Origin of the sequence: Pseudomonas sp. NPDC090208, assembly GCF_044746785.1 — a bacterium.
Lineage (GTDB): Bacteria > Pseudomonadota > Gammaproteobacteria > Pseudomonadales > Pseudomonadaceae > Aquipseudomonas.
This window is the reverse complement of the sequence record NZ_JBIVCU010000005.1, coordinates 1-229917: the sequence shown is the minus strand read 5'-3', so window position 1 is coordinate 229917 and position 229917 is coordinate 1. Positions and strand designations below refer to the sequence as shown.

Genomic DNA, 229917 nt, shown 5'->3' with positions numbered 1-229917 from the left:
GTGATCTCGGCGAAGGCCAGGCCATAGGGATTGACCAGAAACAACTGCGGATGGCCCGGCACCAGCGCCGAAAAGTGATTGCAGATGCCTTCGCTCAGCCCCAGCCGGGCCGCCATGCGCAGGCTGGCGGCGAGATCGATGCGCGCGGCCTGGATCGCTGGCGAGTCGAGATGGCGGTATTGCCGGTCGCTGTGAACCACGCTGCGCAGATCGTGTGCCATGTGCCTCTCCTTAGTCGTTTGCCCAGCCGTTGCTGTGAATGTAGCCCGGTACTTGCGACAAGTCCGTCAATGTCGCGTCAGGCCGGTAATCGGCCAGCGGTTGGCGTCGGGTGCCACGGTCGATCCACACGCAGCGGAAACCCAAGTCCCGCGCCACCGTCAGGTCCAGATGCGGGCTGGCGCAGATGTGCAGCACCTCATCCAGATTCACCCCCAGTTGCCGATGGGCGTGGTGGAACAGGCGGTGATCGGGCTTGTAGGCGCCGGCCTGCTGCGCGGTGATCACCCGGTCGATGAAACCGCCCAATTGGGCGACGTTGCCGGCAATGATTTCATCGTCGGTGTTGGACACGATGCACAACTTGAAACCCTGGGCCTTGAGCCATTGCAGCGTAGCGGGGACTTCCGGGAAGGGCGGCATCTGGCCGATGCGGCGGATCAGTTCCTCGGCGTCCTCGGGCTGGCAGTTCAGCCCGAGTTCCTGCAGGGCCAGCGCCATCGACTGCCGGGAGATGTCGGCAAACGAACGGTAGGGCGGGGTCTGTTCCAGCCGGTGTTCGTGACGGTCATAAATCTCGATGAAACGGTCAGGGTCCAGCCCGCTCTGGCCTTTGCGCGCCAGCAACTGGCTGATGCAGTCGAGCAGGCCTTCGTCCCACTGGATCAGCGTGCCGTAGCAATCGAAGGTCAGCCAGCGAGGGCGAGGTGTGGAAACGGTCATGGTCGGCTCCTTGATCGGGGTGGGAATGAGTCGACTGTAGAGGGGCATGGCAGGTATCGTAAAATTAAATTAAATTGAAAAAATAATTCGATATTCAAATGTTTTGGTGACCAGCATGTTCGACCTGGAATTGCTCCACACCTTCGTCTCGGTGGTTGATGCCGGCAGTTTTACCCGTGCCGGCGAGCGGGTGAACCGCACTCAGTCCACGGTCAGCCAGCAGATCCGCAAGCTGGAAGAACAACTGGGCCAGCCGCTGTTGCTGCGTCAGCGCGCCGGCAAGCACATCGAACTGACCGACGAAGGCGAGCGCCTGCTGGGCTACGCGCGGCGGCTGGTGGCGCTGGCGCTGGAAGCCCGCAGCGTGCTGTGCGGCGGCGATGAGGCCGGGGTGGTCAAGCTGGGGGTACCAGAAGACTTCGACGTGCAGCGGCTGATGGCGCTGCTCAGTGGCTACAGCCGCGAACATCCGCAGGTTCGGCTGGACACGGTCAACGGCCTGAGCGTCGATTTGCAGGCACGGCTGGACAACAAGGACATCGACCTGGCGCTGGTCAAACGCGATGTCGGCACCAAAGCCGAACCGGCGCTGGCGACCTGGCCGGAGCGGGTCAACTGGGTGGCTGCCGCCCATGTGCAGGTCGTAGAGGACCCCGTGCCGCTGGTGGTGTATCCGCAGGGCTGCATTTATCGCAACCGCATCATTCACGCGCTGGAGTCGGCGGGGCGTGCTTGGCGAGTGGCGTTTGCCAGTCAGAGTCTGGTGGGGATTCAGGCGGCGGTTTCGGCGGGGCTTGGCATCAGTCTGCTGCCGGAGTCGGCGATGCTGCCCAGCCATCGGTTATTGCGCGAGGATGAAGGCTTTGCCGGGGTGCCACCCAGCGAACTCGCCCTGGTGGCAAGCTCCCGGCTACTCACCGGCATCCAGCGGTCGGTGGTGGAATATTTGCGTGCGCAGATGGTGGGGCACGCGGCGGCTTGAGCGACTTTAAAGATCCGCGCAGCCTCCTTGCCGGGGAGCACCACGCGGATCGTCTACGACTCGGTCAATGGCAGATCGGTCAATGCCAGAACAGGGCGATCAGAATGATGATCGGGATAGGGACGCCAAGGCACCACAACAGGATCGAACGCATGATGTTTCTCCTTGTATTGGCTTCCCGGAGAGGAGGGCCGGGCGGCCTGTTTTATTGTCTTTATCATTGCAGCGAGCGTGCCAGTCATTGAACAACTTGGCGTCTTTTGAAAATCAATGAGTTAGGTACGGCCGTTGAATTGACGGTCATGCAGATTGCAAGAAAGCCAGTGCTGTTACAGGCGATCTGCAAGGTCGCGCGATGGCTGGCAGATCAGGGGGTTGCGGCACGTTGCTGAGCGTTTGGCGAGAAAGTTGAAATGTCTTGGCACTTATTCATTTCGACCAAGGTCTTATAAGCTCAAGTTTGCCGGACGGCGATAACCGTACTGAAATGCAACTGTGGGTGGCGAGCGTCGAGACTGATATCTTCGTGCCATCCTTTGCCCTATAGTCGGGTTTCGGCCCCCCCTTTCTTCGAGAGGTTTCATCCATGTTTCTGCACCGACCCCTGGAAGAAAAAGACATCCCTGCCGTATGCGACATGCCCCAGAGTGTCGACGAGCTGTTCTACATGTTCCCCAAGGCGGTCTTTCCGCTGACGGCCGCGCAACTCAATGACGCCATCGCCCAGCGCCTGGACAATACCGTGATCGAAATGGACGGCGAGGTGGTCGGCTTCGCCAACTTCTCGCGCTATGACTTCCGTGGCCGCTGCTCGCTGGGCAATGTGATCATCGCCCCGCATGCCCGCTCCAGAGGCGTCGGACGCTACCTGATCGGTTGTATGATGGATCTGGCGTTCGGCAAGCACGAAGCCAGCGAACTGACCGCCTCCTGCTTCAACCACAACGTGCCCGGTCTGCTGTTCTACCCCAAGCTGGGCTTCAAGCCTTACGCCATCGAAGAGCGGCTGGACAAGAAGGGCGCTCGCGTGGCGCTGATCCACCTGCGCCTGCGCAACGACCAATAACCCCGGTCATTCGTCGGCACCCGATGGGTTGCCGACGAATGGCGGCGCCAAAAACCCGCCTTTTTCTGCCGCTGGTCGCCCGGTGAATATCGGGGTGCGCGATAGCTCGCGGTTTTTTCATGAATTTCACAAGATGAAACGTTTTTTCTGTTTAAACAGCCGGATTTTTTCCGGTCCTGGCAGGCGGCTTACTTATTTGCTTCATATTGGGGCAGGGCGTATAACTTGGTGTATTCGCCAACAGCCAAGAGGTTTAACGACGAATCAGGGTGAAGGATAACTCTACAAGGAAGCCATCTATAACAATCAGGTGCGTGACTGCACAGATTAAGCAGCACCGCCTCTGGAGGACATCGCTAATGATTGCATGCACACTCTCCAACCTTGAACTGCGCAGTATTATTGAAAGTGCTTTCCTGCCTATGCGTTGTAATTGCTCGGTTATCGACGACAGCATGACGGTTGAAGTCATCGATCCACGTACCGAACGTGTCGAGCTGTTTGCTAGCGGCATTTCGCTGGACCGTCTGGACACCAGCAGGGCCCTGTGCGAGCTGATTGCAGAGCTGCGCACGGAACTGCATAACCCGCAACAGTTCCAGCGTCACGCGCTGGCGAGTTGAAGCGCTGACAGCGTTCGCTTCATAAAGTTGTACAAAATGGACCCGTGGCAGATAGCGTGCCACGGGTTCTTTTTTTTTCAGGGCACGCGCCCGGACGGGTTATAACTTGCCCAGGCATCCAAGTGAATTTCTCCCCGTCCTGTCGACTGGCATAAAACTGTCGTAATTATCCATGCAGTTGGATAGTCGATCTAACGCCTTGTGCGCAAATGCGTAGTGGCTTTTTATTGGCGCTCTAGCGGTCAGCAAGTTTCAAAGTGTGTCTGAATGAATATCGACCTGCGGCGTTTGCATTCTTCAGGGGAGGGAAGACCCTGAGCGCGCGGCGGTTACGGGCGCCGCTGCGCACGCCTGCTCTGGCAAACGCGGCGTTTACCTTTTATCTTAACGGCGCACCGGGCGGGCGACCGCCGATATGACCATCAGGAGATTGCATGGCTGACCAGCAGGCCAATGCTCACAGACCGCCCATTGACACCGATGCTTTGCGCGCCTTGCGTCGACGCCGGCTTTGGGTCGGTTGCGGCTTGCTGCTGGGAATCGTCGTGGTCTGCGTTGCTGCGATCGTCATCATGTTGCAGCGCCTTGAAGCGCGAAATGCCAACTTCCAGCCGCCGATGACCGCCCTGGAGCGCGAGCGCCTGCTCCCCGCCGAGCCGGTGCTGGACACGGCGCCGAAAATCGAAGGGCTGCACTATGGCAGCCAGATTCAAACGGACGGCGACAGCCTCTCGCCATCTGCTCGCCATGCCGAGTTCGAACACGGGCTGCAAGAGCCCCTGCAGATCCTGCAGAACGACGATCTGCACGCCAACAGCGAAATGCACTCGGCCAGTCAGACCAACTGAACTGCGGGTGTCTCTGCCTTCAATGCACCTGGCGCAGCTGCTGGTTTTCGAACAGCAGCCTGAACTGCTCCTCGCCGTCCTCACGCACCGCATAGTGATCGCGGATCGGGCCCGCCTCGATGCGACCGTCCATGGCGACGCGAATGATCGTCGAGCGCGACAGGTAATCCGGCACGTTGCCGATGATGGTCAGTTCACGCAGCAGATTGCCTTCATGCTCGACCGTTTCCAGCCTGACCCGGCAGGTGGCCTGCATCGGGATCGGGCCGAACAGCGTGTCGCGGGCGTAGTCGATCTCGGCGATGCGTGACGGACGATTTTTCTCGGTATCCATGGGTGACCTCCCTATCGGCGTGAAAAGAATCGGCGTAAACCACGTCGAGCCCTTCAATAGAGCGGCCTGCTTCAACAGGAGTTCGGCTTTTTTCGCGACAGGGATGACCGCTCATCGTTAACGTCAAAAAACATGAAAAACCCCACATGCAAAACAGCCGCGTCAAACAGAAAACGGGAAACTGGCGCCAGTGAATCGTTAATGCGATGAAGAACGAAGGCAATAAAGAAAGTCTCGCATTCAAGACTGATAAGGCAGTAATGGGTGTGACGGAATTCCGGCTCTTTTAGTGTGGGTGAAAAGTGCGAACTCATCGCAGTTGTCGAGTTTGATACACGAATTTTACTGTTTTTCTATTTTAAAAATATATGGTGCTCGATCAAGGGTGTTGCTTTGTTGGCGTCAAGATTTAATTGTGTTTTAAAACAATGTCATACAACAAGTAAATCGCTGACTAACGACTTTCTCGAAAAATTGACACTCTTACGCTTTTTTGAAACCATCAGCCCTACGTTTCCCTTGTCATAGTTTGTAATAAATTTGGGTGCTCCACTTTGCACCTGCCTGAAAGGCTTGCCCCAGCGGCGCTCGCGGTAATGGCGGTAGCGTCTCCGAGCCTTGGCAACGTCGGCGTATTCAACGTTGGCACGACTGACCTGCATGTGTCTGGCAGCCACTCACCCAGACATCGCCATCGTCTGTTTTTCAGTGCTATTCATGCGGTTAGTTGCCTGCCTGTCTGGACAAGCGTACCGCATCGAGTTGTGCAGTTTCTGTAGTTCGCGGGTATCGGTTTCGATATCAAACATCGCGTCAGAGCGAGCTGTTACTTGTGCCTTTTATATTAAGGCCAGGACGGTTTTGGGCTGCGCCAACGCTTCGATTACATCTGGAGTCATGATTATGTATGGAGATCACCTGGAAACCGTCTGCGGATGTGTCGTCGGGGGCGCGGGGCCGGCCGGCATGGGGCTGCTGTTCAATGCGCTGAAAAGCGGTGCGATGCCCGAGCTTGCCCGGGAAGGGCTGATTGTGGTCGACGCGAGCCCCAATCCCGGCACGGGGCGCCTCGGCGATTACCGCATCACCGCCAACTCGGTCGGCGATGTGTTCCTCGATTGCCTGCGTGATCCGGCGTTGCGTGATGTGTTCGAGCCGCTTGAGCATTCTCCGGCCTACTGGCGCATCCGCCGCCAGGCGCAGAGCGCACCGCAACTGGCTGACGTTGCCGAACTGCTGGCGGAAGCCTCGACCCTGGTGCTGGATTTCATCGTCGAGCATTACGGCGTGAAGCTGTGGACCAGCACGACGATTACCGAGGTGGTGCGCGAAGGCGAGGACTATCACGTCTGGGTCGAGTCCGAAGGGCGTAGCCGGCGTATTCGCTGCCGCGCCGTGGTGCTCAATCTCGGTGGCCGCCAGGACCCGCAACACCTGCTCAACAGCCTGGCGGATCAGGGGCTGGCGGTGTCGCCGACGGCGAAAGTGCAGAGCGCCGACGAGTTGCTGCGCATGAACGCCGTGCAGTTGCGTGATTTCTTTGCCCCGACCCTGGCGCGCAAGGGGCGGGTCACGGTGGTCGGTGGATCGCACAGTGCCTTCTCGACGCTGGAGAATCTGGCGGATGCACTGGAGTTTGCCGGGCTTGGCGAAGTGACGCTGGTGCATCGCACCAAGATCCGTCTGTTTTATGAAACCGTCGAAGCCGCGCTTGAGGCGGGTTACGTGTTCGACATCGAAAAAGACGTGTGCCCGGTGTCCGGTCGCGTCAACCGCTCCGGCGGTTTGCGTTACCGCGCCCTTGATGTGGGACGCGAGGCGCTGGCCAATGGGCATGTCGGCAAGACCGGCGTGCGCGTGCACCTGTTGCAGACTCTCGATGGCCCAGAAGGCCAGTTCGAACTGGCCCGCGCGGCATTGGCCGAGTCCGACGTGGTGGTGCAGTGCACCGGCTATCAACCGCTGCTGCCTGCCTTGAACTATGCCGGTGGCGGGCCGATCAGTCTGGCGGAAGTGAAGGGCGGTCTGGATTCCGACCCGTCGGGATGCCCGCTGGACAGCACCGGGGAGCGTTTGCATGGCCTGCATCTGTTCGGTCTCGGTGCAGGACTGGGGGTGGACCCACGTCTGGGCAGCGAGGCGTCGTTCGACGGGCGCATCTACGGCGTCTGGCAATTCCACAACGACGCCAGTGGCGCCGTGATCGAGGCCGTGTTGCAGCGGCTACAGACACCGCTGGCGCAACCGGCCAGCGTCAGCCGCCTGGCCATGCCCAGCCGCACCGAAGCCCGTCAGACATTCGTCTGGCCGACGCTGGTCAACGCGCAGACCTGAAGAACTCTCCTTGCTGTATTTGAATCCCGGACCACCATGGGCGGTTCGGGATTTTTTTTGCCTGTGATTCCTGCGCCTGGGGCTTTTTCAGCAGACAAAACAATATGTTGGTTGTAATCCTAATTTTGGATAGAGTCGTCGCCGTCAACTATTCTGGGTGGTCCGGACCCTATTTCCGACTCGACAAGGAATCGACAGCCAATGCGTATTTTGATCGTGGGTGCAGGAGCCATCGGCGGCTATTTCGGCGGGCGGCTGCTGGAAGCCGGGCGCGACGTGACGTTTCTGGTTCGCCCGGGGCGGGCCGAAGAGCTGGACCGCAACGGTCTGGTGGTGCGCAGCCCGCTGGGCAATATCCTGTACCCGTCGCCGCCCCATGTCATGGCACCGATGCTCGATCAGGTTTTTGATCTGATTCTGCTCAGTTGCAAGGCCTACGATCTGGATGCGGCCATGGACTCCATCGCTGCGGCGGTCGGCCCGCAGACGTCGATTCTGCCGCTGCTCAACGGCATGGCTCACCTCGACCGGCTGGCGCAGCGCTTTTCCCCGGAAAACGTGCTGGGCGGGCAGTGTCTGATTTCGCTGGACCGCGACAAGTCCGGCACCATCCTGCACCTGAATGACACCAACCAGCTGTCGTTCGGCGAGCTGAGCGGTGCGTTGACCCCGCGCATCCTGAAAGTTGCCGAAGCACTGGCCGATGCCGGATTCGACGCCAATCTCAGCCAGCAGATCGTTCAGGAAATGTGGGAAAAATGGTGCTTCATCGCCACCGGCGCAGGCATCACCGGGGCTATGCGCGCCAGTATCGGCGATGTGATTGCCAGCGACGGCGAGGCCCTGGTGCTCAAGCTGCTGGCCGAATGCGCCAGCGTCGCCGACCACGCCGGTTATGCGCTGCGCAGTGAATCGCGGCAACGCTCGCAAAAGATCCTGACCACGCCGGGTTCGAAACTCACCGCATCGATGCTGCGCGACATCGAGCGCGGCGCGCCGATCGAGGTCGAACATGTGATCGGCGACATGATCGCCCGGCGCCCGGCCGGCGACAAACAGGCGAAGGGGCAACTGACGGCGCTGGACTTTGTCTACCTGCACCTCAAGGCCTACGAAGCACGGCGCTTGCGTGAGCAGGGATAAACACAGACGCGCAGGAGCGCGCTTGCCCGCGATGGCGATGTGTCAGCCGGCATCGATGGCACCGGCAGATTGCAATCGCGGGCAAGCGCGCTCCTGCGGCGTGATGTGAATTCAAGCGTCCTTTCTGACCAGCGCCCGCACCAGCGGCTCCAGCAGCAGCGCCAGCACCAGTGCGCCGGTGCCGATCAGGAACAACAGGCGATGATCACCGCCGCTGGCGTTGAACAGCATCGAATAGCCATAACCGGACAACGCCTGCAGCAGGGCGAACACTGTGGTGGCGCGGCTCCAGGCAGCGCCTTGGGCGGCGGCATCCTGTGGCAGCAGTTCATGCACCCGCGCCAGTACCAGCGGCACGATGCCGGGCGGGAAGGTGCCGATGACCAGCGTCAGTGCGCCGACCAGCAGACCGTCATGGCTGCCATACAGGGCTGCGACGACCAGCGCCTGAATGATCAATACCAGCCGAATGCCGCGCGCCGGTCCCATCAGGTCGGCGATGTAGCCGTACAACATCGGCCCGATCAGCGCGCCGATGCCGTAGACGATCCAGTACAGCGCACCGATCTGTGCGCCTTTGCCGAGATCGCGGGCGACGAAATCCACCAGAAAGACCATCAACGGCACCAGACCGATCGCCATCAGGCCGAACTGTGCATAGGTCAAATTCAGGAACAATGCGTGTCGCGGCGGGCGTTGCACCGGCGCTGCAGCGCTGTGGGCAGCTGCAGCTACGGTTGCTGCGATGGGTTCGGAAGTGGCCGGCCAGCCACCCCAACTGATCAGGGTCAGCACGGCACAGAACAGGCTCAACCCCAGCCAGGTGATGCGCAGGCCCATGTCCAGCAACAGCGGCACCAGCGTGCCGGACGCGGCAATGCCCAGCCCCAGCCCGAAAAAGATCGCGCCGCTGGCCAGCCCCTTGCGCGTGCCGGGAATGTGCGGCAGCACGGTGGACGCCACCAGCACCATGATCGAGCCGCCGGCCAGCCCGGACACGAAGCGCCAGGCGAAGAACCACGCGGTGGACAGCGGCACGGCGCAACCGGCGAACGACAGCGTCACCAGCACCATCATCAGGCGCAAGGTATGGCGGTTGGAGAGTTTGCGAGCGAGCGGGCGGCCCATCAAGGCGCCGAGGAAGTACCCAGCCAGATTGGCGGCGCTGAGGATGATGATGTCGGACGTGGCGAACCACTGGTTTTCGATCAGCGGCGGAATCAATGGGGTGTAGGCGAAGCGCGCCAGGCCGATGCCGACCAGCGTGGCGCAGAGGCCGGCGATGATGGCGTGCCACGGAATGGCGGTTTGCGGGCGGCTGCCCTGGTGTACAGCTGTTTCGGGATGGGTGAGGTCGGTCATGGTCCTGGCCCTTGGATAGCGTTCGGTTATGTTTGACAGGTCTGTCATGTTTGTCATGCTAGTCAAAATTGACAGCGCTGACAAGAATGAGGTCAACTCATGCCTCGACCGGTCCTGCAGACCGGATCGCCGCAACCGTTGGAGCAGGGCAATGGCAGGTGTAAGGCAATTCGACGAAGACAAGACACTGGATCTGGCACTCGACGTGTTCTGGCAGAAAGGCCTGAGCGCGACGTCGATGCAGGATCTGGCTGAAGCCACCGGGGTGCTGCGTGGTTCGCTGTACAACGCCTACCAGGGCAAGGAACAGTTGTTTCTCAAGGTGTTCGATCGCTACCGGCAGCGCATGGTCGGCAACATGGCGCAGGCGCTGGCCGATCCGTCGATCAGGGTCGCGCTGGAGGGTTTCTTTGCGTTCATCATCGGTTCGATGATCGAGGGCACGCCAACCCGTGGTTGCCTGACCACCAAGACCGCCGTGGACGGCATCGCCGAGATCGAAACCATCCGCCACGCCCTGCAGGGCATGCTCGATGACATCGAAACGTTGCTGCATGAACGTTTTGCCGCCGAAGCCGGTCTCGGTACGCTGAATCTGCCGGCCGGCGAAGCCTCGCGGCTGGTGTCGACCTTCACCCGTGGCGTGGTGGTGATGGAGCGCATTTATCAGGATGAAGGGCGCCTGCGCGACACCGCAGCGTCGATGGTCAAGGTGCTGGTCAAGGCCTGAGTCGCCAGGGCGGGCGCCTGTCGCTCGCCGGGCAATCGTGTCGAACCTTTTCTCCCTGAGCTACCCTCAATACTTCAACGTAAGTCGTCAGAGGAGTAGTGCCCCATGCCGGTCAAGCACGATTTGTTCGCCGATCTGAGTATCACCCGGGAAGAGCTGACCAAGCGCCGCAGTGTCGACCCCAAGCTCAATCAACTGGTGGATGACTACAACACACTCGATGCCGACATCCTCGATGCCGAAGCCGGAACCGCCGGTGACGTGTCGGACGATCATCTGAAAAAACTCAAGGAGAAACGGTTGCTGGCCAAGGACAAGATTGTCCGACAACTCAGCCATCGCGCGTGAAAGTGCAGACTAGAGCGTTTGGTTAAGTATCTGCGTAGTTACAAGATGGCCACTTTGTTACTTGTAATGAACAGCGAGCATTAGTGGATCCAAAAGTTCCAGCGAAAAAAAACGGCGTATGGGAATACGCCGTTTTTTTCTGCCGCTAGTCGGGCAGCAGAGCGAGTTCAGGAAGATGAACCTGAGGGGCTCACTGAGGATCCTGTTGTTGCGGGGCGATCTCGGCTTGAATTCGTTTGTAAATCTCTTCGCGGTGTACTGAAACATTCTTCGGAGCGTTGATGCCGAGCCTGACCTGAAGACCCTGGACGCCCAGAATGGTCACGGTGATTTCGTCACCGATGTTTATGCTTTCGCCGACTTTGCGGGTGAGTATCAACATAATCGTTTCCTTGATGGCCTCTTGAAGCGCCTCTACCGAGAGGCTGGCGTGAGCCTTTGGGTGGTGAAAATTGCCGAGTGCATCCAGTTGCGTGCATCAGTATGACGCCCTGGGCACGCTTTTAATTCCCCAGGTTCATCTTGTTGTCATTGGTATGGGTTCTCCTGAGGCCAACGGCATGCGAATTTTGCCTGCTTTTGGCAGTGAATCCCCGTAGGTAATGGCTATACATCCGATAGCCAAATCTCGGGCGGCGCCTATTGCACACTTCTTTCGCATTTAATGCAAAGAACTCATGCCCAGTGGCGATGAAATTTTCATTAGATGACCTGTCAGCGATCTCCTAGTGGAGTGTAGGAGATTTCCTTACGCGCGTAGCAGCAAAGTGGCATAACTTTAGTCGGAGCCACAGCCGGCGGGTCTTTCATCGTCAGAGTGGCAATTGCGCGAGGGATGTTGCGAGGGCAGAAACGACATGCCCACCGCGAGGGTGGGCATGGGTGCAGCGGTCCGCGAATCAGACCACCAGCGACAGCAACATGATGAAGATGATGCCGACCACCGAGAGGATGGTTTCCATCACGGTCCAGGTCTTCAGGGTTTCAGTCACGGTCATGTTGAAGTACTGCTTGACCAGCCAGAAACCGGCGTCGTTGACGTGGGACAGGATCAGCGAACCGGCACCGGTCGCCAGCACCAGCAGCTCACGGTTGACGCCCGGAATCATGCCGACCACCGGAGCGACGATACCGGCACCGGTAATGGTGGCCACGGTCGCAGAACCGGTCGCCACGCGAATCACCGCTGCCACCAGCCACGCCAGCAGAATCGGCGAGATCTGCGCCTGCACGGCCATGTGACCGATCAGGTTGCCGACACCGCTGTCCACCAGCATCTGCTTGAAGCCACCACCGGCGCCGACGATCAGCACGATGGCCGCTACCGGCGCCAGGCTCTGGTCGAGCAGCTTGATGATCTGTTCCTTGCTGAAGCCGCGCGCGGCACCGAAGGTGTAGAACGCCAGCAGCAGGGCGAACAGCAGGGCTGCGATCGGGTGACCGATGAAGTCCATCCACAGACGGAACGTGTGGCCGTTAGGCAGCGCGACGTCGGCGAAAGTCTTGAGCAGCATCAGGAACACCGGCAACAGAATGGTCACCAGGGTGATGCCGAAGCTTGGCAGGTTGGCGTTGGTCGATTCCTTGGCGATCTGGTCCATCAGCTCTTTGGATGGATTGCCCGGGATGTGCTTGGCGATCCATTTACCGTAGATGGGACCGGCGATGATCGCGGTCGGGAAAGCGATGATCAGACCGTAGAAGATGGTCTTGCCGATGTCGGCATTGAAGATGCCGATGGCCAGCAGCGGACCCGGGTGCGGTGGCACCAGGCCGTGGACTGCCGACAGGCCGGCCAGCAGCGGGATGCCGATCTTGACGATGGACACGCCGCTGCGCCGGGCCACGATGAACACCAGCGGGATCAACAGCACGAAGCCGATTTCAAAGAACAGCGGGATGCCGACGAGGAAGGCCGAGAACATCATTGCCCAGTGCACGCGCTCCTTGCCGAAGCGGCGGATCAGGGTCTGGGCGATCTGGTCGGCGCCGCCGGAGTCAGCCATCAGTTTGCCGAGCATGGTGCCCAGGCCGAGGATGATGCCGACGAAACCGAGTACGCCACCGAAACCGTCCTGGAACGATTTCATGACTTTGTCGACAGGCATGCCGGAGGTCAGCCCGAGAAAACCTGCTGCGATGGTCAGTGCTACGAAAGGGTGGACCTTGAATTTGGTGATCAGCAGCACGAGGCCGATGATGGTCACCAGCGCATCCACAAGTAGATACGTATCTTGAGTCATACCGAACATGGGGTGTCTCTCCGTTGTATTTTGTTTTTTTGGAGCTACTGCTCAGCGCTATTGTTCACTGCCCTGTGCACACAAAAAGACAGCGCTGTCTTTGTCGCTCACGCCAGATCTTCGATCAAGAGCCGGTGAGAGCGTTGGCAGATGGGTTTTGCGAAGCGGTCCACCAGGTGGAAGCCTGGGCACCAATGGATTCGATGGTCTGCGTCGCGTCCACGATCAGCGTGCGGTCTTCACCGTACGGCGGTTCGAGGGTGGCGAACTGGCTGTCGACCAGACTGGCCGGCATGAAATGACCCGGACGGTGCGAGCAGCGTTCGGTGGCCAGTTCCTTGCTCAGTTCCAGAAACACGAAACCCAGCTCCGGTACGGCTGCACGCAGGCGTTCGCGGTAGATGAGTTTGAGGGAAGAGCAGGTCAGCACCGGCTTTTCGCCATTGCGCACGGCGCTGGCGACTTCCTCGCCGAGGCGGGTCAGCCAGCCGGCACGGTCTTCGTCATTGAGAGGGTGGCCGGCGCTCATCTTGTCGATGTTGGCCTGGGGATGAAAAGCGTCGCCTTCGATCAGGCGGCCCGCGCTGTTTTTGGCGATTTCAGCGCCCACGGCGCTTTTGCCACAGCCGGAAACACCCATTACCACGAGGGCGGAAATAGCAGTTGGAGCAGTCGTCATAAAAACCTCGTCCCAGAGACAGCGCTGTCTTTGCCGGATGGTGTGCAAGACCGGCAAGGCTGCCTGCGGGTGTCGTCATTGTTATGGGTATCTCGGTCGTGCATGCGTCGCACCGCCCGCGTCGTTGTTACGCGCGAAGTAAAGTTGCGAGGCTCCGTGAGATAGCGCTACCTTAGAGCCCATTCTGGACAATCGCAACCCCCTCGGCTTTTCCTTCTGCTTAGTTGGCAACGCATGACACGCATTGGTTCCCGCTCCACCGGTCGTCCCACCCTCAACGAAGTCGCGAAACTCGCTGCTGTCTCGCCCATTACCGCCTCCCGCGCGCTGCGTGGCGTGGCCACCGTGGCGCCGGAACTGGTGGAGAAAGTCCGCGCTGCAGCGCAGAGTCTAGGCTATGTCGCCAACCCTGCCGCGCGGGCGCTGGCCTCCTCGCAAAGCCAGTCGGTGGTGGTGCTGGTGCCGTCGCTGTCCAACCAGTTGTTCATCGAAACCCTGGAGGCGATCCAGAACGTGTTGCGTCCGCGCGGCCTGGAAGTGGTGATCGGCAACTACCACTACTCGCCGGTAGAAGAAGAAAACCTGATTCGCAGCCATCTGGCCAACCGGCCCCGGGGCATTCTGCTGACCGGTTTCGACCGCAGTGAAGCGGCGCACCAACTGGTGGTGTCCAGCGGCGTGCCGTGCGTACACATGATGGAGCTGGACCCGGACCGCGCCGAGCCTTGCGTGGGGTTTTCCCAGCAACAGGCCGGTGCGGAAGCGGCGCGGCATCTGTTGAGTCGCGGGCGTCGGCGTCTGGCCTATGTGTCGGCGCAACTCGACCCGCGGGTGATTCAGCGTGGCAGCGGTTTTCGCAGCGCGCTGGAGCAGGAAGGGCTGTACGACGAAACGCTGCAAATGGCATCGCCGCTGCCATCGTCCATCGGTCTGGGCGGGGAGTTGTTCGCCCGTTTGCTGGAAGAGCACCCGGACGTGGACGGGGTGTTTTTCTGCAACGATGACCTCGCGCAGGGGGCGACGCTTGAGGCATTACGTCGCGGCATCAAAATCCCTGAACAGGTGTCGCTGATCGGCTTCAACGACCTGCCGGGCTCGGCCCACATGGTGCCGCGCCTGACCTCCATCCGCACCCCGCGCGAACAGGTCGGCCAACGCGCCGCGCAACTGTTGCTGGGCCTGCTGGACGGCAATGTGCAGCAGGAGCAGGTGGACCTGGGCTTTGAGCTGGTGGTGCGGGAAAGTACCTGATCTGCATCTTCCGCTTTTGTAGGAGCCGGCTTACTGGCGAAGGCGGCGTGTCAGCCGCCATCACCGTTGACTGACACAACGCATTCGCCAGCAAGCCGGCTCCTACAGATGCGATGTTAGCCAGGCCGTCGTCGATGACCCGGCCACGGACAATCAGCCTTCCTTCTTGAACGCCAACCGGAACGCATGCAGCAGCGGCTCGGTATAGCCGCTCGGCTGTTCCCTGCCCTTGAACACCAGATCGCACGCCGCCTTGAACGCCACCGACTTGTCGAAATTGCCGGCCATCGGCGTGTAGGCCGCATCCCCGGCGTTCTGCTTGTCCACCACCTTGGCCATGCGCTTGAGGGTTTCCAGCGCGTAGTGATCGTCGATCACCCCGTGGCGCAGCCAGTTGGCGATGTGCTGACTGGAAATGCGCAGGGTCGCGCGGTCTTCCATCAGGCCGACGTTGTGGATGTCCGGCACCTTGGAGCAGCCCACGCCTTGCTCGACCCAGCGCACCACATAGCCGAGCAGGCCCTGGGCGTTGTTCTCGACCTCTTCGCGAATCTGCTCGTCGTCCCACTTCGCTTCGGCTGCCACCGGAATGGTCAGCAGGTCGAGCAGGATCTGTTCGCTGACGCTGTCCAGATCCACCGACTCCAGTTCCTTCTGCACCGCCTTCACGTCGACCTTGTGGTAATGCAGGGCGTGCAGCGTCGCGGCGGTCGGCGAGGGCACCCAGGCCGTGGTCGCGCCGGATTTTGGATGGCCGATCTTTTGTTCCAGCATCGCCGCCATCTGGTCCGGCATCGCCCACATGCCCTTGCCGATCTGTGCGCGACCACGCAGGCCGCAGGCCAGGCCGACCAGCACGTTGCTGCGTTCGTAGGCCTTGATCCACGGCGTGGCTTTCATGTCGCCCTTGCGCAGCATCGGCCCGGCTTCCATCGCCGTGTGGATTTCATCGCCGGTGCGGTCAAGGAAACCGGTGTTGATGAACGCGACCCGGGCCGACGCAGCGTTGATGCAGGCCTTGAGGTTGACGCTGGTGCGCCGCTCTTCGTCCATGATCCCCATTTTCAGGGTGTTGCGCGGGATCTTCAGGGCGTCTTCGATGCGGCCAAACAGTTGATCGGCGAACGCCACTTCCGCCGGGCCGTGCATTTTCGGTTTGACGATGTACACGCTGCCGGCCCGCGAGTTGCCGCGATTGTGCAGGTCGTGCAGAGCGATCAGGCTGGTCATCACGCCGTCAAGAATGCCTTCGGGGATTTCCTTGTCGCCGTCGTAGCGCACCGCCGGGTTGGTCATCAGGTGGCCGACGTTGCGCACGAACAGCAGCGAGCGGCCGTGCAATGTCAGGCGGCTGCCGTTGGCGCCGGTGTACTCGCGGTCAGGGTTGAGGCGGCGGGTGATGGTCTTGCCGCCCTTGACCAGTTCCTCGCTGAGGTCGCCCTTCATCAGGCCCAGCCAGTTGCGGTAGATCACCAGCTTGTCGTCGGCATCGACCGCTGCTACCGAGTCTTCGCAGTCGATGATGGTCGACAGTGCGGCTTCCAGCAGCAGGTCCTTGATGCCGGCCGGGTCGGTGCTGCCGATGGGGCTGTTCGGGTCGATCTGGATCTCGATGTGCAGGCCGTGGTTTTTCAGCAGAATGGCTGTCGGTTGTTGCAGGTCGCCTTGGTAGCCGACGTATTTTTCCGGTTGCGCCAGGCCTGACTGGCTGCCGTCGGCCAGGGTCACTTGCAGTTGACCGCTGGCGATCGAGTAGGCCTTGGCGTCGGCATGGGAACCGGACGTCAGCGGCGCGGCTTCATCGAGCCGGGCGCGGGCGAAGGCGATGACCTTGGCGCCGCGCAGCGGGTTGTAGCCGGCCTTGATTTCGGCGCCGTTGCTGCTGTCGATGGCATCGGTGCCGTACAGCGCGTCATACAGCGAGCCCCAGCGGGCGTTGGCGGCGTTCAGCGCATAACGGGCGTTGGCCGCAGGCACCACCAGCTGTGGACCGGCCTGTTCGCTGATTTCGACATCGACCTTGCTGGTGCTGGCCTGCACCTCGGCAGGCACCGGCTGCAGATAGCCGATGGATTCGAGAAAGGCGATGTAGGCCGGCATGTCGGTGACCGGGCCGGGATTGCCTTTGTGCCACTTGTCCAGTTGCGTCTGCAGGCGGTCGCGTTCGGCCAGCAGCTCGCGGTTGAGCGGTGCCAGGTCATGCACCAGCGAATCGAAATCGGCCCAGAAGATGTCCGGGTTCAGCCCGGTTCCGGGAAGCACGTCCTCGTCGACAAAGCGCTTCAGGTTGGCCGCCACCTTGAGGTTGTGGCAGTTGACGAATTCGGTCATCTCGGGCTCTCCATCTTGAAATATTGTGTGACGCAGACGTCTTATGTAGGAGTGAGCTTGCTCGCGATTGCAATGCATCAGAAACATCGAGTCGTCTGACACAACGCATCGCGAGCAAGCTCACTCCTACAAGGGCTATGCGTTGTTAATCAGCCGACATTCACCGCCGCCACCCCGGCCTTGGCCACCTGGGCATCCTGATCGGCCTTGACCCCGGACACGCCCACCGCGCCGATCACTTCACCGCCGACCACCAGCGGCACGCCGCCTTCCAGCGAGGTCAGTTGCGGGGCGGTGACGAAGGCGGTGCGGCCGCCATTGACCATCTCTTCATAACCCTTGGACTCGCGACGGCCCAGCGCCGAGGTGCGGGCCTTTTCGATGGCGATGTAGGCGCCGATCGGTGCGCAACCGTCCAGACGTTCGAAGCCCAGCAGATGACCGCCGTCATCGGTGACGGCGATGGACACCGCCCAGCCGTTGCTCTGCGCTTCGGCGCGGGCAGCGGCGAGGATCTGGGTGACTTCGGTCTGGCTCAGTACGGATTTGGTTTTCATGCAGTTCTCCTGATGGAAGGGGGATTCGCGGTCAAGGCAGCGTTCTGCGATCAACTTGGATGCAGCGCGTCCTCGATGAGTTCGATCCAGTGTTTGACCGGCGTGCGGCCAGCGCTGGCCAAGTGGGTCTGGCAACCGATGTTGGCGGTGGCGATGACTTCCGGCCGGCCGCTTTCTAGGGCGTTCATCTTGTTGTCGCGCAACTGCTTCGACAGCACTGGCTGGGTGATCGAATAGGTGCCGGCCGAGCCGCAGCACAGATGGCTGTCCGGCACTGCGGTCAGGTTGAAGCCCAGCCGGGTCAGCACCGACTCCACCGCGCCGCCGAGCTTTTGCGCGTGCTGCAACGTGCAGGGGCAATGGAATGCCAGTTTCTGACTGGTGCAGGCCCCGAGTTTTTCCAGCGGCTCGGCGCGCAGCACTTCCACCAGGTCCTTGGTCAACGCGCTGATTTTCGCCGCCTTGTCAGCATAGGCCGGGTCGTTGCGCAGCAGGTGGCCGTAATCCTTGACGAAGGCACCGCAGCCGCTGGCGGTCTGCACGATGGCTTCGGCGCCGGCCTGCACGCTCGGCCACCACGCGTCGATGTTGCGACGGGCGCGTTGCAGGCCCTGCTCCTGGGCGTCGAGGTGGTAATCCACGGCGCCGCAGCATCCGGCCTGAGCGATGGATTTGATGCTGATGCCGAGTCGGTCCAGCACCCGCGCCGTCGCGGCATTGGTGTTGGGCGACAGGCCCGGCTGTACGCAGCCTTCCAGGATCAGCACCTGGCGGGCGTGTTGCCGGGTCGGTCTTTCCTTGGCCGGACGAATGGTGCCGGGCAGCTTGGCTTTCAGAGTGCCGGGCAGCAGCGGACGAAACGAATTGCCCATCTGCGTCAGGGTCTTGAACAGACCGGCGTTCGGCACCACGGCGCGCAGGCTTTCACGCAGCATGCGCTGGCTCATCGGCCGTGGCACGGCGGCATCGACCACGGCGCGGCCGATGTCCAGCAGGTTGTGGTAATTGACTCCTGAGGGACAGGTGGTTTCGCAGTTGCGGCAGGACAGGCAGCGGTCCAGGTGCAACTGGGTTTTCTCGGTGACTTCCTTGCCTTCCAGCACTTGCTTGATCAGGTAGATGCGTCCGCGCGGACCGTCCAGCTCATCGCCCAGCAACTGATAGGTCGGGCAGGTGGCGTTGCAGAAACCGCAATGCACGCAGCTGCGCAGAATGCGTTCGGCTTCTTCGCCACGGGGCAGGCTTTTCGCCTGTTCGCTCAGGGTGGTCTGCATGGGTCAGATCTCTGCGTACATTCGGCCGGGGTTGAAAATGCCGTGGGGGTCGAGTTGTGCCTTGAGCTGGCGGTGATAGCGCAACAGCGGCGCCGCCAACGGCTGGAACGGGCTGTCGGCCAGGCCATGGCTGTAACAAGTGGCATGACCGCCGACCGCACTGACGGCGGCGCGAATCTGCTCGGCGCTGGCATCGGATTTCAGCCAGCGCTGGGCGCCGCCCCAGTCGATCAACTGCTCGCCCGGCAGGTCGAGCACGCCGGTGTGGGTCGGCAGCGACAGGCGCCACAGCGGACGGCCATCGGTGAAAAAGTCCAGCCGGTGCTCGTTCAGGTCGCGCCAGTAGATCGAGTCGATGGATTCGCCACCGAGGCGGTCATGGGCCGCAGCCACCGAGCCTTCGCCACCTTCAAGACGCAGGCGCAGCACGCGCCCGTCATGGCTGGCGGCGCTGATTGGCAACGGTTGCTGACCCCATTCGGCAAGGCGGGCGAGGGCGCGACCGGTGTCCATCTCCAGCGCAATGCTGGTGCACAGTCGCGGCTTGGGCAGCACCTTCAGCGACACTTCGGTGATCAGTCCCAGGCAGCCGAAACTGCCAGCCAGCAGGCGCGACAGGTCGTAACCGGCGACGTTTTTCATCACTTCGCCGCCGAATTTCAGATGCTTGCCGTGGCCGGTGATGACCCGTGTGCCCAGCACGTAATCGCGCACCGAACCGGCCCAGGGACGGCGCGGCCCCGACAGCCCGGCGGCAACCATGCCACCCACGGTAGCGTCGTTGATGCCCCCGTCACTGAAGCTCGGCGGCTCGCAGGGCAGCATCTGCCCGGCAGCGTCCAGCTCGGCGTTCAGTTCGCTCAGCGGCGTGCCGGCCCGTGCGGTCACCACCAGTTCGGTCGGGTCATAGCTGACGATGCCGCGATGGGCACGGGTATCGAGCACTTCGCCGGCCACCTCGCGACCGAGAAACGCCTTGCTGTTGGCGCCCTGGATGCGCAGCGGCAAACGGTCCTCAATGGCCTGCTTGACCTGTTCCAGCAACACCTCGCCGGCATCGTGGTCGTGTGCCGCGAATTGCGGTTGACGTTCGGCACCCATCAGAAACGCTCCAGTTCAGGGAAGGGCAGCTTGCCCATGTGCACGTGCATCGAGCCGAATTCGGCGCAGCGATGCAGGGTCGGGATGTTCTTGCCGGGGTTGAGCATGCCGCTGGGGTCGAACGCCGCCTTGACGCCGTGGAACAGGGTCAGCTCGTCGCTGTTGAACTGCGCGCACATCTGATTGATCTTCTCGCGGCCCACGCCGTGTTCGCCGGTGATGCTGCCGCCGACTTTCACGCACAGTTCGAGGATCTTGCCGCCCAGCGCTTCGGCGCGGTCCAGCTCGCCGGGCTGGTTGGCATCGAACAGGATCAGCGGGTGCATGTTGCCGTCGCCGGCATGGAACACGTTGGCGACACGCAGGCCGTATTCCTCGGACAGCGCGGAAATGCCTTTCAACACACCGGGCAATTCCCGACGCGGAATGGTGCCGTCCATGCAGTAGTAATCCGGCGACAGCCGACCCACCGCTGGAAACGCATTCTTGCGCCCGGCCCAGAAACGCACGCGCTCGGCTTCGTCTTTGGCCTGACGCACTTCGGTGGCGCCGGCTTTTTCCAGCACCGCGCGAACGCGGTCGCAGTCGTCGTGAACGTCGGCTTCCACGCCATCGAGTTCGCACAACAGAATGGCTTCGGCATCCACTGGGTAACCGGCGTGGATAAAGTCCTCGGCGGCGCGAATCGCCAAGTTGTCCATCATCTCCAGGCCGCCGGGGATGATGCCTTCGGCAATGATGTCGCCGACCGCGCGGCCGGCTTTTTCCACCGAGTCGAACGCTGCCAGCAGCACCCGCGCCACCTGGGGTTTGGGCAGCAGCTTGACGGTGACTTCGGTGATGATGCCGAGCATGCCCTCGGAGCCAGTGAACAGCGCCAGCAGGTCGAAACCGGGGGAGTCCAGCGCGTCGGAGCCAAGCACCATGCGCTCGCCCTCGACGGTGAGGATGTCGACCTTAAGCAGGTTATGCACGGTCAGGCCGTATTTCAGGCAATGCACGCCGCCGGCGTTTTCCGCAACGTTGCCGCCGATGGAACAGGCGATCTGCGATGACGGATCGGGGGCGTAATACAAGTCATAAGGGGCCGCCGCCTGGGAGATCGCCAGATTGCGCACGCCCGGCTGCACACGGGCAAAACGCCCGGCCGGGTCGATGTGCAGAATCTTGTTGAAGCGCGCCATCACCAGCAACACGCCTTTTTCCAGGGGCAGGGCGCCGCCGGACAGGCCTGTGCCCGCACCGCGGGCCACCACTGGTACGCCGCGCTCATGGCAGACCTTGAGCAGCGTCTGCACCTGTTCCAGGTGCTCGGGCAGCGCCACCAGCATCGGCGTGGTGCGATAGGCCGACAGCCCGTCGCATTCGTAAGGGCGAAGTTCTTCCTCGCGGTGGAGGATTTCCAGGTCCGGCAGCTTGCTCTGCAGTGCCTGGAGCAACTGGACCTTGTCGATGGCCGGCAACGCGCCGTCGACGCGTTCGTCGTACAGGATATTCATGATGGGCTTGCCACCCCGTCTTGTTTTTATAAAGGGCATCGTGTTTGAGGCTCGTTCCAGCGCCAAACGTTTCACGGCTGACTTGCATCATTGGCCGCGCGGGTTTTACTGTCCATGGACGAAAGCACTGGTCGAACCAGTTTTTTTTGGCATTTGCACAATGAATCTACAAAAAAACCTTGTTAATCAATAGTCTGATAGACCTGTCGGGATCGATGGTTTTATTGTTTGGCGCTGGTCATACCAGTTGGTTTGACGCTGAACAGGTAGGAGCCGGCTTGCTGGCGAAGGCGTCGTGTCAGTCACATCGTCGTATCTATCCTGCCGCTGTTCGCCAGCAAGCCGGCTCCTACAGGATCGCTTTTTAAGTAAACAGAGGGAGATGGCGTGATGGAAGGCGTTACCGGGCAGCGTAATCCGCAAGTCGCCGACGTTGTCAGCGAGCGTATCGAGCGGCTGATCGTCGACGGCGTGCTCAAGGTCGGGCAATTGCTGCCGTCGGAGCGACGTCTGACGGAAAAACTCGGGGTGTCGCGCACCGCGTTGCGCGAGGGCCTGAAGTTGCTGCGCGCCCGGGGCATCATCGAAACCCGCCAAGGCAAGGGCTCGTTCGTCGCGCAGATGGGCGGGCTGACCGCGACGTCGCCGCTGATGCACCTGTTCGGCTCGCAACCGCGCACGCTGTACGACCTGTTCGAAGTGCGCAGCCTGCTGGAAGGCGAGTCCGCAAGGCTGGCGGCATTGCGCGGCACCGATGCTGATTTCGTGCTGATCACCCGCGCCTATGAGGCCCTGATCGCCGCCCACGACGATGAGCTCGCCGCCTCCGAACACGCGCGGCTGGACCACGCTTTTCATCTGGCCATCTGCGAAGCCTCGCACAACCCGGTGCTGGTGCAGACCCTGCGCTCGCTGACTGACCTGCTGCTCAACACCGTGTTTGCTTCGGTCAACAACCTCTACCACCGCGAAGCGCAGAAGCGTCAGATCGACCGCCACCACGCCCGGTTGTACAACGCCGTCACCGGGCGCCTGCCGGAGCAGGCCCGCAAGGCGGCGGTGGCGCACATCCAGAACATCTGCGACAACCTGCGCGAAATCGAAAACGAAGAGCAGCGGCTGGTGCGGGCGACGCTGCGGCTTGAAGGCTGGGCCTGACCGTATCGCGGATGAATCCGCTCCCACCATGACGTTGGCGCCTGTATCACGGACTTGCGGGAGCGAACTCATTCGAGATTGACGTCCGTGAGACCGCTGCCGCTGGCAAGCCATGCTGCTACAGCGTGTTCCCCACCCGTGGGAGCGAATTCATTCGCGATGGGCCCATGCGGCGAACGCCTGACCGACCTTGACAGTCATCGGGGAATGACGCAGTTTATTACGTATTGCGTAAACTATTTACGAATAACAAAAAGCGCAGGTCTTTCCCGTGGATCTATTTACCTACTACCGCTCAACGTCCAGCTACCGCGTGCGCATCGCCCTGGCCTTGAAAGGCCTTGAGGCCAATGCCATCCCGGTCAACCTGATCCGTGACGGTGGCGAGCACCGCAAGCCCGAATACCGTGCGATCAACCCTCAGGGCCGGGTGCCGGCGCTGCGCCTGGACGACGGTGAGGTGATCATCCAGTCCATGGCCATCATCGAATACCTCGAAGAACGTTTCCCGCAGGCGGCACTGTTGCCCGAGGACCTGCTGGCGCGCGCCCGTCACCGGCAAGTGGCGGCATTGATCGGCTGCGACATCCATCCGTTGCACAACGTCGCCGTGCTCAACCGCCTGCGCGGTCTGGGTCATGACGAAGCGGACGTGAACGCCTGGATCGGTCACTGGATCGCTGAAGGTTTCGCTGCCGTGGAAAGCCTGATCGGTGACGAAGGCCACTGCTTTGGCGAGGTCGGGCTGGCCGATGTCTACCTGCTGCCGCAGCTGTATGCGGCGCGTCGGTTCAATGTCGATCTGACGGCATTCCCACGCATTGGCCGGGTCGAAGCCCTGGCATTGCATCACCCGGCCTTCAAGGCGGCGCACCCGGATGCGCAATCCGATAAGCCGGAGTAGTCTTTCCTACATGAAAAGTTTTGCTCTGCAGTTGATCTTTGGCGACTTCCTCGCCCGCAGCGTGCGAGGGATTTCCTGTGCGCCACCCGCTGGACCGTGATTTTCGCCGCTGTGCATTTCACTTTTCAGCAGGAGCAAGACCGTGACCGATCTCTATGAAAACCCCATGGGCCTGATGGGCTTCGAGTTCATCGAATTCGCCTCGCCGACCCCCAACACCCTGGAGCCGGTGTTCCAGATGATGGGCTTCACCAAGGTGGCCAATCACCGTTCCAAGAACGTGTCGCTGTACCGCCAGGGCGCGATCAACATCATCCTCAACAACGAACCCCACAGCGAAGCGTCCTACTTTGCGGCCGAGCATGGTCCTTCCGTGTGCGGCATGGCGTTCCGGGTCAAGGATTCGCAACTGGCCTACAAACGCGCGCTGGAGCTGGGCGCGCAGCCGATCGACATCGCCACCGGACCGATGGAGCTGCGTCTGCCGGCGATCAAAGGCATTGGCGGTGCGCCGCTGTACCTGATCGACCGTTTCGGTGAGGGCACCTCGATCTATGACATCGACTTCGTGTTCATCGACGGCGTCGACCGCCATCCGGAAGGCGCAGGGCTGAAATTCATCGACCACCTGACCCACAACGTCTACCGCGGGCGCATGGCCTACTGGGCGCATTTCTACGAGAAGTTGTTCAATTTTCGCGAAATTCGCTACTTCGACATCAAGGGCGAATACACCGGCCTGACCTCCAAGGCCATGACCGCGCCGGACGGCATGATCCGCATCCCGCTCAACGAAGAGTCGTCCAAGGGCGCCGGGCAGATCGAAGAGTTCCTCATGCAGTTCAACGGTGAGGGCATCCAGCACGTGGCGTTCTTCACCGACGATCTGATCAAGACCTGGGACCGCCTCAAAGCCCTCGGCATGCGCTTCATGACGCCGCCGCCGGGTACTTACTACGAAATGCTCGAAGGGCGCATTCCGGGCCATGGCGAGCCGGAGCACGAACTGCAGGCCCGCGGCATTCTGCTGGACGGCTCGACCGAGGGCGGCAACCAGCGCCTGCTGTTGCAGATCTTCTCGGAAACCCTGATGGGGCCGGTGTTCTTCGAGTTCATCCAGCGCAAGGGGGATGACGGATTCGGCGAGGGCAACTTCAAGGCGCTGTTTGAATCCATCGAGCGCGACCAGTTGCGGCGTGGGGTGTTGACCGTCGATTGAGGTCATACGCTGGGCTCTGGTCTTGCGCCGATCCTGTGGGAGCCGGCTTGCTGGCGAATGCGTCAGGTCAGCCACCATAGAGATGGCTGACCCCATAATAATCTGTAGGAGTGAGCTTGCTCGCGATGCGGAATGTCAGTCGCCACATTTGGTGACTGATCAACCGCCATCGCGAGCAAGCTCACTCCTACAGGGTGTCGTAATCGGCATCAGCCCTGCGGCATCTCCCCACCCATCCGCGCGCTGATGCCTTGCGCCGTGTGCCGCAGTTTCTGTGCGGCGACGGCCAGGCGTTCTTCGGTCAGCATTGACGCCGACCCCACCACCGTCACCACACCCACCAACTTGTTGCCCATGGCGAACACCGGCGACGACACGGCGTTGACCCCGGTCATCAGCATGCCGTGGATCTGATGCACGCCGGTGCTGCGGATTTCCTTGATATGCCGCTCGACTTCCTTGCGCTGCACCGAGTTCAGCGAGGCCGATTCGGCATCGCGCAACGCAGCGGTTTCGCGGACGGAGAGGAAAGTGTCGAACACCAGGCCCGTGGAGGAACTCAGCAACGGCAGCACCGAGCCGATCTGCGTGACCAGGGTGACGGCGCCCAGGGATTGCTCGACATAGACCACGGTCGGCCCCTTGTTGCCCCACACCGCCAGAAAACAGGTTTCGTTGATCTCGTCGCGCAGGGCGATCAGCTCAGGCGCAGCGATTTTCAGCACGTCCAGCTGGCTCAATGCGGCCAGACCGACCTGCAAGGCCGAGCGCCCCAGACGGTAATGGCTGGAGGCCGGGTCCTGCTCGGCGAAACCGCTGTCGACCAGCGCTTGCAGATAGCGGTGCACCTTGCTCGCCGGCATCTCGACGTACTCGGCCAGCTTCGACAGCGACGTGGCCGGCGCCAGTTCGGCGAGCGCCTTGAGAATGCCGACACCGACTTCGGCCGACTGCACTTTCTGTTGGCGGGGAGCGGGGGGAGTTGCGCTGGATTCGGTCATGGGCAGGGCGTACGCCGGTCTGGAAAGGCTGCTTTATAGCTTGACCGGGTGTCGAACTCAAATTACGTTATGCGTAAGTTGATTACGAAAAAACAATACTCGTAGCAGTCCGTACCGTCCAGCAGCCTATCGACGCCATAACAACAAGAGGTCGAGATGTTTACAGCACCCGCTTGCGAAGCCCTGCGCTATCAGACCGGCTTCGGCAATCAGTTCAGCAGCGAAGCCGTGCCGGGCGGTCTGCCGTCCGGGCAGAACTCGCCGCAACGCCACCCGCTTGGGCTGTACGCCGAACAGTTCTCCGGCACAGCCTTTACCGTTCCTCGCGGCGAAGCCCGGCGCACCTGGCTGTACCGCATTCAGCCGTCGGCGGCACACCCGCGTTTCGAACGTCTGCCACGACAGCTCAGCGGCCAGGAGCAGGGCCCGGTGACGCCCAATCGCCTGCGCTGGAACGCGTTCGATCTGCCGACCGAACCGACCGATTTCATCGACGGCCTGATCCCCATGGCCAGCACCGCAGCAGCGGAGCAGGTCGAGGGCGTCAGCCTCTACGTCTACGCCGCCAACCAGTCCATGACCCGGGCGTTTTTCAGCGCCGACGGCGAATGGCTGGTGGTGCCGCAACAGGGTCGGCTGCGCATCGTCACCGAACTTGGCGTGCTGGACATCGAGCCGCAGGAAATCGCCGTGCTGCCGCGCGGCCTGAAATTCAGCGTGCAGTTGCTCGACGCCACGGCGCGCGGCTACCTCTGCGAAAACCATGGCTGCGCGTTACGGCTGCCGGATCTCGGGCCGATCGGCAGCAACGGTCTGGCCAACCCTCGGGATTTTCAGGTGCCGGTGGCGAGTTTCGACAACCGTGAACAGCCGACCGTGCTGGTGCAGAAATTCCTTGGCGAACTGTGGGCGACGCAACTGGCCCACACGCCGTTCGACGTGGTCGCCTGGCATGGCAACAACGTGCCGTACAAATACGACCTGCGCCGCTTCAACACCCTCGGCACGGTCAGCTACGACCACCCGGACCCGTCGATCTTCACCGTGCTGACCTCGCCGAGCGCGATTCACGGTCAGGCCAACATCGACTTCGTGATCTTCCCGCCGCGCTGGATGGTGGCGGAAAACACCTTCCGCCCGCCGTGGTTCCACCGCAACCTGATGAATGAATTCATGGGCCTGATCGACGGCGCCTACGACGCCAAGGCCGAGGGCTTCATGCCGGGCGGCGTGTCGCTGCACAACTGCATGAGCGCCCACGGGCCGGACAACGCCACCGCTGAAAAGGCCATGGCTGCCGAACTGAAACCGCACAAGATCGAACAGACCATGGCCTTCATGTTCGAGACCGGCAAGGTCCTGCGCCCCAGCCGCCGCGCGCTGGAATGCGCGCAACTGCAGAACGACTACGATGCCTGCTGGAATGGCATCGCCCGCACCTTCAAACCTTTCGATACGGACAGCCAACGATGAGCACTTCCCGACACCCGCGCAGTTGGGTGACTTCTGCCAACGACCACGCGGATTTTCCTCTGCAAAACCTGCCGTTCGGCGTGTTCAGCCATTCAGGTTCCGCGCGACGCGGCGGCGTGGCTATCGGCGATTTCATCTTCGATCTGCAGGCCGCGCTGGAAGCCGAACTGTTCAGCGGTTCGGCGAAAGTCGCCGCCCAGGCCGCCAGCCGTGGCGCGCTCAACGATTTCTTCGCTCTCGGTAGCGAACCGCGTCAGGCATTGCGCCGCGAGCTGCTGCATCTGCTGGACGAAAACAGTCCGCAACGTGAGCGCCTGCAAAGCATGGGCGAACGCCTGCTGCTGCCGATGGGCAAATGCCAGATGCACCTGCCGGCGCAGGTCGGCGACTACACCGATTTCTATGTCGGCATTCATCACGCCACCAACGTCGGCAAACTGTTCCGCCCGGACAACCCGTTGCTGCCCAACTACAAATACGTGCCGATCGCCTATCACGGTCGTGCTTCGACCCTGTGTGTGTCGGGCACGCCGGTCCGTCGCCCCAATGGCCAGACCCTGGCGCCGGGCGCGGAGGTGCCGACGTTCGGGCCGAGCAAGCGGCTGGATTACGAGCTGGAAGTCGGTGTGTGGATGGGCCAGGGCAATGCCGCCGGTGAGGCAATTGCCATTGGCGAGGCGGGCGAGCACATCGCCGGTTTCTGCCTGCTCAACGACTGGTCGGCGCGGGACCTGCAAGCGTGGGAATACCAGCCGTTGGGGCCGTTTCTGTCGAAGAGCTTCGCCACCAGCATTTCGCCGTGGGTGGTGACCGCCGAAGCGCTGGCGCCGTTCCGTACCGCGCAACCGTCACGCCCGGCCGGTGACCCGCAGCCGCTGGCGTACCTGTTCGACGAACGGGATCAGCAGAGCGGGGCGCTGGACATCGAACTGGAGGTGCTGCTGCTCACCGCGAAGATGAAAGAGCAGGGCCTTGCGCCGCAGCGACTGGCGCTGAGCAACACCCTGAACATGTACTGGACCGTGGCGCAGATGGTCGCCCACCACAGCGTCAACGGCTGCATGTTGCAGGCGGGTGACCTGTTCGGCACTGGCACCTTGTCCGGCCCGCAGGCGGGTCAGTTCGGCAGCCTGCTGGAAATGACCGAAGGCGGGAAACATGCGGTGGAACTGCCGGGTGGCGAGACGCGCAAGTTTCTAGAAGCGGGGGACGAAGTGATCCTCAAGGCGCGTTGTCGCAAGGACGGTGAGGTCAGCATCGGTTTTGGCGAGTGCCGTGGGGTGATTGTCGACTGATGTCTGTCGGGTAGGGGAACGGCGGTTCTCAAATCCCGTAGGAGCCGGCTTGCTGGCGAATCGCGGTGTGTCATTCAATATCAAACGGGCTGATATCACGCTTTCGCCAGCAAGCCGGCTCCCACGGCCTGCGGCCAGAATCAAAAGCCGACCGTGCGCGACCTCGTAGGAGTGAGCTTGCTCGCGATAGCGTTGTATCAGTCGGCGACAATGTGCCGGGACGAACGCATCGCGAGCAAGCTCACTCCTACAAATGCGGGTTGGGCAAGGCCCCAGGCGCGGGTCATGTCTCAGGCGAATCCATCCACCAACGATCCGCTCCGCGGCAGAAACCGCCCCTGCCGCTCACCCTGTGTCTTGCCTTCGGCATAGCTCAAATGCCCGTTGACCCAGACCCCGTCGATGCCTTCGGCGGCGCGTTTCGGTTCCTTGAAATCGGCCACATCGCGCACGGTGTCAGCGTTGATCAGCACCAGGTCCGCCCAATAGCCCTCACGGATGAAACCCCGCTCATGCAGGCCGAAACGGCTGGCTGTGAGGCCGGTCATCTTGTGGATGGCGGTGTGCAGCGGGAACAGACCGAGGTCGCGGCTGAAGTGGCCCAGCACCCGCGGAAACGCACCCCACAGGCGCGGATGCGGGAACGGGTCTTCCGGCAGACCGTCCGAGCCGATCATCGACAGTGGGTGTTTCATGATGTTCTGTACGTCGTTCTCGTCCATGCCGTAGTACACCGCGCCAGCCGGTTGCAACCTACGCGCGGCGTCCAGCAGCGACAGGCCCCAGTCGGCTGCGATGTCTTTCAGCTCGCGGCCGCCCTGATCCGGGTGCGGCGTCGACCAAGTGATGGTGATGCGAAACGCATCGGTGACCTGCTTCAGATCCAGCGTCGACGAACTGGCCGCATACGGGTAGCAATCGCAGCCCACCGGATGGTTCTGTGCGGCTTTTTCCAGCGACGCCAGCAGTTGCGGGCTACGGCCCCAGTTGCCGGCCCCGGCGCATTTCATATGGGAAATCACCACCGGTGAGCGCGCATGGCGGCCGATGTCGAACGCCTCGTCCATGGCCTCCAGCACCGGCTCGAACTCACTGCGAAGGTGAGTGGTGTACACCGCGCCGAACGCCGTCAGCTCCTCGGCCAGTTGCTTGACCTCATCGGTTTCCGCCGCATAAGCGGTGGCATAGGCCAGCCCGGTGGACAGGCCGAGGGCGCCGTCTTCCAGGCTCTCGCGCAGTTGCTCGCGCATGGCGCTGATCTCATCGGCGCGGGCAGTGCGAAACAGGTCGTCGAGATGGTTGCTGCGCAGCGCCGTGTGGCCGATCAGCGCGGCGACGTTGACCGCGGGCCGGGCCTTGTCCACGGCGTTGCGGTAATCGCGAAAACGCGGATAGGTGAAGGCTTTGGCCGGGCCGAGCAAATTCATCGGGTCTGGCGGATCGCCCGCCAGCGTCACCGGCGAGGCGCTGATGCCGCAGTTGCCGACGATCACGGTGGTCACGCCCTGAGTGATTTTCGGCAGCATGTCGGGGTGGCGGATCACCACGGTGTCGTCGTGGGTGTGTACGTCGATGAACCCCGGCGCCAGCACGCGGCCAGCGGCGTTGATTTCTTCGCTCGCGGAGACATCGTGCAGGTCGCCGATGCGCTGGATGCGCCCGTCGCGAATCGCCACGTCGGCGCGCTGGCCGGGCGCGTTGCTGCCATCGATCACCAGCGCGTCGCGAATGATCAGGTCGTAAAGCATGGTTCAGTCTCCAAGCGGCAGGCCGTCGTCGCCGCCGCGGTAATCGTCGAGGGCCAGTTTGATCCGCCGCAGCCGCTCCTGGTTCTCGTCAGGCGCGGTCAGGGCCAGTTCGGTGGCCAGCACATCGATGGTCAGCAGCATGCCGTAGCGCGCCGCCGTCGGTTTGTAGATGAAATTGGTTTCGGCGATCTGCAACGGCAGCAGCACGTCGGCAAGCTCCGCCAGCGGCGAGCCGGGCAAGGTGATCGCCAGCACTTTGGCGCCGTAGCTGCGCGCCAGCTTCACCGCGTCCAGCAATTCCGGCGTGCGTCCGCTCAAGGAGCAGACGATCAGGCTGTGCTCCGGGCCGAGGGTGGCGGCGGTCACGCGCATCATCACCGGGTCGCGGCTGGCGGCGATGGGGTAGCCGAGGCGCACCAGGCGGGTCTGCAGCTCTTCGCTGCACAGGCTGGACGCGCCGCCCATGCCGAACGCATGAATCATCCGCGCCGGGGTCAGCAGGGCCACGGCGGCCTGAAAGCGCGCTTCGTCGAAACCGGCCAGTTGCTGATGCAGGGTGGCTTCGATATCGCCGACGATGCGGCTGAAGAAGGCCGACTGCTCCGGCGCCTGTTCCGGTTTGAGAAAACGGCTGCCAACGCCGCCGGCCTGGGCCAGCTGCAGGCGCAAGTCGCGCAGATCCTTGCAGCCTACGGTGCGGGCGAAGCGCGATAGCGTGGCGCTGCTGACTTCGGCGCGGGCGGCCAGTTCGTCGAGGCTGGCGCTGGCGCAGAACGCCACGTCACTGAGAATCAGCCGGGCAATGCGGCCTTCGCCGGCGCTGAACGAGTCCTGGCGGGCGCGGATCTGGTAGAGGATGTCCACTCAGAGCACCTGCGCCAGACCGGCGGTGAGGGCGAAGGCGATGACGGAAATCAGGGTTTCCAGCACCGTCCAGGTCTTGAAGGTTTGCGCCACGGTCATGTTGAAGTACTCCTTGATAAGCCAGAACCCGCCGTCGTTGACGTGGGAAAAGATCACCGAACCGGCGCCGGTGGCGAGCACCAGCAATTCCGGGTGCGGATAACCCAGGCCCATCGCCACCGGCGCGACGATGCCGGACGCGGTGGTCATGGCCACGGTCGCCGAGCCGGTGGCGACCCGCATCAGCGCGGCGAACAGCCAGCCCATCAGCAACGGCGACAGGTGGAAGTCCTGCGCCAGGCCAACGATTTCGTTGGTCACGCCGCTGTCCACCAGAATCCGGTTCAGACCGCCACCGGCGCCGACCAGCAGGGTGATGCTGGCGGTGGGTGCCAGGCATTCCTGGGTGAATTTGAGGATCGAATCGCGATTGAAGCCCTGCGCGATGCCCAGGGTCCAGAAGCTTAGCAAGGTCGCCAGCAGCAGGGCGATCACCGAGTTGCCGACGAACGCCAGAAAACCGTTCAGCGCACTGCCCGGCGCGGCAATCAGGTTGGCCCAGCCACCCAGCAGCATCAGCAAGACCGGCAGCAGAATGGTCGCCATGGTGATGGCAAACCCCGGCAATTGCTGGCGCGGTTCACGGTCGAGAAATTGCCGGGCCAGCGGGTTTTCTTCCGGCAACTGAATGCGCGGCGCGATGAACTTCGCGTACACGGGGCCGGCGATGATCGCGGTCGGAATGCCCACCAGAATCGCGTAGAACAACGTCTGGCCGACGGACGCCTGATACGCCTGCACCGCCAGCATCGCTGCCGGGTGCGGCGGCACCAGCGCATGCACCACCGACAGACCGGCGACCATCGGCAGACCGACCATCAGAATCGACACCCCGACGCGACGTGCCACGGTAAAGGCAATCGGCACCAACAGCACGAAGCCGACTTCGAAAAACAGCGGCAGGCCGACCAGAAAGGCGATGCAGACCATGGCCCAGTGCGCATTGCGCTCGCCGAACCGGTCGATCAACGTGCGCGCCACCTGCTCGGCGCCGCCGGACTCGGCCATCATCTTGCCGAGCATGGTGCCCAGCGCCACCACCAGCGCGATATGACCCAGCGTCTTGCCGACGCCGCCCTCAAAAGACGCGACCACGGCATTGGCCGGCATCCCGGCCACCAGCGCCAGGCCGACCGACACCAGCGTGATGACCACAAACGGATTGAGACGAAAACGCGCGATCAGCACGATCAAGGCAATGATCGCGATGGCGGCATAAACCAACAGAGAAAGACCGGTGGACGGAGGCATGCAACAGATTCCTTGCAGAGTGTGAACGTCAGGGCTGGACAGCGACGGTGCTCAGACCGGGCGCAGACAAGCGGTGAAAGAAGACTCGGCAGTGGCTGTTGCAAAAGGCTCCAGAGACGGAACGGGGGCGCAAAACGCGACGATCACAGGCAGGCATTATTTTTATCTCTGATTTCGTGATGTAAATTAATTTACACAAAATCAGATAAAAATATCAATGTATGAAAATTATTTTCGTTGATGGGTTGTAGAAGCCGACTTGCGGTGGACACGCCTCGATCGGGCAATGCTGAACCCTGTGGGAAGGAGCTCTGCTCGCGATGTCGGAGAGTCAATCGACGCGGCATTGACCGGGCTGACGCTATCGCGAGCAGAGCTCCCTCCCACGGCCTTCGGCCAGAATCAAAAGCGGATGGCACGCACCGATCGCCCCGTAGCAGTCCGGCCTGCCGGCGGTAGCGATCTTGAGGACGCCTTCGTCCGAATGCGGCCCAGACCAAGCCCGCTCCCACAGGGAGTGTGTGTTTCGCCGGCTTTTGATCTGGCTTTGGATTTTGATCTGGGGCCCCGTTCCAGAAGGCCGAACGCAGGTGATGTGGAGTGGGCCGAGCGGCATGGATGCCGCGAGAGCCGCGTTGGGCCATGGATGGCCCATTCGCGGCGGGCCCACGGAGCATTGCCGGAGTGAGGGAACACCGAGCCAAGGCGAGGTGCCGTATGGCGGGGTAAGAAGCCCTTGGTTACTTGGGGCTTTTCCAAGTAACTCGCCGCCAGGCGAAACAGGGCTGCGTTAGCAGATCAGCAATCCAAATGACACACCGCGTACGCAGGTTTTACGACGACTGCGTCGCCGATCGCGGGCAAGCCACGCTCCTACAGGTTCGCGTAACTCGCCGTGAGGCGGAACAGGCTGCGTTAGCAGACTCAGCGGAGTGTCAGAGAAATCGAGGGCACAGGTTTTACGACGACTGCGTCGCCGGTCGCAGGGCAAGCCAGCTCCTACAGCCGGTCGCAGGGCAAGCACAGGGAGCCACGCTCGTTCAGAGATGCGCATTCAGCGGACGCTGAACCGCTCCCGATACGCCTGCGGCGTCACCGACACCGCCCGCAGAAAACTCCGCCGCAACGTCTCCTCACTGCCAAACCCACAGCGATCGGCAATCCGCTTGATCGGCAGACTGCTGTCCCCCAACAACCGTCGCGCCGCCTCCACCCGAATCTGCTCGATCGCCCGCGCCGGCGTATTACCCGTGTGAGCACGGTAATGACGCACGAAACTACGCTCACTCATCCCCACCTGAGCAGCAAGCGTCGCTACCGACAGATCACCGGCCAGATTGTCCAGAATCCACCCATGCAGATCACCGAAACGGCTGTCCTGACTGCGAATACTGTGCTGCAACGACAACGCCGTGCTGAACTGCGACTGCCCGCCGGGACGCTTGAGAAACACCACCAGATCCCGCGCCACCGCCAGCGCCAGCGGCCGGCCCAGATCGGCTTCCACCAATGCCAGGGCCAGGTCGATCCCGGCGGTCACACCCGCAGAGGTCCACAACGCTTCCTCATGGATGAAAATCGGCTCGGGGTCGACCTGCAGGGCGGGGTAGCGCCGGGCCAGTTCGGCGCAGCTGTCCCAATGGGTCACCACCCGATGCCCATCGAGCAGGCCCGCTTCAGCCAGCATGAACGCACCGGTACACACCGACGCCACCCGCCGCGCACGCCCGGCCTGATCGCGCACCCACCGTAGTAACTGCGGGTCTTGAAGCGCGGTATGCACGCCCCAGCCTCCCGCGACGATCAGCGTATCGACTGGCGTATCGGGCAGCGGATGCGTCAGCAACCCCAGACCCGCCGACGACACCACGCTGCCAGGCTCCCGGGCCACGACTTTTGGCTGATACGGCTCGGGCATTCCGGCTTCCCGCGCCTGCACATTGGCCGAAGCGAACACTTGCAGCGGCCCGCTGACATCGAGCAACTGCACGTTGGGAAAGGCCAGAATGTGTACCGCGCGGGCCCGGTCGGACATGAACGCACTCCAGAAAACGGTTTGGCGGAAATCGTGGGTGTAATGGCGTATCCGCCAAAGCCTATCTGGCTAAAGTGAAGGCGTCTACTGAGCCAGTCCTACAAAACCAGTCTCACAAAACCAGACCCGCAAAAGGAGCAAACCCATGACGTTGCATATCGGCCTGCTGGTGTTTCCCAAAGTCCAGCAACTGGACTTGACCGGTCCCTACGATATCTTCGCCAGCCTGCCTGGCGTCACCGTGCATCTCGTGTGGAAACATCTCGATCCACTGCAGGCCAGCACCGGCCTGGCCCTGGTGCCGACCACCACGTTCGCCGATTGCCCGGACCTGGACGTGATCTGCGTGCCTGGCGGTGTCGGCATCGACGCCTTGCTGGAAGACGCCGAGACCTTGGCCTTCATCCGCAAACAGGCCGAAAACGCGCAGTACGTGACGTCGGTCTGCACCGGGGCGCTGGTGCTCGGCGCCGCCGGATTGCTGAAAGGCAAGAAGGCCACCACCCACTGGGCCTCCCACGAACTGCTGGCGAAATTCGGGGCGATTCCGGTGCAGGCGCGCGTGGTGCGAGACGGCAACCTGATGACCGGTGGCGGGGTAACGGCGGGGATCGACTTTGCACTGACGCTGATCGGCGAGCTGTTCGACGCCGACACCTCGCAGACCATTCAACTGCAACTGGAATACGCGCCGGCACCGCCATTCAACGCCGGTCGCCCGGACACCGCGCCAGCGAACGTGCTGAGCATCGCCCGCGAGCGTGCGGCGCCGGGTCTTGCGGTGCGTCGGCAGATCGTCGAACGGATAACCGCCGGTCGTTAAGCCGGGGTTTTGTCGGCGTGGATTTCCTACCAGCCCAGGAACAGGTCCAGCGCCGATTCCACCACCGTGGCCTGTTTTTCCGGGGTCAGCAGTGGCTCGTTGAGCGTCACTTGCGGCCAGAAGGCGAACGCCTTGAGCAGCGCGTGAATCTGCGAGGCGGCAAAGCCCGGCTCGACGGCCTTGATCCGGCCGTCCTGCTGGGCGCTGCGGATCCAGGTGGTGAAGGTTTCTTCGCGCTCGCTCAGTCGGCTGACCCAGGTCTGGGCCCGTTCCGGAGAGTGAATCGTGGCGCCGATGGCCACCCGCGCCAGGTCGAGAAAGCTGCTGTTGGCAAGGGTTTTCATCTTGCTGTCGAGCAGTTCGCGCAGTTGCTCGCGCAACGACACGTCAGCGCGATAGGCCGGGTAGGGTTGCGAGTCGGCGCTGGCCCACAGGCGCTGGAGCATCTCGGCGAAAAGTTCTTCCTTGCTCGGGAAGTGGTTGTACACCGTGCGCTTGGAGACTTCGGCGCGGGCGGCGATGCGGTCCATGCTGGTGACCTCGAAACCGTTGTCGCGAAACTCGGCAATCGCCGCCTGGACAATGGATTCGCGTTTTCGGTCGGTCAGGCGCAGGGGGGCAGTCATGGCATCGCTTCTAAAGGTGGACGGGCAAGAAAATTACACCGAGCAGTTTACTTCTCTTTGCGGATCGTGCAAGCTTGAAACTACACTGTGTAGTGTAAAGCGCTGTTACAACTTCCCGCTTACTTCTTCCCGTCGTTTGCAACATTCTGCAATGCGTCCGCCGTTGCAGAAACCTCCACCCGTTTCATGGAGTCAGCACCTCATGGCCTCGATCGAAAAAAACCTCGATAACGCTTCCTCGTTGCCTGTTCTTTCCCGCCGCGAGGGCCGTTATTTCAACCACAAGCCGATGCAGCGCTCGGGCTTTTTGAAGACGCTACGCATTTTCTGGAACGCGATGCTCAACAAGCCTCGGCACACCCGGCCGCTGGGGGAGATCCCGGTGCAGCCGCTGTCCCGTCAGCAACTGTTGGCTGCGCCAGACAACACGGTGTATCGCCTGGGCCATTCGACGGTGCTGCTGAAACTGCGCAACCAGTATTTCCTTACTGACCCGGTGTTCGCCGAGCGTGCTTCGCCAGTGCAATGGGCCGGTCCGCAGCGCTTCCATCAGCCGCCGATCAGCCTGGAAGAATTGCCGCCGCTCAAGGCGGTGATCCTGTCGCACAACCATTACGACCACCTCGATCACATGACCATTCAAGTGCTCAAGGACAAGGCCGAGCATTTCATCGCGCCGCTGGGCGTAGGCGACACCCTGATCGAATGGGGCGTGCCGGCGCACAAGGTGCAGCAACTGAATTGGTGGGAATCCACTGAAATTCACGGCATCCGCTTTGTTGCCACCCCGGCGCAGCACTTTTCCGGGCGCACGCTGCGTGATGGCAACCGCACGCTGTGGGCTTCGTGGGTGATGATCGACGGCGAGCGGCGGATCTTCTTCAGCGGCGACACCGGTTACCACGACGGCTTCAAGCTGATCGGCGCGCAATACGGGCCGTTCGACCTGACCCTGATGGAAACCGGTGCCTACAACGTCGAGTGGCCGGACGTACACATGCAGCCGGAGCAAACTCTGCAGGCGCACATTGACTTGCGCGGCAAGTGGCTGCTGCCGATCCACAACGGCACCTTCGACCTGGCGATGCACGCCTGGCACGAACCCTTCGACCGCATTCTGGCGCTGGCCTGGGACCGCAGCATTTCCATCACCACGCCGGAAATGGGCCAGCCGTTCTACCTGGATTACCCGAGCCGGGGCGAGGCGTGGTGGATGAAGGTCGAGAAGGCGGTCGAAGCGGAAAGTCCGCGCCGCTGTGGTCGTCGTTGCCGTCGGCAGCAGATGGCGACGCGCAGTTGATTCAACCGCTTGTGAATGCTGGAAATGTGGGAGTGAATTCATTCGCGAGAGGCCGGTTCCGACGATAGAGATTTATCGCCTGAAAGAGTCCATCGCGAATGAATTCGCTCCCACAGTGTTTCGGAGCCTCCCACAGTGTTTCGGTGCCTGCAGTGTCGGTGGCGACAGTGTTTTTGCTGAAGCTATAGGCCCATGCGCTCGATCAACATCAACGCCTCATCCTTGAACAGCGGCTGTTTCATCCGCTCGGCGAGCATCGCCACTTCACGTTCGCGACTGCACGCCACCACCGCGGCCACGGCGCCGTCCATGCAGATCAGCGCGAGAAAATCGAACGACTCCGGCTCGCCGAGATAGACGATATCGTCCCACGCCTGTGCGTGGCCGAGGTAGTCCAGGCTCTTGTCGAAATGCTGGGTCCAGAAGTAGGGCACGTCGTTGTAGTGTTGCTGGTTACCGAGCATGTTGCTGGCGGCGATGCGGGCCTGTTGCTGGGCCAGGCGCCAGTGTTCGATGCGCAGCGGCTGGTCGTGCAGGGGAAAAGTGGCGATATCGCCGGCAGCCCACAGCTGTTTGCCCGCCTGCATGCCGCCATCGACGCGCAATGAGCCGTCGGGCTCGCGGGGCACGCCGTCGATGAAGTGAGTGGCGGGATTCACGCCGATGCCGATCACCGCCAGGTCGACGTTCAGCCGCTCGCCGTTACTCAGCACGACGGTGCGCAAGCGCTGCGCACCCTGATCGTCGTCGCCTTCGAAGTGGCTGATCTCGACATGAGTACGGATCAGCACGCCGTGCTGCTCATGCAGGGCGCGCACCGCTTTGCCGATGCGTTCGCCCAGTTGGGCAGCAAGCGGGGTTTCATGGCGGGCGATCAGGGTCACGTTCAGCCCGTGCTGGCGCAGCGCCGAGGCGGCTTCCAGACCGATGAAACTGTCGCCGACGATCAAGGCGTGATCACCGGGCTTTCCGGCGGCGATGATCCGTTTCGCATCATCTAGGCTGCGCAGGCTCAGCACCTGTGGCAGGTCGGCACCGATCACCGGCAGGCCGCGCGGCTCGCCGCCGCTGGCGATCAGCGCGGCGTCATAGCTGAAGCGGCGGCCATCGGCGAGGATCAGGCGTTGGTTGAGGGCGTCGAGTTTCATCACTTCGCCCTGAATCCGCTCGATGCGCTGGCGAACATAGAACTCGTCATCGCGCAGCGGCGGCGTGTCGTCGGGGAGCATCTCGGCAGACAGGACAAATTTGCTCAACACAGTGCGGTCATAACCTGCCGCCGCTTCGCGGTCGACCAGCAGCAGACGGCCATTGAAGCCCTTTTCACGCAGGGCACAGGCGGCGGCCGTGCCAGCGGCTCCAGCGCCGACCACGACGAAGCAACGTTTGTCTTTGCCGATCACCTGCGGAGGCGGTTCGCAGGGCTGGTCGTCGATTTCGATCTGGTCGCCGACGACGTTCACGGGATAACGCACCAGCGCATCCAGCGCCGGTGGCTCGCACAGGCGGCCGTCGTCGACGGCGAATTCGGCCTTGTGCCACGGGCAAATCAGGTGGCCATTGCACACCGCGCCATCGGCTAGCGGCGCACCGGCATGGGGACATTCGGCCTGATAGGCGCGAACCTCATCGCCATGGCGCAACAGCAGGATCTTGTGTTCGCCGACTTCAACCTGAATGCCACGATCGCGACGAAGATCGCCCAAGCTGGCGACTCGATGGACAGACATAGCAACTTCCTCACAGGCTTTCTGTTGGGAGTCGCCGGGGGTGGGAGAGGTTCAGAGAATTTGTCGGGGGCAGCGCGTGACGGGATATGAGCCGTGTACCGGTGGGAGGGAGCCCTGCTCGCGAAGACGTCATTCCAGACACCGCTGTAGTGACTGACCTGACGCCTTCGCGAGCAGGGCTCCCTCCCACAAAATTATCGCCGCACCAGAAGTGTCGTCAGGACAAGATTTACGGTCGTGACGGCAACACTCACCGCACCAACCCCAACCGCTCATGCCAGTCGGCAATCGACTCTTCGGGGTATTGCTCGAACTGCTGATCCTTCGGCCCAGCCTCGACCTCGACCCACGACGCCTTGGAGTCCAGCAGCAGGTGTGTATGTTCCGGTGGCATCGGCAACGGGGTGTCGATGGCCGAGGCGAACGGGTGGATCAGGTCCGGCCATTCCGGGCTGAACAGCCACAGACCACTGCCGCAGCGCTTGCAGAAATGCCGCTCGGCAGTGCTGGTGTGGACGTGGTGGTGTTCTTCATCACGCAACTTGGCGTGGTAGATGGCGATGCTGCTCTTGCCTTTGACCTTGAGGCTTTTCGCCTCGCCGCCGAGGTTGATCGAGTAGCCGCCCCCGCCCTGGGTCTTGCGGCAGATCGAGCAATAGCAGCGTTGGTAAGGGTAGGGGTGGGCGCTGGTCAGGCTGAACTCCACCGCGCCGCAATGGCAGGAACCTTCCAGATGCATGGCGTGGCCTCCGTTTTCGCTCGCAGAAATGACTTCTTAGGTCTAGACCGCTTGTCTGCCTCAGGTTCGATGTTTCTTCGAACGACCGTTCGCATTCTTCATGGTTCGAGCCCTCAAGAAGCGGCGGGAGGCGTCGATAAGCGGTAGTCGTACGACGACTTATGCGACAACTGCCATCAAAAAATAACGAGCCAACGGTCATGAACCTACGCAATTTGACCATCGCCCGCCGCGCGGGCCTTGGGTTTACCTTGATTTCCCTGCTTGTTGCCCTGCTCGGCTGGTTTGCTCTCAGCCAGATGTCCACCATCCGCCAGAGTGAAGTGGCGGTCGAAAGCAACTGGGTGCCGAGCATGCGCCTGGTCAACGACATTCGCGAAGCCATGCTGCGCATTCGTACGATCTCTCTGCGCATGGCCCTGGACCCCGATCCGAACAACGTCGCCGTGTACAAGGGGCAGATGGACGCGCGGGCCAAAGTGCTCGGCGACAAGCTCAACGGCCTGGACAAGTTCATCGACACTCCGGAAGAAAAAATCCTCTACGACAAATTCCGCGCAACGTTGGGCGACTATCAGCGCGGTCTGGCGCAGTCGTTCGTGCTGGCCGCCAGTGGTGATCTCAAGGCACTCAACACCCTGTTGCTGGTGGACATGAAAACCGCCGTGGACAACTCCGGCGCGCAACTGGGCGATCTGGCCGATTACTACTCTCGCCAGGTCGAAGCCGAAGGCGTTGCCGCCGAAGCGCAATACGGCAAGTCGCGCAGCGTGGTGCTGGTGTTCGTGCTGATCGCCGCGCTGGCGACGGTGATCCTCGCCCTGTGGCTGACCCGCAGCATCATCCTGCCGCTGGAAGAGGCGGTCGGCGCCGCGGAATACGTGGCCAAGGGCGATCTGACCCACGACATCCGTGTCGAGGGCAAGGACGAGGTCACCCGCCTGCTGCACGCCCTGCAGCAGATGCAGAACAACCTGCGCAGCACCCTGGGCCTGATCGGCAGTTCGGCCAGCCAACTGGCGTCGGCCGCCACCGAGCTGAACTCGGTGACCGAAGACAGCCACCGTGGCCTGCATCAACAGAACGCCGAGATCGAACAGGCGGCCACAGCGGTCAACGAGATGACCTCGGCGGTGGAAGAAGTGGCGCGTAACGCGGTGTCCACATCCGAAGCGTCCAGTGAATCCAACAGCGCCGCTCGGGATGGTCAGGCGCGGGTGATCGAGACCGTCAGTTCGATCCAGACCCTGTCCGGTAACGTGCAGCACACCTCGGAACTGGTGCAGAACCTCGCCGAGCAGTCTCAGGACATCGGCAAGGTGCTCGACGTGATCCGCTCCATCGCCGAGCAGACCAACCTGCTGGCGCTCAATGCCGCCATCGAAGCCGCCCGTGCCGGTGAGTCGGGACGCGGGTTTGCCGTGGTCGCTGACGAAGTTCGCGCGCTGGCCCACCGCACTCAGCAATCGACCCTGGAAATCGACAAGATGGTCTCGACCATGCGCAACGGTTCCAGCGAAGCGCTGGAGTCGATGCTGGTCAGCCGTTCCCGCGCCAGTGAAACCCTGGAGCTGGCACAGGGTGCCGGTGAGTCGCTGAGCCGCATCACCGCGTCGATCAACGAGATTTCCGAGCGCAATCTGGTGATCGCCAGCGCGGCGGAGGAACAGGCGCAAGTGGCCCGGGAAGTGGACCGCAACATCGTCAATATCCGCGACCTGTCGCTGCAATCGTCGTCCGGCGCCAACCAGATCAGCGCGTCGAGCAACGAACTGTCGCGCCTGGCCGGTGAGCTGAACCAGATCGTGGCGCGCTTCCGCGTGTGATCTGTACCCTGTGGGAGATTCCATGCCGATGCGCTACAGATTCCGCGTATATGTTTGACGGTGTGGGAGCCGGCTTGCTGGCGAATGCGGTGTGTCATTCAACGCTACTGTGTCTGACCTGACGCTTTCGCCAGCAAGCCGGCTCCCACAGGTTCAGGCATGGCCGTAATCATTGTGGTCACTCACTGCTAAAAGGTTTCACCTCCCTCTCTTGCCTGCACCTTCCCCCGAGTTGCATGATTCGCCCCGACCCATAATTCCTGGCGGGGCGAAACCTGCCGACAAGAAAGGTGAAGGCTATGGATGATCTGAATCGCGGCTTCAGCAGCTGGCTGCGCTCCCCGGTACACAAGGCCTGGCTGGCCGAGGAGGGCACGCGCCTGCTGGCCTTTGCCAAGGCATCGAAGGTGCCCCAGGGCTTCGCCGCCCTCGATGACGACGGACGACTGGGCGCCGATGCCATCGCCGAAACCCTGATCACCGCGCGCATGACCCACAGTTTCGCCATGGCCCATATCAGCGGCATGCCCGGCTTTGCCGAACTGGTCGACCACGGCGTTGCCGCGCTGGCCGGGCCGCTGCGCGATGCCGAACACGGCGGCTGGTTCGATCGCCCGCTGGAGCACACTAAAAACACCGGCAAGGCCGCCTACTTGCACGCTTTCGTTGCTCTGGCCGCGAGTTCCGCCGTGGCAGCGCAACGCCCCGGCGCCAAGGCGCTGCTGGAGCAGGCGATCCACATCATCAGCCAGCATTTCTGGAGCGAAGAAGAAGGCACGGTGCGCGAGTCGTTCGCCCGCGACTGGAGCCAGGAAGAAGGCTATCGCGGCGCCAACAGCAACATGCACAGCACCGAAACCTTCCTCGCCCTGGCCGATGTCACCGGCGATGCGCAGTGGCTGGAGCGGGCACTGCGGATTGTCGAACGGGTCATTCATCAGCATGCCGCCGGCAACAATCATCAGGTGATCGAGCATTTCAGCGCCGAATGGCAACCCCTGCCGGATTACAACGTCGAGCGTCCGGGCGATGAGTTCCGCCCGTACGGCACCACGCCGGGCCACGCGTTCGAGTGGTCACGGTTGGTGCTGCACCTGGAAGCGGCGCGGCAGGCGGCGGGGCTGAAAACGCCGTCGTGGCTACTGGACGACGCCCGCGGGTTGTTTGAAAACGCTTGCCGTTATGGCTGGGATGTCGATGGTGCGCCGGGTATCGTCTACACCCTCGACTGGGAAAACCGCCCGGTGGTGCGCCATCGCCTGCACTGGACCCACGCCGAAGCCGCTGCGGCCGCCGCCGCCTTGCTGCAGCGCACCGGCGAGCAACAGTACGAAAGCTGGTATCGCACCTTCTGGGAATTCAACGAAACCCTGTTCATCGACCGTGAGCGTGGCAGCTGGCGCCACGAGCTGAACCCGCAGAACCAGCCGAGCGCCGATATCTGGCCGGGCAAGCCGGACCTGTACCACGCCTATCAGGCGACGCTGTTGCCAGTGTTGCCGCTGGCGTACAGCCTGGCGACGGCGCTGGCGAGAGGCTGAAGCGCTAGATACAAAATTGTGGGAGCGAATTCATTCGCGAGAGGGCATTCCAGCCGATGCCTAACTGTCGTCAGGAATGCCGCATCGCGAATGAATTCGCTCCCACAGAGAAACCCGCGCTGCCACGCGCTTTCGCGACCCTCGTGACCTCGGATCCCTCCCACATAGATCGGCGTTGTCATCGGGGCAGCATCGGTTCAGTCAAACCTTCAACTCCACCCACGTCGGCGCATGGTCGCTGGCGTGGGGCAGGTCGCGGACCCAGCTGTCCACCCCCGCATTTTTCAAGCGCGGCGCGAGATCCTTGCTCAGCAGCAAATGGTCGATGCGCAGCCCCGAGTTGGTCTTCCAGTGATTGCGGAAGTAATCCCAGAACGTGTAAATCCGCTCATCGGGAAACTGCTTGCGCAGGGCATCGGTCCAGCCCTGTTTCAGCAGGCGCTGGTAAGCATCTCGGCTTTCCGGTTGGAGCAGGGCGTCCTTGAGCCATGAGCGGGTGTTGTAGATGTCGTCGTCGGTCGGCACCACGTTGTAATCGCCGGCCAGCAGCACCGGGTGGCCGCTGTCGAACAGCGTTTTGGCGTGACGGATCAGGTGCTCGAACCAGGCCAGCTTGTACTCGAACTTCGGCCCCGGCTGCGGGTTGCCGTTGGGCAGGTACAGACAGCCGACGATGATGCCTTGCACCGCCGCCTCCAGATAACGGCTGTGGCTGTCTTTTTCATTGCCGGGCAACCCGCGGCGGATCTCCAGCGGCTCGCTGCCCTTCGACAGAATCGCCACGCCGTTCCACGACGACTGACCGTGCCAGATCACCCCATAACCGGCGTTGCGGATGTCATCGGCGGGGAAGGCGGTGTCGGCGGCTTTCAACTCTTGCAGACAAACCACATCCGGCGCCTCGGCCTCCAGCCATTGCAGCAGGATCGGCAGCCGCGCGCGGATGCCGTTGATGTTGAAGGTGCCGATTTTCAGCGTGGCCATGGTGGATGCCTCACAGAGCCTGTGAAGCGTTGGAGGGTGTGATGAGGTGGAAAATTCCAAGGGCAGTGTAGGAGTGAGCTTGCTCGCGATTGCGGTCTGTCAGTCGGCGCATTGGGTACAGGCAAATTGCAATCGCGAGCAAGCTCACTCCTACAGAATCAACATCACGCCAGCTTCTGCGTCACCCGAATCACCTGCCGGGCAATATACGCGCCGGTGACGATCACGCCGAACAGGCGCAGGGTCTGCATCGCCAGCACGAAGCCGACATCGGAGTGGGTGTCGATGGCGATGATCGCCATGGCATCCAGGCCGCCGGGGCTGGTGGCCAGGTACACCGAGAGGAAATCCTTGCCCATCCACTCGGCGATCAGCCAAGCCGAGATCGCGCAGAGCACGATCAGCAGCAGCGCGCCGAGGATCATGGCGGGCAGGCGCCGCCACACATACTGGATGGTCACCCGGTCGAAGCGCAGGCCGATGTAACTGCCGATGGCGCCGTAGGCAATCGCCAGCAGCCAGCTGGGCATGACGATCTGCAGCACGCCGCTCAGCTGCAGGGCACCGCCCAGCAGCAGCGGCACCAGCAGGGCGCCGGCCGGCAGACGCGAGCCGAGGGTCACGCCGACCACGATCACCAGCAGGCTCAGGCCGAGGTTGAGCAGGTTTACCCCGTGCAGCAGCGCGTCGTTGCTGTGACTGTCAGTGCCGCCGCCATCGACGCCAATCAGGCGGCTGACCAGCGCACCGACCATCACCACGCAGACCACCCGCACATATTGCATGGTCGCCACCACCCGCGAGTCGGCGCCGTAGTCTTCGGACATCGCCACCATCGCCGACGCCGCACCGGGCGAGGTGCCCCACGCCGCCGTGCTGCTCTGAATCCCGCCCCAGCGCGCCATGCCGATGCCGACCAGCGCGCTGAGGGCCACGGTCAGCAGCGTGGCGAACACCATCACATGCCACGACTGCATGGCGGTGAGCAGCACGCCCATGGTCATCGAATGGGCCACCAGCACGCCGACGCTGCCCTGACCGAGGCGGAACACGTGCTTGTTCAGGCGGATCGAGGCGCCGGACACGCCGAAACCGATCGCCACCAGCATGGGGCCGAGGAACAGCGCAGCAGGGACGTGGAAGTATTTGAACAGTTGGCCGGCACTGCCGGCGAGGAGGACAAGCAGCAGCCATTGCAACAGCGGGTGCAGGGTTTCAAGGGAAAACGATGAGGGGCGCGACAACGAGGATCTCCAAAGCATTGGCGGGTTCCTGGCAGGGGGTTCGTCCAATGCCGCACAGTATCGACAGCGCAATCGATCAAGTCTATTTTCTAATAGTCATGAATTGATAACTTTGGTTGATATATGGACCTGCGTGACCTGACCTACTTCGAGACCATCGCCGAGCTTGGCCATCTGGGCCGTGCGGCGGAAAAGCTCAACCGCAGCCAGCCAGCACTGACCAAGAGCATCCAGCGTCTGGAAGAGTCATTCGGCACCAAGCTGTTCCAGCGCGACGGTCGGCGGATCAAGCTGACGCCGGTGGGCGAATTGTTGCAGGCGCGGGGCAAGATGTTGCAGCAGAGCATCGCCCAGACCCAACGCGAGGTCCGCGATTTCGCCAGTGGCGCGGTCGGTGAAATCCGCCTGGGCTGCGCCGCGACCATGGCCGAATACCTGCTGCCGGAACTGACCAACGCTTTGCTCAAGCGGGCCCCGGAGCTGACCCTGAAACTGGTGATCGGTCAGGACGACATGCTCCGCGAACAGCTGCGTTCCGGGCATCTGGACATGATCATCTGCGCCCAGCGCAGCGAAGAAGAGGAGTTCACCGCGCACCCGGTGCTGACCGACGAGGCGGTGGTCATCGCCAGCCGCAATCACCCGATCTTCAAGGCGCCGTTCCAGATGAGCGATTTGTGTCGCTATCGCTGGGTGCTGCCGCCGCAGGGCGTGTCGTCGCGCATCTGGGTGGACGAAGCCTTCGCCCGTCATCAGTTGCCGCTGCCGGTGGTGCAGATCGAGGCCAACTCGATTTCCCTGCTGCCTCGGCTGATCGCCCAGACCAGCCTGCTCAGTTTCATTGCCCGGGAAACCCTGGAATTTGGCAAGAACATGCAAGATTTGCGGGAGGTGCCGCTGCAAGGTACCACCATGGCGCGGACCATCTGCGTGATGTTGCGCCGCGAGGGTTACCTGTCGCCGGCGGCCCATGCCATGGTGCAAATGTTGCGCGACAACGGCGGCGCGTTTTTAAGCTGGACCTGAGCGATGCCATTGTGTGCCGTGGTGGGTTAGCCTGAAGGCCGGATTTTTTCAGTGAGAGGGATCAGTACGATGCATGCACAGCCAGACCTGCAACAGATCAAGCAGCCCGCCTTTTGGCTGCAGGATGAAGACCACCATTTCGGCGGTGACCAGTCGCCGTTGAACGATTCGGACGCTGACGAAGAGGATCAGGCGGGCGAGCTCGACCTCAGCGACCTGGGCCTGGACGAGTTCTCCGATTCGGACAAGCTGGATATCGGCTCGTCGACGCTGAGTTGAGTGCAATTGTTGGAGCCGGCTTGCTGGCGAATGGGGTGTGTCATTCAACGCTACTGTGCCTGACCTGGCGCATTCGCCAGCAAGCCGGCTCCCACAGGTTATCGATGCATGGTTGATTTACTGGTTTTCAGAAATCCCGCCAGCATCTCCACCGCGCTCTCCACCGTCTCGCTGTACCCCACCCACGTACACGCCAGCATCAGATTCCTCGGCAAGCCGAAATCCTCCACCTGAAAGCCTTCGGCATCGAAGCCCGCTTCGTTGTGGGCAATCTGTTCGCGCAACGTGCCGCTGTCGGTGAAATACGCCCACACCGGCTTGCCCAGCGCCACCGCCATGCCGAATTCGAACGCCGTCCCTGAATCCGGTTCGGCGCCGCGAAACGGGTTGAGGTTGGCCAGCACGGCATCGCAATCGCGGATCATCGCCATGTTGGCGTTGCAGATCATCAACGCGGTCTGCGCAGGTGGCAGGCCCTGCGGCACTTCGTTGTCGAACGGGTAGAGGCCGTGCAGGCCATGGCGTTCGCACAGCGCCTTGAGATAACGGCCGTGTTCGATGGCATCGGCGCGAAACACATCGAAGCCGGCAAGGTAGATGCGCGGTGGCATGGTGAATGTCCTGACACAAACGAAGTCCGATTTTAGCCTGCGATGACAGCACCGTTGATCAGTCAATCGGCAACGAACTGCCGACAGAGGCTGGAATCTGTACAAATAGCCAGTATTCTTGTGGCCTTCTGACAGCCGTTACGTGACCTCAGTGTGAGCACTTCGCCCCTCGACAACCCGTTTTATTACCTGGAGAACTTTCGCCAGGTGCTGGGCTGGATTGCCCAGCGCTACGACGATCTGCTCGACGACGAAGAGCGTCGTTTCATCCACGATTTCGCCGCGCTGCCGCAATCGGCCCAGGCGCTGCTGGTGCGCATGGTCATGCGCAAGGGCACGCTGTTTCGCGCCAGCAAACTGGATTACGCGGAAATCGGCGAGGTGCGCGAGGCGGTATTACCGCTGCTGGCGCTGACGTGGGTCGATGCGCAGCCGATGCTGGATCTGTCGACCCTGTTTGGCCTGTTGCGCAAGGATGAACTGAGCCTGTGCTTCAAGGCCCACGGGGTCAAAGGTGCGGAGAAAAAGGCCGACCTGCTGGAGCGTTTGTTGCCGCTGTATCCCGAATCACAGCCGCTGAAGGAGTGGTTTGCCGGGCTGGATGAAACGGTGTTTGCCCTGCAGGTCATGCCGCTGTGCGACCGCCTGCGGTTGTTGTATTTCGGCAATCTGTACCAGGAGTGGTCGGAATTCGTGCTGGCCGATCTGGGTATCTATCGCTACGAAAAGGTCGAGTTTTCCGTCGAATCCCGAGGCATCACCCAGCGTGCCGACATCGACACCTGCCTACGGCTGCATGACTGCCGTCAGGCGCTGGAGGCCGGTGTGGATCTGCACGAACTGGCGGCGCAGGCGCTGGCTATCGAGACTGACAACCCGTGGCTGGCCATGCGTCGGGCCAAACTGCTGTTTCAGATCGGTTATCAGGCCGAGCGTGAACACGCTTTGACACTGGCATTGCAGGTCTATGCCGACTCCCTGTATCCCGGCGCGCGGGTGCGACGGATTCGCGTGCTGGAGCGTGAAGAGCGCTTCGCTGAGGCCCTGGACTTGTTGCAACAGGCGCAAGCGGCGCCGGAAAACGACGAAGAACGTCAGCACCTGTTGCGTATCCAGCCCCGCCTGCTGCGCAAACTGGGCGGGCCGGCGCAGCGGCGCAAGGTCAAGCCTGCGGTCAGCCGTCTGGATTTGAGCGTGGTGCCGTTGCCTGATCACAGCGTCGAGCAATTGATTCAACTGCACCTGAGCGAAGAGGGTGGCGAGGTGCATTACGTCGAAAATGCGCTGATCAATTCGCTGTTCGGCCTGCTGTGCTGGCCGGCGATTTTCGCGCCGTTGCCGGGGGCGTTCTTTCATCCGTTCCACAGCGCGCCAAGCGATCTGTACAGCCCGGATTTTTACCAGCGCCGCGCGGCAAAGTTCGATGAGTGCCTGGCGCGGCTGGAAGACGGCAGCTATCAGGCGCTGATCCGCGAGCACTACGTCAGCAAGTTCGGCCTGCAATCGCCGTTCGTGTTCTGGGGCGCCTTGACCCCGGAGTTGCTGGAGCAGGCGTTGCACTGCCTGCCGGCGCAGCATCTGCAGCGCTGGTTCCGCCGGCTGTTGCAGGACATCAAGGCCAACCGCAGCGGCATGCCCGACCTGATCCAGTTCTATCCAGAGCAGCAGGCTTACCGGATGATTGAAGTCAAAGGCCCGGGCGATCGCCTGCAAGACAACCAACTGCGCTGGCTGGATTTCTGCGCCGAGCATGAGATGCCAGTGGTGGTGTGTTACGTGCAGTGGGCCGAGGATTGCGTACCCGTGTAGGAGCTGGCTTGTCCTGCGACCGGCGACGGAGTCGTCGTAAATCCGGTAAGTGCGGTGTGTCAGGTAGACCTCATTCGCCGATTTTACGACGGGTTCCCCGCCGGTCGCAGGGCAAGCCAGCTCCTACAACGATCATCGGATGGTTGAAGCAAACACCAATCCCTGTGGGAGGGAGCCCTGCTCGCGAAGGCGTCAGATCAATCAACATTGCAGTGACTGACCTGACGCCTTCGCGAGCAGGGCTCCCTCCCACAGGGATGTTGCTTGATCCGAAGCCGGCTTTAACGCTTACCCCGCTTGGGCTGCGGCGGCAGGGGTGCGAACAGCGCTTCGATGTCTTCGTCCTGCAGCTTCCAGTCGCCCGCCGTGCGGCCGTCGAGCACGCCGGAGGCCAGCGCGGTCTTTTCTTGCTGCAAGTGCTGGATCTTCTCTTCCACCGTGCCACGGGCAATCAGCTTGTAGACGAACACCGGCTTCTCCTGGCCGATGCGGTAGGCGCGGTCGGTGGCCTGGTTTTCGGCTGCCGGGTTCCACCACGGGTCGTAGTGAATCACCGTATCGGCGGCAGTCAGGTTCAGGCCGGTGCCGCCGGCTTTCAGGCTGATCAGGAAGATCGAACGCTTGCCGCTCTGGAAGTCCTGCACCGGGGTGCGCCGGTCCTTGGTGCGCCCGGTCAACAACGCATATTCGATGCCGCGTTGCTCCAGCTCGACCTGAATCAGTTCCAGCATCGACGTGAACTGGGAAAACAGCAGAATCTTGCGATTCTCCGTCAGCAGCTCCTCGATCATCTCCATCAGGCTTTCCAGCTTGGCCGAACTGGAGTGGCGGCTGCCGAGCGGCGTGCTGTTGACCAGACGCAGGTCGCAGCAGACCTGCCTCAGCTTGAGCAGCGCTTCAAGGATGATGATCTGGCTGCGCGCCACGCCCTTGCGGGTGATCTCATCGCGCACCTTCTTGTCCATCGCCAGGCGCATGGTTTCGTACACGTCGCGCTGGGCGTCGTTGAGCTCGACCCAATGGATGATCTCGGTCTTGGGCGGCAGCTCGGTCGCCACCTGTTCCTTGGTACGGCGCAGCAGAAACGGCTTGATCCGCGCGTTGAGGTGTTCCAGGCGGGTTTCGTTGCCGAACTTCTCGATGGGCGTGCGGTAGTTGGCGGCGAACTGCTTGGCGTCGCCGAGCCAGCCAGGCATCAGGAAATGGAACAGCGACCACAGCTCGCCGAGGTGGTTTTCCAGCGGCGTGCCGCTCAGGCACAGACGCTGCCGGGCGTTAAGCTGACGCGCCGCCTGGGCCGCCTTGCTGGTGGGATTCTTGATGTACTGCGCTTCGTCGAGCACCAGCACATGCAGCAACTGCTTGCTGAGCAGATCCACGTCCCGGGGCAGCAGGGCGTAGGTGGTCAGGATCAGGTCGTAATCCTGCAGGTTGTCGTAGTCCGAATGACGGTTGGCGCCGTACAGCGCCAGCACGTTCAGTTGCGGAGTGAAATGTTTCGCCTCGTCCAGCCAGTTGGGGATCAGGCTGGTCGGCATCACCGCCAGGGCCGGGCGATCCAGCCGCCCGGCCTGTTTTTCCAGCAGCAGGTGCGCCAGGGTCTGCAGGGTCTTGCCCAGGCCCATGTCGTCGGCCAGCACGCCGCCGACTTCCAGCTCGCGCAGGGCCTGCATCCAGCTCACGCCTTCGAGCTGATAGGGGCGCAACTTGGCGTTCAGGCCTTTCGGCGCCTTGGCCTTGGCGCTGCGAATGTTCACCAGCCTCTCGGAGAACAGGCGCAGGCGGTCACCGCCTTGCCACACCAGCGGCATGTCATCCAGTTGCTTGAGGCGCGCGGCATCGGCGTTGTTCAGGCGAATGGCGTCGTTGCCTTCTTCCCGCCAGTAAAACTCGCCGAGGGTCGCCAGCACGGTTTTCAGACGGCCGTAGGGCAGGGCCACCTGAATCGGGCCGCCGCCGCGCTGGGTGAAGTGGTTGAGCTGCACCAGCAACTGCTCGTCGTCGCGGCGCCGGGCAATGCCGGCCAGGCTCATCAGTTCCGGGTGGGTGCGCAGCAGGTTGATCAGAATCGGCAGCAGGCTCAGGCGTTCGCCGTTGACGATGATGCCCAACTCCAGGTCGAACCAGTCGCGCTCGGGTTCTTCTTCGACCACGGCGTACCAATCGTCGACCGGCGTCACGTCGAAGCCGAAGTCGTCGTTCATCTCGATCTGCCAGCCCTGTTCGCGCAACAGCGGCAGGTCGTCGAGCATGAAACTCAGCCAGGCCTTGTCGTTGGGCAGTTCGAACATCTCGCCGGCACTGTCGGGCAGGGCCTTGCTCTGGCGGGTGGCGATGCGAAAACCGATGTCCTGCAACTGTTTGCGGTAAGGCGCTTCCTTGTCCAGCTGGCGGCGCAGGCGCAGGGTTTCGTCGCTCAGATGACGGACGATGTCGCCGGAACGGCCGGGACCGGGAATGCCCGAGGTGTAGAACTCGTCGTAACCGAACGCCAGCGCGGCGCGGTGCTGGACGTGGCGCTGCATCTTGCCGTTGCGTGGCTCGTAGGCGCTGAACTCGAAACTGGCGAGGATCAACCGTGGCCGCGGCGGGACGTTGTCGATAAGGCGTTCCGGCAGCGCCGGTTTCTCTTCGACCTTGGTGCGCGGCGCAGTCTGCCGGTCGACGGCGGCGAGGATGCCGGACCTGTTATCCGGGTCCTGCAAAAAGAACAGTGCAGCCGCGCAATGCTTGCAGTTGTTGCGGACCGGGCAGGTGCATTTGCCGACCACGAAATTGCGCGTGCGCTCGGGGTCCTTGAATTGCAGGGTCTGCACATAGCGTTCTTCGGCCGAGCCGCGACATATCGTGCGCACCAGCTCGGCGCTGAGGTGCTCCAGCATCACACGTTTCTGCCGGGCGTACTCAAGCCCGCGCTCGACACTCTGCGCCTTGAATAGCGGTTCCCATGGCAGGGCCAGGGCTTTTTCCAATAGGGATGACACGTCTTGCCCTACGTCAACGCGGTGCTTGGAGAGGGGAAACCTTGATCAACATGGCCAGACTTCCGTTGTCCATGTAGGTCAGTTCGCCGTTTCTGACGCGAGTGGTCTGGCGCATGCGCTCGCTGGTGACCAGCACGCCATGGTCGTCGAGCTGGTTGACCCAGAAACTGGCGTCGATATCGGTGAAACGGGCCAGACCCAGACTGACCGTGCCTTCGATCGGGTAATGGCCGAACTGCTCCTGTCCGCTGCTGATCGCCACCTTGGTCGGTGTCTCGCCCAGCGTCTGCTGCCAGGCGCGGTGCAGCAGCACTTTGTAGCCCTCGCTGCTCTGCAACTTGTCCACCAGGCTGTCCAGCGCCGTCGAACTCTGGTTATCCGCACCCAGCTTCTGCGCCCCGGCGGCCCAGTCTTCCGGCGCCGGCTGGTTGGTTGCCGCCGGCTCGCCGTTCTGGCGGAACAGGATCAGTTCCACCTGATAGGCGCCATCGGCAAAGGCCGCAGGGGCAATCAGCACCAGCAGCAGGGTGAGCGAGTGAAGCAGACGCATGTACATTCCTTAAGCCGATTTTTTCGGGGGCTGCGGGGTCAGGCGCTCGAACAGCGCTTCCAGCGTATTGAAACGTTCTTCCGGACGCTCCATAGGCACCATGAACTTGAACAGCGTGGCGCCTTCGAATTTGTAGCGTTTGGGTTGCCCCTGAATCAGCTTGATCAGCGCCAGCGGATCTACTGGAGTATTGGCGCCGAATTCGATTCGTCCACCCTGCGGACCCGCATCGACCTTTTTGATCCCCAATTCCTCGGCCTTGAGTTTGAGCGAGGTCATGCGCACCAGATTCTTGGTCGGCTCCGGCAGCAGGCCGAAGCGGTCGATCATCTCCACCTGCAGGTCTTTCAGGCCGTCCTCGTCGGCGGCGTTGGCGATGCGTTTGTAGAGGATCAGCCGCGCGTGGACGTCCGGCAGGTAGTCTTCGGGAATCAGCCCCGGCACTCGCAGGTTGATTTCCGGACCGCCACCCAGCGGCTGCTCCAGGTTCGGCTGCTCGCCCTTGCGGATCGACTTCACCGCGCGTTCGAGCATTTCCATGTAAAGGGTGAAACCGACCGCCTGAATCTGCCCGCTCTGGCCTTCGCCGAGCAGCTCGCCGGCGCCGCGGATTTCCAGGTCGTTGGTCGCCAGCACGAAGCCGGCACCGAGGTCCTGGGTGTTGGCGATGGCTTCCAGACGCTTTTCTGCATCCGGAGTGATCTGCTTGCGTGGCGGCGTCAGCAGGTAGGCATAAGCCTGGTGGTGACTGCGCCCGACCCGGCCGCGCAACTGGTGCAGCTGGGCCAGACCGAACTTGTCGGCGCGCTCGATGATGATGGTGTTGGCGCTCGGCACGTCAATGCCGGTCTCGATGATGGTCGAGGCGATCAGCACGTTGAAGCGCTTATGGTAGAAGTCGCTCATCACCTGTTCGAGATCGCGTTCGTTCATCTGCCCATGGCCGATGCCGATGCGCGCCTCGGGCACCAGTTCGGCCAGGTCGGCGGCGCATTTCTCGATGGTCTTCACGTCGTTGTGCAGGTAGTAGACCTGCCCGCCGCGCAACAGCTCGCGCAGCAGCGCCTCCTTGACCGTCGGCTTGTTCTGCTCCATGACGAAGGTGCGCACCGACAGGCGGCGTGCCGGCGGCGTGGCGATGATCGACAGATCGCGCATGCCGGCCACGGCCATGTTCAGGGTGCGCGGGATCGGCGTGGCGGTGAGGGTGAGGATGTCGACCTCGCTGCGCAGCGCCTTGAGCTGTTCTTTCTGACGCACACCGAAACGGTGCTCCTCGTCGATGATCACCAGCCCCAGGTTCTTGATCTTGACGTCGTCCTGCAGCAGTTTGTGGGTGCCGATGACGATGTCGATCTTGCCTTCGGCCAGCTCAGCGACCGCGGCGTTGACTTCCTTGGTCGACTTGAAGCGGCTCATCACCTCGACCTTCACCGGCCAGTCGGCGAAACGGTCGCGGAAACTGTTGTAGTGCTGCTGGGCGAGCAGGGTGGTTGGCACCAGAATCGCCACCTGCTTGCCGCCGTGTACGGCAATGAAGGCGGCGCGCATCGCCACCTCGGTCTTGCCGAAACCGACGTCGCCGCAGACCAGTCGGTCCATCGGCTTGGGCGCGAGCATGTCGGCGCGCACCGCCTCGATGGTGGTCTGCTGGTCCGGGGTTTCCTCGAACGGGAAGCCGGCGCTGAAGGTCTCGTAGTCCAGCTTCGGATCGGCGAAGGCGTAACCTTCGCGGGCGGCGCGACGGGCATAGATGTCGAGCAGTTCGGCGGCAACGTCGCGGACCTGTTCGGCGGCCTTGCGCTTGGCTTTCTGCCAGGCTTCCGAGCCGAGGCGGTGCAGCGGCGCCAGCTCGTCATCGCTGCCGGTGTAGCGGGCGATCAGGTGCAGGTTGGCCACCGGCACGTACAGCTTGGCCTCGTCGGCGTAGGCAAGCATGAGGAACTCGGCGACCTGGTTTTCCACCTCAAGGGTGGCCAGCCCCAGATAGCGCCCGACACCGTGGTCGATGTGCACCACCGGCGCACCTTCGCGCAGTTCGGCGAGGTTCTTGATCACCGCGTCGTTGGCATGGCCGTCGGCGCGTTTCTCGCGGCGGCGGCGCTGCATCACGCGCTGACCGAACAACGGGCTTTCAGCGATCAGCGCCAGCGCTGGTTGCTCCAGTGCCAGGCCTTCGTCCAGCGGCGCGATGGTGATCGCCAGCCGCTCCTTGCTGTCGACGAAGTCCTGCCAGCTGTCGAGGGTCTTCGGCCGCAGCTTCAGGCGGTCGAGCAGTTCCAGCAGCACTTCGCGGCGGCCGGCGGATTCGGCGGTGAACAGCACGCGGCCGGGGAATTCGTCGAGAAACGCCGACAGTGCCGCCAGTGGCTGGCTGGCCTTGGCTTCGATGGCAAGGTCAGGCAGAGCGCGGGCCGGGAAACGCTCGCGACCGACGCCGGTCTCGACGTCGTCCTGGCTGGCGACGATGCGCGGCCAGCTTTTCAGGCGGGCAAAGCAGTCTTCCACCGGCAGGAACAGTTCGTCCGGCGGCAGCAATGGACGGTCGGGATCGACACGGCGTTCTTCATAACGGTTGCGCACGTCCTTCCAGAAGGTTTCGGCGGCCTGCTCGATGCCCGGCAGGGAAAACACCTGGGTGTCCTGGGGCAGGTAGTCGAACAGCGTCGAGGTTTCCTCGAAGAACAGCGGGATGTAGTACTCGATGCCGGCGGGGGTGATGCCGCTGTTGAGGTCCTGGAAAATCGGGCTGCGGCGGAAATCGACATCGAAGCGCTCGCGAAAGCGCGCCTTGAAACGCACCACGGCTTCTTTCTGCAGCGGGAATTCCTTGGCCGGCAGCAGGCGCACCGAATCGACCTTGTCGATGGAGCGCTGGGTTTCCGGCTCGAAGGTGCGCAGGGTTTCGATTTCGTCGTCGAACAGGTCGATCCGGTAAGGCAGCTTGCTGCCCATCGGGAACAGGTCGATCAGCGCGCCGCGAACGGTGAATTCGCCGTGCTCGTAGACCGTGTCGACGTAGCGATAACCGCTGGCTTCCAGGCGCGTGCGCATCTGCTCGACGTCGAGTTTCTGGCCGACGTCCAGCACCAGGCTGCTGCCGAGCAGGAACTTGGTCGGTGCCAGACGGTGCAGGGCCGTGGTGATCGGCACCACCAGCACGCCGTGTTCCAGTTCCGGCAGGCGGTACAGGCTGGCGATGCGCTGGGAGATGATGTCCTGATGCGGCGAGAACAGGTCGTAGGGCAGGGTTTCCCAGTCAGGGAAATGCAGTACCGGCAGCGACGGGGCGAAAAACTTCAATTCCTGCTCCAGCCGCTCGGCACTCTGGCTGTCGGCGGTCAAAAGCAGGGTGAAGCGTTTCGCGGCGCTGGCAGCCTCGGCAATCGCCAGGCTTTGAGCGGCACCGGGCAGGTTGCCCCAATGTTGTTTGCCGGTAGCGGCAGGAAGAATCGGCAGGCGCAGAACGGGCACGGAAGGTAAGACTCCAGGCGTTGCGGCAAAGCCGGGGATTGTAACTAAAGACCGATTGCGCTGTCAGTTTTGTGCTCAGCCAAATTATGTAGTGCCGGGTGAGGCAAAAACTCCGGATTGCTCATAAACAAAGGCTTGGGCATAATGTAGTCCCTTTTTTCAGCCCCTACATGTGGAAGGTTCCCGTGACTCAGAAGCCCGACCAGTGTCTTGGTGAATGGATCGACCGTGAAGCCCTCGCCGAGGCGATGATCCCGCTTATCGGTCAGCTCTACCGCAACAACAATGTGGTGAGTTCGATCTATGGCCGCAGCCTGATCAATCGTTCAGTCATCGCGATTCTCAAAGCTCACCGCTTTGCTCGTCATCGCCAGGCCGATGCCTGTGAATTGTCCGTACACGAAACTTTCCCGCTCATCAAAGCCATGAGCGAGCTCAAACTGGGCGCCGCTTCGGTCGACCTGGGCAAGCTGGCGGTCAAGTACAAGGCCGAAAGCAATGGTCGCACTGCCGAGCAGTTCGTCCGTGAAGAAATGGCCGACGTGGTCGGCAAGCAGAACACCGGCGCCCGTAAAGGCACCGACGTGGTTCTGTATGGTTTCGGTCGCATCGGCCGCCTGCTGGCGCGCATCCTGATCGAAAAGACCGGCGGTGGCGACGGCCTGCGCCTGCGCGCCATCGTTGTGCGCAAGGGTTCGGAAAACGACCTGGTCAAGCGCGCCAGCCTGCTGCGTCGTGACTCGGTGCACGGCCCGTTCGACGGCACCATCACCATCGACGAAGCCAACAACACCATCACTGCCAACGGCAACCTGATTCAGGTGATCTACGCCAAGAGCCCGACCGAGGTGGACTACACCCAGTACGGCATCCAGAACGCCCTGCTGGTGGACAACACCGGTGTGTGGCGTGATGCCGACGGCTTGGGCCAGCACCTGCAGTGTGCCGGCGTTGACCGCGTCGTGCTGACCGCTCCGGGCAAAGGCAAGCTGAAGAACATCGTTCACGGTATCAACCACCAGGACATTACCGCTGACGACAAGATCGTTTCCGCGGCGTCCTGCACCACCAACGCCATCGTGCCGGTGCTGAAAGCCATCAACGACAAGTTCGGCATCGTCAACGGCCACGTCGAAACCGTTCACTCGTACACCAACGACCAGAACCTGATCGACAACTTCCACAAAGGCTCGCGCCGTGGTCGCAGTGCCGCGCTGAACATGGTCATCACCGAAACCGGTGCGGCCACCGCTGCTGCCAAGGCCCTGCCTGAGCTGGCTGGCAAGCTGACCGGCAACGCGATCCGCGTACCAACGCCGAACGTGTCGATGGCGATCCTCAACCTGAACCTGGGTACCGCCACCAACCGCGAAGAAGTCAACGAATACCTGCGTCACATGGCGCTGTATTCCGACCTGCACAAGCAGATCGACTTCGTCAGCTCGCAGGAAGTGGTTTCCACCGACTTCGTCGGCTCGCGTCACGCGGGTGTCGTCGATGCCGAAGCGACCATCTGCAACGACAACCGCGTTGTGCTGTATGTCTGGTACGACAACGAATTCGGTTACAGCTGCCAGGTTGTCCGCGTGATGGAAGACATGGCCGGTGTAAACCCGCCTGCATTCCCGAAGTAAGTTGACGGCAGCGGCAAGTCTCAAGCGACAAGCTGCACGCTGAAGCAAAAACGCCCCGACTGGTTCGGGGCGTTTTCGTTTGGGCGATTCATGCCTTTCTAGTGCTGTGGGAGCGAATTCATTCGCGATGCTCTTGTGCATCCAGCAGGTATGCATCGCATGAACCGGCCTCTCGCGAATGAATTCGCTCCCACGGTCGTGCGCCAGGCACAGGGTGTGTGGCGGCTTCGATCCCGCAGCAGTCCGGCTTGCCGGCGGCAGCGACTTCACCGACGCCGTCAATCCTGTAGGAGCGCGCTTGCCCGCGAAAGCATTCGTTCAGCCACCTCGCATCAACCGGCAGAACGGCTTCGCGAGCAGAGCTCCCTCCCACGGTCATGCATCAGGTGCAGGGTGTGTGGCGACTTCGATCCTGTAGGAGTGAGCTTGCTCGCGAAAACATTCGTCCAGCCACCTCGCATCAACCGGCAGAACGCCATCGCGAGCAGAGCTCCCTCCCACAGGATCGCTGTCAGCCACAAGTTTTGTGGATTGTCGCCAAACCTGTAGGCCTTCGCTTGCTCGCGATAGGGTGTGTCAGTCAGCGCGATATTGCCGGGTCTGACGTTTAAGGCAGTTGGCTCCCTTCCACGGTCATGTATCAGGCGCAAAACAAGCACAAACAAAAACGCCCCGAATCAGTCGGGGCGTTTTGCTTTGCTTTTACTCGCGGCTTGAAGCTTACCGCTTGAGGCTGCGTTTAGGCCGTGGCAGCGCCTTGAACGCCGTGCGAGCCTTTGCGGAACAGCACCAGCGTGGCGATCAGGCCCAGCACGGCAGCGCCGCTCAGCCAGATGCCTGGAGCCGCCTTGTTGTTCAGCTCGTGGATCAGGTAGGTACAGGCCGCCGGGGTAAAGCCGCCGAAGGTCGCGGTCGCCAGGCTATAGGCCAGCGAGAAGCCCGTGGTGCGGACTTCGACCGGCATGATCTCGGTCAGGGACACCACCATCGCGCCGTTGTACGAACCGTACAGGAACGACAGCCACAACTCGACCATCAGCAGGTTGCCGAAGCTCGGGTTGGAGGTCAGCCAGGACAGCGCCGGGTAGGCGGTGATGATGGCAAGAATGGTCGCTGCCAGCAGCAGCGGCTTGCGGCCGATCTTGTCCGACACCGCACCCATCACCGGCAGCCAGATGAAGTTCGAGATACCCACGCAGACGGTCACCAGCAGGCTGTCCAGGTCGGACAGGTGCAGTTCGTTCTTGCCGAAGGTCGGGGTGTAGGCCGTGATCAGGTAGAACGACACGGTGGTCATGACCACCAGCGCCATACCGGCAACTACCAGGCCGAAGTTGGAACCGATCGACTTCATCACTTCGCCGATGGACGGGCGATGCTTGCGTGCGCGGGCTTCGAACTCAGGGGTTTCTTCCAGCGAGCGACGGATGATGAAGATGGCCGGAACGATCATGCAACCGACCAGGAACGGCACGCGCCAGCCCCACTGGCTCATGTCTTCCGGGGTCAGCCAGTGGTTCAGACCAACGCCCAGCAGGCCGGCGAAAACCACTGCCGCTTGCTGGCTGGCGGACTGCCAGCTGACGAAGAAGCCTTTACGGCCCGGGGTGGAGATTTCGGCCAGGTAGACCGACACGCCGCCCAGTTCCACGCCGGCCGAGAAGCCTTGCAGCAGGCGTCCGATCAGTACCAGCAACGGCGCCGCGACACCCAGGGTTGCATAGCCCGGTACGAAGGCGATCAGCAGCGTACCCATGGCCATCAGGGCCAGGGTGATGATCAGACCCTTTTTACGACCGTGGTGGTCGATATAGGCGCCGAGGAAGATCGCGCCCAATGGACGCATCAGGAAGCCGGCGCCGAAGGTCGCCAGCGAAAGCATCAGCGATGCGAATTCACTGTCGGCAGGGAAGAATGCTTTGGCAATGGCCGTGGCATAAAAGCCGTAGACCATGAAGTCAAACATTTCAAGGAAGTTGCCGCTGACAACGCGAAATATCGCCTTGCCTTTGCCCGTGTTCGAGGCCATTTGGAAATACTCACTTAATGCGTCTAGCTGGGGGATCCGTTGTATTTATGCGTCCTCTCCTGCGCGATTCGAGCTTGGCCTCAAATCCCACAGATTTGTAACGATATGTGTAAAAGTGGCGAATGGCAATTAAATCGGGCCGCCGTTCGCCCGTGCCCCAGACCGGTGCAAGGGAAAACAATGCGGTGTGATGTCGCGGGGAAAAGGTTCGTCTGAGCAGACGTTGCACCGGTCGATCCGGTATTTGAGAGAAAAGTTGGCTATTTATGGTCGTAAAAAGCGTGCCGATACGCAGAAACATACAAAATCGCAGCTTTTTTCATGATTAGTAACGCCAACGGATTTATCATCCGCAGCAATTCGGCATTTGTCGGCGTCGTGCCGTCCGATGCCCGTAGCGCAGGCGCAATCGGTCGGCGACGCGACCAAGGGTTAATGTTCGCAACGCCGCCGGGCGATTAGACTGCGCCGCGAATTTCGATTCTTCATGCCGCCGGCGCGGCGTGATCCAGCCGGAGACGCCAGCGTGGCGGCTCGGCCTGTTCTAAGGAGTACGCATGGCTGTCTACAACTACGACGTAGTGGTACTGGGTTCCGGCCCAGCGGGAGAAGGCGCGGCAATGAACGCCGCCAAGGCTGGGCGCAAGGTAGCCATGGTCGACAGCCGTCGCCAGGTCGGCGGCAACTGCACGCACCTGGGCACGATCCCGTCCAAGGCACTGCGTCACTCGGTCAAGCAGATCATTCAGTTCAACACCAACCCGATGTTCCGGGCCATTGGCGAGCCGCGCTGGTTCTCGTTCCCGGATGTACTGAAAAACGCCGAGAAAGTCATCGCCAAGCAGGTAGCGTCGCGCACCGGCTACTACGCGCGTAACCGTGTCGACGTATTCTTCGGAACCGGCAGCTTCTCCGACGAGCGCACCGTCGATGTAGTCTGCAACACCGGCGTGGTGGAAAGACTGGTTGCCAACCAGATCATCATCGCCACCGGTTCGCGTCCTTATCGCCCGGCCGATATCGACTTCAACCACAAGCGTATCTACGACAGCGACACCATCCTCAGCCTCAACCACACGCCGCGCAAGCTGATCATCTACGGTGCGGGCGTCATCGGCTGCGAATATGCGTCGATCTTTAGCGGTCTGGGGGTGGACGTCGAGCTGATCGACAACCGCGACCAGTTGCTGAGCTTCCTCGATGCGGAAATCTCCCAGGGCCTGAGCTACCACTTCAGCAATAACAACGTCATGGTTCGCCATAACGAGGAATACGAGCGCGTCGAAGGTCTGGAAAACGGCGTGATCCTGCACCTGAAGTCGGGCAAGAAGGTCAAGGCCGACGCCTTGCTGTGGTGCAACGGCCGTACCGGCAACACCGACAAGCTGGGTCTGGAAAACGTCGGCATCAAAGCCAACGGTCGCGGCCAGATCGAAGTCGACGACGAATACCGCACCAGCGTGTCGAACATTTACGGTGCCGGTGACGTGATCGGCTGGCCAAGCCTGGCCAGTGCCGCCTATGACCAGGGCCGCTCGGCTTCCGGCAAGGCGGTGGACAATGGCACCTGGCGTTTCGTCAATGACGTGCCGACCGGCATCTACACCATTCCGGAAATCAGCTCGATCGGCCAGAACGAACACGATCTGACTCAGGCCAAAGTGCCGTACGAAGTGGGCAAGGCGTTCTTCAAGAGCATGGCTCGCGCGCAGATCTCCAACGAGCCGGTGGGCATGCTGAAGATCCTGTTCCATCGCGAAACCCTGCAGATCCTCGGCGTACACTGCTTCGGCGACCAGGCGTCGGAGATCGTGCACATCGGTCAGGCGATCATGAACCAGCCGGGTGAGGCCAATACTCTCAAGTATTTCGTCAATACCACGTTCAACTACCCGACCATGGCCGAAGCCTACCGGGTTGCGGCATATGACGGTCTGAACCGGCTTTTTTGAGCGGCTCCGGCCGGTGGCCTGAGCCGGCCGGAGAGACCGATTTCAGTAATTCCCGAGCGTGGCGCTGGCCAAACCGGGAAAGTCTGTAATCAGGCTGTCAACGCCGAAGTCGGCGAGTCTGTGCATCAGCGCAGGCTCGTTGACTGTCCACACCGACACATGCAGGCCCTGACCCTGGGCTTTCTTCAAGCGCTCGGGCGTACACAGCGTCCAGTTCAGCGCGAGAATTTCACAGCCGTAGTTCTGCGCGACCTTCAACGGGTCGAGCCAGGCGTATTCGGCCACCAGTCCACGGGAAATGTCCGGGGTCAGCTCTTGCGCCGCGCCCAGTACTTCCCGCGAGCTGGAGGTGATGGTGATCTTGTCCAGCAAGCCATGTTGCTGGGCCAGTTCGCGGATGGCCAGCACGGTAGTGGCCGAGCGGGTGCGTGATGCGCTTTTCACCTCAAGCTGCCAGTGATCGAAGTCGCACTTTGCGAACAGCTCTTCCAGGCGCGGAATCGGGCAGGATTGCACCCAGCCCGGGCCGCCCTTGCGCGCGTCGTAGGTGACTAGTTCGGCGGCGTCATGCTCGATGACCTTGCCGCGGCGGTCGGTGGTGCGTTTCAGCGTCGGGTCGTGGATCACCATCAGCTCGCCGTCGCGAGACAGGTGCAGGTCCAGTTCGCAACGCTTGACCCCGTGTTTGAGACATTCCTGAAAACTGGTCAGGGTGTTTTCCGGTGCTTCGCCTTTGGCGCCGCGGTGGCCGTAGATTAAGGTCACAAATATCCCTCGAATGCGCGTTAAGGCAAAAACGGTTCAGTTCTTTTCAGGGTCGGTCTGTTCGCGGGCGAGCCGTCGTTGGGCGGCTTGTCGTTGCAGGATGTGTCGGGCCAGCAGCTGGCGCTGGGCGTCGGTGAGGTCGATCCATTCGGTACCGATCTCGAAATCGCCGACCCGCAGCGATTTGCACTGCACCACCCGGGCCCGCAGCATCATGCCCGAGGCCTGTGGCATCAGCACCATCTTCACCGACAGCAGCGTGTCGACCGGGTGAGGGCGGGGCGACTCGAACTGCAGGCCGCCTTCGGACATGATCACCTTTTGCGGGGCGCCGAGCTTGCCCAGCACGGTCTGCGCGACGACTTGGCCGAGCAGATCGATACGCTTGCTCATGGCCCGCAGAAAACTGTTGGTGGTGCGGTCGCGGTCGTCCAGCTGGCGCAGCAGGTGTTGTGATTCGAACTCGGCGACGTGCAGTTCGCTGAGGAGATCGAAGAGCGTCGAGGTGTCGCGGTGGGCATGTTCATCAACCGTCCCGGCAGGGGGGATGCGGTTAATTTCCAGTGCGACGGTGTCCTCGATACGGTAGTATTCGCGGCGTTCTTCTTCATCTAATGTCGGCATGGCGAACCCATCGTAGCGGCGGTTGTCAGAGTGATTGCTCAGTGATTCGAGTGTAAAGCCGCTTGCCCAGGCCCGCCACAAGGACGTTCCCATTCCTCCGAACAAGCCCTTACATGTTCAGACCTCTTTTTGTATTCATCGGCACGCGTTATACCCGTGCAAAACGCCGTAACCATTTTGTCTCCTTCATTTCCCTGACCTCCATGATCGGTCTGGCGCTCGGTGTCATCGTCATGATCGTGGTGCTGTCGGTCATGAACGGTTTCGATCATGAGATGCGTACCCGCGTGCTCGGCATGGTGCCCCACGCCACCATCGAAGCCGGCGAGCCGATCAGCGACTGGCCGAGCCTGGCCGAGAAGGTCAAGCAGAACCCGCAGGTAGAAGCGGTCGCGCCGTTCACCCAGTTGCAGGGGCTGCTGACCAACAATGGCAACGTGCAGAAGATTCTGCTCAATGCCATCGACCCGGTTCAGGAGCGGAAAGTTTCGATCATCGACGACTTCATGAAGCAGGGCAGCCTCGACGACCTGACGGCGGGCGGCTTTGGCGTGGTGATCGGCGACAAGGCCGCCAACAAGCTGGGTGTCGGTATCGGAGACAAGGTGACCTTCGTCTCGCCGGAAGTGGTGGTGACGCCGGGCGGCGTGTTCCCGCGCATGAAGCGCTTCACCGTGGTCGGCATCTTCCATGTCGGCGCCGGTGAGCTGGACGGCTATCTGGGCGTGACCAACCTGCAGGACCTCGCGCGGCTGCACCGCTGGAAACCGGACCAGGTGCAGGGGCTGCGCCTGAAATTCACCGATCTGTTCAAGGCGCCGCGCACGGCGTACGAGATTGCGCAGAACCTCGGTGAACACGAGTACTACTCCCGTGACTGGACGCGCACCCACGGCAACCTTTATCAGGCCATCGGCATGGAAAAATCCATCATCGGCCTGCTGTTGCTGCTGATCGTCGCGGTGGCGGCGTTCAACATCATTTCCACGCTGGTGATGGTGGTCAACGACAAGCGCGGCGACATCGCTATCTTACGTACGCTGGGCGCCACGCCGGGGCAGATCATGTGCATCTTCATGGTCCAGGGCACGGTGATCGGCGTGGTCGGCACGGCGATCGGCGCCGGCCTCGGCATTCTGGCGGCGCTGAATGTCAGTGCGGCGATCGCGGCGCTGGAAAAGCTGATCGGCCACAAGTTTCTCAATGCGGATGTCTATTTCATCGACTATCTGCCTTCGCAATTGATGACCGAAGACGTGCTGCTGGTATGCGGCGCGGCGCTGGTCCTGAGTTTCCTCGCCACCCTGTATCCAGCCTGGCGTGCTGCGCGCACCCAGCCGGCGGAGGCGCTACGTTATGAGTGAGTCGGGCATGAGTGATAAAGCTGTACTGAGTTGCCGCAACCTGGGCAAATCCTACGAGGAAGGCCCGGAGTCGGTGGTGGTCCTGTCGGGCCTGCAACTGGAACTGCACGCCGGTGAGCGCGTGGCTATCGTTGGCAGTTCCGGCTCCGGCAAAAGTACCTTGCTCAACCTGCTTGGCGGTCTGGATACGCCGACTCAGGGCAGCGTCTGGCTGGCGGGCGAAGAGCTGTCGGCACTCAATGAGAAGGCTCGCGGACTGTTGCGCAACCGGGCGTTGGGCTTCGTTTACCAGTTCCACCACCTGTTGCCGGAATTCACCGCGCTGGAAAACGTCTGCATGCCGTTGCTGATCGGCAAGACACCGATCCCCGAAGCCCGTCAGCGCGCCACCGCGTTGCTGGAGCGGGTAGGGCTCAAGCACCGCCTGGCACACAAACCGGCAGAACTGTCCGGTGGCGAGCGTCAGCGTGTCGCCATTGCCCGTGCGTTGGTCAACCAGCCGGGTCTAGTGATGCTCGACGAGCCGACCGGCAACCTCGACTCGCACACCGCGCAAGGCATTCAGGATTTGATGCTGGAACTGAGCACGTCGTCGCGCACCGCGTTTCTGGTGGTGACCCACGACATGGCGCTGGCCCGACAGATGGACCGTGTGTGGCGCCTGGAAGACGGCCGTCTGGTCGAGGCGTGATGCAATCCACCCGGCACGGCTCTGGTCAGTGTCGGGTTTTTTACCTTTAGCTACGGTGCTCCACGAATGTTCAGACCGTTATCCATCTTTATCGGCACGCGCTATACCCGCGCCAAGCGCCGCAACCATTTCATCTCGTTCATTTCGATGACCTCGATGATCGGTCTGGCGCTGGGCGTGCTGGCGATGATCGTGGTGCTGTCCGTGATGAACGGCTTTCAGAAAGAAATGAGCTCGCGCATCCTCGGCATGGTGCCCCACGCCGTGATTGCCGGGGTCAAGCCGCTGGATGACTGGCAGCCGGCGGCCAATGCGGCGATGAAGAATCCGCAGGTCACCGCTGCCGTGCCGTTCACCGAAATGGACGGCATGCTCTCCTACAAGGGCTCGATGCAGCCGATCCAGATCAACGGCGTCGACCCGGCGCTGGAATCGAAAGTCTCCATCGTCACCCAGCACATCGTTCAGGGCCGTCTGCAAGACCTGAAGCCGGGCGAGTTCGGCGTGGTCATCGGTGAAATCACTGCGCGCCGTTTCCGCCTGAATGTCGGCGACAAGATCACCCTGATCGTGCCGGAAATCAGCGGCGAACCGGGCGGCATCACGCCACGCCTGCAACGCCTGACCGTGGTCGGCGTGTTCAAGGTCGGCGCCGAGCTGGACGGTTCGATGGCGCTGGTGCATGTCGCCGATGCGGCGGTGATCCAGCGCTGGCAACCGAACCAGGTGCAGGGCGTGCGTCTGGCCCTGACCGATCTGTATGCCGCGCCACAGGTGTCGACCGCCATTGCCGGCGGCCTGGGTGCCGATTACAAGGCCGACGACTGGACCCACACCCAGGGCAGCCTGTTCAGCGCGATGAAGATGGAAAAGACCATGATCGGTCTGTTGCTTCTGATGATCGTCGCGGTGGCGGCGTTCAACATCATCGCCACGCTGATCATGGTGGTGAACGACAAGGGTGCCGACATTGCCATCCTGCGCACCATTGGCGCCACGCCCCGGCAGATCATGACGATCTTCATGGTTCAGGGCACGGTGATCGGTATCGTCGGCACGATCATCGGCGGTGTGCTCGGGGTGATTGCCGCGATCAACGTCAGCCAGTTGGTCGGCTGGGTCGAGCGGGTCACCGGGCAGCACATCTTCACCTCCGACGTGTACTTCATCAGCAACCTGCCGTCGCAGTTGCAGGGCGGTGACGTGGCGTTGATCTGCAGCGCCGGTTTCATCCTCAGCTTCCTGGCGACGATCTACCCGGCCTACCGCGCCGCGCAGATCCAGCCGGCCCATGCGTTGCGGTACGAGTAACGCAATCGCTGGCAGGCCAATTGTGGGAGCGGGCAAGCCCGCTCCCACAGGGAAAGACCGCATGCTGATGCTTATGCGGGCAACTCGATCAAAAACCGCGTCACGCCATCCTGGGATTCACAGCGGATCGTCCCGCCATGGGCATGGATGATCGAGCGAGTGATCGCCAATCCCAATCCTGCATGTTCACCGCCGCCATCCTGACGTGCCGGGTCGGCGCGGTAGAAGCGATCGAACAGCTTTGGCAGGACCTGCGCCGGGATGGTCTTGCCATTGTTTTCGATGCTGATCGACACCCGTTCGCCCGACGTTTTCAGGTGTAACTGCACTTGCCCCTCTGGTGGGGTGTAGCGCAGCGCGTTGTCCAGCAGGTTCGATAGCGCGCGGCGCAGCATGTGGCGGTCGGCGGTGGTACTGGCCTTGCCCTCGCGCATCAGCGTAACCCGGCCTTCCTCGGCCAGCGGCAGGAAAAACTCCAGCAGCGCATCGACTTCGTCGGCCAGCACCAGACGCTGCCGTTCGGGGTTCAGCAAGCCATGCTCGGCCTTGGCCAGAAACAGCATGTCGTTGACCATCTGCGCCATCCGTTGCAGTTCTTCGAGATTGCCCAACAAGGCTTCGCGGTACTCATCGGTATCGCGCGGGCGGGTGAGGGTGACTTGCGTGTGGGTCAACAGGTTCGACAGCGGCGTGCGCAGCTCATGGGCGATATCGGCGGAAAACGCCGACAGACGCTGAAAGGCATCGTCCAGACGCTCCAGCATGGCATTGAACGCCTGACCCAGCCGGGCCAGTTCGACGGGCATGGGAGAATCCGGCAGGCGGGTAGTCAGGGAGCTTGCCGAAACGCTGGCGGCCACTTCACTCATCTCCCGCAGCGGGCGCAAGCCGCTGCGTGCCGCCCAGGCGCCGAGCAGGGCGGTGGCCAGGGCCGAGAGGCCGACCGTCAGCCAGATCAGGTGCTGCATACGTTGCAGAAAGTGCTGGTGGTGGGTGATGTCCAGCAGCAAGGTCAGGCGCGGCGAGCCGGGTTCAGCCGGCCGCAGGCCGACGGTGTAGGCCCGGTAAGCCACGCCGTTGTCGCTGAGGGTGTGCAGGCCCGCGTGAGCGCTGCCACTTACCGGGGTGCCGGAACGGCTGTCGAACCAGAGCGCGCCATCGGCGCCGCTGATTTGCAGGGCAAGGTCGGGGGAATGCGCCAGCTCATTGCGCAGGACCGCTTCACTCTGTTGAAGCTGCCTGGGGCTGGCAACGTCGACCAGTGCTGTGCGTAACCCTGCCAGTTTGCTGTCAAGCAGTTGCTGGTCCAGCTCCAGAAAGTGCGCCTCGCTGGCACGGTTGAACAGCACCCCGGCGGTCAGCGACACCACGGCGGTGCAGGCGGCGAACAGCAGTGCCAGGCGGTTGCCCAGTGAAAGACGGCCGAGCCTCACGGCTGCCGCTCTTCGAGGACGTAGCCCATGCCGCGCACGGTGTGGATCAGCTTGTTGGGGTAATCGTCATCGACCTTCAGGCGCAGGCGGCGAATGGCGACTTCGATGACGTTGGTGTCGCTGTCGAAGTTCATGTCCCAGACCTGTGAGGCGATCAACGATTTGGGCAAGACCTCGCCCTGACGGCGCAGCATCAGTTCCAGCAGGGCGAATTCCTTGGCCGTCAGATCGATGCGCTGGCCGTTGCGCTCGACCCGACGACGCAGCAGGTCCAGGCGCAGGTCGGCCAGTTGCAGGTGAGTTTCCGCAGCGTTGCTGCTGCCCCGGCGCAGCAGCGTACGCACCCGGGCCAGCAATTCGGAGAAGGCGAACGGCTTGATCAGATAGTCGTCGGCACCCAGTTCCAGACCGCGCACGCGGTCTTCGACAGCATCGCGGGCGGTCAGAAACAGCACCGGCATGTCCAGCCCGGCGCCGCGCACGGCCTGGAGGATCTGCCAGCCGTCGCGGCCAGGCAGCATCACGTCGAGAATCAGCAGGGCATAATCGCCGGTCAGCGCCAGATGCTGGCCGCTGGTGCCGTCGGCCACCAGTTCGACGTTGAAGCCGGCTTCGTTCAGGCCCTGACGCAGGTAATGGCCGGTTTTCGCTTGATCTTCGATGATCAGTAATTTCATGGGTGACTCATGTTCGGCAGGTGAAGCTTTATAGCGCGAGCCGCCCGCGCAGGCGACCCACCTGACAAAGTTGTAATCTTGCCGTCAGCCGGATGCCAGTTGGCGCTGGCTAAGGTATGACGATCAACCCGTTACCGAGTGGAGATCCCTATGTTTGCCCGTTTGACCGCTGCTGTCCTGTTGCTGAGTGCGAGCCTGTCGGCGCTGGCGTCCCCCGGCGGGCACTTCGCCTTCGGCCAGCCCGGTGACCCGGCCAAGGCGACCCGCACTGTCGAGCTGACCCTGGGCGACATCTATTTCGAGCCGAAATCGCTGCAGGTCAAGGCCGGCGAAACCGTGCATTTCGTGCTGATCAACAAAGGGCAATTGCTGCATGAGTTCAGCCTCGGCGATGCTTCGATGAATGCGGCGCATCAGCAGGAGATGCTGAAAATGCAGGCCAGCGGCATGCTCACGCCCACGGGCATGAATCATGGCGACATGAGCCATATGGATCATGGCACGATGATGAAGCATGACGACCCCAACAGCGTGCTGGTGGAACCGGGCAAGACCGCCGAACTGACCTGGACCTTCAGCAAGGCCGATAACCTGGAGTTCGCCTGCAACATCCCCGGCCACTACCAGGCGGGCATGGTCGGCAAGGTCGCCGTCAACCCATAAGGCGGAAACGGCGGCAGCCGCCGGGCAAAACCTATAAACTGCGCGGTCTTGATTTTTTACATCCGCTTTCAGGTTCAGGTCACGCCATGCATCCCGCAGCCGAACATTCGCCGCTGGGCAAATCCAGCGAATACATTGCCACCTATACGCCATCGTTGCTGTTTCCGATTCCGCGCACTGCCAAGTGGGCCGAACTGGGACTGACCGCCGAAACGCTGCCGTATCAGGGTGTGGATTTCTGGAACTGTTACGAGCTGTCGTGGCTGCTGCCGTCGGGCAAGCCGGTGGTGGCCATCGGTGAGTTCGCGATTCCGGCGGACTCGCCGAACATCATCGAATCCAAGTCGTTCAAGCTGTACCTGAACTCGCTGAACCAGACGCCGTTCGCCAGTCAGGCCGAGCTGGTCGCGACGCTGGAGAAAGATCTCTCGGCCGCTGCGGGCAAGCCAGTGGGTGTGCGCATTCGTTCGCTCAAGGACATCGAAGCCGAAGGCATCGTCGCTGTGCCGGGCGCGTGCGTCGACGACCTCGACGTGACTATCAACAGTTACGACCATCCGCAGCCCGAGCTGCTGCGTTGCGACACCTCGACCGTAGTGGAGGAGACGCTGCACAGCCATCTGCTGAAATCCAACTGCCCGGTCACCAGCCAGCCGGACTGGGGCAGCGTGGCGGTTGAATACCGTGGCGCGGCGCTGGATCACGCCAGTTTCCTGGCCTACATCGTCAGCTTCCGCCAGCATTCGGATTTCCACGAGCAATGCGTGGAGCGGATCTTCATGGACCTGCAGCGCCTGCTCAAGCCGGAAAAACTCACGGTTTATGCACGTTACGTGCGCCGTGGCGGGCTGGACATCAACCCGTATCGCAGCACCGAAACCCTGACCCTGGAAAACGGCCGGCTAGCCCGGCAGTAGCATGACCTGGCTTGCCAGCGTCAGCGATGTTACCGACGCCAGCGCCGGCAAGCCGGACTTGATCAGATCCCGATATTTCCCAATGTCTGCACGATATTGCGCAGGGTTCCGGCAATGGTGGGGTGTTCGACTTCGAAACGCTCGACGGCCAGGTTCACGCCATCGGCCAGGCTGCTGTCATGGGTCGCGGTCTCCAGGGCGATCTGCGACTGAATCTGCTCCATCAATTCATGCAGGTGCTCGCGCTCTTCTTCCGACAACGGTGGATTCTGGTCCAGTTGCTCGCGCAGGGTGTCGAGTTGTTCTTGCAGTTCGCGGGCAGGCATAAGCGCTTCCTTCTTGAATAGTCTCAGCATGGACAGCGGCGTGTAGGCAAAGGTCCGCTACCCAGTAAGACTAATCCAGTCCAGGGCGTCTTGCATGGATGTGGATCAAACAGCCGTCAGGGTTTTTCGGCTTTCTGCCGGCGCAGGGTGATGTCGGCCAGGCACGAATCCAGTTCACCCAGATGGTCGATCACCGAGTGCGCGCCTGCGGCGTACAGCTCCAGCGTCGCACGACCGCGGCGGCGTTCGCGATCCAGATCGCTCAGTGCCTCCCACTGGCTCGGCGACAGACCGCACAGCGGTCCGCAAGAAGCCAGACCTACCGTCCACAGACCGGCATTGAGCCCGGCCATCAGCAGGCGCGGATCGCCGCTGACCAGCACGCAGCCATCGATCTGGTTGACGTTCAGGCTCATCAGCGCGTGCCAGCAGGCGTCCGGCGCGGGCCAGTGATTGTTCGGGCTGGGCGTTGGCTGGATCAGCCCCTGCACGGGCGCGGCCAACTGGTCGGCGATGACGGTGGGGTATTCATCGATCCAGGCGCAAGGTACGCCCTGATGACGCAGGTTTTTCAAGGCGGTGATCGCCCCCGGCGTGGGCACGGCCCAGGCCTCGGCATCATGGGAGACGAAACCGCTGCCGTCGACGTTGCGCAAGGTGCGAGTCTGCGCGCCGAAATCGACCAGACAGCCACTCAGGCCAAACAGCACGGCGGTGAACGACGGGGCGGGTGCGGCGACGGCGGCGAGCATGAAATTCCCTCTCAAATGGCCATGACGCTACGGGTTTTCCATGACAAAGCGATGACCGTCGGATGACGCCAATGTGCCCATGTTTAACGGAACGTAGAATTCCGTAGGCTTTCGACGACCTAAATCGGCGCAGAACGCTTTATACTCCCGACCTTTGATTTGCGGGCGCAGCGCCCACTTCTTCACTTTGACTGGGAGTCTCAGCTATGCCCGTGACCGGTGCAGGCTTCATCAATCGTCTGGCTCGAACGTGTTTCTGGGCGGGTCTGGCGCTGGTGCCAATGGCGGCGCAAGCGGCCGATGAAGATCCGTGGGAAGGCGTCAACCGCGCGATTTTCCGTTTCAACGACACGCTCGACACCTACGCGTTGAAACCGATTGCACAGGGTTATGAGTTCATCACCCCGCAATTCCTTGAAGATGGCATCCACAACATGTTCAAGAACATCGGGGACGTCACCAACTTCGCCAACGATGTGTTGCAGGCCAAACCGCACGCTGCCGGCGTCGACACGGCACGCCTGATCGTCAACACCACGTTCGGCCTGCTGGGCTTCTTCGATGTGGGCACCAAGATGGGCCTGCAGCGCAACGACGAAGACTTCGGTCAGACCCTCGGTTACTGGGGCGTGCCAAGCGGCCCGTTCGTGATGATCCCGTTCCTCGGCCCAAGCACCGTGCGTGACGGTTTCGCCAAGTACCCGGACACTTACACCCAGCCTTATCGCTACATCGATCACGTACCGACCCGCAACACCGCGTTCGGTGTCAGCGTGGTGGACACCCGCGCCAGCCTGCTGTCGGCAGAGAAGCTGATCAACGGCGACAAGTACATCTTCATCCGCAACGCCTACCTGCAGAACCGCGAGTTCAAGGTCAAGGACGGCAAGGTGGTCGACGATTTCTGATTGCCCTGTCTTTCAAGCGACAGATGATGCAAAAAAGGCGACCTGCGGGTCGCCTTTTTATTTGCAGGAAAGTTTCGAAACTGTGAAGTAGTTCCGTAGTGCCATCACTTCATGGTGAGGATGGTCAGGCCCAGCTTCTGTTCGCCGTCGGCGACGTCAGCCACCCATACCACTTCAGTGTCGGCTTCCAGCCCCTTGAGCGCGGCATGCTCGGACTCGATACGGACGCTGATCCGGTCGCCGACCTTGAACGAGCGGGGCGCCTGTACCTGCATGCCGGAGCTGGATAAATCGACGCACATGGCGGGGATGATCTGGCCGGCGTAGATCAGACTGATGTCCGCGTCGACGCGCATGCGGATGTAATCTCGTTTCTCGGCGTAGTCACGATCGAGTTGGCCCATGGCAGGTCCTTCGTTTTTGTTGCTGAGGTGAAGGTTCTTATAACTCCCGGCGATTTGCGATGTAAAGACACCCCTCGACCACTGGAGCACGCTTGAAACGCCAGGCGGATGGGAGTACCGTCTGCGCCTTGAAGGGCACCTCTGAAAAGTGAAGCGTCTGACCAAAAGTCCGCTGCTTTGGATCCAGAGAGGCTAGAAGCGAATCCAGTGAGCGGTCCGACAGAATCCGACCGTTTACGCCAACCTGATCTGGCGCCGTTTGCCCACATGCAAAAAACCAGTGCCACGCTGCTGATTATCGATGACGACGAAGTAGTGCGCGCGAGTCTCGCGGCCTATTTGGAAGACAGTGGGTTCAGCGTCTTGCAAGCCGGTAATGGCCTGCAGGGTCTACAGACCTTCGAGCAAAACAAGCCCGATCTGGTGATCTGCGACCTGCGCATGCCGCAGGTGGGCGGTCTTGAGCTGATTCGTCAAGTGACCAGTCTTTCTCCGGATACCCCGGTCATCGTGGTGTCCGGTGCAGGAGTCATGAGCGATGCTGTCGAAGCGTTGCGTCTGGGCGCGGCCGACTACCTGATCAAGCCTCTGGAAGACCTCGCGGTGCTTGAGCACTCGGTGCGTCGTGCGCTGGATCGTGCGCGTCTGCTGCAGGAGAACAAGCTCTACCGGCAGAAGCTGGAAACCGCCAACCGCGAGCTGGAAGCCAGCCTGCATCTGCTCCAGGAAGACCAGGATGCCGGTCGTCAGGTGCAGATGAACATGCTGCCGACCAATCCGTGGGCGATTGATTCGTTCGAGTTCGAGCACGAAATCATTCCTTCGCTGTATCTGTCCGGCGACTTTGTCGACTATTTCCGGGTAGACGAGCGGCGAGTGGCGTTCTATCTCGCGGACGTGTCGGGGCACGGCGCGTCGTCGGCCTTCATCACCGTGCTGCTGAAGTTCATGACCACGCGCCTGCTGTTCGAGTCCAAACGCGGTGGTTCGTTGCCCGAGTTCAAGCCGTCGGAAGTCCTCGGTCACATCAACCGGGGCCTGATCAGCTGCAAACTGGGCAAGCATGTGACGATGGTCGGAGGCGTGATTGACCTGCAAAGTGGCAAACTGACGTACAGCGTCGGTGGTCACTTGCCGTTGCCGGTGCTGTATACCCCGCAGGAGTCCCGCTACCTGGAAGGTCGTGGCCTGCCGGTCGGGCTGTTCAACGAAGCGACCTACTCGGATCACGTACTGGATCTGCCGGAGTCCTTCAGCCTGACCCTCTTGTCTGATGGCATTCTGGATCTTTTGCCAGGTGATACACTCAAAGAGAAAGAAGCCAACTTGCCAGAACTGGTCAAGTCGGCGGGCGGCAGCCTGGATGGCCTGCGTCGTAAGTTTGGATTGGCCACACTCGGGGAGATGCCGGATGATATCGCCTTGTTGGTGTTGAGCAGGAACCTTTAATGAGTACCGGTAGAATCCAGTTTGCCGAGCAAGATGGCACTTTTGTCCTGAAATTCGTAGGTGAAGTGCGGCTGACATTGTGCTCGGCGTTGGATGCGACGATTGAGCGGATCTTCACCTCGATGAATTTTTCGACCGTGGTGATCGATCTGACCGAAACCCGCAGCATCGACAGCACCACGCTGGGCCTGTTGGCCAAATTGTCGATCCTGTCGCGGCAAAAAGCGGGCTTGCTGCCCACGGTCGTGACCACTCACGATGACATCACGCGCCTGTTGCAATCGATGGGTTTCGATCAGGTGTTCAATATCGTCGAGCGTCCGATTTCTTCGCCTGAGGCGTTGAGTGATCTGCCGTCGCAGGATCAATGCGAAGAGGTGGTCAAGGCCAAGGTGCTGGAGGCGCACAAGATCCTCATGGGTCTGAATGATTCCAATCGCGAGGCTTTCCGCGATCTGGTCAACGCGCTTGAGCATCAATAAGCGACATTTCCGAGTTCAGATTCATCACACACAGCCCTCTGTAGGAGCTGGCTTGTCCTGCGAGCGCGCCGGGGTCGCGTCCGACCGAAGTCGTCGTAAATCCTGTGTCCTTGGCGTGTCTGATGGATTGCTGATCTGCTAACGCAGCTCTGTTTCGCCTCACGGCGAGTTACTTGGAAAAGCCCCAAGTAACCAAGGGCTCCATACCCCGCCATACGGCACCTCGCTAATGCTCGGTGTACCCGCACTCCGGCAATGCTCCGTGGGCCCGCCGCGAATGGGCCATCCATGGCCCACGCGGCTCTCGCGACATCCTGTCGCTCGACCCACTGCGCATCACCTGCGTTCGGCCTTCTGGGACGGGGCCCCAAGATCAAAAGCTGAAAAGCACAAGCCGAGCGAGCGCATTCCCTGTGGGAGCGGGCTTGCCCGCGAAGGCAGCCTTGAGACCGCCACCGCCGGCAAGCCGGACTGCTATGGGGCGGTGTGTGCTATCTGCATTTGATTCTGGCCGCAGGCCGTGGGAGGGATCCGAGTTTGCGAGGGTCGCGAAAGCGGTGTGTCAGACAAATACCTTTCGCGGCTGTCCTGACGTCCGATCCTTCCCACGGGATTTTGTGGTGTCTGACGAGTTTCTGCACCCACTCACCCCTCGTAGCAGTCCGGCTTGCCGGCGGTAGCGATTTCAAGGACGCCTTCGTCCGAATGCGGCCCAGACCAAGCCCGCTCCCACCGGGAGTGTGTATTTCGCCGGCTTTTGATCTGGCTTTTGATTTTGATCTTAGGGCCCCGTCCCAGAAGGCCGAACGCAGGTGATGCGCAGTGGGCCGAGCGACAGGATGTCGCGAGAGCCGCGTGGGCCATGGATGGCCCATTCGCGGCGGGCCCACGGAGCATTGCCGGAGTGAGGGCACATCGAGCATCAGCGAGATGCCGTATGGTGGGGTAAGAAGCCCTTGGCTGCCTCTTGAAACAGAGAGGGGGGCTTTTCCAAGTAACTCGCCGCCAGGCGAAACCAGCTGCGTTAGCAGCTAAGGCGTCAGACCAGACACACCGAGTGCACAGGATTTACGACGACTTCGTCGCCGCTCGCAGGACAAGCCAGCTCCTACAAGGGTTCGCGTAACGTGCCATCAGGCTAAACAGGGCTGCGTTAGCAGCTAACGCGTCAAGCCAGACACACCGCATGTACAGGTTTACGACGACTGCGTCGCCGGTCGCAGGGCAAGCCAGCTCCTACAAGGGTTCGCGTAACTCGCCGTCAAACGAAACAAGGCTGCGTTAGCAGCTACAGCGATCGGCCAGACAAACCGAGTGTACAGGTTTTACGACGCCTGCATCGCCGTTCGCAAGAAAAACCTGCCCCCTACATCAGCGCCAGCTCCCCAGACATCGTGCGATAAACCAACAAAAAAGGGGCGGCACCCCGAAGGATGCCGCCCCTTTCATCGATGCTGAATTACGCCTTGGCGGAAAGCAGCGCTTCGAGTTTTTCCTGGTCGCGGGCGAATTGGCGAATGCCTTCGGCCAGTTTCTCGGTAGCCATCGCGTCTTCGTTCGAAGCCCAGCGGAACTGGCTTTCAGTCAAAATCTGACGCGGTTCACCAGGATTGCCCGGCTTGAGCTTCTGCACCAGCGAGCCACTGTCGTCGGCCAGTTTCTGCAGCAGATCCGGGCTGATGGTCAGGCGGTCGCAGCCGGCCAGTTCTTCGATCTGGCCAAGGTTGCGGAAGCTGGCGCCCATGACCACGGTCTTGTAGTCATTGGCCTTGTAGTAGTTATAGATGCGGGTCACCGACTTCACGCCCGGATCTTCGGCACCAACGTAATCCTTGCCTTCGGCTTTCTTGTACCAGTCGTAAATGCGGCCCACGAACGGCGAAATCAGGAACACGCCGGCATCAGCACAAGCCTGGGCCTGGGCGAAGGAGAACAGCAGGGTCAGGTTGCACTGGATGCCTTTCTTCTCCAGTTGCTCGGCGGCGCGGATGCCTTCCCAGGTCGAAGCCAGCTTGATCAGAATGCGGTCGCGACCGATGCCAGCCTTGTCGTACAACTCGACCAGACGCTCGGCGCGCTCGATGCAGGCCTGGGTGTCGAAGGAAATGCGTGCGTCGACTTCAGTGGACACACGGCCCGGCACCACCTTGAGGATTTCCTGGCCGATGGCGACGGCGAAGCGGTCGCTCGCCAGGGCGATGTCGCCCTTGGCGCCGGCGAAGGCTTCTTTCAGGCGCTCGGCGTTGCTGTCGCTGGACGCGGCCTTGAGCAACAGCGAAGGGTTAGTGGTGGCGTCGACCGGCTTGAGTTTTTCGATGGCAGCGAAATCGCCGGTATCGGCAACGACGGTGGTGATTTTTTTCAGTTGTTCCAGCTTGGAAGTCATGAGCGTGCTCTGTCCTGTGGGTTTGAAGACATTACCCGAGCGCCGCCGGTCACTCAAGGGCGTAAACCGCCGCCGATGCACCGATTCAGAGCCTTGCGTTTGCGCAAACAGCCTACCTGTGCGTCAGCCGTGAACCAGCAGGGCATGACCATTTTTCGGGTCGGGCCGGGTTCAGGGTGTTCGTTTCCCGAAGAGGGGGGTCACTCGATCCAGACTGCTTGGAGCGCAGGCGGCACGGGTTGTTCCCGACGGCACCTATACGGTCGTCTATCGTGCAAGGGCACGGCGCGGTTCGCGGCACGAAAAGATCGCGCGCAATGGCTCAAGACAAGAGAAGACCCATGAAAAAACTGATCAATGACCCGCTTCGTGTCGTCGATGACATGCTAGAAGGCGTGGTGCTGGCCGATCAGCGGCTGTTGCTGCTGGAAGGCGAGAACATCGTGCTGCGCAGGGATTTTCAGGCTCTGGCCGCACAGAACAAGGTCAGCCTGATTGCCGGTGGTGGCGCGGGGCACGAGCCGGCCCACGGCGGTTATGTGGGGCAGGGCATGCTGACCGCCGCAGTGGCCGGGGCGGTGTTCACTTCGCCGAGTGTCGATGCGGTACTCAAGGCGATCATGACCGTGGCGGGGCCTGCGGGCGTGTTGCTGATTGTCAAGAACTACACCGGTGATCGGCTCAACTTCGGTCTGGCAGCTGAAATTGCCCGAGCGGCGGGTATCGCGGTCGATATGTTGGTGGTCGGCGACGATGTGGCGCTGGACGATGATGGCGGCCGGGTAGGGCGGCGCGGGATTGCCGGTACAGTGTTCATCCATAAGGTGGCCGGTGCCGCCGCCGAAGCCGGGTTGTCGTTGGCCGAAGTCAGGGCCGAGGCGCAGCGGGCTGCCGACGGTCTGTTCAGCATGGGCCTGGGCCTGAGCGCTTGCACCGTGCCGGCGGCGGGCAAGCCGGGTTTTCAGATCGGCGACGAGGAAGTCGAATACGGTTTGGGCATTCATGGTGAGAGCGGTGTTCGTCGGGGAGGGATTCTGTCCGCTGACGAGATGATCAAGGTGCTGATGGCCCGGATCATCGAGCAAGGCCGACTGGTGAAGGGGCAGCGCGTGGCGTTGATGGTCAACAACCTCGGCGGTACGGCGGCGCAGGAACTGGACATCGTGGCCCGTCGTGCCTTGCTCGACTGTGCGGAGCATGGGCTCAAGGTCGAGGCGGCGATGGTCGGCACGTTTCTCACGGCCCTGGAAATGGCGGGCTGCTCCATCTCGCTGCTGCAGGTAGATGATGCGCTGTTGCAGCGTTTGCACGCACCGACATCGGCCCAGGCCTGGCGCGGCATGACGCGGCCCGCCATCGAGGTTGGCAACGTTCACGGACGTACGGTGAGCGAGCAGCAAATGACCCAGGGCGCCGTGTGGCCGGCGGACAGCGCCCGGACCCTGCGCACCGTGCTGCAGGCCATCAGTGCCGCCATGCTGGCCTATGAAGACAAACTGACCGAGCTGGACTCGGTGGTGGGCGACGGTGATATCGGCATCAGCCTGGCCCGCGGCGCGAGGGCGATCAACGAGGCGCTGCCTACGCTGACGCTGGAGCGACCGGCGGTGGCCCTGCAGCAGGTATCGGCGATTTTGCGACGCTCGCTGGGCGGTACGTCCGGTCCGTTGTATGCGGTGTTTGTGTTGCGCGCCGGTGTGGCGCTGTCGGCCCGCAACGATGTGGCGACGGTCGAGGCGTGGACCGATGCCTTGCAGGCGGGCTGCGACGGCATGATGCGCCTCGGTGGCGCCCAGGCCGGTGAGCGAACCATGCTCGATGCCTTGTTGCCGGGGGTAGCTGCGTTGGTCGAGGCCGGCCCTGATCTGACCGCAGAAGAAGCAGCGCGGCAGTTCGCGACAGCCACGGCCAGCGGCACCGAATCGACCCGACAGATGTTGCCGGGCAGGGGCCGTTCGTCTTATCTGGGGGAGCGCGTGCTCGGCCATGTCGACCCCGGCGCCTTTGCGGTCAGCGTCTGGGCGGCGGCCATCGCCTCGGTGCTGATCGAAACCGAAGCGGCGGAGTAGTCGGCATCCTGCCGAGTTTGTAGGCAAAGGCTTACACGCGGCAGGGCGAAGTCGCTCTATGCGGCGGACAGTGTCAGCGGTAAATTGGATCCATCAGCTGAAGCACAGGAAGCGCTTCGGAGATCAGGGAATGATCAGCCATTGCGTGGAGCGCTACTGACAGGATGTCGGGATGGTTCTGAACTGAGAAAAACGACCCGCTTCGGCGGGTTTTTTTCTGCCTGCGCGCCAAGCCCTCGCGAACTGGTAAACTACGCGCCCTTTGAAGCCCGACCCGTCCGAACGCCGCGATGCTGCCCATGACCGCTCCACGTACCGCCCGCCAACCCGCCGAACTGTCCCGCCGTTTTTCCGTGGCGCCAATGATGGACTGGACGGACCGTCATTGCCGGTTCTTCCTGCGCCTGCTGTCGAAAAATGCCTTGCTCTACACCGAGATGGTCACCACCGGCGCGCTGTTGCACGGCGACAGTGAGCGTTTCCTGCGCCACGACCAGAGCGAGCACCCGCTGGCCCTGCAACTGGGCGGCAGCAACCCGGCGGATCTGGCGGCGGCTGCGCGACTCGCGCAGGCGGCGGGGTATGACGAAGTCAACCTCAACGTCGGCTGCCCCAGCGACCGGGTGCAGAACAACATGATCGGCGCGGTGCTGATGGGCCATCCGCAACTGGTCGCCGATTGCGTCAAGGCCATGCGCGACGCGGTGTCGATTCCGGTCACCGTGAAGCATCGCATCGGCATCAATGGCCGCGACAGCTACGAACAGCTCTGCGAGTTCGTCGGCACCGTGCGCGACGCCGGCTGCACCAGTTTCACCGTGCATGCACGCATTGCCATTCTTGAAGGCCTGTCGCCCAAGGAAAACCGCGAAATCCCGCCGCTGCGCTACGACGTCGCCGCCCAGTTGACGCAGGACTTCCCCGACCTTGAGTTCATTCTCAACGGCGGTATCAAGACCCTGGGCCAGTGCCGCGAGCACCTGAACACCTTCGACGGCGTCATGCTGGGCCGCGAGGCGTACCACAACCCCTATCTGCTGGCTGAAGTCGACCGCGAACTGTTCGGTACCGGCGAAACACCGATCACCCGCGCCGAAGCGCTGGCCGCCCTGCGTCCCTATGTCGAAGCGCATCTGCGCGACGGTGGCGCCATGCACCACATCACCCGCCACGTCCTGGGCCTGGGCACCGGCTTCCCCGGCGCACGCAAGTTCCGTCAGCTGTTGTCCGTGGACATCCACAAGACTGACGACCCGCTGGGCTTGCTGGACAAGGCCGGGGAGTTGCTGGAAGGGCGGTGAGCCGGGGTAGGGACTGACAGGATCACCACCTGGCGCGAGGTCGTTGCCGGGTGTGAAAGATGCCGAGTATCTGCAAGCGATCCTCCATGACCCGGTAGGGAATCAGGTAAGACCAGTCGGGTAGGGGCCATTCTCGTGTGTTCTTTACCCGACCTTCTCTGCCCATGGTCGGAAACATCGCCAGCCTGTCGACGCTGGCAAAAACCGCATCGCTGAATTCGTCAGCGGCCCTGGGGTTTTCAAGGGCGATATAGGCGGCTTCTTCTTCAAGATTGAGCAGGGCTCTTTGCAGCCACTCAACCCGCATTCCGGCTCCAGCGTCGGGCACGCATGGCGGCCACTTGCTCTTCGGTGGCGAACTTGCCTTCATCGGCTTCCTGCACGGCCAGTTTGATCTGTTGTGTCAGATGCTTTTCATGCTCGATGTAGTCGCGAAGGACATCCACCGCCAGAAAGTCTGCGCTCTGGCCGCTGGATTTGGCCAGTTCGGTCAGTGAGTCGGACAGGTCTTCCGGGAGATTCAGTGATATGCCACTCATGGCAGCCTCGCTTTAGGTGCTGGATGAAGCGCATCTTACACCTTCGATCAACCCTGCGACTCAGCTCGCCGTCAGAAGCGATCTGTCAGTGTCAGTAAGGTTTTGCGTCAACGTGTGTCATCGATAGCCTTACCTCAGCGTCTGCTGAATGGCTCGCGCCTACTGATCCAACCCCCGCAACACCCGTCCCACCTTGGCCTGGATCTCGTACGCCGGGCCTTCCACCTGATTGAAGTCTTCGGTGTAACGCTGGGCGAAGCCGGCCACGCCCCATTCCTGATATTGCTGGACGTGTTTGAGTTCATGGGCCCAGAGGGCGACGTCGTGTTCGGCGGCCTCGGCGTTGCGGAAGACGATGATGTCGATCAGGGTCACGGCGCCGACATCGGGGTTTTGCAGCATGGCGCCGGCGGCGCTGAGTTCGCCGTTGTCGCCGACCTTGTACAGCGCGGCATCGAGCACGCTGGGCGGGTACCAGCGCAGCAGTTGTTCGCGGATCGCTTCGGGGATCGGCTGGGTCAGGCCATTGGCGGCTTCGGCGCGGGACTGGCTGAGCCACAGGGCCAGGGCTGGGGCGGCGACCTGGGTGACTTGCGTCGGCAGTGGCCCGAGAATCTGGCCGATGTCCGGCAGGCACATGCAGCCGTTGAGGCAGATCATCTTTTCGCCGGCCGGGCAGGTCGCGGGATCGGCGAGGGCGGTTGTGCTGAGGCAGGTCAGGAGCAGGGCAAGGAGTGGGCGGCGCATGGACAATTCCGCAGGGAGAGTGCTTCGTAGCCTAGCGGGTCGCGGGGTATTTCTGTAGCAGTCCGGCTTGCCGGCGGTGGGTTGTTTGTGGGAGCGAATTCATTCGCGATTGCGGTCCAGGTGATAGAGATGTGTCATCTGGAACATCGCATCGCGAATGAATTCGCTCCCACAGTTCTACCCGCGTGCAGGCCGATACTGCATTTCGTTGATTGACGCCTTCGCGATCAGGGCTCCCTCCCACATTTGAATAGAGCTCGTCCGAAAGGTCGTGAAATTCAACGCCGTCCGCTGCGCGTACTCACATCCACCCACACCGCCAGCACCAGAATGCTGCCCTTGACGATCATCTGCCAGTAGCTGTCGACGTCGAGCATGGACATGCCGTTGTCCAGGCTGGTGATCACCAGCGCGCCGAGCAGTGCGCCGTAGACGGTGCCGGAGCCGCCGCGCATGGACGTGCCGCCGATGAAGCAGGCGGCGATGGCGTCGAGTTCGCCCATGGTGCCGGCGGACGGCGAGCCGGCGGCCAGGCGCGCGGTGTTAACCAGCCCGGCCAGGGCGCACATCACGCCCATGATGCCGAAGATCCACAGCTTCACCGCCTGCACGTTGATCCCCGACAGGCGCGTGGCTTCCATGTTGCTGCCCACCGAATAGATGCGGCGGCCGAACACGGTCTGACTGGTGATGTAGCTGAACAGGCCGAGCAGCACCAACAGCAGCAACACCGGCACCGGAATGCCGTCGTACTGGTTCAGGGTGTGGACGAAACCGGCCAGCACCGCGCCAATCAGCACCACGCGCAGGCTGTCACGGACCAGTGAATGGGCGGCCAGACCGTGCAACGCGCGGTTGCGACGCTGGCGCCAGGTCAGCAGCAGGGTCAGGGCGAACAGCACCACGCCGAGCACGATGCCCACCAGTGGCGGCAGATAGCCCTGGCCGACATACACCAGTTGCGGCGACACCGGGGCGATGGTGGTGCCGCCGGTGATGCCCAGCAGAATGCCGCGAAACGCCAGCATGCCACCCAGGCCGACAATGAACGAAGGAATGCCCAGATAGGCGGTCATGCTGCCGTTGGCCAACCCGATCAGCAGCCCGCAGAGGGCGACGATGGCCAGGTTGAGCGGCAGCGGAACGTGATAGACCACGTCGAGAATCGCCGCCAGTCCGCCGAGCAGTCCGAGCAATGAACCCACCGACAAGTCGATTTCACCGCTGATGATCACCAGCACCATGCCGCAGGCGAGGATGCCGGTGATCGACATCTGCCGCAGCAGGTTGGACAGGTTGCGCGGGGTGAGGAAGCCGCCCTCGGTCTGCCAGCTGAAAAACAGCCAGATCAGAGCGATGGCGATGACCAGAGCGAGCATCTTGTAGCGGGTGAACAGGTGTTTGAGCTGAGTCATTTACGCGGATTTCCGATCATTGTTGTTATGTTCACCGCCTTGGCCCAGTGCGGCGGCCAGCACCTGCTCCTGGGTCAGATCCCGATTGACGAAATCGCCACGCAGCTGGCCTTCGCCGATCACCAGCACGCGGTCGGACACCCCCAGCACCTCGGCCAGTTCCGACGACACCATGATGATCGCTACTCCTGTAGCAGCCAGCGCGCCCATCAGTTTGTAGATTTCGTACTTGGCGCCGACGTCGACACCGCGGGTGGGTTCGTCGAGGATCAGCACCCGCGGCTGGGTCAGCAGCATTTTCGCCAGCACGGCTTTCTGTTGGTTGCCGCCGGAGAGACTGGTGATCGGCAGGAACGGGCTGGCGGTTTTCAGGTGCATGCGCGCGATTTCCCGCTCGATGCTGCCCAGTTCGGCTTCGGCGTCGATGCGGGTCAGCCGCGAGTAATTGTCGAGCACCGCCAGGGTGATGTTCTGGCCGACGCCAAGGTCGGGAATGATGCCCTGCCGCTTGCGGTCTTCGGGGACCATGCACAGCCCGGCGCGGATGGATTTGAGCGGCGTGCGCGTGTCGATCGGCTTGCCGTCCAGCCAGACTTCGCCTTCGTGGCGGCCGGGGTAGGCGCCGAACAGCGCCGACACCAGCTCCGTGCGCCCGGCGCCGACCAGCCCGGCGATACCGAGAATTTCGCCGCGTCGCAGGCTGAAGGAAATATCGTCGACACGTTTGCGTTTCGGGTTGTCGACGTCGTAGCAGGTGACGTTGCGGGCCTCGAACACCACCTCGCCAATGTCGTGGGGTTCGGTGGGGTAGAGGTTGCTCATTTCGCGGCCGACCATCTGCGTGATGATCTGCGCGATGTCCATGTCGGCCATGGCGGTGGTGGCGATGTGTTTGCCGTCGCGGATCACCGAAATGGTGTCGCAGACCGCCGCCACTTCATCGAGCTTGTGCGAGATGTAGACGCAGGCCACGCCCTTGGCTTTGAGGTCGCGGATGATGTCCAGCAGCACATCGATTTCCGCGCGGGTCAGCGCCGAGGAGGGTTCGTCGAGAATCAGCAGGCGGGCTTTCTTGTTCAGCGCCTTGGCGATTTCCACCAGTTGCTGATAACCGCCGCCGTACTGCGACACCGGCAGCGAGACGTTCATGTCCGGCACTTTCAGTTCGCGCATCAGGGCTTCGGCGCGGTGGATCATCGCCGGATAATTCATGCGCCCGCCGGGCAGAGTCAGCTCGTGGCCCATGAAGATGTTTTCTGCCACCGACAGGTCGGGGACGAGGGTCAGTTCCTGGTGGATGATGACGATGCCGGCGGCTTCGCTGTCGCGGATCGACTGGGCTTTCAGCGGCTGGCCGTCCCAGAGGATTTCACCCTCCCAAGTGCCGTGGGGATAGACCGCCGAGAGGACTTTCATCAGCGTCGATTTGCCGGCACCGTTCTCGCCGCACAGGCCGACGCATTCGCCGGCCTTCACGTTGATGTCGATGCCGTTCAGGGCTTTCACACCGCCAAAGGATTTGACGATGCCGTTCATTTGCAGCAGGTAATCGGACATTGCGCGGTATTCCAGGACAGGCGCCTGTAACGGTCCGGTTTGGCGGCTGGCTCGATATTGCTGCCGCCGGCGAGCCGGACTGCTACGGGTGTGGTGGTGTGCCGAAATCGGTCAGACGACGCAGCCCCTGTGGGAGGGAGCCCTGCTCGCGAAGGCGGTGGATCAGTCGCCACAGCAGTGACTGAACTGACGCTTTCGCGAGCAGGGCTCCCTCCCACAAAGATCATCTGTCTGACAGGTCTGTAGTGTCCCCGAGGGAAAATCTACGGAGCACTGGCGATCACTGCCCGGCGAGTTGCGCCTTGGTGTAGAAGCCGTCCTTCTCCAGCACGTCGAGGTTGTCCTTGGTCAGCGGCGTCGGGGTCAGCAGGATGGTGTCGACCTTCTTGCTGCCGTTGTCGTACTGCGAGCTGTAGCCGGGCTTCTCGTTGCGCGCCAGTTGCACCGAGAGCTTGGCGGCTTCCGAGGCGATCAGTTTCAGCGGCTTGTACACGGTCATGGTCTGGGTGCCTTCAAGCACGCGCTTGACTGCGGCGAGGTCGGCGTCCTGGCCGGAAATCGGTACCTTGCCGGCCAGCTTCTGCGCGGCCAGGGCCTGGATCGCGCCGCCTGCGGTGGCGTCGTTGGAAGCGACGATGCCGTCGATCTTGTTGTTGTTCTTGGTCAGGGCGTTCTCGACGATGCTCAGCGCCTCGGTCGGGTTCCATTCCTTGACCCACTGCTGGCCGACGATCTTGATATCGCCCTTGTCGATGGCCGGTTGCAGCACTTTCATCTGGCCTTCACGCAGGACCTTGGCGTTGTTGTCGGTAGGGGCGCCGCCGAGCAGGAAGTAGTTGCCCTTGGGTTGTGCTTTCAACACGCCGGAGGCCTGCATCTCGCCGACCTTCTCGTTATCGAAGGAAATGTAGGCGTCGATATCGGCATTGAGGATCAGGCGGTCGTAGGACACCACCTTGATGCCGGCCTTCTTCGCTTCGGCGACCGCGTTGGTCAGCACCGTGGCGTTGAACGGCACGATGACGATCACGTCGACGCCACGGGAAATCAGGTTTTCGATCTGCGAGATCTGTTTCTGCTCGTTGGCGTCCGCCGACTGGACGAAGACCTTGGCGTCCATTTTTTCGGCGGCTTCCACGAAGTAATCGCGGTCGCGGGCCCAGCGTTCCAGGCGCAGGTCATCGATGGAGAAACCGATCTTCGGATGGGCCGAGTCGGCCATGACCGGCAGGCTGAGTAGAGCCAGAGCACTGGCAAGCAGGGTGCGTTTCAGGTTTTTCATTGTGGTGCGTCCTTTTATTCTTGTTTAGAGGCACTTCCTGAGCGTGTAACGTGTTGCGGGTGAAACTGTAGAGGGTCGCCGGACGGCGTGAGGCAACGAATTGTCGCGAGAATGTAACCGCCTCGCAGTGACATACGCTGCGCCTGGCTCGATCTGTAGGAGCCGGCTTGCTGGCGAAAGCGGTGTGTCATTCAACGCTGTGGTATCTGACACGACGCGTTCGCCAGCAAGCCGGCTCCTACAGGTCCGATTCCAGGCAAGCCCTGGATAGCAAGACCTTCAGCGGTAAATGAACCGGTTGACGATCCCTTCGAGCATTTCCTGACGGCCACTCACCGCCTGCGGGTCGAACTCATTGGCCAGTGCATGCTGGGCCAGAGACTCTAGGCTGAAATCCCCAGTCAGCACGGCGCGACCGAACGGTTGGTCCCAACCGGCATAGCGCTGGGCCTTGAACTGTTCGAGCAGGTCGTTCTGCACCATCGCCGCAGCGCGTTCCAGTGCCAGGGCCAGCACGTCCATCGCGGCAACATGGCCGTGGAACAGGTCGATCTCGTCGATGCTCTGGCGACGCACCTTGGAATCGAAGTTGAAGCCGCCACTGCGGAAACCACCGGCCTTGAGGATTTCGTAGGTGGCCAGGGTCAGCTCTTCGACGCTGTTGGGGAACTGGTCGGTGTCCCAGCCGTTCTGCGGGTCGCCGCGGTTGGCGTCGATGCTGCCGAAGATGCCCAGCGACGCGGCCGTGGCGATTTCGTGGTGGAAGCTGTGGCCGGCGAGGGTGGCGTGGTTGGCTTCGATGTTGACCTTGATCTCTTTCTCCAGACCGAACTGGTGGAGGAAGCCGAACACTGTGGCGCTGTCGTAATCGTACTGGTGCTTGGTCGGCTCCTGCGGCTTGGGCTCGATCAGCAGGTCGCCCTTGAAGCCGATCTTGTGTTTGTGCTCGACCACCATGCGCATGAAGCGGCCGAGCTGTTCGCGCTCGCGCTTGAGGTCAGTGTTGAGCAGGGTTTCATAACCCTCGCGACCGCCCCACAGCACATAGTTGGCGCCCTTCAGACGCTGGGTGGCGTTTAGCGCGTTGAACACCTGAGTGGCGGCGCAGGCGAACACTTGCGGGTCCGGGTTGCTCGCGGCACCGGCGGCGAAACGCGGGTTGCTGAAGCAGTTGGCGGTGCCCCACAACAGGCGGATGCCGCTCTGTTCCTGATGGCGCTCAAGTTCGTCGACCATCTGTGCGAAGTTGTTCTGGTACTCGCGCAGGCTGTTGCCTTCCGGGGCGACGTCGGTGTCGTGGAAGCTGTAGTAATCGATGCCCAGTTTGGAGAAGAACTCGAACGCCGCTTCGGCCTTGAAACGGGCCACCTCCATGGCATCGCCGGGCTTGATCCACGGGCGCTTGAAGGTGCCGACGCCGAACATGTCGGCACCCGGCCAGACGAAGGTGTGCCAGTAGCAGGCGGCCATGCGCAGGTGCTCGCGCATCGGTTTGCCGAGGATCACTCGGTCGGCGTCGTAATGGCGAAAGGCGAGGGGCGAATCGCTGTCCGGACCTTCGTAGCGAACCTTGTCGATTTCGGGGAAGCAGGGCATTCGGCAGTTCCTTATTGTTTTTGGCGAGAATGGCGATGGGCCGATACTAGCAACGGCCCCAGGCCCTCCGATTACGAAAATCACCAACTCGGTGTTCGATTTTGAGTATTGAGATTCGCTCCGCGCAGGCCTAGTCTGTGGCGCTTGGCTTCACGCAGACAGGCTCGGGGAAAACAATGAAAACCGTCCCGCCCGTTCACCGTATCGCGCTGCTGTTCAACGGCGGCAAAATCTACGACCGCGGCATCATCACCGGCATCGGCAATTACTTGAGCAGCACCCGGGCGTCCTGGGACCTGTTTCTCGAGGAGGATTACTTGTGCCGGCTCAAGGGTATCGAGCGCTGGCAGGGCGACGGCATCATTGCCGATTTCGACGACCCGCTGATTGGCGAAGCGCTGGCCGGCAGCAAGATTCCGGTGGTGGCGGTGGGCGGTTCCTACGAGGATGAGCGCGCCTATCCGAAGCACATTCCCTACGTCGCCACCGACAATTTCGCCCTGATCAAGCTGGCCTACGAGCACCTGATCGAAGCGGGACTGACCCGTTTTGCCTGCTTCAGCCTGCCCGAATCCCACGGCAACCGCTGGGCCCAGGAACGGGAAAAGGCTTTCCGTCGCCTGCTGCAACGGGACGGTTTGCGTGGCGAAATCTACCGGGGCCTGAGCACCAGCGCGCCGTTGTGGGACAGCGCGGTCGAGCAGCAGATTGCCTGGCTGCAGAGCCTGCCTAAACCGATCGGCATCATCGCTGTCAGCGACGCCCGCGCGCGGCAGTTGTTGCAAGCGTGCCTGACCGCCGGCATCGCGGTGCCGGAGCAGGTGGCGCTGATCGGTATCGACAATGATCCGCTGACCCGCACCCTGACCCGCGTGCCGTTGAGTTCGGTGATTCAGGGCACGCAGAGCATGGGTCGCACCGCCGCGCGTCTGCTGCACCAGATGCTGCACGGCATGCCGTCGACGCCTAGCCAGATACTGGTGCCGCCGGAGGCGATCAACGTGCAGGCGTCGAGCCTGCATCAGCCACTGGGCAACCCTTATGTGATGCAGGCGCTGCACTTCATTCGCCAGTACGCCTGCCAGGGCATCAAGACCGCGCAGGTCGCCGCGTATGTCGGCGTGTCGCGTTCGTCGCTGGAGTCGCATTTCCGCAAGGTTCGCGACTGCAGCGTGCATGACGAAATTCTTCGCTTCAAACTCGCCGCCGCAGCTTCCCGGCTGGAAAAGACCGATGCGGCCATTGCCGACATCGCGCAGCATTGCGGCTTCAAATCGGCGCAGTACCTGCACACCGTGTTCCGCCGCGAGTTCGGTTGTACGCCACGGGAGTACCAGCAGGGCGCGACGGCGATTCACTGATCTGCTTTTCGGGCACCGCCGCAACGGGCGGTCCTGTACACAACAACGACAACATCACAGGAGTCATCGATGCATCCGATTCGTTTAGGGCTGGTGGGTTACGGCAAGATCGCGCAGGACCAGCACGTGCCGGCGATCCTCGGCAACCCGCAGTTCGAGCTGGTGGCCGTGGCGACCCTGGGTCAGCACTGCCCTGGCGTGGAGAACTTCAGTTCGCTGGGCGAGTTGCTGGCGAAGGGGCCGCAGGTCGATGCCATTGCCTTCTGCACCCCGCCACAAGGGCGCTTTGCGCTGGTCGAACAGGCGTTGCAGGCCGGCAAGCATGTGCTGGTGGAAAAGCCGCCGTGCTCGACGTTGGGTGAAGCGCTGGCGCTGATCGAGGGTGTCGAACAGGCTGGCGTCAGCGGGCTGTTCGCCTGGCATTCGCGCTTTGCCCCCGGCGTGGCCGTCGCCAAGGACTGGCTGCAGGGCAAGCAGTTGCAACAGGTGCGCATCGAGTGGAAAGAGCAGGTGCGCAAATGGCATCCGGGTCAGGCGTGGATCTGGCAGGCCGGCGGTCTGGGCGTGTTCGATCCGGGCATCAACGCGTTGTCCATCGTCACCGATCTGCTGCCGCAGGCGGTGTTCGTCGAGTCCGCGAAACTGAGCGTGCCGAGCAACTGCCAGTCGCCGATTGCGGCGTCGCTGCAGATGCGTTCGGGCACGCAGGTCGAGGTGCTGGGCGAGCTGGATTTCGACCACAGCGACAACGAGCTGTGGCGCATCGAATTGCACTGCGCGGAAGGCGTGATGCGTCTGGATTCAGGCGGCGCGCTGGTCAGCATCGATGGGGTGAAGCAGAGCGTATCGGAGGAGGGTGAATACCCGGCGATGTATCGGCATTTCGCTGGGCTGATCGCAGGCAAGCGGAGCGATCTGGATCTGCAGCCACTGCGTATCGTCGCTGACAGCTTCTTTGTCGGCAGCAAGGAGACGGTGGCGGAGTTTCATGAGTAAGCGGGACAGATGACCCGTGGGAGGGAGCCCTGCTCGCGAAGGCGTCGGTTCTGTCAATGATGTGTTGACTGATCCACCGCTTTCGCGAGCAGGGCTCCCTCCCACGGGATATGCAGCGTCTTCCTAACTGCGCTCCAACATCACTGCTCGTAGCAGTATTGCCGCAGCGTTTGCGCAAATTCCCGCAAAAGCGGGGTCACCCTCAAAAATGCCCAACCCCCGCCAGCGCGATGGAGAACGAGACAACCAGCATCAGCAGCAGGGTCATGTTGACGGTCATGGGACAAATCCTTGTTTGGGCGATCAATGGCGACATGATCCGGATTTGCCGGGGGGATTTGAACGGCGTTCGGGTGGATGTTGGCTATCGACACAATCAATAGTCGAAAGCGTTGAAATAGCCGACATAAATGTGTCATGCGCGACACATCACAGGTTGCCGGCCATGGCCCAGAACGATGCGCCGACGCCGGTGATGCTTTCTCCCGCGATCAGGCCAGCAGCGACAGTGATAGTGAAGCGCTCGCTCAGCCCCGACCAACGCCGGCTGACGAGCCAGGTCAGCACCGCGCCCAGGCCCATCATCATCGAGGTGGACGCAGGCAGCACGAAGGCCAGCCCCAGTGCCGCCGTGCTCGGCAGCCAGCGCGCCAGCCGTTCCGGCAGCAGGCTGTCCAGCGCACCGATCAGCACGCCGATCACACTGCCCGCCAGAATCGCCCAGCGGATCTCCGGCGACAGCGAGTGCAGGCCGTGGGTCAAGGTCTGCGCCACCGCTTTCCAGGTGGCGACGGCCGGAGCCGGCCATTCTTCGGTGAGCAGCATGTGCTGCGGGTCGGGAACCAGCGCCAGATAGACCAGCACGCCGACCACGCTGCCGATGAAAATCCCCAGGCATTGCGCGACCACCTGTTTTTGCGGAGTGGCACCGATGGCCAGGCCGACCTTGAAATCGTTCATCAGATCGGTGGACTGCCCGGCCGCGCCGCCAGCGGTGTTGGCGCTCATCAGGTTGATCGCGATCTGCCCCGGCGCAATCAGGCCGAAGGTGAGTTGCGACAGTTTGCCGATGGCGCCAATCGGGGCGATGCCGGTGGCGCCGACCACCCGTGCTGCGACCACCGCCAGACAGATCGCCAGTGGAATGCTCAGCACGGCCATCCACAGATCGATGCCGAACAGCGTCGCCTGCAACCCGACCACCAAGACGATGGACAACAGCAGCCCCAGCGCCGGCCCCGGCGAAAAGGGCGCACGGGCCCGTGGACCCTGACGGAGCGAAGGGCGCTTGCGTGCCTGAAACAGCCGTAGCCCTAGCGCTGTCAGCGTCGCGCAGACCATCAGGCTCACCCCCGGCCACAGCAGCCATTCCACCAGCCGGGCAAACTGCGGACCGCTGGCATCCGGCGCCAGCAGCACCCAGCCCTGAGCCACCAACCACGGCGCCAGACCGCCCCAGGCGAGGACTGCGCCGAGCAGCAGGGTCAGGCCGACGCGAATGCCGATGATGCCGCCGAAACCGATCAGCAGCAGCGACGGATCGAGGGTGAAGGTCAGTCGTTCCAGCTGCGTGGTGGGCGCCCAGCGCGGAATGGCCCAGACAAAACCGTCGACCCATTTCAGCAACCCCGACAGCAGCGCGGCGCCGAACAGCACGCGAATCCGCACCACGGCTTCCTGACCATGGCGGTAGATGTGCTGCAGAGTCTCCAGGGTCGCCATGCCCTCGGGAAATTTCAGGCCGTGGTCATTGAGCAGGGTGGGGCGCAAGTACCAGGCGATCCAGATGCCGAGAAAACTCACGGAGAACACCCAGGCCATCATCGGCAGCGGGTCCAGTTGCTGGCCGGTGAGCAGGGTGTAGGCCGGAATCGGCGCGACCAGCCCGCCGGAAATGATCGACGCCGCCGCCGAGGCCACGGTCTGGTTGATGTTGCTCTCGTGCAACGTCCACTCAGGTTGGCGGTTGAAGCGCCGCGCCAGATGGCGCCATACGCCGAAACCCACCAGCAGGGCGATGATCGACATGTTGAACGACCAGCCGATTTTCAGCCCGGCGTAGACGTTGGACGGTGTCAGCAAAATGCCCAGCACGGCGCCGGTGAGCACGGCGCGCCAGCTCAGCTCGCGCTCGATACGGGGGAGGGTGACGGTCGTCGCGGGGAGATGGCCCATCGCAGGTCCTGTGCAGGATGTCATCGGTGCGTCTTGAAGGTGGGAGCCTCGGCGCGGCGGAAGGTTCAGCGCGGCAGGCCTTTTGCCAGAGCCATCGCGGAATGGGCCGCTGATTCGATCAATACCTTGCGGGTATCACTGCTAACCAAAATTCGATTGGTCACGCATCGCTTCAGCTCCTACAGTCCGTCCCCAATAAAAACAATTTGAAATGGATTTTTGGCATGGCAGCTCTTGACCGCTATACCGGCCCGATCATCGACAGCCACATCCACCTGTTCGATGCCGCCCGTGAACAGGGCATTCCCTGGCCCGAAAAAGGCCATCCGCTGCATGGCACCGCGCTGCCGGAACATTATTGGGCGCTGGCCGAGCGCCATGACGTGGTCGGCGCCATCGTCGTCGAAGCCAGCCCCTGGCGGCTGGACAATTTCTGGCTGCTGGCGACCCTGCGCCACCGTCCGCACATGCTCGGCTTTGTCGGCAATCTCTCGCCATTCGATAAAACCTTTCAGGACGACCTGACCCTGCTGGAAGGCGAGCCGCTGTTTCTCGGCCTGCGCTACGGCAACCTGTGGGCGCGCGACCTGCTGGACGATCAGACCCGCCCCGGCTTTATTGATGCCATGCGCCGCCTTGCCGCCAGTGGCCGGACCCTCGACAGCGCCAACCCCGATCCGCAGCTGGTCAAGGGCCTGATCAGGCTCAGCGATGCGGTGCCGACCCTGCGCATCGTTGTCGATCACCTGCCCAGCGCTGCCGTGCCCGAGGGGCAGATGGCCGCGTTTCAACGGGACGTTCTGACCCTGGCCGAGCGGCCCAACGTGTTCGCCAAACTGGCGGAAATTCCGCAACGCGATGACAGCGGCCTGATCACCGATCCGGCGTTCTACCGCGACCGGCTGGCGTATCTGTGGGAAGCGTTTGGCGAGGATCGCTGTTTCTTTGGCAGCGACTGGCCGAACAGCAACACCGTCGCCGATTTCGACAGCACCCTGGCGCTGGTGCGCCAATGCCTGACGGACAAGCCGCTGGCGGTGCAGGAGAAGTTCTTCCTGCACAACGTCGGGCGCGCCTATTCGCTGCCGGTCGGCGCGGGAGTCCGCTGATGCCGGTCCGCGCCTTCCGCATGAATCTGCACCCCGGTCAGGCCGAGGAATACCGCCGCCGTCACGACGAAATCTGGCCCGAGCTTGAACAGGCGTTGCGTGACGCGGGCGTGCGCGATTACCGGATCTTTCTCGATCCGCAGTCGCTGGCGCTGTTCGCGGTGATGACCCACGACGAGGCCCATGGCCTGGACGAGCTGCCGCAGTTGCCGGTGATGCAACGCTGGTGGCAGCACATGCAGGCGATCATGCCCAGCCATGCCGACGCCTCACCGCTCAGCGTCGATCTGCAGCCGGTGTTCAGCCTCAATCGCGACTGATGTTTCTGGATGCACTGACAACAATAAAAGGACTGCAAACGTGGAAATCATTCTGCTGGGCGTGCTGTTGCATTTCATCGGGGGCTCGGCTTCGGGCAGCTTTTACATCCCCTACAAGAAGGTCCGCGGCTGGGCCTGGGAAAGCTACTGGATCACCGGCGGCCTGGCCTCGTGGCTGATCGTGCCGCTGATTGCCGCGCAGCTCACCGTGCCGGGGTATCTGGACATCCTGCGTCAGGCCGACGGCGTGACCCTGTTCTGGACCTACTTTTTCGGCGTGCTCTGGGGCATTGGCGGGCTGACCTTCGGCCTGACCATGCGCTATCTCGGTCTGTCGCTGGGCATGTCGCTGGTCATGGGCCTGACCTCGGCGCTGGGCGCGTTGATGCCGGCGCTGTATCGCGATTTGTTCACCGACGCCAAGGCCGGCACCCTCAGCGAGATGGTCACCAGTTCCAGCGGCAACTGGGTACTGTGGGGCGTCGCGGTGTCGCTGGTCGGCATTGCCCTGTGCGGTCGCGCCGGGGTGCTCAAGGAGCGCGAGGTGTCCGAGGAAACCAAGTTCGCCAGCATCAGCGAATTCTCGCTGGGCAAGGGTGCGCTGGTGGCGGTGATTTCCGGTGTGCTCAGTGCCTGTTTCAGCTACGGCATCACCGCTGGCAGGCCGTTGGCTGAAGCGGCGGTGCAGCACGGCGCCAACAGCCTGTTCCAGAACAACGTGACCTTCATGGTGATCATGTGGGGCGGGCTGACCACCAACGCTATCTGGTGCCTGTGGCTGAACCGGCGCAACCGCAGCTTCGGCGACTACACCAACCGCGCCACGCCACTGCTGCGCAACTACCTGCTGGTGGCCAGCGCCGGGACCCTTTGGTTCCTGCAGTTCTTCTTCTACGGCATGGGCGAAAGCCGCCTGCACAACGACGCCAGTTCGTGGGTGCTGCACATGTCGTTCATCATCATCGTGTCGAATGCGTGGGGCCTGTATTTCCGCGAGTGGCAGGGCACGTCCACCTCCAACCGGGGCGTGCTGGTATCGGGCATCGTGGTGATTCTCGGCGCCATCGGCATGGTCGGTTATGGCAACTATCTGAGTTGATCCTTATCCCTCTCATCGAACGCTACCCCATTGACTGAGGGGCCACTGTGGGAGCGAATTCATTCGCGAAACGGCCCATCGAACGACAGGTGAATGGGTGCGTAGCCCAGCTTATCGAGCAAGGAGTTTCTTATGTTACTGACAGGCAAAACCGTGATCATCACCGGCGCTTCCCGTGGCATCGGCCGCGCAGCAGCGAAGGAATGCGCCCGCCAGGGTGCGCGGGTGGTGATCGGCCACAGCGGCAGCGGGCAGGGGCGTGATGCCGCACACAGCCTGATCGAGGAGATCGCCGCGTTCGACGGCCAGGCCATCGAAGTGGGCAGCGACGCCGCCGACCCGGACACCGGTGACCGGCTGGTGGCCGGGGCGCTGAAGGCGTTCGGCAGCGTCGACGTGTTCGTCAACAATGCCGGCATCTGCCCGTTCCACTCGTTCCTCGACATGCCCCGCGAGGTCTACCTGAAGACCGTCAATACCAACCTCAACGGCGCCTATTTCGCCGTGCAGGCCGCCGCCAACCAGATGAAGAAACAGGGCCGGGGCGGGGCGATCATCGCCGTCAGTTCGATCAGTGCCCTGGTTGGCGGCGGCATGCAGACCCACTACACGCCGACCAAGGCCGGCCTGCATTCGCTGATGCAGTCCTGCGCCATCGCGCTGGGGCCGTACGGCATTCGCTGCAACTCGGTGCTGCCGGGCACCATCGCCACCGACATCAACAAGGAAGACCTGGCCGACGAGGAAAAGCTCGCCTACATGACCTCGCGCACACCACTGGGCCGTCTGGGCGAGCCGGACGACGTGGCCGGACCGATCGTGTTTCTTGCCTCGGACATGGCGAAATACGTGACCGGCGCGTCGTTGCTGGTGGATGGCGGGCTGTTCGTCAATCTGCAGTAGCCGTACAAAACCTGTAGGAGCGTGGCTTGTCCCGCGACCGGCGGGGCACCCGTCGTAAAATCTGTGTACGCGGTCTTTCTGAAACTCCGCGTATATCGGGTTTGCTGCCGGTGCCCGGCAGGTCGCGGGACAAGCCGCGCTCCTACATTTTCTAATCGAGGAAATTTCTTACAAAATTTTCACAATTGATAATGTAAATGCGAATATTTCTTGTTACATTTCCCGCCGCTTTGTTTCGGCGTCGACACATTCGGCGCCTTTGCCTGTTCAGGCGTATAGGGAGGGGGATGGAATGGCTCGCAAGACCAAGATGGAATTCAGGAAGAACACCGTGGCACTTGTCGTCGCCACAGTGGCCTGGCACGGCATGGCAGTGGCTGAAGAGGCACCGGCCAAACCGGCAAAAGGCACGGTGCAACTGCAGAACTCGCTGATCACCGGTGAGGCCATCGCCGGGGCGCAGGACGTCGGCTATCAGGCAAAGAACAGCACGGCCGCCACCAAAACCAGCACACCATTATCGGAAACCCCGCGTTCGGTGTCGGTCGTGACCCGCCAGCGCATGCAGGATCAGGCGTCGCAAACCCTCACCGACATCCTCGGCTACGTGCCGGGCATCTTCGCGCCACCGTTCGCCGTGGGTGACGGTCTGGCGGGCGATCTGTTTTCCATTCGCGGCTACAACGCCACGGATTACGGTTACGGCTTGCTCAAGGACGGCTTGCGCCTGCAAGGCAACCGCTACGACACCACCACCGAGCCGTATGGCCTGGAGCGCACCGAGGTGTTCCGTGGCCCGAGCTCGATCCTGTACGGCGAAAACGCGCCGGGCGGGCTGGTCAATCTGGTCAGCAAACGCCCGACCGAAATCGCCCAGGGCGAAGCGAAGTTCACCTACGGCAGCAACAACCGCCGCCAACTGGCGCTGGACGTCTCCGGGCCGCTGACCGATGACAATCGCATTCTGGGCCGCGTGGTCATGCTCGGTCGTAACGCCGACACCCAGGTCGATTCCGTGCCGGACGACCGCCTTTACATCGCCCCGTCGATGACCTTCAACTTCGACGACGACACCGCGCTGACGCTGCTTTCCAGCTACCAGCGCGACCGCACCAAACTGCTGCTGGGCTATCCGGCGGCCGGCACGTTGCTCAACAACGTCAACGGCAAGATCGGCAAGTCGCAGTTCAACGGCAACCCGAACTGGGATGATTTCGAGCGTGAAACCTGGAGCCTGGGTTACGAGTTCAGCCATCGGTTCAACGACACCTGGCAGTTCCGGCAGAATTCGCGCTACATGGAGTCGCGTCTGGACCGTCACGAAACCTGGCCGAACAACCTGAACAACGGCGGCTTCGGCAGCACGTTGAGCAGCACCGCCTATGATCGCGACAACAAATCCGTCGCCTACTCGGTGGACAACCAGTTCGAAGGCCATTTCACCTCCGGCGCTCTGGACAACACGGTATTGCTGGGCGCCAGCTACGACCGTACCTCGTTCAACCAGGACTGGAACGCTGGCCTGGGCGGCACCTTCAATGTGTTCAATCCGGTGTTCTCGCCGATCAAGCCGAGCACCACGCAATACGTGCAGAACTCCCAGCTCGACCAGCACATGTACGGCGCCTACGGCCAGTTGCAGAGCAAATACAACAACTGGATTTTCCTGCTCGGTGGCCGTCAGGACTGGGTCCACAGCGAATACCGCAACCGCGCCAGCGCCGCCCGGCCCGGCAGTGCAGCGGTGCCGGCCACCGATCTGGACGGCTGGGATCACCGCTTCAGCTGGCAGACCGGCTTGATGTACCAGTTCGAAAACGGCATCTCGCCTTACATCAGCTATTCGACCGCGTTCACGCCGGTGCAACAGTCTTCGCAGCCGAACGGCGACCTGCTCGACCCGATTCTCAGCCACCAGTACGAAGCCGGTGTGAAGTTCGAGCCTCAAGGCTGGAACACCACCTTCAGCGCGGCGGTCTTCCAGCTGACCAAGACCCACGACGTGATCTCCGGCGCCAACGGCTTCAGCCGTCAGGTGGGCGAGAGCGAATCCAAGGGTGTCGAGCTTGAGGTCAACAGCGACGTGAGCAAAAACCTCAGCCTGCTGGCGTCGTACACCTACACCGATGCCCGCGTGACCAAGGACAGCCCTGGTTCGCTGTTTGAGGATCACCAGTTGACCGGCATTCCGCGCAATCAGGCTTCGGGCTGGGCCACCTATCGTTTCCTCGACGGCCCGCTGAGCGGTTTGCGCCTGGGCGGTGGCATCCGCTACTTCGACAACACCTTCGCGTACACCGCGCCGACCCTGTACGGCAAGTTGACCACCGGCGATGTGACACTGGTCGACGCGCTGGTCGGCTACGACATCGACAAGCACTGGTCGGTGGACGTGAACGCGAAAAACCTGTTCGACAAGGAATATGTCAGCGGCTGCAACAACGCCGGTCGTTGCTATTGGGGTGAAGAGCGCACCGTGCTGGGCACTGTCGCGTTCCGTTGGTAACCCCGGAACAACTGCAACATCACTTCCTGTAGCAGTCCGGCTTGTCGGCGTCGGCGATCGCAATGACGCTGGCAAGTCATGCTGCTACAGGGTGCTCACCACAAACCCCCGCCCACCTCTGATTCGCCATTTTTTTCGCTAGCTGAACCGTTTAGTTAAAAAATTGACGTCAAAAAGCCATCAAAATATTTCAAGATGTATGATCACCGGCCGATAGGAAAAAACCACACGACCAGGAGGTGATCTGTACATGAAGCTTACTGTGAAGAGCAAATTGCTCTGTCTTGCCATCGTTCCCGCGCTGTTGTTCGCCCTGATTCTCAGTGGCGTGGCGTCGTGGATGTTGCAGCGCAGCGCCAGTCAGGAAATGAAGGAAACCCGTGAGCAACTGGTGGAGCGCAACCGCCAGGTGCTGAAGAATTACGTGGACGTGGCGCTGACCACGATCAAGCCGCTGCACGATGCGTCGGCCCGCGGCGACATGGCTGCGCGCGACAAGGCGCTGGAGTTGCTCAAGCCGGTGAAGTTCGGCGATGACGGCTACTTCTTCGGCTACGACAGCAAGGGCGTGCGGGTTTTCCGCGGCGACAGCCCGGCCGGTGTCGGCAAGAGTTTTTGGGACACCCGCGATCCCGACGGCTCCTACCACTACCAGACTTTTGTCGAGGTCGCGAAGAACGGCAAACACTACATCGACTACGCCGCGCCCAAGCCCGGTGACGAAGCGGTGCAGGTGCCCAAGCTCGGCTACACCGTGTACCTGGACAAATGGGACATGGTGCTGGGCAGCGCGATCAACATGGACGACATCGACGCGGCCATGGTGCTGGAACAGGAAGCCGTGACCAGCCGCACCCGCAGCATCCTGGTCAGCGTGTTCATCGTCACCCTGGTCCTGCTGTTGGTCACCGCCGCCGCCGGTATCTGGACCGCCAACGGCATCGTGCGTCCGCTGCGTGTGCTCAAGACCAACCTGGACGACATCGCTGCCGGCGACGGCGACCTGACTCACCGTCTGGTGGTGACCAGCCGCGACGAACTGGGTGATCTGGCGGCCTCGTTCAACATGTTCGTCGACAAGATCCATGGCATGGTCCGGCAGATCGCGCAGATGACCACGGACCTCGCCGGTCTGGTCGAGCAGGCCACCCAGCAGACCCTGCGTTCCGAGCAGGCCATGCAGCGTCAGCGTGAAGAGACCGATCAGGTCGCCACGGCGATCCACGAGATGTCCGCTGCGGCCCAGGAAGTCGCCCTCAGCGCGCAACGTGCTGCCGAAGCCGCCTCCGAAACCGATCAGCAAGGCCAGGCGGCCCGCAAGGTGGTGGGCACCAGCATCACCGGCATGAGTTCGCTGGTCGACGATATCCGCCTGAGCGGCACCAGCCTCGACAGCCTGCAGCAGGACGTGCGCTCCATCGTGTCGGTGCTGGATGTGATCCGCTCCATCGCCGAACAGACCAACCTGCTGGCGCTCAACGCTGCCATCGAAGCTGCGCGGGCCGGGGAAGCCGGTCGCGGGTTTGCCGTGGTCGCCGACGAAGTCCGCGCGCTGGCCAGCCGTACGCAACAGAGCACCCAGGAAATTCAGGGCATGATCACCCGCCTGGAAACCGGCACCCATGCCTCGGTCGCGGCCATGCGTCGTTCTACCGAAGCGGGCGAGGGCGCCAACCAGCAGACCAACGAAGTGGGTGTGTCGCTGGACTCCATCTCCGGCCTGATCGGCACCATCAACGCGATGAACGCGCAGATCGCCAGCGCTGCCGAAGAGCAGACCTCGGTGGCCGAAGAGATCAACCGCAGCGTGCACCAGATCGCCGGCGCCGTGGAAAACCTTGCCGACGAAACCGAACAGAGCGCACGAACCATGCGTGACGTGTCGGCCCTGGGCGGCAACCTCAGCGCACTGGTGCGCCAGTTCAAGATCTGATGAACCGTTTGACCCGGCAGCAGCGGTAGTCCCGCGCGGCATTAGCTGTTTTAGTAACGCCCGAATGCTTAGCTAGGTAACGATTAGCAGGCAATCGAATTGCCGGAGGCCGCAGCGGTCGCCGGCAATTCATAACGAGAAAACACAAGAAAAACGCAGCACACCCGTGTTCAGTCTCAGGAGTAAAGCAAGATGTTCGATGACGACACTTCATCGGCGCGGCGCGATTTTCTGCGCAAGTCGCTGACGCTTATCCCCGTTGTGACCCTGGCCAGTGCCGGCCTTCCTTCCAGCTCATTCGCCCAGACCCCGGCCAGCGATGCCGCGCCACAGCCCGCATCTGCGCCCGTCGCGACGGCTGGCGATTACAAACCGACCTTCTTCACCCCGGACGAATGGGCGTTTCTGATCGCCGCCTGCGACCGGCTGATTCCGTCCGATCACGTCGGCCCCGGTGCGGTCGAACTCGGCGTACCGGAATTTCTCGATCGGCACATGCAGACCCCATACGCCAACGGCGCGATCTGGTACATGCAGGGGCCGTTTCTGGAAGCCGCGCCCGAGTTCGGTTATCAGGGCCGTCTGAACCTGCGCGAAACCCTGCGCATCGGCATCAAGGCCATGGATGCCAACTGCAAGAAAAATTTCTCCGGCAAGGCCTTCGCCGAGCTGTCCCACGCCCAGCAGGAAGACCTGCTCAAGGCCGCCGAGAGCGGCAAGCTGGCGCTGGACGACATCTCCTCGAAGCTGTTTTTCAGCAACCTGCTCAGCGAAGTGCGCAACGGGTACTTCGCCGATCCGTCCCACGGTGGCAACAAGAACATGGGCGCCTGGAAAATGATCGGATACCCCGGCATGCGCGCCGATTACATGGACTGGGTCACGGTGCGCGACAAGCCGTATCCGTTTCCACCGGTCGATCTGGCCGGACGGAGGGGCTGAACATGGCAAACGCAAAACCGAAAGTGGACGCCGTGATCGTCGGCATGGGTTGGACCGGCGCGATTCTGGCCAAGGAACTGACCGATGCCGGGCTGCACGTCGTGGTGCTGGAGCGCGGCGCCGACCGCGACACGCAGCCTGACTTCGCCTACCCGAAAGTGGTCGACGAACTGGAAGGTTCGGTGCATCGCCGCTACCTGCAAAGCCTGGCTCAGGAAACCGTGACTGCGCGGCACAGCCCCAACGGCACCGCCGTGCCGTACCGGCAGATGGGCTCGTTCAAGCCGGGCACCGGTGTCGGCGGCGCCGGCAGTCACTGGTCCGGCTGCCACTTCCGTGCGCTGCCGGAAGACTTCAAGCTGCGCAGCAACGTCGAACAGCGTTATGGTGCGAAATTCATTCCGTCGGACATGAGCATTCAGGATTTCCCGGTCACCTATGAGGACCTGGAACCGCATTTCGATCACTTCGAATACGTCTGCGGCACCTCGGGCAAGGCCGGCGTGATTCAGGGCGTGAAACAGCCGGGCGGCAACCCGTTCGAGGGCTCGCGCTCGCGGGAATTCCCGCTGGGGCCGAACCCCAATTACCTCGGCGCGGAAATGTTCTACAAGGGCGCCCGGGAAATGGGCTGGGACCCGTATCCGATCCCGGCGGCCAACGCTTCGGGCCCGTACGTCAATCCCTACGGTTGCCAGATGGGCCCGTGCAACGCCTGCGGTTTCTGCAGCGACTACGGCTGCCTGAACTACTCCAAGGCCAGCCCCAACATCAGCATTCTGCCGGTACTGCGCCAGCGCAAGAACTTCGAGCTGCGCACCCATGCCCAGGTGCTCAAGGTCAACCTGGACAGCGACGGCAAGAAAGCCACCGGCGTGACCTACCTCGACGCGCAAGGGCGCGAGGTCGAGCAGCAGGCCGATCTGGTGCTGCTCTGCGCGTTCTCGCTGTACAACGTGCACTTGATGCTGCTGTCGGGCATCGGAAAACCGTACGACCCGCAGACCGGCGAAGGCACGGTTGGCCGCAACTATTCCTACCAGAACCTCAACCGCGTGGTGCTGTTCTTCAACAAGGATGTGCAGGCCAACCAATTCATCGGTATCGGCGGCGCCGGCACCACCATGGACAACCTCAACGGCAACCAGCTGGACAATGGCCAGGCCGGTTTCGTCGGCGGCGGCATCATTTGGGCACGCCAGCCGGGTGCCGGCCCGATCCGAGGCATCAACGTGCCACCGGGCACACCGAACTGGGGCACCGCCTGGAAGCAGGCCGCCAGCGATGCGTTCCGTCACTCGTTCTATTTCGAAGTGCAGGGCGCCTGCATGTCCTACAAGCAGCATTACCTGAGCCTCGACCCGACCTACAAGGACGGCTTCGGTCGGCCTCTGCTGCGCATGACCTTCGACTGGCATGACAACGAGGTCAAGGCCTCGCAGTTCCTGGTGGGCAAGGCGCTGGAGATGTCGAAGATCCTCAACCCGACAGCCATGGCCGGTGACGCCAAGAAGCCGGGCGAGCACTACAACATCACCAAGTACCAGAGCACCCACACCTGCGGCGGCGCGATCATGGGCAGCGATCCGAAGACCTCGGCGCTGAACCGTTATCTGCAATCGTGGGACGTGCACAACGTGTTCGCCATCGGCGCCAACGCCTTCCCGCAGAACAACGGCTACAACCCGACCGGCATGGTCGGCGCGCTGGCGTACTGGTCGGCCAAGGCGATTCGCGAACAGTACCTGAAGAACCCCGGCCCGCTGGTTCAGGCATAAGGAGAGACGACCATGAAAAAGTGTCTGCTGAGTCTGATCGCCCTGGCCGTGCTGGCGCTGGTTGCGCTGTTGGCGTTCGCCCTGTGGCCGACCTCGACACCGCCGCTCAAGGCCGTGGCGAGCATCGACCAGGCGCTGATCGACAAGGGCCGTTACCTGGCCGATGCCGGTGACTGCACCGCCTGCCACACCACCCAGGGCGGCAAGCCGTTCGCCGGTGGCCTGCCGATCGCCTCGCCGGTCGGCACGCTGTACAGCACCAACATCACCCCCGACAAGGACAGCGGGATCGGCAACTACTCGCTGGACGAGTTCGACCGTGCGGTGCGCCACGGCATCGCCGCCAATGGCGACAGCCTGTATCCGGCCATGCCATACCCGGCCTATGCCCGTGTCAGCGATGACGACATGCGTGCGCTGTATGCGTACTTCATGCAGGGTGTCGAACCGGTCAAGGCAGCCAACCGCACCAACGACGTGCCATGGCCGATGTCGATGCGCTGGCCGCTGGCGATCTGGCGCAAGGTGTTCGCGCCGGCACCGCAAACGGTCGCGTTCGACGCCGGGCGCTATCAGGATCCGCAGGTCGCCCGGGGCGCTTATCTGGTGCAGGGGCTCGGTCATTGCGGCAGCTGCCACACACCGCGCGCGCTGACCCTGCAGGAAAAGGCGCTGGACGAATCCGGTGATGCCTACCTGTCCGGCGGCCCGGTGATCGACGGCTGGCTGGCGGTCAACCTGCGCGGCAATCCGGCCGATGGCCTGGGCAACTGGACCACCGACGACATCGTCGCCACCCTGCGTAGCGCTCGCAGTGCCACCCACGCGGTACTCGGCGGTGCCATGGGCGATGTGGTGGTGCACAGCACCCAGCACCTCGATGACGCTGACCTGCAAGCGGTGGCTGCGTACCTGAAAACCCTGCCGCCGAACGAGCATCAAGTGTCGACCTTCAAGGCAGACCCGGCCACGGCAAAAGCGTTGCAGGCAGGGCAGGAGGGCAGTCGCGGCGCCGAGCTGTACGTCGACAACTGCGCAGCCTGTCACCGCACCGATGGTCAGGGCTACGCCCGGGTGTTTCCGAAAATCGCCGGTAACTCCTCGGTGCTGTCGGAAGACCCGGTGTCGATGATTCGTCTGGTCCTGGCCGGCAGCAAACTTCCGGCCACCGCCACCGCACCGTCGGAACTGGGCATGCCCGGCTTCGCCTGGCGCCTGTCGGATGCCGAAGTGGCGCAACTGCTGACCTTCATCCGCAGCAGCTGGGGCAACCAGGCGCCGGCGGTGAACACCGAACAGGTCACGAAACTGCGCGCGACTTTGCCGAAGGAACCGCCTGCGGTGAATCGGGCGGACATCGCCAAGCCATAACCGCCGCTTGAGGTAGGAGCGAGCTTGCTCGCGATGACAGAGTGTCAGTCAGCATATGCAAACCTGACACGACGCCTTCGCGAGCAGAGCTCCCTCCCACAGGTTTGGTGTTGATCGCAAGCCGGATGTCCAACCCCGATCAACGTAGGAGCGAGCTTGCTCGCGATGGCGTGGTGTCAGTCAGCACATGCAAACCTGACACGACGCCTTCGCGAGCAGGGCTCCGTCCCACGGGTTTGATGTTGATCGAAAACCGGGTGTCCAACCCCGAGCAACGTAGGAGCGTCAGGGGTATTGCATCACGCCTTGGCGTTCAACCCGCTCTTCCCATAAAACGCCACGATCACGAAGCATCCCAGCGGCAGCAGGTAGGCCAGGGCGGTGGAGCTGTGGTCGGCGACCAGGCCCATGAAGTACGGCATCAGTGCGCCGCCGACGATGGCCATGATCAGGAACGAGCTGCCGCGCTTGGTGTGCGGGCCGAGGTTTTTCACGCCCATGGCGAAGATGGTCGGGAACATGATCGACATGAAGAAAAACACCGCCATCAAGGCCACCACCGATACGCTTTGCACGCCGCTGACCACCACTGCGCACAGCGCGACGTTGATCCAGGCGTAGACCATCAGCAGGCGCTGGGCGGGAATGCGGCCCATCAGCCAGGTGCTGAAGAAACGTCCGCACATGAAGCAGATCATCGCCACCGACAGCAGGTAGGCGGCGGTCTGGCTGGTCATGCTCGCCCAGTGTTCGGTGACGTAGTTGATGAAGAATGCGCCGACACCCACCTGTGCCGCCACATAGAAGAACTGGGTAATCACGCCGCCCACGAATTCGCGGTGCTGCCACAGTGTCTTGCTGTCGCTGCGCTGGATCTGCGTTTCCTGGTCGCGCAGGTCGGGCATCGGTGTACGGGCGAACAGCGCGGCGACCAGCAGTACGATCACGGCAATCACCACATAGGTGGTCTGCAACGAGCTGTTGTCGCTCTCGCCATTGCTGCCGGCGAAGAACAGAGCACCGCCGAGCAGCGGGCCGACGAACTGACCAAGGCCGTTGAACGATTGCGCCAGATTGAGACGACGTTCGGCGCCTTTCGGATCTCCGAGCACGGTGGCATAAGGGTTGGCCGCGGTTTCCAGGCAGCCCAGGCCGAGGGCGATCACGAACAGCGCAAAGAGGAAAAACGGAAAGCTCGCTGCGCTGGCCGCTGGCATGAACAGCAGCGCGCCGGCTGCGTACAGGCACAGCCCCAGCAGAATCCCGGCCTTGTAGCCAAAACGGTCCATGATCAGCCCGGCGGGCAGGGCAATGATGAAGTAGGCGCCGAAATACGCCGCCTGCAGCAGGCCAGACTGCGCCTTGCTGACGTGCAGGGTTTCCTGGAAGTGCTTGTTCAATACGTCGAGCAGCCCGTAGGACAGGCCCCAGAGAAAGAACAGGCTGGTGACCAGCATCAGCGCCATGCGCACCGACGGTTCGGCGTGTCGGTAGACCTGGGCGGGGGCTTTGGTGTCTTTGATCAACATAACGCTCTCCTTTTGTTTTTGTTGACGTGAAGCGTGATGAAGCGTGGTGGTTTACGGGTGAACCGGGTGCGTACCTGAATCTGTGGGAGCGAATTCATTCGCGATGCGTCGGGACAGGCGGCGAGGATGTGTCACCTGCATTGACGTCATCGCGAATGAATTCGCTCCCACAGCGCAAAGCGTCGAATTACGGCGATCAGTACGGCTGATCCACCAGGCTGAAAATCTGCTCCATGGGCTGCCATTTGCCGCCCGGTGTGGTCCACGGCGTAGGCTTCTGGAAGCGCCACATCAACGCCTCCCACTCCTGCACGCGCGGGTTGTCTGCCGATGCGGCGTCCATCGCCTCGAAACTGAAGCCCGGTGCGGTGTTCATGACCATGAACAGCCGCGTGCCCAGTCGCCAGATCTGCATGTCCTGCACACCCTGGCTGCGCAGGTGGCTGGCGATCTCCGGCCAGATGCGTTGGTGCAGGCGCTGGTATTCGGCGATCAGCGTCGGGTCATCCTGCAGATCCAGCGCCATGCAATAGCGCCCGCCGCTCATGTCAGTGCCCGGTCGAGGTGGGTGTAGCCGCCATCGACCACCAGCCATTGCCCGGTGGTGTGCGAGGCGCGGGAAGACAACAGGAACAGCACGCTGTCGGCGATTTCGGTCGGGGTGGTCATGCGCTGGCCGAGGGGAATCTTCTCGACGATTTTCGCCAGCTTGGCCTGCGGGTCGTCGAAGCTGGCGATCCAGCGCTCGTACAGCGGCGTCATGACCTCGGCCGGAATCACCGCGTTGACCCGCACGCCGTCATCGAGCAGCGACGCCGCCCACTCGCGGGTCAACGACAGTTGCGCGCCCTTGGCGGCGGTGTAGCCGCTGGTGCCACCTTGACCGGTGAGGGCGGTTTTCGAACCGATATTGACGATGGCGCCCCGGCTGGCTTTCAGCGCGTCGACGCACAAGTGGGTCATCAGGTAGTAGTGGATCAGGTTCTTTTCCAGCGACTCGATAAAAGCGCTGCGTCCGGCATCGAGACCGACGTTGTCGTTGACCCCGGCGTTGTTGACCAAGCCGTCGATGCGTCCGAAACGTTGCAGCACGGAGGTCACCGCGACCTGGCATTGCGCCTCGTCACGCAGTTCGACCTGAATGAACAGACTTTGCGGTTGGCGACGGTCCAGCTCGGCGGCCAGTTCGACGGGCAGCGGCTGGTTGGCGAGGATCACCGGGATCGCGCCCTCTTCGGCGAGGCCCAGCGAAATCGCAGCGCCGATGCCGGAGCCGCCGCCGGTGACAATGATGACTTTGTCTTGCAGGTACAGATTCATGGCAGGTTTCCTTCGAGGCCATAAAGGCGAATGGCGGTGCCGCCGCGAATCGCTGCCTGTTCATCGGCAGACAATTGCTCAAGGGCGGTTTCGAACAGGTGATGGACGTCGGCGTAACGCCCGGCAAGCTGACACACCGGCCAGTCGGAGCCGAACATCAGCCGCTGCGGGCCGAACAGTTCAAGGGCGAGATGGAAGTACGGCAGCAACTCGACGGGTTGCCAGTGTGTCCAGTCGGCCTCGGTGATCAGGCCGGACAGCTTGCAACTGACATGGGGCAGGGCGGCCAGCGGTGCCAGACGTTCGGCCCAGGCCAGCGAGTCCTGGCGGGACAGGTCGGGTTTGCCGAGATGATCGAGAATCAGGTGATGATGGTCGTGGCGCTGACAGAAGTCGGTGGCTGCAGGCAGGTCGGCTTCCTTGATCAGCACGTCATACGTCAGGCCGAGTGATTGCAGCCGGGCGACGCCACGGTTGAACGCCGGGTCCTGCATGAAGGCCGAGGGCGAAGGTTCGTCCTGGATCTGATGACGAAAGCCTCGTAACCGTGTGTTGCCGGACCAGGTGGCCAGTTGCTGCGTCAGGTCATTGGCGCGCAAGTCGACCCAGCCGACCACGCCGACGATCCACGGGTAATCACGGGCCAGCGTCAGCAGCGCATCGGTTTCTTCCACACTGTGCCGGGCCTGCACCGCAATGCAACCGGCGATGCCGTGCTGATCGAGCACGGGCTTGAGGTCATCGGGCATGAAGTCGCGGCGCAGGGCAGCGTGACGATCATCGACCCACGGGTAGTCCTGCGCACGGTACCGCCAGAAATGCTGATGGGCATCCAGCCGCAAGGCGGACACTGGATTCCTTGTGTCTTGGGACGACATTGTTGTTGTACTCCGTCCGTTGTCAGTAAACCCGTGCAGTCCGGCTTGCCGGCAGCAGCGCCCTCGAGATCGCTACTGCCGGCAAGCCGGACTGCTACGGGGCAGAGCCACATCTGTGGGAGCGAGCTTGCCCGGGAATGCGTTGGGTCAAACGACATCGATGTCCCCGACACGTCGCCTTCGCAGGCAAACCAGCCCCCACAGGTTCTGTGTTTGTCGCGTGGTCGGTGAGCGCCACAAAATCTGTTGGCGATCAGCCGTGATGAGCGTACTGCCGACGTGAGGCCTCCTTCATCTGGATCGAGAACCCGGGCGCCTGCGGCGGCATGTAGGCCGCATCGCGAATCACGCAGGGATCTTCGAAGTGTTCGTGCAGATGATCGACGAACTCCACCACGCGGCCTTCATGGGTGCCGGCGATGCACAGGTAGTCGATCATCGACAGGTGCTGCACGTACTCGCACAGACCGACGCCGCCGGCATGCGGGCAAACCGGCAGGTTGTATTTGGCCGCCATCAACATCACCGCCAGCACTTCGTTGACACCGCCCAGACGGCAGGCGTCGATCTGCACCACGTCGATGGCTTCGCGCATGATCAGTTGCTTGAAGATGATGCGGTTCTGGCACATCTCCCCGGTCGCCACTTTCACCGGGGAGACGCCGAGGCGGATCTTGCGATGGCCTTCGATGTCGTCCGGGCTGGTCGGCTCTTCGATGAACCACGGCTTGGCGAATGATAGTTCGCGCACCCAGTCGATGGCAGCGTTGACTTCCCAGACCTGATTGGCGTCGATCATCAACTGACGGTCCGGGCCGAGCACTTCGCGGGCGATGCGCACACGGCGGATGTCGTCCTGCAGGTCGCGGCCGACTTTCAGCTTGATATGGGAGAAGCCGCCGTCGACCGCTTCCTGGCACAGGCGGCGCAGTTTGTCGTCCGGGTAGCCGAGCCAGCCGGCGGACGTGGTGTAGCAGGGGTAGCCTTCGGCTTCGAGATGTTGCAGGCGTTCGGCCTTGCCTTTGGCGCGATCACGCAACAGGCTCAGGGCTTCGTCCGGGGTGATGCAGTCGGTGATGTAGCGGAAGTCGATGCAGCGCACCAGTTCTTCCGGGCTCATGTCGGCCACCAGTTTCCACACCGGCTTGCCGGCGGACTTGGCCCACAGGTCCCACGCGGCGTTGACCACCGCGCCGGTGGCCAGGTGAATGGCGCCCTTGTCCGGACCGATCCAGCGCAACTGGCTGTCACTGGTGACGTGACGCCAGAAGCGGCCCATGTCTTCGGCGATCCACTCCAGCTTGAGGCCGACGACCACGCCGGCCAGAGCGTTGATCGCCGCGCAGCAGATTTCGTTACCACGACCGATGGTGAACGTCAGGCCGTGGCCCTGCAGGGTGGGGTGGTCGGTTTCCAGAATGACATAGGCCGCCGAGTAGTCCGGATCGGGGTTCATCGCGTCGGAGCCGTCCAGCGACTGCGACGTGGGAAAGCGGATGTCTTCAACGCGCAGGGCGGTGATGGTGGTCATGGCAGCTCCCTTTGGAATTGTTATCAGCTTGCAGAACCTGTAGGCCTTCGTTTGCCCGCGATTGTGGTGCGTCAGCCATGGATGTATCGATTGGCACGACGCAATCGCGGGCAAGCGCGCTCCTACGGGGGGCGGTGTCAGGCGTCGACGGTCAGTTGTTCCTGTACGCCCAGGCCTTCGATGCTCAGGCGCATGCGCTGGCCGGCACGCAGGAACACCGGTTCCGGCTTGATGCCCAGACCCACGCCCGGCGGTGTGCCGGTGGAAATCACGTCGCCTGGTTGCAGGCTCATGAACTGGCTGAGGTAGCTGATCAGTTTGGGGATCTGGAAAATCATGGTGCGGGTGTTGCCGTTCTGATATCGCTTGCCGTCGACTTCCAGCCACAGGTTGAGCTGGTGCGGGTCGGCGATTTCGTCTTTGGTGACCAGCCACGGCCCCATCGGACCGAAGGTGTCGCAGCCTTTGCCCTTGTCCCAGGTACCGCCGCGTTCGAGCTGGAATTCACGCTCGGAGACGTCGTTGATCACGCAGTAGCCGGCGACGTGTTCCAGTGCATCGGCTTCGTCGATATAGCGGCCGCCCTTGCCGATCACCACGCCCAGTTCGACTTCCCAGTCGGTCTTGGTCGAATGGCGCGGGATTTCCACGTTGTCGTTGGGGCCGACGATGGCGCTGGTCCACTTGTTGAAAATGATCGGCTCGGCAGGAATCGGCGCGCCGGTTTCGGCGGCATGGTCGGCGTAGTTGAGGCCGATGCAGATGAACTTGCCGACTGCGCCGACACACGGACCGATACGTGGATTGCCTTTGACCAGTGGCAGGCTCAGCGGGTCCAGCGCCTTGAGCGAGTTCAGGCTGTCCGGGCTCAGGGCGGCACCGGCAACGTCGTCGATGAATTCCGACAGGTCGCGGATGCCACCGTGGTCGTCGAGCAGGGCCGGTTGTTCGTGGCCGGGTTCACCGTAACGCAGCAGTTTCATGGGGTTTCCTCGTTGAAATGAGTAAAGGGATGTGTGGCCGCTCGAAGCGATCAGTTACTCCAGCCGCCATCAATGATCTGTGCCGTGCCGGTGGTAAAGCCGCTGGCCGGGGAGCCGAGGTACAGCGCCAATTGTGCGATTTCTTCGGGGGAGCCCAGACGGCCCATGGGCTGACGGGCTTCGAAGGCGGCGTAGACTTCGGCTTCGTCGCGGTGCTCGCGGGCAGCCTGTTCGGCGACGCGCTGGCGCAACGACGGTGATTCGACGGTGCCGGGGCAGATGCAGTTGCAGCGGATGTTCTGACCGACGAAGTCGGCCGCCACCGAGCGGGTGATGCCGATCACCGCCGCCTTGCTGGCGCAATAGGCGAAGCGGTTGGGGACGCCCTTGATGGCCGAAGCCACCGACGACATGTTGATGATCGAGCCGCCGCCGTTGGCCAGCATGGCTGGCAGGAAGGCGCGGATCATCTTGTACATGGCGGTGACGTTGAGGCTGAAAGCGAAATCCCAGTCCTTGTCGGAGCAATCGAGAATGTTGCCGGCATGCACCACGCCTGCGCAGTTGAACAGCACGTCCAGCGCGCCGATTTCAGCTGCCAGCCGCTCGATGGCGCCATGGTCGGTGACATCCAGCACATGCTTGTGTACGCCGTGCAGGGCATCCAGCGCAGCACCGTTGATGTCCACGGCAAAAACTTCCGCGCCGGCCTTCAGGAAAGCCTCGACACTGGCTTGACCGATGCCCTGGGCGGCGGCGGTGATGAGCACTCGCTTACCGGTGAGGTCCATTGATGAATCCCTTGTTTTTATTGTGAAGACGACGCTTGGCGTCTGGTCCAATGGTCAGGCCATTGAAAGCGCAGTAAATGTCGGCAGACACAGGTGTAACCCCGAGAGGTTTGCTATGATCCGTGCATTGCAGCGATCCAATGGTCAGGCCATTGGTCCTGTTTGTAGCACTTGTCGTGGACCTCAACAAGGTCATTTTTCGTCATGAGTGCCTTCGGAATTTTCGAGCTGACCGCTGATGCCAATCCAACTTATTGATAACCAAAGGCTTTATCGCCAGATCGCTGACCAGCTACGGGCCTTGATCGACAGTGGCGAATTTCCACCGGGCAGCCGTCTGCCGGCCGAGCGTGAGCTGGCCAAATTGCTCGGCGTCAGCCGCGCTTCGGTGCGTGAGGCAATGATTGCGCTGGAAGTGATCGGCCTGGTCGATGTGCGCGTCGGCAATGGCGTGCTGGTCTGTGAGCCGCCGGTACAGATGCTTTCCGACGAGCCGGTGATGACCCAGGCGACCCGTGACCAATGGAAGGATCTCGATCCCGAGCTGGGTATCGAGGTGGATTTCAGTGCTGAGATTCCGCCGTTTGCGCTGTTGCAGGCTCGGCGTCTGATCGAGCCGGAAACCGCCGCGCTGGCCGCTCAGAACGCCAGTGATGACGAGCTGGAAATGATCCGCGAAGCGTTCGAGCGCAACGCCCGCGACAACCGCGAGCATTCGCACACCCATCCCGGCGACCGTCTGTTCCATATCCGCATCGCCCAGGCGTCGGGCAACCCGGCGTATGCGCTGATGATCCAGCACCTGCTGGGTCATCAGTACGGCAGCATGTTCCAGCGTTTGCAGGCGCATTACACCTCGGACGACATGCCGTTCCGCTCCGAACATGAGCACCGCCTGATTCTGCAGGCACTGGAAAACCGTGACGCCGACGCCGCACGGCTGGCGATGGCCGGGCACCTCGATGAGGTGATCCGTATCTTCAGCCGTAGCGGCGTCTGAGCCTTTTCAGCCGTCGGTGGAGCGGGAAACTTCTTCCCAGGCGGCGATTTCTGCTTCCAGTTGCGCCAGCTTGTCGCGCACCAGTTTCAAGGCATCGCTGCCGAGCAACAGGTGCGCTGGCGGGTGTTCGCTGTCGATCAGTTTGAGCATGGCGTCGGCCGCTTTCAGCGGGTCGCCGGGCTGCTTGCCGCTGCGTTCTTCCCGCGCCTTGCGGATCGGGTCGAACAGTTCGTTGTAATCGGCGATCTGCCGGGGCGAGCGTTGCATCGAACGGCCTGCCCAGTCGGTGCGGAACGAGCCCGGTGCCACCGCCGTGACATGCACGCCGAACGGCTTCAGCTCTTTGCCCAGCACTTCGGAAATGCCTTCCAGGGCGAACTTGCTGCCGCAGTACCAGGCAATGCCGGGGAAGGTGATGTGGCCGCCCATGGAGGTGATGTTGATGATGTGGCCGCGACGGCGCTGACGAAACAGCGGCACAAAAGCTTTGGTGACCGCCGCCGCGCCGAATACGTTGACGTCGAACTGACGGCGCAGCTCGTCCAGCGACGACTCTTCCAGAATGCCTTCGTGGCCGTAACCGGCGTTGTTGACCAACACGTCCACCGGGCCGAACGCGGTGTCGGCGTCGTCGATCACGCTGTCGATGGCGGCAAAGTCGGTGACATCCAGTAGCACGCCGTGGGCGCGTGGTCCCAGGGCTTCGAATGCCTCCAGTGCCTGACGATCACGCAACGTGCCGATGACCGTGTGTCCCGCCGCCAGCGCCTGTTGCGCCAGAGCCTTGCCGAAACCGCTGCTGACGCCTGTGATGAACAGGGTCTTCATAGGGATGCTTCCTCTTCAGGGGGATGTGCGTAGGCATGAGTCCCCCATGATAGAAGCCACCGGCGGGCGCTGCGAACGTGCAGTCCTGCCGCATGCTTGCCTGATCCTGCCGCAGGGCAGGGTTTCAGGCCTTGGCGTTGGCGGTGTTGCGGGTGACCAGGCGCAAGCCGCTGGCGACCGCGCCCACCGCCGCGAAACCGGCGCCGATGCTCAACGCCAGCACCGGGCCGTGGGTGCTGCTGATGCCGAAGCTCAACGCCACCAATGCCGCGCCGGTGGCCTGACCGATCAACCGTGCGGTGGCGACCGTGCCGCTGGCACCGCTGGCGCGTTCCTTCGGGGCACTGGTCATCAGGGCTTTCTGGTTGGGCGCCTGGAAGAAACCGAAACCGATGCCGCAGATGATCATCCGCGCGCCGATCGACCAAACGCTGGCGTCGACCGGCATGGTCGCCAGGGAAATCATCCCGCAACACAGTGTCGCCAGACCGATGCCGCCCAGCAGGCCCGGTGGGTAACGGTCCGACAGGCGCCCGGCAAACGGTGCGATCATCGCCACCACCACCGACCACGGGGTCATCAGAAAGCCGGTCTGCACCGGGTCGCGGCCCAGCGTGGTTTCAAAGAAGAACGGCAGCGAAACGAAGGCCAGGCCCTGGGTGGCGAACGAACAGAAGGCGGTCAGTGCCGACAGAGCGAACATCGGGCGCTTGAGCAGGTCCAGCGGAAACATCGGCGCTGGATGGCCGGCCTCGCGTTTGAGCATCAGGGCGCCACCGACCAGAAACACCGCCAGGGCGATCAACACGCTGTTCATCGAGCCCAGTTGCGCCGCCTGGCTCAGGGCGAAGATCAGTGCGCCAAAGGTGATGACGTTGAGAATCGCGGTGACGCGGTCGAAGGTCAGGCTGCCGGGTTTGGTGGCCGGCAGCGAGTTCCAGGCGAACACCAGGGCGAACACGCCGATGGGCAGGTTGATCGCGAACAGCCATGGCCAGTTCGCCACCGACAGCACCAGCGAGGCGATGGTCGGGCCGATGGAAAACGATGTGCCCACCACCAGCGCGTTCATGCCCAGCCCGCGACCGAGGCGTTCACGAGGGAAGATCAGGCTGATCAGACCGGCGTTGACGCTCATGATCGCGCTGGCGCCGATGCCTTGCAGGACGCGAGCGATGGTCAGGCTTGGCAGCGACCAGGAAAAGGTACACAGCGCCGACGACACCACGAACAGGATCAGCCCGCCGAGGTACACCTTGCGTTGTCCGAGCACGCCGCCCAAGGCAGCAAACGGCAGCAGGGTGGCGACCGCAGCGAGTTGATAGGCGTTGATGATCCACACCGAAGCGGCGGGCGAGGCATTGAGGTCGGCGGCGATGGCTGGCAGTGCGGTGTTGGCGATGGCGGTGTCGAGGGTGGCCAAGGCGATGGACAGCAAAATCGCCACCATGCCGCGAAACTCGCGGGGGGTGAGCTTATCGGTGACGCGCGGGGAATCCTGAACGGTGGGCTGAGCCATGAACGATAACGCTCCGGGGGTAACTTCAGGCAGGCCTGCAGGGGCAGACGAAAGCGTTATCGTGCCTATTGATTAGGGGGCTATGCAATGGACAAATCCACGATCTTGAGCGTTCGGCGCTTGCCGGCTCATATGCGGATTTGCTGGCCAAAAGCTGTTCAAGAGCTGTTCAAGAGCTGTTGTGGGAGGGATCCGAGGTTACGAGGGTCGCGAAAGCGTCGGGTCAGACACCGCAGTATTGAATGACCCACCGCCTTCGCGAGCAGGGCTCCCTCCCACAGGAAACTGCGCCCATCAGACGTTTTAGTGCTGATGGATCATCCACCTGCCGTATCAATATCCCGGTCCGTCTCGCCGGTCTGGTTTTCTTCCTTGGTGGTGTCCGGCGACTCGTGCTCTTCCGGCTTGAAGTCGGGGGTGTAGCTGTTGTCGGCCATTTCACGATCCTTTTGCTCTTTTGTTTTTTGCGGATCGAGGGCCGGGTCGTTGCGGTTTGCCTGGGTAACCATATGCACCTCTGATCGGGGGGGGGCTTACGGTTTCGAGGGCGTTGGTGCGGCAGGGTTCGATGATTCTGCCGAGCGGTTGTGCGCTTCAGCTGTCGCGGTGGGCACCGTTGACCGGCAGGCGGCTGCCGAGGCGGTAGCGGGAGGAGGGGTGGATCAGGCGCACATAAGTGACCACGTTGCCGCTGTTCCAGGTTCGCCGCATCAGCACCAGACACGGCTCCTCGGCCTCGATCTGCAGGTGCTTGCGTTCTTCGGCCGACGGGTGGCTGGCTTCGACGATGTGCTCCATTTCGTCGGGCTGGATGATCTGCAACAGGTAGCGCGCCGACTGCAAATCATCACCGAACGGCTGATCGAGAAACGCCGGGGCGCTCTGCGGGTTGACGTAACGGTCCTCCAGTTGCACCGCCACGTCTTCCTCGAAATGCACGCACAGCAGGTGATACACCGACGCCCCGGTCGGCAACGACAACGCCGAGGCAATTGGCATCGACGCCGCTTCCCGGGCCAGCGACAGCACCTGGCAATGGTAACGATGCCCTCGGGCGAGGATTTCATCGGCAATGTTGGTGATCTGCAGCAGATTCGATTGCGGCTTGTTCTGCGCGACGAAAGTGCCGACCCCGGAGACCCGCACCAGCCGGCCTTCTTCGCTCAATTCGCGTAGCGCCCGGTTGACCGTCATGCGCGACATGCCCAGCTCAAGCACCAGACGGTTTTCCGAGGGGATCAGGTCGCCGGGTTTCCATTCGCCGGACGCCAGCTTGCCGTGGACGAAATCCTTCGCCTGACGGTAGCGGGCCTGCGGGGTGGGTTTGTCCATCAACGATCTCCTGATGCCTTTGTAGGAGTGAGCTTGCTCGCGATGGCTGTCTGGCTGACACCTCTCGGACGTCTGAAACTCCGCAATCGCGAGCAAGCTCACTCCTACAGGATCTGTATTTGCCTTCATGCCTGCTTACGGCTTGCCGTCCTGCCAGAACGCATTGCGATCCAGGTAGTTCTGCAGGAACTGTTGCAGGCGCGGTTGGCTGGCGTTGTGGAAAATCTCCCGAGGCGTGCCGCGCGCCACGATTTCGCCCTGATCGAGAAAGATCACCGAGTCGGCCACTTGCGCCGCGAAGCCCATTTCATGGGTGACCACGACCATGGTCATGCCTTCCTTGGCCAGGGTTTTCATCACCTGCAACACCTCGCCGACCAGTTCCGGGTCGAGGGCCGAGGTCGGCTCGTCGAACAGCATGATGTGCGGCTCCATCGCCAGCGCACGGGCAATGGCCACGCGTTGCTGCTGGCCGCCGGACAACTGCGCCGGATACGCCTTGGCCTTGTGCGCCAGACCGACCTTGTCGAGCATTGCCATGCCGCGCCTGTCGGCTTCTTCCGCCGACAGCTTGCGCACCCGGCGCAGGGCTTCGCAGACGTTGCCGATGGCAGTCATGTGCGGCCACAGATTGAACTGCTGGAAGACCATGCCGACGTTGCGCCGCACCTGATTGATCTGCGACTGCGGCGCGCGCCGCCGGCCCTTGTCGGTGTCTTGCCAGCCGAGCAACTGGCCTTCGATGCGGATCTGGCCTTCATCGTATTCCTCAAGAAAGGCCATGCTGCGCAGCAGGGTGCTTTTGCCCGAACCGGACGGACCGATCAGGCACACCACTTCCGAACGCCGCACTTGCAGGTCGATGCCCTTGAGCACGCGCAGGTCGCCGAAGCTTTTGCCGACCTTGTCCAGCGTCAGGATGGTCGGCGTTTCGCCGGGCACTGTGGCCGAAGTCGTCATGGAATCACCTTGTTGCGGGCGTGCCGATGGGGTCGCGGCGGTGCCGGGAATCAGAAAACTGTTCATCGTGGTTGCCTGTTCATGAAGCGGCCGACACGGGTTTCCAGGAGCATGCCCAGCCGGGCGCACAGCTCCACCAGAATCAGGTAGCCAATGCACAGCATCAGCAGGGTTTCGACAAAGGCGAAGGTTTCCGAGCCGATGCCGGTCAGCACCAGAGTCAGTTCGGGAATGGTGATGATCGACAGCACGGCGGTTTCCTTGCACAGCACGGTGATCATGTTGACCAGCGCCGGGGTGATGATCACCAGCATCTGTGGCAACTGGATGCGCCATATGCATTGCAGGCGGGTGATGCCCAGGCAGTCGGCGGCTTCCAGTTGGCCGCGGGCCACCGACTCGAAGCCGGAGCGGAAGATTTCCGCGAAATACACGCTGCCGTAGACCCCCAGGCCAATGATGCCGGCGGGAACCGGGTCGAGGTTCAGACCGAACGATGGCCCGCCGTAATAGACCAGAAACAGCTGCACCAGAAACGGCGTGCTGCGGATCAGCTCGATGAACACTCGCAACGGCGCGCGCAGCAGGTTGTTGCCGAACACCTGGGCCACGGCGATCAGCAGACCCAGGGCGATGCCCAGCACCACGCCGCTGCTCCAGGTGCCGAGGGTGACCAGAAAACCGGCGCCGATATCGCCGAGATGGCCGGTGATGATGCTCGGGTCGAAGGTCATGCGCCACGCTCCTTGAGTCGGCGTTCCAGCAGGCTGCCGGCCCAGGCCAGGGGAATGTTGATCAGGCAGTAGAAGGCCGCGAGCATCAGGTAGTCCTGCACGAACATGTAGTCGCTGGCGGCCATGTTTTGTGCGGTGCGGGTCAAGTCGGCGAGGCCCACCACCGACACCAGCGACGAGGCCTTGATCAGCAGGATCATTTCATTGACCAGCGCCGGCAGGGTCAGGCGTACGGCCTGGGGCACGCGGATGCGCAGCAGCATCTGGCCGGCGCTCATGCCCAGCAGGCCGGCGGCTTCCAGCTGACCACCGGGAATGGCGAGAAAACCGCCGCGCATGATTTCGGCGATATAGGCACCGGCCGCCAGCGACAGGCCGATGACCGCTGCCACGGTGGGCGAGACATTGGGCAGGCCGACCCGTGGCAGGAAGTAATAGATGAACAGCAATTGCACCAGCAGCGGAATGCCGCGAAACACGAACACATAGGCACCGCCGATACGGCGCAGCAGCGGCAGTGGCGACAGACGCAGACTGCCCACCAGCACGCCGATGACAAAGCCGATCGCCAGCGCGGCGAGGGACACGCCCAGCGTCACCCACAAAGCGTCGAGCAGCAGCGGGGCGTTTTGCAGCAGCAAGGGCCAGTCGAACACGGTGTGAATTCACCTTCTTGAATTGAGTGTTTGTGGGAGGGAGCGGTGTGCCAGTCATTTTGGCGCCGCCCCGAACCTGTAGGAGCGCGCTTGCCCGCGATTGCGATGTGCCAGGTTATGCAGTGTCGTCTGGCCTGACGCATTCGCGAGCAGGGCTCCCTCCCACGAGGGGGCGGTGTGTCAGCCATTTCGGCGCCGCCCCAGTTGTAGGAGTGAGCTTGCTCGCGATAGCGCCAGGTCAGGCACCACCGTGGTGACTGACAGTCCTCATCGCGAGCAAGCTCACTCCTACAGTGTTACCAGGTTGGCTCGAAATCCCCTTTTGGCACGTCCATTTCGGCGCCGAGCCATTTTTTCTGCAGGGCGGCGAGGCGGCCGTCGTCGTGCATCTTGGTCACGGCGGCGTCCAGCGCGGCGATCAGGCTGTCGGCGTCGGCATCCTTGCGGCCCAGGTAGGCGAAGTAGGATTTTTTGCCGAACGGCGGCTGCACCACTTTGTAGAGGTTGCTCTTCTGCGCGGCGACGTAGGAAATGTTCGGCAACGAGTTGGCCACCGCGACGATGCGCTTGGCCGCCAGGTCCGCGTAGGCCTGGTTGTTGTCGACGTATTCGCGCACAGTGACTTTCTCCGGCAGCGTCGCTGCGAAGGTCTTCAGCTCTTCCAGCTGCGCCGAGCCCTTGCCCGCACCGACGGTCTTGCCGGCGATGTCCTCAGGCTTCTTGATGCTGTCGTCCTTGGCGCTGACCATCAGCGCCACGGTCGCCTCGGCAATCGGCGAGACGAAGTGGTAGCGCTCCTTGCGCGCCTTGGTGACGATGATCGGCCCGGCGACCACGTCGAATTTCTTCGCCTCAAGGCCCGGCAGCACGCTCGGCCATGGCAGGTCGAGGAACTTGACCTTGACCCCCAGCTCCTTGCCCAGCTCTTCGAACAGCTCGGCGTTCAGGCCTTTCTGTTTGCCGCCTTCGAGGAAGTCGAAAGGCGCGAACTGCATTTCCGTACCGACCACCAGCTCACCGGCCTTTTTCACGTCGGCCAACTGGTCGGCGTGGGCTGCCATCGGCAGCAGGGCCAGCGCGACAGCGATGCTCAAACTTTTCAACGGTTTGCTGAACAGAGAATCGAGTTGCATGGGGAGCGCTCCTAGATCGGCGTTTAGCCGAGGATTTTTCCGGGGTTGAGAATGCCTTTGGGGTCAAAGCAGTGTTTCAGCTCGGCCATGGCTTGCAGGGCTTCGGGGCTGACCGAGTGGTGGAGAAATTCGCGCTTGAGCAGGCCGATGCCGTGTTCGGCGGACACCGCGCCGCCCAGCTCGCCGACCGCCGCGTAGACCATGTCCTCGACCTCAAAGACGGGGGCCGGCTGCGGCAGGGTGTTGAGGTCGACAGTCAGGTGCAGATTGCTGTCGCCGATATGGCCGAAGTACACGCTGTGGTTGCCCGGCCAGCGTTGATCCAGACGCTTGCGGCAGAGCGCGGCGAAATCGCCGATCTGGCCGATGGGCAAGCTGATGTCGAAGTTCAGCGGGGCGAGACGCACCGGGAATTCACCGGTGGCTTCGCGGATCTTCCACAGGCTGCGGGCCTGGGTCTGCGAGGTGGCGAGAATGGCATCGACCACTTCACCGGCCTCGAACGCGTCCTGCAAGGTCTGCTCAAGGATTTCCGCACTGGCGGCGGATTCCAGCAGCACGTACAGCGGATGATGGTCGGGCATCGGCGCCACCGGGTTTTCCAGCCAGGACACGCCCATGCGGAAGAAGTCCTGCCACATCAGCTCATACGCCTGAGGCGTACCGGCGCTGGCCTGAACCCTTCGCAACAGGCTGACCGCGCTGGCGTAGTCGGGCAGGGCGCAGAGCAGGGTGGTGGTCGGGCCCGGTTGCGGGGCGATCTTCAACACTGCGCGGGTGATCACGCCGAGGGTGCCTTCGCTGCCGATGAAGCACTGCTTGAGGTCATAGCCGCAGTTGTTCTTGATCATCTTGTTCATCAGGTTCAGCACGCGACCGTCGGCCAGCACCACCTCCAGGCCGAGTACCAGGTCGCGGGTCATGCCGTAGCGAATCACTGCATTGCCGCCGGCATTGGTGGCGATGTTGCCGCCGATCTGGCACGAGCCACGGGCGCCGAGGTCCAGCGCGAACAGGTAGCCGGCGTCGGCCACCGCTTGCTGGATTTCCTGCAGGGTGGTGCCGGCGCGTACGGTGACGGTGGCCGAGGCGACGTCGATTTCCTCGATGCCGCGCAGACGGTCCAATGACAGGGCGATATCGCCGGTACGCGGTACGGCGCCGCCAGCCAGACCGGTCATGCCGCCCTGGGGCACCACCGGCTGACCGGCGTCATTGCAGATGCGCAGGGCGATGGCCACCTGTTCGGTGTCGCGGGGCAGGATCAGCGCCGCCGGACAGGCTGGCGCGTGCCGGGTCCAGTCGCTGTGATGGCGCTGGCTGATGGCCTCGTCGGTCAGGACTTGCGCGTCACCAAGGGCGTCGCGCAGGCGGGCAATGGTCTGTTGGACATCGGTGATGGGCAGCAATGGGAAATCCTGGCTCGGGCTGTATAGACAGCCGAGGCAAGATTCAGGCCTGTTCTTCAATTTCGCCGGAATGGCTCTGCTAGCCGTGCGACATCATGCAGCGCGATTGCTGAGGTCGAAATCTGTCACCAAAAGTTGCACCGATTGTGCCCGTGCTGCCCGTTGCTGGGGCGTTGGGAAACCAGATAGAGAGCCTGTAGGAGTGAGCTTGCTCGCGATGGCGTCGTGTCAGACGCCCTATAGGTGTCTGACCCAATGCAATCGCGAGCAAGCTCACTCCTACAAGTTTGCGCACGGCACACTAAATGCTTGACCCTGTCTATACAGCTCACTCCCACCACCGCCAGGAGCCTGCATGACTGTCACTGCCAACCTTCCGCTGATCGACATGGCCGGTGTCCGCGACGGCGACGCAGCGGCGTTGCAACGCGCGGGCGATGCCATTCGCCAGGCCTGCGAAGAAACCGGTTTTTTCTACATCATCAACCACGGCGTGCCGCAAACCGTGATCGACACGGCGATGGCCGCGGCGAAAACCTTTTTTGCCTACCCGCCGGAGGTCAAGCGCCAGGTGGCAGTGAACAAACGCCACCGTGGCTGGCATGCGCTGGGCGGCGCGCTGATGTACGAAGCGACCAAACCGGACTTCAAGGAGTTCTTCAGCATGGGCCTGGAGTTGCCGGAGGACGACCCGTGCGTCGTCGCCGGTGAAGCCTTGCGCGGTCCTAACCAGTGGCCGGATTTCATGCCGGAGTTGCGCATGGCACTGGATGCCTATTACGCGGAAATCGGCCAGGCCGGTGCTGATCTGTTGAAAGCTGTCGCGGTCGGTCTGGGCATCGCGCCGGACTTTTTCGCGCCCAAGTACGGCAAGCGCCTGCAACGCACGCAGATGGTCTATTACCCGCCGCATCCGCCGATGGCCGAGGCCGATCAGTTCGGCGTCGCGCCGCACACCGACTATGGCTGCATCACCTTGCTGTATCAGGACAACAGCGGCGGCTTGCAGGTGCGCGAGCTGGGCAGCAACAGCTGGATCGACGCCACGCCCATCGAGGGCAGCCTGGTGGTCAACGTCGGTGATCTGCTGGCGCGCTGGTCCAACGACCGCTTCCGCTCGACCCTGCACCGGGTGATCAACAAGTCCGGGCATGAACGCTATTCGATCGCGACCTTCTACGATCCGACCTACAGCGCCATCGTCGACCCGTGCGATCTGGGCATCGACGCCCCGGCGAGCCTGTATCCCGCGGTGGCGGCGGGGGATTACATCCTCAAGCGCATCGATGATTCGATGGCGTATCGCAAGAAAGGGACCGGCAACGCGTCAGTGTAGGAGTGAGCTTGCTCGCGATGCGTAATGTCTGACATTGCATTGCTGAATGACACGACGCATCGCGAGCAAGCTCACTCCTACAGGTTTTGTCGTAGCCGACTCCGGTAAGCATAAAAAAGGGGAAGCAGACCGAAGTCCGCTTCCCCTCTCTGACCCTCGTAGCAGTCCGGCTTGCCGGCGATAGCGACCCAGAAGACGCCACCGCTGGCAAGCCATGCTGCTACAGACTGGTTAAATCACCGCAAGAATGGCCTTGGTCACCACTTCGATGTTGCTCTTGTTCAGCGCAGCCACGCAGATGCGGCCGGTGTCCAGGGCGTAGATGCCGAACTCGTTGCGCAGACGGTGAACCTGCTCTTTGGTCAGGCCCGAGTAGGAGAACATGCCGCGCTGGCGGGCGACGAAGCTGAAGTCCTGACCGGCGGCGTTGTTGGCCAGGCGGTTGGTCATTTCTTCACGCATGCCACGGATGCGCAGGCGCATTTCGGCCAGTTCGTCTTCCCACTTCTGACGCAGCTCCGGGCTGTTCAGTACGGCAGCCACGATGGTTGCGCCGTGGGTCGGCGGGTTGGAGTAGTTGGTGCGGATCACGCGCTTGACCTGGGACAGCACGCGCGCGGTCTCTTCCTTCGACTCGGTGACGATCGACAGCGCACCGACGCGCTCACCGTACAGCGAGAACGATTTGGAGAACGAGCTGGAGGCGAAGAAGGTCAGGCCCGAATCGGCGAACAGACGGACTGCCGCAGCGTCTTCGTCGATGCCGTCGCCAAAGCCCTGATAGGCCATGTCGAGGAACGGCACGTGGCCCTTGGCCTTGAGCACTTCGAGGACTTTCTTCCAGTCTTCCAGAGTCAGGTCGACGCCGGTCGGGTTGTGGCAGCAGGCGTGCAGCACGACGATCGAGCCGGACGGCAGGTTTTGCAGGTCTTCGAGCATGCCGGCACGGTTCACGTCGTGGGTGGCAGCGTCGTAGTAGCGATAGTTCTGCACCGGGAAGCCGGCGGTTTCGAACAGCGCGCGGTGGTTTTCCCAGCTCGGGTCGCTGATGGCCACGACGGCGTTCGGCGACAGTTGCTTGAGGAAGTCGGCGCCGATCTTCAGCGCGCCGGTACCGCCAACGGCCTGCACGGTCATCACGCGGCCGGAGGCCAGCAGTGGCGACTCGGCACCGAACAACAGGGTCTGCACGGCCTTGTCGTAGGCTGCGATACCGTCGATCGGCAGGTAGCCGCGCGGTACGTGTTGAGCGACACGGATTTCCTCTGCTTCGGCAACGGCACGCAGCAGCGGAATCTTCCCTTCTTCGTTGCTGTAGACGCCGACGCCCAGGTTGACCTTGGTGGTACGGGTATCGGCGTTGAATGCTTCGTTGAGGCCCAGGATAGGATCGCGTGGTGCCATTTCGACAGCGGAGAACAGGCTCATTTTTGCGGCAGCTCTGATGGGGGAGTGAATAGGTCGCATCGCTCCGGCCGAATGCACTAGAGCGGTGCACAAACGGGGAGCTAGTATAGAGGCCATCGCCGGTGGGGGCGACAGCCCAAGGCCGGTTTTTTCCGGGTTTTTCCGATTATTTTGCGACCGTCAGTCCTGTTCTGCGGACTAATGTCCTGATGATGGCTTGAAAGCCGACGATGGCGGCTCCACTTGTGCTTCCATCACTTCCTTATCAGTACGTCTTTTCCCGCGGCGGGATCAGTCGTCCGCGCTCGATCACGCCAGGCACTGAACGATGGTTCAGGCGGCTGTGATGCTTGCGATCTCACGAGGTACGTCATGTCCGAGTTTCAACTGGTTACCCGTTTCGCGCCGGCCGGCGACCAGCCGGAAGCCATTCGCCAGATGGTCGAAGGCATCGACGCCGGGCTGTCGCACCAGACCCTGCTCGGTGTGACCGGCTCGGGCAAGACCTTCAGCATCGCCAACGTCATTCAGCAGGTGCAGCGGCCGACCCTAGTGCTGGCGCCGAACAAGACCCTGGCCGCGCAGCTGTACGGCGAGTTCAAGGCGTTTTTCCCGAACAACGCCGTCGAGTACTTCGTGTCCTACTACGACTATTACCAGCCGGAAGCCTATGTGCCGTCGTCGGACACCTTCATCGAGAAGGATGCCTCGATCAACGACCACATCGAACAGATGCGCCTGTCGGCGACCAAGGCGCTGCTGGAGCGCAAGGACGCGATCATCGTCACCACGGTGTCGTGCATCTACGGTCTGGGCAGCCCGGAAACCTACTTGCGCATGGTTCTGCACGTCGACCGCGGCGACAAGCTCGATCAGCGCACCTTGCTGCGCCGCCTGGCTGACTTGCAGTACACCCGCAACGACATGGATTTTGCCCGTGCCACGTTCCGCGTGCGCGGCGACGTGATCGACATCTTCCCGGCCGAATCGGACCTGGAAGCCATCCGCATTGAACTGTTCGACGACGAAGTGGAAAGCCTGGCGGCGTTCGACCCGCTGACCGGCGAGGTCATCCGCAAGCTGCCGCGCTTCACCTTCTACCCCAAGAGCCACTACGTGACGCCGCGGGAGACCCTGCTGGAAGCGGTCGAGGGCATCAAGGTCGAATTGCAGGAACGCCTGGATTATCTGCGCGGCGCCAACAAGCTGGTGGAAGCCCAGCGTCTGGAACAGCGCACCCGTTTCGATCTGGAGATGATCCTCGAACTGGGCTACTGCAACGGCATCGAAAACTACTCGCGCTACCTCTCGGGCCGTCCTGCCGGGGCGCCGCCGCCAACGCTGTACGACTACCTGCCGCCGGATGCGCTGCTGGTGATCGACGAATCCCACGTCAGCGTGCCGCAGGTCGGCGCCATGTACAAAGGCGACCGTTCGCGCAAGGAAACCCTGGTGGAATACGGCTTCCGCCTGCCGTCGGCGCTAGACAACCGGCCGATGCGGTTTGACGAGTGGGAAGCGGTCAGCCCGCAGACCATCTTCGTTTCGGCCACGCCGGGGCCTTATGAGGGCGAGCATGCCGGGCGGGTGATCGAGCAGGTGGTGCGGCCGACCGGTCTGGTCGACCCGCAGGTGGAGATCCGTCCGGCGCTGACCCAGGTCGACGACCTGCTGTCGGAGATCAAGAAGCGCGTGGCGCTGGAGGAGCGGATTCTGGTCACGACCCTGACCAAGCGCATGTCCGAAGACCTTACCGACTATCTGGGCGACCACGGTGTACGCGTGCGCTATCTGCACTCGGACATCGACACCGTCGAGCGGGTCGAGATCATCCGCGACCTGCGGCTGGGCACCTTCGACGTGCTGGTGGGGATCAACCTGCTGCGCGAAGGCCTGGACATGCCGGAAGTGTCGCTGGTGGCGATTCTCGACGCCGACAAGGAAGGCTTCCTGCGTTCCGAGCGCTCACTGATCCAGACCATCGGCCGTGCGGCGCGTAACCTCAATGGTCACGCGATTCTGTACGCGGACAACATGACCGGCTCGATGGAGCGCGCCATCGGCGAGACCGACCGGCGCCGGGAAAAGCAGATTGCCTTCAACCTGGCCAACGGCATCGTGCCCAAGGGCGTGGTCAAGGACATCACCGACATCATGGAAGGTGCCACCGTGCCGGGCTCGCGCAGCAAGAAGCGCAAAGGCATGGCCAAGGCCGCCGAGGAAAACGCCAAGTACGAAGCCGAATTGCGCTCGCCAAGCGAAATCAACAAGCGCATCCGCCAGATGGAGGAAAAGATGTACCAACTGGCCCGCGACCTGGAGTTCGAAGCCGCAGCGCAGATGCGCGACGACATCGCCAAGCTGCGTGAGCGGTTGTTGACCGTTTGAGTCCGATCCAGCGCTGTTTCCGTGGGAGGGAGCTCTGCTCGCGAAAGCGTCATTTCAGTCGATATCAATGCTGACTGACCTACCGCTTTCGCGAGCAGAGCTCCCTCCCACGGCCTTCGGCCAGAATCAAAAGCGTCCGTGCAACAAGCCCCGTAGCCGTTTGACGGCAATCAATGCCCCGCCCCGCCCTTGATCCCCGCCGGCAGTTTCTTGGTCAACATTACTGCCAGCATGCTGATCCCCAACGCCAGCGCGACGAAGTGGAAGGCATCGTTGTAGGCCATGATCGCCGCCTGCTGGTGGGTGATTTCACTGAGTTTGCCCAGCGCTGCCGTTTCATTGCCGAGCCGGTCGGTGAGCATCGCCATGCGTTCGGCCACTTGCGGGTTGGCCGGGGAGATGGATTCGCGCAGATAGTCGAAGTAGGTCTTGGTCCGCGCATCCAGCAGGGTCGCCAGCAGGGCGATACCGATGGCACCGCCCAGATTGCGCAGAATATTGAACAGGCTCGACGCCGAGCCCGCGTCCTGCGGCTGCACGTAGGAGGTGGCGATCAGCGAAATGGTCACCATGACCATTGGCTGACCGAGCGCGCGAATGATCTGGATATGGTTGAACTGCGGCCCGGCAAAGTCCGGATTGAGACCGCCTGAAGCGAAGCTGGCAATCCCGAACAGGCCGAAGCCGAGGGTACACAGCACTTTCGGCGAAATGATCTTCATCAACTGCGGCACCAGCGGGATCAGAAACAGCTGCGGAATGCCCATCCACATGATCACTTCGCCGATCTGCTGGGCGTTGTAGCCCTGGATCTGCGCCAGATACAGCGGCAGCAGGTAGATCGATCCATACAGCCCGACGCCCATGCCGACGCTGGAAATGCTCGACAGACCGAAGTTGCGGTTGCCGAGGATGCCCAGATTGATCAGCGGGTTGGGCCGGGAAAACTGGATGATCACAAAGGTGATCAGGCTGATCAGGGCGACGCTGCCCAGGCTGAGGATCAGGCTCGACTCCAGCCAGTCCTTGCGATGGCCTTCCTCCAGAAACACCTGCAGACAGCCCAGGCCGACGCCGAGGGTGACGATCCCCGCGTAATCGGTGCTTTTGAGCAACTCCCAGTGCGGCGCCTTCTTTTCCAGGCCGTACATCAGCCCGGCGATCATCACCAACCCCGGCGGGATGTTGATGTAAAAGATGTACTCCCAACCGAAATTCTCGGTCAGCCAGCCGCCCAGCGTCGGGCCGATGGACGGCGCGAAGGTGGCGGTCATGGCGAACAGCGCCATGCCCTTGGCGCGGTGGTGCTCCGGCAGCTTGATCAGGGTCAGGGTGAAGGCCAGCGGAATCAGCGCACCGCCGGTGAAGCCCTGCATGGCTCGGAACACGATCATGCTCTCCAGGCTCCAGGCCATCGAGCAGAGCAGGGAAGAGGCGAGAAAACCCAGCGACACCCAGACCGCCAGCCGTCGTGCCGAGAGCAACTGCACCAGCCAGGCGGTGAGCGGGATCATGATGATCTCGGCCACCAGATACGAGGTGGAGATCCATGAGCCTTCTTCCAGGGTCGCCGACAGCGCGCCTTGAATGTCCTTGAGCGACGAGTTGGTGATCTGGATGTCGAGCACGGCCATGAAGGCGCCGAGCATCACGCTCATCACCGCAATCCAGTCGCGCCGGGTAGGCTCGCCGACCGGGCGCAGCAGTTGATCACCGGCCACTGGCGTTCTCGTTTGCCGGCTTGATATTGACCGACACGGTCACCGACATGCCGGGGCGGATCTTGCCGCGCAGCGGATTGTCGGGGGCGAAGGTGAGTTTGACCGGAATCCGCTGCACGACCTTGGTGAAGTTGCCGGTGGCGTTGTCCGGCGGCAACAGGCTGAACTGCGCCCCGGAGGCGGCGAACAGGCTGTTGACCCGGCCCTGGATCGGTGTGCCGGGGAAGCTGTCGAAGGTCAGCTCGGCGGACTGGCCGATGTCCATGTGCTCGATCTGGGTTTCCTTGAAGTTGGCCTGCACCCAGATGTCTTCGTCCGGCACGATCGACAGCAGATAGGCACCTGCCTGCACGTACTGGCCGTTGCGTGCCGCGCGCTGACCGATCAGGCCGCTGATCGGCGCGTGGATTTCGGTGCGTTGCAGGTTGATCTGCGCCTGGGCGAGGTCGGCGCGGGCGGTGGCGATCTGCGCGTCGAGACGCTTGATATCGGCGGTCAGCGCATTGACCTGCTGGCGCTGGCCCTGCGCATCGGCCTGGGCCTTGCTGACCTGCGAGCGGGCGACATTGCTGTCGGCGGTCATGGTGGTGACTTGTTCCTCCGACACGAAGCCCGGCTTGCGCAGCTTCTGCAGACGCGCCAGATCGATCTGGGTGCGGCCAAGCGTGGCCTGATTGGCCTGAACCTGGGCTTCACTGGCAGCGATCAGGCTCGATTGCTGGGTCAGCTTGCTTTGCGCCTGCACGCGCTCGGCCTCGCGGGTGGCGAGGGTGGCCTGGGCACGTTCCACGTTCAGGCGGAAATCGTCCGGCTCCAGCCGCACCAGCAACTGGCCTTTTTCCACATGCTGGTTGTCCTGCACCAACACCTCGTCAATGCGCGCGCCCAACTGGCTCGATACCCGAGTGATTTCACCCTGGACGTAGGCGTTGTCGGTGCTTTCATAAAAGCGCCCGTGCAGATACCACTGGGCGAAAAAGGCGAGGGCGATCAGCAGGACCACCACGAGAAAGATGAACAGGCGGCGTTTGAGTTGGGCGGGCATGGTCGTTCTTGTTTATTGGAGTGCGAAGAAATCTAGCAGCAAACAAAGTCTGGCACCTAGCCATCGTTGCAATAATGACCGGAAATGATATTCCGGTATTCATTCGCTGGCCGCCTCGCTGTCCCCGACGCTGGAGCCACAAGGGCTGCGCCTGCTAAGATTCGCCGCTTGTTCGACCTATTCGGAATTTTCCATGACCACCGTTCGTACCCGCATCGCGCCATCGCCTACCGGCGACCCCCACGTTGGCACGGCTTACATCGCGCTCTTCAACTATTGCTTCGCCAAACAGCACGGCGGCGAGTTCATTTTGCGCATTGAAGACACCGACCAACTGCGCTCGACCCGCGAGTCCGAACAACAGATTTTCGACGCCCTGCGCTGGCTCGGCATCGAGTGGAGCGAAGGCCCGGACGTCGGCGGCCCGCACGGCCCGTACCGTCAGAGCGAGCGCGGCGACATTTACAAGAAGTACGTGCAGCAACTGGTCGACGCCGGCCATGCCTTCCCGTGCTTCTGCACCGCCGAAGAACTCGACCAGATGCGCGCCGAGCAGATGGCCCGCGGCGAAACCCCGCGTTATGACGGCCGCGCGCTGCTGCTGTCGAAGGAAGAAGTCGAGCGCCGTCTGGCCGCTGGCGAGCCCCATGTTATCCGCATGAAGGTGCCGAGCGAGGGTGTCTGCGTGGTGCCGGATATCCTCCGTGGCGACGTCGAGATCCCGTGGGACCGCATGGACATGCAGGTGCTGATGAAGACCGACGGTCTGCCGACCTACTTTCTCGCCAACGTGGTCGACGACCACCTGATGGGCATCACCCATGTGCTGCGCGGCGAAGAGTGGCTGCCGTCGGCACCGAAGCTGATCCTGCTCTACGAATACTTCGGCTGGGAAAAACCGGCGCTGTGCTACATGCCGCTGCTGCGTAACCCGGACAAGAGCAAGCTGTCCAAGCGCAAGAACCCGACCTCGGTGACCTTCTACGAACGCATGGGCTTCATGCCTGAAGCGATGCTCAACTACCTGGGCCGCATGGGCTGGTCGATGCCGGACGAGCGCGAGAAGTTCTCGCTGCAGGAAATGGTCGATAACTTCGACTTGAACCGCGTCTCGCTGGGTGGTCCGATCTTCGACATCGAGAAGCTGTCCTGGCTCAACGGTCAGTGGCTGCGCGAGTTGCCGGTCGAAGAGTTCGCCGCACGGGTGCAGAAGTGGGCATTCAACAGCGACTACATGATGAAGATCGCGCCGCACGTACAGGGTCGCGTCGAAACCTTCAGCCAGATCGCACCGCTGGGCGGTTTCTTCTTCGCCGGTGGCGTGACCCCGGACGTGAAACTGTTCGAGCACAAGAAGCTGTCGCCGGAGCAGGTGCGTCAGGTGATGCAGTTGATCCTGTGGAAGCTGGAGTCCCTGCGTCAGTGGGAGAAGGACAGGATCACCGGCTGCATCCAGGCCGTCGTCGAGCATCTGGAGCTGAAGCTGCGTGACGCCATGCCGCTGATGTTTGCTGCTATCACCGGACAGGCCAACTCGGTGTCGGTGACCGACGCCATGGAAATCCTCGGCCCGGACCTCACTCGCTACCGTCTGCGCCAGGCGCTGGACATGCTTGGCGGCGTGTCTAAGAAAGAAAACAAGGAATGGGAAAAGCTGCTGGGCGCTATCGGCTAAGCAGCTGTCGGCCGCGGTCGGCTTCCCGCGTGGGAGCAGGCCATGGCCGACAAGCCCCTGTTTTTCCGGGCGGAAACACGGGGGAGGGCGGTAAGTGTTTGTTATCCCGGAAATTTTTTTTGAAATTTGTTTAAAAAAAGTTTGACAGGGTTCCGGGTCGCACTTAATATGCGCCCCGTCCACACGACAACACGGAAAACAAAGCGGAAACGCAGCGTGATCCAAGCGTCAAATGTGGGGCTATAGCTCAGCTGGGAGAGCGCCTGCATGGCATGCAGGAGGTCAGCGGTTCGATCCCGCTTAGCTCCACCAAATTAGAAGCTTCAAGGTCGGCTACACTGCCTTGAAGTTTGTACCGCGAATCGGAACCAGCGCCGATAGGGTACGCAAGGGTTACGTCCCCTTCGTCTAGTGGCCTAGGACACCGCCCTTTCACGGCGGTAACAGGGGTTCGAGTCCCCTAGGGGACGCCACGTTTCACCGAGAGAAGCCGCAAGGTCGATCTCCGCCGAGAGGCGTAAAATTTGGGGCTATAGCTCAGCTGGGAGAGCGCCTGCATGGCATGCAGGAGGTCAGCGGTTCGATCCCGCTTAGCTCCACCAATTCGCCAGGATTGGTCAGAAACATCTGACGGATCCGACTGAAGGTTTTGCGTCCCCTTCGTCTAGTGGCCTAGGACACCGCCCTTTCACGGCGGTAACAGGGGTTCGAGTCCCCTAGGGGACGCCACGATTTCTCGCTCTGCGAGACCAAGGGTCATTCGATTATTGAATGGCCCTTTTGTTTTTTTGGGGTTTTATTTTCCAGACCCTTCCTTTCGCCCATCCGGGCCGAATCCATTTCCGAAACGAACGCGATCTCCTGTGGGAGCCCTGCTCGCGAATACGATTCATCGGCCCACATTGCGTTGTCTGACACGGCGTATCCGCGAGCAGGGCTCCCTCCCACGGATAATTGTGTTGCCCATGCCATGCTTGCGATCTTCGATGATGCAGATAATATTATCTTCATCATTTCGGAGGCGCTGATGAACGACAAAAAGGCACAAACCCGCGAACGCATTCTCAACGCAGCCAGTTCGGCGCTGATCGCCCGTGGGCCGGTGGAGCCGAGCGTCAACGAGATCATGGGCGCGGCCGGGCTTACCGTGGGCGGCTTCTATGCGCATTTCGACAGCAAGGAAGCCTTGATGCTGGAAGCGTTCAACCAGTTGCTCAAGGAGCGGCGGGACATGGTCGCCGGGATCGATGATCAGTTGCCCGGTGAAGAGCGCCGGGCGCTGCTGGCAGCGTTCTACCTGTCGCGCAAACACCGCGACGCCGAAGAGCATGCCTGCCCGCTGCCGACCGCCATCGGCGAAATGGCCCGTCTGTCCGATGACTTTCGTGGCGCACTGGCCGAACACCTGGAATTGATGGTGGCGGAGCTGGCTTCCAGCCCCGAAGAAACTGACGACACCCTGGCTGATATCGCCCTGATGCTCGGCGGTCTGGCGCTGGCGCGGGCGTTGGGACCGAGCGCAATGTCCGACCGCGTATTGCGCGCTGCCAAGTCGGCCATGCGCTGACGCGATCCAGACACCGCGCTTCATGCTTCGGCGCTTTTCGTTACACTGGCCCGCATCGTGAATTCAAGAAGGGCAGGAACGAGCATGGTCTGGGATCTGGCAACGCCGTTCGTCATCGATCTGCAAGTGAGCGAGGACGACATCGATGGATTGGGGCACGCCAACAATGCGGTGTACGTCACCTGGCTGGAGCGCTGCGCCTGGCGTCACTCCCAGCAACTGGGGCTGGACCTGAGCGAATACCGGAGGCTGGACCGGGCGATGGCCGTGGTTCGCCACGAAATCGACTATCTGGCCAGCGCCTATCAGGATGACGAACTGCAACTGGCGACCTGGATCGTCGATTGGGACCAGCGCCTGAAGATGACCCGACGTTTTCAGCTCAAGCGACCCAGCGACGGCGCGACTCTGCTACGGGCGCAGACCACGTTTGTCTGCATTGAATTGTCCACCGGCAAGCCGAAGCGCATGCCGACCGAATTCATCGACGGCTACGCCCCGGCGCTGCAGATGGCGCCGGCCTGACGCGCGGTGCGTTCCCATTCCGGCCGGCTCTGCGTAAACTGCCGGACTTTTTTCCGAGTGTGATCCATGCAAATTGCTCTGGCGCCCATGGAGGGCCTGGTCGACGACATTCTGCGCGATGTGCTGACGCAGGTTGGCGGCATCGACTGGTGCGTGACCGAATTCATCCGGGTGACCGAGCGTCTGCTGCCGGCGCATTACTTCCACAAGTTCGCCTCGGAATTGCTCAATGGCGCGAAAACCCGTGCCGGCGTGCCGTTGCGCGTGCAATTGCTGGGCTCCGATCCGGTCTGTCTGGCGGAAAACGCGGCGTTCGCCGCTGAGCTGGGTGCGCCGGTCATCGACCTGAACTTCGGTTGCCCGGCCAAGACCGTCAACAAGTCCCGGGGCGGCGCGGTGTTGCTCAAAGAGCCGGAGCTGCTGCACTCGATCCTCAGCCACGTAAGGCGTGCGGTGCCGGCGCACATTCCGGTCACCGCCAAGATGCGCCTGGGCTACGACAGCACCGAACCGGCGCTGGACTGCGCCCGTGCGCTGGAGGCCGGCGGCGCCGAGCACATCGTCGTGCACGCGCGGACCAAGGTCGACGGCTACAAGCCGCCGGCTCACTGGGAATGGATCGGCAAGATTCAGGACGTGGTGAAAATCCCGATCATCGCCAACGGTGAAATCTGGACCGTCGACGACTGGCGGCGTTGCCGGGAAATCTGCGGCGCCCGCGACATCATGATCGGTCGCGGTCTGGTGGCGCGCCCTGACCTGGGTAGGCAGATCGCCGCAGCCGAAGCGGGCCGCGAGGTGGTCGAGATGACCTGGCTGGAGCTGCAGCCGCTGTTGCGCGAGTTCTGGTTGCAGGCGCTGGCGAAGATGACCCGCGTGCAGGCGCCGGGCCGTCTCAAGCAGTGGGTGGTGCTGCTGACCAAGAGCTATCCCGAAGCGACTGTGCTGTTCGATCAGCTGCGCCGCGAAACCGATTGCGATCGCATCAGCCGGATGCTGGGTGTGGAAGAGCAGGAAGTGGCCTGAGAAAAAATTTTCATAGCGACTCTTGAAACAGAAGTGACGGCACCTATTTAAGGGTTACGCGATGCCGAAGTCGGGTCGCGGAGACAACCACTTGCTGATTTATCAGGAGATTCACATGACTACCGCTTTCTCACTGGCTCCACTGTTCCGTCATTCCGTTGGCTTCGACCGTTTCAACGACCTGTTCGAATCGGCCGCCCGCAATGAATCGGCCAGCAGCTACCCTCCCTACAACGTCGAGAAACACGCAGAAGACCAATACCGCATCGTCATCGCGGCTGCGGGTTTCCAGGAAGAAGACCTTGATCTGCAGGTCGAGAAAGGCGTGCTGACCGTGACCGGCAGCAAGCGTGACAAGGCCGCCGAAGGCGTGACCTTCTTGCATCAGGGCATCGCCCAGCGTGCGTTCAAACTGTCGTTCCGCCTGGCGGACCACATTGAAGTGAAAAACGCCGCACTGGCCAACGGCCTGCTGAACATCGATCTGCTGCGTCTGGTGCCTGAAGAGGCCAAGGCCAAACGCATCCCGATCAATGGTCAGAAAACCCTGGCTCACTGATTGGTGAGTCGAGTGTAAAAAGAAGGCGCCCTGTAGGGCGCCTTTTTTGTGCCTGCGATTCGATTGTAGGAGTGAGCTTGCTCGCGATTGCGATATGTCTGCCACCTCGCCGGTGACTGCGATAACGCAATCGCGAGCAAACTCACTCCTACAAAGCGGGTGTCAGACACATTTATGCGCCTGACACACTGTCTTCGCGAGCAGAGCTCCCTCCCACAATGGACAGTGTGATGGCTCGGACCGGCGTGATTGCCCGTTGTCTAAATCTGCCGCCGCGCCAGCAACAACTCTTCAAACGCCGGCACGCTCAATGGTTCGCTGAACAGATAGCCCTGATACAGGTGGCAATCGAGCTGGGTCAGGAAATCCAGCTGGTCCTGCTGTTCCACGCCTTCGGCAATGATGGTCAGGTTGAGACTGGCGGCCATGGCGACGATGGCGCGGACGATTTCGGCGTCGTTGGGGTCGATGGTGGCGTCGCGGACGAAGGACTGATCGATCTTCAGCGCGTCCACCGGCAGGCGCTTGAGGTAGGTCAGTGACGAATAACCGGTGCCGAAGTCATCCATGGCGAAGCTGATGCCCAGCTGTTTGAGTTGCAGCATCTTGGCAATGGTGTCTTCCACGTTCTGAATCACGATGCCTTCGGTGATTTCCAGCTTGAGCATGCCGTCGGGCAGTTCGTAAGTGCGCAGGCAACGCTCCACCCGTTCGACGAAATCGACCTGGCGGAATTGCCGCGGGCTGATGTTCACGCACAGGCTGAACCCCGGCCCGATCAGGCCCTTGTGCAGCAGGCGATAACCGGTCTGGCAGGCCTGGTCGAGAATCCAGTTGCCCACTTCGAGAATCATGCCGCTTTCTTCCATGACCCGGATGAACTGGTTGGGCGGCAGATTGCCCAGGGTCGGATGTCGCCAGCGCAGCAGCGCCTCGGCGCCAACGATGCGGTTGCCGCGACTGTCCACCTGCGGCTGATAGCTGAGGCTGAATTCGCCACGGGGCTGGGCCTGGCGCAAGTCGTTTTCCATGCGCAGACGCTCGCTGGCGGCCTTCTGCATGCTGTTGTGGAACATCTGGGTGACGTTGCGCCCGGAATCCTTGGCCCGGTACAGGGCAATATCGGCACGCTTGAGCAAGTCGGCCGGGGTCGAGCCGTGGTCGGGAATCAGCGCCACGCCGATGCTCGGCGTCACCTGCAGGCGATGGCCGTCGAGAAACATCGGTTCGGCGAGCAGGTCGCGCAGGGTATCGGCCAGCGTGCGCACTTCGTCGATCACCTGTTCGCGCGAGCCTTCCAGCCCGCTGATCAGCACCACGAACTCGTCGCCGCCCAGACGCGCCACGGTATCTTCCAGGCGCACGCTGGCCTCCAGACGCGCGGTGATGATTTTCAGCACGCTGTCACCGACCGGGTGGCCCAGCGAGTCGTTGATGTGCTTGAAGTGATCGAGGTCGAGAAACAGCAGCGCACCGCGCAGCTTGTGGCGCTTGAGCAGGGCGATCTGCTGGCTCAGGCGGTCCATCAGCAAGGCGCGGTTGGGCAGGTTGGTCAGCGGGTCGTGATAGGCCAGATGCTGGATCTGCGCCTGAGCGTCTTTCAGTTCGCTGATGTCGCGGGCGGTGATCAACAGGCACGGGCGGCCATCGAGCATGATCGGGTCGATGGACACGTCCATGGTCAGAATGTCGCCGTTTTTGTTGCGCCCCAGCAGTTCACGGTGGCGAACCTTGCCGTGGTCTTCGATTTCCTGGATCAGCCGGGTGCGCTGGGTGATGTCGGCGAGGATCGCCAGTTCGAACACGGTGTGGCCGATCACCTCGGTGTTGCTGTAGCCGGTCAGGCGGCAGAAGCCGTCATTGACCTCCACGTAGCGGCCGGTGGCCTGTTCGGTGATCAGAATGGCGTCGGGGCTGGAGTGGAAAGCCTTGGCGAACTTTTCCTCGCTGGCCTTCAGCGCCTGTTCGGCGCGTTTCTGTTCGGTGGTGTCGATAAAGGTGCTGAGCAGGTACAGGCCATCGCTGAGTTCGATCCGCTGGGTGTAGAGCATGCCGTCGCGGATGTGTCCGTCGCGCCCGCGCCAGCGGCTTTCCAGGCTGGCCGGCTCTTTCGAGGCGGATGTGCGCACCAGGGCCAACTGGCGTTGCTGCGGGTCGACCCACAGGCCGATGTCCAGGGTGGTGCGGCCCATGCAGTCTTCCATCGCCCAGCCGAACGTGGTTTCGAAGTGGCGATTGGCGTTGTAGATCAGGCCGTCATCGAAGCGCGTCAGCAGCACCACATTGGGGCTGAGGTTGTACAGCGCCGCGAAATGCTGCTCGGATTCCTTGGCTGTCAACGCCAGCCCCGTCAATTGCAGGGTCGGGCGATCTGCGAATGTGGACATATGATCACGAGCCTTTGGGAAATACAGCCAGTAGGTCGATCAGTCTGCAGCACCCGCTCAGGCAATCCTCGCCTGGGCATCGAGCAACGCCATGAACGCCCGGGCGGCGTTCGATAGCGTGCGTTCCGTGTGAACAATGTAGCCTAGCTGGCGACGTAGCTGTATGCCCGGCAAAGGAATCCGCATGACCTGCTCGTCGAGCATGGTGCGGGGCAACACGCTCCAGGCCAGGCCGATGGACACCATCATCTTGATGGTTTCCATGTAGTTGGTGCTCATGGCGATATTCGGCTTCAGCCCCTGGGCTTCGCACAGGCCGCTGACGATATGGTGGGTGAAGGTGTTGCCGCCAGGAAACACGGCCGGATAAGCGGCAATGTCGGCCAGGGTCACGCTGTCGCGGCTGGCCAGCGGATGCTCGGGTGCCGCGACGAAATCCAGCGGGTCATCCCACACCGGCACGGCCTTGACCAGCGTATGGGGCTCCGGCGCCAGGGTAATGACCGCCAGCTCCGCGCGTCCATGGAGAATCTCTTCGTAGGCCACTTCCGAATCGAGGAACTGAATATCCAGCGCGACATCCGGATAGGTGCGGGTAAACGTCCTTAATAAGGAAGGCAAACGGTGCAGGCCGATGTGATGGCTGGTCGCCAGAGTCAGCCGGCCGCTGACTTCGCCGGTCAGGTTGGTCAGCGCCCGCCGGGTGTCGTCCAGCACGTTGAGGATCTGATAAGCGCGCGGCAACAGCGCGCGCCCGGCTTCCGTCAGGCTGACTTCCCGCCCAAGCCGGTCGAACAGGCGTACATTGAGTTGTTGCTCAAGGCCGGCAATGCGTTTGCTGATCGCTGGCTGGGTCAGGTGCAGCCGTTCGCCCGCCGCAGAGAAACTGCCGGTCTCGGCGATGGCGATAAAGGCGTTGAGGTTGGCCAGGTCCATCTCGAATTCCTGTTGGTTATCCAAAGCATAAAAAATATGAATTTGAGTTATTTAAGCATATTCCATAGCATTCCCCCCACAAGCCGAGGGTTATTCGACGCCACAGCGATGGCGCGGACCGGGGCATAGAAACAAGCTGATGAGGAAACCGTCTGATGGCTGGCAAAACGCTCTACGACAAGCTCTGGGATTCGCATTTGGTCAAGCAGCGCGACGATGGCTCGGCGCTGATCTACATTGACCGCCACATCATCCACGAAGTGACTTCGCCGCAAGCGTTCGAAGGCCTGCGTCTGGCCGGTCGCAAGCCATGGCGCATCGACGCCAACATCGCCACGCCGGATCACAACGTGCCGACCACCCCTGAGCGCAAGGGCGGTATCGAGGCCATCGCCGACCAGGTGTCGCGTCTGCAGGTTCAGACTCTGGACGACAACTGCGACGAGTACGGCATCACCGAATTCAAGATGAACGACACCCGTCAGGGCATCGTTCACGTCATCGGCCCGGAGCAGGGCGCCACCTTGCCGGGCATGACCGTGGTCTGCGGCGACTCGCACACGTCGACCCACGGCGCTTTCGGTGCGCTGGCCCACGGTATCGGTACCTCCGAGGTCGAGCACGTGCTTGCCACTCAGTGCCTGGTCGCCAAGAAAATGAAAAACATGCTGGTGAAGGTCGAAGGCAAACTGCCGTTCGGCGTGACCGCCAAGGACATCGTCCTGGCGATCATCGGCAAGATCGGCACCGCCGGCGGTAACGGCCACGCCATCGAGTTCGCCGGCAGCGCCATTCGCGACCTGTCCGTCGAAGGCCGCATGACCATCTGCAACATGTCTATCGAAGCCGGTGCGCGCGTTGGTCTGGTGGCGACCGACGAGAAGACCGTCGAGTACGTCAAGGGCCGTCCGTTCTCGCCAAAAGGCGAGCAGTGGGATCTGGCTGTGGAAGCCTGGAAAGACCTGGTTTCCGACGCCGATGCGGTGTTCGACACCGTGGTCGAGCTCGACGCTACCCAGATCAAGCCGCAAGTCAGCTGGGGCACTTCGCCGGAAATGGTTCTGGCTGTGGATCAGAACGTGCCGGACCCGGCTCAGGAAGCCGATCTGGTCAAGCGCGGTTCCATCGAGCGCGCCTTGAAATACATGGGCCTGAAGGCCAATCAGGCGATCACTGACATTCAGCTTGATCGCGTGTTCATCGGTTCCTGCACCAACTCGCGGATCGAAGACCTGCGTGCTGCGGCGGACATCGCCAAGGGCCGCAAGGTGGCTTCGACCATCAAGCAGGCCATCGTTGTGCCGGGCTCGGGTCTGGTCAAGGAACAGGCCGAGAAGGAAGGCCTGGACAAGATCTTCATCGAGGCCGGTTTCGAATGGCGCGAGCCAGGTTGCTCCATGTGTCTGGCGATGAACCCGGACCGCCTGGAAAGTGGCGAGCATTGCGCGTCCACCTCCAACCGCAACTTCGAAGGACGTCAGGGTGCCGGTGGCCGTACCCACCTGGTCAGCCCGGCGATGGCCGCAGCAGCGGCAGTCAACGGCCGTTTCGTCGACGTTCGCAGCATGAGCCAGCAATAAGGAGCCCAGCATGAAAGCCTTTACCCAACACACTGGCCTGGTTGCACCGCTGGATCGTGCCAACGTCGACACCGACCAGATCATTCCCAAGCAATTTCTGAAGTCGATCCGCCGCACCGGTTTCGGTCCGAACCTGTTCGACGAGTGGCGTTACCTGGATGTGGGTCAGCCGTATCAGGACAACTCCAAGCGTCCGCTGAACACCGAGTTCGTCCTCAACCACGAGCGTTATCAGGGCGCCAGCGTGCTGCTGGCCCGTGAGAACTTCGGCTGCGGTTCCAGCCGCGAACACGCGCCATGGGCGCTGGAAGAGTACGGTTTCCGCAGCATCATCGCGCCGAGCTACGCCGACATCTTCTTCAACAACAGCTTCAAGAACGGCCTGCTGCCGATCATCCTCAGCGAAAGCGAAGTGGACGAGCTGTTCAAGGTGGTGGAAGCCAACCCTGGCTACCAGTTGAAGATCGATCTGCAGGCGCAGACCGTGACCCGCGAAGACGGCAAGGTCTACAGCTTTGAAATCGACGCCTTCCGCAAGCACTGCCTGCTCAACGGCCTGGACGACATCGGCCTGACCCTGGTGGACGGCGATGCGATCGCAGCGTTCGAAAGCAAGCACCGCGCGACCCAGCCTTGGCTTTTTCGTGACGCTTGATTGATGCACAACCTGTAGGAGCCGGCTTGCTGGCGATCTGTGGGAGCGAATTTATTCGCGATGCGGTGGTGAATATTGAAGACATCTGTCGGATGTACCAGCCAATCGCGAATGAATTCGCTCCCACAGGTCAGTCTGGCAACCGTTCGCCAGCAAGCCGGCTCCTACAGTCGGGATACTTTGTTTTCTGATCGGCGCTCCAGAAGCGCCGATGCCTATATTGAAACGAGGATGTTATGAGCAAGCAGATTCTGATTCTCCCGGGTGACGGTATTGGTCCGGAGATCATGGCCGAAGCGGTTAAGGTGCTGGAACTGGCCAACGACAAGTTTCAACTGGGCTTCGAGCTGAGCCACGACGTCATCGGCGGCGCCGCCATCGACAAGCACGGCGTGCCGCTGGCCGACGAAACCCTGGAGCGCGCCCGCGCTGCTGACGCCGTGCTGCTCGGTGCGGTGGGTGGCCCGAAATGGGACGCCATCGAGCGCGACATCCGCCCGGAGCGCGGTCTGCTGAAGATCCGTTCGCAACTGGGCCTGTTCGCCAACCTGCGTCCGGCGATCCTCTACCCGCAACTGGCCGACGCTTCCAGCCTCAAGCCTGAGATCGTTGCCGGTCTGGACATCCTCATCGTTCGCGAGCTGACCGGCGGTATCTACTTCGGTGCGCCGCGCGGTACCCGCGAGCTGGAAAACGGCGAGCGCCAGTCTTACGATACCCTGCCGTACAGCGAGAGCGAGATCCGCCGCATTGCCCGCGTCGGTTTCGACATGGCCCGCGTGCGTGGCAAGAAACTGTGCTCGGTGGACAAGGCCAACGTGCTGGCGTCCAGCCAATTGTGGCGTGAAGTGGTCGAACAGGTCGCCAAGGACTATCCGGACGTCGAGCTGAGCCACATGTACGTCGACAACGCGGCCATGCAACTGGTCCGCGCGCCGAAGCAATTCGACGTGATGGTCACCGACAACATGTTCGGCGACATCCTGTCCGACGAAGCGTCGATGCTCACCGGTTCCATCGGCATGCTGCCGTCGGCGTCGCTGGATTCGAACAACAAGGGCATGTACGAGCCTTGCCACGGTTCGGCGCCGGACATCGCCGGCAAAGGCATCGCCAACCCGCTGGCGACCATTCTGTCGGTGTCGATGATGCTGCGTTACAGCTTCAATCAGCACGTTGCGGCGGACGCCATCGAGAAGGCCGTGAGCCTGGTGCTGGATCAGGGCTTGCGCACAGGCGACATCTGGTCCGAAGGTAATGCCAAAGTCGGTACGCAGGAAATGGGTGACGCCGTAGTCGCCGCGCTGCGCAATCTGTAATATCTCGGGCCCACTGGCGCAAGAATCGCGTGAAAAGACGTCGTAAACGAGGCGTCTTGAGATTTCTGGCGAAGGGGGCCCCACTTTTTTGATGAAGGTGTAGTTGCGATGAAACGTGTAGGTCTGGTCGGTTGGCGCGGTATGGTTGGTTCCGTGCTCATGCAGCGGATGCTGGAAGAGCAGGATTTCGATCTGATTGAGCCGGTGTTTTTCACCACCTCCAACGTCGGTGGCGAAGGCCCGGCGGTGGGCAAGGATATTGCGCCGCTGAAGGATGCCTACAGCATCGACGAGCTCAAGACCCTGGACGTGGTACTGACCTGCCAGGGCGGCGACTACACCAACGAGGTGTTCCCGAAGCTGCGTGAAGCGGGCTGGCAGGGTTACTGGATCGACGCTGCATCGTCGCTGCGCATGAGCGACGACGCCGTGATCGTGCTCGACCCGGTCAACCGCAAGGTCATCGACCAGCAACTGGACGCCGGCACCAAGAACTTCATCGGCGGCAACTGCACCGTCAGTCTGATGCTGATGGGCCTGGGCGGCCTGTTCGAAGCCGGTCTGGTCGAGTGGATGAACGCCATGACCTATCAGGCGGCCTCGGGTGCCGGTGCGCAGAACATGCGTGAACTGATTCGTCAGATGGGCACCATCAACGCCTCGGTCGCCGACGATCTGGCCAATCCGGCCAGCGCGATTCTGGACATCGACCGCAAAGTCGCCGAAGCCATGCGCAGCGACAGCTTCCCGACCGAAAACTTCGGCGTACCGCTGGCTGGCAGCCTGATCCCGTGGATCGACAAGGAACTGCCGAACGGCCAGAGCCGCGAAGAGTGGAAAGGCCAGGCGGAGACCAATAAGATTCTCGGTCGCTTCAAGAGCCCGATCCCGGTCGACGGCATCTGCGTGCGCATCGGCGCCATGCGCTGCCACAGCCAGGCGCTGACCATCAAGCTGAACAAAGACGTACCGATTGCCGACATCGAAGGCATCATCAGCCAGCACAACCCATGGGTGAAACTGGTGCCGAACAACCGTGAAGCCAGCATCCAGGAACTGAGCCCTACCTCGGTCACCGGCACGCTGAACATCCCGGTCGGTCGTCTGCGCAAACTGAACATGGGTTCGCAATACCTGGGCGCCTTCACCGTGGGCGACCAACTGCTGTGGGGCGCCGCCGAGCCGCTGCGCCGCATGCTGCGGATCCTGCTGGAGCGTTGATTTCACGCTGAAGCCGCAAACAAAAAACCGCCTCACTAGGGGCGGTTTTTTATGGGGGAGCGCATTGAGGTTTGCTTGTGCGGGAAGGAGCTCTGCACGCGATGGCGGCGGGTCAGGTGATGCAGGTTGTCAGTGCTGACGCCATCGCGAGCAGAGCTCCCTCCCACGGCCTTCGGCCAGAATCAAAAGCAACGGCATTCGCTGATCCGTAGCAGTCTGGCTTGCCGATGGTAGCGATTTCAAAGACGTCTTCGTCCGAATGCGGCCCAGACCAAGCCCGCTCCCACAGGTTTTGCATTTTGCTTTTCTGTAGCAGTCCGGCTTGCCGGCGGTGGTGTCCTCAAGATCGCAACCGCCGGTAAGCCGTGCTGCTACGGTTTTTGATCTTGGGGCCCCGTCCCAGCAGGCCGAACGCAGGCGATGTGGAGTGGGTTGAGCGACAGGATGTCGCGAGAGCCGCGTGGGCCATGGATGGCCCATTCGCGGCGTGCCCACGGAGCATTGCCGGAGTGCGGGTACACCGAGCATTAGCGAGGTGCCGTATGGCGGGGATAAGAGCCCTTGGTTACTTGGGGCTTTTCCAAGTAACTCGCCGTCAGGCGAAACAGGCTGCGTTAGCAGCTAAGGCGTCAGACCAGACAAACCGAGTGCACAGGATTTACGACGACTGCGTCGCCGGTCGCAGGGCAAGCCAGCTCCTACATTTGACCGCGTAACTCGCCGCCAGGCGAAACAGGGCTGCGTTAGCAGACCATGCAGTCCGCCAGACAAACCGAGTGCACAGGTTTTACGACGAGTGCCTCGCCGCTCGCAGGGCAAGCCAGCTCCTACAGGGAATAGGCTTGCGCTCAAGCCTTTTTCGCCGGCGCATCATCCTTGCGCCGCCGGAACAACGTTCCATGCTTCCAGTCCTTGCCAAACCGAATGCCCGGCGCTTCGACATAACAGTGCGCCAACATGGAAATCACCACCACCGCGACCACCACCAGCAGCAACAACAGATTGTCGTTCAACGCACTGCCCGTGCTCATATAACGCACCACCGTCCCCGCCGTTTCGCCAGCCTTGTCCACCAACAACGACATGCCAGTGAACTTGGCCGCAACGGTCAGCGCGGTAACCAGTACGAAAATCACCGCCGCGTGGGTCATGTAGATCGACAACCACAAACTGCCCAGCCATGGAAACGCGCGCAGGCGCAGCAATTGCGAAACCACCCCGGCTTCGTAGGCAAAGATCAGAATCGCCGCCGAGAACAACACACCCAACTCTACGGTCAGCGGCGCCTCACCCTCAGTCATCACCCAATAAATCAACGCCAGAACACCGATCTCCAACACACTCGCCAGCAGCAAGCCGGGCCGGGAATCATGCAGGCGTACATACAGGCGATAGGCGAGGGTGCCAGCGAAGAAGCACGACACGCCCCACAACACATTGCGCGGGATCGCACTGAAATCCTTGTACAGCGCGACAAAGGCCAGCAGGCACAACAACAGGAACAGTTTGCGCGCCAGGCCCGGCAAAGCGAGACAGATGAGCGCAAACAGCACCCACACGTAAAACTCGACGCTGATGAACCACGACGGGTAGTTGAACGACAGCGCATTGAAACCCGGCCACCAGGCCTGGATCAGCAACAGATTGGGGAGGATTTCGCCCGGTGCACGGTCGCCACTGAACGCCGGGTAATTCAGCGACAGGCCGTAACGCTCAAGCACCAGCTTCAGGCATTCGAAGCCGATGAAAAACAGCAACACCAACACATGCAGCGGCACGACCCGGCAGGTGCGGCTGATCATGAACTCGCCGACCTGACGCGGCGTTGCCAGATGTTCCACATAGCGGCGGTAAATCAGAAACCCGCTCAAGGCGAAGAAAAAACCCACGAACTGGCTGGCGTTCCGGAAAAACGCCAGCTCGGTGATGCTGCGCTCGATATGGGAGTGGTGAACGATCAGCGCCACGGCACACAGCCCGCGAAAACTGTCGAGCACAAGGAATCGCTTCATCTGACGGGTCCTTTTGTAGATGAGTGTAGAAGGTTGCTAGCAGATGGCTATCTATGCCGGGAGACGGCAACTGCACGGAAATGCGGGGGGAGCGGGGAGGTTACCACCTTCAACGCGCAAGGCTGATGAGTGGGCTGAAGCTGTAGGGATTGGCTACGGAACGTGTCGGAGTATGCCGCAGAGATCGTACGTCTTGCAGCGGTATTCGTCGCAAAACGTAAAATCCCATAATATGGGATTGATATTTATATATTGAGATATTTCCAGCGAGAAGGTTATAGTTCGCCGCGCATTCACTCATCAATAACAATCAGGTGAAGCCATGCAGGCGCAATTGATCGCGCTCGACTGGGGGACGACATCCCTTCGCGCGTATCGACTCGGCGAACACGGCCGGGTACTGGAACACCGCTCGCTCAGCGCGGGCATCATGCAATTGCCGACGACACCCCGGACCATCGCCGGGCAGCTCGTCAGCGACGGATTCGAACTGGCGTTCGATGAAGCCTGCGGTGACTGGCTCGACGCCGAACCGCATCTGCCGGTGATTGCCTGCGGCATGGTCGGCAGCGCTCAGGGCTGGTGTGAGGCGGTCTATCAGCAGACCCCGGCCAGCGTGGCCGCGCTCAGCTCGGCGCTAGTCAGCGTGCGCAGCGTGCGTGGTGTTGACGTACAGATCATCCCTGGCGTACTGCAGCGCTCCGAACTGCCCAATGTCATGCGCGGCGAAGAAACCCAGGTGCTGGGCATTCTCAGTTCATTGCCTGCCGCCGAAGCCAACGCGTCGTTGCTGATCGGCCTGCCCGGCAGCCATTCGAAGTGGGTGAGGGCGGTCGCCGGACGTATCGAACATTTCGACACCTTCATGACCGGCGAGGTCTACGCCGCACTGGCCGGCCACACCATCCTCGGCCGCACCATGCAGCGCAGCGAACACTTCGATGCCGAAGCCTTCGACCGTGGCGTCAACGTCGCCCTGTCGGCAGACGGCGCCGCAGGCCCGCTGTCGACCATTTTCAGTTGCCGCACCCTGGGCCTGACCGGCGTACTGTCGGGCACTGCGCAGCCCGATTACCTGTCCGGCCTGTTGATCGGCCACGAAGTGGTGGCCCTGGCCGCACTGTTGCGTGCTGAGCAGCCGGCTTTGCCGGCGGTGATCCTGATTGGCAGCGGCGCCTTGCTCGAACGCTATCAGCGCGCGCTGGCGGCCAACGGTTTCCCGCAGGTGACGCTGGCCGAACAGGCCACCGAACGTGGTCTGTGGCAAGTCGCCGTGCAGGCCGGCCTGATTCCTTCCCTTTCGGCGGCCGCTGCCCGGCCCCTCTCCGTAGAGAACTGAAATGCTCAAGAAAGCCCTCGCACAAAACGGCCTGGTCGCGATCCTGCGCGGCCTGCGCCCGGAAGAAGCCCCGGCCATCGGCGATGTCCTGTACAAGGCCGGATTTCGCGTCATCGAAGTGCCGCTCAACTCCCCGCAGCCGTACGACAGCATCCGCTTGCTGCGTGAGCGTTTGCCCGCCGATTGTCTGATCGGTGCCGGCACGGTGCTGACGCCCGAGCAGGTCAGTCAGGTCAAGGAGGCGGGCGGGCAGGTCATCGTCATGCCCCACAGCGATCCGCAGGTGCTGCGTGCCGCGAAGGAGCAGGGCCTGTTCCTGTCGCCGGGTGTGGCGACGCCGACCGAAGCTTTCGCTGCGCTGGCCAACGGTGCCGACGTGTTGAAGATGTTCCCGGCCGAGCAAATGGGCCCGGCGGTGGTCAAGGCCTGGCTGGCGGTGTTGCCGGCCGGCACCGTGTTGCTGCCGGTGGGCGGGATCACCCCGGACAACATGAAAGTGTTCCTCGATGCCGGTGTGTCCGGTTTCGGTCTGGGTTCGGGCCTGTTCAAGCCCGGCATGAGCGCCGCCGACGTGGCCGAGCGGGCCGAGGCTTACGTGGCCGCCTGGAATCAGCATCGCCCTGCGAATAAACAGTGAATCACGCGCCTGTCGCGTCATTGAACAAGAGAGACAAGAGATGAAAATCACCAAACTCACCACCTTCATCGTTCCGCCGCGCTGGTGCTTCCTGAAAGTCGAAACCGACGAAGGCGTGACCGGCTGGGGCGAACCCGTGGTCGAAGGGCGTGCGCATACCGTCGCGGCTGCCGTCGACGAATTGTCCGACTACCTGATCGGCAAAGACCCACGCAACATCGAAGACATCTGGACCGTGCTCTATCGCGGCGGCTTCTACCGCGGCGGCGCCATCCACATGAGTGCGCTGGCCGGTATCGACCAGGCGCTGTGGGACATCAAGGGCAAGGCGCTGGGCGTGTCGGTCAGCGATCTGCTGGGTGGTCAGGTGCGTGACAAGATCCGCGTCTATTCGTGGATCGGCGGCGACCGTCCGGCCGACACCGCCCGTGCGGCGAAAGAGGCTGTTTCCCGTGGCTTCACTGCGGTGAAGATGAATGGCACCGAAGAGCTGCAATTCCTCGACACCTTCGAGAAAGTCGACCTGGCCCTGGCCAACGTCGCCGCCGTGCGTGATGCGGTCGGCCCGAACGTTGGCATCGGCGTGGACTTCCACGGCCGCGTGCACAAGCCGATGGCCAAGGTGCTGATGAAGGAGCTGGACCCGTACAAGCTGATGTTCATCGAAGAGCCGGTGCTCAGCGAAAACTACGAAGCGCTGAAAGAGCTGGCGCCGCTGACCAGCACGCCGATTGCCCTGGGCGAGCGGCTGTTCTCGCGCTGGGACTTCAAGCGCGTGCTCAGCGAAGGTTACGTCGACATCATCCAGCCGGATGCGTCCCACGCCGGCGGCATCACCGAAACCCGCAAGATCGCCAACATGGCCGAAGCCTATGACGTCGCGCTGGCCCTGCATTGCCCGCTGGGCCCGATTGCCCTGGCCGCCTGCCTGCAACTGGACGCCGCCTGCTACAACGCGTTCATTCAGGAGCAGAGCCTGGGCATTCACTACAACGAGAGCAATGACTTGCTCGACTACATCAAGAACCCGAACGTCTTCGACTACGACAAGGGCATGGTGAAGATCCCGAACGGTCCGGGCCTGGGCATCGAGATCAACGAAGAATACGTCAAGGAGCGCGCCGCCGTCGGCCACCGCTGGCGCAATCCGATCTGGCGCCACGCCGACGGCAGCTTCGCCGAGTGGTGATCACACCCGCCTGATCGCGAGCAAGCTCTTCCAGCAAAGCGATACAGCATTTCCAGACCTCAGATAAACATAAAAAGAGGCACTCTCCCCATGCGCACACAGACCTTGCAGGACGCGCAGGCGATCACCGCCACGCCGTCACGCAAACGCTTTTTCATCATGGTGCTGCTGTTCATCACGGTGGTAATCAACTACCTCGACCGCAGCAACCTGTCCATCGCCGCGCCCGCCCTGACCAGCGAGCTCGGCATCGACCCGGTGCATGCCGGTCTGATCTTCTCTGCGTTCGGCTGGACCTACGCCGCCATGCAACTGCCCGGTGGCTGGTTGGTCGACCGCGTGCCGCCACGCGTCCTGTACACCGTCGCCCTGGCGTTGTGGTCCGTGGCGACCATCATGCTCGGCTTCGTCGGCAGCTTCATTGGCCTGTTCGTGCTGCGCATGGCCGTTGGCGCGCTGGAAGCGCCGGCCTATCCGATCAACAGCCGGGTGGTGACCGCCTGGTTCCCGGAAAAAGAGCGGGCCACCGCCGTCGGTTTCTATACGTCGGGCCAATTCGTCGGCCTGGCCTTCCTGACTCCGGTACTGGCCTGGCTGCAGACCCGTTTCGGCTGGCACATGGTGTTCGTCGTCACCGGCGGTGTCGGTGTGTTGTGGGCGGTGATCTGGTATCTGGTGTATCGCGAGCCGCGTGACTTCAAAGGCGTCAATCAGGGCGAAATCGACCTGATCAAGGCCGGTGGCGGGCTGGTGGATATCCAGACCGATGCGGCGAAAGCCAAGAACGGCTTCCAGTGGGCCGACCTCGGCATCGTCCTGAGCAAGCGCAAACTGTGGGGCATCTACCTCGGCCAGTTCTGCCTGAACTCGACCTTGTGGTTCTTCCTGACGTGGTTCCCGACCTATCTGGTGAAGTACCGCGGCATGGACTTCATCAAGTCCGGTCTGCTGGCTTCGCTGCCGTTTCTGGCGGCCTTCGTCGGCGTGCTGTGTTCGGGCTTCTTCTCCGACTGGCTGATCCGCCGCGGCCACAGCGTCGGCTTTGCGCGCAAGCTGCCGATCATCTCCGGCCTGCTGATTTCCACCTCGATCATCGGCGCCAACTACGTCGATTCGACGCCACTGGTGATCGCGTTCCTGGCGCTGGCGTTCTTCGGCAACGGTCTGGCTTCGATCACCTGGTCGCTGGTGTCGACCCTGGCCCCGGCGCGTCTGCTCGGCCTGACCGGTGGCACCTTCAACCTGATCGGCAACCTGGCGGCCATTGCCACGCCGATCGTCATCGGCTTCCTCGCTTCCGGTGAGTCGTTCGCCCCGGCCATCACCTACATTGCCGTGCTGGCGCTGCTCGGTGCGCTGTCCTACATCCTGCTGGTGGGCAAGGTCGAGCGCATCGAGCTGTAACGACTGGCAGGCGACAAGGCTGGCGGGGATAATGCCGCCAGCTTTCCGATTCGATAAGGCGCGATATGCAAGATTCTCCCGACACCGCAGGCGCGACCGGCAAAGAGGCCGCCCCCACTGGCACGCAGACGCTGCTGCGCGGGCTGGGTGTGGTTCAGGCGGTGGCCAGTGGCGCCCGCGATCTCAAAGAGATTGCCCGGCTGATCGGCACCACGCGCAGCACCACGCACCGGCTGGCCAGTTGTCTGGTCGAGGAGCGTTACCTGCGTGTGCTGCCGCAGGTGGGCTATCTGTTGGGTCCGAAACTGATCGAGCTGGGTTTTCAGGCGCGTGAAGAAGTGCCGCTGACCATGCTGGCCCGGCCGTATCTGGACGAGTTGTCGGCGCTGACCGGCGACACCGTGCATCTGGCGGTGCGCGACGGTGACGACGTGCTGTATCTGCACAAGAATCCGGGGCGCAACGGCCCGGAGATGCGTTCCAGGGTAGGGCATCGCATGCCGCTGGCGCGGACCGGTATCGGCAAGGCGCTGCTGCTGGACAGCCCGGAAAGCGAATGGCGGCGGCTGTATGACATCAGCGTGCCGGAAGTGACCCGCACCCACCTGTGGCCGGCCCATCAGGAGCAGACCTGGGAGCAGGTGCGTACGCGCATGCTGGAGTATGTGCAGGGCGGTTACGCGTTCGATCTGGAAGACAACGAACCGTCGATCCGCTGCGTGGCGGCGCCGATTCGTGACGCCGGCAAACACATCGTCGCCGGGATCAGCATCGCCAGTACGGTGCCGTACATGCCGCTGGAAAAGATGGCCGAGCTGGTGCCGGTGATCAAGGAAACGGCGGCACGCCTGTCGGCGGAGTTGGGTGGGTAACCACCGATTTCACCGCGCTGCTGCGTTTTGCTTGGCGCCCCATAACCCTGTGGGACCGAACTCATTCGGGAGAGGCCGGTACAGCCGCCATCTATCTGTCAGCTGAGCCACCGCATCCCGAATAAATTCGGTCCCACAAGAATTACGCAGGTCGGTCGGCGTTAAACCTTCAACGTGGCCATATCGATCACGAAGCGGTACTTCACGTCACCGGCAATCATGCGCTCGTAGGCTTCGTTGATGTTTTTGATGTCGAGCATCTCGATGTCGCAGGTGATGTCGTGCTCGGCGCAGAAATCCAGCACTTCCTGGGTTTCGGCAATACCGCCGATCAGCGAACCGGCCAGCACTCGACGTTTCATCACCAGATTGGCGGCATGCACGGCCGGGTCGATCGGTTCGATCAGGCCGACCAGAATATGTACGCCATCGAAACGCAGGGTCTCCAGGTACGGGTTGAGGTCGTGTTGCACCGGAATGGTGTCCAGCAGGAAATCGAAACGACCGGCTGCGGCCTTCATCTGCTCGGCGTCGGTCGACACGATCACGTGATCGGCGCCCTGACGGCGGGCTTCTTCAGCCTTGCTGGCGGAACGGGTGAACAGGGTGACTTCGGCGCCCATGGCTTTGGCGAACTTGATGCCCATGTGGCCCAGGCCGCCCATGCCCAGCACGCCGACCTTGTCGCCTGCCTTGACGCCGTAGTGCTTGAGCGGCGAGTAGGTGGTGATGCCAGCGCAGAGAATCGGCGCGGCAGAGGCCAGGTCGAGTTTTTCCGGGATGCGCACCACGAAGTGCTCGCTGACCACGATGCTGCTGGAGTAACCGCCCATGGTGTTGCTGCCGTCGACGCGGTCCGGGGTGGCGTAGGTCAGGGTCGGGCCTTCCAGGCAGTATTGCTCCAGATCCGCCGCGCAGGCTTCACAGTGGCGGCAGGAGTCGACCATGCAGCCGACACCGACCAGATCACCGATCTTATGTTTGCTGACGTTGGCGCCGACTTCGGTGACCCGACCGACGATTTCGTGGCCTGGCATCAGCGGGTACACGGCGATGCCCCATTCGTTGCGCGCCTGGTGGATGTCGGAGTGGCAGACGCCGCAGTAGAGAATCTCGATAGCCACGTCGTCAGGGCGTGGGCTGCGACGGTTGAAGGTCATGGGGGCGAGGGGAGCTGTAGCGGACTGAGCGGCATAGCCGATGGCGGTGTACATGGTGAACCTCGCAAAAACGATGACGGTTGAGGCGGGCCATTTTCCGCAGCGAGCCAGGTCGTGACCATGAACATTCCTACCCATGTCATGCCTAATCCTCCGAAGTTGCCCCTGCATCGAATGCCTGGTCCGGCATTTCTGCGATGATGCGAGTGTCTGATCCTCTGTCCGGTAAAACCATGTCACTGACTCTTCATTCCGATGCCAACGCCGCGCTGGTGTCCCTGATCAAGCCACTGGCCACGCGCCCCGGTTTTCTCGATACGCCGGTGGCGGGTGTGCAGGTCATGTCCTGGGGCTATTACGTTGCCAGCAGTCCGCAGATCTACGAACCGAGCCTGGTGGTGCTGGCCCAGGGCAGCAAACTGGCGCGCCTGGGTTCGCGGACGCTGGAGTATGGCGCCGGCCATTATCTGGTGCAGGCGCTGTCGGTGCCGTTCATGTGCGAGACCTTTGCCACCGCACAGGAGCCGATGTATGGCGTTTCGGTGTCGATTGACCGGGCGTTGCTCAATGAGCTGGTGCAGGCCATGGCGCTGGCGCCGGACGCCTCGGTGAAGGCGCAGACGCCGGAATCGATGAGCTCCGCCGAGCTGGATAGGGCAATGCGCGAAAGTGTCGAGCGTTTGCTGCGTTGTCTGCACGATCCTTTGGATGCGCGGGTGATGGGCCCGGCGCGGGTGCGGGAGGTGCTGTATGCGGCGTTGCGTGGTCCGCAGGCCGGCGTCTTGCGTGCACTGGTCGAGCAGCAGGGGCATTTCGCCCGCATCGCCTCGGCGCTGAACTACTTGCGCGACCACTTCAACGAGGCGCTGAGCGTCGACGAACTGGCCCGTTGCGCCAACATGAGCGCCTCGACCTTCCATGAGCATTTCAAGCGCAGCACCCTGTTGTCGCCGGTGCAGTACCTCAAGCGCCTGCGTCTGCTCAAGGCGCAGCAGATGCTGATCGGCGAGGGCATGGGCGTGGCGCAGGTGGCGCACAAGGTGGGGTATCAGAGCACGTCGCAGTTCAGCCGCGAGTACAAGCGCTACTTCGAGCGAAGCCCGGGGGAGGAGGGAGGGCAGCAGCGGATTTCGGCGTGACGCATTGTTGCTGAAGCAACTGTGGGAGTAGCTGTCTGGCTTGCCGGCGGTAGCGTCATTGAGATCGCCATGCCAGCAAGCCAGGATGTCGCGCGGTACGTTACATGTTCGGGTAGGTCGGCCCGCCTGCGCCTTCCGGGGTCACCCAGGTGATGTTCTGCGAAGGGTCCTTGATGTCGCAGGTCTTGCAGTGTACGCAGTTCTGCGCGTTGATCTGGAAGCGCTTGCTGCCGTCTTCCTGAGTCACCACCTCATACACGCCGGCCGGGCAGTAGCGCTGGGCCGGTTCGTCGTACTTGGGCAGGTTGACGTTGATCGGGATGTTCGGGTCGCGCAGCTTCAGGTGGCACGGCTGTTCTTCTTCATGGTTGGTGCCGGAGATGAACACCGAACTCAGCTTGTCGAAGCTCAGCTTGCCGTCGGGTTTCGGGTAGTCGATCTTCTTCGAGTCGGCCGCCAGCTTCAGGCAGGCGTAGTCCGGCTTGTTGTCGTGCAGAGTGAACGGAATCTTGCCGCCGAACAGGTTCTGGTCGATGAAGTTGAACGCGCCACCGAAGATCGGACCGAATTTGTGGATCGCCGCGCCGAAGTTGCGGCTGGCGAACAGTTCTTCGTGCAGCCAGCTGCCCTTGAACGCTTCGACATAGCCGTTCAGTGCATCGCCGCCTTCGTTGCCGGCCAGCAGTGCGTCGGCCACGGCTTCAGCGGCGAGCATGCCGGATTTCATCGCGGTGTGGCTGCCCTTGATCTTGGCGAAGTTCAGCGTGCCCAGGTCGCAACCGATCAGCGCGCCGCCGGGGAATACCATCTTCGGCAGCGAGTTCAGGCCGCCTTTGCAGATGGCACGGGCGCCGTAGCTGATGCGCTTGCCGCCTTCCAGGTACTGCTTGAGGATCGGGTGGTGCTTGAGGCGCTGGAATTCGTCGAACGGCGACAGGTATGGGTTGGCGTAGGACAGATCGACGATCAGGCCGACCACCACCTGATTATTCTCCAGGTGATAGAGGAACGAACCGCCAGTGTTCTCGGTGCCCATCACGTCCAGCGGCCAGCCGGCGGTGTGGACCACCAGGCCTGGCTGATGCTTGGCCGGGTCGATTTCCCAGATTTCCTTGAGACCGATGCCGTAGTGCTGGGCGTCGGCTTCGCTGTCGAGGTTGAAGCGCTTGATCAGTTGCTTGCCGATGTGGCCACGGCAGCCTTCGGCGAACAGCGTGTACTTGCCGCGCAGCTCCATGCCGGGAGTGTACATGCCCTCTTTAGGGTTGCCTTCGCGATCCACGCCCATGTCGCCGGTGAGGATGCCGCGCACCACGCCGTTCTCATCGATCAGCGCTTCCTGAGCAGCGAAGCCGGGGTAGATTTCCACGCCCAGATTCTCGGCCTGCTGCGCCAGCCAGCGGCACAGGTTGCCCAGCGAAATGATGTAGTTGCCTTCGTTGTGCATGGTCTTGGGCACGAACAGGCCTGGCACCTTGGTGCCGGCGTCGGCGCTGGTCAGCACATAGATGTCGTCGCTTTTGACCGGGGTGTTCAGCGGCGCGCCGAGTTCTTTCCAGTCAGGGAACAGCTCATTGAGCGCGCGCGGTTCGAATACCGCACCGGAGAGGATGTGAGCGCCGACTTCGGAGCCTTTTTCCACCACGCAGACGCTGATTTCCTGGCCGGCTTCGGCAGCCTTCTGTTTCAGACGGCATGCGGCGGACAACCCGGAAGGGCCGGCTCCGACGATGACGACGTCGAATTCCATGTATTCGCGTTCCACTGGCTATCTCCTGCTCAAGGCTCAACGGTATTTTTTTATAGAGGTTGCTGAAAACCGACATCCGGAAGGTCGTTGCCCGGCTGTCATCTAAAAGGCGTGCATTATATGTACAACACCTTGCGGGTCCAATACAAACGTTTGTTTGAATCAGCTGGAACCCTGATAAAACATAGGGACGCGGCTTGCGACTGGCGTTTTTGTCGTATTGACCGGAATAGGCGTTACGGTCAAGATACGGGCGGTTTTGCGCTCGCCGTAGGCTGACCGTTGGTAGAAGAACACCTGTAAAAGCGACGCAAATGCCGTGTGACGAACCTGTCCGAACCCGTGGAACGGCAGGCGCGGTGCAGTTTACACGGCCTGTCGACGAGTGGCTTGGATTCGCGTGGCCCGGCGGCTGTTTTTGCTGAAGTCTGTATTAAGCAAGCGCGAATACGTTGTTTTCACAGGTGTTCTTTACACTGACGTGTACCCATCGCCGGGCAGGGCCTGGCGACTTCTTTTCACCGGAGAGTAACGAGGAATCCATGAAGGTTCTTGTAGCTGTCAAACGAGTGGTCGACTACAACGTCAAGGTTCGCGTCAAAGCGGACAACTCCGGCGTCGATCTCGCTAACGTCAAAATGTCGATGAACCCCTTCTGCGAAATCGCCGTGGAAGAAGCCGTTCGCCTGAAAGAGAAAGGCGTTGCCAGCGAAATCGTCGTCGTCACCATTGGCCCGACTACCGCTCAGGAGCAACTGCGTACCGCGCTGGCACTGGGTGCCGATCGCGCCGTGCTGGTTGAATCCGCTGACGAGCTGAACTCCCTGGCCGTGGCCAAGCTGCTCAAGGCTGTTGTCGACAAGGAGCAGCCGCAACTGGTCATCCTCGGCAAACAGGCCATCGACAGCGACAACAACCAGACCGGCCAGATGCTGGCGGCCCTGAGCGGCTACCCGCAAGGCACCTTCGCGTCCAAGGTTGAAGTGTCGGGCGACAAGGTTGCCGTGACCCGTGAAATCGACGGCGGCCTGCAGACCGTTTCGCTGAACCTGCCAGCCATCGTCACCACCGACCTGCGCCTGAACGAGCCTCGCTACGCGTCGCTGCCGAACATCATGAAGGCCAAGAAGAAGCCGCTGGAAACCGTGACTCCGGATGCTCTGGGTGTTTCCGTTGCTTCCACCAACAAGACCTTGAAAGTCGAAGCCCCGGCTGCCCGCAGCGCAGGCATCAAGGTCAAGTCGGTTGCAGAACTGGTCGAGAAACTGAAGAACGAGGCGAAGGTAATCTAAATGACTATCCTGGTTATCGCTGAGCACGAAAACGGCGCGATCGCTCCCGCCACTCTGAACACCGTTGCCGCTGCCGCCAAGATCGGTGGCGACGTCCACGTCCTGGTCGCTGGCCAGAACGTCGGTGCTGTCGGTGAAGCCGCTGCGAAAATCGCCGGCGTCGCCAAAGTGCTGGTGGCCGACAACGCTGCCTACGCCCACCAACTGCCGGAAAACGTTGCACCTCTGGTGGTCGAGCTGGCTTCCGGTTACAGCCACGTGCTGGCTGCCGCCACCTCCAACGGCAAGAACATCCTGCCGCGCGTCGCTGCGCAGCTGGACGTCGATCAGATCTCCGAAATCATCTCGGTTGAATCCGCCGACACCTTCAAGCGTCCGATCTATGCTGGTAACGCCATCGCGACCGTACAGTCGTCGGCTGCCATCAAGGTCATTACCGTTCGCGCCACCGGCTTCGACGCCGTGGCTGCCGAAGGCGGTTCCGCTGCCGTTGAAGCCGTGGGTGCCGCTCACGACGCTGGCAAATCGGCATTCGTTGGCGAAGAGCTGGCCAAGTCCGACCGTCCTGAACTGACCGCTGCCAAGATCGTCGTATCCGGCGGCCGCGGCATGCAGAACGGCGACAACTTCAAACATCTGTACGCCCTGGCCGACAAGCTGGGCGCGGCGGTCGGTGCTTCCCGCGCTGCGGTCGACGCCGGCTTCGTGCCGAACGACATGCAGGTCGGTCAGACCGGCAAGATCGTCGCTCCGCAGCTGTACATCGCCGTCGGTATTTCCGGCGCGATCCAGCACCTGGCCGGCATGAAAGACTCCAAAGTGATCGTCGCGATCAACAAGGACGAAGAAGCGCCGATCTTCCAGGTGGCCGACTACGGCCTGGTGGCGGATCTGTTTGAAGCGGTACCGGAGTTGGAAAAACTGGTCTGATCCAGTCGCCTGACTTATAAAGAGAACCCGTTCATTTCGGGCTGTTCGGAAGCAACAAGCAGCGGCACACTGCGCTGACTCTCGCTTTCTTCGGCTTTGGATGAGCGGGTTTTTTCATGGCTGCGAAAAAGGAATACCCATGTTGTCGATGAGGCCAACACTGACTTCTCTGGTCGCAAGCCTGCTGTTGCTGCCGTCTCTGGGCAGCGCTGCAGGCAAGTGTGACCGGATTGTCGTGACCGGCAGTCCCGACGCGCCGCCGTATCTGTGGCGCGATCCACAAGACCCGACGCACCTGATGGGGGCCAATGCCGACCTGCTCAAGGAGGCGGCCACGCAGATCGGGGTGAAAGTGGAAGTGCTGTTTGCCGGCAAGCGCAGTCAGGCCCTGGAGGAAGTGCGCAGCGGACGCATGGACCTGTTGGCTGACACGCCGCTGAAGGTTGCGGAGCTGGAGTCTCTGGATTTTGTCCACCCGCCGATCAGTCAGAATGAAATCATGGTCTGGACCCGGGTCGGTCATCCACAGCCGTTCAACGCGCTGGCCGATCTGCAGGGCCATCCCGGAGCTATCTCGGAAAAAACCCGGCTGACCCCGGCGTTCGACAATGCGATCAAGGAGCATCTGACGCTCGATCGTCAGCCCAGTCTGACTCAGGCGTTCCAGAAGCTCATGCTTGGCCAGGTCGAATACGTGCTGGCGGGTCGTTATGCCGGGATGGCGCTGAGTCAGACCCTGGCCATGGCCAAGGATCTGCAGGCGCAACCATTGCCGCTGGACCGACCAGGCCTGTATCTGGCGCTGTCGTTCAATTCGGCGTGCAATGACCCGTGGTTGCGCGGACAGCTGGCAAAAAAAATGACAGAATTGTCGGCCTCCGGCCGCTCTGGCGAAGCCATCAAGCGCAATCTGGAATTGTGGAAAGCCCAGTTGCAGCAGCCGACCAGCACCACGAATCAGTAGGAATGTTTCTTGAGCTTTCTTTTGCGAACACGACCTTTATTGGCAGTCCTGGTGATTGCTTCCCTGTTTGGCTGCGCCAATGATCCGGCACCGAATGAACAGCTGAAACTGACTGAGCAGGCGGTGACTCAGGCCACGGCAGTGGGCGCCACCGAAGACGAGCCGGACATGGCCACCGCCCAGGCGAAACTGGCCCAGGCGCGGGCAGATATGGCGGACAAGTCCTACAAGGACGCGCGCATGCAGGCCGAGCAGGCCGAACTGGATGCGCGTCTGGCCGAAGCCCGGGTGCTGACGGAAAAGAGCGATGAGCAAGTGGCTCAGGTCAATGCCCGCATCGAGCGTCTGCGCAAGCAGCTGGGAGCAGCACAATGAACGCTGTTCCACGTTTTCTGAGTGTCTGTCTGTTGCTGGGGAGCGCCGTTCTGTATGGCTGTGCGGGCCATCAGAACAGTGAGAAAGCCTTGCAGGGTGCAAGCGCCGATTTCCAGAAGGTCAAAGAGGACACCAATGTCCTGCGCAGCGCGCCGAAGGATGTCATCCGGGCAGGCGAGCTGCTGGCGAAGGCTGAGCGTCTGTCGAGCTATGTCGGCAGCGCCGACGATGTCGGTCATTACGCTTACCTGAGCAGTCGCTACAGCGCCATCGCTGCCGAACACAGCAAACTGCTGCTCAATCAGGAAAAACTGGCTCGTCTGGAGCTGGAGCGTCAGCGCCTGCAACTGGCGCTGCGCGAAGCCAAACTGGCGGGGGCGCAACAGCAGGGCAAGTGGGCTGAAGATCAGGTGATCAGTCTGTCGACCCGGCAGAGCGAGCGCGGTCTGGTCATGACCCTGGGCGACATGCTGTTCGATACCGGTCGCGCGGAGCTGAAAATCTCGGCCAACCGTACCGTGCTGAAAGTCGTACAGTTCCTGCAATTCAATCCGAAACGCATTGTGCGTATCGAGGGCTACACCGACAGCACCGGTGACGGCCAGGACAATCTGCAACTGTCGCGGGATCGGGCTCAGGCGGTGGCGGATGTGCTGTCGGACCTGGGGATCGAGGACGAGCGTATCCAGGTGCAGGGCTACGGTGATCAATTTCCGGTGGATGTGAACACGTCCGAGCGGGGAAGGGCGCAGAATCGTCGGGTGGAAATCGTGTTTTCCGACGAAAAAGGCCGCCTCAGCGCCGAGCGTTGAGGGTTCGGCAATCAAAGACCCCGGCTTTTGCGAAAAGGCCGGGGTTTTTTATGGATGAATTTTCACCGCGTTTGTAGGAGTGAGCTCTGCTCGCGATCGAGTTTTTCCAATCAACGCTGCATTGAGTGATCTGACGCTATCGCGAGCAGAGCTCACTCCTACAATTTCGGACTTTCTTGCTGAGTACCTGACGCTCGCCTGATGAAATCCCCTCTCACACACAAGTATGACTAGCGGCCAGGTGAACTGTCCCCGTACACTTCACAACTGTTCTGGTGATCTCACGCTTTGATTGCCATGCCTACGATCAGAGACGGGTGTCGAGGGACGCGAAATGACCAATCTTCTGCTGTATCAACGCATCGCCCAGCAGTTGGCCGAGGATATCCGTCGGGGTGTCTATCAGCCCGGTGAGCGGGTGCCTTCGGTACGCAAGATGAGCTCGCAGCTCAATGTCAGCCACGCAACGGTGTTGCAGGCCTATGCCAACCTTGAAGATCAGGGGCTGATTCGCGCGCGTCCGCAATCCGGTTATTACGTACACCAGACACCGGCACTGACCGCGCCGACCCCGGACATCGCCAGGGTCGAGCGTCCCGGTCTGGTCACGCGGGCCAGCATCATTCAGCAGGTTCTGGTCGAGGCGCGGCGTGAAGGCGTGTTCGCGTTCGGGGCTGCGGTGCCGCACATCGACTATCTGCCACTGCGCGCGCTGCATCAGCAACTGGCCAAGGTCACGCGTTTTCAAAGCCCCAGGGCATTCAACTACATGTTCAGCCCGGGCTTCGAGCCGCTGCGTCGGCAAGTGGCGATTCGCATGCGCGATGCCGGGGTGGTGGTGGATCCGTCGGAAGTGGTGATCACCCACGGTTGTGTCGATGCGCTGCAAATGTCCCTGCGGGTGCTGACCAGTCCGGGCGATCTGATCGCCGCAGAATCGCCGACCTACTATGGACTGCTGCAGCTGGCTGATTTGTTGGGCCTGAAGGTCATCGAAATCCCTAGCGATCCGAACACCGGGATCAGTCTGGAGGCCTTGCAACTGGCGGCCAATCAATGGTCGATCAAGGCCTTGGTAATGACTTCGCGGCTGAGCAATCCGCTGGGCAGCACGATGCCGGAAGAGCGGCAGAAACAATTGCTGCGTCTGGCGTCGGATTTCGATATCCAGGTCATCGAAGACGATATCTATGGCGAGTTGATGTACGAGCAGAACAAGTCCAAGGCGTTGAAGGCGTTCGATCGCCTTGGTCGGGTGATTTATTGCTCCAGTTTCTCCAAGACATTGTCGCCGGGCGTGCGCATCGGCTGGATGATCGCCGGTAAATATCAGGCGGAAATCCAGCGGCTGCAGACGTTCAGCACCCATTCGGCCTGCAGCGTGACGCAGATGGCGGTGGCGTCGTACCTGGAAAACGGTGGCTACGACCGACACCTGCGTTATATCCGTCAGGAGCATCGCAAAAACCTCAGTGCTTTCCAGCTGGGCGTTCAGCAGATGTTTCCGGAGGGGACGCAGATCAGTCGTCCGGCGGGCGGGTTCGTGTTGTGGATCAGCCTGCCGGGGCGGGTCAATACTCAGGAGCTGCATGTGCGGGCTCTGGAGCAGGGCATCAGCATCGCGCCGGGTCTGATCTTCAGCAATACAGAACAGTTCAATCACTGCATCCGGCTTAACTGTGGCATGCCATGGAACCGTGAAGCGGAGAGGGCGCTGATGACGTTGGGGATGTTGGCCAAGCAGCTTTGCCAGGACGCTGGTCAGGCGTGGTGAACGCCCGCCGTTGAGCGTTTTTCATAATTTCAGGGGTCGTGGACGAGCGTGTTCGCTTGTCACCGGCCATTCAAAGGGCCAGCATATTGGTCCGTGCTTTTTCTGCCATGCCTTCTATGAAAAGTTTACGTTGTGTGGGTGTCGTGCTGATGGTTGTGCTCGGCGGTTGCGACGCTGACAAGTCACCGGCACCACCGGCAAAAGTCGCCGTACAGACTCCGGTCGCTCCTGTTGTTGAGGCCCCGCCGGCTATAACGCCGGTCGCGCCTGTCGAAAAAAAATCCGAGCCGATTGTTCCGGTGCATGAATTGGCGCCAAACGTCAAAGCGGTGCCCGTTGTTGCGGCCAGCAAACCGGTGCCGGCAGAAACGCCGACAGAGAAGAAAAAATCGCCCAGGCAGGCCGTTGTAGAGCCATCGGGCAACGCCAAATCGGCCAAGATAAAAGCGGATAATGCCGAAGTTGCCAGCCGTGCGCCCCAGGCAAGCAAGACCAAAACACCTGCCCAGGTGGTCAAGGAAACTCGCTTGCCCAGTGCGTCGCTGGACCTCAGTCTGCCCCCGGAAATGGTCAAACAGTTGTCACCGCCTGCAGGTGTCATTACCGCTGCACCGCGCAGCAAGCCCCAGAATGGCGGGGCGAAACCACTGTTGCCGAAAATGTTCCCGGACAGCCAATCCGAATCGGATTTTCAGCTGCAGGGGCGTTTGTTGAGCAACGAAATGCAGCTGCAGCTGCGTAACGAGGCGCGCAAGGAAGTTGAAGGTGCGGCTCTGGACTTCAAATTCAAGCAATAGCCGACGGCGGAGAGCTGCTTTTTCGACGTTTTCAAACGTTTGTTTTAGCGAGTAAGATCCAGTCGTTGCTCCCTGCTTCCCGAGAGGATGTTTTCATGGAATGCCGCCCAGGCTGCGGTGCCTGTTGCATTGCGCCTTCGATTTCTTCACCGATTCCCGGCATGCCCAACGGCAAGCCGGCGGGTGTGCATTGTCTGCATCTGTCCAGCGACATGCTCTGCGGGCTGTTCGGCAAGCCCGAGCGACCGAAGGTGTGTGGCGGTTTCAGGCCTGATCCGCAAGTGTGCGGTGAGAGTTCTGCCGATGCGATTCGCCTTATCGGGTGGTGGGAGCAGGCTACATCCGTCGCCTGACAGGGGCGCGTGGATACGTTGAACGCCAACAATAAGGAACAAGACAATGGGTTCGCTGTACCGGATTGCGTTTGGAGTTGGGTTGACTGTACTGGTGTCGGCAACGGCCCAGGCGGAAGAATGGAAGGAAGCCAAGAATGAGGACGGCATCAAGGTATCGCTGAGCGAGTTCGCCGGTTCCCAGTACAAGGCGTATCAGGGCGTGACCACCATCAAGGCCAGTGTCGCCAAATTGCGTGCGCTGCAGGAAGATGTTGCGGGCGCGTGCGCCTGGGTGCATGAATGCAAGTCGCAGAAAGTGCTCAAGCATGACGGCGACAAGACCTGGACTTACACCCAGTTCAACACGCCATGGCCGGTCACGCCGCGGGATTCGATTCTCGAAATCACCACAGTGGAGGCGGCGGATGGCAGTCTGACCCGCAAGCTCAAGGAGTTGCCGTCGTACATTCCTGAGGAAAAGGGGTTTGTTCGTGTCGCACAGGTCGACGGTTTCTGGAAGTTGGTACCCAAGGGTGCCAATGAAACCGAAGTGACCTATCAAGTGCATACCGAGCCAGGTGGAAGTGTTCCGTCGTGGCTGGCGAACAAGTTTGTCGTGGATGCGCCGTTTAATACGCTGAAGGCGTTGCGCGAGCGGGCGGAGAAATAATTCGACCCGTACAGTTTTCACGGAAAATAAAAAAGGCTGCCACTGGCAGCCTTTTTTGTTGGAGCGGTATTGCTTACTTGCGCTCGGACAGCGGCACGATATCGCGCACTGGCTCGCCGGTGTACAGCTGGCGAGGGCGGCCGATCTTGTACGGGCTGGAGAGCATTTCTTTCCAGTGCGAGATCCAGCCCACGGTACGCGCCAGGGCGAAGATCACGGTGAACATGCTGGTCGGAATGCCGATCGCTTTCAGGATGATGCCCGAGTAGAAGTCGACGTTCGGGTACAGCGAGCGCTCGATGAAGTACGGATCGGTCAGGGCGATCTCTTCGAGACGCATGGCCAGTTCCAGTTGCGGGTCGTGGCTGATGCCCAGTTCGCGCAGAACTTCGTCGCAGGTCTGTTTCATCACGGTGGCGCGCGGGTCACGGTTTTTGTACACGCGGTGACCGAAGCCCATCAGTTTGAACGGATCGTTCTTGTCCTTGGCCTTGGCGATGAACTTGTCGATGTTCGAGACATCGCCGATTTCATCGAGCATGGTCAGTACGGCTTCGTTGGCGCCGCCGTGGGCAGGGCCCCACAGTGCAGCGATGCCGGCGGCGATACAGGCGAACGGGTTGGCACCCGAAGAGCCGGCCAGGCGTACGGTGGAGGTCGAAGCGTTCTGTTCGTGGTCAGCGTGGAGGATGAAGATCCGGTCCATGGCCTTGGCCAGCGTCGGGCTGATCGGTTTGATCTCGCACGGCGTGTTGAACATCATGTGCAGGAAGTTTTCCGCGTAGCTCAGGTCGTTGCGCGGATACATCATCGGCTGACCCATGGAGTACTTGTACACCATCGCTGCCAGGGTCGGCATCTTGGCGACCAGGCGCACCGCAGAGATTTCGCGGTGTTGCGGGTTATTGATGTCCAGCGAGTCGTGGTAGAACGCCGACAGCGCGCCGACGACACCGCACATGACGGCCATCGGGTGAGCGTCGCGGCGGAAGCCGTTGAAGAAGGTCTTCAGTTGTTCGTGCACCATGGTGTGATTCTTCACGGTGCCCACGAACTGGGCCTTCTGCTCGGCAGTCGGCAGTTCGCCGTTGAGCAGCAGGTAGCAGGTTTCCAGGTAGTCCGACTTCTCGGCCAGTTGCTCGATCGGGTAGCCGCGATGGAGCAGGATTCCGTTGTCACCGTCGATGTAGGTGATCTTGGATTCGCATGAGGCGGTCGACATGAAGCCTGGGTCGAATGTGAAGCGTCCGGTGGCGGTCAGGCCGCGTACGTCGATTACATCGGGACCAACGGTGCCGGTCAGAATGGGCAGCTCGACGGGGGCAGCGCCCTCGATGATCAACTGCGCTTTTTTGTCAGCCATGTGGCCTCCTATTTATGCTTCAAATCATCAGACAGGCCCCCCACGCAGGGCCCGCATCACTATAGAGAGATAAATTCTAAAGTCAATTTGCCAAAAGTCTTGTGGCAGAAGGCTTTAAGTAGAGGTTTTCGTCGAAAATACCTGCCATTTACGCCTTTTATTCAGCTAAAGCAATCAGCCATTAGGGGAGGGTCTTTGCGTTGTCATTAGTTGGCTAACTGTCTATACTCGACGCCCGACCTCCAGGGGCTTTCAGACCTGTTTTTCTGGGGGTCGCACTTCCTGGGTAGTGGGTACCTGACCAGTGCACTTCCCAACAACTTGCCCTGATTGTTAGGGGCTCTTCAGTGTGAAAAAAAGCCGTGAAAAGCCAACGACCTGTAAACCTAGACCTAAGGACCATCAAACTCCCCATTACCGCGATCACGTCGATCCTTCACCGCATCTCCGGCATCATCCTCTTCATCGGCATCGCTTTCATGCTTTACGCATTGAGCGCATCGCTGGGTTCCGAAGAAGGCTTTGCCAACGTGAAGTCGACCTTGACCAGTCCGCTGGCCAAGTTCATCGCATGGGGGCTTCTGTCCGCCCTGCTGTATCACCTGGTGGCGGGTGTTCGTCACCTGATCATGGATACTGGAGTCGGTGAGACGCTGGAAGGCGGCAAACTGGGCTCGAAAATCGTCATCGTCGTTTCCGTGGCGCTGATCGTTCTGGCGGGAGTTTGGATATGGTAACCAGTGTTACGAACCTGTCTCGTTCGGGCCTCTATGACTGGATGGCGCAGCGCGTCTCCGCTGTAGTGCTCGCGGCTTATTTCATTTTCCTGATCGGATACCTGATCGTGCACCCGGGCATCGACTTCGCCCAGTGGCACGCTCTGTTCTCCCATAACGGAATGCGCATCTTCAGTCTGCTCGCCCTCGTTGCCCTGGCTGCTCACGCCTGGGTCGGCATGTGGACCATCGCGACCGACTACCTGACTCCGATGAGTTTCGGCAAGTCCGCGACAGTTGTGCGTTTCCTGTTCCAGGCAGTGTGCGGCGTTGTGATGTTCGCGTACTTCGTCTGGGGTGTGCAGATTCTCTGGGGTATCTGATTCATGGCTAAAATTAATACACTTTCGTTCGACGCCATCATCATCGGCGGCGGCGGTGCGGGCATGCGTGCAGCCCTGCAACTGGCTCAGGGCGGTCACAAGACTGCTGTAGTCACCAAGGTCTTCCCGACCCGTTCGCACACCGTTTCCGCCCAGGGTGGCATTACCTGCGCCATCGCTTCGGCCGACCCGAACGATGACTGGCGCTGGCACATGTACGATACCGTCAAGGGTTCCGACTACATCGGTGACCAGGACGCTATCGAATACATGTGTCAGGAAGGCCCGGCTGCGGTCTTCGAGCTGGACCACATGGGTCTGCCGTTCTCCCGTACCGAAACCGGTCGCATCTATCAGCGTCCGTTCGGTGGTCAGTCCAAGGACTTCGGTAAAGGCGGTCAGGCTGCCCGTACCTGCGCAGCGTCCGACCGTACCGGTCACGCACTGCTGCACACCCTGTATCAGGGCAACCTGAAAGCAGGCACCACCTTCCTCAACGAGTACTACGCCGTCGATCTGGTGAAGAACTCGGAAGGCGCTTTTGTCGGTGTGATCGCGATCTGCATCGAAACCGGCGAAACCATGTACATCAAGTCCAAGGCCACCGTTCTGGCCACGGGCGGCGCGGGTCGTATCTACGCCTCGACCACCAACGCCCTGATCAACACCGGTGACGGTATCGGCATGGCGCTGCGCGCCGGTGTGCCGGTTCAGGACATCGAGATGTGGCAGTTCCACCCGACCGGTATCGCCGGTGCAGGTGTACTGGTTACCGAAGGTTGCCGCGGTGAAGGTGGCTACCTGATCAACGCCCACGGCGAGCGCTTCATGGAGCGTTACGCGCCGAACGCGAAAGACCTGGCCGGTCGCGACGTGGTTGCCCGTTCCATGGTCAAAGAAATCATCGCCGGCAACGGCGTGGGCCCGAACAAGGACCACGTACTGCTGAAGCTGGACCACCTGGGTGAAGAAGTGCTGCACAGCCGTCTGCCAGGTATCTGCGAACTGTCCAAGACCTTCGCGCACGTCGACCCTGTCGTTGCGCCGGTTCCGGTCGTTCCGACCTGCCACTACATGATGGGCGGTGTTGCCACCAACATTCACGGTCAGGCCATGACCATGGATGCCGACGGCAAGGACCAGATCATTCCGGGCCTGTTCGCGGTAGGCGAAGTGGCGTGCGTATCGGTTCACGGTGCCAACCGTCTGGGCGGCAACTCGCTGCTCGACCTGGTCGTGTTCGGTCGCGCAGCTGGCCTGCACCTGGAAAAAGCACTGAGCGACGGCATCGAATACGCCGAAGCCAGCGACACCGACATCGACGTTGCCCTGAATCGTCTGAATCAGCTCAACGCGCGTACCGAAGGTGAAGACGTCGCCAGCCTGAAGCGCGAGCTGCAGAGCTGCATGCAGAACTACTTCGGTGTATTCCGTACCGGCGAATACATGCAGAAGGGCATCGAGCAACTGGCTGATCTGCGCAAGCGCATCGCCAACGTCAAGATCAACGACAAGTCCCAGGGCTTCAACACCGCGCGTATCGAAGCGCTGGAGCTGCAGAACCTGCTGGAAGTCGCTGAAGCGACCGCCATTGCTGCAGAAGCACGTAAAGAGTCCCGCGGTGCTCACGCCCGTGAAGACTTCGAAGACCGTGACGATGAAAACTGGCTGTGCCATACCCTGTACTACCCGGGCGAGAAGCGGGTTGCCAAACGTGCAGTCAACTTTGCGCCGAAGACAGTACCGGCGTTCGAACCAAAAGTCCGGACTTACTAAGGGTGGCCGCTATGCTGCAAGTCGAAGTTTATCGTTACAACCCGGATACCGACTCGGCACCTAAGACTCAGGTGTTCCAGGTCGATACCGGTGGCAAGGACCTGATGGTTCTGGACGTGCTGGCGCTGATCAAGGAACAGGACGAGGGCTTCTCCTATCGTCGTTCCTGCCGCGAAGGCGTGTGCGGTTCCGACGGTATGAACATCAACGGCAAGAACGGCCTGGCGTGCATCACGCCGCTGTCCTCCGTGGTCAAGAACAACAAGCTGGTCGTGCGTCCGCTGCCGGGCCTGCCAGTGATTCGTGACCTGGTCGTCGATATGAGCATCTTCTACAAGCAGTACGAGAAGGTGAAGCCATTCCTGCAGAACGACACCCCGGCTCCGGCCATCGAGCGTCTGCAGTCGCCGGAAGAGCGTGAGAAGCTGGACGGTCTGTACGAGTGCATCCTGTGCGCTTGCTGCTCGACTTCCTGCCCATCGTTCTGGTGGAACCCTGACAAGTTCCTGGGCCCTGCTGCACTGCTGCAAGCCTATCGTTTCCTGGCTGACAGCCGTGACACCAAGACCAAGGAGCGTCTGGCGTCGCTGGACGATCCGTTCAGCGTGTTCCGTTGCCGCGGCATCATGAACTGCGTGAACGTGTGCCCTAAGGGTCTGAACCCGACCAAGGCCATCGGTCACGTACGCAGCATGCTGCTGCAGAGCGGCATCTGAGTTCGCTGCACCTGCAACACTGAAAGCTTTGAAAATGTTGTACCCGTAGCAAGCTGCGGCGCAGGCCTCAACCGGCGCCGTAGTTTTAACCTGAGCAGCAGTTGTATGGCTGCAGCTCTTACTTTTGTTGAAATGAGACCAGCAGGGGCATCCGGGCTGGTACCCGGGCTATCTGCGTGATCCCTGATGAACTGAAACAGTTGCTGCATCCGGACTGCACAGGCTCATTACGGTGTTTTCGCCGGTGGTGTCCCCTTACCGAGGGTGACCAAGCATGCAAGAAAGCGTGATGCAGCGCATGTGGAACAGTGCCCACCTATCCGGTGGTAACGCTGCCTATGTGGAAGAGCTCTACGAGCTCTACCTGCACGACCCTAACGCTGTGCCAGAAGAGTGGCGCACCTACTTTCAGACGCTGCCAGCTGATGGCAACTCTGCCACTGATGTATCGCACTCTACGGTTCGCGATCATTTCGTGTTGCTGGCGAAAAACCAGCGCCGCGCCCAGCCGGTATCTGCCGGAAGCGTGAGCAGCGAGCACGAGAAGAAGCAAGTCGAAGTACTGCGACTGATCCAGGCATTCCGTATGCGCGGCCATCAGGCAGCGCAACTCGATCCATTGGGTTTGTGGCAGCGTACTGCGCCAGCTGACCTGTCGATCAACCATTACGGTCTGACCAACGCTGACCTCGATACCACATTCCGTGCCGGCGACCTGTTCATCGGCAAGGAGGAGGCGAGCCTACGCGAAATCGTCGACGCATTGCAGAAGACATATTGCCGCACCATCGGTGCGGAATTCACGCACATCGTCGATTCCAACCAGCGCAACTGGTTCATGCAGCGCCTCGAAAGCGTGCGTGGCCGTCCAGCATTCTCCGCCGACATCCAGAGCCATCTGCTCGAGCGCGTCACCGCGGCTGAGGGTCTGGAAAAGTACCTGGGTACCAAATACCCGGGCACCAAGCGTTTCGGTCTGGAAGGTGGCGAAAGCCTGATCCCGATGCTGGACGAACTGATCCAGCGTTCCGGTTCCTACGGCACCAAGGAAATCGTCATCGGCATGGCCCACCGTGGCCGTCTGAACGTCCTGGTCAACACCTTCGGCAAGAACCCGCGCGAGCTGTTCGACGAGTTCGAAGGCAAGAAGAAGGTCGAGCTGGGTTCCGGTGACGTGAAATACCACCAGGGCTTCTCGTCCAACGTCATGACCACGGGTGGCGAAGTTCACCTGGCGATGGCATTCAACCCGTCTCACCTGGAGATCGTGTCTCCGGTGGTCGAGGGTTCGGTGCGCGCCCGTCAGGACCGTCGCAACGACACCACCGGCGAGAAAGTACTGCCGATTTCCATCCACGGTGACGCTGCATTCGCAGGTCAGGGCGTGGTCCTGGAAACCTTCCAGATGTCGCAGACCCGCGGCTTCAAGACTGGCGGTACCATCCACATCGTGGTCAACAACCAGGTCGGCTTCACCATCAGCAACCCGCTGGATGCGCGCTCCACCGAGTATGCGACCGACGTTGCCAAGATGATCCAGGCGCCGATCCTGCACGTAAACGGCGACGATCCGGAAGCTGTTCTGTTCGTCAGCCAGTTGGCCATCGATTACCGCATGCAGTTCAAGCGTGACGTGGTCATCGACCTGGTCTGCTACCGCCGTCGCGGCCACAACGAGGCCGACGAGCCAAGTGGCACTCAGCCGCTGATGTACCAGCAGATCTCGAAACAGCGCACCACCCGTGAGCTGTACGCCGATGCGCTGGCGACCGCCGGTGTTCTGAACGCCGAAGCGGCCCAGACCAAGGTCGACGAGTACCGCAGCGCGCTGGACAACGGCATGCACGTGGTCAAGAGCCTGGTCAAGGAGCCGAACAAGGAACTGTTCGTCGACTGGCGTCCATACCTGGGCCATGCCTGGACTGCGCGTCACGACACCCGTTTCGACCTGAAGACCCTGCAGGAACTGTCTGCCAAGCAGATGGAGCTGCCGGAAGGCTTCGTGGTTCAGCGTCAGGTCCAGAAGATCTACGAAGACCGCCAGAAGATGCAGGCCGGTGGCTTGCCGATCAACTGGGGCTACGCAGAAACCATGGCCTACGCCACGTTGCTGTTCGAAGGTCACCCGGTTCGTATCACCGGCCAGGACGTAGGTCGCGGCACCTTCTCGCACCGCCATGCGGCGCTGCACAATCAGAAGGACGCCAGCACCTATCTGCCTCTGCAGAACCTGTTCGCCGGCCAGCCGAAGTTCGAACTGTACGACTCCTTCCTGTCGGAGGAAGCGGTACTGGCCTTCGAATACGGCTACTCGACCACCACGCCGAACGCGCTGGTGATCTGGGAAGCGCAATTCGGTGACTTCGCCAACGGTGCACAGGTCGTGATCGACCAGTTCATCACCAGCGGCGAGCACAAGTGGGGCCGTCTGTGCGGTCTGACCATGCTGTTGCCTCACGGTTACGAAGGGCAGGGGCCTGAGCACTCCTCGGCACGTCTGGAGCGTTACCTGCAGCTGTGCGCCGAGCACAACATTCAGGTGTGCATGCCGACCACGCCGGCTCAGATCTACCACCTGCTGCGTCGCCAGGTGATTCGTCCTCTGCGCAAACCTCTGGTTGTGCTGAGCCCGAAATCCCTGCTGCGTCACAAGCTGGCGATCTCGACCCTGGAAGATCTGGCCGAAGGCTCGTTCCAGACTGTCATCCCGGAAATCGACGCGCTCGATCCGGCCAAGGTGACCCGTCTGGTCCTGTGCAGCGGCAAGGTGTACTACGACCTGCTGGAAAAACGCCGTGCCGAAGGCCGCGAAGATATCGCCATCGTGCGTATCGAGCAGCTCTATCCGTTCCCGGAAGACGACCTGATGGAGGCCATCGCGCCTTACACCAACCTGACCAATGTGGTCTGGTGTCAGGAAGAGCCGATGAACCAGGGCGCCTGGTACAGCAGCCAGCATCACCTGCGCCGCAGCATCGGCAATCACAACCGCAACCTCGTTCTCGAGTATGCCGGTCGTGACGCTTCCGCTGCGCCTGCTTGTGGCTACGCTTCGATGCACGCCGAACAGCAGGAAAAACTGCTGCAAGACGCGTTCACTGTCTAACGCCTTCGTGCACTAGAAACCGAATTTAAGGAATTACAGATAATGGCTATCGAGATCAAAGCCCCCTCCTTCCCGGAATCCGTTGCCGACGGCACCATTTCCAAATGGCACAAACAGCCGGGCGAAGCGGTAAAGCGTGACGAGCTGCTGGTCGACATCGAAACCGACAAAGTCGTTCTCGAAGTACTGGCCGAAGCTGACGGCGTGCTGGCATCGATCGTTAAAGGCGAGGGCGACACCGTCCTGTCCAACGAACTGATCGCGACCCTGGACGCAGGCGCCACTGCATCGGCCGCTCCGGCTGCCGCTGCTGCTCCTGCCGCGGCTCCAGCTGCTGCCGCACCGGCCGCTGCTGCTGACGAAGACGCCATCGGCGCTCCGGCTGCCCGCAAGCTGGCTGAAGAAAACGGCATTGCCCTGGCCAGCATCAAAGGCACCGGCAAAGACGGTCGCGTCACCAAGGAAGACGTTGTCGCTGCCATCGAAGCGAAGAAATCCGCTCCGGCCGCCGCTCCAGCTGCCAAGCCTGCCGCCGCTGCCGCTCCGGCTGCTCCTGTGTTCGCCGCTGGCGACCGCACCGAGAAGCGCGTACCGATGACCCGCCTGCGTGCCAAGGTTGCCGAGCGTCTGGTTGAAGCCCAGTCGACCATGGCCATGCTGACCACTTTCAACGAAGTCGACATGACCGAAGTCATGGCACTGCGTTCGAAGTACAAGGACCTGTTCGAGAAGTCCCACAATGGCGTACGCCTGGGCTTCATGTCGTTCTTCGTCAAGGCTGCTACCGAAGCGCTGAAACGCTTCCCGGCTGTCAACGCGTCGATCGACGGTTCGGACATCGTTTACCACGGCTACGCCGACGTCGGTGTTGCCGTTTCCAGCGATCGTGGTCTGGTGGTTCCGGTTCTGCGTAACGCCGAGCAGATGAGCCTGGCTGAAATCGAAGGCGGCATCGCCAACTTCGGCAAGAAAGCCCGTGACGGCAAGCTGTCCATCGACGAGATGACTGGCGGTACCTTCACCATCACCAACGGTGGTACTTTCGGCTCGATGATGTCGACCCCGATCGTCAACCCGCCACAAGCGGCCATCCTGGGCATGCACAACATCGTTCAGCGTCCTATGGCCGTGAACGGTCAGGTCGTCATCCGTCCGATGATGTACCTGGCACTGTCCTACGACCACCGCCTGATCGACGGTAAAGAAGCTGTGACTTTCCTGGTGACCATCAAGAACCTGCTGGAAGATCCAGCGCGTCTGTTGCTGGATATCTGATGAGGCAGCCGCAAGCTGCCAGCCACACGCTTCAAGATAGAAGCGGATCGGCTTGTAGCTTGCGGCCTGTTTGTCGCATCCCATGATGCCTGTCGTGAAACTGTTCCGTCGTCTGACGCGGATAAGCTTGCGACTTGCATCTAGAAGCTTGTAGCTAAAGGAAATTTTTATGTCCCAGAAATTCGACGTGGTAGTGATTGGCGCAGGCCCTGGCGGTTATGTTGCCGCCATCAAGGCTGCGCAACTTGGTTTCAAGACTGCCTGCATCGAGAAGTATCAGGATAAAGAGGGCAAGCTGGCCCTCGGCGGTACCTGCCTGAACGTAGGCTGCATTCCGTCCAAGGCACTGCTGGACAGCTCGTGGAAATTCTACGAAGCCAAGAACCAGTTCAACGTGCACGGTATCTCGATCTCCGGCGACGTGAAGATGGACGTACCGGCCATGGTCGGTCGCAAGTCGCAGATCGTCAAAGGCCTGACCGGCGGCGTTGCCAGCCTGTTCAAGGCTAACGGCGTCACTTCCCTGCAAGGCCACGGCAAACTGCTGGCCGGCAAGAAAGTCGAGCTGACCAAGCCTGACGGCACTACCGAAGTCATCGAAGCCGACAACATCATCCTGGCTTCCGGCTCGCGTCCGATCGACATTCCACCGGCTCCGGTCGACCAGAACGTCATCGTCGACTCCACCGGCGCCCTGGAATTCCAGACCGTGCCTGAGCGTCTGGGCGTCATCGGCGCCGGCGTCATCGGCCTGGAACTGGGTTCGGTGTGGTCGCGTCTGGGTTCCAAGGTCACCGTTCTGGAAGCGCTGGAGAAGTTCCTGCCAGCCGCTGACGAAGCCGTTTCCAAGGAAGCGCAGAAGACCTTCACCAAGCAGGGTCTGGACATCAAGCTGGGCGCTCGCGTGACCGGCTCGAAAGTCAACGGCAACGAAGTTGTCGTCAACTACACCGACAAAGACGGTGAGCAGAACATCACTTTCGACCGCCTGATCGTTGCTGTAGGCCGTCGTCCGGTGACCACCGATCTTCTGGCTGCCGACAGCGGCGTCGACATCGACGAGCGCGGCTTCATCTTCGTCAACGATCAGTGTGAAACCAGCGTGCCTGGCGTTTATGCGATCGGTGACGTGGTTCGTGGTCTGATGCTGGCACACAAAGCCTCGGAAGAAGGCATCATGGTGGTCGAGCGCATCAAGGGTCACAAGACCCAGATGAACTACGACCTGATCCCTTCGGTCATCTACACCCACCCGGAAATCGCGTGGGTCGGCAAGACCGAACAGACCTTGAAAGCCGAAGGCGTTGAAGTCAACGTCGGTCAGTTCCCGTTCGCGGCCAGCGGCCGTGCAATGGCAGCCAACGACACCGGCGGTTTCGTCAAGGTCATCGCTGACGCCAAGACCGACCGTGTACTGGGTGTACACGTCATCGGCCCGGGCGCAGCAGAACTGGTTCAGCAAGGCGCGATCGGCATGGAGTTCGGCACCAGTGCAGAAGACATCGGCATGATGGTCTTCTCGCACCCGACGCTGTCCGAAGCCCTGCACGAAGCAGCGCTGGCTGTGAATGGCCATGCCATCCACATCCAGAACAAGAAAAAACGCTAAGAAAAAACCACGGCGGTCCGCCCGTCGCATGGCCTGTTCGCAGGGCATGCCGCGGAAGGTCCGTCGGACTCGAACTCCCGATGGCGATCGGGGCGGCACTTCGGTGACGGCCCGGTGGCTGACGGGAGAAGCGGTCACAGGTGGTGCGGCACGCTTGAGCGAGCAGCACCGAATGCGCAGTACCTAACGAAGACGGTAATAAGCATGAATCTTCACGAGTATCAGGGTAAGCAGCTGTTTGCTGAATACGGCCTGCCAGTATCCAAGGGCTTTGCAGTAGACACTCCCGAAGCAGCAGCAGAAGCGTGCGACAAGATCGGCGGGACCGAATGGGTTGTCAAAGCCCAGGTTCACGCAGGTGGTCGCGGTAAAGCGGGCGGCGTAAAACTGGTCAAGAGCAAGGAAGACGCAGCTGCGTTCGCCGCTCAGTGGCTGGGCAAGCGTCTGGTCACTTACCAGACTGATGCCAACGGTCAACCAGTCACCAAGATCCTGGTTGAATCCTGCACCGACATCGCCAAAGAGCTGTATCTGGGCGCTGTAGTCGATCGTTCGAGCCGTCGTATCGTGTTCATGGCCTCCACCGAAGGTGGCGTGGACATCGAGAAAATCGCTCACGACACGCCTGAGAAGATTCTCAAAGCCACTATCGACCCACTGGTCGGCGCTCAGCCGTTCCAGGGTCGCGACCTGGCATTCCAGCTGGGTCTGGAAGGCAAGCAGGTTGCTCAGTTCGCCAAGATCTTCACCGGTCTGGCCAAACTGTTCCAGGACCACGATCTGGCCCTGCTGGAAGTCAACCCGCTGGTCATCAAGGCCGACGGCGATCTGCACTGCCTGGACGCCAAGATCAACATCGACGCCAACGCCATGTACCGTCAGCCAAAGCTGAAGGCTTTCCACGACCCATCGCAAGATGACCCACGTGAAGCCCACGCTGCCAAGTTCGAACTGAACTACGTGGCACTGGAAGGCAACATCGGCTGCATGGTCAACGGTGCCGGTCTGGCCATGGGTACCATGGACATCGTCAACCTGCACGGCGGCAAGCCAGCCAACTTCCTCGACGTAGGTGGCGGCGCGACCAAAGAGCGCGTGACCGAAGCGTTCAAGATCATCCTGTCCGACAGCAATGTCGCTGCAGTACTGGTCAACATCTTCGGCGGCATCGTTCGCTGCGACATGATTGCCGAAGGCATCATCGGCGCCGTGAAAGAAGTCGGCGTGAAAATCCCGGTTGTTGTTCGCCTCGAAGGCAACAACGCTGAGCTGGGCGCAAAAGTACTGGCAGAAAGCGGCTTGAACATCATCGCAGCTACCAGCCTGACCGACGCTGCTCAACAAGTCGTCAAAGCTGCGGAGGGCAAATAATGAGCGTCCTGATCAATAAAGACACCAAAGTTATCTGCCAGGGCTTCACCGGCTCGCAAGGTACTTTCCACTCCGAACAAGCCATCGCCTACGGCACCAAGATGGTTGGCGGCGTGACCCCAGGCAAAGGCGGCACCACTCACCTGGGCCTGCCAGTGTTCAACACCGTTGCTGAAGCTGTGAAAGCAACCGCTGCTGACGCTTCGGTGATCTACGTTCCGGCTCCGTTCTGCAAAGACTCGATCCTGGAAGCCGCTTTCGCCGGCATCAAGCTGATCGTCTGCATCACCGAAGGCATTCCTACCCTGGACATGCTGGATGCCAAGGTCAAGTGCGACGAGCTGGGTGTTACCCTGATCGGCCCTAACTGCCCAGGCGTCATCACTCCGGGCGAGTGCAAGATCGGCATCATGCCAGGTCACATTCACTTGCCAGGCAAAGTCGGTATCGTGTCGCGTTCCGGCACCCTGACTTACGAAGCCGTGAAGCAGACCACTGACGCCGGTTTCGGTCAGTCGACCTGTGTTGGTATCGGTGGTGACCCGATCCCGGGTTCGAACTTCATCGACATCCTGAAGCTGTTCCAGAACGACCCACAGACCGAAGCGATCGTCATGATCGGTGAAATCGGTGGTTCGGCTGAAGAAGAAGCCGCTGCCTACATCAAGGCAAACGTGACCAAGCCGGTTGTTTCCTACATCGCTGGTGTGACTGCTCCTCCGGGCAAGCGCATGGGCCACGCAGGTGCAATCATCTCCGGCGGCAAAGGCACTGCAGACGAGAAATTCGCTGCTCTGCAAGACGCAGGCGTGAAAACCGTGCGTTCGCTGGCAGACATCGGCAAGGCCCTGGCCGAGCTGACGGGTTGGGAAATGAAGAAGTAAGCATTGCTTGCTGATCATTGACTGATCGACAAAGGCCACCTTCGGGTGGCCTTTGTCATTTTCGGCATTTGAAATCCATGCCCGTAGCAGTCCGTCTATGGGTGCGATTGGTGCCCGGTACGCATCCTGTAGGAGCTGGCTTGCTGGCGAACGCGTCAGGTCAGATACCGCAATGCCTCATGACCCCCCGCGTTCGCCAGCAAGCCGGCTCCTACAGGTTCTTGGCGGGGTGGCGGGGTGGAAATCATCCTGTCCATTCCGGAAAAACAGTTTTCCCCGGTTGACGTGTCCGATATGCGACAGGAACGTGCGTTCATCGGTCGTGCCGCCCTGTGTCGGTGCATGAAATAGGGTAGGCTAGCGACCATTTTGCGTGGCCGACCCCCACAAGGGGTCGCTGCGCGCAAGGGCCTGTTCTAAAAGGACGGGCAGCATTTCCCTTACCCTCAGGGAAATCCTCTTCTTAATTCCGATTCAGCAGTGTGGTTTCTTTGATGAAAGTGTTGAAAGGTCAGGACATCCTGGCACTGGGTTTCATGACGTTCGCGTTGTTCGTGGGCGCCGGCAATATCATTTTCCCCCCGATCGTTGGCTTGCAGGCCGGTCCACATGTGTGGATGGCCGCGCTGGGCTTTCTGGTCACCGCAGTCGGCCTTCCGGTCGTGACCGTCGTGGCGCTGGCCAAGGTCGGTGGCGCCATGGACTCGCTGAGCAGCCCCATTGGTCGCGTGGCCGGTACGGTGCTCGCAGCGGTCTGCTACCTCTCGGTCGGCCCGCTGTTCGCGACACCGCGCACCGCAACCGTGTCCTTCGAAGTGGGTCTGGTGCCGCTGACTGGCGAAAACCCGACCGCGCTGTTCATCTACAGCCTGGTCTACTTCCTGGTGGTGTTCTGGATATCGCTGTACCCCGGCCGTCTGCTCGACACCGTGGGGCGTTTCCTCGCGCCACTGAAGATCATCGCCCTGGCGGTGCTGGGCATCGCAGCCTTCGCCTTGCCAGCAGGTGACGTCGGTGCCGCCAAGCCTGAATACGTGGCAGCTCCGTTCTCCCAGGGCTTTATCAACGGCTACCTGACCATGGACACCCTCGGTGCGCTGGTCTTCGGTATCGTCATCGTCAACGCCATCCGTTCCCGCGGCGTCGAGTCGCCCCGGTTGATCACCCGCTATGCGATCATCGCCGGCCTGATCGCCGGTGTCGGTCTGGCGCTGGTGTATATCAGCCTGTTCCGTCTGGGTTCCGGCAGCCACGAAATCGCGGCCAACGCCACCAACGGCGCGGCCGTTCTGCACGCCTACGTACAGAACACCTTCGGTACGCTGGGCAGCAGTTTCCTGGCGGTGTTGATCTCCCTGGCCTGTCTGGTGACGGCGGTGGGTCTGACCTGCGCTTGCGCCGAATACTTCAGCCGTCTGCTGCCACTGTCCTACAAGACACTGGTCATTCTGCTGGCGGCATTCTCCCTGCTGGTGTCCAACCTGGGCCTGACCAAACTCATCCAGTTCTCCATTCCGGTGCTGACGGCGATCTACCCGCCGTGCATCGCGCTGGTGGCGTTGAGCTTCTGCAAGGACTTCTGGCATCGCCATGGCCTGATCGTGGCGCCGGTGATGCTGGTGTCCTTCCTGTTCGGTGCCATCGATGCCGCCAAGGGCGCTGGCCTGGGCGTGCCAAATGTGCTGGCGCATCTGCCGCTGAGCGAGCAGGGTCTGGCCTGGCTGATCCCGTCGCTGATTGCCCTGTTCGCTGCGTTCGTGGTCGACCGCATGCTGGGTAAGCGCAGCGAAGCGATGGCCTGAAGAGCAGGGCGGTGATGTCGTTAACACCCGTCACCGCAGACTTGCGCTGAATAAAAATAAAGCCCGCATGAGCGGGCTTTATTTTTTTGGAAACTCTGGAACTTATGGCTTAGTTGGCGCAGGCGCTTGTTCGTTGGCCTCTTTGGCGCGCTCTTGTGCCGCTTCCGCATTCTTTTGTGCCGCTTCCTGACTTTCTTTGGCAGCGTCGTTCACTTTTTCCTGAGCCTTCTGCATCGACTCCTGCGACTGTTGTGCAGCCTTGTTGGCATCTTGCTGTTTATCCTCGGATTTTTTGTCGCAGGCAGCGAGACCCAAAGTGGCAGAAAGCATGAGGGCAATGGCTAAAGTCTTACGCATGGGGTGTTTCTCCTTATTGATCATCTACGAGCCTTCGAACCATCGCCATTAACTTAGTTCCCTGTTGTTGCCGAATAGGCGCATCGCTGTTTCAACAGCGTTACGCCGAGCGACCGGAAGTTTTATCGATTAAACGTTTTTCCCACGGCGGTTCGTCCGGCGTTAAGCGAATGACCGCTTACTTGTGAATGAAGAATCGTCGCGCTGTCGGTCCGTGCCCTTGAAATCCCCCGGCCCGTCCCCACCTTGATGACAACCCGCCGTCCAGGCTGCTGACTTGCCCCGGACGGCCCCCTCATCCGTGTGGACTGATTGGAGTTTGATGACCATGAGTGTGGAAACTCAAAAGGAAACCCTGGGCTTCCAGACCGAGGTAAAGCAGCTGCTGCACCTCATGATCCATTCGTTGTACTCGAACAAGGAAATTTTCCTGCGCGAGCTGATTTCCAACGCCTCTGACGCTGTGGACAAGCTGCGCTTCGAAGCGCTGTCCAAACCGGAACTGCTGGAAGGCGGCGCAGAGCTGAAAATTCGTGTGAGCTTCGACAAGGACGCGAAAACCGTCACCCTCGAAGACAACGGCATCGGCATGAGCCGTGAAGATGTGATCACCCACCTGGGCACCATCGCCAAGTCCGGCACTGCCGACTTCATGAAAAACCTGACCGGCGACCAGAAGAAAGACTCGCACCTGATCGGTCAGTTCGGCGTCGGCTTCTACTCGGCATTCATCGTTGCCGATCAGGTTGACGTGTTCAGCCGTCGCGCCGGCCAGCCTGCCAGCGAAGGCGTGCACTGGTCGTCGAAAGGCGAGGGCGAGTTTGAAGTCGCCACCGTCGAGAAAGCCGATCGCGGCACCCGGATCGTCTTGCACCTCAAAGCCGCTGAAGACGAGTTCGCTGACGGTTACCGCCTGCGCAACATCATCAAGAAATACTCCGACCACATCGCGCTGCCGATCGAGCTGCCGAAAGAGCAGATCGCCGTCGAAGGCGAGCCTGCCCCGGTGCAGGAGTGGGAAACCGTCAACCGTGCCAGCGCCCTGTGGACCCGTTCGCGTACCGACGTCAAGGACGAGGAATACCAGGAGTTCTACAAGCACATCGCCCACGACTTCGAGAACCCGCTGAGCTGGAGCCACAACAAGGTCGAAGGCAAGCTGGAATACAACTCGCTGTTGTACGTGCCGGCCCGCGCGCCGTTCGACCTGTATCAGCGTGAAGCACCGCGCGGCCTGAAGCTGTACGTGCAGCGCGTGTTCGTCATGGATCAGGCCGAGTCGTTCCTGCCGCTGTACCTGCGCTTCATCAAGGGTGTGGTCGACTCCAACGACCTGTCGCTGAACGTTTCCCGCGAGATCCTGCAGAAAGACCCGATCATCGATTCGATGAAGTCGGCGCTGACCAAGCGCGTGCTGGACATGCTGGAGAAACTGGCGAAGAACCAGCCGGAAGAATACAAAGGCTTCTGGAAAAACTTCGGTCAGGTCATGAAAGAAGGCCCGGCAGAAGACTTCGCCAACAAGGAAAAGATCGCCGGTCTGCTGCGTTTCGCTTCGACCTCCGATGACAGCGGCGAGCAGAGCGTTGCGCTGGCTGACTACCTGGCCCGCGCCAAGGAAGGTCAGGACAAGATCTACTACCTCACCGGCGAAAGCTACGCGCAGGTCAAGAACAGCCCGCACCTGGAAGTCTTCCGCAAGAAAGGCATCGAAGTGCTGCTGCTGACCGACCGCATCGACGAGTGGCTGATGAGCTACCTCAGCGACTTCGACGGCAAGGGCTTCGTCGACGTGGCTCGCGGCGACCTGGATCTGGGCAAGCTGGACTCCGAAGAGGACAAGAAGGCCCAGGAAGAAATCGCCAAGGACAAAGAAGGCCTGATCGAGCGCCTGAAGTCGGCGCTGGGTGAAGCCGTGAGTGAAGTGCGTGTGTCCCATCGTCTGACCGACTCGCCGGCCATTCTGGCCATCGGCGAGCAGGACCTGGGTCTGCAGATGCGCCAGATCCTCGAAGCCAGCGGGCAGAAGGTGCCGGATTCCAAGCCGATCTTCGAATTCAACCCGTCCCACCCGCTGATCGGCAAGTTGGACAGCGAACAGAACGAAGAGCGCTTCGGCGACCTGTCGCACATCCTCTTCGACCAGGCGGCGCTGGCTGCCGGCGACAGCTTGAAGGATCCGGCCGCTTACGTGCGCCGTTTGAACAAGTTGTTGGTCGAGCTCTCGGTTTAAGCTCTGCGTCACGTCAAAACCCGCTTCGGCGGGTTTTGTCATTTGATCCATCTCATATTGTGAACAGTAGGAGTCAGCAATGAGCAACGTAACCGTGCAGTCCTTGGTGTATCAGATTGACGGCCAGAACTATGAGAGCCGTCTGGTCTACAGCGAAGGTGCCAAGGCGGCTCCCGGGCTGGTGATGGCGCCGAACTGGATGGGTGTCAGCGACAGCGCCGAGCAGACCGCCAAAGAAGTTGCGGCCAAAGGCTATGTGGTGCTGCTGGCTGATCTGTATGGAAAGAGCGTGCGCCCGACCAACGCCGATCAGGCGCTGGCCGCGATGATGCCGCTGAAGAACGACCGTGGCCTGCTGAACAAGCGCATGCAGGCGGCGCTGGACCAACTGACCGCACAAACCGTCGCGGCAGTCGACAAGGGCAATCTGGCGGCATTCGGTTTCTGCTTCGGCGGTTGCTGTGCGCTGGAACTGGCGCGTACCGGTGCGCCGCTGAAGGCCGCGGTGTCGTTCCACGGCACGCTGGACACGCCGAACCCGGCCGATGCCAACAACATCAAGGGCAAGGTGCTGGTGCTGCACGGCGCCTCGGACCCGCTGGTGCCGAAAGAACAACTGCCAGCGTTTGAAGAAGAAATGAACGCGGCCAACGTCGACTGGCAGCTGCTGAGCTACGGCGGCGCGTTCCACTCGTTCACCGACCCGCATGCCAATAACCCGGGCGTGCAGATGTACAACCCGACCGTGTCCAAGCGTGCCTTCACCGCCATGCACAACCTGCTGGATGAAGTGTTCGCTGGCTGATGCGATGTGCCTGACCAGGCACTGACCCCTGTGGGAGCGAATTCATTCGCGAGAAGATGGCACGACCGCTACATCTGTATCGATTGAACCATTGCATCGCGAATGAATTCGCTCCCACGGATCGGGCATCGGCATGATCCGGTGAGGCGCTCTTATTTTCTGGCCGCCGGCAACTCGATCCGCCCAATCTCTCCCGGCACCGTCGGCCAGTCGCCGGCCGCCCATTTCAGTCTTGCCTGATCGATCAATGCCGCATCGCTGGCGACGAAGTTCCAGTTCATCCGTCGCGGCCCGTCCAGCGCTGCGCCGCCGATCAGCACGGCGTGGCAGTCACTCTCGGCGCACAGCGTCGGTTCATCTCCCGGATTCAACACCACCAGGCTGCGCGCCTCCACAGGCTCGCCATCCAGCAGGGCTTCACCCTCGATCACATACAAAGCGCGTTGCTCATGCTCGGCGGGGATCAGCAGCGTCGTGGCGGTCTGCATTTTCACCTCGGCATACAGCGTCGGCGATAACACCGGCACCGGCGATTCGAGACAGAAGCCATTGCCGGCAATCATGCGAATGAAGATGCCCATGCCCTCACTGACCGGCAGGGTCGCGGCCGGATGGTGGCTGTAGTGGCCGTCACCCTGTTCGTGCTCTTTTGGCGAAGCCAGCCAGATCTGCAGGCCATGCAACCGCGAGCCGCTGTCATGCAGGGCCTGGGGTGTGCGCTCGACGTGGGCAATGGCGCTGCCGGCCGTCATCCAGCTGACATCGCCGGGCAGCACGTGTTGATCGCTACCGAGGCTGTCCTTGTGCTGGATTTCGCCTTCAAACAGATAGGTCAGGGTCGACAGGCCGATGTGCGGGTGCTGGCGGATGTCCATGCCTGTGCCGGGCGCGTAGGTGGTCTCCAGCATGTGGTCGAAAAACACGAACGGGCCAACGCTACGGCACTGAGCAGAGGGCAGGGGACGCAGAATCGGCTGGCCTTCGACGTCTTCTGCGCGGGGTTTGATGGTCAGCATGAGTAGGCTCTTGATGGATGAGACGAGAAAGTAATCAGCATAAACCGCTGCGTCTGGATCGTCTGTGCTGCCGTCGCACACGAAATAGTTAGTTACTTCAAAATTTGTCGAATTGTCCTACAGCTTTTGTTCGCTTTTGCCGATATCTGTGGCGACACCGACTGCATTCTTCAATTGCAGGGTTACTTGGGAAGGCACCCACTATGACGGTCAGAAACATGAACATTGCACCCCGCGCAGCACTGGGTTTCGGGGTGCTGGCGCTGCTGGTGTTTGCGCTGGGCGCGTTTGCCCTGATGCAGATGTCGAGCATGCGTAAACAGTCCGATCTGGTGGAGAACAAATGGCTGCCCAGCGTCATGGAGCTGGGCACGATGGGACAGGACATGATGCGCATCAGAACCCTGACCCTGCGCCTCATGCTCAATCGCGACCCTGAAGCGCTGCGGGACAACGTCAGCAAACTGGAACAGCTCAAGAGCGGGCTGCAGAGCACGCAGCAACATTACGGATCACTGATCGAAGTGGCGCAGGAACGCGAGTTGTTCAACAACTTCAGCACCGCGCAGCAGGCGTATTTTCAGCGGCAGAACCGGGTCATGGAGCTTTCCGCGCAGAATCGTCTGGACGACGCCGTACAGGTGATCAACGGCGAGATGAACCACTACGCCGATGTCATGACTCAGGCGCTGAACCAATTGACCGCGCTGAACAAGCAAGGCGCTGGTCAGGCCAGTGAGATGGCGCAGCGCGTGTTCGGCAGTGCGTTTGTCTGGGTCGTTGCGATGATGTTGCTGACTGCGCTGATCACCCTGGTCCTGGCCTGGGGGCTGACGCGCAGCATCGTCCGCCCTCTGGCGCAGGCACTGGGCATCGCGCAGGTGGTGGCGTCCGGCGACCTGACCCGCGAAATCGTCGTCGAAGGTCGTGACGAACCGGCCCGTCTGCTGGAGGCGTTGAAAACCATGCAGCTGAGTCTGCGCCGGACGCTGCTGCGGATTTCCGATTCGTCGAATCAACTGGCGTCGGCTTCCGAGGAGCTGAGTACGGTCACCGAGGACTCGACCCGGGGTCTGAATCAGCAGAGCCTGGAAATCGATCAGGCGGCCACGGCGGTGAACCAGATGACGGCAGCGGTGGAAGAGGTCGCGCGCAATGCCGTGGCGACGTCCCAGGCGTCCGGCGAGTCGGATCGCATCGCCCAGCGTGGCCGTCAGCAGGTGCAGGAAACCGTCGCGTCCATTGGTCATCTGGCCAACGACGTGACCGAAACCGGCGATCAGGTCGAAGCGTTGGCGCAGAAGGTCTACGGCATCAGCAAGGTGCTCGACGTGATCCGTTCGGTGGCCGAGCAGACTAACCTGCTGGCCCTCAACGCCGCCATTGAAGCGGCGCGGGCCGGTGAGGCCGGGCGCGGTTTTGCGGTGGTCGCCGACGAGGTGCGCGCACTGGCCCATCGCACGCAGTCATCGACTCAGGAGATCGAAGCGCTGGTCGGCGATATCCGTCAGGGCACCGACCGCGCTGTGGCGGCGATGCAGGGCAGCAACGGGCGCGCGCGTTCCACGCTGGAGCTGGCACAGTCGGCCGGCGTGGCGCTGGACGAAATTGCCGCGGCCATCACCCTGATCACTGAACGCAACGTCGTCATCGCCAGCGCCTCGGAACAACAGGCGCAAGTGGCTCGGGAGGTGGACCGTAACCTGACCAACATCCGCGACCTGGCGCTGCAGAGCTCGACCGGTGCCAACCAGACCAGTGCGGCGAGCCAGGACCTTTCGCGTCTGGCGACGGACCTGAACGGCATGGTGGCCGCGTTCTCGGTCTGACCGTAGGAGCGCGCTTGCCCGCGATGGCGTCCATCAAAGTGCTGCTGCGTTGACTGAGTCAACGCCATCGCGAGCAGAGCTCCCTCCCACAGGATGGGTGTTTGCCGTCTCTCCAATGGATAACCCAAAACCCGTAGCAGTCCGGCTTGCCGGCGGCAGCGTTCTCGCGGACGCCACCGCCGTCGCGAGCAGGGCTCCCTCCCACAGAACCGTGTGCAGCGGAAGCATCACGCGGATTCTGTAGGAGTGAGCTCTGCTCGCGATGAGGCCAGTTCAGTCGATGCACATCCATTGTCTGAACTGGCTTATCGCGAATGAATTCGCTCCCGCCGTGTTATCCGGGCCAATCAGGGGTGTCGGCGGTGTTCTGGGCCTGCTATCGCGGGCAGGCCCGCTCCCACAAATGCCGTGCAATAAAAAAGGCGTCCCGAAGGACGCCTTTTTCATGTGCTGCGACAGGCCGTATTACTTGCCGGTCCAGCGCTTCATCACCAGCGTGGCGTTGGTGCCACCGAAGCCGAAGCTGTTGCTCATGACCAGGTTGAGCTCGGCGTTTTCGCGAGTCTTGGTCAGGATCGGCAGGTCAGCGACTTCCGGGTCCAGTTCGTCGATGTTGGCCGAACCGGCCATGAAGTTGCCTTCCATCATCAGCATGCAGTAGATCGCTTCGTGAACGCCGGCGGCGCCCAGGGAGTGACCCGACAGGCTCTTGGTGGAGCTGATGGCCGGAGCGTTGTCACCGAAGACTTCGCGCACGCCCTTCATTTCCGCGACGTCGCCGACCGGAGTCGAGGTGCCGTGGGTGTTCAGGTAGTCGATCTTGCCGTCGACGGTGGACAGCGCCTGCTGCATGCAGCGGATCGCGCCTTCGCCGCTTGGAGCGACCATGTCGTAGCCGTCGGAGGTCGCGCCGTAGCCGACCAGTTCAGCGTAGATCTTCGCGCCGCGAGCCAGAGCGTGTTCCAGCTCTTCGACCACGACCATACCGCCGCCGCCAGCGATGACGAAACCGTCACGGTCGGCATCGTAGGCGCGCGAAGCCTGCTCAGGGGTTTCGTTGCGCTTGCTGGACAGGGCGCCCATGGCGTCGAACAGGAACGACTGGCTCCAGTGCTCTTCTTCACCGCCACCGGCGAAGACGATGTCCTGCTTGCCCATCTGGATCTGTTCCATGGCGGTACCGATGCAGTGAGCACTGGTGGCGCAGGCAGAAGCGATGGAGTAGTTCAGGCCCTTGATCTTGAACGGCGTTGCCAGGCAGGCCGAAACGGTGCTGCTCATGGTGCGGGTCACACGGTACGGACCGACGCGCTTGACGCCTTTCTCACGCAGGATGTCGAGCGCTTCCATCTGGTTCAGGGTCGATGCGCCACCGGAACCGGCGATCAGGCCGGTGCGGACGTTGGACACCTGGTCTTCAGTCAGACCCGAGTCCTTCACCGCGTCCTGCATTGCCAGATAGGCGTAGGCAGCGGCATGGCCGACGAAGCGATAGATCTTGCGGTCGATCAGTTCTTCGAGGTTCAGGTCGATGGAGCCGGACACCTGGCTGCGCAGGCCCATTTCCTTGTATTCCGGATTGAAACGGATGCCCGGACGGCTTTTACGCAGGTTTTCGGAGACGGTCTCTTTGTCATTGCCCAGGCAGGAAACGATGCCCAGACCGGTGATTACGACGCGGCGCATGCGAATAACCCTTAGAAATTGTCAGTGGAGGTGAACACGCCGACCCGGAGGCCTTCGGCGGTATAGATTTCGCGGCCGTCCACGCTGACCGAACCATCGGCGATGGCCATGTTCAGCTTGCCTTTGAGGACGCGCTTGATGTGAATGTTGTAGGTGACTTTCTGGGCGGTAGGCAGGACCTGGCCGAAGAACTTGACCTCGCCCGAACCCAGCGCACGGCCACGGCCCGGCAGGCCTTGCCAGCCCAGGAAGAAGCCGACCAGCTGCCACATGGCGTCAAGGCCCAGGCAGCCCGGCATCACCGGATCACCCTCGAAGTGGCAGGCGAAGAACCACAGGTCCGGGGTGATATCCAGTTCGGCGACCAATTCACCTTTACCGAACTTGCCGCCTTCAGCGCTGATATGGGTGATGCGATCAACCATCAGCATGTTGGGGGCGGGCAGTTGCGCGTTACCTGGGCCGAACAGCTCGCCGCGACTGCAGCGCAGCAGGTCTTCCCGGGTAAAGGCGTTTTGTTTGGTCATGCGAACTCCTCGTTAATCCTGTGCGGCAGGGTGTGGCGATACTTAACCCGATCTGGCCAGCGGGGCATCCCTCTGCTGGCAGCCTACTCATAGACTGTTGCGTTGTAGTGAAAGTCACAGCACGGACGCAAATGAATGCACACCTGTGCACTGAAATGTGTTGCCCGCACGACAACTCGGGTCGATCAGGCACACAAGACTGCCGCAATTTAGCATTTATCGCCAGTCGCAGATGCCTTAAAGGTCAGCCAGCGCTGCAAAACCTGCTGCAAATCAGTGCGTTTGAATGGCTTGGCCAGGTAATCGTTCATCCCGGCCTGCAGGCACACATCGCGGTCGCCGTGGCGGGCGTTGGCGGTGAGGGCGATGATCGGCAGGTTTTCCAGGCCGGGCAACTGGCGAATCCGGCGGGTGGCTTCGTAGCCGTCCATCACCGGCAGGCGGCAGTCCATCAGGATCAGCGCGTAGCTGTCCTTGCTGACCATGCTTACCGCCTCGGCGCCGTCGCCGGCCACGCTGACCGCAAGGCCGAGGCTGCGCAGCATGGCTTCGACCACCGTGCGGTTGACCGGATTGTCCTCGACCAGCAGCACGCAACCGTCACGTTCCTGCGGCACTTCACCGGTAGAGCGGGTCTGCAATGCCGGCTCCTCCTGCTGAACGTATTGCAGGGGGAATTGCAGGGTGAACACCGAGCCCAGACCTTCACTGCTCTGCGCCTCCAGCGTGCCACCCATGCGTTCGGCCAGGTTGCGCGCGATTGGCAGGCCCAGCCCGGTGCCGCCGTAGCGGCGGGAAATCGAATTGTCGGCCTGCTGAAAGGCATCGAACATCGATTCGAGCAGGTCCGGTGAAATGCCGATGCCACTGTCGCGCACCGCACAGGTAAACAGAATGTGTTGCGAATCGGGCTGCTGCCAGGCGGTTTCCACCCGCACGCTGCCAAACTCGGTGAACTTCAGGGCGTTGCCGATCAGGTTGACCAGAATCTGCCGGATGCGGGTCGGGTCGCCCTTGACCCGCAGTGCGTCCAGCCCGTCGGCCAGATCCAGCTCCAGTGCCAGCCCGCGCTGCTGCGCGTTGTGGGCGAACGCCTGTACCGAGGTGGCGATCAGTTCGGCCAGATTGAACGGAATGTTCTCCAGCTCCAGTGCGTCGCGTTCAAAGCGGGAGAAATCGAGGATGTCGTTGATCACACGGAGCAGGTGTTCGGTGGACTCGGTAGCCAGTGCCGCGTATTCGGCCTGCTCCTCGGTCATGCGCGTGGTTTCCATCAACTGCAGCATGCCCAGCACACCGTTCATGGGCGTGCGCAGTTCGTGGCTCATCATTGCCAGGAACTCGGATTTGGCGCTGTTGGCCCGCTCGGCCTCTTCACGGGTGCGGATCAATTGATCCATCGCCTGCTTCTGCTCGCGGCCGGCTTTTTCCAGGCCCAGCGCCAGGTTGTTGATATGACGCGCCAGATCGCCCAGTTCGGCGTCATCGGCCACCGGCAGCGGTACGGTGTAGTCGCCGTGCTGGATCGCCTTGACCGCATCGCTCATGGCGCTGATCGGCTGGGACAGGCTCAGCGACAGACGCCGCGCGAGAATATAAGTGAAGAGCAGGGCGAACAGCGCGAGAATACCGGCCTTGAGCAGAATTTCCTGCTCGCGCATGTTGAAGGCCTCGCTGGACATGCCCACCAACACCCGTCCCAGGTAGTCCTCGGTGGGCACGTTGCCATTCTCGACGCCACGGTCGCGCAGTTTTATCTGTTGCAAGCGGATCGGCGCCTGAAAGATTTCCATCTGCCGCGAGTGGTTGTCATCGGAACTCTGCTCGACCCGGACCAGCACCTGACCGAGGCTGTTCTGCACCTCCAGAAAGCGTACGTGGGGCGTGCTCAGGGTCGCCCGCATCAGACCTTCCAGAACGTTGTTGTTGCCGACGATCACGCCATATTCGGAGGCCGGCGCCAACTGATTGGCGATCAACTGGCCAGTGTGATTGAGTTCCTGGCGCAGATCCTGGATGCGTACCACAGTAAAGAAGCTGATCAACAGCAACGTCAGCAACAGGGCCGGGCCCAGGCTGAGGATCTGTGTGCGGGTGCTGATGTTCCAGCCGCGTCGTACCGTCATGGCTTGACTCATTGACTAGCGTTCACGCAGTGCAGGGCTTGCCGATGCACGGCGGTACAAAAATGGCTGTCATGGAATCGGATCTCGTCGGAAGCGCCTAAACAATAGCTCATCGGTGCACGTGCGGAATTTTCTTCAGGGCCACGCATCTTAACCGAGCTGTAAGTAAATTCCTCATGAAGGGTAGGGTTTCGGCTGTACAGTTTTAAGGCCGTGTTTTGCCGCTGGTGGCCGGCACGGCGCTCCGTATAATGCTGCCATCGCCAGATGTGATGGCTTCAGATGGATGGTTTTATGACCCAACAGCAACCGATTGCAGTCCTGGGTGGCGGCAGCTTCGGGACGGCCGTGGCCAATCTTCTGGCCGAAAACGGCCACCGGGTCCGGCAATGGATGCGCGACCCCGCGCAGGCCGAGGCGATCCGCGTCAATCGCGAGAACCCGCGCTACCTCAAGGGCATCAAGGTGCTCGACGGGGTCGAGCCGGTCACCGACCTCAAGACCACCCTGCGCGACAGCCAGCTGATTTTCGTGGCCTTGCCGTCCAGTGCTCTGCGCGCGGTGTTGACGCCGGATGTCGAGCTGCTCACCGGCAAGATGCTGGTCAGCCTGACCAAGGGCATCGAAGCCGATACCTTCAAGCTGATGAGCGAAATTCTTCAGGACATCGCGCCCAAGGCCCGCATCGGTGTGCTGTCCGGCCCGAACCTGGCCCGTGAAATCGCCGAGCACGCGCTGACCGCCACCGTGGTCGCCAGTGAAGATGAAGCGCTGTGCCAGCATGTTCAGGACGTGTTGCACGGTCGTACTTTTCGCGTGTATGCCAGCGCCGACCGGTTTGGCGTCGAACTGGGCGGCGCGCTGAAAAACGTCTATGCGATCATCTCCGGCATGGCCGTGGCGCTGGGCATGGGCGAGAACACCAAAAGCATGCTGATCACCCGAGCGCTGGCGGAAATGACCCGTTTTGCCGTCAGTCAGGGCGCCAACCCGATGACTTTCCTTGGCCTGGCCGGCGTCGGCGATCTGATCGTCACCTGTTCCTCGCCCAAGAGTCGCAACTATCAGGTCGGTTTCGCCCTCGGCCAGGGTCTGAGCCTGGACGAGGCGGTGACCCGTCTGGGCGAGGTGGCCGAAGGGGTCAACACGCTGAAGGTACTCAAGGCCAAGGCGCAGGAGTTGCAGGTGTACATGCCGCTGGTGGCTGGTCTGCATGCCATTCTGTTCGAAGGCCGCACGCTGGAGCAGGTCATCGAATTGCTGATGCGCGCCGAACCGAAGACCGACGTCGACTTCATTTCAACCAGTGGTTTCAACTGATCCGGTGGAGAAGCTCTTGAACGAATCCAAATTCAAGCAACACGAATCGATCCTGCTGCGCATCCTGTGGATGCTGGTGTTTGCCGTGGTCTGGCAGGTGGCGGAGCTGGTGCTGGCCATCACCGTGCTGGTGCAACTGGTCTATCGGCTGTTCTACGGTGCGCCGAGCCTGAGCGTGATGTCGTTCGGCGACAGCCTGAGCCAGTTTCTCGCGCAGATCGGCCGTTTCGGCACCTTCCATACCGACCAGAAACCCTGGCCGTTCGCCGACTGGCCGGCCCCGCGCGCACCGGAAGGTGAAGCGCCGCACAGCGTCCCGCCCGCCGAGCACCCGGTGCGTGATGAGGAACCGAAACTATGAAAGTGTGGATTCTGCGTCACGGCGAGGCCCAGAACCGGGCCCGCACCGACGCTGAACGCGAACTGACCGATCACGGTCGCGAGGAAGTCCTGTCCAGCGCTGCGCAGCTGCTGGGCAAGCCGCTGCGCTGGATCATCGCCAGCCCCTACGTGCGGGCGCAGCAGACAGCCGAACTGGTACGACAGGCGCTCGGCTTCACTGATGCGGTTGTCACCGTGCCGTGGCTGACCCCGGAAAGCGATCCGCGCAAGGTGCTGGACAACCTTGACCTGTACGCGCCGGACGATGTGCTGCTGGTCAGCCATCAGCCGCTGGTCGGCACGCTGATCGGTCTGGCGGTCCACGGCAATCTGCAACAGGCGCAGCCCATGCACACCGCGAGTCTGGCCGAGCTGGAGACAGACTTCCCGTTGGCCGGGGCGATGATGCTGAACGGTGTGCGTCACCCGTCGTAACTCTGTGATGCACCTGTAGGAGCCGGCTTGCTGGCGAACGCAATCTGCCATTCACCACGGTGGTGTCTGACCTGATGCATTCGCCAGCAAGCCGGCTCCCACACATTCCGCTGTCCTCTCCAAACACAAGGAAAAACCATGAGTCTGTGGCGTGTAACTCCCGATATCGATGCGCTCAATGCGATGCAAAAAAACACCATTGGTGAAGTGCTGGATATCCGCTTCGAGGCGTTCGACGACAACTCGCTGACAGCGAGCATGGCGGTCGATCACCGTACCCATCAGCCCTACGGCTTGCTGCACGGCGGCGCGTCTGTGGTACTGGCGGAAACCGTGGGCTCCAGCGCCAGCTACCTGGTCATCGACACCAGCAAATATTTCTGCGTCGGCATCGAAGTCAACGCCAACCATTTGCGCGGGCTGCGCAGCGGGCGGGTCACGGCGGTGGCACATCCGGTCCATATCGGCCGTACCACCCATGTCTGGGACATTCGCCTGACCAGCGATGACGGCAAGGCCAGCTGTATTTCCCGCCTGACCGTGGCCGTGGTGCCTCACGGCGAGCAGCCGCCTGCTCGCTAAGCTGTTTTCGCTTTTTTTGCCATCTGTCAACTGTCAAGGTTGACAGTTGTTGAGGCAGCACTCTGCGCCTACGCTTTAGCTGTCCCAAGACGGGGCATCCATAGCAGCAAGGAAGGGCGCCATGAGTAATAAAGTCGAGTTGCTGAGTCAGGAAATTCTGGAAAAGTCCGTTGAGCTGTCAAAACTGAGTGCCGAGCTTGTGGAGTTGCAGAAGTCTTCGGCAGCCCAGGACAATTCGCCACTGGGCCAATGGCTCGCGCGTATTTACGAAGACCAGTCGCTGAGCAATATCGAATTTCAGCAATTGCGTGATGAGGCCGATGCCAGAGTCGACGCATTGGCTTCTCAATACCCTCAAAGCGGTGATCTGGCGGCGTTTCAAAAGGCCGCAGACGACGCCGTGCAACTGATGCAGACCGGCCTTCTGGGTTTCAAAAAACAGAAACTCGGGGCCGAGGCCAAGACCGCCGTACAGGATGCGTACGGTTTTCAGGTGGCCTACATCAAAGCCTGTCTGGATCGTTTCACCCAAGCCTTCTAGTAGTTGTCGTTGCCGTGCTGCAAGTGACCGGAGTGTCATCGTCGATGGCACTTCCGGTCATTGCCGCCTATTCCGGTGCCTGCGCACAATTGCAGCCTGTTCAAGGTTTCTGGATGTGCCGGCATGACCCAACCCGTGTTTTTCGCCCACGCCAACGGTTTTCCTTCTGCGACCTACGGCAAACTGTTCGCGGCGCTGGGGGAGGATTTTCAGGTCACCCACCTGGAGCAACACGCCCACGATCCGCGTTTTCCGGTGACCGACAACTGGCCGAATCTGGTCGATGAGCTGGTGCATCACCTGCGTCAGCAGGCCCAGCCGGTGTGGGGTGTCGGCCATTCTCTGGGCGGTGTGCTGCATTACCATGCGGCGCTGCGTCATCCCGAGCTGTATCGCGGCGTGGTGATGCTCGATTCACCGGTGCTGACCCGTTTCGATCAGTGGATGATCCGTGCCGCCAAGCGTTTCGGCTTCATCGATCGCATCACCCCGGCGGGACGTACACTGGGGCGGCGCGAAGTGTTCAGCGATCTGGACACGGCGCGACGTTATTTTTCCGGCAAAAGCCTGTTTCGCCGGTTCGATCCCGAATGTTTCGAGGCCTATCTGCTGCACGGTCTGCAGCCTGATGGCGGGCAATTGCGTCTGCGTTTCGACCCGGCCACCGAGATCAGCATTTACCGCAGCGTGCCCCACAACAGCCCCGGAACGGCCCGGCATTTGCGCGTGCCGCTGGCGCTAGTGCGCGGCGAGCACAGCGATGTGGTGCGCCGTCATCACGCGTTGTCGGTGAAAAGCATGCGCGAAGGCGAGTATCTTTCGGTACCGGGCGGGCACATGTTCCCGCTGGAGCACCCCGAGGACACCGCAAACATGCTCAAGAACCTTTTTTCCCGCTGGGCGGCCCGCAGTGCGTCGGCCAACGACACCCAGGCGAGCCAGCGAGCCCGCGCATGACCTGTTCGGTCGAAGAAATCCGCCTGAGCCTGCCGCATATCGAACTGGCGGCGCATCTGTTCGGGCCTGCGGACGGCACGCCAGTCATTGCCCTGCACGGCTGGCTGGACAATGCCAACAGTTTTGCCCGACTGGCGCCAAAGCTTCAGGGCTTACGCATCCTGGCGCTGGACATGGCCGGGCACGGTCACTCCGACCATCGCCCGCCGGGCGCCGGTTATGGCCTGCCGGATTACGCCCATGACGTGCTGCAAGTGGCAGCGCAGATGGGCTGGGAGCGTTTTTCCCTGCTGGGGCATTCGTTGGGTGCCATCGTCTCTGTGATCGTGGCAGGCGCCGTGCCGCAGCGGATCAACCGGCTGGCACTGATCGACGGGCTGATCCCACCGATTGCCGAGGCAGAAACCGCTGCCGAGCGCATGGGCACGGCGTTGCAGGCGCAACTGACGCAGTCGACCAAGCGCAAACCGGTGTACGCCGACATGGACCGTGCCGTCGAAGCGCGCATGAAAGGCGCGGTGGCGGTCAGCCGTGACGCCGCCGAGCTGCTGGCCCAGCGTGGCCTGATGCCGGTGCCGGGTGGTTACACGTGGCGCAGCGACAGCCGTCTGACCCTGGCTTCGCCGATTCGTCTGACCCGTGCCCAGGCGCTGTCCTTCGTCAACGCCGTGCAATGTCCCGCGCAGTTGATCGTGGCCGAAGAGGGCATGCTGGCGCAGAACAAGGAGCTGCTGGCAGGTGTGCCGTTTCAGGTGAGCGTGCTGCCCGGCGGGCATCATTTGCACCTGAATGACGAGGACGGGGCGGCCTCTGTTGCAGACTGTTTCAATCGCTTCTTTGCCGTTTCTTGACTTGCGACCCGCAACTGCCGAGGCTGAGCGGGTTGCTACAGGAGACAGCATGATGGACCACCCCGCAATTCTGCCGATTTCACCTTGCCCCGCACCGTCCGCTGTGACGGCCAGTTCTTGCCTTTCGATATTTGCCCGATGAGCGCACCTATGGGTTTGACCCGTACCCTTGGGCTTGCGCTGTGTCTGGCCGCTTTCAGTGGCGCAGGCCATGCGGCAGACGTACCGGGCAGCCAGGACCTGGAAAAACTGTCACGGCCGATCGATGCCGAAATCGTCGATTACCGGCCCGCGACAGAGCTTGAGCGCATCTATCCGCTGGGTTCGATTCGCAAGATCAGCGGCCAGCTGCGTTTCGACGGCCAGGTCTCGGCCCGTGGCAGTGCCACCGCCATCACCTACCAGTTACCCATGGAACACAATGCCGACGAGGCCTTCACCGCCGCGCGCGAAGCATTGCAGGCGCAGGGCGCGCAGTTGCTGTTCTGGTGTCAGGCCCGCGATTGCGGCGAAAGCAGCCTATGGGCCAACGAGGTGTTCGGCAACGCCAAGCTGTACGGCGCCGACAGCGGCCAGTCGTATCTGTTGCTGCGCCTGGCTGCCCCCGACAACGACACGCTCGTCGCGTTGTACGGCATCACCCGGGGCAACCGCCGCGGTTACCTGCATGTCGAGCAGTTCCAGGCCAGCGCGCCGCTGGGCGAATTGCTGCCGACCTCTGCCACCCTGTTGCGTGAGTTGAAGAGCACCGGTGAGCTGGATTTGCCCATGCTCACCGAAGCGCCACAGGAGCCGTGGATCACCTTGCTTTCTCGCGGGCTGAATCTGGACAGCACCTTGCGCGTGACGCTGTCCGGTGCTCAGCGTGAGGCCTGGCGCGACGCCCTGATCGGTAAAGGCGTGCGCGCTGCCCGCCTGGAAGCCGGCAATGCCGAAGCCAAAGGGGTGGTGATCGAACTCATCCGCTGACGCGGGTTCTATCTCAAGCGCAATTTGTACGAACAGGGCGGGCCTGCGGGTTCGCCGTTATGCTCAAGTCATTCGATGTCATTTCTACGGAAGGACCCATGCTCAATAACGATCGCCTGCTGGTGCAGATTCTGCTGCTGGCGTTGCTGGGTGCCTGCCTCTGGGTGATGGCGCCATTCTGGTCGGCGCTGTTCTGGGGAGCGGTGCTGGCGTTCGCCAGTTGGCCGCTGATGCGCCTGCTGACCCGCTGGCTCAATGGCCGCGAGTCACTGGCCGCCGGCATTCTCACTCTGGGCTGGATGATTCTGGTGGCCGCGCCGCTGGTGTGGCTCGGTTTCAACCTGGCCGATCATGTGCGTGATGCCACAGCGTTGATCAGGGACGTGCAGGTCGACGGCCTGCCGGATCCACCCGCCTGGCTGGCCGGCATTCCGTTGGTCGGTGAACGGCTGGTGGGTTACTGGACCACCATCGATCAACAGGGCGCGGCCATGCTCGCCAGCGTCAAACCCTATCTCGGCCAGGTTGGCAACTGGCTGCTGGCGCGCAGCGCGCAGATCGGCGGCGGCATTCTCGAACTGACCCTGAGTCTGGTCTTCGTGTTCTTCTTCTACCGTGATGGCCCTCGGCTGGCGGCGTTCGTGCTCAGCCTGCTGGAGCGGTTGATCGGCGACCGCGCGCAGTATTACGTCGATCTGGTGGCCGGCACCGTGCAGCGGGTGGTCAACGGCGTGATCGGTACGGCGGCAGCCCAGGCGATTCTGGCGCTGATCGGTTTTCTGATTGCCGGTGTGCCGGGGGCGCTGGTGCTGGGGATAGGTACCTTCCTGCTCAGTCTGGTGCCGATGGGGCCGCCGTTGATCTGGATTCCCGCCACTGCGTGGCTGGCCTGGAAGGGTGAATACGGCATGGCGGTGTTTCTTGGCCTGTGGGGCACCTTCATCGTCAGCGGCGTCGATAACGTGCTCAAACCTTATCTGATCAGCCGTGGCGGCAACCTGCCGCTGGTGATCGTGTTGCTGGGGGTATTCGGTGGTTTGCTGGCATTCGGATTCATCGGCCTGTTCATCGGTCCGACCTTGCTGGCCGTGGCGTACAGCCTGCTGCTGGACTGGGTCGGCGACAATCGCGCGCGGCAATCGCTGAAATAAGCGGTACGTGTGGTCAGGACCGCCGCTGCCTTGGGGTTCAGCAGCGGTCCTGTTGTTTTAGGCGGAGATATTCAGGTATTTGCCTGACGTCGCACCGCTGTTGAGGTTGTAGCGATCACTCAGCGCCGCGACCATGCGGTTCAGGGCTTCGGTGGCCTGGGTGCTGTCGGCGCTGCTGCCGGCACTGCTCAGGGCCGCGGTCAGCTCGTCGCTGCTCACGGTGCCATCGCCGTCGGTGTCCAGCGCGCTGAGCAGCTCCGTGGCCTGGTCTTCTGCAGAAGTCGCGTCCATCTGCATCGGTGGCGGCGGTGGGGGTGTCATCGCCGCCAGTTCGTCGGCGTCGAGACTGTCGTCGCCGTCGCTGTCCAGATCGCCGAAGGCCTTGCTCAGGCTGACGGTGATGCCGTCTTTTGAATCCGAAGACAGCGCTGCACTCAACTCATCCTTGTCGATGCTGCCATCGCCATTGCTGTCGAGCTTCTTCAGCAAATCGTCGGCGAACTTCTTGCTGTTGCTGGTGGACGTGGTACTGGAGCTGACGTAACTGGAGTAACTACTGCTGCCGCTGATACCTGAGATCATCGGACTGCCTCCCTTCGAATGGATAAAGCCGGGCGGTGCTCCGGCTTATGCAGCGTCGCGGGGGTGCGTGTCGTGGGTATGTGGGGTTTGTAACGGTGGGCATACGCGTTGGGAGAGTGTGGATTCGGTGGGAGCGGGCTTGCCCGCGAAGACGACGGTAAGGACATTAAAGATGTGCAGGCTCTCCGAACCTCTTCGCGGGCAAGCCCGCTCCTACAGGGGGACTGCTACGGGGGGGCTTAGATCCGCGGCAAATCCAGCACGGCGGTAAGGCCGCCGCCCGGCGTTTCTTCCAGACGCAGATCGCCGCCCATGCGTCGCGCGGCTTCGCGGGCGATGGTCATGCCGATGCCAACCCCGCCGGAATTGCGATTGCGTGAGCCTTCGACGCGGTAGAAGGGTTCGAACACTGCTTCACGCAGGTTTTCCGGAATGCCCGGCCCGTGGTCGACGACACAGACTTGCAGGCGGTCGCTGGCGTCCTTGATCACCACCCGGGCGTGGCCGGCGTAGCGCAGGGCATTGTCTATCAGATTGTGCAGGCACGAACGCAGCGCCATCGGCTGCGATTTGAGCGGCTTGCAGGTGCCGCTGGCTTCGACGTCATCGCCATTGTCCTGGGCGTTTTCAGTCAGCGACTCGATCAGCGCCTGCACGTCGAAATACTGCAAAGCCTCGCTGGTGCGTTGCTCGTTGAGGTAGGTCAGGGTCGCGTCGAGCATGCCGATCATGTCGTTCAGATCCTGAGTCATCTGCCCGTGCAGCTTCGGCTCGTCGATCTGTTCCACCCGCAACTTCAGGCGCGCCAGCGGTGTGCGCAGGTCATGGGAAACGGCGGCGAGCATGCGCCCGCGCTGCTGGACCTGATCACGAATGCGTTCCTGCATCAGATTGAAGGTTGCGGCGGCCTGCCGTGCTTCCCGTGGCCCGTTGATCGCCAACGGCGGACTGTCGAGATTTTCACTCAGCCGTTCGGCCGCCTCGCTGATGCGCTGCACCGGTCGGCTCAAGGCCTTGGCGCCGAACCACGCGGCAATCACCAGGGTGACCAACTGGAAGAACAGCGGTATCAGCGGAATGCCGAAAAAAGGCGGCGGCGGTGGCCGGCGCATTTCCATTTCGGATGGGCGCTCGGCGTGTTCACCCGCTGCCAGCTCCTGCTCGGTGAGCGGAGGAGGTGGCGGTGGCGGGCGATGGGGGTCGTAGTAATGAAACCAGATGAACGCCAGCAAGTGCGCCAGAATGATCGCCAGCAGTGCGCCGCCGAACAGTCGGGCGAAGAGTGTATCGGCCGAGCGGATCAACCAATCTCCCTGGCGTCGAACATGTAGCCTTCGCCTCGCACGGTCTTGATCAGTTGTGGCGACTTCGGATCGTCACCGAGTTTCTGCCGCAGGCGCGACACCAGCAAATCGATGCTGCGGTCGAACGCCTCAATGGAGCGACCGCGGGCGGCGTCCAGCAGTTGCTCGCGGTTGAGCACGCGTCGTGGCCGCTCCAGGAACACCCGCAGCAAGCGGAATTCGGCGTTGGACAGCGGCACCACCAGCCCGTCCGGTGCGGTCAGCTGGCGCAATACGCTGTTCAGTCGCCAGTTGTCGAAACGCAGGGTGGTGCGCTCTTCGGTGCGGTCGTCGCGGACCCGGCGCAGGATGGTCTGGATGCGGGCCACCAGTTCGCGGGGCTCGAACGGCTTGGCCATGTAGTCGTCGGCACCCAGTTCCAGGCCGATGATACGGTCGGTCGGCTCGCAGCGGGCGGTGAGCATCAGGATCGGGATGTCCGAGGAGCTGCGCAGCCAGCGGCACAGCGACAGTCCGTCCTCACCGGGCAGCATCAGGTCCAGCACCACCACGTCATAGGTTTCTTCGGCCAGGGCCTGGCGCATGGCGTTGCCGTCGGTCACACCAGTGCTCTGAATGTTGAACCGGGCCAGGTAGTCGCACAGCAGTTCGCGGATCGGCACGTCGTCATCGACGATCAGCGCGCGGGTATTCCAGCGGCGCTCTTCGGCCTGGAGGGTGGCGGTATTGCTGTCTGAAGGTGTCTGCATCGTGCTGCCGCCATGTGGTGCCGCCGAAGTCGGCCGCGAATAGAGAACGACGCTGCCATGCTACTGCGCTGGCAGGCGCGGCGGAAGGGTGACCGGGTGAGGTGTCGGCGGATTGTCGTGAATGTATCGAAAAATGTACAAAACGGTTAACACGCCATTTTTCCGGTTTCATGAACGGCGTTCAGGTTGTCCGCGGTTTGCTTTTGTGGGAGGGAGCCCTGCTCGCGAAAGCGTCATGACGGCCAATGCTATGGTGTCTGACCTGACGCCTTCGCGAGCAGGGCTCCCTCCCACGGTCCGAGGTTGAATGGAAAACCCGGTGCAGTCGTAAAGCGCATCTTTATGCCCTGAAGCCCCGTAAACCCGCCACTTTTTACACTTTCTTTATGCCCGGCACGGGCTGTCGATCTCGTTCCTTTACACCCCTCGTGAGGACAATTCCTGCACACGGCAATCGCCGTATGACGGAGAGTTTTTCATGAGCGTTCTGGATGGGGTGTCTCTGCTGTTGGCGGCAGGGTTGTTCGTGTACTTGCTGGTGGCGCTGCTGCGCGCCGGCCGGGTCGAGGAGTGACGGCCATGCACGGTTACGACTATCTGCTGATTCTGGCGTTCTTCGCACTGGTGCTGTTGCCGGCGCCGCTGCTGGGGCGCTTCTACTACAAGGTCATGGAAGGCCAGCGTACCTGGCTGACGCCGGTGATGGGGCCCGTGGAGCGCATCTGCTATCGGTTGTCGGGTGTCGACCCGGCTGTCGAACAAAACTGGAAGACCTACACCCTGGCCCTGCTGGCGTTCAACCTGGCGGGGTTTGTCGTGCTGTTCGCCATCCTCGTGCTGCAGGGTGCACTGCCGCTCAACCCGCAAGGGCTGCCGGGCATGGAGTGGTCGCTGGCGTTCAACACGGCGATGAGTTTCGTCACCAACACCAACTGGCAGAGCTACAGCGGTGAGTCGTCGCTCAGCTACTTGAGCCAGATGGCCGGGCTGACCGTGCAGAACTTCGTCAGCGCTGCCACCGGTATCGCCGTGCTGGTCGCGTTCTGTCGCGGTATCGCCCGTCGCTCGACGCACAACCTGGGCAACTTCTGGGCCGACATGACCCGTGCCACTCTGTATGGCCTGCTGCCGCTGTGCATCGTGCTGGCGCTGTTTCTGGTCTGGCAGGGCGTACCGCAGACGTTCGCCCACTATGTTGATGCGGTGACCCTGCAAGGCGCCGACCAGACCATCCCGCTCGGTCCGGCCGCCAGCCAGATCGCCATCAAGCAACTGGGCACCAACGGCGGTGGCTTCTTCGGTGTCAACTCGGCGCACCCGTTCGAGAACCCGACGGCCTGGAGCAACCTGTTCGAACTGGTGTCGATCATCCTGATCCCGGTGGCGCTGGTGTTCACCTTCGGCCATTACGTCAAGGACATGCGCCAGAGCCGCGCCATCGTCGCCTGCATGCTGGTGCTGTTTCTGATCGGTGGCGCCGTGGCGCTGTGGGCCGAGTACCAGCCCAACCCGACCTTGAATATCGCAGGCGTTGAACAGACCGCGCCGATGGAAGGCAAGGAAACCCGCTTCGGCACCACCGGCACGGTGCTGTGGGCGGCCACCACTACCGCAGCCTCCAACGGCTCGGTCAACGGCATGCACGACAGCCTCAACCCGCTGAGCGGCATGATCGCGCTGGCCAACATGATGGTCGGCGAAGTGATCTTCGGCGGGGTGGGCGCGGGTCTCTACGGCATGCTGCTCAACGTGCTGATCGCGGTGTTCCTGGCGGGCCTGATGATCGGTCGCACCCCGGAATACCTCGGCAAGAAACTGCAGGCCCGGGAAGTGAAGCTGCTGGTGGCGACCCTGATCGTCATGCCGGTCGGCGTGCTGGTGTGCGCCGCGTTGGCGGCGTCGTTGCCCGGCCCGGCCGGCGCAGTGAGCAACCCCGGCGCCCATGGCTTCAGCCAGCTGCTGTACACCTACACCTCGGCCACCGCCAACAACGGCTCGGCTTTCGGCGGCTTCAGCGCCAACACGATGTTCCACAACCTGATGCTCAGCCTGTCGATGTTCCTCGGTCGCTTCGGTTACATCCTGCCGGTGCTGGCGCTGGCCGGCAGCCTGGCGGCGAAAAAGACCGCGCCGCTGGGGTTGAACAGCTTCCCGACTCACGGTCCGCTGTTCGTCACTCTGCTGACTGTGACCATTTTGCTGGTGGGCGGTTTGACCTTCCTGCCGACCCTGGCCCTGGGGCCGATTGCCGAACACCTGAGCCTGGGTTTCTGAGGACTGAATCATGAATATGCCTGCTCCTGTGATGAAGAACGCCGAACAGCCGGTGGCTGCCGAGCCGGTCAAGACCGCCTTCGCCGACCTGTGGCGCCCGGCGCTGATTCAGGCCTTCGTCAAGCTCGATCCGCGTCAACTGAAACGCGCGCCGGTGATGCTGGTGGTGGAGCTGACCGCCATCCTCACCACCGTGCTGTGCCTGATTCCCAACCCGGCGGTGCCGACGTTCGTTGCCGTGCAGATTGCCGTGTGGCTGTGGTTCACCGTGCTGTTCGCCAACTTCGCCGAAGCGCTGGCCGAAGGTCGCGGCAAGGCTCGCGCCGACAGCCTCAAGGCCGGCAGCGAAGGCTTGAAGGCGCGTTTGCAAGGCGCGACCGGCGGTTTTCTGACTGTCAACGCCAACACCCTGCGCAAGGGCGATGTGGTGCGGGTGGAGGCGGGCGAACTGATCCCCGGTGACGGCGAGGTGATTGCCGGTATTGCGGCGGTCAACGAAGCGGCCATCACGGGTGAATCCGCGCCGGTGATCCGCGAGTCCGGCGGCGACCGCTCCGCCGTCACCGGTAACACCCGGCTAGTGTCCGACTGGCTGCTGGTGCGCATCAGCAGCAACCCCGGCGAGTCGACCCTGGACCGCATGATCGCGCTGGTCGAAGGCGCCAAACGGCAGAAGACCCCCAACGAAGTGGCGTTGGACATTCTGCTGATCGGCTTGACCTTGATCTTCCTGCTGGTGGTGGTGACCCTGCAGCCGTTCGCCCATTTTGCCGGTGGCAACCTGCCGCTGGTGTTTCTGGTGGCGCTGCTGGTGACGCTGATTCCGACCACCATCGGCGGTCTGTTGTCGGCCATCGGTATCGCTGGCATGGACCGTCTGGTGCGCCTCAACGTCATCGCCAAATCCGGGCGCGCGGTGGAAGCCGCTGGCGACGTGCATGTGCTGTTGCTGGACAAGACCGGCACCATCACCTTCGGCAACCGTCGTTGCGCAGCGGTGTATGCGGCGCCCGGCATCAGTGCCAGGGAAGTGGGCGAGGGCGCCTTGCTCGCCTCGCTGGCGGACGACACCGCCGAAGGCAAATCCATCGTCGAGTACCTGCGAGCCCTGCACCCGATGCGTGAACCGGCCGCCAGCCAACTGACCGCCGTGCCATTCAGCGCGGAAACCCGGTTGTCCGGTGTCGACTATGAAGGTCGCGTGTTCCGCAAGGGCGCCGTGGATTCGTTGTTGAAGTTCCTGGGCCGTGATCGCGCCGACCTGCCGCTGACCCTGTCGCGGGAAATCGACAAGATCGCCAAGACCGGCGGCACGCCGCTGCTGGTCAGCGGCGAAGGCAAGCTGCTCGGCGTGATTCATCTCAAGGACGTGGTCAAGCCGGGCATTCGTGAACGTTTCGACGAGCTGCGCAAGCTGGGCATTCGCACGGTCATGGTCACCGGCGACAACCCGCTGACCGCCGCGGCGATTGCGGCCGAGGCCGGTGTCGATGACGTGCTCGCTGAAGCCACCCCGGAGAAAAAACTCGAGCGCATCCGTCAGGAACAGAACGACGGCCGTCTGGTGGCGATGTGCGGCGACGGCGCCAACGACGCCCCGGCGCTGGCCCAGGCCGACGTCGGTATGGCGATGAACGATGGTACGCAAGCGGCGCGCGAGGCGGCCAACATGGTCGATCTGGACAGCGACCCGACCAAGCTGCTCGACGTGGTGCAGATCGGCAAGGAACTGCTGGTGACCCGTGGCGCGTTGACCACCTTTTCGATTGCCAACGACGTCGCCAAATACTTCGCGATTCTGCCGGCGCTGTTCGCGGCGATCTATCCGCAACTGGGCGTGCTCAACATCATGCACCTGGCCAGTCCGCAGAGCGCGATCCTTTCGGCGATCGTCTTCAACGCCCTGATCATCGTCGTGCTGATTCCGCTGGCCCTGCGTGGCGTGCGGGTGCAGGCCGCCAGCGCGGCGCATCTGTTGCGGCGCAACCTGTTGATCTACGGGTTGGGCGGCATTGTCGTGCCGTTCGTGGGGATCAAGGTCATCGACCTGCTGCTGACCGCGTTGCATCTGGTGTAAGCGTGCAGCCTGCGCTGCGGTATGGCGTAACGCTGCCGCAGCGCCCATTTCGAGTGAGGATTGAATGATGTCCAGTGTATTGCGTCCGGCCATGAGCCTGATCGTGTTGATGACCCTGATCACCGGCGTGGCCTATCCGCTGGTGGTGACCGGCGTGGCCCAGGTGGCGTTCCCGGATCAGGCCAATGGCAGCCTGGTGTATGACGACCAGGAAAAAGTGCGCGGCTCGACGCTGATCGCCCAGCCGTTCAGTGGCGAAGAGTGGTTCCAGCCGCGTCCATCGGCAGGCGCCTATGCCACGGTCGCCAGTGGCGCGAGCAACCTGGCGCCGAGCAACCCGGCGCTGGCGGCGCGCATCGGTGAAGAGGTCGGCAAGCAGAAGGTCGACAATCAGGGGCCGGTGCCGCTGAACCTGCTGACCACCTCCGGCAGCGGTCTGGACCCGCACCTGTCGCCAGCGGCGGCGGAGTATCAGGTGGCGCGCATCGCCGCCGCCCGCCATTTGCCCCGCGACACCGTGCAGCGTCTGGTGGCGGCCAACACCGAAAACCCGCTGGTCGGCCCGCCGGTGGTGAACGTGCTGGGCTTGAACCAGAGCCTGAATGCGTTACCGTCTGTGTCCAGATAAACGCAAACCGTAGGAGCCGGCTTGCTGGCGAATGCGATAGACCGGTGATGATGGGGGGGCTGACACACCCGGTTCGCCAGCAAGCCGGCTCCTACAAGGTAAGCCACGAACAACGATCAACCCACCAGGACAACCACCGTGAACTCAGACAGCCGCGCCGACGCCTTGCTGGCTAACTTGCCCCGGGACGACCGTGGCCGGCTCAAGGTCTTCCTCGGCGCCGCCCCCGGCGTGGGCAAGACCTACGCCATGCTCCAGGCCGCGCACACGCAGATGCGCCAGGGCGTTTCGCTGCTGGCCGGTGTGGTGGAAACCCATGGCCGCGCGGAAACCGAAGCGCTGCTCGGCGGTCTGCCGCAGCAACCCATGCTGCGCTCCGAATACCGCGGCGTGATCCTGGAAGAAATGGACCTCGACGGCCTGTTGCAGGCGCGGCCAAAACTGGTGCTGGTCGACGAACTGGCCCACACCAACGCCCCCGGCAGCCGCCACGCCAAACGCTGGCAGGACATTCAGGAGCTGCTCTCAGCGGGCATCGACGTCTACACCACGGTCAACGTCCAGCACCTGGAGAGCCTCAACGATCAAGTGCGCGGGATCACCGGCGTGCAGGTCCGCGAAACCCTGCCGGACTGGGTCTTGCAGGAAGCCTACGAACTGGTGCTGATCGACCTGCCGCCCCGCGAGCTGCTGGAGCGTCTGCGCGACGGCAAGGTCTACGTGCCGGAGCAGGCGCGGGCGGCCATCGATGCCTTCTTCACCCAGACCAACCTCACCGCCCTGCGTGAGCTGGCAATGCAGACCGCTGCCGCGCAGGTCGACAACGATCTGGCCCTCGGTTACCGGCAACTGGGCCAGGCGGCACCGGCGGTGCGCGGTCGGTTGCTGGTCGGCGTTGACGGCGATGCCCAGGCCGAGCGATTGGTGCGACATGCCAGCCGTGTGGCCCAGCGTCGTCATCTGCCGTGGAGCCTGGTGCATGTCGACAACGGTCGATTCTTCGACGAACTGGCGCGCACCCGTCTGCAAAATGCTCAGCAACTGGCCGAGCGTCTCGGCGGCGAAGTGGTGGTGCTGCGCGCGCCGGAAGTGGCGAAAACCCTGATTCAACATGCTGCCGAACGCCGCGCCAGTCTGGTGCTGGTCGGCCAGTCGCGGCCATTGTTGCGTCGTCGGGTGTTCGGCGGCGGCCTGGCGGCGCGCCTGTTGCGCAATGCCCATGGCCTGGAAATCAACGTGCTCGACAGCGAAGCACGGCCCGATCAACCGCGCTCGACCACTCCGCGCAATCTGGCGTGGTTCGACTATCTGCTGGCGGTGCTGGCGACGATCTGCGCCAGCGCCCTGGCTTGGGCAGTGGCGAGCGTGCTGGCACTGCCGAACATCTCGCTGGTGTTTCTCGCCGCCGTGTTGCTGGTGGCGGTGCGCAGCAGCGTCGGCCCGGCGATGGTCTGCTCGGTGCTGTCGTTTCTGGCCTATGACTTTCTGTTCATCCCGCCGAATTTTTCCCTGAGCATCCAGCGCGAAGAGGACGTGCTGACATTGCTGTTCTTCCTGCTGATGGCGGCGCTGACCGGCAACCTCGCGGCTCGCCAGCGGCGTCAGCTCAAGGCACTGCGCGAGACTCAGGAAGAGACCAGTGAACTGCTCGACCTGTCACGCCGCCTGACCGCGGCCACCGACCGCCAGGCCGTGCTCAGCGCCGCTGAACATCATCTGGCCGGCTGGAATGAATTGCAGTTCTGTGTGCTCGACAACGACGGCCAACAAGGCTGGAAAGTCGAAGTCGGCGGCCCGTTGGAATTCTCCGAGCCGGAGCGAGCCGCTGCCGACTGGTCCTGGCAGCACGATCAGCCGGCCGGCAAGGGCACTGGCACGCTGCCGACCAGCCAGTGGTGGTGGCTGCCGCTGTCGGTGGATGATGCGCCGCTGGCCCTGCTTGGCGTCCGGGCGAAGGAGGGCGAAAGCTTTACCGCTCAACGTCGACGCCTGCTGATCGCGCTGAGCCAGCCGCTCGGCCAGGCCCTGGCCCGCGCACGACTCGCCGAAGACCTCGAAGCCGCCCGCCTGCATGGCGAAACCGAACAGCTGCGCAGCGCCTTGCTGGCCTCGGTCTCCCATGACCTACGCACACCACTGACCGCCATGCGCGGCAGCATCGACAGCCTGCTGGCGCTCGGCGAAGCGATCCCGCTGGAGGATCGCCGCGAGCTGCTGGAAGGTACCCGCGACGAGGCCGAGCGCCTGGACCGCTACATCCAGAATCTGCTGGACATGACCCGTCTCGGCCATGGCGCCCTCAAACTCGCGCGCGACTGGGTATCCCCCGGCGACATCGTCGGCAGTGCCCTCGGCCGCCTGCGCGCAGTCATGGCACAGCTGCAGGTCAGCACCGAGCTGCCTGCCGAACTGCCGCTGCTGTACGTTCACGCCGCATTGATTGAGCAGGCGCTGATCAACGTGCTGGAAAACGCCGCGCGCTTCTCGCCGATCCACGGCCGTTTGCAACTGGCCGTGCGGTCCGAAGCCAGTGAACTGGTGTTCGCCGTCAGCGACGAAGGCCCCGGCATTCCAGAAGCCGAGCGGGCGAAAATCTTCGACATGTTCTACACCGCCGCCCGTGGCGATCGCGGCGGGCAGGGCACCGGGCTGGGGCTGGCGATCTGTCAGGGCATGATCGGCGCCCACGGCGGGCGCATCAGTGTCGCCGACGGCATCGACGGACGCGGCACCTGCATCAGCCTGCACCTGCCGTTGCAGGCACAACCTGAGGCCGAAATGGAACAGGCGATGTGAGCGGGCGATGGGTTACGCTTGCACGCATTACTCAAACACTCCCCGTAGCCGCCCGGCCGGACTGCTACAGGAAATGATGAAAGTCTGACAGGACAACCATGAGCCAGACGGCAACCATTCTGGTAATCGACGATGAGCCGCAGATCCGCAAATTCCTGCGCATCAGCCTCGCTTCACAAGGCTACAAAGTACTCGAAGCCGGCACCGGCAACGAAGGCCTCAGCCAGGCCGCGTTGAACAAACCCGACCTGCTGGTTCTCGACCTCGGCCTGCCCGACATGGACGGCCAGGACGTGCTCAGTCAGTTCCGCGAATGGTCGGCTGTGCCCGTGCTGGTGCTGTCCGTGCGCGCCAGCGAAGGCGAGAAGGTCCGTGCCCTGGACTCAGGCGCCAACGACTACGTCACCAAACCCTTCGGCATCCAGGAATTCCTCGCCCGCATCCGCGCCTTGCTGCGCCAGACCCCGGACACCGCCCCGACCGACGCTGCCGTAAAAGTCGGCCCACTGACCATCGACCTGGCCTACCGCCGCGTGTCGCTGGACGACACCGAAGTGGCGCTGACCCGCAAGGAATACGCCGTCCTCGCCCAACTCGCCCGCCACCCCGGCCGCGTCATCACCCAACAGCAACTGCTCAAGGACATCTGGGGCCCGACCCACACCGAAGACACCCACTATCTGCGCATCGTGGTGGGACACCTGCGGCAGAAACTGGCGGATGACCCGGCGGCACCGCGGTACATCGTGACGGAGGCGGGGGTGGGGTATCGGTTGGTGGGGGGGTAGGCGCGCAACGGTGAGAGGCCCCTTGCTACGCGTTTTGTGTTTTGCCAACGCGCTTTGGGCACCACACATTCTGTGGGAGGCAACCAACTGTCTTAAGCGTCAAACCCGGCAATATCGCGCTGACGGACCCACCGCCATCGCGAGCAAGCTCGCTCCTACAGATTTGGCGGCAATCCACACAACGTGTGGCTGACAGCGATTCTGTGGGAGGGGGCTCTGCTCGCGATGACGTCCGATCGGTAACTGAAGTGTTGTCTGACCCACCGCCATCGCGAGCAAGCGCGCTCCTACAGGTTTGGTGGCAATCCACACAACATGTGGCTGACAGCGATCCGGTGGGAGGGAACTCTGCTCGCGATGACGTCAGATCGGTAACTGAAGTGTTGTCTGGCCCACCGCCATCGCGGGCAAGCGCGCTCCTACAGGTTTGGCGGCGATCCACAAAACGTGTGGCTGACAGCGATCCTGTGGGGGGAGCCAACTGTCTTAAGGGTCAAACCCGGCAATATCGCGCTGACGGACCCACCGCCATCGCGGGCAAGCGCGCTCCTACAGGTTTGGCGGCGATCCACACAACGTGTGGCTGACAGCGATCCTGTGGGAGGGAGCTCTGCTCGCGATGACGTCAGATCGGTAACTGAAGTGTTGTCTGACCCACCGCCATCGCGGGCAAGCGCGCTCCTACCGGTTTGGCGGCAATCCACAAAACGTGTGGCTGACAGCGATCCGGTGGGAGGGAGCTCTGCTCGCGATGACGTCAGATCAGTAACTGAAGTGTTGTCTGACCCACCGCCATCGCGAGCAAGCTCACGCCTACGGCTTTGCATGGCGCGATGCTTCCGGGCATAAAGCTGTCCAAGGGGGTTCTGTCGGAATAAATTGTGACTTTTCGTACAGACTTGTCCCTATCTCTTGCGTGAAATTTCCTAGACAATCCTGAGCCCTTGTGTCTGCTGAATCATGGGTCTAGTCTCCGTTCGCCGCTGCAAAATCAGCGGTCGGGTGTGAGAACCCGCAACTCAGTAGGCGCATCAAGCGGCCAATCCTGTCGGTTTCATTGACGGGATATTTTATGGCAGCTGTGTACAGGCAGACTTCGGTCTGACCGGAGCCTACTGTCCGGTTTCTCACCCTGCTGCACAGCTGCCACCCTTCACCGTGTGAGAACGGCGTTTGGTGGTTTCACTCAGTAGGAGCTGAACCATGAAAAAAATCACCCCCGATCCACCGATCTCCATCCACGATCCCGTCGATCTGGAATCCTCTCTGATTCGCGCGTCCGAGTTATTGCGATGTGCGTCTGCAAGCGCCTACGAAAATGGCGACAACCTCACTGGCATGCACCGCGACCTGGCCTATTCGGTCATGCATCTGTTCGACCTGGCGAAGGCCATGATCGATCGCTCACTGGTCATCGTTGAAAACCGCAAATAAGGTTCCGACAAGCCATCGATGCGCTCTGGAAATGAGCGCTTTGTGGTTGAACTTTCGAAAATGTAGGTTGGTTTGGTAAGTCTTGTAGGAAACGTCCTTAAATAAAGAGCGGGGCTAGCTTGGGTCTGTGTATTAATTCATTGTGTCGCACCGGCAAAAGCCGGGACGCTCTGTAAGTTCTTTCCAATCGCAAAATGCTTGTGTGCTGCAGTTGACGGTTTCGGCATCAGGCGATTGACACTGGATGTCGAACTGAATATTTCTGGATATAACTGCCACGCGGGTTCAAGGAGGAAGTATGGCCTCAAACAGTTTTCAAAACGAAGTGCCCAAGGCACGCATCAATATCAAGCTCGATTTGCATACGGGCGGCGCGCAGAAAAAAGTTGAACTGCCTCTCAAATTGATGTTGATGGGGGACTACAGCAATGGCAAAGAAACAGCGCCGCTGTCTGAACGCAAAAAGACCGATATCAATAAAAACAATTTCGACAGCGTGCTATCGGAGTTTTCGCCAGCGGTAAAACTGGCGGTGGAAAATACGCTGGTGGGCGACGGTTCCGATACCGGTGTCGAGCTGAACTTCCGCAGCATGAAGGATTTCGAGCCTGAGCAAGTGGCTCGACAAATTCCGGAACTGCGAGCGTTGCTGGCCATGCGCAATCTGTTGCGCGATCTCAAATCCAACTTGCTGGACAATGCCACCTTCCGTCAGGAACTGGAGCGTATTCTGCGGGATGACACACTGAGCGAAGGATTGCGGGCTGAGTTGGCCGCGCTGTCGGTCGAGTAAATCATTTTTCGAAAAGCCCTGATCAAGTAGGAAACTTTCATGTCCGCTACCTCTTCCAGCGCAACTTCGCGCGACGCTACGGTATTGTCTGAAGAAAACCAAAGCGTGTATGGCACTCTGTTCAGCAAGATCAATCTCAGCCCTGTTGCAGAACTGGGCAGCATCGAAGCATTTCAGAACGTTGAAGCCCTGTCCGATGTGTCTGCCGACGAGCGGGTCACTGCCGCCGTCAGCGTGTTTCTGAGCATGCTCAAACAGTCTTCGCAGAAAATCGAACGTCTCGACAAGGCCTTGCTGGACGAGCACATCGCGTCGCTGGACATGCAGATTAGCCGCCAGCTCGACGCGGTCATGCACCATGCCGACTTCCAGCGCGTCGAATCCACTTGGCGCGGTGTGAAGTCGCTGATCGACCAGACCGACTTCCGTCAGAACGTGCGCATCGAATTGCTGGATATCAGCAAGGACCACTTGGTTCAGGACTTCGACGACGCGCCGGAAATCACCCAAAGCGGGCTGTATCTGCACACTTACACCCAGGAATATGACACCCCGGGTGGCGAGCCGATCGCTGCGGCCATTTCCAACTATGAGTTCGGTCGTGGTCCGCAGGATATTGCCTTGCTGCGCAATATTTCCAAAGTGGCCGCTGCTGCGCACATGCCATTTGTCGGGGCAGTAGGGCCGGAATTTTTCGGCAAGAAAACCATGGAAGAAGTGGCGGCCATCAAGGATATCGGCAACTATTTTGACCGGGCTGAATACATCAAGTGGAAGTCGTTCCGCGAAAGCGATGACTCGCGTTATATCGGCCTCACCATGCCACGTGTATTGGGGCGCCTGCCCTATGGCCCGGACACCATTCCCGTGCGCAGCTTCAACTACGTAGAAAACGTCAAGGGTTTCGATCACGACAAATATCTGTGGACTAACGCCTCGTTTGCCTTTGCCGCCAATATGGTCAAGAGCTTTATTGCCAATGGCTGGTGTGTGCAGATTCGTGGTCCGCAATCCGGCGGCGCGGTTCAGGACTTGCCGATTCATCTGTACGACCTGGGTACCGGTAATCAGGTCAAGATTCCATCGGAAGTGATGATTCCCGAAACCCGCGAATTTGAATTCGCCAATCTCGGTTTCATTCCACTGTCGTATTACAAGAACCGCGATTACGCCTGTTTCTTTTCGGCCAACTCTGCGCAGAAACCGGCGTTGTATGACACGGCCGATGCGACCGCCAACAGCCGTATCAATGCGCGCCTGCCGTATATCTTTCTGCTCTCGCGTATTGCCCATTATCTGAAACTTATTCAACGGGAAAATATCGGCACGACCAAAGACCGTCGTCTGCTGGAACTTGAGTTGAACAAGTGGGTAGGCGGACTGGTGACCGAAATGACCGACCCGAGTGATGACCTTCAGGCTTCTCACCCTCTGCGTGAGGCGCGAGTGATCGTGGAAGACATCGACGACAACCCGGGCTTCTTCCGCGTCAAGTTGTACGCCATTCCGCATTTCCAGGTGGAAGGTATGGACGTCAACCTTTCGCTGGTTTCGCAAATGCCCAAGGCCAAAGCCTGAATCGCACAGGGAGTCTGATTCATGAAGATTGACCGCCCTTTGTGGGCTGCAGGCGCGCTGCTGTCTCCTCAGCAGTTTCAGCAACAGGCGCAGTGGGAAGCGTGGACCAACGAGCGTCTGGCGCACTTGTCACTGATCCACCCCTGGGGTGTCCAGGCGGTGATGTTCGATCAGCAGACATTGTCGCTGGGCAAGCTCAAGGCGAGCCGGTTGTGTCTGCGTCTGCCGGACGGCACGCAGATTGATACCGATCTGGTGGACCGTCTTCCCGATGCACTGGAGCTGGAGCGCCTGCCGGTCAATCTTCAGGAGGCTCTCGTGCTGCTGGCGTTGCCGCTGGAGCAGGCCAACGGTGGCAACTGCCTCTTTGAAGGGGGCAGGGCTGACCGGCCCATGCGCTTTCGGCAGGACTGGCGCACGGTGCAGGATGTTTACGGTGATGAAGCACAATCCGTTGGCGTGCTCGAACATGCCCTGAGCCTGCGTCTGGGCGCTGACAGCAATGGCGATTACGTCACATGCCCGATCGCCAGACTCAAGCGTGACCCGCAGGGCGCCTGGATGCTCGACCCTGTGTATGTGCCTCCGTTGTTGAGCTTTGACGCCCATCCGGCGTTGTTGACGCAACTGGATAATCTGCTGATTCAACTGTCTGCCAAGCGCCAACGGTTGATGGGCATGCGCCGCGAAAGCAATCAGCGCATGGCCGATTTTGCAGTGGCGGATGTGTCGCTGTTCTGGCTGCTCAATGCCTTGAACACCTACCAGCCGGTGCTGAGCGATCTCAAGGCGTTTCCTGCGCGGCACCCCGAGCAGGTCTATCTGGAATTGGTGCGCTTCGCCGGGAGTCTGCTGACGTTCTCGCTGGAGCACGACATCGACAAGATTCCGGCCTATCGCCATGAACAACTGGAAGCGGTTTTTGCCCCGTTGATGCAGACGATTTCCGCGTTGCTTGAAGCCAGCCTGCCGTCCCGTGTGGTTGCGCTGGATCTGCAAAAGGTCGATGCCAACCGCTGGAAGGTCGTGCTGAACGACCCTCGTCTGAAAGAGCCTGACGGTGCTGATTTTTACCTCTCCGTGCGTTGCCGTGAGTCGGCCGCGCAATTGCAGAGTCAGTTCCCGCGCCTGTGCAAGGTGGGCATACAAGACCACGTCCAACGTTTGGTCAACGCGGCACTGGATGGCGTTCCTCTGCAGCCCCTCAGTCATGTTCCGGCAGCGATCCCGCTGCGTCTGGAAAACCAGTATTTCGCTCTGGACCTGAAACACCCCAGCGGCCAGGCGGTGCTGGCCGAAGGTAACTGCGTTTTCTATGTCCCGAGCACGTTTACCGACGTGAAACTTGAACTGTTTGCGGTGCTGCGCGCATGAACCTATTCAAATCGGAAAAACCGTTTCGCTCGCTCGTCGATGTCGACGAGCTGTTGCAGGACACCTATCTGCTGGTGGTCGAGTTGCGTCAGGGGGGCTCGGCGAAGAACAGCAACGCGTTGTGGGAGTTCTGTTCACAGCAGATCGAAACGGTACGTGAAGCGCTCAAGGAGTCCGGGCTGAGCCAGCGCAGTATCGACCACATCAGCCATGCGCAGTGTGCCTTGCTCGACGAAAGCGTATTTACCCTGGCGACCCCGGAGGCCCGCAAGAGATGGGACAGCGAGCCGTTGCAGGCGCATTTTTTCAACCGTCATCAGGCGGGCGAATTTCTCTATGAAGAAATGCGCGAAGTGCTCCGTGAGCCATCGCCGAACCCTAGCGTGGTGACTGTTTACCTGCGGGTCATGCTGCTGGGTTTCAACGGTCGTTACAGCGACGTTGAGCACCCCGAGCGTCTGCAGTTGATTGCCGAGCTGGAAGAGCGTGTAGCGCCATTGCAGCTCGATGGCTTCCCGGTCAAACGGCTGCTGGCCGGACGCCCACGCAACCCTGTGCGCTGGCTGATTTCACCGATCGCTCATGGGGTGGCGGCCTGTCTGCTGCTGGTTGCCGTCTGGCTGGGGCTGGATCGGCATCTGGTGGGGCTGATTGATTCGTTCCCGCCTCTGCCAGTGTGAGGTCGGCATGTCACTCAATCTGACTCGCGGACTTTGCCTGTGGGCCGTCGCGCTGGTGCTGGCGCTGGTCGTCATCGTGCCCATGTCCATGCCATGGCGTCTGGCGCTGGTGTCGCTGGTCGGTGCACTGGCCGCAACGCTGTGGGTGCGTGCCGAACAGCGTGCGAAAAGCCTGCATCAGGCGTGGGTGGCCGCTGACATGGATGCCTTGCTGCAGTCTGTTCAGCGGCAACCCGTGGTGTTGGTATGCGGTGATAACCACGGGCTGTTCGGAGCGCAGGTCGGGGACCGCCCGAATGTGCGCTTTACGGCCCAGGGCTGTTACATCGGCGTCCCGACCCTCGCACAGTTGCCCACGATGGTCGCGCACCTCACCGCCATGCATCCGGACTGGCGCAAGCAACTGAGCGTCCTGTTTGCCATCAACCCGTTCGAGCAAACCGATCAGGCGGGTCTGGCGAGCCAGATTCGTGCGCTGTGCCATCAACTGACCTTGGCGCGCAAAGCTGGCGCTGCGCTGCCGTTGCAACTGGTCACCTACTTGCAAGGCGCCAATGCCGATGAAGCCTGGTTCAGTTGGGAAACCGAGCGGGCGCAGATCAGCGTGCGCCATGCCGGCACCTGCACCGGCCTGGCCGAGTGGCAGCGTCAGGCTCCGGACGCAACCGAGCGTGCAGAACGTTTGCGGATCTGCGTCCAGCTAAAGAGCGCCGGGCAATGGCTGGCTGAAGCGGTGTTGCCTCATTTGCCGGCACGAGAGCGCGTCGTGGTCTGTTCGATCACCCTGGTGCCGGAGCTGCCGCGAATGGCCGGCAGCCATCTCTGGCAACAGTGGCTAGGTGAAAAGACCGGGCTGGACGACACGCAACAGGTGGCAAGCGTGCAAGGCAACTGTCTGCCGTTTCCCGATCCGCTGCTGACTTTGCTGCCCAGACCGGTCGGAAATACGGCGGTCCATCGCACCTACGTGTTGGCTCTGTGGATGTTTACCGGCGCCGCGCTGATCGCGCTGGTGAGTTCGGCCTGGCAGAACACGCTGTTGATGCGGCGAGTGAGCGATGACCTGAATCGGTACTCCGTGCTGCCGCCAGCTGAGCGGCGCGACCAGCCGGAATTCGTTCAGCGGGAAAGCGCGATCGCTGTACTGCGGAAACACGCCGTGTTGCTGGATGGCTACTTCCGCAACGGTGAGCCGCTGTCGTTGGGACTGGGGCTCTATCAGGCTGGCCGTCTGCGTGTACCGGTGCTGGACGCAGTGGCCGGTTATCGGGAGCCACCCGTTGAAAAGCCGGCACAGATCGCCGAACCCATTCGCCTGAACAGCCTGTCCTTGTTCAGCGTTGGCAGTGCCGAACTCAAGCCCGGCTCGACCAAGGTGTTGATCAATGCGTTGCAGCACATCCAGGCGCAGCCCGGCTGGCTGATCGTGATCACCGGCCATACCGACGCCACCGGCGGCGCAGAACACAACCTTCAACTGTCCCGTGCCCGCGCAGCGTCGGTACGCGACTGGATGCAGCGCATGGGCGACATCCATGACAGCTGCTTTGCAGTGCAGGGCTTTGGTGCCGATCAGCCCATCGCCAGCAATGACATCGAGGTCGGTCGTAGCGCCAACCGTCGAGTCGATATTCGTCTGGTGCCGGAAGCGGGGGCCTGCGTGTCTTCCCGACCGGTAGCGGACGGTACTCCCCCGGCCGCATGACGCGGCCATACGTTAGTCAACGAAGGAGCTTCACATGGCAATTCCGGTTTATCTGTGGCTGCAAGACGATGGTGGTGCAGAGATCAAGGGCTCGGTCGACGTGGAAAAGCGCGAAGGCAGCATCGAGGTCATCGCTCAGGACCACAGCGTCTACATCCCTACCGATAGCAACACCGGCAAGCTGACCGGCACGCGCGTCCACACGCCGTTCCAGTTCACCAAGAACATCGACTCGTCCAGCCCGTATCTGTACAAGGCGGTCACCTCCGGACAGACGCTCAAGAGCGCCGAGTTCAAGTGGTACCGCATCAGCCACGCCGGCCAGGAAGTCGAGTACTTCAACACCAAACTGGAAAACGTGAAGGTGGTGGCTGTCGCTCCGAAGATGCACGACGTCAAGGACCCGTCCAAGGAGAAGCACAACCATCTGGAACAGGTCGAACTGCGCTACGAGAAGATCACCTGGACCTACAAGGACGGCAACATCATCCACTCCGATTCCTGGAGTGAGCGTAATAGCGCCTGACGCTTGAAGCACCGGCAGGCGGGTTACGCCTGCCGGTTCTCCGTGTTTCGGGTTGAGCAGCCATTGTGGGCTGTTCAACCGGACACATCGAGCCACCCGTCGTCGCTCTTCTCATTCATTCGCACTGAAAACAAGGACGTACCCGCATGGTACCGAACGCCACTCGTCTGCTTCGTCGTCTTAACCCCTACTGTGCCCAGGCGCTGAGCGCGGCGGCATCCTTGTGTCAGACCCGTGCCCACGCGCACGTCAGTATCGAGCACTGGTTGCTCAAGCTGCTGGAGCAGGACGGTGGAGATCTGCCGTTGATCGTGCGTCGCTACGAGTGGGACATCGAAGCCTTGTGGGGCGGTCTGCTCGATCATCTGGACAAACTGCCGCGCAGCATCACCAGCAAACCGCAGCTGTGCGACAAGTTGCAGACGCTGATCAAGAGTGCCTGGTTGCTGGCATCGCTGGACGACAACAACGACGAGTTGCGCTCTGTTCACTTGCTCGGTGCCCTGATTGAAAGTCCGCAGTTGCTGGCGTGCGATGCCGCATGGCCGTTGCTGAGCCTTGGCAAGCCCCAGCTTCAGCAACTGTCCATGCTGCTCGATCAGAATTCCGAAGAGGCGCCGCAGGCGCGGCAAGAGCACCTGCCGGAAGATCAGCACACAGTCGCGGAGCTGGCTTCGACCGCGCCCGTCGCCAGTGCGAAACAGCCTGTTGACGACGTGCTCGACAAATACACCCAAGACATCACCGCGAAGGCCGGCGCCGGACAGATCGACCCGATTTTTGGACGCGATGACGAGATCCGTCAGGTCATCGACATCCTCAGCCGTCGTCGCAAGAACAACCCGATTCTGGTGGGCGAACCCGGCGTCGGCAAGACGGCGCTGGTGGAAGGGCTGGCGCTTCGCATCGTGCAGGGGCTGGTGCCTGACAGCTTGAAATCGGTCAGCGTGCGCACCCTCGATCTGGGCTTGCTGCAGGCGGGGGCAGGGGTCAAAGGCGCCTTCGAACAGCGCCTGAAAAACGTCATGGACGCCGTGCAGAAATCGGAAAACCCGGTGCTGTTGTTCATCGACGAAGCCCACACCCTGATCGGTGCCGGCAACCAGGCCGGTGGTGCCGACGCGGCGAACCTGCTCAAGCCGGCGCTGGCTCGTGGTGAGTTGCGCACCATCGCCGCCACCACCTGGGCGGAGTACAAACAATACTTCGAGCGCGATGCAGCGCTGGAACGGCGCTTCCAGATCGTCAAGGTTGACGAGCCCGACAACGCCAACGCTTGCGTGATGTTGCGCGGACTCAAGCCGAGTTACGCCCGCCACCACGGCGTGCATATTCTCGATGCCGCCGTTGAAACAGCGGTCAGCCTGTCGCGGCGTTATCTGACCGGTCGCCAACTGCCGGACAAGGCCGTCGACCTGCTGGACACCGCCAGCGCCCGGGTACGCATGAGTGTGGATTGCGAGCCGCAGGTGCTGGTGCGGCTCAAGGCTGAACAGGCAGCGCTGGAGGTAGAGCGCCTGGCCCTGAAAGACGACATGCGGCTGCAAGGCATCCCGACTTGCGAACGCCTGGCCCGGATCGCCGAGCGTCAGATCGAGCTGAGTGTTCAACTGGCAGCGCTTGAGCAGCAGTACTGCGACGAGCTGCGTTTGAGCCGTGAATTGCTCGATGCCCGTCAGGACGAATCGCGGCGTGACGATTGCGCGCGCCTCCAGCAGCAACTGGCGCAGGTGCAGGGCACACGCCCGTTGGTGTCGCTGGACGTCGACGCCCGCAGCGTGGCCGAGGTGGTTGCCGACTGGACCGGTGTACCGCTGGGCAATCTGCTGAAAAACGAACAGACCAGCCTGCTCGAACTGGAGCAAAAACTCGCTGAGCGAGTCATGGGCCAGGATCACGCCCTTGGTGCGCTGGCTCAGCGCCTGCGCGCAGCGAAAACCGGCCTCACCGATGAGAAAACCCCGCTGGGTGTGTTTCTGCTGGTGGGCACCAGTGGCGTCGGCAAGACCGAAACCGCGCTGGCGCTGGCTGACCAATTGTTCGGTGGCGAACGCTCGCTGGTGACCCTCAACCTGTCCGAGTATCAGGAAGCTCACACCGTCAGCCAGCTCAAGGGCTCGCCGCCCGGTTACGTCGGTTACGGTCAGGGCGGCGTGCTGACCGAAGCGGTGCGCCAGCGTCCTTACAGCGTCGTTTTGCTCGATGAAGTCGAGAAGGCCCACCGCGATGTGCTCAATCTGTTCTACCAGGTATTTGATCGCGGCTTCATGCGCGATGGCGAAGGGCGGGAGATCGACTTCCGCAACACCGTGATCGTGATGACCTCCAATCTGGGCAGCGACGAACTGCAGAGCTACCTCGACGCGCACGCCGACGCCAGCGAGGCCTCATTGCAGGAGCTGCTGCGCCCGATTCTGCGCGATCACTTCCAGCCGGCGTTGCTTGCTCGCTTCCAGACCCTGATCTACCGCCCGCTGCAAGCAGAGGCGTTGCGCGCCATTGTCGCTGTCAAGCTGGGCAAGGTCGCCAGACGCCTGCGTCATCACTACGGCCTGGAGTGCCGTATCGAGGAGCGTCTGCACGACGCGCTGGTCAGTGCCTGTCTGTTGCCGGACAGTGGCGCGCGCAATATCGACAGCCTGCTCAACCAACAGATTCTGCCGGTGCTCAGCCAGCAACTGCTGCAGCGTCAGGCCCTTGGCCTGCCGACCAGTGAAGTGACGCTGGACTACAGCGACAGCGACGGTATCGCCCTGCAATTCAGCGATACGTCCGGCCTTACGCAACCTGAGGCGGTGGAGGGGCAAACATGCTGAGTCAACTGCTCACCTTCTTCGACCACTCCCGCCACAAACTCTGGGTCCGCGACCTCGATGCCCCGCTCGACGTGCTGACCTTTACGGGGCAGGAGTGCCTGAGCCAACCCTTCGGCTACACCATCGAGTTCACCTCTTCGGTGCAAGACATCGTGGTGGAGCAGATCCTCGGGCAGCCGGCGCGTTTCAGCCTCTACGCCAAACCCAAGCCGCCGCCCTTCGTGTTTCCCGGCTATCCGGTGCCGGAAATCAAGCCGCTGCGCACGCTTAATGGCGTGATTACCGGCTTTCGTCGGTTGTCAGCCTCGAAGGACGAAGCGCGCTACGAAGTGACCCTTGAGCCGCGGTTGGCCTTGCTGAGTCGCGGCCAGCAGTACCGCATCTACCAGCACAAATCGGTGCCGCAGATCGTCGAGCATGTGCTGCGTACGCGCCATGGTTTCCGCGGCCAGGACTTCTTCTTCAACGTCATCCGCGAGTACCCGCGCCGCCAGCAGGTCATGCAGTACGACGAAAGCGACCTGGCGTTTATCACCCGTTTGCTCGCCGAGGTCGGCATCTGGTTCCGCTTCGTCAGTGACGAGCGGCTGGACATCGACGTGGTCGAGTTTCACGACGACCAGCGCCACTACCAGAACCTGCGTCCGAAGCTGGCGATCCCTTGCCGTCCGCCGGGCGGCCTGAGCAACACCGACGAAGACGCCGTGTGGAGCCTGCAGACGCAGCACAAGGTGGTCGAGAAAAACATCGCCTTCCGCGCCTACGACCCGCGCAACATCACGGCGCACCTGACCAGCGAAGTCGACCAGAGCCGTGGCACCTTCAGCGCCCACGGCGCGATCCTGAGCAATGGCGCGACCACCACCTACGGCGAGGCCTATCACTACGCCGAGCACTACACCGTGCTGGGCGACAAATTCGATCAGGACGAAAAGCTCGAAAGCGAGAGCGGTTATTTCTATGCGCGCCTGCGCCACGAACGCTACCTCAACGACCAGACCCGCCTGAGCGGCACCAGCAACAGCGCGTCGCTGGCGCTGGCCCAGGTGCTGGACATCGAAGGGGCGCCCCAGGCGTTCCACCGTGGCACCGTGATCACCACCCTGACACTCACCGCCGCCCGCGACCGCAGCCTGACCGTCGAATTCGAGGCCATTCCCTTCGCCGACCGGATCTGCTTCCGCCCGCCACTGCAGAAAAAGCCACGCATCGCCGGCACCCTCCCGGCCCGCGTCACCAGCAACCGCGAGTACGACCCCTACAGCCACATCGACCAGGAAGGCCGCTACAAGGTCAACTTCCTGTTCGACCGCGACAGTTGGACCATCGGCGAAGAAAGCCTGTGGCTGCGTTTGGCTCGCCCGTATGCCGGCGAAAAATACGGCCTGCACCTGCCGCTGATCTGCGGCACCGAAGTGGCCGTGGCCTTCGAACAGGGCGACCCTGACCGCCCCTACATCGCCCACGCTCTGCACGACAATCAGCACCCCGACCACGTCACCCTGGCTCGCGAGGACTACCGCCGCAACGTCCTGCGCACTCCGGCCAACAACAAACTGCGCATGGAAGATTTGCGAGGCAAGGAGCACGTCAAGCTCAGCACCGAGCACAGCGGCAAGAGCCAGCTCAATCTTGGGCATTTGGTGGACTCGAACAAGAAGAAGCGCGGTGAAGGCTTCGAGTTGCGCACCGATGGCTGGGGCGCGATTCGGGGTGGCAAAGGCATCTTTATCAGTGCCGAGGAACAAGCCAAAGCGCACGGCAAGCAAATGGACATGGAAGAAGCCATTGTGCAATTGGAAAGCGCACTCTCGCTTGCGCGTTCCATGGCACAGGCCGCTCGCAGTGCAAAGTGCACTCCTGGTGATGTCGACAGTCAGTCACGTCTGAGCGACGCACTGACCAATCTGGCCCAGCCTGGTCTGCTGCTGCACGCGCCATCAGGCATTGGCATTGTCAGTCCGGAAGCGATTCGCCTGGCATCCGGTCAGGAAAGCATCGGCGTTATTTCGGCCCACAACACCGATATCAGTGCCGGCACCACCATCACCGCTACCGCCGAAGACGCCATCAGTCTTTGCGCTAACAAAGCCGATCTGCAATTCAAGGCCGCCCAGGGCAATGTCGATCTGCATGCACAACGCGGAAAACTTCATGCACTGGCTGGCACCGACATCAAAATCGAAAGCATAGGCGGCCGCGTCGAAATCTCCGCTCCCGAAGAACTGGTGCTGAATTGCGGTGGGGCGTACATCCGCATCAAGGGCGGCGAAATTGAAATAGGCGCCCCCGGCAATATCTACCTCAAAGGCGCGCAGGTCGAAAAGTCAGGCGCCAATACCGTAGGCACACCCGCAACGCCCATCCCGAAAGGCTACTCCGCCGCCTACAACCTGAGCGACCCCGAAGGCGCTGCGCCGTTTGCCCGTTACCGCATCACCACCCCACAGGGCGAAGTGTTCACCGGCGTGACCGACAAGGACGGCAAGACCATGCCGGTGCACACGGCGTTGCCGGGGGATGTGGTGATTGATTATCCAGAAGCTGAAAGACGCATCGTCGTGTCAGGCCCCGTCGATCATAACTACGAAGGCTTGACCTGCACAGTCACCATGGACGACGGCACGATGTATCCAGGCAAGTTCGGCAGTGACAACAAAGTGAATTTCTACCCGCTCACCGGCAGCACCGGCGTTCAGTTTGATATGGACGGCGTGGGGACGGATGAGAAAGTGCCAAGTCTCACCGAACAACTGCTGAAAGATATTCAGGGATAAGTGCATGTTTACATATAAAAGGCTCTTGGAGTTGGGTGAGGAAATCACCATTGAGGATGAAATCCTGAGGAGAGCAGTAGAGAGTTTCGAAGGGGCTGCGATAAGATTTTCGTACGATATGATTGAGGATGCTAAGCATCGTCAAAATTACAATCGCAATATCCTGAGAGTAAAGGCTGCGATGCTTGCAGAGGTGAAGGAAGGGCGCACTTCCGTCATTGCAGCAGCAGAACATTGCTATCACATGCGCAACCAGATAATGGCAGAGACCAGAGCAAAAACTTCTGTGCAGGGGCTTGCGTTTGCGGAGTGGAAGAAAGAGATTCCTCCGACGCAAGACGAATTGAAAGCAAAATATGCTGCGAGTGAACACGGTAAGAAATTTTCAATGCTTTCTGAATCTGAGAAGCAGAAGGTTTATTACAGGATGATTCGTTCTTCTGCGAAGGCTGATCCAATATTTAATGCGCTGAATAAGGCTTTGCGAGTTACGGGGAGTGTGCTGGTCGTTGTTACTGTTGTTTATGCCGCATTTAGTATAATAAATGCCGAAAATAAGATTAAGGAAGCCGCCAAACAAGGTGCTCTGATCGGTGGCGGGGTTGCAGGGTCTACACTCGCCGGTCTTGCAGTTATTCCTTTATGCGGGCCTGCGGCCCCGATATGTGCGGTGGGAGTTGTGCTCGCGGGAGGCATTGTTGGTGGATTGGTCGCCTCTGAAATTTTTGAGCTTTATGATGATGAGCTTGAGGAGTTTTCGAAATGGAACTCGAACTAAACGACCAGAAGCTTTGGCTGGCACTATCTGACATATTTGTGGATACAGAGACTGACTTTCCCCTCGTCGCTCGGGCTGTGAAGGAGTATTCGTTAGAAGAAATAGAGTTTGCGCTTTTTGAGAGAGTGGCACCTGTATGTATTTATAATGGACTGGCATCCGTGCCGCCTGTGTGCTGGTTTTTTAATGAGAAAAAACTGCTTGAGGATATTCGCTTGCTCATACAGAAAGAATCCAAAAGAGGTTTTTTCGGAAAGGCGATGTCGAAAATTAAGGTGAAGCTGATACGCCTTGTTTATTCCGGCGTGTGGGATCAGTTAAAAGCTGAGATATGGAAGCAAAAAACTTGCGCGGTAAACTGAGTCCGGTGCGTGTAGGCGGCTCGACTTGAGTGGGATGTTGTCAGGTTGCTATAGGGTAAGGCTTAACGGGAAATATAAAATCATCAAGGAAGGTGATGGAGGAGCAATGGCGGCTACACCAGATGAAATAAAACTATGGATGACGCTGTCGGCGCTATTCGTCGACAACAATGTTGACTTCGCGGGTATCGCTCGTGACGTCAGCAAATACTCGATGGACGAGCTGGAGTTCGCGGTGCTTTACCGAGTCGGTCCTGTCTGTGTTTGGAATATGGTAGTGACTCCTCCACCCATATGGTGGTGGTTTGAGGAGGAGGACGTAATACCCGAAATTGAAGCACTGATAGAAAAGCGTGCGAGACGGGGAGTATGGGGGCTTGTGTGTTCCAAATGGACGGCTATGTGGATGCGATTGTTTTGCTTCACTGAGTGGAAGCTGTTGAAGGCAGAACTGCTAAAGATAGAGCAGAGTAATTTGACAGGTTAGGTGTGCGCTATTGTCGACGTCTTTTGTCTTGGTCGATATGTTGTGAAGTTTTCTTTGATGGGGAATAGGGGTGTGCAGTGAGAAAAAAGGAATTAAGGCTACTGTACTGTCAGACGAAGAGGTGCTGCCTCAGCGTAGCGATAGCGCTGACGATGATCCCGCCCGCGTCTGCAGATGAAGGCGAATGGGTTTTTTATCCGACTGTTTTTACTACCGCCACGAGCTTGAGGAGTTATACATGGAGTCATGAGACGTCCGACTCTCGTAATCGCTATTCTTCGATAGAGGTGAGAGACGATGCCGCTGCTTTTATAGCCAGCGAAGGGGAAATTCGTGGCCCTTACCTGGAGATGGCAATCTCCGATGTTCGTGAGATTTACCCTGAGTTGAATGATCAGGACATCGCCAGGCTGTTGCTAAGTGCAACGTGATGTAGTTTGAAAATTTCCAAGAGACTGGTGGGAGAGTGATGATGACTAAATCAGAAGACGCTAAGCTGTGGATGGAACTCTCCGATTTGTTCATTGATACGGAGATTGAGTATGCCTGCATTGCCCGCAGGATTGCAGATTTCTCCGTTGAAGAAATTGAGTTTGCTGTGTTTTATCGGGTCGCTCCCATTTGTGTCTGGAATATGATGACGGCGATTCCACCAGTCTGGGCCGGATTTTCGGAAGAAATTATTTCGGAAATCGAGGGGTTGATTGAAATAAGGCGGCGTAGGGGATGGTGGGGGCGGATTTCGGCAACCTGGACTGCACTGTGGATGCGATTGTTTTGCCTCCCCATATGGCCAGCTTTTAAAGCCGAACTGATCAAGGTGAAGCAAAGTAAAGGTGCAGATTAGAGATGTTGCAGCTGACAGTTTGAAGAATCGAGCTCCATTACAGCTCAGTTGACATCGAAGATAACAGACAGAAGCAGAAAAGTGCCTCTGTATGGCTGAACTTTGCCCATTAATTAATGAAATACCGAATGACCAATCATCAAGGACAGTCATGAACGACAGAGAGCACCGTACGGATACCGTTTGCGTCTACAAGCCGGTCACCATCGGCCCACAGAAAAAGCATTGGGTTGAATTCCAGTTGCTGGACGAAATGGGTGACCCCCTGGCGAACTTGCCGTGGCGGGCGATCAATGACGCCGTGCGTGAAGGCTGTGTACCTGAATATTCAGGACTGACGGATGCGCAAGGTGTCATTCGCCTTGAAGGTTTGTATCCACTCGACATGACGTTGTTGATGGCCGCCGATCCCTTGGCCGAAGTGCTGCAGCAAAGGCGCCTGCGCACTGAACGAGCAGAACCCGAGCATCCCGTGCCGGGTGATCCGACGCCTGTGTATGGGCCAATGCGTTCAGGTTTTTCCCCCGTTGAGCAACGCGCAAACGCCGACGGCCATGTCTGGCACTATCTGCGCATCGGTCAACTGTGCGACCGCCTGCCCAACTTTGAGCCTAAGCTGGACGACCCAAAAGCACCGCCGCCGTACCATTTTCCGGATACCACTTACAGCGGCTTCACGGCCCGTTACGAACAGCTGAATCGTCGGCATGTGTTGGAAGTCTGTCCACTGCGGGCCTGGTCGCTGATTTTGCATCATCAGAAAGAATACAGCCTGACCAATGCCTACAACTTGGCGCTGATGAGTAACCTGGCTTACAGCAAGGTTAATGGCCTAATGCATGGCTCAATTAAGTATTTCTTTGATCGCCAATGCCTAGACATGTCGCGCACGCCCAGAGTGTGGGATGGCGGACCGAACTGGCCTTGCGTCGTTAAGGACGTGCCTTTTGACGATCGTTACACCGTTGGTGAATTGTTGAATACGGCCGATGCAAAAAAACCAAAGGGAGACACTCAACTGCTTTACGCAGTTAGCTTCGAACAGGTATTAGTGGCATGGCGTGGCACTGAAATGAATCGCTATAGAGATTTGTTCACGGATCTTGCCATTCGCCCTGTCAAGTCCGAGTCATTGGAGAGTTGCCAGCCGATAGTGCCGTGCCCGGATCTCACAGCAGAAGGACGCGTGCATTTTGGGTTTCTCGAGTCTTTCAATTTGGCGCATGAGTTATTTGTATCTGAACTACGAGTGCTTGTTCCTAATCTAGCGCGTGGTAGGGATTTATTTATTTGCGGTCATAGTCTGGGTGGTGCGCTGGGGCTGCTTCACGCCGCGAAGTTGAGAGATTCGAATCCGCTGCTTTACACATATGGTATGCCGCGCACATTTACTCACAAAGCTGTGAGCGGTTTGAGTGATATCCCTCATTTCCGCCACATCAACGATACCGACACCATCCCCAATGTTCCGCCGGAGGCAAATATTGATAACCACCTCTATAAGGTGTACGGGTATTTAGGTACTGCACTCGGCTTTGCTTGGTCAGCAGGTCAGGCAATGACCAGTGGCTTGTTAAAATATGGTGATCCTTATTGTCATCATGGCGAGGCCGTCATGTTTTATGAGGTGACACAGCATACTGAGGTACAGGCACCGAAGAATCGCCCTCAAGGCGAAAAATTTGGTCATCGCGCATCCGCCAATACGGCAATCAAAGAAAAATTACCCGTAACCGCAATGATGCACGTGGTACCTACGCTGGTCCCGGAGCTCGATGCAAAAGTTGAAGTGGCGCAGAGGCAACTGGTCGAGGGGCTCAGTGAGGAGTCCCGTGAGCGCTATTTTCCACGTCATGGAAACCCGAAACGGGGTGGTGTGGTTGGTATTGGAAATCACTCCATGAGTCATTACACCACGCACCTACGAGATAATTTTTTGGAGGCGCTCAATTCGCTGAGAGAACCTCCACTGGAAGTGCAAGCCACTCGCAAAGAATTCATGGAGCAGATGGGGCGCTACAACAGCATGGAAGTACTGATCGAGGATGAGGTAGACCGCAACCAGTTTTTTATGGATTTGCATAACAAAGTTAAAGATACGGTGGAGGTCACCTGGAGAGAAGACGGTGGCCCGGAAGGCCTGACACGCTTTGATCAGTTAGCCAGTCAACAAGCGGTTTATAAAACCTGCTGGGAAAACACTCTTTTTTCAAAAAAGGAGGTTGCATGTCCATCAGAGAAAAATTAATCGTGGTTACTTTGGTGATTGGGGTCACGTCATTGAATGGCTGCGCAAAAGACGAACGTTTTTTGCCGCCTGCTGACAATGAATACGTCACGGTAACGGTTAAAGTGCCTTCGGATTTTGAGGCTGATACGATGCAGGTTATGTATCGCTCGCCCCTTTGCACTCAGAATAGAGGAGACAGTGCGGGCAGGTCATATGAGGTCGATGGATTCCACAGTATTGAAATCCAACCCAGTCGTTTGGGGGAGACAGATCTATATCAAGCAAAACTGGCGGTTAATGGTGGTGGGCAGTGTCAATGGCGCTTGAGTAACGTCACTTTTGGCGTGGCATTTTTAAAGCCCGCTATTTTTGGAGCAACTACATTTTCCGGCGGAGGCGGAGTCGTCGTCATTTTTGATAATAATGACTCTAGCAGAGGGGGGGCGGACTACCATGTGGATGGTGATTTGGAGGTGGTGAAGGATTATTATCCTTGGATTGACGAAAATTTTCTGGGAGGCTATTGGAAAGATTTAAGAATGTTTGGCGGAGCTCATGCATATTTGATGTATAGCGCCTTAGCGGCTAAAAAGATTTATTTTGAGCCGATTTTTCATTCGCAATACGAGTTGCGGTCAGTTGGGCCGAAAGTTCAAATGAAAGGCCATTATACGACTTATACGTATCCTGACGGTAGCGTTTCTTCAGACGGGAAATGGCCGCCAAGCTTGAAAAGGCTTGAGGCCATACGTTTGGCTACGGAGTCAAAGAAGTGAGCCGTATATATTACACGTTGCTTGTTGTTTTCTTCGCTATGTCATCTGGCTGTGCGAAAAACATAAGCTTCCGGCCTCCTGCGGAGGGTGAGTATGTCACTATCAGGATCAAAATACCTCAAGAGCTGAAGGTGGAGCGAGTGTGGTCCTTGTATAGCTCAAGTATTTGCAAACGAGCTACTCATGACAGTAGCTATAGGCGATCGTACGTGGATGCGCATCACGTATTTAACACATCATCATTTCAGCGTGTTGGTGATACGGATGTATATGAAATGAAGCTGCCCAGAAGTGGCGGTGGGTGGTGCCAGTGGCGTTTAAGCAATACCAGATTTTATATGGTTCATGGAAATCCAGGTGTTTACGGAGCTGATGTTGCCCCGGGAGGCGGTAGTGGAATTGTTATTAATTTCGACAGGGGGGGTAATCAGCAGAGTGGCTCAGATGATTTAGTGTTTAAACAGGATTACTATCCGTGGATTAATGAGGGGTTTTTAGGAGGTTACAGAAAAAGAATTATTGTCACGAGTGGGATATATCTTGATAAGAACTATCATGTTGGCAAGGCGAGCTCGATATATTTTGAGCCTGCTTTTCATGCTGGCTTTGTTTTAAGGTCGCAAGGGCCTAAGGTTAAGCGGGATGGGGTCTATACGACTTATACCTATCCCGATGGAAGCATATATTCTGATGGGAAATGGCATCCTAACATGAGCCGTTTGCAGGCTATCCGCGAGGCTGCAGAGGCCAAGAAGTTGATTGACGCCGCAAGGAAAAAATAAGGCTGTGCATGGAATTAATTAAACATAGGTTGGGGCGTGATGAAGGTTTTTATCTATAGGCTTTGGTTGGTGTTTTTTGCGTTGGGTATTTCCGCTTGCAGTCATACGGTGACGATCCCCGTTAGTAAGATTTTATCCTCGACGCCAGAGGAGATTTATGTTCCAGTTGTCATGAAGACTGATAATGCTGACGGTAGAGTTATGGCTTGGCAGTTTAGGCGGATGGAGGGCATAAAAGGTGTTAGGTATGTCAGTCATGACCAAACGGGTGAGCCTAATCATATTAAATACTGGATGCCTGTAACGCTCGGGTCTGATGGCAGCCAGATAAAGACGATAGCATTTCATCAAGGGAAATATAGTGATGGTGATGATCCTCGCCTGGATTTAGGCTGGGCTATAAATAAAGAATGGGTCGGACAATTTCCTGGCGAGGCGCGGGAGAGTATCTTTGAATTTAATCTCTGTAATGATACTGAAAGGACGTTTGTCAGTAATAGTTATGCTGATACTGTTTTTTTTGATGGTTGGCCTACGGATTTTCAAGGGGTAACGCTGGATAAGGATAAGTGCGTGGAAGTGTGGATGTTGGTCGATTTAGTGTCGAGGTATCGTTCTGGGGATTTTAATGGGGATACTTTTGGGCGCAGGCAGCGGTTTTTGTTAGAGGCAAAAAGAAAATAATGCTTTTTGTCAAAATAAATGCCTTCCCAATTTTTATAGAGTGCACTTGATATGCCCCAAGCATTTGTCCTGTTAGGCGACCCCACCACCCACGGTGGCGCCGTTATTTCTGCTTCTTCCACCCATATCGTGGCCGGCCGAAAGGTTGCGCTGGTCGGTGATCTGGTTGCCTGTCCGCTTCCCTTTCATGGGGTCAACCCGATTCTGCAGGGCTGTCAGGGCTGGTCTGAAAATAGCCGTGCGCTGGTGGTCAATGGCTGTGTCACGGCCTGTGGTTGTCTGGTGATTGCCAGCACGTCCGATTGCGCGGTGGCTTGAGTCATGGCCTGGAATCGTCGATCGCCCGAGGTGGCGCAGGCGCCGATGCCACCCTCGATGGCGCGCTGGAGTGTGGCGCTGGTCATCGCGGTGTTGATCGGCGTTCTGCTGTTTTTGCTTTACGCCGCACTTCCTTCGTTGCAGGTGTTGAATGTCTGGCTGTTGTGTGCGTCGCCAGTGGTGGCGGTGGGGCTGGCGTTTGCGGGTCGTGCCTATGGTCATGGCGGGGCGTTGAGCCGTTTCGAGTCTCAGCAGGCCACGGCCCGTGAGGCGCAGGATGCCTGGCAGCGTTGGGGGCAGCGGGGCATGGCGGTGCTTGGCACTTGCCTGTTGTTGCCGGATCAGGTCTCGGCCAGTTCTGTAGCGCAAGGAGGGCAGGCATTGCCGCCACGTACAGGGCAGGCACGGCGTCTCGACGGCTTGCCGGCCAAGTGCGACGCGCGGGTGCAGGCCGGTATCGACCAGTTGCTGGCGACGCTGGCTGCTTCATTGACGGTATTGCCCGCCGCTCAGACGCTGAACGTGACGTTACTTACCGACATTCCGCCCGCCGACTATCCGGCAGCCCAGGCGCATTGGCAGCAAGGCTGGGCGCGTCTGAAGACGCCGCTGGAGCCGGCTCGCGTCAGCCTTGCGGCAGCACTGTCGCCGCACTGGATCGAAGAAACACTGAAGACCGCCAGCACGGCGGTGGAGTTGATCGTGGTGCTGCAGGTGAACGGCGAAGCAGCGTATTCCGACGGTCTGGCGGCGCTGTTGTTGTGCCCGGATGCGTTGGCCGAGAAGCACGCGTGGTCACGCACGGCGACGTGGCTACGACCGATGCCGCTGCAAGCCGGACCGCTGGAGCAGGAGTTCGCGCTGTTTCTGCAAACCCAGGCGAGTGCCCGCGAAGCCACGGGGCTGTTGGCGGACCGTGCTGACTGGCTGCCGCTGAACGGCCGTCTGTTGGCGGCCAGCACTGGTGAGGGCGCCCTGGAGCCGACGGCTCAGACAATCACGGAAACCCTCAGCGGCGTGCCGGGGCCGCTCGGCCATTGGCTGGTGGCCGTGCTCGGCATCGAGCTGACGCGGCATCGGCAACAACCTTTATTGCTGCTGACTCAGGACGGGACGCAGCACTGGATCAGTACCATCACGACCAAGGAGTCGGTATGAGTGTTTCAAGTAGCCGTTGGCGCTTTTTCGGCGCCGTGGTGTTGTTTGCGGCGGTCGCGGGTGGCATCGCGTGGGGCATTACCCGATACGGACCTGCTCTCGGGCTGACCGAGCGTGCCCATCAGGTGCTGGCCTTTTTGTCGATTCTGATGACCTTCTTCCTGCTGCGGGTGCTGCCGCGCCTGTTGGATCAGCTCAAGGCGCAACGTGATACCGCACAGGCACGAAGCAGTGGCGTGCTGCCGCAGTCCGATGCGCAGATGGCGCCCGACGTGACGGCGACGGATCAGTTGAAAACGCTTCGTCCCACCCTGAGTGAGATCCACGGCCCGTTCTGGCGCCGCAAATTCCGCCTGCTGTTGGTGTTCGGCGAGCCGGAGCAGATCAAGGCCCTGGCCCCTGACTTGCCTGAAAGCAAATGGCTGGAAGGCGAAGGGCTGGTGTTGATCTGGGGCGGCAGCGTGCAAGGGATGCCAGATAAATCGCTGTTTGAGCAATGGCAATCCCTCTGCCGCTGGCGCGCCCTGGGCGGTGTGGTCTGGGCCTTGAACGAAACCCAGAGCCGTGACGCGTCGGCCATGACCCAGGGCGTGCGCCACTTGCGTGAGCTGGCTCGCAAGCTGCGCTGGCAGCTGCCGTTGCATGTCTGGCAGGTGACGCCGGGGCAGTGGTCGCAGAGCGGGCGCAAGACGCAGCCGGTGGGGTGTGTGTTGCCGTCGCCACCGACCGCGAAAGCCCTGAGCGAGGCGCTGGAGGGGCTGGTGCAGCCGATGGCCGAGATGGGCTGGGCGCAGATGCAGGGGCAGGAGCATCACGATTTTCTGCTGCGGTTGTCCCGTGATTTGCAGGCCGAGGGCATTGCCCGTTGGGCGCAGGCGCTGACGCCGTTGTTCGGGCGGTTTGTGCCGGGGGTGACGTTGCGCGGCTTGTGGTTTGGCGAGCCGGTGGCGCCAACGGTCAAGGCGGCGGGGGAGGCGTCTTCGTTCTGGCTGATGGACGCGGCGTGGCTGGGGATTCTGGGGGACAAGCCCGGTCGCACGCGGCGGATCGGCTGGCCGCCGACGCGCATCGCTTACGTGGCGATGATCAGTCTGGCGGCGCTGTGGGGCGCCGGTTTGTTGTTGTCGTTTGTCAGCAACCGCGCGCAGGTGCTGGAGATTCAGAGCCATCTGGCGGCGGTGCAACCGGATGGCAATCAGCAGCAACAGGTGTTCGCGCTGCATGAGTTGATGCGCGAACTGGGGCGGCTGGACCATCGCGCGAAAAACGGTGAGCCGTGGTACCTGCGTTTCGGCCTGAGCCAAAATCAGGCGACGATGGATGCGCTGTGGCCGCGCTACGTCGAGGCCAATCAGCGGCTGATGCGCGACCCGGCGGCAGCCAATTTGCAACGGCAGCTGGCGGCGTTGGTTGCCTTGCCGCCGGACAGCCCTGAACGCAATGAGCGCGCGCCAGCGGCCTACGAGCAGTTGAAGGCCTATCTGATGATGGCTCGACCCGAGCGGGTCGATGCGGCTTTTCTGGCCCGCACACTGGAACAGGCCGAGCCCGAGCGTGCCGGTGTTCCAACCATGCTCTGGGCCACGCTGTCAGCGCCGATGTGGCAGTTTTACGCCGAACAGTTGAAAGACCATCCCGAGTGGCGCATCGAAGTCGATCCGCAATTGCTGGCTCAGGCGCGGCAGGTGCTGATCGGCCAGATGGGCCGGCGCAATGCCGAAACCAGCCTCTACCGTCAGGTGCTGGATACGGCGGCGTCGCACTATTCACCACTGGACTTGCAGGACCTGCTCGGCGAGACCGATGCCTGGGCGCTGTTTTCCACCACCGCCGGGGTGCCCGGCGTGTTCACTCGCCAGGCCTGGGAAGGCCATGTGCGTCAGGCGATCGACGACATCGCCGAGGCGCGCCGCGAAAAGATCGACTGGGTGCTCAGTGATCGTGAAGGCGATATTGCCTCGGATCTGACCCCCGACATGCTCCGCGAGCGCCTGATCGCGCGCTATTTTCAGGATTACGGCAGCGCCTGGCTGAGCTTTTTGAACAGCCTGCGCTGGCAGCGCGCCGACAGCCTCGGCGATGTCATCGATCAACTGACGCTGATGAGCGACGTGCGCCAGTCGCCGCTGATCGCGCTGATGAACAGCCTCGCCTGGCAGGGCCAGGCCGGCAACCGCACCCAGGCGCTGAGCGAAACCCTGCTCAAGTCGGCAGAAAAACTCATCGGCCGCGACAAGACGCAGATGATCGACCAGTCGCTGCCGACCACACACGGCCCGCTGGACGCCACCTTCGGCCCGCTGCTGGCGCTGATGGGCAAGGACGCCGGGGTCGGCGCAGACAGCTTGAGCCTGCAGGCATTTCTGACCCGGGTTACCCGTTCGCGCCTGAAGCTGCAACAGGTCAGCAACGCCGCCGATCCGCAGGCGATGACCCAGGC

193 protein-coding genes, 4 tRNA genes and 6 pseudogenes (1 of these 203 only partly in view) are annotated in these 229917 nt (G+C 61.4%); 126 read left to right on the top strand and 77 right to left on the bottom strand.

Translation table 11 applies throughout. From position 1 onward, the window contains the following. Together ACIPL0_RS11430 and ACIPL0_RS11425 are read right to left on the bottom strand one after the other, a co-directional pair. Positions 1-221, bottom strand: partial view of an aldolase gene (locus ACIPL0_RS11430; RefSeq protein ID WP_400600113.1) — the start only. 565 nt of this gene lie to the left of the window's left edge; the window shows 221 of its 786 coding nt (coding positions 1-221); it begins with the start codon at positions 219-221; its stop codon lies beyond the left edge, outside the window. A 10-nt stretch (positions 222-231) separates the two neighbouring features. Further along, positions 232-942 carry a haloacid dehalogenase type II gene (locus ACIPL0_RS11425; RefSeq protein ID WP_400600111.1) on the bottom strand — a complete coding sequence of 237 codons (711 nt, stop codon included), beginning with the start codon at positions 940-942 and terminating at the stop codon, positions 232-234. A 115-nt stretch (positions 943-1057) separates the two neighbouring features. Between ACIPL0_RS11425 and ACIPL0_RS11420 the strand changes: the two genes are divergently transcribed. From ACIPL0_RS11420 to ACIPL0_RS11405, 4 genes are all read left to right on the top strand, one after another. Next, the gene (locus ACIPL0_RS11420; protein ID WP_400600109.1) at positions 1058-1924 is read left to right on the top strand and encodes a LysR substrate-binding domain-containing protein; all 867 of its coding nucleotides are present in this window, start codon (positions 1058-1060) and stop codon (positions 1922-1924) included. A 586-nt stretch (positions 1925-2510) separates the two neighbouring features. Beyond that, positions 2511-2990 carry a GNAT family N-acetyltransferase gene (locus tag ACIPL0_RS11415; protein ID WP_400600107.1) on the top strand — a complete coding sequence of 160 codons (480 nt, stop codon included), beginning with the start codon at positions 2511-2513 and terminating at the stop codon, positions 2988-2990. A gap of 359 nt (positions 2991-3349) precedes the next feature. Beyond that, positions 3350-3613: a DUF1652 domain-containing protein gene (locus ACIPL0_RS11410; RefSeq protein ID WP_400600105.1), complete on the top strand. Its 264-nt coding sequence runs from the start codon at positions 3350-3352 to the stop codon at positions 3611-3613. A 434-nt stretch (positions 3614-4047) separates the two neighbouring features. Then, complete coding sequence (locus ACIPL0_RS11405) at positions 4048-4461, top strand: hypothetical protein (protein ID WP_400600103.1); 414 nt, start codon at positions 4048-4050, stop codon at positions 4459-4461. A 19-nt stretch (positions 4462-4480) separates the two neighbouring features. Here the strand turns inward: ACIPL0_RS11405 and ACIPL0_RS11400 are convergent, their stop codons facing one another. Then, on the bottom strand, positions 4481-4795 hold the full coding sequence (locus ACIPL0_RS11400) for a hypothetical protein (RefSeq protein WP_400600101.1): 315 nt from the start codon (positions 4793-4795) through the stop codon (positions 4481-4483). Between the two features lie 903 nt (positions 4796-5698). Between ACIPL0_RS11400 and ACIPL0_RS11395 the strand changes: the two genes are divergently transcribed. Next, positions 5699-7129, top strand: coding sequence for a pyridine nucleotide-disulfide oxidoreductase (locus tag ACIPL0_RS11395; RefSeq protein ID WP_400600099.1), 1431 nt, complete (start codon positions 5699-5701; stop codon positions 7127-7129). Between the two features lie 201 nt (positions 7130-7330). Beyond that, a complete protein-coding gene (locus tag ACIPL0_RS11390; protein WP_400600097.1) occupies positions 7331-8272 on the top strand; it encodes a ketopantoate reductase family protein in 942 nt (313 codons plus the stop codon). Positions 8273-8383: 111 nt separating this feature from the next. On the opposite strand, the gene ACIPL0_RS11385 is transcribed toward ACIPL0_RS11390, so the two are convergent. After that, entirely contained in the window at positions 8384-9634 is a 1251-nt protein-coding gene (locus ACIPL0_RS11385; protein WP_400600095.1) for a YbfB/YjiJ family MFS transporter, read from the bottom strand. A gap of 151 nt (positions 9635-9785) precedes the next feature. Here ACIPL0_RS11385 and ACIPL0_RS11380 point away from each other — a divergent pair, with 151 nt between their 5' ends. Together ACIPL0_RS11380 and ACIPL0_RS11375 are read left to right on the top strand one after the other, a co-directional pair. Then, a complete protein-coding gene (locus tag ACIPL0_RS11380) occupies positions 9786-10364 on the top strand; it encodes a TetR/AcrR family transcriptional regulator (protein WP_400600093.1) in 579 nt (192 codons plus the stop codon). A 105-nt stretch (positions 10365-10469) separates the two neighbouring features. Beyond that, the gene (locus ACIPL0_RS11375) at positions 10470-10712 is read left to right on the top strand and encodes a DUF465 domain-containing protein (RefSeq protein WP_400600092.1); all 243 of its coding nucleotides are present in this window, start codon (positions 10470-10472) and stop codon (positions 10710-10712) included. 190 nt (positions 10713-10902) lie between these two features. Here ACIPL0_RS11375 and csrA read toward each other — a convergent pair whose 3' ends face one another. From csrA to ACIPL0_RS11360, 3 genes are all read right to left on the bottom strand, one after another. Further along, positions 10903-11094, bottom strand: coding sequence for a carbon storage regulator CsrA (gene csrA / locus ACIPL0_RS11370; protein WP_400600090.1), 192 nt, complete (start codon positions 11092-11094; stop codon positions 10903-10905). A gap of 517 nt (positions 11095-11611) precedes the next feature. Further along, complete coding sequence (locus ACIPL0_RS11365) at positions 11612-12964, bottom strand: GntP family permease (RefSeq protein ID WP_400600088.1); 1353 nt, start codon at positions 12962-12964, stop codon at positions 11612-11614. A 115-nt stretch (positions 12965-13079) separates the two neighbouring features. Next, positions 13080-13595: a gluconokinase gene (locus ACIPL0_RS11360; protein ID WP_400600242.1), complete on the bottom strand. Its 516-nt coding sequence runs from the start codon at positions 13593-13595 to the stop codon at positions 13080-13082. Positions 13596-13868: 273 nt separating this feature from the next. On the opposite strand from ACIPL0_RS11360, the gene ACIPL0_RS11355 reads away from it, so the two are divergent. Next, positions 13869-14885 carry a LacI family DNA-binding transcriptional regulator gene (locus ACIPL0_RS11355; protein WP_400600086.1) on the top strand — a complete coding sequence of 339 codons (1017 nt, stop codon included), beginning with the start codon at positions 13869-13871 and terminating at the stop codon, positions 14883-14885. Positions 14886-15038: 153 nt separating this feature from the next. On the opposite strand, the gene ACIPL0_RS11350 is transcribed toward ACIPL0_RS11355, so the two are convergent. The 5 genes from ACIPL0_RS11350 to glcD form a co-directional block, all read right to left on the bottom strand. Then, positions 15039-17216: a malate synthase G gene (locus ACIPL0_RS11350; RefSeq protein ID WP_400600085.1), complete on the bottom strand. Its 2178-nt coding sequence runs from the start codon at positions 17214-17216 to the stop codon at positions 15039-15041. Between the two features lie 149 nt (positions 17217-17365). Next, a complete protein-coding gene (locus tag ACIPL0_RS11345; RefSeq protein WP_400600084.1) occupies positions 17366-17773 on the bottom strand; it encodes a heme-binding protein in 408 nt (135 codons plus the stop codon). A 50-nt stretch (positions 17774-17823) separates the two neighbouring features. Beyond that, positions 17824-19047 (bottom strand): glycolate oxidase subunit GlcF, encoded by a 1224-nt coding sequence (glcF, locus tag ACIPL0_RS11340; RefSeq protein ID WP_400600082.1) that lies wholly within the window; start codon positions 19045-19047, stop codon positions 17824-17826. 3 nt (positions 19048-19050) lie between these two features. Further along, the gene (gene glcE / locus ACIPL0_RS11335) at positions 19051-20148 is read right to left on the bottom strand and encodes a glycolate oxidase subunit GlcE (protein WP_400600080.1); all 1098 of its coding nucleotides are present in this window, start codon (positions 20146-20148) and stop codon (positions 19051-19053) included. Beyond that, positions 20148-21647 (bottom strand): glycolate oxidase subunit GlcD, encoded by a 1500-nt coding sequence (gene glcD, locus ACIPL0_RS11330; protein ID WP_400600078.1) that lies wholly within the window; start codon positions 21645-21647, stop codon positions 20148-20150. Before glcD ends, glcE begins: the two co-directional genes overlap by 1 nt. Before the next feature lie 390 nt (positions 21648-22037). Here glcD and glcC point away from each other — a divergent pair, with 390 nt between their 5' ends. The 3 genes from glcC to hppD all read left to right on the top strand — a co-directional run bounded on the left by glcC (position 22038) and on the right by hppD (position 24928). After that, positions 22038-22805: a transcriptional regulator GlcC gene (gene glcC, locus ACIPL0_RS11325; RefSeq protein ID WP_400600076.1), complete on the top strand. Its 768-nt coding sequence runs from the start codon at positions 22038-22040 to the stop codon at positions 22803-22805. Positions 22806-23076: 271 nt separating this feature from the next. Beyond that, on the top strand, positions 23077-23709 hold the full coding sequence (maiA, locus tag ACIPL0_RS11320; protein ID WP_400600074.1) for a maleylacetoacetate isomerase: 633 nt from the start codon (positions 23077-23079) through the stop codon (positions 23707-23709). Positions 23710-23851: 142 nt separating this feature from the next. Further along, complete coding sequence (gene hppD, locus ACIPL0_RS11315; RefSeq protein ID WP_400600072.1) at positions 23852-24928, top strand: 4-hydroxyphenylpyruvate dioxygenase; 1077 nt, start codon at positions 23852-23854, stop codon at positions 24926-24928. 209 nt (positions 24929-25137) lie between these two features. Here the strand turns inward: hppD and ACIPL0_RS11310 are convergent, their stop codons facing one another. Further along, entirely contained in the window at positions 25138-25929 is a 792-nt protein-coding gene (locus ACIPL0_RS11310) for an IclR family transcriptional regulator (protein ID WP_400600070.1), read from the bottom strand. 156 nt (positions 25930-26085) lie between these two features. Here ACIPL0_RS11310 and hmgA point away from each other — a divergent pair, with 156 nt between their 5' ends. Both hmgA and fahA read left to right on the top strand, forming a co-directional pair. After that, positions 26086-27402 (top strand): homogentisate 1,2-dioxygenase, encoded by a 1317-nt coding sequence (gene hmgA, locus ACIPL0_RS11305; protein WP_400600068.1) that lies wholly within the window; start codon positions 26086-26088, stop codon positions 27400-27402. Continuing rightward, positions 27399-28697 (top strand): fumarylacetoacetase, encoded by a 1299-nt coding sequence (fahA, locus tag ACIPL0_RS11300; RefSeq protein WP_400600066.1) that lies wholly within the window; start codon positions 27399-27401, stop codon positions 28695-28697. The genes hmgA and fahA overlap by 4 nt, the downstream gene beginning before the upstream one ends. A 290-nt stretch (positions 28698-28987) precedes the next feature. On the opposite strand, the gene ACIPL0_RS11295 is transcribed toward fahA, so the two are convergent. The 4 genes from ACIPL0_RS11295 to ACIPL0_RS11280 all read right to left on the bottom strand — a co-directional run bounded on the left by ACIPL0_RS11295 (position 28988) and on the right by ACIPL0_RS11280 (position 34694). After that, positions 28988-30445 (bottom strand): amidohydrolase family protein, encoded by a 1458-nt coding sequence (locus tag ACIPL0_RS11295; protein WP_400600064.1) that lies wholly within the window; start codon positions 30443-30445, stop codon positions 28988-28990. Between the two features lie 3 nt (positions 30446-30448). Beyond that, on the bottom strand, positions 30449-31309 hold the full coding sequence (locus ACIPL0_RS11290) for a MurR/RpiR family transcriptional regulator (RefSeq protein WP_400600062.1): 861 nt from the start codon (positions 31307-31309) through the stop codon (positions 30449-30451). Further along, the gene (locus ACIPL0_RS11285; RefSeq protein ID WP_400600060.1) at positions 31310-32659 is read right to left on the bottom strand and encodes a gluconate:H+ symporter; all 1350 of its coding nucleotides are present in this window, start codon (positions 32657-32659) and stop codon (positions 31310-31312) included. 1054 nt (positions 32660-33713) lie between these two features. Continuing rightward, positions 33714-34694, bottom strand: a complete 981-nt coding sequence (locus ACIPL0_RS11280; protein ID WP_400600058.1) for a GlxA family transcriptional regulator — start codon at positions 34692-34694, stop codon at positions 33714-33716. 145 nt (positions 34695-34839) lie between these two features. On the opposite strand from ACIPL0_RS11280, the gene ACIPL0_RS11275 reads away from it, so the two are divergent. Beyond that, entirely contained in the window at positions 34840-35517 is a 678-nt protein-coding gene (locus ACIPL0_RS11275) for a DJ-1/PfpI family protein (protein ID WP_400600056.1), read from the top strand. A 26-nt stretch (positions 35518-35543) separates the two neighbouring features. Here the strand turns inward: ACIPL0_RS11275 and ACIPL0_RS11270 are convergent, their stop codons facing one another. Beyond that, the gene (locus ACIPL0_RS11270; RefSeq protein ID WP_400731533.1) at positions 35544-36143 is read right to left on the bottom strand and encodes a TetR/AcrR family transcriptional regulator; all 600 of its coding nucleotides are present in this window, start codon (positions 36141-36143) and stop codon (positions 35544-35546) included. 202 nt (positions 36144-36345) lie between these two features. Between ACIPL0_RS11270 and ACIPL0_RS11265 the strand changes: the two genes are divergently transcribed. Further along, entirely contained in the window at positions 36346-37443 is a 1098-nt protein-coding gene (locus ACIPL0_RS11265) for an MBL fold metallo-hydrolase (protein WP_400600054.1), read from the top strand. 182 nt (positions 37444-37625) lie between these two features. On the opposite strand, the gene ACIPL0_RS11260 is transcribed toward ACIPL0_RS11265, so the two are convergent. Beyond that, entirely contained in the window at positions 37626-39173 is a 1548-nt protein-coding gene (locus ACIPL0_RS11260; protein WP_400600052.1) for an FAD-dependent oxidoreductase, read from the bottom strand. Between the two features lie 250 nt (positions 39174-39423). Next, positions 39424-39912: a GFA family protein gene (locus tag ACIPL0_RS11255; protein WP_400600050.1), complete on the bottom strand. Its 489-nt coding sequence runs from the start codon at positions 39910-39912 to the stop codon at positions 39424-39426. A gap of 161 nt (positions 39913-40073) precedes the next feature. Here ACIPL0_RS11255 and ACIPL0_RS11250 point away from each other — a divergent pair. The 3 genes and pseudogenes from ACIPL0_RS11250 to ACIPL0_RS11240 all read left to right on the top strand — a co-directional run. Continuing rightward, a pseudogene (locus ACIPL0_RS11250) lies at positions 40074-40880 on the top strand (MCP four helix bundle domain-containing protein); the annotation flags it as partial. Beyond that, positions 40875-41738, top strand: coding sequence for a methyl-accepting chemotaxis protein (locus ACIPL0_RS11245; protein WP_400600239.1), 864 nt, complete (start codon positions 40875-40877; stop codon positions 41736-41738). The pseudogene ACIPL0_RS11250 and the gene ACIPL0_RS11245, both read left to right, overlap by 6 nt. A 299-nt stretch (positions 41739-42037) precedes the next feature. Continuing rightward, positions 42038-43279, top strand: a complete 1242-nt coding sequence (locus tag ACIPL0_RS11240) for an AGE family epimerase/isomerase (protein WP_400600048.1) — start codon at positions 42038-42040, stop codon at positions 43277-43279. 201 nt (positions 43280-43480) lie between these two features. On the opposite strand, the gene ACIPL0_RS11235 is transcribed toward ACIPL0_RS11240, so the two are convergent. Both ACIPL0_RS11235 and ACIPL0_RS11230 read right to left on the bottom strand, forming a co-directional pair. Beyond that, entirely contained in the window at positions 43481-44263 is a 783-nt protein-coding gene (locus tag ACIPL0_RS11235) for an exodeoxyribonuclease III (RefSeq protein WP_400600046.1), read from the bottom strand. Between the two features lie 164 nt (positions 44264-44427). Next, positions 44428-45507 (bottom strand): AbrB family transcriptional regulator, encoded by a 1080-nt coding sequence (locus ACIPL0_RS11230; protein ID WP_400600237.1) that lies wholly within the window; start codon positions 45505-45507, stop codon positions 44428-44430. A 123-nt stretch (positions 45508-45630) separates the two neighbouring features. On the opposite strand from ACIPL0_RS11230, the gene ACIPL0_RS11225 reads away from it, so the two are divergent. Continuing rightward, complete coding sequence (locus ACIPL0_RS11225) at positions 45631-46533, top strand: LysR substrate-binding domain-containing protein (RefSeq protein WP_400600044.1); 903 nt, start codon at positions 45631-45633, stop codon at positions 46531-46533. Positions 46534-46602: 69 nt separating this feature from the next. Then, on the top strand, positions 46603-46812 hold the full coding sequence (locus ACIPL0_RS11220; protein WP_400600042.1) for a hypothetical protein: 210 nt from the start codon (positions 46603-46605) through the stop codon (positions 46810-46812). A 98-nt stretch (positions 46813-46910) separates the two neighbouring features. Here the strand turns inward: ACIPL0_RS11220 and ACIPL0_RS11215 are convergent, their stop codons facing one another. Next, positions 46911-47423: a nucleoside 2-deoxyribosyltransferase gene (locus ACIPL0_RS11215; RefSeq protein ID WP_400600040.1), complete on the bottom strand. Its 513-nt coding sequence runs from the start codon at positions 47421-47423 to the stop codon at positions 46911-46913. 153 nt (positions 47424-47576) lie between these two features. On the opposite strand from ACIPL0_RS11215, the gene ACIPL0_RS11210 reads away from it, so the two are divergent. After that, entirely contained in the window at positions 47577-49232 is a 1656-nt protein-coding gene (locus ACIPL0_RS11210) for a VRR-NUC domain-containing protein (protein WP_400600038.1), read from the top strand. A 281-nt stretch (positions 49233-49513) separates the two neighbouring features. On the opposite strand, the pseudogene ACIPL0_RS11205 reads toward ACIPL0_RS11210, so the two are convergent. The 3 genes and pseudogenes from ACIPL0_RS11205 to mfd form a co-directional block, all read right to left on the bottom strand. Further along, positions 49514-51649, bottom strand: a pseudogene (locus ACIPL0_RS11205) (DEAD/DEAH box helicase); the annotation flags it as partial. A gap of 580 nt (positions 51650-52229) precedes the next feature. Then, positions 52230-52766, bottom strand: coding sequence for a CsiV family protein (locus ACIPL0_RS11200; protein ID WP_400600036.1), 537 nt, complete (start codon positions 52764-52766; stop codon positions 52230-52232). A 9-nt stretch (positions 52767-52775) separates the two neighbouring features. Next, positions 52776-56240, bottom strand: a complete 3465-nt coding sequence (mfd, locus tag ACIPL0_RS11195; RefSeq protein WP_400600034.1) for a transcription-repair coupling factor — start codon at positions 56238-56240, stop codon at positions 52776-52778. A gap of 170 nt (positions 56241-56410) precedes the next feature. Here mfd and ACIPL0_RS11190 point away from each other — a divergent pair, with 170 nt between their 5' ends. Beyond that, the gene (locus ACIPL0_RS11190) at positions 56411-57874 is read left to right on the top strand and encodes a glyceraldehyde-3-phosphate dehydrogenase (protein WP_400600032.1); all 1464 of its coding nucleotides are present in this window, start codon (positions 56411-56413) and stop codon (positions 57872-57874) included. 739 nt (positions 57875-58613) lie between these two features. Here the strand turns inward: ACIPL0_RS11190 and ACIPL0_RS11185 are convergent. After that, positions 58614-59903 carry an MFS transporter gene (locus ACIPL0_RS11185; protein WP_400600030.1) on the bottom strand — a complete coding sequence of 430 codons (1290 nt, stop codon included), beginning with the start codon at positions 59901-59903 and terminating at the stop codon, positions 58614-58616. A 557-nt stretch (positions 59904-60460) separates the two neighbouring features. On the opposite strand from ACIPL0_RS11185, the gene sthA reads away from it, so the two are divergent. Further along, positions 60461-61855 (top strand): Si-specific NAD(P)(+) transhydrogenase, encoded by a 1395-nt coding sequence (sthA, locus tag ACIPL0_RS11180; RefSeq protein ID WP_400600029.1) that lies wholly within the window; start codon positions 60461-60463, stop codon positions 61853-61855. A 42-nt stretch (positions 61856-61897) separates the two neighbouring features. Here the strand turns inward: sthA and ACIPL0_RS11175 are convergent, their stop codons facing one another. Both ACIPL0_RS11175 and ACIPL0_RS11170 read right to left on the bottom strand, forming a co-directional pair. Next, a complete protein-coding gene (locus ACIPL0_RS11175) occupies positions 61898-62620 on the bottom strand; it encodes a glycerophosphodiester phosphodiesterase (RefSeq protein ID WP_400600027.1) in 723 nt (240 codons plus the stop codon). Between the two features lie 36 nt (positions 62621-62656). Further along, entirely contained in the window at positions 62657-63244 is a 588-nt protein-coding gene (locus tag ACIPL0_RS11170; RefSeq protein WP_400600235.1) for a PilZ domain-containing protein, read from the bottom strand. A 113-nt stretch (positions 63245-63357) separates the two neighbouring features. Between ACIPL0_RS11170 and ACIPL0_RS11165 the strand changes: the two genes are divergently transcribed. From ACIPL0_RS11165 to ACIPL0_RS11155, 3 genes are all read left to right on the top strand, one after another. Further along, positions 63358-64608 carry a lipoprotein-releasing ABC transporter permease subunit gene (locus ACIPL0_RS11165; RefSeq protein ID WP_400600026.1) on the top strand — a complete coding sequence of 417 codons (1251 nt, stop codon included), beginning with the start codon at positions 63358-63360 and terminating at the stop codon, positions 64606-64608. Positions 64609-64615: 7 nt separating this feature from the next. Beyond that, entirely contained in the window at positions 64616-65299 is a 684-nt protein-coding gene (lolD, locus tag ACIPL0_RS11160) for a lipoprotein-releasing ABC transporter ATP-binding protein LolD (RefSeq protein ID WP_400600024.1), read from the top strand. Between the two features lie 66 nt (positions 65300-65365). Continuing rightward, the gene (locus ACIPL0_RS11155) at positions 65366-66610 is read left to right on the top strand and encodes a lipoprotein-releasing ABC transporter permease subunit (protein ID WP_400600022.1); all 1245 of its coding nucleotides are present in this window, start codon (positions 65366-65368) and stop codon (positions 66608-66610) included. A 71-nt stretch (positions 66611-66681) separates the two neighbouring features. Here the strand turns inward: ACIPL0_RS11155 and ACIPL0_RS11150 are convergent, their stop codons facing one another. Continuing rightward, positions 66682-68043 (bottom strand): heavy metal sensor histidine kinase, encoded by a 1362-nt coding sequence (locus tag ACIPL0_RS11150; RefSeq protein WP_400600020.1) that lies wholly within the window; start codon positions 68041-68043, stop codon positions 66682-66684. Then, complete coding sequence (locus tag ACIPL0_RS11145; protein WP_400600018.1) at positions 68040-68720, bottom strand: heavy metal response regulator transcription factor; 681 nt, start codon at positions 68718-68720, stop codon at positions 68040-68042. The genes ACIPL0_RS11150 and ACIPL0_RS11145 overlap by 4 nt, the downstream gene beginning before the upstream one ends. A gap of 150 nt (positions 68721-68870) precedes the next feature. On the opposite strand from ACIPL0_RS11145, the gene ACIPL0_RS11140 reads away from it, so the two are divergent. Further along, positions 68871-69383 (top strand): plastocyanin/azurin family copper-binding protein, encoded by a 513-nt coding sequence (locus ACIPL0_RS11140; protein WP_400600016.1) that lies wholly within the window; start codon positions 68871-68873, stop codon positions 69381-69383. A gap of 86 nt (positions 69384-69469) precedes the next feature. Continuing rightward, on the top strand, positions 69470-70300 hold the full coding sequence (gene queF / locus ACIPL0_RS11135) for an NADPH-dependent 7-cyano-7-deazaguanine reductase QueF (RefSeq protein WP_400600014.1): 831 nt from the start codon (positions 69470-69472) through the stop codon (positions 70298-70300). 62 nt (positions 70301-70362) lie between these two features. On the opposite strand, the gene ACIPL0_RS11130 is transcribed toward queF, so the two are convergent. Further along, on the bottom strand, positions 70363-70626 hold the full coding sequence (locus tag ACIPL0_RS11130; RefSeq protein WP_400600013.1) for a DUF4404 family protein: 264 nt from the start codon (positions 70624-70626) through the stop codon (positions 70363-70365). 116 nt (positions 70627-70742) lie between these two features. Then, positions 70743-71378 (bottom strand): HAD family phosphatase, encoded by a 636-nt coding sequence (locus ACIPL0_RS11125; protein ID WP_400600011.1) that lies wholly within the window; start codon positions 71376-71378, stop codon positions 70743-70745. 206 nt (positions 71379-71584) lie between these two features. On the opposite strand from ACIPL0_RS11125, the gene ACIPL0_RS11120 reads away from it, so the two are divergent. Next, positions 71585-72286 carry a VacJ family lipoprotein gene (locus tag ACIPL0_RS11120; RefSeq protein WP_400600009.1) on the top strand — a complete coding sequence of 234 codons (702 nt, stop codon included), beginning with the start codon at positions 71585-71587 and terminating at the stop codon, positions 72284-72286. A gap of 104 nt (positions 72287-72390) precedes the next feature. Here the strand turns inward: ACIPL0_RS11120 and ACIPL0_RS11115 are convergent, their stop codons facing one another. Further along, entirely contained in the window at positions 72391-72690 is a 300-nt protein-coding gene (locus ACIPL0_RS11115; protein WP_400600005.1) for a PilZ domain-containing protein, read from the bottom strand. A 267-nt stretch (positions 72691-72957) separates the two neighbouring features. Here ACIPL0_RS11115 and rssB point away from each other — a divergent pair, with 267 nt between their 5' ends. After that, positions 72958-74139 carry a two-component system response regulator RssB gene (rssB, locus tag ACIPL0_RS11110; RefSeq protein ID WP_400600003.1) on the top strand — a complete coding sequence of 394 codons (1182 nt, stop codon included), beginning with the start codon at positions 72958-72960 and terminating at the stop codon, positions 74137-74139. Continuing rightward, the gene (gene rssC, locus ACIPL0_RS11105; protein ID WP_400600001.1) at positions 74139-74621 is read left to right on the top strand and encodes an anti-sigma factor antagonist RssC; all 483 of its coding nucleotides are present in this window, start codon (positions 74139-74141) and stop codon (positions 74619-74621) included. Before rssB ends, rssC begins: the two co-directional genes overlap by 1 nt. A 1459-nt stretch (positions 74622-76080) precedes the next feature. Here rssC and tal read toward each other — a convergent pair. Continuing rightward, entirely contained in the window at positions 76081-77007 is a 927-nt protein-coding gene (gene tal / locus ACIPL0_RS11100) for a transaldolase (protein WP_400596689.1), read from the bottom strand. Positions 77008-77348: 341 nt separating this feature from the next. On the opposite strand from tal, the gene dhaL reads away from it, so the two are divergent. Next, positions 77349-79076 (top strand): dihydroxyacetone kinase subunit DhaL, encoded by a 1728-nt coding sequence (gene dhaL / locus ACIPL0_RS11095; protein WP_400596687.1) that lies wholly within the window; start codon positions 77349-77351, stop codon positions 79074-79076. A gap of 73 nt (positions 79077-79149) precedes the next feature. Here the strand turns inward: dhaL and ACIPL0_RS11090 are convergent, their stop codons facing one another. Then, positions 79150-79377 (bottom strand): hypothetical protein, encoded by a 228-nt coding sequence (locus ACIPL0_RS11090; protein WP_400596686.1) that lies wholly within the window; start codon positions 79375-79377, stop codon positions 79150-79152. On the opposite strand from ACIPL0_RS11090, the gene dusA reads away from it, so the two are divergent. Next, positions 79376-80377: a tRNA dihydrouridine(20/20a) synthase DusA gene (gene dusA, locus ACIPL0_RS11085; protein WP_400596685.1), complete on the top strand. Its 1002-nt coding sequence runs from the start codon at positions 79376-79378 to the stop codon at positions 80375-80377. The genes ACIPL0_RS11090 and dusA overlap by 2 nt on opposite strands. A gap of 22 nt (positions 80378-80399) precedes the next feature. Here dusA and ACIPL0_RS11080 read toward each other — a convergent pair whose 3' ends face one another. From ACIPL0_RS11080 to xylA, 7 genes are all read right to left on the bottom strand, one after another. Beyond that, positions 80400-80684, bottom strand: coding sequence for a type II toxin-antitoxin system RelE/ParE family toxin (locus tag ACIPL0_RS11080; protein ID WP_400596684.1), 285 nt, complete (start codon positions 80682-80684; stop codon positions 80400-80402). Then, positions 80674-80916 (bottom strand): CopG family ribbon-helix-helix protein, encoded by a 243-nt coding sequence (locus ACIPL0_RS11075; RefSeq protein ID WP_400596683.1) that lies wholly within the window; start codon positions 80914-80916, stop codon positions 80674-80676. Before ACIPL0_RS11075 ends, ACIPL0_RS11080 begins: the two co-directional genes overlap by 11 nt. 159 nt (positions 80917-81075) lie before the next feature. Further along, positions 81076-81663, bottom strand: coding sequence for a DUF4157 domain-containing protein (locus ACIPL0_RS11070; protein ID WP_400596682.1), 588 nt, complete (start codon positions 81661-81663; stop codon positions 81076-81078). A gap of 278 nt (positions 81664-81941) precedes the next feature. Next, positions 81942-83078 (bottom strand): sugar ABC transporter permease, encoded by a 1137-nt coding sequence (locus ACIPL0_RS11065; RefSeq protein ID WP_400596681.1) that lies wholly within the window; start codon positions 83076-83078, stop codon positions 81942-81944. Then, positions 83079-84635: a D-xylose ABC transporter ATP-binding protein gene (gene xylG / locus ACIPL0_RS11060; protein WP_400596680.1), complete on the bottom strand. Its 1557-nt coding sequence runs from the start codon at positions 84633-84635 to the stop codon at positions 83079-83081. It abuts the gene before it with no gap. 280 nt (positions 84636-84915) lie between these two features. After that, entirely contained in the window at positions 84916-85917 is a 1002-nt protein-coding gene (xylF, locus tag ACIPL0_RS11055; protein WP_400596679.1) for a D-xylose ABC transporter substrate-binding protein, read from the bottom strand. A 279-nt stretch (positions 85918-86196) separates the two neighbouring features. Continuing rightward, the gene (gene xylA / locus ACIPL0_RS11050) at positions 86197-87513 is read right to left on the bottom strand and encodes a xylose isomerase (RefSeq protein WP_400596678.1); all 1317 of its coding nucleotides are present in this window, start codon (positions 87511-87513) and stop codon (positions 86197-86199) included. 176 nt (positions 87514-87689) lie between these two features. Between xylA and ACIPL0_RS11045 the strand changes: the two genes are divergently transcribed. Both ACIPL0_RS11045 and ACIPL0_RS11040 read left to right on the top strand, forming a co-directional pair. Continuing rightward, positions 87690-88874 carry a XylR family transcriptional regulator gene (locus ACIPL0_RS11045; RefSeq protein ID WP_400596677.1) on the top strand — a complete coding sequence of 395 codons (1185 nt, stop codon included), beginning with the start codon at positions 87690-87692 and terminating at the stop codon, positions 88872-88874. A gap of 69 nt (positions 88875-88943) precedes the next feature. Next, complete coding sequence (locus ACIPL0_RS11040) at positions 88944-89870, top strand: Gfo/Idh/MocA family protein (RefSeq protein WP_400596676.1); 927 nt, start codon at positions 88944-88946, stop codon at positions 89868-89870. 429 nt (positions 89871-90299) lie between these two features. Here ACIPL0_RS11040 and ACIPL0_RS11035 read toward each other — a convergent pair whose 3' ends face one another. Continuing rightward, a complete protein-coding gene (locus ACIPL0_RS11035; protein WP_400596675.1) occupies positions 90300-92045 on the bottom strand; it encodes an OPT family oligopeptide transporter in 1746 nt (581 codons plus the stop codon). Between the two features lie 224 nt (positions 92046-92269). Here ACIPL0_RS11035 and ACIPL0_RS11030 point away from each other — a divergent pair, with 224 nt between their 5' ends. The 10 genes and pseudogenes from ACIPL0_RS11030 to ACIPL0_RS10985 all read left to right on the top strand — a co-directional run bounded on the left by ACIPL0_RS11030 (position 92270) and on the right by ACIPL0_RS10985 (position 104006). Continuing rightward, positions 92270-93154 carry an amidohydrolase family protein gene (locus tag ACIPL0_RS11030; RefSeq protein WP_400596674.1) on the top strand — a complete coding sequence of 295 codons (885 nt, stop codon included), beginning with the start codon at positions 92270-92272 and terminating at the stop codon, positions 93152-93154. After that, positions 93154-93474, top strand: a complete 321-nt coding sequence (gene rhaM / locus ACIPL0_RS11025) for an L-rhamnose mutarotase (protein ID WP_400596673.1) — start codon at positions 93154-93156, stop codon at positions 93472-93474. The genes ACIPL0_RS11030 and rhaM overlap by 1 nt, the downstream gene beginning before the upstream one ends. Before the next feature lie 40 nt (positions 93475-93514). Beyond that, positions 93515-94573: an L-rhamnose/proton symporter RhaT gene (gene rhaT / locus ACIPL0_RS11020; RefSeq protein ID WP_400596672.1), complete on the top strand. Its 1059-nt coding sequence runs from the start codon at positions 93515-93517 to the stop codon at positions 94571-94573. 132 nt (positions 94574-94705) lie between these two features. Continuing rightward, positions 94706-95476, top strand: coding sequence for an SDR family NAD(P)-dependent oxidoreductase (locus ACIPL0_RS11015; protein WP_400596671.1), 771 nt, complete (start codon positions 94706-94708; stop codon positions 95474-95476). Between the two features lie 292 nt (positions 95477-95768). Further along, positions 95769-97982: a TonB-dependent siderophore receptor gene (locus ACIPL0_RS11010; RefSeq protein WP_400596670.1), complete on the top strand. Its 2214-nt coding sequence runs from the start codon at positions 95769-95771 to the stop codon at positions 97980-97982. A 250-nt stretch (positions 97983-98232) separates the two neighbouring features. Beyond that, a pseudogene (locus ACIPL0_RS11005) lies at positions 98233-99057 on the top strand (cache domain-containing protein); the annotation flags it as partial. A 348-nt stretch (positions 99058-99405) separates the two neighbouring features. Continuing rightward, a pseudogene (locus ACIPL0_RS11000) lies at positions 99406-99915 on the top strand (methyl-accepting chemotaxis protein); the annotation flags it as partial. A gap of 192 nt (positions 99916-100107) precedes the next feature. Next, positions 100108-100857, top strand: coding sequence for a gluconate 2-dehydrogenase subunit 3 family protein (locus ACIPL0_RS10995; RefSeq protein ID WP_400596668.1), 750 nt, complete (start codon positions 100108-100110; stop codon positions 100855-100857). Positions 100858-100859: 2 nt separating this feature from the next. After that, on the top strand, positions 100860-102635 hold the full coding sequence (locus tag ACIPL0_RS10990) for a GMC family oxidoreductase (protein ID WP_400596667.1): 1776 nt from the start codon (positions 100860-100862) through the stop codon (positions 102633-102635). Positions 102636-102647: 12 nt separating this feature from the next. Continuing rightward, the gene (locus ACIPL0_RS10985) at positions 102648-104006 is read left to right on the top strand and encodes a c-type cytochrome (protein ID WP_400596666.1); all 1359 of its coding nucleotides are present in this window, start codon (positions 102648-102650) and stop codon (positions 104004-104006) included. A gap of 299 nt (positions 104007-104305) precedes the next feature. Here ACIPL0_RS10985 and ACIPL0_RS10980 read toward each other — a convergent pair whose 3' ends face one another. The 7 genes from ACIPL0_RS10980 to ACIPL0_RS10950 form a co-directional block, all read right to left on the bottom strand. After that, on the bottom strand, positions 104306-105535 hold the full coding sequence (locus ACIPL0_RS10980) for a sugar MFS transporter (RefSeq protein ID WP_400596665.1): 1230 nt from the start codon (positions 105533-105535) through the stop codon (positions 104306-104308). Positions 105536-105731: 196 nt separating this feature from the next. Then, positions 105732-106082: an L-rhamnose mutarotase gene (locus ACIPL0_RS10975; RefSeq protein ID WP_400596664.1), complete on the bottom strand. Its 351-nt coding sequence runs from the start codon at positions 106080-106082 to the stop codon at positions 105732-105734. Further along, positions 106079-106855: an SDR family oxidoreductase gene (locus tag ACIPL0_RS10970; RefSeq protein WP_400596663.1), complete on the bottom strand. Its 777-nt coding sequence runs from the start codon at positions 106853-106855 to the stop codon at positions 106079-106081. Before ACIPL0_RS10970 ends, ACIPL0_RS10975 begins: the two co-directional genes overlap by 4 nt. After that, positions 106852-107706: an amidohydrolase family protein gene (locus ACIPL0_RS10965; RefSeq protein WP_400596661.1), complete on the bottom strand. Its 855-nt coding sequence runs from the start codon at positions 107704-107706 to the stop codon at positions 106852-106854. The genes ACIPL0_RS10970 and ACIPL0_RS10965 overlap by 4 nt, the downstream gene beginning before the upstream one ends. Positions 107707-107986: 280 nt before the next feature. Beyond that, a complete protein-coding gene (locus ACIPL0_RS10960; RefSeq protein WP_400596660.1) occupies positions 107987-109264 on the bottom strand; it encodes an L-fuconate dehydratase in 1278 nt (425 codons plus the stop codon). Between the two features lie 137 nt (positions 109265-109401). After that, positions 109402-110247 (bottom strand): fumarylacetoacetate hydrolase family protein, encoded by an 846-nt coding sequence (locus ACIPL0_RS10955; RefSeq protein WP_400596659.1) that lies wholly within the window; start codon positions 110245-110247, stop codon positions 109402-109404. A gap of 50 nt (positions 110248-110297) precedes the next feature. Then, the gene (locus ACIPL0_RS10950; protein WP_400596658.1) at positions 110298-111038 is read right to left on the bottom strand and encodes an SDR family oxidoreductase; all 741 of its coding nucleotides are present in this window, start codon (positions 111036-111038) and stop codon (positions 110298-110300) included. 238 nt (positions 111039-111276) lie between these two features. Between ACIPL0_RS10950 and ACIPL0_RS10945 the strand changes: the two genes are divergently transcribed. Then, positions 111277-112038 (top strand): FadR/GntR family transcriptional regulator, encoded by a 762-nt coding sequence (locus ACIPL0_RS10945; protein ID WP_400596657.1) that lies wholly within the window; start codon positions 111277-111279, stop codon positions 112036-112038. 6 nt (positions 112039-112044) lie between these two features. Here ACIPL0_RS10945 and ACIPL0_RS10940 read toward each other — a convergent pair whose 3' ends face one another. The 9 genes from ACIPL0_RS10940 to ACIPL0_RS10900 form a co-directional block, all read right to left on the bottom strand. Beyond that, complete coding sequence (locus tag ACIPL0_RS10940; protein WP_400596656.1) at positions 112045-112866, bottom strand: oxidoreductase; 822 nt, start codon at positions 112864-112866, stop codon at positions 112045-112047. 124 nt (positions 112867-112990) lie between these two features. Then, positions 112991-114316, bottom strand: a complete 1326-nt coding sequence (locus ACIPL0_RS10935; protein ID WP_400596866.1) for an MFS transporter — start codon at positions 114314-114316, stop codon at positions 112991-112993. Between the two features lie 386 nt (positions 114317-114702). Beyond that, positions 114703-114894, bottom strand: a complete 192-nt coding sequence (locus ACIPL0_RS10930) for a hypothetical protein (RefSeq protein ID WP_400596655.1) — start codon at positions 114892-114894, stop codon at positions 114703-114705. 85 nt (positions 114895-114979) lie between these two features. Then, positions 114980-115717 (bottom strand): histidine utilization repressor, encoded by a 738-nt coding sequence (hutC, locus tag ACIPL0_RS10925; RefSeq protein WP_400596654.1) that lies wholly within the window; start codon positions 115715-115717, stop codon positions 114980-114982. 135 nt (positions 115718-115852) lie between these two features. After that, positions 115853-116677: an amino acid ABC transporter ATP-binding protein gene (locus ACIPL0_RS10920; RefSeq protein WP_400596865.1), complete on the bottom strand. Its 825-nt coding sequence runs from the start codon at positions 116675-116677 to the stop codon at positions 115853-115855. A 62-nt stretch (positions 116678-116739) separates the two neighbouring features. Further along, the gene (locus ACIPL0_RS10915) at positions 116740-117411 is read right to left on the bottom strand and encodes an amino acid ABC transporter permease (protein WP_400596653.1); all 672 of its coding nucleotides are present in this window, start codon (positions 117409-117411) and stop codon (positions 116740-116742) included. Further along, the gene (locus tag ACIPL0_RS10910; protein ID WP_400596652.1) at positions 117408-118067 is read right to left on the bottom strand and encodes an amino acid ABC transporter permease; all 660 of its coding nucleotides are present in this window, start codon (positions 118065-118067) and stop codon (positions 117408-117410) included. Before ACIPL0_RS10910 ends, ACIPL0_RS10915 begins: the two co-directional genes overlap by 4 nt. 296 nt (positions 118068-118363) lie before the next feature. Next, positions 118364-119200 (bottom strand): transporter substrate-binding domain-containing protein, encoded by an 837-nt coding sequence (locus ACIPL0_RS10905; protein ID WP_400596651.1) that lies wholly within the window; start codon positions 119198-119200, stop codon positions 118364-118366. A 23-nt stretch (positions 119201-119223) separates the two neighbouring features. Beyond that, a complete protein-coding gene (locus ACIPL0_RS10900; RefSeq protein WP_400596649.1) occupies positions 119224-120609 on the bottom strand; it encodes an FAD-binding oxidoreductase in 1386 nt (461 codons plus the stop codon). Positions 120610-120964: 355 nt separating this feature from the next. On the opposite strand from ACIPL0_RS10900, the gene ACIPL0_RS10895 reads away from it, so the two are divergent. Continuing rightward, positions 120965-121945 carry an isopenicillin N synthase family dioxygenase gene (locus ACIPL0_RS10895; protein WP_400596648.1) on the top strand — a complete coding sequence of 327 codons (981 nt, stop codon included), beginning with the start codon at positions 120965-120967 and terminating at the stop codon, positions 121943-121945. Between the two features lie 231 nt (positions 121946-122176). Here the strand turns inward: ACIPL0_RS10895 and ACIPL0_RS10890 are convergent, their stop codons facing one another. Next, positions 122177-123373: an amino acid aminotransferase gene (locus ACIPL0_RS10890; protein ID WP_400596647.1), complete on the bottom strand. Its 1197-nt coding sequence runs from the start codon at positions 123371-123373 to the stop codon at positions 122177-122179. 351 nt (positions 123374-123724) lie between these two features. Between ACIPL0_RS10890 and uvrB the strand changes: the two genes are divergently transcribed. After that, on the top strand, positions 123725-125740 hold the full coding sequence (gene uvrB, locus ACIPL0_RS10885; protein ID WP_400596646.1) for an excinuclease ABC subunit UvrB: 2016 nt from the start codon (positions 123725-123727) through the stop codon (positions 125738-125740). 170 nt (positions 125741-125910) lie between these two features. Here the strand turns inward: uvrB and ACIPL0_RS10880 are convergent, their stop codons facing one another. Both ACIPL0_RS10880 and ACIPL0_RS10875 read right to left on the bottom strand, forming a co-directional pair. Continuing rightward, a complete protein-coding gene (locus ACIPL0_RS10880) occupies positions 125911-127401 on the bottom strand; it encodes a DHA2 family efflux MFS transporter permease subunit (protein WP_400596864.1) in 1491 nt (496 codons plus the stop codon). A 49-nt stretch (positions 127402-127450) separates the two neighbouring features. Next, complete coding sequence (locus tag ACIPL0_RS10875; RefSeq protein ID WP_400596644.1) at positions 127451-128506, bottom strand: HlyD family secretion protein; 1056 nt, start codon at positions 128504-128506, stop codon at positions 127451-127453. A 193-nt stretch (positions 128507-128699) separates the two neighbouring features. On the opposite strand from ACIPL0_RS10875, the gene gltX reads away from it, so the two are divergent. From gltX to ACIPL0_RS10830, 9 genes are all read left to right on the top strand, one after another. Continuing rightward, positions 128700-130181: a glutamate--tRNA ligase gene (gltX, locus tag ACIPL0_RS10870; protein ID WP_400596643.1), complete on the top strand. Its 1482-nt coding sequence runs from the start codon at positions 128700-128702 to the stop codon at positions 130179-130181. A gap of 236 nt (positions 130182-130417) precedes the next feature. Then, positions 130418-130493, top strand: a tRNA-Ala gene (locus ACIPL0_RS10865). Between the two features lie 85 nt (positions 130494-130578). Continuing rightward, a tRNA-Glu gene (locus ACIPL0_RS10860) sits at positions 130579-130654 on the top strand. 53 nt (positions 130655-130707) lie between these two features. Then, positions 130708-130783 (top strand) — tRNA-Ala (locus ACIPL0_RS10855). Positions 130784-130834: 51 nt separating this feature from the next. Next, positions 130835-130910 (top strand) — tRNA-Glu (locus ACIPL0_RS10850). 298 nt (positions 130911-131208) lie between these two features. Further along, a complete protein-coding gene (locus ACIPL0_RS10845; protein WP_400596642.1) occupies positions 131209-131748 on the top strand; it encodes a TetR/AcrR family transcriptional regulator in 540 nt (179 codons plus the stop codon). 84 nt (positions 131749-131832) lie between these two features. Then, on the top strand, positions 131833-132273 hold the full coding sequence (locus tag ACIPL0_RS10840) for an acyl-CoA thioesterase (protein ID WP_400596641.1): 441 nt from the start codon (positions 131833-131835) through the stop codon (positions 132271-132273). Positions 132274-132339: 66 nt separating this feature from the next. Further along, positions 132340-133299 carry a tRNA dihydrouridine synthase gene (locus ACIPL0_RS10835; protein WP_400596640.1) on the top strand — a complete coding sequence of 320 codons (960 nt, stop codon included), beginning with the start codon at positions 132340-132342 and terminating at the stop codon, positions 133297-133299. A 115-nt stretch (positions 133300-133414) separates the two neighbouring features. Then, on the top strand, positions 133415-133858 hold the full coding sequence (locus ACIPL0_RS10830; RefSeq protein ID WP_400596639.1) for an Hsp20 family protein: 444 nt from the start codon (positions 133415-133417) through the stop codon (positions 133856-133858). 260 nt (positions 133859-134118) lie between these two features. On the opposite strand, the pseudogene ACIPL0_RS10825 reads toward ACIPL0_RS10830, so the two are convergent. Next, positions 134119-136197 (bottom strand): annotated as a pseudogene (locus ACIPL0_RS10825) (putative bifunctional diguanylate cyclase/phosphodiesterase); the annotation flags it as partial. Between the two features lie 105 nt (positions 136198-136302). Further along, a complete protein-coding gene (locus ACIPL0_RS10820; RefSeq protein ID WP_400596638.1) occupies positions 136303-137181 on the bottom strand; it encodes a LysR family transcriptional regulator in 879 nt (292 codons plus the stop codon). A gap of 155 nt (positions 137182-137336) precedes the next feature. On the opposite strand from ACIPL0_RS10820, the gene leuC reads away from it, so the two are divergent. The 4 genes from leuC to asd all read left to right on the top strand — a co-directional run bounded on the left by leuC (position 137337) and on the right by asd (position 141956). Further along, the gene (leuC, locus tag ACIPL0_RS10815; RefSeq protein ID WP_400596637.1) at positions 137337-138761 is read left to right on the top strand and encodes a 3-isopropylmalate dehydratase large subunit; all 1425 of its coding nucleotides are present in this window, start codon (positions 137337-137339) and stop codon (positions 138759-138761) included. A gap of 10 nt (positions 138762-138771) precedes the next feature. Continuing rightward, a complete protein-coding gene (leuD, locus tag ACIPL0_RS10810; protein WP_400596636.1) occupies positions 138772-139416 on the top strand; it encodes a 3-isopropylmalate dehydratase small subunit in 645 nt (214 codons plus the stop codon). A 236-nt stretch (positions 139417-139652) separates the two neighbouring features. Further along, the gene (gene leuB, locus ACIPL0_RS10805; protein WP_400596635.1) at positions 139653-140735 is read left to right on the top strand and encodes a 3-isopropylmalate dehydrogenase; all 1083 of its coding nucleotides are present in this window, start codon (positions 139653-139655) and stop codon (positions 140733-140735) included. A gap of 108 nt (positions 140736-140843) precedes the next feature. Next, the gene (asd, locus tag ACIPL0_RS10800; protein ID WP_400596634.1) at positions 140844-141956 is read left to right on the top strand and encodes an aspartate-semialdehyde dehydrogenase; all 1113 of its coding nucleotides are present in this window, start codon (positions 140844-140846) and stop codon (positions 141954-141956) included. Between the two features lie 848 nt (positions 141957-142804). Here the strand turns inward: asd and ACIPL0_RS10795 are convergent. Continuing rightward, positions 142805-143968, bottom strand: coding sequence for an acyltransferase family protein (locus ACIPL0_RS10795; RefSeq protein ID WP_400596632.1), 1164 nt, complete (start codon positions 143966-143968; stop codon positions 142805-142807). A 322-nt stretch (positions 143969-144290) separates the two neighbouring features. Between ACIPL0_RS10795 and ACIPL0_RS10790 the strand changes: the two genes are divergently transcribed. From ACIPL0_RS10790 to ACIPL0_RS10770, 5 genes are all read left to right on the top strand, one after another. Further along, positions 144291-145307, top strand: a complete 1017-nt coding sequence (locus ACIPL0_RS10790; protein WP_400596631.1) for a 2-dehydro-3-deoxygalactonokinase — start codon at positions 144291-144293, stop codon at positions 145305-145307. 1 nt (position 145308) lies between these two features. After that, positions 145309-145944, top strand: coding sequence for a 2-dehydro-3-deoxy-6-phosphogalactonate aldolase (locus tag ACIPL0_RS10785; protein ID WP_400596630.1), 636 nt, complete (start codon positions 145309-145311; stop codon positions 145942-145944). A gap of 40 nt (positions 145945-145984) precedes the next feature. Then, entirely contained in the window at positions 145985-147133 is a 1149-nt protein-coding gene (gene dgoD / locus ACIPL0_RS10780; protein ID WP_400596629.1) for a galactonate dehydratase, read from the top strand. A 90-nt stretch (positions 147134-147223) separates the two neighbouring features. After that, positions 147224-148537: an MFS transporter gene (locus ACIPL0_RS10775; RefSeq protein ID WP_400596628.1), complete on the top strand. Its 1314-nt coding sequence runs from the start codon at positions 147224-147226 to the stop codon at positions 148535-148537. A gap of 65 nt (positions 148538-148602) precedes the next feature. Next, positions 148603-149409 carry an IclR family transcriptional regulator gene (locus ACIPL0_RS10770; RefSeq protein WP_400596627.1) on the top strand — a complete coding sequence of 269 codons (807 nt, stop codon included), beginning with the start codon at positions 148603-148605 and terminating at the stop codon, positions 149407-149409. Positions 149410-149570: 161 nt separating this feature from the next. Here the strand turns inward: ACIPL0_RS10770 and ACIPL0_RS10765 are convergent, their stop codons facing one another. Next, positions 149571-150623, bottom strand: a complete 1053-nt coding sequence (locus ACIPL0_RS10765) for an NAD(P)-dependent alcohol dehydrogenase (protein WP_400596626.1) — start codon at positions 150621-150623, stop codon at positions 149571-149573. 179 nt (positions 150624-150802) lie between these two features. On the opposite strand from ACIPL0_RS10765, the gene ACIPL0_RS10760 reads away from it, so the two are divergent. Then, the gene (locus ACIPL0_RS10760; RefSeq protein ID WP_400596625.1) at positions 150803-151708 is read left to right on the top strand and encodes an AraC family transcriptional regulator N-terminal domain-containing protein; all 906 of its coding nucleotides are present in this window, start codon (positions 150803-150805) and stop codon (positions 151706-151708) included. A 100-nt stretch (positions 151709-151808) separates the two neighbouring features. Here ACIPL0_RS10760 and ACIPL0_RS10755 read toward each other — a convergent pair whose 3' ends face one another. Continuing rightward, on the bottom strand, positions 151809-153473 hold the full coding sequence (locus tag ACIPL0_RS10755; protein WP_400596624.1) for an electron transfer flavoprotein-ubiquinone oxidoreductase: 1665 nt from the start codon (positions 153471-153473) through the stop codon (positions 151809-151811). A gap of 527 nt (positions 153474-154000) precedes the next feature. Here ACIPL0_RS10755 and ACIPL0_RS10750 point away from each other — a divergent pair. The 9 genes from ACIPL0_RS10750 to ACIPL0_RS10710 all read left to right on the top strand — a co-directional run bounded on the left by ACIPL0_RS10750 (position 154001) and on the right by ACIPL0_RS10710 (position 161407). After that, positions 154001-154750 carry an electron transfer flavoprotein subunit beta/FixA family protein gene (locus ACIPL0_RS10750; protein ID WP_400596623.1) on the top strand — a complete coding sequence of 250 codons (750 nt, stop codon included), beginning with the start codon at positions 154001-154003 and terminating at the stop codon, positions 154748-154750. After that, complete coding sequence (locus tag ACIPL0_RS10745) at positions 154751-155680, top strand: electron transfer flavoprotein subunit alpha/FixB family protein (protein ID WP_400596622.1); 930 nt, start codon at positions 154751-154753, stop codon at positions 155678-155680. A gap of 148 nt (positions 155681-155828) precedes the next feature. After that, positions 155829-156644: a substrate-binding periplasmic protein gene (locus ACIPL0_RS10740; protein ID WP_400596862.1), complete on the top strand. Its 816-nt coding sequence runs from the start codon at positions 155829-155831 to the stop codon at positions 156642-156644. 21 nt (positions 156645-156665) lie between these two features. Beyond that, entirely contained in the window at positions 156666-157019 is a 354-nt protein-coding gene (locus ACIPL0_RS10735) for a DUF4398 domain-containing protein (RefSeq protein ID WP_400596861.1), read from the top strand. Then, positions 157016-157831, top strand: coding sequence for an OmpA family protein (locus tag ACIPL0_RS10730; protein WP_400596621.1), 816 nt, complete (start codon positions 157016-157018; stop codon positions 157829-157831). The genes ACIPL0_RS10735 and ACIPL0_RS10730 overlap by 4 nt, the downstream gene beginning before the upstream one ends. Before the next feature lie 334 nt (positions 157832-158165). Continuing rightward, entirely contained in the window at positions 158166-159605 is a 1440-nt protein-coding gene (locus tag ACIPL0_RS10725; RefSeq protein WP_400596620.1) for a PLP-dependent aminotransferase family protein, read from the top strand. A gap of 56 nt (positions 159606-159661) precedes the next feature. Then, positions 159662-160402 (top strand): translation initiation factor 2, encoded by a 741-nt coding sequence (locus ACIPL0_RS10720; RefSeq protein WP_400596619.1) that lies wholly within the window; start codon positions 159662-159664, stop codon positions 160400-160402. Positions 160403-160497: 95 nt separating this feature from the next. Next, positions 160498-160755: a YkgJ family cysteine cluster protein gene (locus ACIPL0_RS10715; RefSeq protein ID WP_400596618.1), complete on the top strand. Its 258-nt coding sequence runs from the start codon at positions 160498-160500 to the stop codon at positions 160753-160755. A gap of 46 nt (positions 160756-160801) precedes the next feature. Further along, positions 160802-161407, top strand: coding sequence for an START domain-containing protein (locus ACIPL0_RS10710; RefSeq protein ID WP_400731532.1), 606 nt, complete (start codon positions 160802-160804; stop codon positions 161405-161407). A 73-nt stretch (positions 161408-161480) separates the two neighbouring features. Here ACIPL0_RS10710 and gltA read toward each other — a convergent pair whose 3' ends face one another. Beyond that, a complete protein-coding gene (gltA, locus tag ACIPL0_RS10705) occupies positions 161481-162770 on the bottom strand; it encodes a citrate synthase (RefSeq protein ID WP_400596616.1) in 1290 nt (429 codons plus the stop codon). Positions 162771-163132: 362 nt separating this feature from the next. On the opposite strand from gltA, the gene sdhC reads away from it, so the two are divergent. The 10 genes from sdhC (at position 163133) to brnQ (ending at position 176408) form a co-directional block, all read left to right on the top strand. Next, entirely contained in the window at positions 163133-163507 is a 375-nt protein-coding gene (gene sdhC, locus ACIPL0_RS10700; RefSeq protein ID WP_400596615.1) for a succinate dehydrogenase, cytochrome b556 subunit, read from the top strand. After that, positions 163501-163869, top strand: a complete 369-nt coding sequence (gene sdhD / locus ACIPL0_RS10695) for a succinate dehydrogenase, hydrophobic membrane anchor protein (protein ID WP_400596614.1) — start codon at positions 163501-163503, stop codon at positions 163867-163869. Before sdhC ends, sdhD begins: the two co-directional genes overlap by 7 nt. Before the next feature lie 3 nt (positions 163870-163872). Beyond that, entirely contained in the window at positions 163873-165645 is a 1773-nt protein-coding gene (gene sdhA / locus ACIPL0_RS10690; protein ID WP_400596613.1) for a succinate dehydrogenase flavoprotein subunit, read from the top strand. Positions 165646-165656: 11 nt separating this feature from the next. After that, complete coding sequence (locus ACIPL0_RS10685) at positions 165657-166361, top strand: succinate dehydrogenase iron-sulfur subunit (protein ID WP_400596612.1); 705 nt, start codon at positions 165657-165659, stop codon at positions 166359-166361. Positions 166362-166635: 274 nt separating this feature from the next. After that, entirely contained in the window at positions 166636-169467 is a 2832-nt protein-coding gene (locus ACIPL0_RS10680) for a 2-oxoglutarate dehydrogenase E1 component (protein ID WP_400596611.1), read from the top strand. Between the two features lie 42 nt (positions 169468-169509). Further along, positions 169510-170742: a 2-oxoglutarate dehydrogenase complex dihydrolipoyllysine-residue succinyltransferase gene (odhB, locus tag ACIPL0_RS10675; RefSeq protein WP_400596610.1), complete on the top strand. Its 1233-nt coding sequence runs from the start codon at positions 169510-169512 to the stop codon at positions 170740-170742. Between the two features lie 169 nt (positions 170743-170911). Then, positions 170912-172351, top strand: a complete 1440-nt coding sequence (gene lpdA / locus ACIPL0_RS10670; RefSeq protein ID WP_400596609.1) for a dihydrolipoyl dehydrogenase — start codon at positions 170912-170914, stop codon at positions 172349-172351. A gap of 204 nt (positions 172352-172555) precedes the next feature. Further along, on the top strand, positions 172556-173722 hold the full coding sequence (gene sucC / locus ACIPL0_RS10665; RefSeq protein WP_108238734.1) for an ADP-forming succinate--CoA ligase subunit beta: 1167 nt from the start codon (positions 172556-172558) through the stop codon (positions 173720-173722). Continuing rightward, on the top strand, positions 173722-174606 hold the full coding sequence (gene sucD, locus ACIPL0_RS10660; RefSeq protein WP_400596607.1) for a succinate--CoA ligase subunit alpha: 885 nt from the start codon (positions 173722-173724) through the stop codon (positions 174604-174606). Before sucC ends, sucD begins: the two co-directional genes overlap by 1 nt. Positions 174607-175100: 494 nt before the next feature. Further along, complete coding sequence (gene brnQ / locus ACIPL0_RS10655; protein WP_400596606.1) at positions 175101-176408, top strand: branched-chain amino acid transport system II carrier protein; 1308 nt, start codon at positions 175101-175103, stop codon at positions 176406-176408. 102 nt (positions 176409-176510) lie between these two features. Here the strand turns inward: brnQ and ACIPL0_RS10650 are convergent, their stop codons facing one another. Further along, a complete protein-coding gene (locus ACIPL0_RS10650; protein WP_400596605.1) occupies positions 176511-176765 on the bottom strand; it encodes a hypothetical protein in 255 nt (84 codons plus the stop codon). Between the two features lie 328 nt (positions 176766-177093). Between ACIPL0_RS10650 and htpG the strand changes: the two genes are divergently transcribed. Then, on the top strand, positions 177094-178998 hold the full coding sequence (gene htpG, locus ACIPL0_RS10645; protein WP_400731531.1) for a molecular chaperone HtpG: 1905 nt from the start codon (positions 177094-177096) through the stop codon (positions 178996-178998). Between the two features lie 79 nt (positions 178999-179077). After that, positions 179078-179803 (top strand): dienelactone hydrolase family protein, encoded by a 726-nt coding sequence (locus ACIPL0_RS10640; protein ID WP_400596603.1) that lies wholly within the window; start codon positions 179078-179080, stop codon positions 179801-179803. Between the two features lie 152 nt (positions 179804-179955). Here the strand turns inward: ACIPL0_RS10640 and ACIPL0_RS10635 are convergent, their stop codons facing one another. Beyond that, positions 179956-180819: a pirin family protein gene (locus ACIPL0_RS10635; protein ID WP_400596602.1), complete on the bottom strand. Its 864-nt coding sequence runs from the start codon at positions 180817-180819 to the stop codon at positions 179956-179958. A gap of 203 nt (positions 180820-181022) precedes the next feature. Here ACIPL0_RS10635 and ACIPL0_RS10630 point away from each other — a divergent pair, with 203 nt between their 5' ends. Then, complete coding sequence (locus ACIPL0_RS10630; RefSeq protein ID WP_400596601.1) at positions 181023-182648, top strand: methyl-accepting chemotaxis protein; 1626 nt, start codon at positions 181023-181025, stop codon at positions 182646-182648. Between the two features lie 465 nt (positions 182649-183113). On the opposite strand, the gene fabB is transcribed toward ACIPL0_RS10630, so the two are convergent. From fabB to ACIPL0_RS10615, 3 genes are all read right to left on the bottom strand, one after another. After that, a complete protein-coding gene (gene fabB / locus ACIPL0_RS10625; RefSeq protein ID WP_400596599.1) occupies positions 183114-184334 on the bottom strand; it encodes a beta-ketoacyl-ACP synthase I in 1221 nt (406 codons plus the stop codon). Between the two features lie 11 nt (positions 184335-184345). Further along, positions 184346-184861: a 3-hydroxyacyl-[acyl-carrier-protein] dehydratase FabA gene (gene fabA, locus ACIPL0_RS10620; protein ID WP_400596597.1), complete on the bottom strand. Its 516-nt coding sequence runs from the start codon at positions 184859-184861 to the stop codon at positions 184346-184348. Between the two features lie 209 nt (positions 184862-185070). Continuing rightward, on the bottom strand, positions 185071-186987 hold the full coding sequence (locus ACIPL0_RS10615; protein ID WP_400596595.1) for a response regulator: 1917 nt from the start codon (positions 186985-186987) through the stop codon (positions 185071-185073). Between the two features lie 294 nt (positions 186988-187281). Here ACIPL0_RS10615 and ACIPL0_RS10610 point away from each other — a divergent pair, with 294 nt between their 5' ends. The 9 genes from ACIPL0_RS10610 (at position 187282) to ACIPL0_RS10570 (ending at position 194174) form a co-directional block, all read left to right on the top strand. Further along, the gene (locus ACIPL0_RS10610; RefSeq protein ID WP_400596594.1) at positions 187282-188307 is read left to right on the top strand and encodes an NAD(P)H-dependent glycerol-3-phosphate dehydrogenase; all 1026 of its coding nucleotides are present in this window, start codon (positions 187282-187284) and stop codon (positions 188305-188307) included. A 16-nt stretch (positions 188308-188323) separates the two neighbouring features. After that, positions 188324-188668 carry a DUF4389 domain-containing protein gene (locus ACIPL0_RS10605; protein WP_400596592.1) on the top strand — a complete coding sequence of 115 codons (345 nt, stop codon included), beginning with the start codon at positions 188324-188326 and terminating at the stop codon, positions 188666-188668. After that, positions 188665-189123: a phosphohistidine phosphatase SixA gene (gene sixA / locus ACIPL0_RS10600; protein WP_400596590.1), complete on the top strand. Its 459-nt coding sequence runs from the start codon at positions 188665-188667 to the stop codon at positions 189121-189123. The genes ACIPL0_RS10605 and sixA overlap by 4 nt, the downstream gene beginning before the upstream one ends. 138 nt (positions 189124-189261) lie before the next feature. Then, a complete protein-coding gene (locus ACIPL0_RS10595; RefSeq protein ID WP_400596589.1) occupies positions 189262-189705 on the top strand; it encodes a hotdog fold thioesterase in 444 nt (147 codons plus the stop codon). 121 nt (positions 189706-189826) lie between these two features. Then, positions 189827-190246, top strand: a complete 420-nt coding sequence (locus ACIPL0_RS10590) for a hypothetical protein (protein WP_400596588.1) — start codon at positions 189827-189829, stop codon at positions 190244-190246. Between the two features lie 123 nt (positions 190247-190369). Further along, positions 190370-191203 carry an alpha/beta fold hydrolase gene (locus ACIPL0_RS10585; RefSeq protein WP_400596587.1) on the top strand — a complete coding sequence of 278 codons (834 nt, stop codon included), beginning with the start codon at positions 190370-190372 and terminating at the stop codon, positions 191201-191203. After that, the gene (locus tag ACIPL0_RS10580) at positions 191200-192054 is read left to right on the top strand and encodes an alpha/beta fold hydrolase (protein ID WP_400596586.1); all 855 of its coding nucleotides are present in this window, start codon (positions 191200-191202) and stop codon (positions 192052-192054) included. Before ACIPL0_RS10585 ends, ACIPL0_RS10580 begins: the two co-directional genes overlap by 4 nt. 150 nt (positions 192055-192204) lie before the next feature. Continuing rightward, positions 192205-193023 carry a DUF4892 domain-containing protein gene (locus tag ACIPL0_RS10575; RefSeq protein ID WP_400596585.1) on the top strand — a complete coding sequence of 273 codons (819 nt, stop codon included), beginning with the start codon at positions 192205-192207 and terminating at the stop codon, positions 193021-193023. A 98-nt stretch (positions 193024-193121) separates the two neighbouring features. Then, positions 193122-194174 carry an AI-2E family transporter gene (locus ACIPL0_RS10570; RefSeq protein ID WP_400596584.1) on the top strand — a complete coding sequence of 351 codons (1053 nt, stop codon included), beginning with the start codon at positions 193122-193124 and terminating at the stop codon, positions 194172-194174. A gap of 138 nt (positions 194175-194312) precedes the next feature. Here ACIPL0_RS10570 and xopAW read toward each other — a convergent pair. The 3 genes and pseudogenes from xopAW to ACIPL0_RS10555 all read right to left on the bottom strand — a co-directional run. Then, a pseudogene (xopAW, locus tag ACIPL0_RS10565) lies at positions 194313-194756 on the bottom strand (XopAW family type III secretion system calcium-binding effector); the annotation flags it as partial. A gap of 239 nt (positions 194757-194995) precedes the next feature. Then, a complete protein-coding gene (locus tag ACIPL0_RS10560; protein WP_400596582.1) occupies positions 194996-196060 on the bottom strand; it encodes a sensor histidine kinase in 1065 nt (354 codons plus the stop codon). Continuing rightward, positions 196057-196809, bottom strand: a complete 753-nt coding sequence (locus ACIPL0_RS10555) for a response regulator (protein WP_400596581.1) — start codon at positions 196807-196809, stop codon at positions 196057-196059. The genes ACIPL0_RS10560 and ACIPL0_RS10555 overlap by 4 nt, the downstream gene beginning before the upstream one ends. Before the next feature lie 478 nt (positions 196810-197287). Here ACIPL0_RS10555 and kdpF point away from each other — a divergent pair, with 478 nt between their 5' ends. From kdpF to ACIPL0_RS10420, 27 genes are all read left to right on the top strand, one after another. Continuing rightward, positions 197288-197383, top strand: coding sequence for a K(+)-transporting ATPase subunit F (kdpF, locus tag ACIPL0_RS10550; RefSeq protein ID WP_037009437.1), 96 nt, complete (start codon positions 197288-197290; stop codon positions 197381-197383). Between the two features lie 5 nt (positions 197384-197388). Further along, complete coding sequence (kdpA, locus tag ACIPL0_RS10545) at positions 197389-199083, top strand: potassium-transporting ATPase subunit KdpA (RefSeq protein ID WP_400596580.1); 1695 nt, start codon at positions 197389-197391, stop codon at positions 199081-199083. Between the two features lie 31 nt (positions 199084-199114). Further along, positions 199115-201160 carry a potassium-transporting ATPase subunit KdpB gene (kdpB, locus tag ACIPL0_RS10540; RefSeq protein ID WP_400596860.1) on the top strand — a complete coding sequence of 682 codons (2046 nt, stop codon included), beginning with the start codon at positions 199115-199117 and terminating at the stop codon, positions 201158-201160. Between the two features lie 67 nt (positions 201161-201227). Further along, positions 201228-201788 (top strand): potassium-transporting ATPase subunit KdpC, encoded by a 561-nt coding sequence (kdpC, locus tag ACIPL0_RS10535; protein WP_400596579.1) that lies wholly within the window; start codon positions 201228-201230, stop codon positions 201786-201788. A 138-nt stretch (positions 201789-201926) separates the two neighbouring features. Further along, positions 201927-204584, top strand: coding sequence for a DUF4118 domain-containing protein (locus ACIPL0_RS10530; RefSeq protein ID WP_400596578.1), 2658 nt, complete (start codon positions 201927-201929; stop codon positions 204582-204584). A gap of 98 nt (positions 204585-204682) precedes the next feature. Beyond that, positions 204683-205372, top strand: coding sequence for a response regulator (locus tag ACIPL0_RS10525; RefSeq protein WP_400596577.1), 690 nt, complete (start codon positions 204683-204685; stop codon positions 205370-205372). 1203 nt (positions 205373-206575) lie between these two features. After that, complete coding sequence (locus tag ACIPL0_RS10520; RefSeq protein ID WP_400596576.1) at positions 206576-206806, top strand: DUF6124 family protein; 231 nt, start codon at positions 206576-206578, stop codon at positions 206804-206806. Between the two features lie 298 nt (positions 206807-207104). After that, positions 207105-207599 carry a type VI secretion system contractile sheath small subunit gene (gene tssB / locus ACIPL0_RS10515; protein WP_400596575.1) on the top strand — a complete coding sequence of 165 codons (495 nt, stop codon included), beginning with the start codon at positions 207105-207107 and terminating at the stop codon, positions 207597-207599. Between the two features lie 39 nt (positions 207600-207638). Continuing rightward, entirely contained in the window at positions 207639-209177 is a 1539-nt protein-coding gene (gene tssC, locus ACIPL0_RS10510; protein ID WP_400596574.1) for a type VI secretion system contractile sheath large subunit, read from the top strand. Positions 209178-209198: 21 nt separating this feature from the next. Further along, positions 209199-210551, top strand: a complete 1353-nt coding sequence (gene tssK, locus ACIPL0_RS10505) for a type VI secretion system baseplate subunit TssK (RefSeq protein WP_400596573.1) — start codon at positions 209199-209201, stop codon at positions 210549-210551. Next, positions 210548-211231, top strand: a complete 684-nt coding sequence (tssL, locus tag ACIPL0_RS10500; protein ID WP_400731530.1) for a type VI secretion system protein TssL, short form — start codon at positions 210548-210550, stop codon at positions 211229-211231. Before tssK ends, tssL begins: the two co-directional genes overlap by 4 nt. Positions 211232-211238: 7 nt before the next feature. Further along, entirely contained in the window at positions 211239-212936 is a 1698-nt protein-coding gene (locus tag ACIPL0_RS10495; RefSeq protein ID WP_400596570.1) for an OmpA family protein, read from the top strand. Positions 212937-212970: 34 nt separating this feature from the next. Beyond that, positions 212971-213462, top strand: a complete 492-nt coding sequence (locus tag ACIPL0_RS10490) for an Hcp family type VI secretion system effector (protein ID WP_400596569.1) — start codon at positions 212971-212973, stop codon at positions 213460-213462. A 146-nt stretch (positions 213463-213608) separates the two neighbouring features. Then, the gene (gene tssH, locus ACIPL0_RS10485) at positions 213609-216278 is read left to right on the top strand and encodes a type VI secretion system ATPase TssH (RefSeq protein ID WP_400596568.1); all 2670 of its coding nucleotides are present in this window, start codon (positions 213609-213611) and stop codon (positions 216276-216278) included. Then, positions 216272-219055, top strand: a complete 2784-nt coding sequence (locus tag ACIPL0_RS10480; protein ID WP_400596567.1) for a type VI secretion system Vgr family protein — start codon at positions 216272-216274, stop codon at positions 219053-219055. The genes tssH and ACIPL0_RS10480 overlap by 7 nt, the downstream gene beginning before the upstream one ends. 4 nt (positions 219056-219059) lie before the next feature. Continuing rightward, the gene (locus ACIPL0_RS10475; protein ID WP_400596566.1) at positions 219060-219833 is read left to right on the top strand and encodes a hypothetical protein; all 774 of its coding nucleotides are present in this window, start codon (positions 219060-219062) and stop codon (positions 219831-219833) included. Then, a complete protein-coding gene (locus ACIPL0_RS10470) occupies positions 219818-220195 on the top strand; it encodes a hypothetical protein (protein WP_400596565.1) in 378 nt (125 codons plus the stop codon). Before ACIPL0_RS10475 ends, ACIPL0_RS10470 begins: the two co-directional genes overlap by 16 nt. A 25-nt stretch (positions 220196-220220) precedes the next feature. Continuing rightward, the gene (locus ACIPL0_RS10465; RefSeq protein ID WP_400596564.1) at positions 220221-220682 is read left to right on the top strand and encodes a hypothetical protein; all 462 of its coding nucleotides are present in this window, start codon (positions 220221-220223) and stop codon (positions 220680-220682) included. Positions 220683-220834: 152 nt separating this feature from the next. Continuing rightward, positions 220835-221113: a DUF2388 domain-containing protein gene (locus tag ACIPL0_RS10460; RefSeq protein ID WP_400596563.1), complete on the top strand. Its 279-nt coding sequence runs from the start codon at positions 220835-220837 to the stop codon at positions 221111-221113. A gap of 41 nt (positions 221114-221154) precedes the next feature. After that, the gene (locus tag ACIPL0_RS10455) at positions 221155-221529 is read left to right on the top strand and encodes a hypothetical protein (RefSeq protein ID WP_400596562.1); all 375 of its coding nucleotides are present in this window, start codon (positions 221155-221157) and stop codon (positions 221527-221529) included. 91 nt (positions 221530-221620) lie between these two features. After that, positions 221621-223777, top strand: coding sequence for a lipase family protein (locus ACIPL0_RS10450; protein WP_400596561.1), 2157 nt, complete (start codon positions 221621-221623; stop codon positions 223775-223777). Continuing rightward, positions 223756-224535, top strand: coding sequence for a hypothetical protein (locus tag ACIPL0_RS10445; protein ID WP_400731529.1), 780 nt, complete (start codon positions 223756-223758; stop codon positions 224533-224535). The genes ACIPL0_RS10450 and ACIPL0_RS10445 overlap by 22 nt, the downstream gene beginning before the upstream one ends. Positions 224536-224744: 209 nt before the next feature. Further along, positions 224745-225317, top strand: coding sequence for a hypothetical protein (locus ACIPL0_RS10440; protein ID WP_400596558.1), 573 nt, complete (start codon positions 224745-224747; stop codon positions 225315-225317). Positions 225318-225356: 39 nt separating this feature from the next. Then, the gene (locus tag ACIPL0_RS10435) at positions 225357-226001 is read left to right on the top strand and encodes a hypothetical protein (RefSeq protein WP_400596557.1); all 645 of its coding nucleotides are present in this window, start codon (positions 225357-225359) and stop codon (positions 225999-226001) included. 51 nt (positions 226002-226052) lie between these two features. Beyond that, positions 226053-226319, top strand: a complete 267-nt coding sequence (locus ACIPL0_RS10430) for a PAAR domain-containing protein (protein ID WP_400596556.1) — start codon at positions 226053-226055, stop codon at positions 226317-226319. 3 nt (positions 226320-226322) lie between these two features. Next, entirely contained in the window at positions 226323-227477 is a 1155-nt protein-coding gene (locus ACIPL0_RS10425) for a hypothetical protein (RefSeq protein WP_400596555.1), read from the top strand. Continuing rightward, a partial coding sequence (locus ACIPL0_RS10420) for an ImcF-related family protein (RefSeq protein ID WP_400596554.1) occupies positions 227474-229917 on the top strand: 2444 nt, incomplete at its 3' end. The genes ACIPL0_RS10425 and ACIPL0_RS10420, both read left to right, overlap by 4 nt.

What these genes read in the sequence shown, in the direction of transcription:
- ACIPL0_RS11425 (WP_400600111.1), bottom strand. Translation starts at nt 942, where the DNA reads ATGACCGTTTCCACACCTCGCCCTCGCTGGCTGACCTTCGATTGCTAC.
- ACIPL0_RS11420 (WP_400600109.1), top strand. Translation starts at nt 1,058, where the DNA reads ATGTTCGACCTGGAATTGCTCCACACCTTCGTCTCGGTGGTTGATGCC.
- ACIPL0_RS11415 (WP_400600107.1), top strand. Translation starts at nt 2,511, where the DNA reads ATGTTTCTGCACCGACCCCTGGAAGAAAAAGACATCCCTGCCGTATGC.
- ACIPL0_RS11410 (WP_400600105.1), top strand. Translation starts at nt 3,350, where the DNA reads ATGATTGCATGCACACTCTCCAACCTTGAACTGCGCAGTATTATTGAA.
- ACIPL0_RS11405 (WP_400600103.1), top strand. Translation starts at nt 4,048, where the DNA reads ATGGCTGACCAGCAGGCCAATGCTCACAGACCGCCCATTGACACCGAT.
- ACIPL0_RS11400 (WP_400600101.1), bottom strand. Translation starts at nt 4,795, where the DNA reads ATGGATACCGAGAAAAATCGTCCGTCACGCATCGCCGAGATCGACTAC.
- ACIPL0_RS11395 (WP_400600099.1), top strand. Translation starts at nt 5,699, where the DNA reads ATGTATGGAGATCACCTGGAAACCGTCTGCGGATGTGTCGTCGGGGGC.
- ACIPL0_RS11390 (WP_400600097.1), top strand. Translation starts at nt 7,331, where the DNA reads ATGCGTATTTTGATCGTGGGTGCAGGAGCCATCGGCGGCTATTTCGGC.
- ACIPL0_RS11385 (WP_400600095.1), bottom strand. Translation starts at nt 9,634, where the DNA reads ATGACCGACCTCACCCATCCCGAAACAGCTGTACACCAGGGCAGCCGC.
- ACIPL0_RS11380 (WP_400600093.1), top strand. Translation starts at nt 9,786, where the DNA reads ATGGCAGGTGTAAGGCAATTCGACGAAGACAAGACACTGGATCTGGCA.
- ACIPL0_RS11375 (WP_400600092.1), top strand. Translation starts at nt 10,470, where the DNA reads ATGCCGGTCAAGCACGATTTGTTCGCCGATCTGAGTATCACCCGGGAA.
- csrA (WP_400600090.1), bottom strand. Translation starts at nt 11,094, where the DNA reads ATGTTGATACTCACCCGCAAAGTCGGCGAAAGCATAAACATCGGTGAC.
- ACIPL0_RS11365 (WP_400600088.1), bottom strand. Translation starts at nt 12,964, where the DNA reads ATGTTCGGTATGACTCAAGATACGTATCTACTTGTGGATGCGCTGGTG.
- ACIPL0_RS11360 (WP_400600242.1), bottom strand. Translation starts at nt 13,595, where the DNA reads ATGGGTGTTTCCGGCTGTGGCAAAAGCGCCGTGGGCGCTGAAATCGCC.
- ACIPL0_RS11355 (WP_400600086.1), top strand. Translation starts at nt 13,869, where the DNA reads ATGACACGCATTGGTTCCCGCTCCACCGGTCGTCCCACCCTCAACGAA.
- ACIPL0_RS11350 (WP_400600085.1), bottom strand. Translation starts at nt 17,216, where the DNA reads ATGACCGAATTCGTCAACTGCCACAACCTCAAGGTGGCGGCCAACCTG.
- ACIPL0_RS11345 (WP_400600084.1), bottom strand. Translation starts at nt 17,773, where the DNA reads ATGAAAACCAAATCCGTACTGAGCCAGACCGAAGTCACCCAGATCCTC.
- glcF (WP_400600082.1), bottom strand. Translation starts at nt 19,047, where the DNA reads ATGCAGACCACCCTGAGCGAACAGGCGAAAAGCCTGCCCCGTGGCGAA.
- glcE (WP_400600080.1), bottom strand. Translation starts at nt 20,148, where the DNA reads ATGGGTGCCGAACGTCAACCGCAATTCGCGGCACACGACCACGATGCC.
- glcD (WP_400600078.1), bottom strand. Translation starts at nt 21,647, where the DNA reads ATGAATATCCTGTACGACGAACGCGTCGACGGCGCGTTGCCGGCCATC.
- glcC (WP_400600076.1), top strand. Translation starts at nt 22,038, where the DNA reads ATGGAAGGCGTTACCGGGCAGCGTAATCCGCAAGTCGCCGACGTTGTC.
- ACIPL0_RS11310 (WP_400600070.1), bottom strand. Translation starts at nt 25,929, where the DNA reads ATGACCGAATCCAGCGCAACTCCCCCCGCTCCCCGCCAACAGAAAGTG.
- hmgA (WP_400600068.1), top strand. Translation starts at nt 26,086, where the DNA reads ATGTTTACAGCACCCGCTTGCGAAGCCCTGCGCTATCAGACCGGCTTC.
- fahA (WP_400600066.1), top strand. Translation starts at nt 27,399, where the DNA reads ATGAGCACTTCCCGACACCCGCGCAGTTGGGTGACTTCTGCCAACGAC.
- ACIPL0_RS11295 (WP_400600064.1), bottom strand. Translation starts at nt 30,445, where the DNA reads ATGCTTTACGACCTGATCATTCGCGACGCGCTGGTGATCGATGGCAGC.
- ACIPL0_RS11285 (WP_400600060.1), bottom strand. Translation starts at nt 32,659, where the DNA reads ATGCCTCCGTCCACCGGTCTTTCTCTGTTGGTTTATGCCGCCATCGCG.
- ACIPL0_RS11280 (WP_400600058.1), bottom strand. Translation starts at nt 34,694, where the DNA reads ATGTCCGACCGGGCCCGCGCGGTACACATTCTGGCCTTTCCCAACGTG.
- ACIPL0_RS11275 (WP_400600056.1), top strand. Translation starts at nt 34,840, where the DNA reads ATGACGTTGCATATCGGCCTGCTGGTGTTTCCCAAAGTCCAGCAACTG.
- ACIPL0_RS11270 (WP_400731533.1), bottom strand. Translation starts at nt 36,143, where the DNA reads ATGACTGCCCCCCTGCGCCTGACCGACCGAAAACGCGAATCCATTGTC.
- ACIPL0_RS11265 (WP_400600054.1), top strand. Translation starts at nt 36,346, where the DNA reads ATGGCCTCGATCGAAAAAAACCTCGATAACGCTTCCTCGTTGCCTGTT.
- ACIPL0_RS11260 (WP_400600052.1), bottom strand. Translation starts at nt 39,173, where the DNA reads ATGTCTGTCCATCGAGTCGCCAGCTTGGGCGATCTTCGTCGCGATCGT.
- ACIPL0_RS11255 (WP_400600050.1), bottom strand. Translation starts at nt 39,912, where the DNA reads ATGCATCTGGAAGGTTCCTGCCATTGCGGCGCGGTGGAGTTCAGCCTG.
- ACIPL0_RS11245 (WP_400600239.1), top strand. Translation starts at nt 40,875, where the DNA reads ATGCAGAACAACCTGCGCAGCACCCTGGGCCTGATCGGCAGTTCGGCC.
- ACIPL0_RS11240 (WP_400600048.1), top strand. Translation starts at nt 42,038, where the DNA reads ATGGATGATCTGAATCGCGGCTTCAGCAGCTGGCTGCGCTCCCCGGTA.
- ACIPL0_RS11235 (WP_400600046.1), bottom strand. Translation starts at nt 44,263, where the DNA reads ATGGCCACGCTGAAAATCGGCACCTTCAACATCAACGGCATCCGCGCG.
- ACIPL0_RS11225 (WP_400600044.1), top strand. Translation starts at nt 45,631, where the DNA reads ATGGACCTGCGTGACCTGACCTACTTCGAGACCATCGCCGAGCTTGGC.
- ACIPL0_RS11220 (WP_400600042.1), top strand. Translation starts at nt 46,603, where the DNA reads ATGCATGCACAGCCAGACCTGCAACAGATCAAGCAGCCCGCCTTTTGG.
- ACIPL0_RS11215 (WP_400600040.1), bottom strand. Translation starts at nt 47,423, where the DNA reads ATGCCACCGCGCATCTACCTTGCCGGCTTCGATGTGTTTCGCGCCGAT.
- ACIPL0_RS11200 (WP_400600036.1), bottom strand. Translation starts at nt 52,766, where the DNA reads ATGCGTCTGCTTCACTCGCTCACCCTGCTGCTGGTGCTGATTGCCCCT.
- ACIPL0_RS11190 (WP_400600032.1), top strand. Translation starts at nt 56,411, where the DNA reads ATGTGGAAGGTTCCCGTGACTCAGAAGCCCGACCAGTGTCTTGGTGAA.
- ACIPL0_RS11185 (WP_400600030.1), bottom strand. Translation starts at nt 59,903, where the DNA reads ATGGCCTCGAACACGGGCAAAGGCAAGGCGATATTTCGCGTTGTCAGC.
- sthA (WP_400600029.1), top strand. Translation starts at nt 60,461, where the DNA reads ATGGCTGTCTACAACTACGACGTAGTGGTACTGGGTTCCGGCCCAGCG.
- ACIPL0_RS11170 (WP_400600235.1), bottom strand. Translation starts at nt 63,244, where the DNA reads ATGCCGACATTAGATGAAGAAGAACGCCGCGAATACTACCGTATCGAG.
- ACIPL0_RS11165 (WP_400600026.1), top strand. Translation starts at nt 63,358, where the DNA reads ATGTTCAGACCTCTTTTTGTATTCATCGGCACGCGTTATACCCGTGCA.
- lolD (WP_400600024.1), top strand. Translation starts at nt 64,616, where the DNA reads ATGAGTGATAAAGCTGTACTGAGTTGCCGCAACCTGGGCAAATCCTAC.
- ACIPL0_RS11155 (WP_400600022.1), top strand. Translation starts at nt 65,366, where the DNA reads ATGTTCAGACCGTTATCCATCTTTATCGGCACGCGCTATACCCGCGCC.
- ACIPL0_RS11145 (WP_400600018.1), bottom strand. Translation starts at nt 68,720, where the DNA reads ATGAAATTACTGATCATCGAAGATCAAGCGAAAACCGGCCATTACCTG.
- ACIPL0_RS11140 (WP_400600016.1), top strand. Translation starts at nt 68,871, where the DNA reads ATGTTTGCCCGTTTGACCGCTGCTGTCCTGTTGCTGAGTGCGAGCCTG.
- queF (WP_400600014.1), top strand. Translation starts at nt 69,470, where the DNA reads ATGCATCCCGCAGCCGAACATTCGCCGCTGGGCAAATCCAGCGAATAC.
- ACIPL0_RS11130 (WP_400600013.1), bottom strand. Translation starts at nt 70,626, where the DNA reads ATGCCTGCCCGCGAACTGCAAGAACAACTCGACACCCTGCGCGAGCAA.
- ACIPL0_RS11125 (WP_400600011.1), bottom strand. Translation starts at nt 71,378, where the DNA reads ATGCTCGCCGCCGTCGCCGCACCCGCCCCGTCGTTCACCGCCGTGCTG.
- ACIPL0_RS11120 (WP_400600009.1), top strand. Translation starts at nt 71,585, where the DNA reads ATGCCCGTGACCGGTGCAGGCTTCATCAATCGTCTGGCTCGAACGTGT.
- ACIPL0_RS11115 (WP_400600005.1), bottom strand. Translation starts at nt 72,690, where the DNA reads ATGGGCCAACTCGATCGTGACTACGCCGAGAAACGAGATTACATCCGC.
- rssB (WP_400600003.1), top strand. Translation starts at nt 72,958, where the DNA reads ATGCAAAAAACCAGTGCCACGCTGCTGATTATCGATGACGACGAAGTA.
- rssC (WP_400600001.1), top strand. Translation starts at nt 74,139, where the DNA reads ATGAGTACCGGTAGAATCCAGTTTGCCGAGCAAGATGGCACTTTTGTC.
- tal (WP_400596689.1), bottom strand. Translation starts at nt 77,007, where the DNA reads ATGACTTCCAAGCTGGAACAACTGAAAAAAATCACCACCGTCGTTGCC.
- dhaL (WP_400596687.1), top strand. Translation starts at nt 77,349, where the DNA reads ATGAAAAAACTGATCAATGACCCGCTTCGTGTCGTCGATGACATGCTA.
- dusA (WP_400596685.1), top strand. Translation starts at nt 79,376, where the DNA reads ATGACCGCTCCACGTACCGCCCGCCAACCCGCCGAACTGTCCCGCCGT.
- ACIPL0_RS11090 (WP_400596686.1), bottom strand. Translation starts at nt 79,377, where the DNA reads ATGGGCAGCATCGCGGCGTTCGGACGGGTCGGGCTTCAAAGGGCGCGT.
- ACIPL0_RS11080 (WP_400596684.1), bottom strand. Translation starts at nt 80,684, where the DNA reads ATGCGGGTTGAGTGGCTGCAAAGAGCCCTGCTCAATCTTGAAGAAGAA.
- ACIPL0_RS11075 (WP_400596683.1), bottom strand. Translation starts at nt 80,916, where the DNA reads ATGAGTGGCATATCACTGAATCTCCCGGAAGACCTGTCCGACTCACTG.
- ACIPL0_RS11070 (WP_400596682.1), bottom strand. Translation starts at nt 81,663, where the DNA reads ATGCGCCGCCCACTCCTTGCCCTGCTCCTGACCTGCCTCAGCACAACC.
- ACIPL0_RS11065 (WP_400596681.1), bottom strand. Translation starts at nt 83,078, where the DNA reads ATGACTCAGCTCAAACACCTGTTCACCCGCTACAAGATGCTCGCTCTG.
- xylG (WP_400596680.1), bottom strand. Translation starts at nt 84,635, where the DNA reads ATGTCCGATTACCTGCTGCAAATGAACGGCATCGTCAAATCCTTTGGC.
- xylF (WP_400596679.1), bottom strand. Translation starts at nt 85,917, where the DNA reads ATGAAAAACCTGAAACGCACCCTGCTTGCCAGTGCTCTGGCTCTACTC.
- xylA (WP_400596678.1), bottom strand. Translation starts at nt 87,513, where the DNA reads ATGCCCTGCTTCCCCGAAATCGACAAGGTTCGCTACGAAGGTCCGGAC.
- ACIPL0_RS11045 (WP_400596677.1), top strand. Translation starts at nt 87,690, where the DNA reads ATGAAAACCGTCCCGCCCGTTCACCGTATCGCGCTGCTGTTCAACGGC.
- ACIPL0_RS11040 (WP_400596676.1), top strand. Translation starts at nt 88,944, where the DNA reads ATGCATCCGATTCGTTTAGGGCTGGTGGGTTACGGCAAGATCGCGCAG.
- ACIPL0_RS11035 (WP_400596675.1), bottom strand. Translation starts at nt 92,045, where the DNA reads ATGGGCCATCTCCCCGCGACGACCGTCACCCTCCCCCGTATCGAGCGC.
- ACIPL0_RS11030 (WP_400596674.1), top strand. Translation starts at nt 92,270, where the DNA reads ATGGCAGCTCTTGACCGCTATACCGGCCCGATCATCGACAGCCACATC.
- rhaM (WP_400596673.1), top strand. Translation starts at nt 93,154, where the DNA reads ATGCCGGTCCGCGCCTTCCGCATGAATCTGCACCCCGGTCAGGCCGAG.
- ACIPL0_RS11015 (WP_400596671.1), top strand. Translation starts at nt 94,706, where the DNA reads ATGTTACTGACAGGCAAAACCGTGATCATCACCGGCGCTTCCCGTGGC.
- ACIPL0_RS11010 (WP_400596670.1), top strand. Translation starts at nt 95,769, where the DNA reads ATGGCTCGCAAGACCAAGATGGAATTCAGGAAGAACACCGTGGCACTT.
- ACIPL0_RS10995 (WP_400596668.1), top strand. Translation starts at nt 100,108, where the DNA reads ATGTTCGATGACGACACTTCATCGGCGCGGCGCGATTTTCTGCGCAAG.
- ACIPL0_RS10990 (WP_400596667.1), top strand. Translation starts at nt 100,860, where the DNA reads ATGGCAAACGCAAAACCGAAAGTGGACGCCGTGATCGTCGGCATGGGT.
- ACIPL0_RS10985 (WP_400596666.1), top strand. Translation starts at nt 102,648, where the DNA reads ATGAAAAAGTGTCTGCTGAGTCTGATCGCCCTGGCCGTGCTGGCGCTG.
- ACIPL0_RS10980 (WP_400596665.1), bottom strand. Translation starts at nt 105,535, where the DNA reads ATGTTGATCAAAGACACCAAAGCCCCCGCCCAGGTCTACCGACACGCC.
- ACIPL0_RS10975 (WP_400596664.1), bottom strand. Translation starts at nt 106,082, where the DNA reads ATGAGCGGCGGGCGCTATTGCATGGCGCTGGATCTGCAGGATGACCCG.
- ACIPL0_RS10970 (WP_400596663.1), bottom strand. Translation starts at nt 106,855, where the DNA reads ATGAATCTGTACCTGCAAGACAAAGTCATCATTGTCACCGGCGGCGGC.
- ACIPL0_RS10960 (WP_400596660.1), bottom strand. Translation starts at nt 109,264, where the DNA reads ATGACCACCATCACCGCCCTGCGCGTTGAAGACATCCGCTTTCCCACG.
- ACIPL0_RS10955 (WP_400596659.1), bottom strand. Translation starts at nt 110,247, where the DNA reads ATGAAACTGCTGCGTTACGGTGAACCCGGCCACGAACAACCGGCCCTG.
- ACIPL0_RS10950 (WP_400596658.1), bottom strand. Translation starts at nt 111,038, where the DNA reads ATGGACCTCACCGGTAAGCGAGTGCTCATCACCGCCGCCGCCCAGGGC.
- ACIPL0_RS10945 (WP_400596657.1), top strand. Translation starts at nt 111,277, where the DNA reads ATGCCAATCCAACTTATTGATAACCAAAGGCTTTATCGCCAGATCGCT.
- ACIPL0_RS10940 (WP_400596656.1), bottom strand. Translation starts at nt 112,866, where the DNA reads ATGAAGACCCTGTTCATCACAGGCGTCAGCAGCGGTTTCGGCAAGGCT.
- ACIPL0_RS10935 (WP_400596866.1), bottom strand. Translation starts at nt 114,316, where the DNA reads ATGGTGGCGATTTTGCTGTCCATCGCCTTGGCCACCCTCGACACCGCC.
- ACIPL0_RS10930 (WP_400596655.1), bottom strand. Translation starts at nt 114,894, where the DNA reads ATGGTTACCCAGGCAAACCGCAACGACCCGGCCCTCGATCCGCAAAAA.
- hutC (WP_400596654.1), bottom strand. Translation starts at nt 115,717, where the DNA reads ATGGACAAACCCACCCCGCAGGCCCGCTACCGTCAGGCGAAGGATTTC.
- ACIPL0_RS10920 (WP_400596865.1), bottom strand. Translation starts at nt 116,677, where the DNA reads ATGACGACTTCGGCCACAGTGCCCGGCGAAACGCCGACCATCCTGACG.
- ACIPL0_RS10915 (WP_400596653.1), bottom strand. Translation starts at nt 117,411, where the DNA reads ATGACCTTCGACCCGAGCATCATCACCGGCCATCTCGGCGATATCGGC.
- ACIPL0_RS10905 (WP_400596651.1), bottom strand. Translation starts at nt 119,200, where the DNA reads ATGCAACTCGATTCTCTGTTCAGCAAACCGTTGAAAAGTTTGAGCATC.
- ACIPL0_RS10895 (WP_400596648.1), top strand. Translation starts at nt 120,965, where the DNA reads ATGACTGTCACTGCCAACCTTCCGCTGATCGACATGGCCGGTGTCCGC.
- ACIPL0_RS10890 (WP_400596647.1), bottom strand. Translation starts at nt 123,373, where the DNA reads ATGAGCCTGTTCTCCGCTGTCGAAATGGCACCACGCGATCCTATCCTG.
- uvrB (WP_400596646.1), top strand. Translation starts at nt 123,725, where the DNA reads ATGTCCGAGTTTCAACTGGTTACCCGTTTCGCGCCGGCCGGCGACCAG.
- ACIPL0_RS10875 (WP_400596644.1), bottom strand. Translation starts at nt 128,506, where the DNA reads ATGCCCGCCCAACTCAAACGCCGCCTGTTCATCTTTCTCGTGGTGGTC.
- gltX (WP_400596643.1), top strand. Translation starts at nt 128,700, where the DNA reads ATGACCACCGTTCGTACCCGCATCGCGCCATCGCCTACCGGCGACCCC.
- ACIPL0_RS10845 (WP_400596642.1), top strand. Translation starts at nt 131,209, where the DNA reads ATGAACGACAAAAAGGCACAAACCCGCGAACGCATTCTCAACGCAGCC.
- ACIPL0_RS10840 (WP_400596641.1), top strand. Translation starts at nt 131,833, where the DNA reads ATGGTCTGGGATCTGGCAACGCCGTTCGTCATCGATCTGCAAGTGAGC.
- ACIPL0_RS10835 (WP_400596640.1), top strand. Translation starts at nt 132,340, where the DNA reads ATGCAAATTGCTCTGGCGCCCATGGAGGGCCTGGTCGACGACATTCTG.
- ACIPL0_RS10830 (WP_400596639.1), top strand. Translation starts at nt 133,415, where the DNA reads ATGACTACCGCTTTCTCACTGGCTCCACTGTTCCGTCATTCCGTTGGC.
- ACIPL0_RS10820 (WP_400596638.1), bottom strand. Translation starts at nt 137,181, where the DNA reads ATGGACCTGGCCAACCTCAACGCCTTTATCGCCATCGCCGAGACCGGC.
- leuC (WP_400596637.1), top strand. Translation starts at nt 137,337, where the DNA reads ATGGCTGGCAAAACGCTCTACGACAAGCTCTGGGATTCGCATTTGGTC.
- leuD (WP_400596636.1), top strand. Translation starts at nt 138,772, where the DNA reads ATGAAAGCCTTTACCCAACACACTGGCCTGGTTGCACCGCTGGATCGT.
- leuB (WP_400596635.1), top strand. Translation starts at nt 139,653, where the DNA reads ATGAGCAAGCAGATTCTGATTCTCCCGGGTGACGGTATTGGTCCGGAG.
- asd (WP_400596634.1), top strand. Translation starts at nt 140,844, where the DNA reads ATGAAACGTGTAGGTCTGGTCGGTTGGCGCGGTATGGTTGGTTCCGTG.
- ACIPL0_RS10795 (WP_400596632.1), bottom strand. Translation starts at nt 143,968, where the DNA reads ATGAAGCGATTCCTTGTGCTCGACAGTTTTCGCGGGCTGTGTGCCGTG.
- ACIPL0_RS10790 (WP_400596631.1), top strand. Translation starts at nt 144,291, where the DNA reads ATGCAGGCGCAATTGATCGCGCTCGACTGGGGGACGACATCCCTTCGC.
- ACIPL0_RS10785 (WP_400596630.1), top strand. Translation starts at nt 145,309, where the DNA reads ATGCTCAAGAAAGCCCTCGCACAAAACGGCCTGGTCGCGATCCTGCGC.
- dgoD (WP_400596629.1), top strand. Translation starts at nt 145,985, where the DNA reads ATGAAAATCACCAAACTCACCACCTTCATCGTTCCGCCGCGCTGGTGC.
- ACIPL0_RS10775 (WP_400596628.1), top strand. Translation starts at nt 147,224, where the DNA reads ATGCGCACACAGACCTTGCAGGACGCGCAGGCGATCACCGCCACGCCG.
- ACIPL0_RS10770 (WP_400596627.1), top strand. Translation starts at nt 148,603, where the DNA reads ATGCAAGATTCTCCCGACACCGCAGGCGCGACCGGCAAAGAGGCCGCC.
- ACIPL0_RS10765 (WP_400596626.1), bottom strand. Translation starts at nt 150,623, where the DNA reads ATGTACACCGCCATCGGCTATGCCGCTCAGTCCGCTACAGCTCCCCTC.
- ACIPL0_RS10760 (WP_400596625.1), top strand. Translation starts at nt 150,803, where the DNA reads ATGTCACTGACTCTTCATTCCGATGCCAACGCCGCGCTGGTGTCCCTG.
- ACIPL0_RS10750 (WP_400596623.1), top strand. Translation starts at nt 154,001, where the DNA reads ATGAAGGTTCTTGTAGCTGTCAAACGAGTGGTCGACTACAACGTCAAG.
- ACIPL0_RS10745 (WP_400596622.1), top strand. Translation starts at nt 154,751, where the DNA reads ATGACTATCCTGGTTATCGCTGAGCACGAAAACGGCGCGATCGCTCCC.
- ACIPL0_RS10740 (WP_400596862.1), top strand. Translation starts at nt 155,829, where the DNA reads ATGAGGCCAACACTGACTTCTCTGGTCGCAAGCCTGCTGTTGCTGCCG.
- ACIPL0_RS10730 (WP_400596621.1), top strand. Translation starts at nt 157,016, where the DNA reads ATGAACGCTGTTCCACGTTTTCTGAGTGTCTGTCTGTTGCTGGGGAGC.
- ACIPL0_RS10725 (WP_400596620.1), top strand. Translation starts at nt 158,166, where the DNA reads ATGACCAATCTTCTGCTGTATCAACGCATCGCCCAGCAGTTGGCCGAG.
- ACIPL0_RS10715 (WP_400596618.1), top strand. Translation starts at nt 160,498, where the DNA reads ATGGAATGCCGCCCAGGCTGCGGTGCCTGTTGCATTGCGCCTTCGATT.
- ACIPL0_RS10710 (WP_400731532.1), top strand. Translation starts at nt 160,802, where the DNA reads ATGGGTTCGCTGTACCGGATTGCGTTTGGAGTTGGGTTGACTGTACTG.
- gltA (WP_400596616.1), bottom strand. Translation starts at nt 162,770, where the DNA reads ATGGCTGACAAAAAAGCGCAGTTGATCATCGAGGGCGCTGCCCCCGTC.
- sdhD (WP_400596614.1), top strand. Translation starts at nt 163,501, where the DNA reads ATGGTAACCAGTGTTACGAACCTGTCTCGTTCGGGCCTCTATGACTGG.
- sdhA (WP_400596613.1), top strand. Translation starts at nt 163,873, where the DNA reads ATGGCTAAAATTAATACACTTTCGTTCGACGCCATCATCATCGGCGGC.
- ACIPL0_RS10685 (WP_400596612.1), top strand. Translation starts at nt 165,657, where the DNA reads ATGCTGCAAGTCGAAGTTTATCGTTACAACCCGGATACCGACTCGGCA.
- ACIPL0_RS10680 (WP_400596611.1), top strand. Translation starts at nt 166,636, where the DNA reads ATGCAAGAAAGCGTGATGCAGCGCATGTGGAACAGTGCCCACCTATCC.
- odhB (WP_400596610.1), top strand. Translation starts at nt 169,510, where the DNA reads ATGGCTATCGAGATCAAAGCCCCCTCCTTCCCGGAATCCGTTGCCGAC.
- lpdA (WP_400596609.1), top strand. Translation starts at nt 170,912, where the DNA reads ATGTCCCAGAAATTCGACGTGGTAGTGATTGGCGCAGGCCCTGGCGGT.
- sucC (WP_108238734.1), top strand. Translation starts at nt 172,556, where the DNA reads ATGAATCTTCACGAGTATCAGGGTAAGCAGCTGTTTGCTGAATACGGC.
- sucD (WP_400596607.1), top strand. Translation starts at nt 173,722, where the DNA reads ATGAGCGTCCTGATCAATAAAGACACCAAAGTTATCTGCCAGGGCTTC.
- brnQ (WP_400596606.1), top strand. Translation starts at nt 175,101, where the DNA reads ATGAAAGTGTTGAAAGGTCAGGACATCCTGGCACTGGGTTTCATGACG.
- ACIPL0_RS10650 (WP_400596605.1), bottom strand. Translation starts at nt 176,765, where the DNA reads ATGCGTAAGACTTTAGCCATTGCCCTCATGCTTTCTGCCACTTTGGGT.
- htpG (WP_400731531.1), top strand. Translation starts at nt 177,094, where the DNA reads ATGAGTGTGGAAACTCAAAAGGAAACCCTGGGCTTCCAGACCGAGGTA.
- ACIPL0_RS10640 (WP_400596603.1), top strand. Translation starts at nt 179,078, where the DNA reads ATGAGCAACGTAACCGTGCAGTCCTTGGTGTATCAGATTGACGGCCAG.
- ACIPL0_RS10635 (WP_400596602.1), bottom strand. Translation starts at nt 180,819, where the DNA reads ATGCTGACCATCAAACCCCGCGCAGAAGACGTCGAAGGCCAGCCGATT.
- ACIPL0_RS10630 (WP_400596601.1), top strand. Translation starts at nt 181,023, where the DNA reads ATGACGGTCAGAAACATGAACATTGCACCCCGCGCAGCACTGGGTTTC.
- fabB (WP_400596599.1), bottom strand. Translation starts at nt 184,334, where the DNA reads ATGCGCCGCGTCGTAATCACCGGTCTGGGCATCGTTTCCTGCCTGGGC.
- fabA (WP_400596597.1), bottom strand. Translation starts at nt 184,861, where the DNA reads ATGACCAAACAAAACGCCTTTACCCGGGAAGACCTGCTGCGCTGCAGT.
- ACIPL0_RS10615 (WP_400596595.1), bottom strand. Translation starts at nt 186,987, where the DNA reads ATGACGGTACGACGCGGCTGGAACATCAGCACCCGCACACAGATCCTC.
- ACIPL0_RS10610 (WP_400596594.1), top strand. Translation starts at nt 187,282, where the DNA reads ATGACCCAACAGCAACCGATTGCAGTCCTGGGTGGCGGCAGCTTCGGG.
- sixA (WP_400596590.1), top strand. Translation starts at nt 188,665, where the DNA reads ATGAAAGTGTGGATTCTGCGTCACGGCGAGGCCCAGAACCGGGCCCGC.
- ACIPL0_RS10595 (WP_400596589.1), top strand. Translation starts at nt 189,262, where the DNA reads ATGAGTCTGTGGCGTGTAACTCCCGATATCGATGCGCTCAATGCGATG.
- ACIPL0_RS10590 (WP_400596588.1), top strand. Translation starts at nt 189,827, where the DNA reads ATGAGTAATAAAGTCGAGTTGCTGAGTCAGGAAATTCTGGAAAAGTCC.
- ACIPL0_RS10585 (WP_400596587.1), top strand. Translation starts at nt 190,370, where the DNA reads ATGACCCAACCCGTGTTTTTCGCCCACGCCAACGGTTTTCCTTCTGCG.
- ACIPL0_RS10580 (WP_400596586.1), top strand. Translation starts at nt 191,200, where the DNA reads ATGACCTGTTCGGTCGAAGAAATCCGCCTGAGCCTGCCGCATATCGAA.
- ACIPL0_RS10575 (WP_400596585.1), top strand. Translation starts at nt 192,205, where the DNA reads ATGGGTTTGACCCGTACCCTTGGGCTTGCGCTGTGTCTGGCCGCTTTC.
- ACIPL0_RS10570 (WP_400596584.1), top strand. Translation starts at nt 193,122, where the DNA reads ATGCTCAATAACGATCGCCTGCTGGTGCAGATTCTGCTGCTGGCGTTG.
- ACIPL0_RS10555 (WP_400596581.1), bottom strand. Translation starts at nt 196,809, where the DNA reads ATGCAGACACCTTCAGACAGCAATACCGCCACCCTCCAGGCCGAAGAG.
- kdpF (WP_037009437.1), top strand. Translation starts at nt 197,288, where the DNA reads ATGAGCGTTCTGGATGGGGTGTCTCTGCTGTTGGCGGCAGGGTTGTTC.
- kdpA (WP_400596580.1), top strand. Translation starts at nt 197,389, where the DNA reads ATGCACGGTTACGACTATCTGCTGATTCTGGCGTTCTTCGCACTGGTG.
- kdpB (WP_400596860.1), top strand. Translation starts at nt 199,115, where the DNA reads ATGAAGAACGCCGAACAGCCGGTGGCTGCCGAGCCGGTCAAGACCGCC.
- kdpC (WP_400596579.1), top strand. Translation starts at nt 201,228, where the DNA reads ATGTCCAGTGTATTGCGTCCGGCCATGAGCCTGATCGTGTTGATGACC.
- ACIPL0_RS10525 (WP_400596577.1), top strand. Translation starts at nt 204,683, where the DNA reads ATGAGCCAGACGGCAACCATTCTGGTAATCGACGATGAGCCGCAGATC.
- ACIPL0_RS10520 (WP_400596576.1), top strand. Translation starts at nt 206,576, where the DNA reads ATGAAAAAAATCACCCCCGATCCACCGATCTCCATCCACGATCCCGTC.
- tssB (WP_400596575.1), top strand. Translation starts at nt 207,105, where the DNA reads ATGGCCTCAAACAGTTTTCAAAACGAAGTGCCCAAGGCACGCATCAAT.
- tssC (WP_400596574.1), top strand. Translation starts at nt 207,639, where the DNA reads ATGTCCGCTACCTCTTCCAGCGCAACTTCGCGCGACGCTACGGTATTG.
- tssK (WP_400596573.1), top strand. Translation starts at nt 209,199, where the DNA reads ATGAAGATTGACCGCCCTTTGTGGGCTGCAGGCGCGCTGCTGTCTCCT.
- tssL (WP_400731530.1), top strand. Translation starts at nt 210,548, where the DNA reads ATGAACCTATTCAAATCGGAAAAACCGTTTCGCTCGCTCGTCGATGTC.
- ACIPL0_RS10495 (WP_400596570.1), top strand. Translation starts at nt 211,239, where the DNA reads ATGTCACTCAATCTGACTCGCGGACTTTGCCTGTGGGCCGTCGCGCTG.
- ACIPL0_RS10490 (WP_400596569.1), top strand. Translation starts at nt 212,971, where the DNA reads ATGGCAATTCCGGTTTATCTGTGGCTGCAAGACGATGGTGGTGCAGAG.
- tssH (WP_400596568.1), top strand. Translation starts at nt 213,609, where the DNA reads ATGGTACCGAACGCCACTCGTCTGCTTCGTCGTCTTAACCCCTACTGT.
- ACIPL0_RS10480 (WP_400596567.1), top strand. Translation starts at nt 216,272, where the DNA reads ATGCTGAGTCAACTGCTCACCTTCTTCGACCACTCCCGCCACAAACTC.
- ACIPL0_RS10475 (WP_400596566.1), top strand. Translation starts at nt 219,060, where the DNA reads ATGTTTACATATAAAAGGCTCTTGGAGTTGGGTGAGGAAATCACCATT.
- ACIPL0_RS10470 (WP_400596565.1), top strand. Translation starts at nt 219,818, where the DNA reads ATGGAACTCGAACTAAACGACCAGAAGCTTTGGCTGGCACTATCTGAC.
- ACIPL0_RS10460 (WP_400596563.1), top strand. Translation starts at nt 220,835, where the DNA reads ATGATCCCGCCCGCGTCTGCAGATGAAGGCGAATGGGTTTTTTATCCG.
- ACIPL0_RS10455 (WP_400596562.1), top strand. Translation starts at nt 221,155, where the DNA reads ATGACTAAATCAGAAGACGCTAAGCTGTGGATGGAACTCTCCGATTTG.
- ACIPL0_RS10450 (WP_400596561.1), top strand. Translation starts at nt 221,621, where the DNA reads ATGGCTGAACTTTGCCCATTAATTAATGAAATACCGAATGACCAATCA.
- ACIPL0_RS10445 (WP_400731529.1), top strand. Translation starts at nt 223,756, where the DNA reads ATGTCCATCAGAGAAAAATTAATCGTGGTTACTTTGGTGATTGGGGTC.
- ACIPL0_RS10435 (WP_400596557.1), top strand. Translation starts at nt 225,357, where the DNA reads ATGAAGGTTTTTATCTATAGGCTTTGGTTGGTGTTTTTTGCGTTGGGT.
- ACIPL0_RS10430 (WP_400596556.1), top strand. Translation starts at nt 226,053, where the DNA reads ATGCCCCAAGCATTTGTCCTGTTAGGCGACCCCACCACCCACGGTGGC.
- ACIPL0_RS10425 (WP_400596555.1), top strand. Translation starts at nt 226,323, where the DNA reads ATGGCCTGGAATCGTCGATCGCCCGAGGTGGCGCAGGCGCCGATGCCA.